The organism is Methylobacterium sp. 092160098-2, from assembly GCF_028920805.1.
GTDB classification, from domain to species: Bacteria; Pseudomonadota; Alphaproteobacteria; order Rhizobiales; family Beijerinckiaceae; genus Methylobacterium; species Methylobacterium fujisawaense.
Genome location: NZ_JAQPZJ010000001.1, coordinates 1862288 through 2055000 on the forward strand (window position 1 = coordinate 1862288; position 192713 = coordinate 2055000).

Sequence of the window (192713 nt, forward strand, 5' to 3'; positions counted from 1 at the left end):
CCGGGGGCGATCCGGTACTCCGCCGCCGCGGGGACCGTGAACAGGGCGAGCAGGCAGGCCATGATGCCGGCTCGGGAGGCGCGCCGGGTGACGGCGGACCGATATCCGGCAGGCATAGGCTCAGTCTTCGCCAGAATCCTCGACACGCGTCGTCCCCTCGAATGCGCTGCCATGTCCGGGCGTGGCCATCGAGCGGCGAACCGCGCGTCGGCCTCACGGGCTTATGGGTGGCTGAGGCGGCATGATGCGTAACGGCAAAGTCCGCCGGGACTCCTCCAAAAGGTGGGCCGGCGCCGTCCCGTCGGGGCAGGATCCCCGCCTTTCGGCGTAGGCGCGGCGACCGGAGCGTCGCCGGATCGCGACGGCCGGCAGCATCGGGCAGACGCTATTCGCCTTTCGACGGACGAACGACATCGAAAGCCTGGGTTCCCGGCCACCTGCAGCTCTGTGCAGCTTTACCGCACGGAAATTCGGCGGGTGGAGCGACCGGTATGCCGATTAATGATGTCAATATTGGTTCTGATGTGGGCATATTGTACCCAGATCTGGTCAATATTTATGGATGTCGAATCGAAGACGGCTCACGCATCGGCCCGTTCGTGGAGATCCAGCGCGGCAGCCATATCGGCCCGCGCTGCAAGATCTCCTCGCACAGCTTCATCTGCGCGGGCGTCACGATCGGGGCCGAAGTGTTCGTCGGCCACGGCGTGGTCTTCACCAACGAGCTCTACCCGGAAGCCACCAACGCGGACGGGAGCCTGAAGCGGGACGGCGAGTGGGAGCTCGTCGAGACCGTGGTCGAGGCCCGCGCCTCCATCGGCTCCAACGCCACCATCGTGGCGGGGATCACCATCGGCGAGGGCGCCCTGGTCGGCGCCGGTGCCGTCGTCACCCGGGATGTCCCGGCCTTCGCTATCGTCGCCGGATGCCCCGCGCGGGTCGTCGGGGACACGCGCACCAAGCGCGCCGAAAGCGCCGCGCGCGCCCGTTCCGTCCAGTCGCCGCGGCCCGAGCCGGCCGAGCCTCTGCAGATTGCTTGAGGGGAATGCACTCATGATCTCGATCGGTATCGTCGGATACGGCTACTGGGGGCCGAACCTCGCCCGGTGCACGTCGGAGAGCGAGCGCTGCCAGCTGGTGGCCATCGCCGACCAGTCGCCCGCCGCGCTCGCCCGGGCCGGCAAGCGCTACCCCGCCGTCCAGCTCCATCAGGACTGGCGCGACCTCGTGGCCGATCCCGCGATCGACGCCGTCATGGTGGCGACGCCGGTGAGCTCGCATTTCGAGATCGCCATCAACGCGCTCCGGGCCGGCAAGCACGTCTTCATCGAGAAGCCGATCACGCCCTCGGCCTTCGAGGCCCGGCTGCTGATCGAGGAGGCGGCCAAGCGCAACCTGAGGCTGATGGTCGATCACACCTTCGTCTACACGGGCGCGGTCGAGAAGATCCACGAGCTCGTCACGACCGACGCCATCGGCGACGTGTTCTACTACGACTCGACCCGGGTGAACCTCGGCCTGTTCCAGCGCGACGTGAACGTGATCTGGGACCTGGCGGTCCACGACCTCGCGATCCTCGACCGCATCCTGGACCTCGCCCCGGTGGCGATCTCGGCGAGCGGCACCGGCCATTTCAGCGGCCGTCCCGAGAACATGGCCCACCTGACCGTCTTCTACCCGCGCGGCGTGGTCGCGCAGATCAACGTCAACTGGCTCGCGCCCGTGAAGGTGCGGCAGACGCTGATCGGCGGCAGCAAGAAGATGATCGTCTACAATGACCTCGACCCGATCGAGAAGGTCAAGGTCTACGACCGCGGCGTCACGGTCGGCGGCGGCTCGGACGACATCACCGAGCTGATGGTCTCCTACCGGACCGGCGACATGTGGTCGCCGCACCTGTCCTTCCGCGAGGCGCTGATCGTCGAGATCGAGCACTTCGCCGATTCCATCGAGAACGGCACCGCGCCCATGACCGACGGCCACAGCGGCCTGCGCGTCGTCGAGATGCTCGAAGCCGCCATGCGCTCCCTGCGCCAGAACGGTGCGCCCATCGACCTCATGCCACTTGCGAGGGCCTCGTGATCCCCTTCCTCGACCTCAAGGCGCAGTACGCGGCGATCGGCGGCGACGTCGAGACCGCAATCCTCAACGTCCTGCGCAGCGGCGACTTCGTCCTCGGCCCGGCGGTCAGCGCCTTCGAGACGGCCTTCGCCGAGGCCTGCGGCGCCCGCCACGCGGTCGCCGTCAGCAGCGGCACCGCGGCCCTGCACCTCGCCCTCCTCGCCCTCGACATCGGCCCGGGCGACGAAGTGATCACGGTCTCGTCGACCTTCGTGGCGACGGTCGCGGCGGTCCTGTATGCCGGGGCCACCCCGGTCCTCGTCGACATCGACCCGGTCACCTGGACCATGGACCCGGCCCTGGTCGAGGCGGCGATCACGCCCCGCACCAAGGCGATCCTGCCGGTGCACCTCCACGGCCGGATGGCCGATCTCGACGCGCTCGGCGCCATCGCCCGCCGCCACGGGCTCGCCCTCGTCGAGGACGCCGCCCAGGCGCATCTCGCCGAGCGCGGCGGCCGCAAGGCCGGCACGATCGGGGATATCGGCTGCTTCAGCTTCTATCCCGGCAAGAATCTCGGGGCCTACGGCGAGGGCGGCGCCATCGTCACGGACCGCGACGACCTCGCCGCGGCGGCCCGCTGCCTGCGCGACTGGGGCCAGCAGGGCAAGTACAACCACGTCCGCCACGGCTTCAACCTGCGCATGGACGGCGTCCAGGGCGCGGTGCTGGGGGTCAAGCTCCCGCACCTGGAGGGCTGGACCCGCGCCCGCCAGGCGGTGGCGGCGGAGTACGGCGCCCGGCTCGCGGGCCTCGGCCTGGAGCTGCCGGCGCCCGCCGGGCTCGACCACGTGTTCCACGTCTACGCCGTGTCGACGGCGGACCGCGAGGGGCTGCGCCAGTACCTCAACGCGGCCGGCATCGCCACCGGGATCCACTATCCCGTCCCGGTCCACCGGCAGCCCGCCTACAGTCACCTCGACGACGGCGCCGGCCGCCTGCCGGTCACCGAGCGGCTGGCCGCCCGGACCCTGTCCCTCCCGATGTTCCCCGAGATGACGTCCGCGCAGATCGACACCGTCTGCCGGGCCGTCGCGAGCTACTGCGAGGTCGCCGATGCCCAAGCTGCGTGAGGTCACCAAGGGAAGCCGGTTCAGCGGCGACCTGCGCGGGACCCGGATCCTGGTCACCGGCGGATCGGGCTTCATCGGCTCGCACATCATCGACCTTCTGGTCGAGGCCGGCTGCGACGAGATCGTGGCCATCGACAACATGATCCGCGGCCGCCCCGAGAATCTCGGGGACGCCCTCGGCTCCGGCCGCGTCCGCCTCGTCCAGGGCGACATCCGCGACCGCGCCCTGATGGAGACGCTGGTCAAGGGCACCGACGTGGTGTTCCACCAGGCGGCCCTGCGGATCACGCAATGCGCCGCAGAGCCGCGCCACGCCTTCGAGGTGATGGCCGCCGCGACCTTCAACCTGCTTGAGAGCTGCGTCGAGGCCGGCGTCGCCAAGGTGGTGATGGCCTCCTCGGCCTCGGTCTACGGGATGGCGGAGGTCTTCCCGACGACCGAGAAGCACCACCCCTACGACAACCGGACCCTGTACGGCGCCGCCAAGTCCTTCGGCGAAGGTCTGCTGCGCTCGTTCAACGACATGTACGGGCTGGACTACGTCGCGCTCCGGTACTTCAACGCCTACGGCCCGCGGATGGACCTGACCGGCCGCTACACCGAGGTCATGGTCCGCTGGATGCAGCGCCTGGCCGAGGGCCAGTCGCCGATCGTCTTCGGCGACGGCCTGCAGACCATGGACCTCGTCCATGTCCGCGACATCGCCCGGGCCAACATCCTGTCGGCGATCTCGCCGGCCACCGACGTGGTGCTCAACGTCGGCACCGGCGTCGAGACCTCGCTGGTCGACCTCGCCGGCCACCTCACCCGGATCATGGGCCGGGACGGCACGCCGCTGATCCACGAGGCCGAGCGGGCCGTGAACCCGGTGCCCCGGCGCCTCTGCGACACGAGCCTCGCCAAGGCGCTGATCGGCTTCGAGGCGAAGATCGGCGCGGCCGAGGGCCTCGCCGACCTCGTCGCCTGGTGGCAGGACGAGTCCCGCTCGGAACACCTGCGGCGGGCGCTGGCATGATCCCGATTGCCAAGCCCGAAGTCGGCGACCCCGAGGCCGAGGCCGCCGCCGCCGTCGTCCGCTCCGGATGGCTGACCCAGGGGCCGCAGGTCGCGGCCTTCGAGACGGAGTTCGCCGCGATCGTCGGCGCGCCCCATGCCTGCGCGGTCTCGAACTGCACGACCGCGCTGCATCTCGCGCTCCTCGCCGTCGGGGTCGGCCCCGGCGACGAGGTGGTGACGGTGAGCCACAGCTTCATCGCCACCGCCAACGCCATCGCCCAGTGCGGGGCGACGCCGATCTTCGTCGACATCGACCCGGCGACCTACAACATGGCCCCGGACGCCGCCGCGGCGGCGATCACCGGGAAGACGAAGGCGATCGTCTGCGTCCACCAGATGGGCATGCCCTGCGACCTGGAGGCGATCGTGGCGATCGGGCGCCGGTCCGGCATCCCGGTGATCGAGGACGCGGCCTGCGCCATCGGCTCCGAGCGGCTCCAGGGCGACGTCTGGCGGCCGATCGGCAGCCCGGCGGGGGACATCGCCTGCTTCTCGTTCCACCCGCGCAAGGTGCTGACCACCGGCGACGGCGGCATGATCACCACCGCCAACGCCGCGTGGGACCGGACCTTCCGGCTGCTGCGCCAGCACGGGATGAGCGTCTCCGACATCGCCCGCCACGGCAGCGCCCGGGTGGTGGTCGAGGAATACGCCATCGCGGGCTTCAACTACCGGATGACGGACGTGCAGGCGGCCATCGGCCGGGAGCAGCTGAAGCGGCTGCCCGACCTGATCGCCCGGCGCCGCGACCTCGCCGACGGCTACCGCGTGCGGCTGGCCGACCTCCCCGGGGTGACGCCGCCGCCCGAGCCGATGGGGCTGCGCAGCAACTGGCAGAGCTACTGCGTCCGCCTCCCGGACGATGCGGACCAGCAGGCGGTCATGCAGGCGATGCTCGACCGGGGCATCGCCACCCGCCGGGGCATCATGTGCGCGCATCTGGAGCCGCCCTACGCCGAGGCGCCGCGGCGGTTCGCGCTGCCGGAATCCGAGCGGGCCCGCGACCACGCGATCCTGCTGCCGCTCTACGCGGCGATGACGGAGGCGGCGCAGGATCAGGTCGTCGACGGCCTGCGCGCCGCCCTGCGATGATCCCCGCACCGGTCAAGAGCCTCGCCCGGACGGTCGGCCTGACCCGCCCGCGCGTCGCCGCCGCCCGGATGGCCTGCGAGCGCACGACGCTCGCCCTCGGCCGCCGGCGTCGGGCCCTGCCGGGCGGGCGCATCCTCTGCTACCACTCGGTGGGCCAGCCGGAATGCGGCGTCAACGACGTCGCCCCCGGGCGCTTCCGGCATCAGATCGAGCGGGCGCTCCGTCTGGGCTACCGCTTCGTGCCGGCGGCCGCCATCGCCGAGGGACGCGGCGGCGCCCGCGACCTCGCCATCACCTTCGACGATGGCTGGCACAGCGTGCTGAGCGCGGCGGCCCCGATCCTGCGTGATTACGGGATCCCGTGGACCCTGTTCATCGTGGCGGGCTGGCTGGACCGGCCCGAGACCGGGCCGCGCGGCATCCTGGACTGGCGCGCCATCGAGGCGCTCGCTGCGGCCGGGGTCGAGATCGGCAGCCACTCGGTGACGCACCCGGATTTCGGGCGCCTCGACACGGATCGGACCGTCGAGGAACTCGTCGTCTCCCGGGCCATCATCGCGCGGCGCCTGGGCGTCGCTCCGGCGAGCTTCGCGATCCCGCTCGGTCAATCGATGAACTGGACGCCCTTCGCCCAACAGGCGGCCCGCGAGGCCGGCTACCGGACCCTCTATGCGCAGGCGGAGGAGACCAAACCTGAGGGCACCGTGGGGCGGACCTTCGTCACCTGCTTCGACCATGATCTGATCTTCCAGGCCCTGCTGCGCGGCGCCTTCGATGCGTGGGAAGAATGGGTCTGATCTCCGGCGTCTCGGGGTGCTCCAACAGTCCGAGGCCGTACTGCCCTGTCATGTCGCAGCAGATCCATCGGCCTGGGAGGCGCCCCGATGCAAGACGGTCCGAAGCTGGTTTCGGTCATCGTGCCGACATTCCGGCGGCCCCATCTTCTGCGCGGTGCGCTCGCAAGCATCCGGCGCCTCGAAAATCGCGATCTCGCGTTTGAAATCCTCGTCGCGGACAATGGGGGCGCGTGCGAGAACCGGGCGATCGCCGAGGCGTTCGGGGCCACCTACGTGGCGGTGGAGCGCCGCGGGCCGAGCGCGGCACGGAATGCGGGCCTGCGTTTGGCGACCGGCGACTTCATCGCTTTCCTCGACGATGACGACGCGTGGCTTCCGGGGAATGTGCGTGCGCAGATTGCAGTCCTCGATGCGGATCCCGCCTTGGACGGCGTTCTCGGGCAGGCCGTCGGCACGGACCCGGACCTGAAGAATCCCTCCGCCCCTTGGCCGGAACGGCATCCGGGCGTCGGCGACGCGCTTCTTCGGACCATGCTGAGCGGCTACTTTCCTCAACTGGGCACACTCGTGGTCCGCAGACGCGTCCGCGATTTGGTGGGTCTGTTCGACGAGACGCTCATCGGTGGAGAAGACCTGGATTGGCAGCTCCGTATCGCCCGCCGGCGGACCCTGGGCTATGTCGAGACACCCTGCATGCTCTTCCGCGGCCGCGCCCACGGCACCTACGACGCGATTCAGTACGACCGTCTTGCCTACGACCGGCTGGTCTTCTTCAGGCATAGTGTGCCGGAATGGCGTATCTGGCCCTCGCCCCTCGCGTTCCTCAGGGCGTATCAAGGCACGCTGCAGCACTTTTACTGGTATTTCGTCACGATCATGATCGCCGCAGCCTCGCGCGGCCAGAAGCGCCGGGCCTTCAGGGCCATCGTCGGAGCGCTGAGGGTCTTCCCGGTCCGCGCGACCTATCATCTGGTCGCGCGCCGGGATTGCCGAAGGGCGCTGGTTCAGATGGCCTCGATGCATCGGCCGATCTGATCGGACGCCAGCCGGGCCGTCACGGGGATCGGCGGGATCGCCCCCGCGGCCGCCCTCACGCCGTCAAGCGCATCGACCGCATCGACGCGGAACGGGCCGAAGCCGATGCCCGCCCGGTCGCGCGCAGGCCCGAACCGCCGCGGGACCGAACGAACCGATCTATGGCAGAGGCGACTCCGTCGACGGCCGCATCCAGCCGGGTGTCGCGGCTCATCTGCGGCTCCGCATGCGACAGCTGCTGCAGACGCTTCGCGGCGATCCAGGTCAGCATCTGATTGACGGGCTTGAGAGTCGGCATCGTGCTCGAACGCGCCGCGCGCCAGACTTCGGCGTTGGGCCAAACGGCGTGATACATCTCGCGGATGTTGCTCGGCAGCAAGGCATGCGGGCGCAGGTCGATCTCGAGGGACTCGGACCAGTCCCGCCACTTCATGCGATGCGAGTGATGGAGCGGCTTGGCGGCGATCCAGGGCGTGCGGAGGGCATCGGCGACGATGGCGCCGTGCATCGCCTCGGTGATGAGGAGCCTGGCGCCCCTGATCTGGGACAGGATCCGCCCGACATCGTCCCGGGGATCGATCAGCGTGACGCCCGCCATCCGGCAGGCCACCTGCCAGAAGCCACGCTCCAGGCTTTCGTAATGCGGCATGAAGGCGACCGTGATGCCCGACGCGGCCTCCGGCAGCGGCAGCAGGCGCAGCAGGACGGCTGGATCGCAGATCGCCCGCTCCGCCGGGAGGCCGAGGCGCCGCGCGGTCCCGGGGCCACGGACGAACAGGACGTCCCAGGATCCGTCATGCACGTCCGGCATCGCCGAATAGCCGCCGTAGCCGGACCCGATAACGTATTTTCTTGCCGATCTCGGGTAGATGTCTTGGATGATCGAGCCGATCCCGAGGAACAGCGCCTCCTCGCGATCATCCAGAAAGCCGTCCGGAAGCATCGCGCTCCAGACCAGCGGGTTGAGTTCATCCCCGAAGTTCGGCGGATCGCCGGCAAAGTAGGTCAGCTTCATGTCGGGCGCCGTGGCGTGTCGGGGTTCGACCGGGGCCGCGTCGGCGCGTTCGGCGCCGGCACGCTTCCGAGAAACTCAGGAGAAGGCCGGCTTCGCTATTGGAGGCCGAGGTTCCATCTGCAGAAGCATCTGAAATTCCACAGCAGCCAGCGCAGACGCCATTTGAGCCGGGTCTTGAAGCCGATGCCCGCATTGCGCAGGAGGCTCAGGCCGAACTCGGCACCGCGCAGCTCCTTCAGGTAAAGCCACGCCAGAGGATGCCATTCGTCGCGGCGCCAGGGTTTGGTCGCGTCGGTGAAGTGGATGATCTTCGGCCGCGGGGCGCTCCGGGTCAGGGCGGTCCACGTTGCGAACTTCTCGTAGAGGAAATTGCGCTGGAAGTTCCAGTCCGGTGGAATGCTGGTCCAGCGGTTCCAGAAGCTGATGTTCAACGCATCCTGATCGTCGTAATCGTAGACGTTGCTTGCAAGGAGCGCGATCGTGTGATCGAAGCTCTGGTCCGCTCTGAGTTTCTGGACATCCAGCAGGAGCACGCCCGCGTTGAAGTATCGGCCCTGGGCCGGCAGGCCGTACCGCGCGGCGAAGTCGCGCGGGTTGAGGCCGGCATCGACCACGGCTCCGAGCGCATGGGCGCCGAGGTCGAAGTCCCAGAGTTCGGCGATGTCGCTTTGAAGGATGAGATCGGAATCGAGATAGATCGCACGGCTGACGTCAGGCGGCATAAATCGCGGGATCATCAACCGGAAATACGTCGCCCGACTCATGCTCGGGCGATGGGCGTCGAACCCGAGCAGGACCGGATCGCAGATCTGAATCCACTCGATCGTGGCGCGCCGGGTCGAAACCTGGGCTCGGCTGGCCGCGTCGATGCCGTCATGGAAGACGAAAAACCGCAGCGGGTTGCGTTCGTTTCGTGTCTCGATCGAGCGCATGACCACACGAAGTTGTGGGATGTACGACTGATCGATGCCGAATGCGACGTTTATGACGGGCCTCTGCACGTCGTCCTCCGCTCGATTGCACCTGTGCTGACATGCGGCGCCGAGAAGCCACCGTCCGCGACAGGATGTTCAGGCGGGCCACCAGCCGGTGACCTCGCCATGGTTCGTCCAGTCGAGACGACAGTCCCGGATCGACCGTCCGTTCGATCGGTGCAGCTGCCTGCGGAAGGTATGGAGCGCCGGACGACCGATCACCCGCTTCAGGGCGAGCTTCCACCAGTCGCGCCGCAGGAGCAGGTGCGGATCGAACTCCGCTGCAGCTGCGAGGATCTCCTTCCAGTCGTCGTCGTGATGCAGGGTGAAGGAGTTGCTCGCCGTGATCAGGAGTTCGCGTCCGATCCGCCGCTGCATCGCGGCCACCCATCCCTGAAGCTCGGGGATCCTGTCTCCCTGCTCCTGCAGGATGACGCGGCAGGTTTCCATCTGCTCACGGCGATCGCTGATCGCCTGTGCATAGTAATGAGAACTCATGTTCTGATTATGCCAGCGGTAGTAGGCCTGCTTTGCATTCAGGATGACCACGGGCCCATGGCACGCGAAGCGCATCCACATCTCCATGTCGGAGGTGTGCCGCATCTTCGGATTGTAGCCGCCGAGACGATGCTGGACGGATGTGCGGACGATCACGACCGGGGACGCGAACTGGTTTCCGAAGTCGCAGAAGCGCTTGATGAACGTGCGCCCCGGGACGAGCCGGCATTCCGGGTCCGATGCGTCGGCGACGGCCACCGGCTCCACGTCGCCGGCCTGGGACACCGCCATCCCGCAGACGAGCCCCGCTTCGGGATGCCGGTTCAGCGCCTGCGCCGCGCGGGCGAGCGCCCCGGGCGTCAGCATGTCGTCGGCCGAAAGCAGCAGCGTGTAGTCGGCCGTGGCCCAGTCGATGATTCCTTCGTTGAAGGTCTTGATGTGTCCCTGGTTGACCGTGTGGCGCCGATAGGTGACGCGGGCATCCTCCCGGGCCAGGGCCCGTCCCACCTCTTCGGATGAGTCGTTCGACATGTCGTCGATGATGAGAATCCGGACGTCCACATCGCGCTGCGTCAGGATACTGTCGACGCATGCGCGGAGGTAGCGGCCGTAATTGTAGCAGGGGACGACGACATCGACCGTGCTCATGGTTCCTTGCCTTCCCGATAAGTCTACCTGCCGAAGGTCCAGTGACCTTCTTCGTGGAAGATGCCGAAGATGTACGGATCGAGATCCGGGTGCTGAACGTGGAACCGGGCGCCGATCTTGGCGTCGGCGATCGTGTCGAAGCCCTTGCGGCGCACGGAGATCGACACCCGGTAATCGTCCGCGGTGAGCCGGAGCGGCGGTGTCAGCAGCTCGATCGTCCCCGTACCGGCGATCACCGGCACCGGTGCCGCGTCGAGCAGCGTGCTGAACGTGCAGCAATGGGTCTCGTCGGCGCGGGTGAAGGAGCAGGAGACGTTCGCGTCGTGGATCGGCAGATCGGCCGCATACCGCATGCGGATCCGCATCCGCTCGCCGTGGGAGAAGACCGTCTTGCCCTCTCCGGCCGCGTCGAAGATCTCGACGCCGGTGATCCGGAAGTCCTGGCTCGACTGTTCGGGTCTGTACCACGAGGGATGGGACAGGTAGCTGTCCTGCTCGTAGATTTTGAGGCCCGCATCCACGGGCCCGTCATAGGCCACCGTCCCGTTCTTGATGTAGATCACGCGCTTGCACATCGTCTTCACGCTGAACATGTTGTGCGACACGATCAGGATGGTGGCGCCGCTCGCTTGCAGGCGATGGGCGAAGTCCATGCATTTTCTCTGGAAGGCGTAGTCTCCGACGGCCAGGACTTCATCCAGGAGCAGGATGTCGGGCTCGAGATGGGCCGCGACCGAGAAGGCCAGCCGGACATACATGCCGCTCGAGTAGCGTTTGACCGGCGTATCGATGAAGTCTCCGATCTCCGAGAACGCGACGATCGCGTCGAACTTGTCGGCGATCTCCTGCCGGCCCATGCCCAGGATCGAGCCGTACAGGAAGATGTTCTCCCGGCCGGTCAGCTCTCTGTGGAAGCCGGTGCCGACTTCGAGCAGGGCACCGACCCGACCCTCGAGGCGGATGCGGCCGGTGGTGGGGGCGGCGATCCGTGAGAGCAGCTTGAGGAGCGTGCTCTTGCCGGCGCCGTTCAGGCCGATGATGCCGACATTCTCACCGTGCTTGATGCCGAAGCTGACGTCCCTGAGCGCCCAGAAGGATTCCCGTGCCGGGCGCGCCTCGGAGCGGCGGGACAGGAGGCCCCGGACGCCCTCGCTGAGGGCGTCGCGCAGGGAGTTCTGGTGCGCGGCTCGCGGCGCGCGCCAGTACTGCTTGCCGATATCTTGTACGCTGATTGCCATCGACATCAGATTACATCCGCGAAGGAGCGCTCCATGCGCTGGAAGAAGATCAGTCCGCTGACGAGCAGGACGAACGCAGCCGTGACCGAGACCGTGATCGCGAAGGCGTCGGGCGGCGTCCCGCCGAGGACGGCGAACCGGAACGCCTCGATCAGGCCGACCATGGGATTGAGTGCGTAGAGCCAGCGCACCGAGGCGGGCACGATGCTCGACGCGTAGACGATCGGCGAGGCGTACATCCAGATCTGGATCAGGAACGGCAGCGTGTGCTTGACGTCCCGGAAGCGGACATTGATCGGGCCGAGCCAGAGACTCACCCCGAGGGCGAGCATCGCCGTGACGATCAGTGTCGGGACGGCCAGCACGAGGTGCCAGTCCGGCACCACGCCGTACCAGACCATCAGGGCCAGCATGACGGCCAGCGCGATGGCGAAGTCGACCATCGGCGAGATCACCGTGGCGAGCGGGATGACCAGCCGCGGGAAGTAGATCTTGCGGATGAGTTCGGCCTCCGCCACGAGGCCGTTGGCGCTGCGCCGGACCGCTTCGGCGAAGTAGGTCCACAGGACGACCGCGCTGCCCGCGAACAGCGCGTAGGGCGCGCCGTCGGTGGGGATCTTGGCGAAGTGGCCGAAGATCACGGTGAAGATCAGGACGGTGAAGAGCGGCTGTGCGATCGCCCAGCAGGCGCCGAGGGCGGTCTGACGATAGAGGACCTTCAGGTCCCGCAGGATCAGGACGCGCAAGAGACCGCGATACTGCCAGAGGCCCACGGCGTCGAAGGCGATGATCCGGTCGTCGGGCGCAATCTCGGTGACCCGCAGCGTCGACGGATCGCCTCGCTGTTCGGTCAGCCCGCATTCCGACGGGCCGAGGGCAAGCGCATCCAAAGATTTCATCATTCGAGGGGGTCCCGCATGACGCTTCGAGCCCGTGATCGAGCTCGCGGGATCCGGTTCGAATCGACTGTCGAGCCGTCCGGCTGTCCCGCCGGAACGGGCTATCATTGCGGTGGGGCGGTCAGAATTACACCTTTCGTCGTATCGGTGCGGCCAACCGAAGTGGTGGTTGTGATCAATGACCGTAATCGCGGCCAATCACGGCAGATGAGCCCTCGGATGCGGGACCGTCGGCGTCCGCTTCCCTCCGGAACGGCCGGCCCGGATCCGCCGACCACCGGGGCCCGGTGTCGGGAGAGCCCCCATGAGATCACCCACGAGAACCCCCGCGCGCGCCGCCGGTGCTCCGCTCGTGACGATCGCCATGCCGGCCCTCGACGAGGCCGGCCACATCGCCGAGGCCATCGCGTCCGTTCTGCCCGACCGGGATGCGGTCGCCTGCGAATTGCTGGTGTTGGATGGCGGCAGCCGCGATGGCACCTGCGCGATCGTCTCCGCCCTGAGCGCCGGGGATCCGCGGATCCGGCTCGTCCACAACGAGCGCCGGATCCAGGCGGCGGCCCTCAACCTCGCGGCACGGCTGGCGCATCCCGCCTCCGCCTACCTGGTCCGCGCCGATTGCCACGCCGTCTATCCGGAGGGGTTCGTGCAGAACCTCGTCGGCACGATGCAGCTGCGGGAAGCCGTCTCGGTGGTCGTGCCGCTCCGGACCGTCGGGGTCACGCCGCTGCAGCGGGCCATCGCGGCGGCGCAGAACAGCCGCCTCGGCAACGGCGGCTCGGCCCACCGGCAGGGCGGCATCTCGGGCTACGTCGCCCACGGCCACCACGCGGCCTTCGACCGGCGGGCGTTCCTGCGGGTGGGCGGCTACGACGAGACCTTCACCCACAACGAGGATGCCGAGCTCGACCGGCGGCTCTGCGCGGCGGGCGGGCGGATCTACCTCGCCGCCGACCTCGCGATCACGTATTTTCCCCGCGCGCGCTTCGGCAGCCTCGCGCGGCAATACCGTCAGTACGGTCGCGGCTGCGCGCGGACCCTCGAGAAGCACGCCAGCCTGCCGCGCGCCCGCCAGATGCTGCCGGCCCTGGTTCTGCTCTACGCCGTCGCGGCCCTGCCCCTGGCGGCCCTGATGCCCGCCCTGCTGATCCCGCTGCTGCTCTACGCCGGAGCCTGCGGCCTGTGCGGCCTCGCCCTGGCCCTCAAGGCGCGGGACCCCGTCCTGCTCCTGAGCGGACCGGCGGCGGTGGCCATGCATCTGTCCTGGGCGGCGGGGTTCCTGTCCCATCCGGGCTACTGGCGGACCGTCCTCCGGGCCGCCCTGCGCCGCAAGCGGCCCGGGCTCGGCGTCCCGCCGGGATCCGACGCGGCGCGCGTCAACTGACCGGTTGACGCCGGGCCGGCGCCGCGCCTGGCGATGGGCTGGGCGCGGCCCTGCCATGTCAGAAGCCCGACGCTCTCTCGCATCCGTCGCCCATTCGCCCATTGGGGCGGTGGCCTCACGGGGCCAAGGCGATTATCGACACGCGCAACGATCCGGCCGCGCAGGGCCCGGAGACCGGCCGCGCCCCGCGTGCGGCAGCGCAGGAGAGTTGTGACCGTGCCCGACAGTACGCCGCGTCCCGTGATGCTCGTGATCCTCGACGGCTGGGGTCTGCGGGACGCGGTGGCCGACAACGCCGTCCACCAAGCCAAGACCCCGGTCTTCGACGCGCTGATGCAGGCGCATCCCCGGGCGCAGCTGAAAACCTTCGGCGCCGATGTCGGCCTCCCCGCGGGGCAGATGGGCAATTCCGAGGTTGGGCATCTCAATATCGGGGCGGGCCGCGTGGTCCTGCAGGACCTGCCGCGGATCGACTCCGCCGTCGCCGACGGTTCGCTCGCCCAAAATCCGGCGCTGATCCGGTTCATCGAGACCCTCCGCGCATCGGGGGGCACCTGCCACCTCGTCGGCCTGCTCTCGCCCGGCGGCGTCCACGCCCATCAGGACCACGCCGTGGCGCTGGCGCGGTTGCTGGTCGCGGCGGGGATCCCGGTCCGTCTCCATGGCTTCACCGACGGGCGCGACATGCCGCCCCGCTCCGCGGCCACCTGCATCGCCGATGTGGCGGCCACCCTGCCCAAGGGCGCGCGCATCGCCACCCTGTGCGGCCGCTATCTCGGGATGGACCGCGACCGGCGCTGGGAGCGGGTCCAGACGGCCTACGACGCCCTCACGGAGGCGCGCGGGACCCGGTTCGAGCGGGCCGGGCAGGCGGTCGCCGCGTCCTACGCGCAGGACGTGTCGGACGAGTTCATGCGGCCCGCGATCATCGGCGACTATGCCGGCATGCGGGACGGCGACGGCCTGCTGTGCTTCAACTTCCGCGCCGACCGGACCCGGCAGATCCTGGAGGCGCTCCTCGACCCGGCCTTCGCGGGATTCGACCGCGCGCGGACGGTCCGGTTCGCCGCCGCCCTAGGGATCGTCCAGTACAGCGTCGAGATCGACGCCTTCGCCGAGACCCTGTTCGGCCCCCTCGACCTGCCCAACGGCCTCGGCGAGACCGTGGCCCGGGCCGGCCGCACGCAGTTGCGCATGGCCGAGACCGAGAAGTACCCGCACGTCACCTACTTCATGAACGGCGGCCGCGAGGAACCGTTCGCGGGGCAGGACGCGGTCCTCGTGCCCTCGCCCAAGGTCGCAACCTACGACCTGCAGCCGGAGATGTCGGCGCCGGAACTCACCGATCGCGCCGTGGAGGCGATCGGCTCCGGGCGCTACGACCTCATCATCCTGAACTTCGCCAATCCCGACATGGTCGGCCATACCGGCAGTCTCGCGGCCGCCGTGAAGGCGGTGGAGACCGTCGACACCTGCCTCGGCCGCGTGGTCGAGGCGGTGACGGCGCAGGGCGGGGCGCTGCTGGTGACCGCCGACCACGGCAATTGCGAGATGATGCGCGATCCCGAGACCGGGGAGCCCCACACCGCCCACACCCTCAACCCGGTGCCGGCCCTGCTCATCGGCGTCGACGGCGTGTCCCTGGCCGACGGCCGCCTGGCGGATGTGGCGCCCACCCTCCTCGACCTGATGGGGCTCGACCAGCCGGCCGAGATGACCGGCGCGTCGCTGATCCGGAAGCGGGGCGCGGGCTGAGGGCCGGGGCCGGCGGCACGCCGCCTGCACGGCCCGGGCTGTCATGCCCGCCGTCCCTGCGTTACGTCCCGCCACGAAGCCGGTCTGTCCCAGCGTGGTGCGAGGTCGTGGTGCGTGTGACCGGTTCTAGGACATGATCGCCCGACACAGCCTGATCTATGTCGGCTCCCGGGGCTTCGCGGCAGCCCTGAACATGGCCTCCGTGGCGGTGTTCACGCGGCTCGCGCCGGTGGAGAGCTACGGCACCTACCTCTACGTCCTGTCCTGGTCGCTGGTGCTCTACGGGGCGACCTGCCAGTGGCCGAAATTCGCGTTCTTCGCCCTCTACGACGAGGCGCGCGAGCCCGCGCAGGTCGGCACCGTGGTGCGGATCCTGGGCGGCACGCTGCTGCTCGCGGGGCTCGGGAGCGCGCTGGCCGCCGGCCTCGGGCTGATGTCGGCGCGGATGGCGGCCGCGATCCTGGCGCTCGCCTTCGGGAGCACCCTGTTCGAGGGCTCCACCGAGATCGCCCGGACGCGCCTCCGGGCCGGGGCGGTGGCAGCCTCGGTGATGAGCCGGGCCGTCCTGATCCTCGCCCTCGGCAGCCTCGCGCTGCATCTCTCGCAGGATCCGCTGCATCTCGCCTTCGCGGTGGCGGCCGCCAACGTCCTGGCCTCGCTCCCCGCCGCCGCCACGATCGCGCCGATGATGCCCGGCCGCGGCAGCCGGGCCGAGGCCCTGCGGCTCTTCGCCTATGGCTGGCCGCTGGTCCTGTCCTTCGGGACGGCGGCGCTCGCCCAGAGCCTCGACCGGCTGATCATCGCCAAGACGGTGGGGCCAGCGGGGCTCGGCGCCTACGGGGCGCTGGCCGACTTCCTGAAGCAGAGCTTCATCGTGTTCGGCGAGGCGATCGCCCTGTCGCTGATCTCCATCGCCAAGCGCGAGGCGCGGGCGGGCGGGATGGCGGCGGCCTCCGGGGTGCTGCGCGACGCCGCCCGGGCCATGACGCTGGTCGCCGCCTTCGGGGCGGTGTTCTTCCTGTGCTTCGACGATCTGGTCGTGGCGGTGCTGCTCGGGCCCGCCTACCGGGCGGAGGCGCGGGAGCTCGCGCCGGTCCTGATCCTGGCCTCCATCCTGATGATGTTCCGCGCCTATTATTTCGGGCAGGTGATCTACTTCACCCGCTCCAGCGGCCTGGAGGCCGCCGCCGCCTTCGCGACCCTCGCCGCGGTCGCCGCCCTGTCGCTCCTGCTGATCCCGCGGTTCGGTGCCGCCGGGGCGGCCCTCGCCTTCGCGGGCGGCCAGAGCGCGGCCTGCCTCGTGCTGGTGCTGGGCGCCCGCCGGGCCGGAACGACGATGCCGCTGCCCCTCGCCGACATGGCGGGGATCGCCGGGATCGCGCTCGCCTGCGGCGCGGTGAATGCCGGCATCGCCCTGGTCCCGGGCGGGCTGATGCCGCCGGGGCAGGCCCTGCGCCTGGTCCTGCTCGCCGTCGCCGCCGGCATGACGGCATGGCGCTACGACGTGCTCGGCTTCGCCGGCGCGATCCGCCACCGGCTCGCGGCCTGACGGTCCCGCCATGGCAGACATCGCCGCGCTACCGGGGGGGTTCGTGGCAGCGGTCCGGCCCCTCGATCCCCGAGCCCCCTGGATCCCGGCCTGGCGGGCGCTGGGCGCGGCGTCCCTCATCCGAAACCCGTTCTACGAGGCCGGCTACGCCCTGGCTGCCCGCGACGCCTTCGGGGCGGGCGTCCGGCTCCTCCTCGTCGCCGACCGGCCGCCGGAGGCGCCGGGGGCCCGGCTCGTCGCCGTCTGGCCGTTCCGGCTGTCGCGGCGGCGCTGGGGCCTGCCGCTGCCGCTGCTCATGGGCTGGACCCACGGCTACGCCCCGTTCGGCGCGCCGCTCCTCGACGGCGCCGATCCACAGGCCGGACTCGCGGGGCTGCTCGCCGCGCCGGGCATGCTCGGCCTGCCGCCGCGGCTCCTCCTGCCGAACGCCCCCGCCGACGGCCCCCTGCCGGACCTCCTCACCGCGCAGGGCGGACGCCGGGCCGCCTACTGGCCGCATGACCGCGGCCTGCTCGATCTGAGCGGGTTCGGGCCGGAGGCGCGGAGCGGCTATCTCGGGCACCTCTCCGGTCAACGCCGCCGCAAGCTGCGCCGCGCCCGCGCGCGCCTGGAGGCGGCGGGGCCCGTGACCTTCGAGATCCTCGCCGCGCCCGAAGCCCTCGGCCCGGCCCTGGACGCCCACGTCGCCCTCGAGACCGCCGGCTGGAAGGGGCAGGCCGGGACGAGCCTGGCGCAGCGGCCGGCGGAGATCGCCTTCCTGCGCGCCGCCCTGGCCGATCTCGGCGCGGCGGATGGCGTGCGCATCGCCCGCCTGCGCCGGGGGGAGCAACTTCTGGCCTCCCTGATCCTGCCGGTCACCGGCCGGGAGGCCTGGGTGCTGAAGATCGCCAACGACGAGACCCGACCGGAGACCGCGCCGGGCGTCCAGCTCGTCCACCGGCTGACCGAGGCCCTGGCCGCGGGCGACTGGCCGATCGACCGGATCGATTCCTGCGCGCCGCCGGGCTTCGCCCTCGGCACCACCTTCTGGACGGAGCGCCGGCCGATCGCCCATCTCCTGGTCGAGGCGGGGCGCGATCCCCTGTTCCCGGTCGCCCGGACCCTGGAGCGCGCCCGGGAGCGCGTCGCCCGGGCGCGTGTCACCATCCGAAGCGGGCGATCTGCACCAGCCGTGCCCGCGTCGCCGCCGCGTCGCCGCCCATGACGGCGATCCGCCCGGACAGGTCGTAGCAGGCCGCGCAGAACGGCAGTTGCAGCAGCGTGTACCCATCGTCGCGCGCCCGGGCGACGGAGGCGATCAGGCAGGGCAGGACCGGCCCGTCCGCGGGCCCGGCGAGGCAATCGGCCCGGGGGCTGCCGAAGGCCGGGCGGTTCGGCCAGGTCAGCAGGAGCGTGGTGCCGCCCCGGCGGTCGGGGGCCGGCGGCAGGGTGTAGCTGCGCAGGAACAGCGCGCAGGCGGCGAGGAGCAGGAGCGGCAGGATCAGGGCTGTGCGCATCGACGGATTCCTCGCGCCTCAATCCCCCGCGTCGAAGCGCGTGCGATAGAACACCTCGCGGCCGGCACCGTCGATCACCCGGACGGCCTCGGCCGGCTCCCCCGACCGCTGCGGCACCCGGGCGCGGGCGAACAGGCGCAGAGCCCGCTCCTGCGCGCTCTCCAGACTGCCGACCCGCACGGAGATCCGCGTCTGGATCTCGTCCGGTTCCGGTCCGAGGACTTCGATGTGGAAGGTCTCGCGCAAGGGCATCCGCCTGATCGAGGGGCATCCGGTTGCCGGATCGCGTGGTCCGGTCGCGGGCGGCCATAGCACGATCCGGCTTCCGGCGCCGGGGTCGCCGACCGCCCTCGGTCAACACGGTCTGCCGACGTTTCGGAACGCGACCCAGGGACGCGCCGGCGCCCTCGCGGTCAATCCAGCCCCGGAATGCGCGCCGGCCGCCCCCTGGGCCGCGCATCGGGCGTGTTCTGCCGGGATGCCAGCCGGAACTCCGTCGGCGTCAGGCCATGCCGCTCCTTGAAGCGTCGGGCGAAGTGGGCCTGGCTGGCGAAGCCGCTTCCGTAAGCCAGCATGCCGATCGGCAGATGGGCGCAGGCGGGATCGGTCAGGCGCTTGGCCGCGAGCTCCAGGCGGCGCTCCCAGATGTAGTCTGAGATGTGCCGGCCACGCTCGTGGAACAATTCCTGAAGGCGGCGCAGCGACACGCCGACCGCGGCGGCGAGCTGTGGCGGGTCGAGGGTCTGATCGCTCAGGTTCGCCTCGATATAGGCCATGGCGCGCTGGACCGTGACGGTGCCGTGGGTGGAGCGCGGCACATTCTGCGCGAGACGCTCCGCGAGGCTCGCCACGATCAGGTCGATCCCGATCGACGCCATGCGCGCGGCCGCGTCGGGGGCGAGCCGGTCACCCAGCCGGACAAGATCTCGGAAATAGGTGCTCGCCAGGGTCGCGGAGGCGAGATCCGCGCCGACTGTGAGGGCACTGAACAGCCGGGACGGGCCCAGAACGGTTTCCAGGCGCTCGCGCGGCAGATCGAGCACCAGCGAACTGCTCGGCTCCGTCATGCAGACGGCCGGACGCGCATTGAGGACGACGAGATCGCCGGGCCGGGTCTTCGCCTCCTGGTCGCCTTGTTGGTAGCTGGCGTTCCCGGAAAGCCTCAGAATGGCATAGACGCGACTGTGCCGACCGTTCCGCCGGACCATGTCGGCTGTCGCTTCCGTCCGCAGGCTTGTGTGGGCGAAGTGCGAGATCGGCACCCCGCCGATATCGGTGACCTCGAGCTTGCCACGGAAGTGGCCGGCGTCATCGGTCTGCAACGCGACGGGTACCAAGCGTTCACAAACCATCTCCCGCCAACGCCGGAACGCGGCCTTGGGATGAACATCATCGGTCGAGAAGAACGGTTGCATTCGTGTTTCAGGGCGAAGGCCGAACGGCCAATACAGTTCCTACACGGTCAATTTCCATAAGGGATAATTTGCGCGCGGTCAATGACGATAGATACCGCCCAAATAAAGCGAACGCATTGCGACAATAGAACAAAAGCATCGCGATAATATTATTAAAGCAAGATGTATTGCATATATTATTATGAATTGCCGTTCGATTAATTCCATCCGTATCTCAGATCGCCCCTCGTGTTGGACATAAGGAAGCGATTTTGTCCCTGTCTCGGCGTGACCCGCTGGTCGGCCTGAGAGGTCGTGAAGGGTCACACGGTCCAGATCCGCGAAGGCCGCCGGACGGAGCGCCGCGCTGGCGGATTTCCAGTACAGGTACGGGAAGATCCCCACACGCCGGTCCCACTCCGGGATGGTGCGCGTTCGGAGAGAGCCGGCGAACCCGCAGCTTCGAGGAAGGACCGGACGCCTGTCTCGGCGTCAAGTCCAATTGCGCCCGGGCCGCCTACGGCTCTATCAGTCCTCACGCGTCAGGAGGCATCACCGGAGGAGGCCCTTGGATCCGCTCAAAGCCGCCGCAGCGACCCTGCTCTGCCTCGCTCTGTTCTGGCTGGCCTTCCGGCTGACCCGGCGCCTGGTCGATCTCGCCATCGCGGGGGGCTACGCCGAGGAGCGCCGGCGGCTCGCCGAGGAAGAGGCCGCTCAGGCCGAGGCGGGCGCCGTTCCGCAGGCCTCGGCCATCCGGGCCACCCCGGCGAGCTTCGCCGCGAACAGGGACCAGTCATCCGCCGCGGCGATCGGCGCCCACAACGCCTCCACCTCGTCGATCAGGAGCGTGCAGGGCGCCTCCGCGAAGTAAGGATGGTCGAGCCGCGCGCCCGGTGCGGGCGCCAGCGGTTCCAGCGCGGCCCGCACGGCCGTGAAGGCCTCGGACCGGTACTGCGCGGCGGCCGGTCCCGCCTCCGCCCGCCCGGCGCTCGCGAGCCCCCCGTACCAGTCGAAGAAGAACCGCTCGAAGGGCGCCTGCGTCTCGGCGAGGAAGCGCCAGACCGCCGAGACCAGCCGGTCGGTCTCCGGCTGCGGCGCCGCGGCGAGGCCGAGGCGGCGGAACAGGGCTTCGGCGAAGGCCGCCTGCAGGGCCGGGCCGAAGCCGGAAAGGGCGGCTTCGAGGCGCGCCTGGGGGGCCAGCGTCAGCAGGCAGTCGGCGAGCCGGGCGAGATTCCAGAACAGCGCCTCGGGCTGACGGCCGAAGCTGTAGAGCCCGGTCTCGTCGAAATAGGCCGCGGTGAAGTCCCGGTCGAAATGCGGCAGGAAGCGCCAGGGCCCGTAATCGAAGCTTTCGCCGGTGACGTTGATGTTGTCGCTGTTGAGCACGCCATGGACGAAGCCGGCCGCCGCCCATTGCGCGCCCATCCGGGCGACTTTGACCACCACATCCTCCAGGAAGGCGACGCCGCGATCCTCCAGGCCGGCCCGCCAGAGGTCCGGCCTGTGGGTCTCGATCGTGTGGTCGAGGAGCCGGGCGACGTTGTCCGGTTCGCCGAGCGCCAGGACGCGCTGGAAGCTGCCGATCCGGATATGCCCGTGCGAGAGGCGCACCAGCACGGAGGAGCGGGCCGGCGAGGGCTCGTCGCCGCGCACGAGGTCCTCGCCGGTCTCGATCAGGCTGAAGCTCTTCGAGGTGTAGACGCCCTGTGCCTCCAGGAGCGCGGTGGCCAGCACCTCGCGCACGCCGCCCTTGAGGGTGAGCCGTCCATCGGCGCCGCGGGACCAGGGCGTGGTGCCGCTGCCCTTGGTGCCGAGGTCGAGCAGCCGCCCGTCCTCGAGGTCGTGCAGCTGCGCGAACAGGAAGCCGCGGCCGTCGCCGAGCTCCGGATTGTAGGAGCGGAACTGATGGCCGTGGTAGCGCAGGGCCAGGGGCGTCTCGAAGCTGCCGGGCAGCGGCTCGAACCGGCCGAAATGGGCGATCCACGCCGCCTCGGAAAGGCCGCCGAGGCCCACCCGCTCCGCCCAGGCCTGATTGCGGTAGCGCAGGATCGTCTGCGGGAAACGGGCCGGGGTGACCGGATCGAAGAAGGCGGGACCGAGATCGGCGTGGCGCCGGGAGGGCTTGATGGCGGTGTCGTCCATGCGGCGCGTCTCTCGGGTCGGGCCGGGCGTGCCCCTCCCCTCACCAAGCCGGCGGAACGGGATCCGTTGCAGCATTCCGGTTCTTGCGCGCGGAACGAAGCAGGCGGCGTCGCAGGCGGCTTTGGGCGTGGTGCTGTGGGCGTGCTTCGCTCTGCGCGCAGGGGCGGCCGGCACCAGGGCTGCCGTCGGCGCCCGTGCGTGTGAGCGCGATCCGCCTGGCCGTGCGACTGTCTAAAAGGAGTGGTCTCGTGGCGGTCTGCTACCGCGCGGACGGTCGAGGACGCAGACATTCGAGCTGTGGCAGCAGGGGTCGACAGTCGTGCGCTCGGCACCAGGAGCGCATCGCGCTGGATTGGACATCCCCCCTGCCCGATCGATCGTAAGCGAGACCGCTCTTCCGAGGTCTGACGAGCCGACACGATCCCCCGACAGCATGGCGGCCGGATTGGGGTGATCCAGCCTGCCTGTCTGGCACGCGTCGGAGGAGCCCTCGTTTTATGGACACGGTCCGGCGCCGATATGAGACGACGCGGTGGGTCGGTCTACAGAATGTCCGGGTCCTTCAAGCGCGAAACGGCCCGCGCAGGCGCCCCGCAGCGCCAGCGCTCCTTCAAGGCAGGTTCAAGGCAGGTCGATCCCGGAATGACCGCGATTGTTCGATGCGGCCTTGCGACGGGACGAACGATTTAAGGCTTATCGGGGATCTCAATCTATTTTATCATCCTGGCGATACAGGATGTGATCAGATATATCTATAAATATCATGCTCGGCGTGCCAATGAAGAGCAGGTCTATTGCATAGATGCGCATCTAAGACTGAAATTACGAGACACCCCATCTCGCCGTCGAATCTCTAAAAGAGCTATTGTTTATCGAATGAAGAAGATAAAAATTAATCATAACCCGAGCGTGTGATCTGTCACTTTAAGTCGGTCAAAATCAATTTATGAGTTGATGCCATAACCGCTAGTGGATGGCGGGAATGCGGTGGGATGTAAGTTTTTGGAAGCCAGACGAGCCCTTCGCCCTACGCCCGTTCGGCCAGATATTTTTATATTCCTCTATCTTCAGCAGGACAATCGAAAATCCTGCGCGCGCCAAGGAGCTTGTTCAATGCGTATGATCAAAGGCTTTATAAGAATCTGGCTCGTCGTGTCCGCTGCCGCCGCTTCAGTACTGCTGGTGTATGTCGTGAACCAGTCCGCTCCGACTTGGGTAACCGCTGTCCTGCTGTCCCCTTTGTTTTTGATACCCATCACGCAAACCGATGAATTGCTGGCGCCCGTCATAAATTGGGTCAGGCGCGGGTTTCACGGCAATCCTTCCGACAACGCGCATTGACCAAGTAAAAAATTTCCAAAACTTTTTGCGCATTGGGGTGGTTAGAATTTGATTTTGCGACCGTGCATAAATTATTGCGGCCAACAGTATATTTTATGAAGCGTGCGGGTTGCGAACGACGCCGGCAGGCGGTGGCGGGATACCGACAACCGCGTCCGGCCGCATTCGTCCTCGGGCTACCGACCACCTGCGCCTGTCACCGTCCCGGATCTGGCCTTCCGGCTTCCCATGGCCCCGGCCCTGCAGCCGCCTCTCAATCAGCCTGGTCAATAATACTGGTCAGCTCAGCGTCTATCGTACAATTAGATTGTATTTTCTGACATTTCACACCTAATGGAAATCAATTTTAGCGCTTAATAACAGTTTTTAGTTTCTACAAATACTGACTGACCGCCTCACAACCTCAGCGATCATATAGAAGGTATATCTGCCAATAACTCACTCTTAGATTTATTTTTGGCTGAGATTTGTTAGATTTTGACATTACGCCATTTCCATATCATAAGCCACATTGCATCAGAGTTCGTCGAGAATTCATGCATTACTAGTGATGGTATATTTAAATATAGACAAAAATACATGCGGACACTATTTTCAACGGAGAAATTTCATCCTCGCGACAGATTTAGAAGCTGGCGCGATGCCATGTCCGACATGCGCGTGCCGGCCGAGCAGAAGCGCCTGACCGACGATCCATTCGATGCCAAGATAGAAGTTGCTACCGTCGGCTCGATCGAAGCGATACGCACCTCCCATGGCGCTTTACGCGCTGAGGCGACGCCCGACCTGGTCAGGAATCATGGCCAGGAGAATGCTGTCGGAATATTCTTCCGGCAGGCAGGAATTGCAAAGACCGGTCAATCCGACAGGACCTCGGTGCAACGGCCCGGCGATCTCATGGTGCTCGACTGTCGTCCGGCGGCGCAGGAATACAGCTCGGGCAGCCAGATGCTCACCCTCCACATCCCCCGCGAGCGGCTCGAGTCTGTCCTCGGTCCAGCTCGGCTCTACAGCGGGCTGACCATCGGTGCAGACCTCGGCAGCACCGCCTTGGCGACAGGCTTCCTCACTGAGCTGATGCGTGTCAGTGATAGCCTCACGCCGGCCGTGGCAGACCGCATGTCGGCCATCGGCATCGACCTGATCGCGGCCAGCATCGCCGAGCGCTTGGCACAGGAGGTGTCTCGCCCCTTGCATGAAACAGTCACGGTTCAGCGCGCCAAGACCTATGTCGAGGCCAATCTGGGTGACCCCGACTTCGGACCTCCGGAACTCGCCGCGGCTGTCGGCGTCTCGCTGCGCCGGCTACAGGAGATGTTTCATGAGCGTGGCAGGCACGTGTCCGACTACATCTGGGAGCGCCGTCTTCTGAGGGCCGGGCATCAGCTGAGCAAGATCGAGCATGGCCATCTGCAGATCGGCGCAGTCGCGTATAGCTGTGGCTTCTCCAGCCAGGCCCACTTCTCCCGCCGCTTCAAAGCGCATCACGGCATGACGCCGAGCGAGTTCCGGCAGGCTGCTCTTGAGGTCGCCCGGTAGGGCTCTCATCCGTTGACGATCCGAGCCTGGGTGGCGGTGGGAGCATCCCCGGCGCGCAGGTCGGGAAGGTCCGGTAGGCGCGATTCTCTGAACATGGAAAACCCGACGCGTTACTCCGACGCACACGGATGCGTCTCCAGCGGCTCGACGAGGGCTCGCCCAAAGGTCGGGAAACGGTCGTCTTTCGAACATGCAGTCGGACAGGACAACGTCGGCTTGGGGTGACGGCTGTGGGGGAACGCGTTTTGGTGTGTCGGTACGGAGTTGTGACAGCGCGCGCGGTGCCGCGTGCTCTTAAGTCCCGTCGGCCCTCGACAGGTCGCCCATAGGCGCAGCCCGGGCCCGGCCGGCTCACCATCGGTAGGAGAGGCTGCCCTTGACGGCATGGTCCTGCGCCCGCCGCCCGATCTGGCCGTCATAGGCCAAGCCCAGCCGCGCGCCCGGCGCTGTTTCCCAGTCCAGCCCAGCCGACACCACCGCCGCGTCCTCGGCCAGCGGCCCACCCCCCGTGCGGAACGCTGTGCCCCCACCCCGGAACGCCAGCAGCGCTGCCGGCGCCACAGTCCCGAATGCCCGCCGGTAGCCGATCAGGCCCCGCGCCACGAGCGGACCTGCGCCTCCGAACAGGTCCGCCACAATCGCCTGCGCCTGCGCTCCCGCCGTGACTGTCTCCACCCCGTAGCTCCGGCCGAACACCGCCAGCGCCGCCGAACCGCCCGTTTCGGTCAAGCCGTCCTGGTGCAGCCGCAGCGTCGCGACGCCCACGAACGGCTCGACGGAGCGCGCCGCTCCGCCCATCCGGTAGCCGACCTCGCTGAAGCTCTGCAGCGTCGTGCCCCCGGCCCGGCCCGTGATCGCCTGCGAAAAACCCGGAAACAACACCGTCCGGTGGGTGTCGAGTGCGTCGCTGCCGTACACAACCCCGAGCCGCACCCGTACGGCGCCGAGCGCGCCGCTGGCGTAGGCGGCGCCGAAGCCACTTTCGATCTGCCCGGAGGACTGGCGGGCACGCACGTCGAACTGCGTGAAGGCGTAGCCGGCCGCGACGCCCGCGCGCCAGTCGCCCATCCCGTCCCCGAGCACGCCCGGGCCGGTCTCGGCGCCGAGTACGAAGCCGCCGGTCTCCCGGCTGAGCCGCGCCACGTTGCGCGTGCCCTCGGTGGCGCCGAACGCCCCGAAGGCTTGACCCCAGAGGCCGTAGCCCGGCGTCAGCGGCTGGACCGTCACCACACCGGTGGCGGGCTCGTCCGTGGCGAAGGCGGCGGAGCCGGCCGGCAGGGTCGTGCCGGGCGCGAGGCGCTGGCCGATGGTGCCGGTCAGGCCGAGGCCGCTGGCCGGGCCGGCGCCGAAGCGCAGGTGCTCAAGCAGCGCCCCCTGCACGGTGAGGGCGGCCTGCGCCCGCGCGGTCACTGCCGAGGCATGGATCTCGCCCGACAGGCTGTTGAGCGCCCGCACCGCGCCGGGCGCCGTTTGGTTGAGCACGGCGGTCACCACCTGCGCGGCCGGGCTTGCCACCACCGTGGTGGTGCTACCCGCGGTGCTCACCGTGGTCGTGACCGTGCCAAAGGCCGGCACGCTCGTCGCCGCGGTGGCGGGCGCGCTGCCGGTGGTGGCCGTTGTGGTCACGGTCGGCCCGGCGCCGTTCAGGGCCTGGGCGAGGTTGCCCTGGTTGAGCGTGGTGGCCACGCTGGTGAGCGGCGCCGTCTGAGCGAAGCCCAGCGACACGCTGTGGCCGTCGTAGGCCAGCGACGGCGTCAGGAAGGCGAGATTGCTCGTTGTCTGCAGGCTGCTGAACTGGCCGGTGACGCCGCCGGAGGCGGTGAGCAGCGTGTAGCGCAGGGCCGGCGTGTAGGTGCCGGCGCCCGCCAGCACCTGCACGGTGCCGCCCTGGATCGTGACCGGGCCGGTCACCGCGGTGCGGTCGTTGGCGGTGGACGTCACCTTGACCGTGTAGAACGAGCCCGGCGCGAAGGTCAGCGGGCCGGTGATCGACGGGGTGCCGATCGCCGTGGCGCTGCCCGGCGCCAGCCGACCGCCGGCCTCGATCAGCGGGTCGCCGATCTTGCCCGAGCCGGCCAGCGTGCCGCCGCTCTTCACCGTCACCTCCGAGGCGGCGAGCACGCCGTCGATCTGCAGGGTGCCGCCACGGATCGTCGTGGCGCCCGTATAGGTGTTGCGGCCGGTGAGCACGGTGGTGCCGCCTCCCGCCTGCGTGAGGCTGCCCGATCCGGAGATCGCGGGGGCAAAGCTCACGGCGTCGGCCCGGTCGAACACCAGGGCGCCGTCGTTGACGACCCCGGCGGTCGCCGCGATCGCGCCGGCGGTGCCGCCATCGCCGAGCCGCAGGGTGGCGCCGCGGCCGATCGTGGTGGCGCCCGTGTAGGTGTTGGCGCCGGTGAGCGTGAGGGTGTCGCCCGCCAAAGTCAGGCCAAGCGGACCGGCGCCGTCCCGGATCGTGCCGGAGAAGCTGCCGGCGCTCAGGCCGGCCACCGTCAGGACGGCCGGGCCGCCCGCGCTGCTTGTCACAACCGTCGCCGGCGAGGCGCTGACCAGTGCGCCGACGGTGTTGGCGGCGCCCGCGAGGTCGAGGGTGCCGGTGCCTGCCAGGGTATGGGGGGAGGCCGCCGAGAAGCCGCCCACGCCGCCCGCCTTCAGGACCGATCCGTCGCCGATCGTGGTGGCGCCCGTGTAGGTGTTGGCCGTCGAGACGGTGGTGCCGTCGGTCGTGGTGAGCGTGGCGGGGCCGGAGATGCGCGCGACTGTGCCGCCCGCAGCGGTGACCGGGGCGGTGAGCGCGCCGTTCTGCAGGGTCGCGCCCTGGCCGAGGCTGACGGCGGCCTGGGTCTGGCGGGTGCCGCCGAGGTCGAGCACGCTGGTGGCGCCCGTGATCGTGGTGGTGGCCAGGGCGCTGCCGAGAGTGCCGGCACCGCCGAGGGCGAGGGTACCGGCCGCAACCGTGGTGCCGCCGCCATAGGTGTTGGCGGCGGTGAGGATCGCGGTGCCGGTGCCGATCTTGGTCAGGCTGGAGCGGTTGCCGCCGTCTCCGATGCTGCCCGAGACGGTCAGGTTGCCGGTGCCGCCGAGCGCGATGTTGCCTGCCAGCGTGATCGCGCCGGAAACACCGGCCGTGCTGGTACCGGTGAGCGCGCCGACCCCGCCGGCTCCGGAGCCGGCGAGCGTCAGGGCATTGCCGAGGGTCACGCCGTTGACGTCGAGGGTGGCGCCAGCCGAAACGGTGGTCGCCGAGGAGCCGAGCGCATGGGCGTTTGCTACGCTGAGCGTTCCGCCGGAGAGGGTCGTGGTGCCCGTGTAGGTGTTGGCGTCGATCAGGATCGTAAGGCCGGCGAGGTGATCGACGCGGCCCCGGCCGGTGATCGTCGGCGCGAAGGTGACGGCCGTGCCGTCCGGGTTGCCGGTATGGTTGAACACCAGGGCGCCGGTGCCGGCACCGAAATGCACCTCACTGGCCTGCACGGTGCCGGCGGCGACCGCCGCCTGACCCGCTCTTGCGCCGATGGTGAGCGTGCCGCTCGAGCCGTTGCTCCTGGCGAGCGTCACCGTGCCGGTTCGGGTTGACGTTGATCCGGAACGCGTCGCTGTCGGATTTGATACGCGCGTTCGTCTTGTTCTCCAGCGTCAGAGTGCGGGTATTGTCACTGCCCGTCGCGTCGATCGCCCGGCCGCCGGCCTTGGTCGATTCGATCGTGCCGGCATTGAAGATTTTCAGATCGCTGGACGCATCGTTCCAGTTGATCGCCGCCTTCTTGTTGACGGAGAGCTTGCCGCCGGGTTCGATCGAGAGTCGATCCGTGCCCGCCAACGTCTCGGTGTCGGTGTACGTGTTCCCGCCCGAGATCGAGTAGTCGGCCGCGCCTGCCGGCAGGATCCAGGACTCGGCGGACAGCGCCGCCAGAGCGGCAACACCGATGCGGACCTTGCGCTGTCCCAAGATAAAATTCCCCCGCCTAAGGCGCAGCAATAATTTTATATGATGACGAAGCTGCGACGCTTCGTATTTTGTCTTTGAAAACAATCAATGATCATTATATCAATATTTACTTTTATTGAATTTTACTGTATTATTATAATGTGTTTCCGCAATCTATAGTGCAAATATCTGCAGCCGTCTGAGTCTGCGCCGGTGCCGGGAGCGACCCTCGGCCACTCCGCGGGCTCCTGACCCGCGCAGGCCTCGCGCAGGGCAGCCGCCCCGACGGTTCCGGCGCTCACGATCTGCCGGACGCGCCGGCCCCGCCCCCACGGCACGCGTCGAGCGCCCGCTGCACCTCTCGGCGTAGGGCGACACGGTGAGGGGCGCGGTCTTCGGGATCGGGCAGGTACCGGCGGGCGACGCGCTCGACCGCGGCGCAGGGACTCTCGGGCGACCCGCTCGGCCCCGGCGGGCGCGCCCCGCTGTCACCGGCTGGTGGGACCGGCACGCCCGGACCCGCCTGCGGGACGGGCCCGTTGCCCGGATCCGCAGCCGCTCGACCGATCGGGGCGCAGGCGGCGATCAGAATGCTTGCAGCAACCGCAGAGCGGCATACGGCCCGTCGATGAATCATCCTCGCCCCCCCAAAGTCTCGAAGGCGCCGTGCGCAGTGAGCGGCGGCCTGCACAAGCATTGCCGCAGACCCCACAAGCTTTTACAGCTCTCGCACGACTCTTCCTGCAGCCTAGCTGCGACGCACCGACTTGACTTGATCAAACTTGCGATCCGGCTTCGCATGGAGGGATTGTGGCCGAGGACCTGAACGACCAGATCTCCTGGGAGCGAGATCTTCTCACCCGGGATCCGCGGATCGCCCACCGCCCGAGCAGCTCACCCAAACGGCCGCCGCCGACGATGCTGGACGACCCCAGGATCGCCCGCGCAATACGGCTCATCGAGCGTAGCCCGGCTGAGAAGATCGGCCTCTCCGACATCGCGCGCCATGTCGGGCTCAGCCTGTTTCACTTCCAGCGCCTGTTCCAGGCCGTGATGGGTGAGACGCCTTCCGCCTACATGCGCCGGACGCGCCTCGACCGCGCCGCCATGAACCTGCAGATGAGCCGCCAGCCCATCACGGACGTCGCGTTGAATGCCGGCTACGCCAGTCACGAAGCCTTCGTGCGCGCCTTCCACCGCCAGTTCGGCGCCGTGCCGTCACAGTACCGGATGGTCGCCCAGCAGGCCCTGCCGGCGAAACCGGCGGCCCCGATCGCGGGCGGCGAGGTGGCCCGGGTCGAGGAGCGGCCGGCCTGTACCCTGCGCGCGGTGCGGTTCCATGGGCCATACCCGGCCTTCGAGGCGCACTGGACGGCCTTTCACGGCTATCTCGCGTCGATCGGGATCGATCCAGCGGACGTGGAGGCGGTCGGCATCACCTACGACACACCGTTGATCACCCCGGACGCTGTGTTCCGTCATGATTGCGCGATCGTCGACCGCGGCCTGACTGTCGCGGACGAGCTGCTCCAACCCGTCGCGTTCCGGCCGGGCCGCTACGTCCGCATGCGCCACCGGAAGCCGTTCCGCGCCATCCTGCAGACCTATGCGGCCCTGAGCCTCGACTGGCTCCCCCGCTCGGGGGAAACGTTCCTGCCGGACGGGAACGGGGGCTACAAGGTCTACCATCAGCCGCCTTGGACACGGGTCGGGCAGGTCCACGACCTCAGCGTGGTGCTCCCGCTCGCCTGAGCCGGGGCAGCCGTTGGACGACACGCCGGTTGATCCGCCCCACTCAAGGGGCCCGCCCTGAGATATGGCTTTCGGACCAGGACGAGGACGAACAGGTGGGAACGACGCGGCACAAGCCCGAGGACGTTGTCGCCAAGCTGCGGCAGGCCTGCAGCCGCTCGCTGTCGAACGGCCGCGCCTGGCGGTTGCCGGTGCGCGGATCGTGCCCCGTTCGGCTCGGAGCGTGGGGCGCGTGATCATCGATCCGGATCGGTTCCTCGAGACGCCCGCTGGCCGCCTCTGGACGCCGGAGCTAAACCGCCAGGCCTGGGCGGCCGCCTTCGATACCCTCGATGCCGCCCTCGCCGCGGCGACGCCGCCCGTGCAGGTGATCGTCGTGTGCGGCGTGCAGGGGGCGGGCAAGAGCACCTGGGCGCACGCAGCGGCCCGCGATCACCCGAACGCCATCGTCTTCGATGCCGCGCTGCCCGGTCACCGGCACCGCAAGCCGATCATCGACGCGGCCCGGCGCCACGGTGCCCGGGTGTCCGCCGTCTGGATCGACACGCCGCTCGCCACCGCGCTGGGCCGGAACGCGGCACGCTCCGCCGACAGGATCGTTCCCGAGGCCGCTTTGCGTGCCGTGGCCGAACGCTTCGAGCCGCCCAGTCCCGATGAAGGCTTCGACGCCGTGCGCATCGTGCGCCCCTGAGAGCGCGGGAGATCCCTTGGCCAAGCTCTGGATCCTGTCCGACCGGCACCTCGAGACGGTGCTGTATCCGGATCAGTTCCGGTCCGAGCCGCCCGCCTTCGACCTGCTGGTCGCGGCCGGCGATATGTGGGAGGCCGACCCCCGGCAGACGTTCAGGGTCCTGCGCCGCCTCGCCAACGACGAGCCCGTCGTGTTCGTGCTGGGCAACCACGAGCACTGGCACGACATCGTGCCCGAGGCTCTCGCCCGCGCTCAGATCCTGGCCGGATGCCGGTTCGTCGGCACCACCCTGCGGAGCGATTGTCGGTTGGCCGGACAGCTCGATCCCGACACGCCGACCGGCGAGCCGATCGATGTCGCCCATGACGGCGGCCATCACCTGCTCACGGTCGGGGACGCCGCGGCCCTGCACCGTCACGCCCGCGCCGAGCTGGCCGCGCTCATGGACGAGGGTGATGGGGCGCTGCCGCTCATCGGGGTCACCCACCACGCCCCGCATCCGGACTGCATCGCTCCCGCTTGGCGCGGCACCTGGAACGCAGGGAGCTTAACCTTGGACCTGTCCGCCCTGACCGATACCGGCCGCGCGGCTCTGTAGATGCACGGCCATGTCCACCACAGCCTCGACCTGGTTCGGCCCGGCGGAACCCGGATCCTGTGCAACCCGGCCGGTCCCCGCTTCGCCAATCCCGCCTTCGACGCGGCTCGGGCGATCGCGATCGGCTGATCTCACACGGGCTCAAGCCGAGGGGGCGTCGCGTGTCAGCTCTTGGACGAACAGCTCGGCCTGATCGACGAGCAGGTTCAGATGCGCCACGCTGTCGCTCATCTGGCCGACCAACGCTGCGGTGAGCTCGGTCAGCCGGGTCTCGGCACTCGGCTGCACGCTCTGCAGATTGGCAATCTGGGCCTTCAGCTCGGTCCGTCTCCGACGCAACAGCTGCAGGAGCGTCTCGATCCGCGCCACGACCAGATCGGCGGCGAGCGCGTCCGTCCGTGATCGGAGGGCGGTCTCATCCTCCTTGGAGCCCAGCGGGATGTTCGTTCCGGTCATGGCGGCTTTGTTCTGCCTCAAGGTGAAGCAGCTTAGGCCGTGACACATTCCTCAGGCTGACCGGCGTCGGCGATGACGCTCGGATGGCCGAGCCCCGTATCGCACCCGATCCAGCCGCCTGCACGCAGTCGGGCGAGCGGGAGGGGGCTCGGAGCCCGCGCCAGTCTCAGGCGGCTCGGACGGTGGCGAGGAAATGCGCCACCTCCGCCCCGAGATGCTCGGACTGGCGCGACAGCTCGTCCGCCGCGCTGAGCACCTGGGCCGCGGCCGCGCCCGTCTCCTCGGAGGCCTCGGCCACGCCGGTGATGTTGCTCGTCACCTCGGCCGTGCCGGTGGCCGCCTGGGCGACGTTGCGCACGATCTCCTGCGTGGCGGCGCCCTGCTCCTCGACCGCCGCGGCGATCGAGGCCGCCACGCCGTTGATCTCCCGGATCCGCGCCGTGATCGCCCCGATGGCACCGACCGCCTCGGCCGTCACGCCCTGAACACGCGTGATCTGGCCTGAGATCTCCTCGGTGGCCCGGGCGGTCTGCCCGGCGAGTTCCTTGACCTCGGCAGCGACCACCGCGAAGCCGCGCCCGGCATCGCCGGCGCGGGCTGCCTCGATCGTGGCGTTCAGCGCCAGCAGGTTGGTCTGCCCGGCGATCGAGGAGATCAGCCCGACCACGTCGCCGATCCGCGCGACCGTCCCGCTCAGCTCCTGCACCAAAGCCGCCGTCTGATCCGACTCGTCCACCGCCGCTTGCGCGAGCTTGGAAGAGCCGTCCACCTGCCGGCTGATCTCCTGCACGGACGTGCCCAGCTCCTCGGCGGCGACCGCCACGGTGTTGACGTTGCTCGCGGCCTGTTCGGCGGCGGACGCCACGGTCGTGGACTGGCCGGCCGTCTGGGTGGCGGTGGCGGTCATGGCCTGGGCGGTGGCCTGCAGGTCCGTGGCCGAGGATGAGACTTGGCCGACGATGCTACCGACCGCCCGCTCGAACTCGTCGGCCAGCTCCAGCATGGTGCGCTTGCGCTGCGCCTCGGCGGCGGCGCGCGCTTGAGCAGCCTCCAGCTCCAGGTGCCGGCTCCGGATCAGATTATCCTTGAAGACCTGCACGGCCGCCGCCATCAGGCCGATCTCGTTCTTCGTGGCCGTGTCGGGAACGACGAGGCTGGTGTCACCGTCGGAAATCCGGCTCATGACCTGTGCCATGCGGCGGATCGGCATCGAGATCCTCCGGACGCAAACCACGATCACGCCGCCGCACATCACGAGCACCGCGCCGCCGCCCATCAGGAAGAGGACGAAGCGCGTCCGGGCCGCGGCGATGCGCGCCTTGATCAGGTCGAAAGCCCGGACGAACAATCGATCGCGAAGTTCGACGATCGCGCTCATGGCCGGGACATAACGGGCGGCAAAGTCCTGCACCGTCAGGGTCGCGGCCTGACCGGATAAGCTTTGGGCCACGAGATCGGCGGCCAATTTCTGGCCGCCTTCGATGTATTGCGCCCGCATGGTCCTTATGAGCTCATCGACACCCGCATCGTCGCCGATTTTGCCACGGGCGAGCAGGATCTGCCGCATCTGCGCGTCGACATAGCCGCTCAATCGATTGTATTGCCCGATGTCCTCGTCCGTCATACGCCGCCTGGTCACGAGAGCAGGGGTGAACACGGATCCGATCTGACCCGCGAAGTCGCGCAGCTCCGTCGCGGTCCGGGCCATCGTCAGCCAGGAGCCCAGGCTCGGATCGGCCGACATCGTGGCATCGTCCACAGCATTCAACGCCTGGTCGAGCACTGGCGGGACGGCGATCAAGGCCTTCACGATCCCCGCCACCGCGTCCTGGGATCGCTGTGCCTGAACATGAGCCGTCACGGCATCGGCCTGCTGCCGCACGGTGGCGAGGCGCCGAACGGTCTCGGAGACGGCCTCGGCGGCCTTGGCTCCCCATCGCTCCGGCAATGTGGACACGGCGAGGCTGGCCTCTCGTAGGGCCGCATCGGTGTCGGTGCGAGCCTCGCTGAGCGCCTGCTCGACAGCGCGTGGCACCGGTCTCTCACTGCCGAGACTGCTGTTGGTGGGCCCCCGTTCCTGCGCGATGCGGGTCGAAGCGCCCAGGATCTTCAACGACGCGGAAGCACCCGTCAGCGCATTGACGCTATCGCTGTATGATTTGTACTCGTCGATTTCCATCTTCGCAGTAACAGTCACGCACAGCGCACCGACACATCCCGACACAGCGACGATCAAAGTCGATATTTTCACAACAACCTCCGCAATCGACCAAAATCTCTAGGTTAAATCATATTACGATTTTGCAAATTTTTGGTTTAAAACTGTGATACAGGCAGTTGATCGATCCGTTTTTTGGATCTATGTCCGCAAATTTAAGAAGATTGGAATTCCTAGGGAGATTGTACGGACGACATAGAATTACACATGGAGGACAAATTGGGGACAAATTCAAAAAATGACGGTATTTTCGATTACGGATACGCGGCTTGGGCGGGATTCCTGGGCGGAAATCTTTCGAGCTTCGTCAAGTGGGGATCCGAGATCCCTTTCCCGCCCCGGGAGGCCGGCCGCATCTCGCCACCCTTCGCCATCCTCAAAGCGCTTGGCCTGAACGCCGAGGACATGACCTACGTCTTCACCGGTCACGTCATCAATTACGGCGTCGCCCTGGTGCACCAGGGCTTCTCGATCGTCTTCGGCCTGCTCTATTGCCTGCTCGCAACGGCATGCCCGCTCGTGACGCTGGGGCAAGGACTGGCCTTCGGACTGATCATAACCCTCCTGTTCCACGCCATCCTGCTGCCGCTGGGCGGCTGGGCGCCCCAGGTCTGGGACATTTCCGCCCATGAGGTGTTCTCGGAGGTGTTCGGGCACCTGCTCTGGGCTTGGACGATCGAGATCGTCCGGCGTGACATGGTGAGGATGCGGTTCGCGTCAGCGTCCACCTTGGCGAAAGCCAGCTCTGACGTTCGATCGATGGCAACGAACAGGTAGAGGGTGCCATCTCCCGTCCAGACCTCTGCGAGATCGATGTGGACATAGCCGATGACATCATCGGCAAAGCGCGTCGTCTTGCGCTGATCGCCTTTTCGGCCCTTCGCCGCATCGGCCGCCGTCTGCCGAGCTCGCCACGTCTGGCGTCGTCGGGCTGACGCCGCAGCGTCCGGCGGCGGCCCTCACACCGTCTTGACGGCGCTGTCTTGTGCGACGGAGCGCCTCCGTCGTGCGGGCGCTGCCGTGGCGCCTTCGGCCCAGCGCGCATCCCAAGGGATCCAGCACCCGATCTCAGGGGTCTGCCCGCAGCATCGCCGACATGGCGGGGTCCGCGGGAATGTCGGCTTCCGCCGCCTCCGGGGAGGACGGGAGCGGGCCGCTTTCAGCCTTTGCATCGGTTGCCGGTCATCCGGCGCGTCGTCGGGGATGCGGTGCTGGCGTGTCTCGCACCTCTCCTTGCACAGGGCTTGCAGGTTGCCGACGGCAGTCGGGCAACTGAGGTGCGATCAGCCATGGAGGAGCGGGCAGGCAACGCAACGTCGAGCACTTACTGGCGCACGCAGGAGATGTTCCTCATCCAAGAGGTCATGAACCTCGTCGGTAAGGGCCTGCACCTCGACCAGGTCGCCCGCGAGATGCTGCACCTGCTCTCGGAGATCGTCGGGCTCAACCGTGGACGCATCGTCCTGAAGGACCCTGACGGCGCCGGCTATCGCATCGCCCATTCCTACGGCCTGACCCGCGAAGAGGTCGCCCGCGGCCGGTATGCGCCGGGCGAGGGCATCACCGGCCGTGTCATCCAGGATGGCCACCTCGTCATCGTCCAGGACATCGACAATGACCCGGTCTTCCTAGGGCGTGCGGTCGAGCGCGCGCGACTGCCCCGTGGCGCGGTGTCGTTCCTGGCGCTCCCGATCCGGGTCGAGCAGAGAACTGTCGGCGCCATCGCCTGCCACAGGATCCGCCACCGGGAGCGACCGCTCTCCGACGACCTCACCCTCCTTCGCATCATCGCCACGATGGTCAGCCAGTTGCTGACCCTGAACGAGCGGGTCGAGCGGAAGACACGCGCGCTCGAGGAGCACAACGATATGTTGGCTCGCGAGTTGCGCATCAAGCGGGCCCGCTACGGCATCATCGGCACCTCGCCCGCGCTGCTGCGCGCGCTCGTACAGGTCGAGAAGGTCGCGGACGCGACCGCGAGCGTCCTGCTGCTCGGCGAGTCCGGCACCGGCAAGGAACTGTTCGCCCGCGCGCTCCACCTCGCAAGCCCCCGGCGGGACCGGCCGTTCGTCAAGGTGAACTGTGCGGCCATTCCAGAGAGCCTCTTCGAATCCGAACTGTTCGGCCACGAGCGCGGCGCGTTCACCGGGGCGGTCGCGGCACGCGCCGGCTGGTTCGAGCAGGCGAGCGGCGGCACCATCTTCCTCGACGAGATCGGCGAGATGCCGGCGATCCTCCAAACCAAGCTGCTGCGGACCCTGCAGGAGGGGACGGTCGTTCGCCTCGGCGGCAAACGGGAGATCCGCGTCGACATGCGCCTGGTCGCCGCGACCAACCGGGACCTTGCGGCCGAGGTCGCCCACGGCCGCTTCAGGGAGGACCTCTTCTACAGACTCAACGTCATCCCGATCACCCTGCCGCCCCTGGCCGAACGGCGAGACGACATTCCGGACCTCGTGCTGCATTTCCTGACGCAGGCGAACCAGGCCAACCAGCGCAACGTCAACCTGACCCGGTCGGCCGTCGCACATCTCGCGCGCCAGCCCTGGCCGGGCAATATCCGCCAACTCGCCAACTTCATCGAGCGGCTCGTCTTGCTGGCCAGCGAGGGCGTTCTCGACGTCGACGACCTGCAGCCGATGCTTGGGGGCGTGACTGTCTCGGGGGCGGTTGCGCCGGGGCCGGCACGGCACATCGTGCCGTCGGGGGGAGACCCGGTCCATGCGATGGGCGGCCTTCGGCCCTATCTGCCCGCCGACTCGCACGATGGCGCGCAGTTGCGCCTGGCCCTCACGCAAGCGGGTGGCAACAAGACCCGCGCCGCGCAGAGGCTTGGCCTCACCGAGCGCCAGTTCTCCTACCGCTGGCGGAAGCTCCAGCCGAGGGCCTAACCAGCCTCGCCCAAGTCCGACAATGTCGACACAATGTCGACATTCACTGTCGCAACCGGGCGATCAAATTACCGCGGCCCTCACCTAAGAATTTGGAAAACCTGGATTTTCAAAGATAATCACCGGCTCGGCCATCCTGGCATCTGCCTTGCGCAAGTCCTTCCGAGCAGCCCCCGACAATTGCGGGGCTGAGCCGGAAGAGGAACACCAGATGAGCGCGAGCGCCGCCCCGAAGACCGTCACCACCTACCTGCGTCCGATCGACCGCGACGGCCTGATGCAGTTCGCCGAGAAGGGCCGCTGCAATCCCGGCTCGCGCGGCACCAACAAGGTGCACACGGTCGTCGACGGCCAGTACCGCACCCTCAGCTACGTCGGCGACCATGCGCCCGTCGTGGTCGACGAGCCGCTGCATCTGTTCGGCGAGAACACCGCGCCGGCGCCCGGCGAGATCGTGCTCTCCGCCCTCGGCGGCTGCCTCGCGGTCGGAATCACCGCGGTGGCGACCTGGAAGCAGGTGCGCCTCTCCCGCCTGGAGCTCCACCTCGAGGGCGACATCGGCAACCCGGCCGCCTGGGGCGCCGGCGGGGCGGAGAAGAAGCCGGAGGATATGGGCTTTCAGGAGATCCGGGTCGCCGTGACCATCGAGGGCGACGCGACCCGCGAGGCGCTCGACGAGATCGTGCGCCACGCGAACCACTTCTCGCCGGTGGCCAACACCCTGCGCAACCCGGTCCCCTTCAAGATCGGCCTGGCCGATTGAGCGCGTCGGCGGGACCCGGCGGGCCCGCCCCCTTTCCCCTACCTGAGGAGATTGCACGATGTCGAGCGCCCTCGCCCTTCCACCGGCCGGGCCCTCCGTGACGGAGGCGCCGTTCGCGAGCCCGGCCGGCCGCACGTGGACGGACGAGACCGTCCTCGCCGAGACGACGGCCATTGCCGACGGCCCCCTGGGCGCGGCGGCGAGCAAGATCGACCACGGCGCGTACCCGCTCGACATCATGGGCAGGCTCGGAGACGCAGGCGCGCTCGGCGTCCATCTCGACCGGCACGGCGCGCGCGTCGGCCTGGCCATCGCCGCCATGCAGGCGGCGAGCCGGGCCTGCGGCGCCACCGGCTTCCTGATGTGGTGCCACGATGTCTGCGGCCTCTACCTGGAGCGCTCGGGCAACCCGGCGCTCTCCGGCGCATTCCTCGACGACCACGTCGCGGGCCGCACCTTCGGCGGCACGGCGCTCTCCAACCCGATGAAGGCGTTCGCCGGGATCGAGCCGATCCTGCTGCGCGCCCGTCGCGTGCCCGGCGGCTACCGGGTCAGCGGCATGCTGCCCTGGGTCAGCCACATCGGCGCCGGCCAGTACTGCGGGGCCATCGCGGGCGTCCTCGGCGCCGGCGACGCCATCAGCCACGAGATCATGTTCCTGCTGCGCTGCGACCGCGCGGAGCTGCGGCCCTGCCCGCACTTCTCCGGCATGGAGGGCACCAGCACCTGGGGCGTGCGGCTCGACGAGTACTTCGTCGGGCAGGACGACCTGATCGCCGATCCGGCCCGGCCCTTTATCGGAGGGATCCGGGGCGCCTTCATCCTGCTCCAATGCGGCATGGGGCTCGGCGTGGCCGAGGGAAGCCTCGACGCCATGCTGGCGGTTGAGGAGACCCTTGGGCACGTCAACCAGTTCCTCGATGACCGCCCCGACACGGTCGCGGCCGAGCTCGCGGAGCTCCGCGCCCGGGTGATGCGGCTCGCCGAGACGCCCTACGATGGCTCAACCGACTACCTGATCGACGTCCTCGACGCCCGGGCCCAGACCGCCGAGCTGGCCCTGCGCGCGTCGCAGTCGGCGCTCCTGCATCAGGGCGCGCGCGGCTACCTGATGTCGGCGGCCCCGCAGCGCCGCGTCCGCGAGGCGCACTTCGTCGCCATCGTCACGCCGGCGATCAAGCACCTGCGCTGGGAGATGGCACGCCTGTCCCGAGAGGTGGTGCCGAGCGGCACCGGCGTGGGAGGTCGGGCATGACCGTCCTGGAACCCACCGACGGCCTCGGCCCCTGGAAGCAGTTCCTCTGCCGGGCCTGCGGGCTGATCTACGACGAGGGCGAGGGCGATCCCGACAGCGGCTTGGCGCCCGGAACCCGGTTCGCCGACATCCCGGACGATTGGGCCTGCCCGATCTGCGGGGTGACCAAGTCCGACTTCGAACCGTACCGGCGGCGGGCCCCGGTCGCGCCGGTGCCGGCGGCCGCGGCCGCGCAGCGCCGGCCGGGCGTGGTGATCGTCGGCGCCGGTGCCGGGGGATGGGCGGCCGCGGAGGCGATCCGGGCCGAGGACACCCAGGTTCCGATCACACTGGTGACGGCCTGCGGCGGCGACGTCTACCACAAACCGGAACTCTCGGTTGCGCTGGGACGCGGCCTGTCGCCGGACAGGCTGCGTCGGGAGACGGGCGCCGCGGCGGCTGCCCGCCTGGGCCTGCGCCTGATGGCCGACACCGTGGCCGTGGGCCTTTCCCCGGAGCGGCACAGCCTGCGCACCACGCGCGGCACCCTGGGGTACACCGCCCTCGTCCTGGCCCACGGCGCGCGTCCGGCGCTGCCGGCCTGCCTCGACCCGACCCTGTGCTGGCGCGTGAACGACCTCGCGGCCTGGGCCTCCCTGCACGCCGAACTCGCACAGGGCCCCCGTGCCGTCGCGGTGATCGGCGCCGGCATGGTCGGCTGCGAACTCGCGGAGGACCTCGCCCGGGCCGGACACGCCGTGACGCTCGTCGGGATCGGGGCGCTGCCGCTGCCCGAGCTCCTGCCGGACGTGGCGGGCCGCCGGCTCCTGGCCGGACTCGAAGGGCTGGGCGTGCGCTACCGGGCCAACGCCGTCGTGCGCGGCCTCGGCCGCCGGCCGGGCGGCGAGGTCGCGCTCACGTTCGCGGACGGGACGATTCTGGTCGCCACGACGGTGATCGCCGCGACCGGGCTCGCCACGCCCTCGCGGCTCGTGCGCGGTGCCGGGCTCGCCTTCGACCGCGGGATCGTCGTCGATCCGGCGACCCTGCGCACGAGCGGACCCGACATCTTCGCGCTCGGCGACTGCATCAGCATCGCGGGGCGACCCTGCCGCTTCATCGAGCCGATCGCCCGCCAGGCCGAGGCCATCGCCCACGCGATCCTGGGCCGGGAGCATCCGGGCTACGCGCACGCTTTACCCGTCATCCGTCTGAAGACGCGTTCGACACCGATCGCGCTGCACGGTGCGCCGCTCCCCGGGGAGCCCTGGCACATCGTCGAGCACACCGAGAGCCGGCTCGCGATGGAACAGCGGCGCGACGGCGAGGTCACCGCCTGGCTGGCCGCCTGAGGCGCTGACGATGACGAACGATTTTCACGCAACCGATCCCGCCTTGGCGCAGGCGCACGGGCAGGTCGAGGCCAGTCTCTCGGCCACGACCCCGCGCCCCGCCGTGCACGGCCTCATCGACGAACCGACCCATACCGCAACCTTCGCCATGCACGATCCCCGGAGCCGCGCCGCGGCGGTGATTGACAGCGTGATCGCCCAGGTCGGCGAACAGGGCCGGACCGTCGCGTGGATCCTGGAGACCCCCGGCCACGCCGACCCCCTCTCGGCCGCGCCGCACCTCCGGGAGGGTCTTGGCGGCCGGCTCGGGATCGGGTGCGGCATCCTCCAGGTGCAGGACGCGTGCGGCACGCTGTTCAACGCGGGGACTGAGGTCGCCCGCCCAGGCGCCGCGTTCGACCGGTTGTTCGACGAGGGTGACGGCTTCCGTGACGGTCGGGACGGGAGCGTTCGCGATCGCGGGCGTCTCCCGCGTCTACCGCGTCTCCCGCGTCTCCCGCGTCGACTGAGCCCTGGTCCCGGCCTTCGCGGAAGGCGCCGGCAGCGGCCGCTCTGCGCTTCCCCGGCCCTCCGCCCGTGCAACCCGCAAGAGCCCGCTCGACACGGTGCCGGGAAGGCTCATCGGAGGTGCCGGCCTCGCGATGTTGCTCCGGTGATCCGGCACGGCTCGACGCTGCCGAGAGACCGGCACCGGCCCACCGTCTCGACCTTCGCCAGCCAGGCGGGGGGATGCTGATCCAGGCGAAGATTTCATGATGCGGCGCGCTTGGCGCGACAGTTGCTGCGAATTTCAAGACTTCAACGCCGGAGTTCTCGATGGCCCGTTCCGACAATCCTTTTGATGCCCGGCGCAGGCTCGGCGGCTGCTCCTGCGGTGCGCATGCGGACCAAGCCGCGCACGAAGCCTCTCTCCCGTCGGGCGACGCCGCGGTCGTGCGCGTCGTCGAGGCAGCGATGCTGCGGGCGGTGTTCCCGCACGATGCCGGACGCCGCGCCTTCCTGAAGAGCGTCGGCGCCGCGACCGCCGCAGCGGCGGTCGCCCAGTTCCTGCCCACGCAGTTCGTGGCCGAGGCGTTCGCCGAGGCCGGCAGGCCGGAAAGGGCGGATCTCAAGGTCGGCTTCATCCCGATCACCTGCGCCACGCCGATCATCATGGCCAAGCCCATGGGCTTCTACGAGAAGCAGGGCCTGAACGTCGACGTCGTCAAGACCGCCGGGTGGGCGGTGGTGCGCGACAAGACCCTGAACAAGGAATACGACGCCGCCCACATGCTCGCGCCGATGCCGATCGCGATCACGCTCGGCCTCGGCTCGAATCCCGTTCCCTTCGCGGTGCCGGCGATCGAGAACGTCAACGGACAGGCGATCTGCCTCGCCAACAAGCACAAGGACAATCGCGACCCGAAGAACTGGAAGGGCTTCAAACTCGCCATCCCGTTCGACTACTCGAACCACAACTACCTGCTGCGCTATTACTTGGCCGAGCACGGCATCGATCCCGACACCGACGTGCAGCTCCGCTCGGTGCCGCCGCCCGAGATGGTCGCGAACCTGCGCGCCGACAACATCGACGGCTTCCTGGCGCCGGACAACATCGTCCAGCGCGCGGTCTACGACGGCGTCGGCTTCATCCACGTGCTGTCGAAGGAGATCTGGGACGGGCATCCCTGCTGCTCGTTCTCGGTCGCGCAGGACACGATCCGCGAGATGCCGAACGCCACGGCCGCGCTCCTGCGCGCCATCCTCCAGGCGACCGCCTACGCCTCGCGGCTGGAGAACCGCAAGGAGATCGCCGCCGCAATCGCGCCCGCGAACTACCTGAACCAGCCGCTCACCGTCGTGGAGCAAGTCCTGACCGGCACCTACGCGGACGGCCTCGGCAGCGTCAGGAAGGATCCGCGGCGGGTCGCCTTCGACCCGTTCCCGTACGAGAGCTTCGCGATCTGGACGCTGACCCAGATGAAGCGCTGGGGCCAGATCAAGGGCGATGTCGACTACGCCGCCGTAGCGAGGCAGGTCTACCGCGCCACCGATGCCGCCAAGCTGATGAAGCAGGACGGCCTCGCCCCGCCGGAAACCACCACGAAGACGTTCGTGGTGATGGGCAAGCCCTTCGATCCGGCCAAGCCCCAGGAATACCTGGATTCCTTCAAGATCAAGCGCGCGAGCTGAGTCATGCAACGCACCCTGACCCTGCGCGCCGGCATCCTCTCCCTGGCGCTCCTCGCGGTGATCCTACTCGGCTGGCAGGTCGCGGTGAGCGGCACGGCCAAGACCGAGGCGATGGATCCGGAATACGCGGCCCTGATGGGTCAGGCGGCCACCACCGGCAAGTCGGCCATGCCCGGCCCCCTGGATGTCGGGGCGACCATCTGGGGGCACCTGAGTGACCCGTTCTACGACCGCGGCCCGAACGACAAGGGCATCGGTATCCAGCTCGCCTACTCGATCGGGCGCGTGGCGCTCGGCTACGGCTTGGCGGTGCTGGTGGCGATCCCGGTCGGCTTTCTCATCGGCATGTCGCCGCTGATGAGCCGGGCGCTCGATCCGTTCATCCAGATCCTGAAGCCGGTCTCGCCGCTCGCCTGGATGCCGCTCGCCCTCTACACCATCAAGGACTCGGCCCTGTCGGCGATCTTCGTGATCTTCATCTGCTCGCTCTGGCCGATGCTGATGAACACCGTGTTCGGCGTGTCGAGCACGCGGAAGGAGTGGCTCAACGTCGCCCGGACCCTGGAGGTCGGGCCGGTGCGCCGGGCGTTCACGGTGATCCTGCCGGCCGCCGCGCCGACCATCCTCACCGGAATGCGCATCTCCATCGGCATCGCCTGGCTCGTGATCGTCGCGGCCGAGATGCTCGTGGGCGGCACCGGCATCGGCTACTTCGTCTGGAACGAGTGGAACAACCTCTCGATCACCAACGTGATCACCTCGATCTTGGTGATCGGCGTCGTCGGCATGGCCCTCGACCAGCTGCTGGCGCGCGCGCAGCGCCTCGTCACCTTCCCCGAATGAGGCACCCGATGAGCAAGCTGCTTCCCTTCGTGCGGCGCTCCAGCCGTGCCGCCCCCGCTCCCGTTCAGGCCGGGACCAGCCGCATGTCGAACGCAGAGAAGTTCATCTCCATCGAGGGGATCGCGCGCCGCTATCCGGGGCCAGGGGGCAAGACGACCACGATCTTCGAGGACCTGTGGCTGCCCATGCGCCGCGGAGAGTTCGTGTGCATGATCGGGCACTCGGGCTGCGGCAAGACCACGGTGCTCAACATCCTGGCGGGGCTCGAGGCCCCGTCCGAGGGCGTCGTCATCGTGGATGGGCAGGCGATCGAAGGAACCAGCCTTGATCGGGCGGTGATCTTCCAGGGCCACGCCCTGCTGCCCTGGCGCAGCGTGCTCGGCAACGTCGCCTACGCGGTCTCCGCGCGCTGGCGGACGGCGCCCAGGGCCGAGGTCGAGGCGCGCGCGAGGAAGGCCATCGCCACGGTGGGACTGGCGGGCTCCGAGCACAAGCGCCCGTCCGAACTGTCGGGCGGCATGAAGCAGCGCGTCGGCATCGCCCGGGCGCTCTCGATCGAGCCGAAGATCTTGCTGATGGATGAGCCCTTCTCGGCGCTGGACGCGCTGACCCGGGGAACCCTGCAGGACGAGGTCCGCCGCATCTGCGTCGAGACCGGCCAGACGGTGTTCATGATCACACACGACGTCGACGAGGCGATCTATCTCGCCGACCGGATCGTGCTGATGACCAACGGACCCCGAGCGAGGGTCGCGGAGATCGTCGAGAACCCGCTGCCGAAGGACCGTGATCGCACGCAGCTCCACCATGCGCCCGGGTATTACGCCCTGCGCAACCACCTGATCGACTTCCTGGTAACCCGCTCCACGACGCTGCGGGACGCGATGCCGGACGGGTACGACCCGCGCCATCCGCCGGTCGTGCGGCCTTCCCTGAGCGAGGCGGACGCGGCAGCCGGCGCCGCCGAGCCTCCAGCCCGCCGGGCCTGATCCGCGGCCATCGCCCACGCGGCGGGATATCTGCCGCCGGATCGCGCGGAAGGCATCGGCAGTCCCGACGGTAAACCGCTTCGCCCGTCACCCTCGCCCGGTGCGCGAACGCGAGGCGTGACTTGCCGAACTCCTCGGCCTCACGGAGGCGGAAGAGCGAATGCTTAACGAGCCGCTGATCTACCGGTTCTACGAGCGGGTGATGGTCTACGGCACGACCTTCGAGGAGCTGATCCAGGAGGGGTTCGGCGCGGCATCGTGTCGGCGATCGACTTCAACATGGACATGGCCCGCGAGGCCAGCAACAAGGGCGACCGGGTGCGGCTCACCATGTCGGGCAAGTTCCCGCCGCACAAGTCTTGCAGCAACAACGACGACAGGCCGGAATACGGGCTCAAAGAATACTGAAATCAGGTCCGACCGGCGGCTTGCAACGTGGCGTAAATGCTTCCACTACAATTACTGTCAGAACAACTCACAATTTATGATCGACCAATGAGCCTGTAATGTTTCGGTGTGAGCCCGGTCAACCGCCGAAAGGCCGTTGCCAGATGGCTTTGACTGGAGAAGCCCGTATCGAAGGCAATCGCCGTGATGGCAAGGTCGGTCGAGAGGAGCATGGTCTTGGCCCGCTCGACACGGCGTGAGAGGACATACTGGTGAACCGTCGTTCCCCATTGCTTGAGGCACACGCGGGATAGGGTGCGGGGGGATACGCCGATCTCGGCGGCAAGCGCCTCGAGGGAGAGGTCCTCGGCGAGCCGCTCTTCGATCAGGTCGCGGATGCGCCGCATCTCGCCGCGATCCAGCGCATCGTTGTCCAATACCGTCCGTGATGAGCGACCGTTCGCCGTATAGGCCCGGACAAGGCGCACGACCATCGCGTGGACCAGCTCGTCGACATAGAGCGCCGATGAGGCATCGGGCTCCTCCCGCAGGATCTCCAGGATGGCCAGGGCCAGCTGCTCGAGGAGCGGATCAGACGTTCCAAGCGGAATGTCGAGCTCGACCCGTGGCGCCGTCGCACTCCACATCTGGCGCGCGGTCTCGTCGATCAATCCCTGGCGGAGATGCATCGCAAGCATCTCGGAGCGTCCGCGTCTTTGCCACTCGCTCTTGTCGTGGGCGGGGATCAGGTGGAACTGCCGGGGACGCAACGTGCTCGCCTCGGTCGCGCCGCCGCGCCCGATGCGTCTACGGATCTGGGCCGGACGCGCGACGCAGTAGCCGAGGCAGGGATTGCCGACCGGATCGAGCGTCCCCGTCCACGGCTCGACGGCGACGTGCTGCGCGTGAATGTCCCGCCAGCCCCGCCCCGTGCTGCGGGCCAGCGCGATATTCTTCGGCCAGGAGCCGATGTCACGCGTCTGCATCGTCGCGCTCGTCATGTCCCCGACCCTGTCGGCACGTCCCGCCAGCCTCCGCGCTGCACGCTGTCCGGAATCTGTTCGAGCCCGGCCCGAATTTGGAAGAGTGCCGTCCAAAGCTAAGGGCAGTCTAGGGCTTGAACAAGTCATCACTGGCGGACAGCTCGGCATTCGACTGCTCGTTCCGCAACTGTATTGGCTCAATTTCGAGCAGATAGCTCGCTTCTCCGGCAGGATGTTCGGCTGGACGGAGCGTGCGTGGAGAGCGGGCACGATGTCCTCATTGTTCAGCGAACTCCGGGTCCGCGATGTCACGTTGCGCAACCGCATCGCGGTCTCGCCGATGACCCAGTTCTCGTCGCCGGACGGCCTCGTGAACGATTGGCACTTGGTCCATCTGGGCTCGAAGGCGGCGGGCGGCGCCGCGCTCGTGGTGGTCGAGCAGGCGGCCGTGTCGCCGGAAGGCCGCATGTCCACGCAATGCGCGGGCATCTGGAACGACGAGCAGGGTGAAGCCCTGGCCCGGATCGCCCGCTTCGTCTCGACCGTCGGGGCCGTGCCCGGCATCCAGCTCGGCCACACGGGCCGGCGGGGCTGCGTCGAGCCTCCGTGGAAAGGCGGCGGCCATCTGCCGGAAGATCACCCCGACGCGTGGGAGATGATCGGCCCCTCCGCGGATGCGTTCGGCGGGGTCATGCCGCGCATCCCGCGGGCCATGACGCACGACGATATCGCGACCGTCACGCGCCAGTACGCCGAGGCCGCACGCCGGGCGCGGGACGCCGGCTTTCAGTGGCTGGAGATCCACTGCGCGCACGGCTTCCTCCTGTCGAGCTTCTTTTCGCCCCTGGCCAACCGGCGCACCGATGAATACGGCGGCGATTTCGCCGGGCGCAGCCGGCTGCTTGTCGAGGTCTTCGAGGCCGTCCGCTCGGAATGGCCCGAGCGGCTGCCGCTCTCCATGCGGTTCGGCGTGACGGAATTCGCACCCGGCGGCCAGACCATCGACGAGTCGGTCGAACTGGCTCGCCTCCTCGCGCCCCGGGGACTCGACCTCGTGGACGTCTCCTTCGGCGGCAACTCGGGCCGCGCCCAAACGCCGTGGGACGAAGAGGGCTTCATGGTCCCGGCGGCGCAGCGAATCCGCAAGGAGGCGGGGGTCCTGACCGCCGCGAACTGGAACCTGGCTGATCCCGTCTTCGCGGAGTCGATCGTCAGGGAGGGCCAAGTCGACATCGTCATGCTCGGCAGGCCGATGCTCGCGAACCCCCACTGGCCGGTCTACGCGGCGATGGTTCTGGGCGAGGCGCGCCCCTACGACATGCTGCCCGTCCAGTTCAAAACTTGGCTCAACAAGTATCAACGCAGCCGCGTCAACAACGGATTCGGCCACGTGGTCGCCGATGCCGCATCGAAGGCTGCCGAATAAACGCCCGATCCAACATCAACGCGTCGAAGCCGGAGGTCGAACGGTGTCAGCAGAGGAAACACATCTCGAAGTCCCGAAGAACGATCTGCCGCAGGCCCGACTCGGATGGATCATGGCGTGCATTCAAACGGTGATCTACGGCAGCTTCGTCGGCACCTTCATCGTTTCGCCCGCCACCATGACGCGGCCGATCGCGCCCGGGATGGCCGTGACGGTCGCCACCGTCGGCGGCCTCCTCGCCATCCTGTCCACCATGATCCTGACGGGACTCTACGTCCTGCTCGCCAACCGTCTCACCGCGCGCTGAGGAGGCGACCCCATGCGAAGATCCCTATTGGCCACCCTGCTGCTCCTGGGCGCGACCGCCCCGGCGCTCGCGGGCGATCCCGGCGGCGGCCTGAACGCCGCGGCGATCGGAATGTTCGTCGGCATCGTCATCGTGACGCTGGGCATCACCTACTGGGCGGCCCGGCGCGCTCAATCCGCCGATCAGTTCTATGCCGCCGGGGGCCAGATCTCCGGCTTCCAGAATGGCATCGCGCTGGCCGGTGACATGATATCCGCCGGCGCGCTCCTCGGCCTCGCCGGGTTGATCTGCTCCTCCGGCTTCGACGGCCTGATCTTCGCCGTCGGCTACGCGACCGGCCTGCCCTTCGTCGTCTTCCTGGTGGCCGAGAGATTGAGGAAGCTCGGCCGCTACACGGTGGCCGACGTCCTCGCGACGCGCCTGTCGGAAACGCCGATCCGCATCTTTACTGCTATCGCCACCCTCGTCATCGTGATGTTTTACCTCATCGCCCAGATGGTCGGGGCGGGACAGTTGATCCGGCTGCTTTTCGGGCTGGACTATCTCTACGCGCAGATCCTCGTGGGCGCGCTGATGATCTGCTACGTGATGTTCGGCGGCATGGTGGCGACGACTTGGGTGCAGATCGTCAAGGCGACGCTGCTGCTCGCCGCCGGCGTCGCGATCGCGCTGCTCATCCTGGCGCGCTTCGGATTCGACTACGACAGCCTCATCGCCCAGGCCATAGCGGTGCATCCGAAGCACGCGGCCATGATGATGCCCCAGGTCTATTCAGGCAGCGTGTGGCAGTCGATCTCCCTTGGCATGACCCTGATGCTCGGGGCGGCAGGCCTGCCGCATGTCCTGATGCGCTTCTTCACCGTCCCGGATACCCGTGCCGCCCGCGTGTCGGTGTTCTGGGCGGTGATGTGCCAGAGCGGCTTCTTCGCCCTCATCTTCGTCATCGGCTTCGGAGCGCTGGCCATCATAGGCGGGGACCCGGCCTATCTCGACGCCAAGGGCGCCATCCGCGGCGGCGGCAACATGGCCACCGTCCATCTGTCGCACGCTTTGGGCGGCGACACGCTCATGGGCCTCGTCTCCGCCGTGGCGTTCGCCACGATCCTGGCGGTGGTCGCAGGACTGACGCTGACGGGAGCCTCGGCGGTTTCGCACGATCTCTACGCCCGCATCATCGGCCGGGGCCGGGCAACGGAGCGCAGCGAGATCCGCGCCTCGCGGCTCGCCACGGTCGGCCTCGGCATCATCTCGGTACTGCTCGGCATCGCCTTCCAGACCCAGAACGTCGCCTACATGATCAGCCTCGCCTACGCGGTCAGCTGCAGTTCGACCCTGCCGCTGCTGATCCTGGCGCTGTACTGGAGCGGCCTGACGACCCGGGGCGCCATCGCGGGAGGGGTGACCGGGCTCGTCGGCGCGACCGTCCTGACGGTTCTCGGCCCGCCGGTCTGGGTGAAGGTGCTCGGAAACGCCGCACCGATCTTCCCGATCGATCCGCCCACGATCGTGACGATGCCATTGGCATTCCTCACGGCGTTCGTGGTCTCGGCGATGGACCGCAAGTCCGCGCCCGCGGCGGCGATGTCGCCCGCGACCTAGCGCTACTCCTGCGGGGCCTCGCGATCTCGACCGTTGCGAGCCCCCCTTGACGGTTCCGCCATGGGCACGCGCCGGTCAGGCATGGAAGCAATCCATCGCGGAACGATGAAAGGTCCGCGTCCCAAGTATAAGGTTCACAAAGCGGGAATTCTGCTTCCGGCCATGACCGCCGGATCGTGGGCGCTTCAGAATGACTGGGTTGGGTGCTTTCCTGCCCATCGGCTTTCGGCGGCCGAATCCGTAAGTTCGCCCGTTCGCCCGGATCGTGTCGGTCGACGGATGCGCGCCCATTTGGGTCGTCCAAGTCCCCCAAGGCAGTGCCCGAAAGCGGCACGCGACATGACGGCGTGCGCCGGCTTGCGCGCATGACAACGGCAGCCAACCGAGACCAGCCAATATGCCCCACGGATCGTTGCGGGCGGGCCCCTCTGCGCAACGCGAACCTGTCCCATGGTGACGCTTGTCGCCCCAGGACAGGACGGCAGCGTCGAAGATCGAGCAGAATGGCTTTGAGCCGCGCCGTCACACGACGATGGCGTGCACGGTCCGGTCCGTCGGGGCCAAGGTCGAGACTGGTCACGCTTGCTGCCAGGGCCAAAATCCAAGTGCCGGCTCTTCGGCAGCAGCCTCAAGGTGCTTCTGAACCAGCCGAACAGAACTGCACTTGAGACGGGCGAATATTTAGGGATCTCGAAACCAGGAAACATGGACATCGTTCCAGGTCGAGGGTCGTGCGCTTCACCGGCCGGACCGGTAGCGCGCTGAACGCGCCGCGATCGAAAAATGGCGGCTCAAGCGAGGATCTGCGCCCCCGACGCAACGCCGCTCGCCGACGAAGCAAGTCACACGAACAACATTCCAACCGGCCGACCCTCGCCCCCAGTGCGTCCGGTGCGCAGATCCGAGGCGCTGCAGGCCAATCGAAGAGTCCTTCCACCCGCCCTCGACGAAGCGGAATCTTAGCCTCGTCGCCTCAAGTAAAATGGCATTCTGTTTTCTTGAACGACGATATCGTTTGCGCATAAGTTCTTTGCCTGAGGGGACACAAGCGATCTTTTCCCAAAAAATATAAACAATATGATTCTTTATTGGGGCATCACTTCGGATGTCCTTGCTATACCGAGACGACTCGCCGATGCAGTTTGCACCTTCCGCCATCTCTCGCAGAGTCTCATCCCGGCTCGGGGTTCGGCGAGGCTGTCTCGTACTCCTTGCCCCTCTCTCCGCCGAGGCCCTGTCGCCGAGCGCCGTCGAGACCGTCACGGGCGAGGCGGGCCCGCAGACGGATGCCGGCGCGATCGGCGGCGCCCCCCATGGCGGCGTCAAATGGCATGGGCCGCGGGCGCCCGACACGGCCTCGCTGGCTGCGGCGGGGTTGTCAGGCCAACCTGATCTCAGGAGGCACCGGCAGCGCCTGTTCTCGCGACAAGCTCGTCTTCGAGGTCCACGCTCAGCTTGCCGTAGGGAACGGTATCTTCTTCGAGCCGGTGGTCCAGTACGTCGTGAACGGTGACCGGGACGCACGCCGCGCCCAGCACGCTGATGCCGTGGCGAAGTGCGACGCCATCCGCCAGCGCCTCCCGGCCGAGTACCGCCGGCACGCCCTGGCGCTGCGGGGCCTGCTCCGGGACCTCGCCGAAGCGGAGGTGGCCCGCGAGCAGGCCGAGCCCCTGCAGGAGGAGTTCGGCGCCATCCTGCCAGTCGAGGACGAGCTGCGCCGCCTCGTTCACGTCCCCGAGGAGATCGTCAGCCAGGAGACGGTGACGCTCTGGGTGATCGACGGCCGCGTCGAGCCACTCCGACAGGATCAGCAGAAAGACGTTCAGGCCTCAGAGAGAAAGGCCGGCAAGGGGTATCTGTACGTCGGTAGCACCGGCAGCCTCGATCGAACCGGATCGCCGTTGGAGTGCACTCGCCGCCGCTTCACGCGCACCCGCTATCGCGTGGCGATTGCGACGCCGTGGACCGCGGCCTCGCTCCTGAACACCGTGAGCCTGCCGGCCTTCGACGTCCACAGCGAGGACTTCGTGACCGCCGAGCAGTTCCGCAGTCCCCACACCGCCCTCGCGCATCTCGAGCGCGACTTGCCCGAGCCTGCTGAGCTCGCCCGGCCGGTGCTCGAGCGCTTCGAGATGGTGGACGATACCCCGCGCGACACCGAATCCAAGGACCCGTTCGCGTCCCTCCCACTCCGGAGCGTGGCTTGACCCTCGCGGAAATGCACGACCTCGACGCCGCGGACCGCGCGGAGGCTTACCGTCTCCGCCGGGACACCCGGATCGACGCGATCATGGGAGCGCCGGAGGCCGCGGCCGAGGAGCGCCGCCTCGTCGCCTTCGCCTTGGCTCTGCGCCTCGACCTCTCCCCCGACACGGCGGTGCTGCTGCTCCGCGAGGCGCCCGAGTTGCGGACGGTCGACGCGGTGTCCTCCTGGGTCGGGGCGATCCCGGTCCATCCTCATCCGGAGACGCGACATTGACCGATTCCCCCAAACCCGCACCGCAGGCCGAGGCGAGCCCGCCACCGGCCGAGACTTGGGACCATCTGGCCGTGGTCGTGCTCGCCGGCGATCAGGCCGTGTTCTCGATCGACGCGGCCGGCAACATCCAGGTGCCCGCTACCTACGCCCTGCGCTCCGAGGTCGGCGTGGCCCTCGCCCGAGCGTCCGCCGTGCTCGCGGCCCAGCCCGAGCCGAACTCGTCGCAGCAGATCCTGAGCACGGTGTTCCGGCAGCTCGGCGAGATCGACACCGATGCGGCGCGCGAGGCCCTCACCAACCTCGAAGCCGCTGTGAACGGCCAGACCGCAGCGCTTGCAGCCGCGACCGTCGCCATGGGGGCGGCGACCGCCGAGATCGGCTCCTCGATCCCGACCGCCCCCGGAACGCACTGAGGAGCACCCACCATGGCATCCAAGACCATCGAGGCCAAACTCCTCATCACCGCCGAGTCGCGGGTCGAGGCCGAGATGGCCAAGGTTGCCAAGGCGATCCAGCAAGGTCTCGACGTCACCAAGTACACGGCCGAGGCCGCGAAGCTGAACAAGGCCTGGGAGCAGCAGGCGAAGGCGGCCAAGGCGGCAGCCGACGTGATGGATGCCCGTAAGCCGCTCGAGGCCACGGTCCGTGGCATGCAGCGGGTCGGCGCGGAGGCGACGCGGCTGGCCCGAGAGTTCGACGTGGCCAAGAAGGCCGCGGCCGAGTACGGCAAGGCGCAGACGTTCATCAAGGGCAGCGACCAGGCGGCGCAGGCCGCGCGGCTCGCCTCCGAGGTCCGACGCCTCGGCGATGCGCACCGTGCGGCCGTCGGAGAGACCAAGGCCCTGACGGCGGCCTTCAGCGCGGAGACGGCGGCACTCCGGGCAGCCGAGGGCGCAGCCTCCCGCCTGGGTGTGGATCTGTCCCGCGTCGAGCAGCAGCAGCGCACCCTGGCCCGCAGCACGGATCAGGCTGCGGCCGCGTTCAAGCGCCAGGTCGCCGTCGAGGATCTCGCCGCCAAACAGGCCGTGGTAAACCAAGAGCGCGCTGCAGCTCGCCGAGGGCTGGTCTCCGCGGGTGCTGTCGTGGTCGGCGGGAAGATCGACGCCACGGCCAAGGCGGCCGAGCACACCTACGCCGAGTTCGACATGGAGATCCGCCGGCAGGTTGCCATGGCGGGGCTGACGCCGGCCGAGCGCCAGAGTCGGATCGACCAGGCCGTGCGGCTTGGCGGCTCCTCGACCTTCAACGACATCCAGGTCCTGCACGCGCAGCGGACGCTCGCCGGCCGCGGGGTCCGGAAGGATCTGGTCGAGCCTTTCGTGGAGGAGATCAAGGACTACGCCCAGGCGATGAACGTCGATCTGCCGGGCGCGGCCAAGACCCTCGAAGGCATCGTGTTCTCGACCAACCAGCACATCGAGGATGCCGCCACGGCAAAGAGGGTCATGCGCCGCAATGTCGATCTGGCGGTGAAGACCGCGAAGGTCGGCGGCCTCGAGGACCACGACATCCAGGCCGCGTTCAAGATGGGCGGCGCGACCGGGACCGGGGCCGGGTTCTCGATCGAGACCATGGACACCATCTTCGCGCTGCTGCGGAAATCCGGCTACTCCGGTGAGGAGGCCGGCACCGCGGCCCGCGGCATCTCCTCGAAGTTCATCGCACCCTCGAAGCAGGGTCTGACCGCCCTCGACGCCATGGGGGTCCGGTATCAGGACTTCGTCCGCATGCCGGACGCGTTGAACGCCGATCGGCTCGGCAGCTCGGTGAAGCGCAGCTTCGGCAAGGACATGACGCCCCGGCAGATGCAGCGGCTGCAGGCGCTGATGAACGATCCCGACGCCCTGCTCGACCGGGACAAGTTCACGGCCGACGCCACCGGAATCATTGGGCAGAGCTTCGACAAGAACAAGAAGGGTCAGCTCAAAGCGGCCGACGCCCACGCCATCGCGAAGACGGTCGGCGACTTCTACAAGATGGCGGCAGAATCGGTGGACACCGAGGGACTGCTGCGGGCAGTCATCAACGCGCACCCGACCCAGGCGCAGCTCAATGCGCTGGTGACCCGGGAGCATGGTGGCAAGCTCGGCTCGATCGCCCAGAAGCCCGAGCTGTTCGACGAGTACCGCAAGAAGATCGCGGAGACCCCAGAGGGGTTCGCCAAGTCGATCGGCGACGCGGTCATGGGCGGGTTCTACGGTGCGCAGAAGCGCATCGAGAACACCCGGCTCAACGTCGAGACCGCCATGGGCCGGTCGCTCGACAACAACGGCGAGGGCGGCGGGTTGCTGACACGGGCGGCCACCGCCATCGCCGATTTTCAGCAGCACATCGCCGAGCTGGACCCGAAGATCGTCGCGCTCGGAACGTCGGTCACCGTGGTCGGCGGGAAGATCGCCAAGGCGGCCGGCACGCTGGGCCTGATGGGTTCGGCGCTGGCTCTCACGAAGTCGGCGGCATCTCTGGAGTTGGCCGCCGCGAAGCTGGCGGTGAACGGCGGCGGCCTGCCGGACGCGGCCAAGAAGGGCGGCAGGATCGCCGGGCTGGCGAAGGGGGCGCTCGGCATCACGGCGATCGGCGGCTTGGCCGAGCTGGCCCAGCACTACGACACCCTGAAGATGCCAGAGTTCACCAAGGACGGGATTGGACGCGGGCTCCTCGGCGCCCTGGATCCGAACCTGCCCGACATGGTGCTGGGCAAGAAGGCCGACGAGATCGGCAAGGACGCCGGCACCAAGGTCGGCAAGGGCGTGGCCGAGGGCGTGAAGGAGAAGGCCCCTGAGGTCGAGGCGGAGGGCAAGACCCTATTCCAGCGACTGAACGAGCAGTTTCGAGCCGGCATCTTCGTCCCGATCCACTTCATGCCTGGTGAGGGCATGGGCGGCGGTGCCGGTGGCGGGGGCTTGATCCAGAAGGCCAGCTTCGGCGGCGGTAACGGCGGCCTGGGTGGCTATAGCGGCGGCGGCGGTGTGGGTGATGGCCTGGGCGGCGGTGGCGTTGCCGGGATCGTCCGTGGCGCGGGCAGCGGCGGCGGCCTCGGCAGCGACTATCACGCTGTGGTCGGTGGCAAGAGCTACCGAGCCTCCTACGCACCGGGTGGGCGGGAGCGCGTCGGTTCGTGGCTGAGCTTTCTGCAGTCGGATGTTGCATTCGGCGGCCTCGGCATGCCGCTAGACAAGGCGCGCGCCATGGTCGCGATGATGCAGGGCGAGAGCGGTATCAACCTGAACCCCGGCGCGGTGGGCGATCACGGCACGGCCTTCGGGACGGGCCAGTGGCGCCTAGATCGCTTTCGGGCGCTCCAAGCGACAGCCGCCAAGATGGGCGTGGACTGGCGCAACGTGGCGGCGCAGCAGCGGCATTTCCGAAACGAGATGCTGGGCAAGTACCGTCCCGTCTATGACCGGATCATGGGTGCCCAGGGCGGCGAGGGTGCGCTTGCCTACGGCATCCGCGATTTCGAGCGGCCCAAGTACCCGGGCCTCGCTTACAAGTTCCGGCACCCCTACCTCGAAGGCCTGCGCCGCGCGCCCACCGAGACGGCCGGTGCCGGCGAACCCCGCTTGATCAAGGGCCTCGACGGCAAGGAAGGCCTCGACCTCGGCAACGGCACGATGAAGATGCCGGACGGGTCGATCCGGTCGATCACCCGCAGCGGCCTAGAGATACCGGAGGCGCCGGCGGGTGGCATCGGTGCTGCCGGCAACGGCCGAGGCGGCATCGGCGCCCACGTCGAGGAGTTCGGCCGTCACGTGGACCGGCTCGCCGACATGGGATTCCACGGCCAGATCGAAGTGACCGGCCTCCACCGGGCAGGGATGCGGGCCACAGGCATCAAGGTCCGGGGTCGGGGCGGTATGACAGCCGATATGGGCGTCACGCTGCCGGACCTTGAGCGCGACGGCTATACGCCGCCGAGCCGTGGCCTGACCGAAGTGTAAGCGCGCCAGATGGCAGTAGGAGTCGAGGGGCAAGAACGTTTGGCGACGGCCGACCCCCGGATTATTGCAGTTCCTTTAATAGACCCTCTGTCTCGTCAGGCAAGACGTCAAGTATGCTCTCGAACAAGCCAAGAGTTCGCTCTCTAAAATTGGCTTCCCTATGCAACGTAAGAACGATCGGAATAAGGCCTCGGGCGAGCATCGGTCCAGTGCCGCGATAATCTGCCAGTTTGCGATCGGCAGATCTGATTGACGCTTCCATAAAATCCAGAATTGCCTCGTGAGCCAGCGGATCTTCCAGAAGATCGCCTAAGCGATCATCCGCAAGTGAAGCCGATGCATGTTGAAGGGCAACTGGGTTGTTAGAAAAGACCCTAAGTAGGTGGCGCGTATCATCCTCAGCTGGCCACGGCGCAACCCGTCGGAAGAAATCAACACATGCTTGTGCTACTCGCGGCTCCTGACGAGTTGCTAGAAAGGGAAGAACACGACGACTCCATACCCTTGGCTTTGTTTCAGCCTCATCCCAAAACGCGACGGCTACGTTAGCCACACCAGCCACTACATCTGAAAATACCGGCCCGGCCGAGGCGAGCTCAAGCCAATCTTCGACGCTTCTACCGGGGCCAAAGAGTGCTGCCCGTAGAGCTTCGATCTCTCCAATCGCAATTGATGCAAGTGGCCAGTCAGAAGCACGCCATGCTGAAAGTACATCATCGATTGTGGACTGCGGAAGGACGCGTAGCAGCCTCGCGATTAAGCGAGCACTATCCTCGCTGTCACGAAATTCCGGCTGGCTTTTCATCAATGCAGCGACAAAGCTGGATGCTCTTGACCGATCGGCCCAAGCGAGTTGACCCAGCAGTATACTTAGATCGCCCCAGACTGCGCTACTCTCCGGCTTCTCCAAATGATCTTCTAGCATGTCCAACCAAATCGAGTAATCCCGAGGCTCTCGTCGCAAAATCGCAAGCGAACAAACACGAAGGATGGTCGAGTTTTCGCCGCCAGAAGCCAGTCGAAGGCGCCCATTTTCGAATAGCACGGTACCAGGTAGTGGCCTTTTGCGCGGCTCATATGCAGTGTCAATCAATTCTGATTGGGCTCCGGCCACATCAAATGGGCGCATCCAACAAAGGAGCGCTTTAACCCAGCGGTCCTCAAGACCAGGAAGCTTCTGGACTATCTGATGCAAAGCCCAAATCACGTCGTGCCGGAAGCTGTTGCCGTCGAAACCCCGGCTAAGCGCCTCATCAATAGCCACCAACATTTCGCCGGGGTCAATCAGATTTGTTTCGGATATCGCTCGAAGCGCTGCGCCTACCGGAACCTGATGAGTTTGTGGCGAAAATCTTTTTATAAGCTTTAGCACCCGCGCCGGTTGACGTTTTGCTAGTTCGCCAAAGGCCATTGAAGCCTCGCGGCTGCCGCCAACCAGAGATGTTCTTGCCGAATCCGCATGCCATCGCTCAACACCATCAGGCAATTTTGAAAATAGCCTAAGTAAGTGTTCGTCGCTCGCGCGCTCCATTCCGTCAGTTGACATAGGCGAATGCACCCAACCGGAAACTGAACGCGTCCGCACTCGGTCTGCCGCAGGTACTGCTCGAAGTTCTTCTTGAACATATCGGCGAGACGGTCCTGAGAGCCGCTCGATTTTTAGGCACTCTAACAAGCGCGCACGATGAAGTCGGTTCCAATAACGGGTCATTCGTCTGTGTTTGACGTCATCCGCCGAATCTATTTCGTACTCGTTCCAACTGGAAATGTACGCGACGAGGCGATCGTTTGCTTGCTGATCAGCGCAGGCAGACAGCGCAGAAATCAAATCTAACGTATCTCCTTGATCGTTCTCAAACCGATCACCCAGCCTCAACCGACACCTGTCAGCTTCTAAAAAATCAAGACTTTTGGTTATATTAACTTCGATATTCACCGCTAGCGCTGAAGCAATCAGGCGGTCTAGGAGCTGATTCCCGGGTGCGATGCGCGATATAGCTTCCCAGAAGGCGGGCGGGTCAATACGAGAAAGCTCCTCAAGCCCAACTCTAAGCCCCTCAACTAATTGAAGATCGTATTTAGCAGCTTGCCTGCCGGCGCTCTGAAGCTCGCGAAAATCTTCTTCCGCAAGCTCTGCCATGTCAGTAGAACCCATATCATAAAATCTCGGCAATAATTCATCGACATATGGCTTTGGTGATTTGCGAACTATTTCTGCAAAATCGTAGAGACCGTGGAGTTCTCTAAGTTCTTTTGCGAGCTGATATGAAACAGACCTATCATGTTCAGCTTGCAGCCTCGAAAAAGCGGCGGTCAAACCGTCATCACCATCCGAAGCATCGAACTTCGCGTCAACTTTTACGCCCGAACCTATTCTTAATTTGATTCTAGTAACAATTTGGTCAAATAATAAGCCGACAAGCTTTGCCGCGACGTCGTGCCGTCCGACTTTGGCTTGCTGTCGCACGGCTCCGACCGAAAACACGTTTACTTGAAGAGAACTGACGAGGGCGCCGCGGAAAAGTTCATAGGCCCGGTCATTCCATGTCTCCAGATGCTCTAAGACATGAGGAATAAGCCTTTCATGGCTCGGGTGCCCTTGCCAATGACGGTGAAGCAGGTCTAGAACCTCGATGCCATTGTTGGTCGCGTTAGATGAAAGCCATGGCCAGACGCTACGCGCCCTTTCATCCGCCACGCTTGCCATTCGGTCAGATACAGGTCCCCGTAGAAGCTCAAACCATTTCGGTTTGCCTGCACTCAAGCGCAAAGCCCGCTCGGCAAGCGCGCTGTCGTCTCCAGCTACTACGCCAATCACAATGTGTCGTTCGCCCTGGGTCGGATCATCTCCTGCCGCTGCCAGGTCAAGTATGAGGTGTTTTAGATGACGCCTGAGCTCTGGCTTACTCCACAAATCCTTGATGGCAGCATCGTAGATATCGGGCGCTGCCTCGCGCGCATAACGAAGAACACCTAACGCTTGAGGGCGAGCGAGCAAATTTTTGCCTGCTTCGATGACGCGAGTCGCTAGATCGCCCTGCGCCAGGGCTAGTCGCGCATCAAGCGTTTCGGCCCAGGTCTGGTGGGCGAATCCCACGAGGCCGCTTTCATCGCGACGGCGCAATATCCCCTCAGCACATAGTCGATCGACAGCTTGCGTGCTTCCGAGCGGCAGACTGCTATAGGCAGACCACAAAGTGCCGGTGCTTCGAAGCGCGCCAACCAAATGTTCGATCAGGCGGTCGAGCCCCAGCGTTGGGTGAACTGCGACGAGACGATCAAAGCGAAGCGCTTGTGTACTACGCCACGTCGCCATGGCACTCCACGCGAACCCTGCACGCCGGGCAGCTACGATATCTCGTAGCGCCTGAGGCACTCGGATGACTTCGTCGAGAGCTGCGGGGATCTCGGCAGGATTGAGCTCTAGCGCCGTCAGAACTTCGTTGACGTCCGCCCGAGCTGGGAGTGATAAATCCACCCGATCAACAACAGCTTCAGGAAACGCTGTACGAAAACCACCATCGGCCGCGAACTCGAAGGGTCGAACCGATGCTATTACTCGAATCTCCGGCCAAGCACGGAGGCGGCGCGCCAAGGAGCCAAGCGCACGCAACCGACCGCCGCTACCGTCGATGAGTGAGGCCACAGCATCAAGTTGATCGATTAAAACGTAAACAGCACCCCGAGTTGTCTGGGCACTAATCTCCGCAACAATATCTTCGCCAAGATCAAGTGCGGGCCCAAGGTCAGCAACTGTGCTTATATCCGCCGGCAAAGCGTCTGCCTTAATGCCAATAACAGTTGCGCCGCGAGCGCGGAGACGCTTACCAAGCGTGGCAAGAACGGCTGACTTTCCTGATCCTGGCGGCCCAAACAGAAGAACACTCCGGCCTACTTTTTCTGTTTGTGGCGCGGTAAGCCGTTCCTCAAGCTCATCGAGTTCCGGCCGAGGCATAACATGACCATTTATATCGCTTGGCCATGAGAGGAGTTCGCTGGACAGTTCAGCAAGTTCATCAGCTGTGTAAGTCGGGCCCTGGATGTTTAGTGGCTCGAGCCGAGAACTGCCTCCTTCGAACATCCTCGTAAGCGTAGCGTCGATACGGTCGCCTTGAGAAGCGATGGCATCGACAATAACCTTACGGTCGGCGTTGCCTTTTTGGGCCGCCGCTCGCTCACTTGCCGACTGTACCGATTGAACGGAGAGAACTAGAAAGTTGATCGCGTCTTCATAGGGACGGTAGGCCCGCTGTTGCGCATCTGAGGCGAGCACGGCGTAGCGTTTGATTGCTGTCGCCTCGTCCTCTGGATTAGAAGGTAGATTTTGCCAACGCCGCGTTGCGGCTCGGACGAAAACCTCTCTGGTGGCTAGGTCCCGGGCCCAAAGTTGAAAGTTAGGCTCCTTAAACGCAACAGGGACCTCACTTGCCCAGGCCTTGGCCCCGGTGAAGGCTTTCCCAAGAAGGCCATCGCCTCCCGATAGTACATCAAGTGCTTCGTCAAATTCAGGTGAAGTAGACGGAAGCCCCTGCTCTGCACCCCGTCGGGCGAGAAACCTTCTGCCTACTGGACCAAGAACTCGACCTAACGACGACAGCGCGGAGTTCAGCCATGCTGGCACGAGCGTTTCCATGATTTTGCTGTCGAAAACGGGACGTCGGTTACCCGATCGCTGCTAGCTAACTCGCAGTGGCCTTTAACGCTGGCCCGAGAGGCTGCTGTCGAGCCTCTGATAATGGCGGCTTAGGCCTGGGCTGCGCGTCGAGCAAAGCGTCGAGAAGACCCTCAAGCTTCGATTTTGGGCTTTCGTGACGCGAAACCGCAGAAATTTCATCCTACCCGCTCAGCATCCGTTCTCGTTCTTTCCGAGCGTACATGAGCGGCAAAGCTTCCGCTAGGTTGTGTTAGGGATTGTTCGCCATCACGGTGGTTGACGCCGGGACACCCAACTCGGTGCTACGGCGTTGGCCCAAGCCTCTTTGCAGAAGGCCAAGTGGCCTCGATAGATCGCTTTAAACGCTCCACCAATGGTTTACATGATGAATGATCAGCGCAGATCCAAATTCGGCATGTATCTATTATACATATGCATTGCTTTACTGATCTCGGTCTCGATCTTTGGCCTATTCTTCGTTGACCCTAAGCCTAGCAATCTAATTTATATTGGGTTTTCCATCGCGGTCCTTTTGTTTCTATCCAATACTTTTTCGGCCGTATTTGCGATCTATCGCAGAAAAGACCTGATTGATCGCGGTCGTGTTCTAATAGTGAGCATTGTAGGCTTCTCTATCGCAATGATTGTTATTTACGCCATCATATATAGACATATTGGCCTGAAACTTCCCGACACAAAGGAAACTATACCATCTCCATCCGATAGCCTATACTTTTCAATAGTTACTTGGACAACTCTTGGGTACGGCGATATCGTACCTCTCGCAGAAACGCGTTTAGTAGCAGCCAGTGAAGCCTTGATCGGATACCTTGTCATGGCATTCTTGATTGCAAGCGCGTTGAAATTTCTGGAGCTGCCTGCGCGCGCAGAAAAGGAGGCTGATAAACCTGCAATCAGCGCTTCGCCCGGAACTCAGGGTCATCAACGGCCCGAGCCGCACTCAGCCCCGCCTCCGGCCGATCCATAACTGGCGTGTAGACGATGCCGGTCCCATCCCGAGCGGCAAGATACGCGCAAAGCGCGAGTGCGCGCTCGATCCGCGCGTCCGTGATGGGCTTGGTACCCGGCTTACGCATGATCAGGCCATCGGCTCCATGCGCAGCCGCACGCCCGGCCCTCGCGGTTTTCCTCGACGAAGATGACTTCAGCGGGTTTAAGGGCATGGTCATCTGTAGAAATCACCGGCATGTCGTCCAAAACGAATAATCAGATACTGGCTTTTCCTTGAGATATCTCTGGCAGTACATCGATTTCTAGACCGATCAAACTCGAATTTCGCAAATCCATTCCGGCATTAATGAGTTGGGCGCGGCTCAGCTTGATCATCACGCGAGTTACAGTGGTCTTTTCTCCGCCAAGAACGCTGATATGAAGTGTATGCTTCTGAGCGGGATATTTCCCCGCCGGAAGCATGACGCTATGAGTTGCGCCAGCGTAATTAATTAGATCTATAGTATTTGCAGGCACGTTGACGACAACGTTCGAAATCGAAGTTCTGTCACCGCTAGCCATCAACAAAGTTCCAGTTCGCCGGTTTCTTCGGACATAACTATTTCACCCCCTCCGGATCCTCGCGGTGTCGCACGTAGCCCTGGCCAGTGAGCCAGTCCGTGAGAGCGTGGCGGATCGCTTCCGGGCGAGAGGGCTTCGGATCGGGCTGAGCCTCGATCCAAGCGTCTAGAGGTGCGAGCTGCTCGTCATGACACCGGACGACCACGGCTGTGCCGCGACCCGTCGTCTTCGGACGTCCTCGAGTTTTTGGGATATCCCGAATTGACGAGCTCATACATTCAGGATATCACAAAAGACGGCCCGACGGGAAGGTGGAATCTCCCGCGCCGGGCCTGACCACGCACGTCCTCTGGAGACGATTATGGCTACCCGTCATTCTACAGCACCGGCACGCGCCGGTGAACGCTCTCGCTCGCCCTCAGCCCTTTACAATCGCACCAAGCCGCCGTTGGAGGCCGACGAGGCCGCTCCCGGCACCGTCGAGGCCTGGGAGGCCGTCGCGCCGATCCGGCCCGATACAGCCTACGTTCGGGCGCCGCGCTTCCTCGACCTCGCCGGCGAGCTGCTGACCGCCGCCCTCATCATCGCCGGGGGCGTGTTCGCCTACGGCTTCATGCCTGTCGCGTGAGGGAGGCTGCCATGAGGAAGCCGAACACCGCGAAGGCTGGCCGCGAGGCCATCGACCTCCGCCAGCGCGCCGCCCGGGCCCGGGATGCGGCTGGGCGGTTCATCAAGCGTGCGCCCCCCGGAGGTGCGGAGGCCGCATTGATGGACGGCTGGCGCGCCTGGAATGCGACACTCGGAAAGCCTGAGGGCGACCCCGATGCCGACGCCGCCTATGAGCGAGCCGCTCAGCGTCGTGACACCCTGCTCGACCGTGCCGAGGCCCTGCCGGCAACGACAGACAATGTGCTCGCCAAGGCGCTGGCCATCTGCTGGCTCGAATACGTGTCGGAGGTGCTCCCGGGGCGGACGCGCTCCGACCTCTCGTTCACGGGGCGTCTCGCTCTCGACATCCACCAAGCGATCATCGGTGATGTGAGTGAGCGTGGGCCGGTCGAGCCGATTGACTGGTACGCTCCACCGCCAGGCTTCATGGCCTCTCCTGCGATTGAGCCGTTCAGCTTCGCCCGGATCCCGGAGGGCATCGCGATCGAGCTCGGCCGACTGCGTGGTATTGCGATCGCCGAGTTTGAGCGACGGTCCCGGCCAGAGATGACAGCGCAGGATAGGGAGCGGCTTCGGCGGGAGCTGCACCTCGACGTGCTGGCGAGCGGCGCGACCGGACGCGCCGGTTTCGCGGTCGATGCCGGTCCGCCTAGCCTCGTCGGCATGCTTGACCTCGCGTCCGCCACGATCGACGAGCTGCGGGCGGTCCAAGCGATAGCCGAGCACGTCGGTGCCATGGCCTACGCCTACACATGGGGACCTCGCTGCATGACGTGCCCCGGGCCCCGCAGCGACTCGGACTACAACGACGCTGGCAAGCTGATGCTCTGGCTCGGCGACGCACTGACCGAAGTCGAAACCGCCGTCGACATCGAAGTAGCGAGACGCCCCCCCGGCAACCGCCTCGACCGCGAAACCCGCCTCTCGATGCTCGCCGCCCGAACCATCGACGATGGCGATCCCGCTGCCATCAGGGCTTTCGCCCTCGAACTGCTCGATCACGCCGCCACCGAGTCTAGGGGAGCCTGACCTATGACCAATGTCATCCCGTTCCGTCGCCGGGTGCGACCGGTGACCATTGATACGCGCGCCCGCATCGAGGGCGCCCTCGCCCTGGCGCTCGATACCGTCGACCACCTCGTGGCCGCGCTCGACATCATCGACGGCGATCCGGACCTCGAGGACGGCGGAAATGCGGAGCCGAGCCTTGGGGCACCTGAGGGTCACAGCGCGCAGGTCGTGTGGCTGCGGGGCGGCGATCAAGATTTGGAGGACGACTGATCGGGCCAACCGACCTGTGTGCGGATCGATCTCTGCGGGAGGGCTCACAAAGAGGGCTCTCCCGTCGAACCCTAATAGGTTGTGCAGGGGGAAACGGCGGCAGCTCTCCGAGTTTCGGAGCGGCTGCGGGTCTGAGGGCACCGAGCGACCGGCCTTTGCGATTTTCATGACCTTTCACAATCCTCGGAAAGGGGGATCGGAGAGGACCATGTCGGACGATTTTCACGACGGGAACGACGCGCGGCGGTACCGCGCCAGACTGCGGCGCCAGCGCCGGTACCAGGCCGACTATCGGTCGAAGCTCAAGCGGGTCCGGGCACCGCAGAAGGCCGACATCGCGGCGGCCTGCTTCGAGGAGCTGCTGGTCATCCTCGGGCGGGACTCGAAGGCCGTGACAGGATTCGTCAACGCCGTCTTGCGGCGCTTGGCAGAGCGGTTCGACCAGCGGGAGGTCGCCGATCGGTTCTCCCACTTGGTCGCTCGTGCGGCGCGGGATCATGCGAACCGCGGTGGTAGCTCCTGAGCTCTGCCGCGCCATCAACAGCGGCGGAATGCAATCTGATAAAAAATCGCTGCGATGCTTTACATCGCGGGTGCCACGGCATAGCATCACTGTGAGCTTTTGGAGAGGTCGATGGAACCCGCACGTATCGAGAGCTGGGCCTTCAGCCGTAGCGACGCCGCAGCGCTCGTAGGCATGACGAGCGGTCAAATCGGCAACTACCTGACGCGGTACGACCTCTTTCCGGAGCGGCCGAAAGGCAAAGGCTATCACGTAGACTTCAAGCTCGCCGACTTGATGCGCCTGTGTGCCGTGAAGGCGCTGATCGCCTCACACTTCACGCCTGAGGAGGCAGCGGCCGCTATGCGGGGCGGACGAGGCCTGTTCAGCGCCATGCGGGACGACGGGTGGGGCAACGGCCAAGAGCCGATGTACACCTTCCCGGGGACCTTGCTCTTCGCCCGGAACAGCCAGGGCGAGCTCTGCAAATACGACTCTCCCGAGCACGTCGTCACGACGCAGGTGCGGGCGTGGCCCATCTTCGATGACCTCTGGCCCCGCGTCCGGGCCAAGATCCGGGAGCAAGGTGCGGCCGACCCCGCTCCGTTTCCCGGCGACGTCGAGGCGGGCATCGCCGCCTTCGAAGCCGAAATCTCCGCACTCCGTGCGCAGCGCTGGAACGTGGAGGGCTAAGGTCGTGCCGCGCCGCCAAGTAATCACGCAGGCAGCCATCGCCAGAGCCGTGAAGGGTGCCCAGGCCGCTGGGCTCAAGGTCGGTCGCGTGGAGATCGATCCCGGCACCGGCCGCATCGTCGTGGTTTCCGGGGACGATGCTGCTCAGCCGCTGACCAAGCTTGAAGCCTGGAGGGCGAGCCGTGGTGCGAGCTGACTATCCGGGCGTGTTCGCCACCTACAAGAAGCTCAAGGACGGAACGCGCCGGGCTTACTGGTATCACCGCGCCACAGGGATGCGGCTCGAAGGCGAGCCCGGCGAGCGGGCCTTCATCCTGAGCTACGCCGAGGCGGAGCGGACGCTCAAGACCCGGCATTCGGGCGAAACCTTCAACGGCTTGACGCGCGAGTTCACTGCCTCACCGGAGTTCGAGACCAAGCTCTCGGCCGGAACGCAGCGCGAGTACAAGCGCATGCTGACCAAGGCCGAGCCCGAGTTCGGCGACATGCCGATCGAAGCCTTGAACGAACCCGGCGTGCGGCGCGATTTCCTCGACTGGCGTGCGAAGGTCGCCCGCACCTCGGGAGAGCGCGAAGCCGATAACCGGCTGTCGGTCATCTCGGCCATGCTGACCTGGGCTCAGGAGAACGGGCGGGTCGAGGCGAACCACGTCCGTGGCTTCAAGCGGCTCTACCACGCCGACCGGTCCGAGATCGTATGGCTGCCTGAGCACATCGCGGCCTTCATGGCTGTGGCGCCGATTGAGTTGCAGCGCGCGCTCATCATCGCCCTGCATACCGGCCAGCGGCAGGCGGACATCCTGCGCCTACCCTGGTCCGCCTACGACGGGTCCGCGATTTCGCTGCGGCAGGGCAAGAGCGCCCGCGGCGGCCGTGTGGCGCCCCTCATCACCATACCCTGCACGCGGGCGCTGCGGCGCATGCTGGACGGCATGCCGCGAGGCTCACCTCTGGTGCTGACCACAAAGACCGGGAGGGCGCTGCAGAAGCGCTACTTCGCTCGGCTCTGGGAGGAGGCTGCCGCCGAAGCGGGTCTCAGCCGCATCAGCCTGCCCGGCCTGGATGAGCCGGTATCGCTGCACTTCCACGACCTGCGCGGAACAGCCGTGACCATGCTGTCAGAGGCCGGGTGCAACCCGCAGCAGATTGCCACCATCACCGGCCACTCGCTCAAGACGGTGACCGTGATCCTGGACCGCTATCTCGCCCGAACCCGGGCACTCGCGGACCAAGCCATTTTCAACTGGGAGAACTCACCGCGAACCGAATTTGCAAACCAACTGCAAACCGCACCTCCGAAGCCGAAGGTGTCGAAAGGAAAAAGCGATGCATGAGAATAGGTTAGATGGCGCGCCCGAAAGGATTCGAACCTCTGACCCCCAGATTCGTAGTCTGGTGCTCTATCCAGCTGAGCTACGGGCGCCTGACACGGCGGCGGGGTCTTGGCCCGCCGGTGTGAAGGGGCTTCTAGAGGCTCGGATCCGGCTTGGCAAGACACTTTGGACAACGACTTGCTCGGCCCATGCGTCCCATCTCGCTCCCCCGGACCTACGGAGTCCGCGCGCTCGCCCGCACGCGCTCCTCGGCGGCCCGGATCGCCTCGGGCGTTCCGACATGCAGCCACTGGCCGTCGAGCCGCATCCCGAAAAGCCGCCCCGCCGCGATCGCCCGGTCGAACAGCAGGTTGAGGGAGAAGGCGCCCGTCGGCGTGTCCGCGAACAGGCTCGGCGTGAGGATCGCCACGCCCGCGTAGATGAAGGGCGCCACCTCACGCTCGCCGCGCCGCTCCAGGCGCCCGTCCGGGTCCATCACGAAGTCACCGGCCCCTTCGTAGCCGAGGCTGGTGGCGGTGGGGGCCACCAGCAACAGGCCATCCATGCGGTCCCCATCCCAGCTCTCGATCAACCGGCGCAGGTTGGAGGCCGGCCCCTCGAGCCAGAACGAATCCGAGTTCAGCACCACGAACGGCCCCGCGCCCAGCAGCGGCAAGGCCTTGCGGATGCCACCGCCCGTCTCCAGCAACGCTCCACGCTCGTCGGACACGAGCGTGGCCGGCCCCTCGGTCCGGCCCGCAAGATGCCCCTCGATCAGGTCGGCGAGATAGTGGACGTTGACGACCGCGGTCCCGATTCCGGCCTCGGCGACCCGGTCCAGGGCGTGATCGAGCAGAGCCTTGCCGGCGACCTCCACCAGGGGCTTCGGCACCGTGGCGGTCACCGGCCGCATGCGCTTGCCCAGGCCCGCGGCCAGGACGAAGGCGCGGCTGACGGCGGGGGCGGGCTCGCTCATGCGGTCGGGAATCCGATGGTCAGGGTTCGGGAGCCGGAGCGACGAGGCCCGGCAAATGATCCGCGTGCCACGCCCGCAGTCCGGCGAGCGCCGGATGGGCGAGGTTGCGGGCGAGATAACCCTCGATCCGCGGCAGATGGGCGAGATAACCGGGCTTGCCGTCGCGCCGGTCCAGGCGCGCGAAGATGCCGAGGATCTTCGTGGCCCGCTGGGCCGCAAGCAGCGCGTAGGCGGTGGCGAAGGCCCCGACATCGAAGGCCGGGTCCCGGCCGCGGCGCTCGCGGGCGTAGAGGCCGAGCAGCCGCAGCTCGAACTCGGCGCTGGAATCGACCCGGGCATCCTGCAGCAGCGACGCGACGTCGTAGGCCGGGTGGCCCATCACGGCGTCCTGGAAGTCGATCAGCCCGACCCGCTCCAGCCCGTCGCGCTCGGGCAGCCAGATCAGGTTCGGGGAGTGGTAGTCGCGCAGGGTCCAGGTCGGCCGGTCCGGGATCGCGCCCTGAAGCGCCTCCCGCCACAGGTCGACGAACGCCGCCCGCGCCTCCGCCGTCAGGCTGACGTTCCGGATCGCCGGCGCGTACCATTCGGGCATCAGTTCCGCCTCGAACAGCAGCGCCTCCATGTCATAGGGCGGCAGCACGTGCTCGATCCCGTCCTCCACCGGCAGGGCCGAGGGGAGCGGATTGGCGTGGAGCTTGGCGAGCACGCGCACGGCCTCGGCGTAGCGCTCGGGCCGCGGGGCGCCCCCCTCGATCACCGGCTCGCTGCCGAGATCCTCGAGGATCAGCAGGCCCTCGGCGAGGTCCTCGCCGTAGATTTTGGGCGCCGAGAGGCCGAGCGCCCGCAGGCCGCGGTCCAGGGCCACGAAGGCGTGGACGCTCTCGGCGAGGTGCACGATCGCGCTGTAGGGCTTGCCGTCCCGCACCGGGGGCCCGTCCGGCCGAGGCGGCGCGATCATCAGCACGGCGCTGGTGCCGTCGGGCTTGGTCAGACGCTCGTAGGCGCGGGAGGAGGCGTCCCCCTGCATCAGCGTCCGCTCGGCGATGTCCCACCCGCTGCGGTCGAGGAGGCGGCGCACCGCCCGGGCCCGATCGAGGCGGGCGCGCATGCCGCCGGTGCCGTCGATCCGGGCGAGCCGCGCCTCGGGGCCGAACTCCGCCCGCAGGGACAGGTCGACGGTCAGCACCGGACTGTCGCGGGGCGGCATCCGGTCCGGCCACTCGACCAGGGTGATCGCGCCCTCGGCCATCTCGTCGAAGCCGAGTTCCACCAATTCGTCCGGGTCACGCAGCCGGTAGAGGTCGGCATGGATGATCGGCCGACCATCCCGGGCCGCATAGGGCTGGATCAGCGTGAAGGTCGGGCTCGGAACCTCCAGCTGCGCGTCGCCGGCGAGTTCGCGGATCACCGCGCGGGCGAGCGTGGTCTTGCCGCCGCCGAGGCCACCCGACAGGGCGACGACGTCGCCGGGGAGCAGAAACTCGGAGAGGAACAGGCCGAGATCCTCCGTGGCCGTCTCGTCCGGCAGCACGAATTCCCAGGGCACCGGCCGCGCGGATGCGCCTGCCGCCCCATCGGCCATCTGCCCGTCCCGCTCGTCTCCGCCCAAAGCCCGCCTCCGAGACCCGAAGACGCATGGTCCGAAAACACGCACCGGATGCAAGCGTTTCCGCCCGGAGCCGCGCGCTTCCCGCCGGCCCGGTGCATCGAAACCACGCTCGCGGAGGCGGCAAACGTCGCCGCCGAGGCCCGGACTCCCTCAGATCTGGGCGCCGTGGCCCCCCTGCCGCCCGGAATCGGCCAATTCGGCCGGCCCGCACCGCCAGCGCAGGGCATCCCAGGCAGCCGCCGCCGCAAAGGCATCGGCCTGCGGCATCGGACGACCGAAATGGTAGCCCTGGCCCAGGGCGCAGCCCATCGCCGCCAGGGCCTCCGCCTCGGCGCGGCCCTCGATGCCCTCCGCGACCGCCGCGACCCCGATCTCCTCGGCGAGCCGCAGGATGGTCTGGACGATCCGGCGATCGCGCGGCTCTGACAGCATCGCCCGGACGAAGGCCCGGTCGACCTTCAGCGTGGTGATCGGCAGGGCGCTGAGATGACTGAGCGAGGAATAGCCCGTGCCGAAATCGTCCACCGCGATGCCGAGGCCGGCCGCGCGGCAGCGCGCAAGGGCGGCGGCGGCGCCGGCCGGATCCTGCATCAGCGTGCTCTCGGTGATCTCGAGCTTGAGGGCCCCGGGGGTGATACCGGTCCGGCGCAGCATCGCGTCGATCTGGCCCGGAATGTCCGACCGGGCGAGGTCCTGGGCGGTGACGTTGAAGCTGACGAACAGGGAGGCTTCGACGGAGGCGGGGGCCTGCAGGCCGGCCTGCAGGATCGGGGGCACGATCCGGCCGATCTCGCCGATCACCCAGGCGGTGATGGCGACGATCAGGCCGCTCGCCTCGGCGGCCGGGATGAAGGCCGCGGGCGGCACGAGCCCGCGCTCGGGGTCGTGCCAGCGGATCAGGGCCTCGAAGCCGGCGAGCCGCCCGGTGGCGAGCCGCACGATCGGCTGCAGGAACAGCGCGAACTCGTCCTGGGCCAGGGCCCGCCGCAAGGCGCGCTCCTGCGCGAGGGCGGCGACCGTCGCGTCGAAATCGGCTCGGGCGGCCGGCGAAAGCGCCGCAGGCCGGCTCCCCGCCACCGCCGGTCCGAGGCGCGGCAGGGTCTCCCGGAACCGGGCGATGAGCCCCTCGAGGCAGAGGCGCAGGATCGGATCGGCGCCGGCGAGCCGCTGGCGGATCTGCGCCGCCCCCACGGGCACGAGCACGCAGTCCTCCTCGGCGCGGACGCCGGCGGAGCGCGGGAGGGCGTCGAGGATGGCCATCTCGCCGAAGAGCTCGCCGGCGCCCCGCCGGCCGAGCACCGTCTCGCCACCGTCGCGCCGCCGGAAGATCGCGATGCGCCCGCTCAGGATCAGGTAGGCACAGTGCCCGATCGCCCCCTCCTCGAACAGGACGGCGCCGGCCGGGAGGGTGACGGGCTCGGAGAGATCCTGCATCGGCCGGGGCGCTGCGACGTCGACGGGGAAGGCCGGAGCGACCCCTGGCACAGCGATCTTAAGATCGGATCAAGGACCTGCCGGATCAGCCGCGCGGGATCCCGTGGGCCTTGATCCGCGAGGCGAGCGTCGTCGGGCGCAGGCCGAGCAGCTCGGCCGCGCCGCCCGGCCCGGAGACCCGGCCGCCCGCCAGGGACAGGGCGGCGACGATCTCGGCGCGATCCCGGGTGCGGCGCTCGGCCTCCGTGGCCGGCCGCCCGCCGGGCGCCGCGGCCGGTGCGGCCGGGTCCGTGGGCCCGGTCGCCTCGCCGTCGGGCAGATCGAGGCGGAGCCGGCCCCCGGCGGAGAGGATCACCGCCCGCTCGATCACGTTCTCCAGCTCGCGGACGTTGCCGGGCCAGGGATAGCGGCAGAGGCGGCGGACATCGCCCTCCGAGAGGCGCGGCTCCGGGACGGTGAGGCGGCGCGCGGCGACCCGGAGCAGGTGCAGGGCGATCGGCGGGATGTCCTCGGGCCGCTCGCGCAGGGGCCGTGCCTGGATCGGGAAGACGTTGAGGCGGAAGTAGAGATCCTCCCGGAAGCGGCCCGCCCGGACCTCGGCGCGCAGGTCCCGATTGGTGGCCGCGACCACGCGCACGTCCACCGCGCGGGTGCGGGCCTCGCCGACCCGCTCGAAGGAGCGCTCCTGCAGGACGCGGAGCAGCTTGCCCTGGAGGTCGAGGGGGATCTCGCCGACCTCGTCGAGGAACAGCGTGCCGCCATCGGCGAGTTCGAACCGCCCGATCCGGTCGCGCAGCGCCCCGGTGAAGCTACCCCTGACATGGCCGAAGAACTCGCTCTCGAACAGCTCGCGGGGGATCGCCGCGCAGTTCACCCGGATCATCGGGCGGGCGCTGCGGCGGCTCGCCTCGTGGATCGCCCGGGCGATGAGTTCCTTGCCGGTGCCGGATTCGCCGGTGATCAGCACCGTGGCGTCGGTTCCGGCCACGAGGTCGACTTGGCGCAGCGTGGCCGCGATGGCGGGGGAGCGGCCGATGATGCCCTGGTGCTGGCGCTCGGCCCGGATTTCCTCCTTGAGATAGGCGTTCTCCAGCTCGAGGCGCTCCCGGAGGGAGTCGACCTCGGCGAGCGCGCTCGTCAGCCGGGCCTCGGCCTCCCGGCGCTGGCTGATGTCGCGAAACACGATGACGGCGCCGAGCAGGCGTCCCCGGTCGCGGATCGGCGTCGAGGTGTACTCGACCGGGAAGGACGTCCCGTCGGCGCGCCAGAAGACCTCGTGATCGACCTGATGCACGATCCCGTCGCGGAACGCCGCGTAGATCGGGCAGTCGCGATGGGGGTAGTGGCTGCCGTCGGCGCGGGTGTGGTGCACGGCGGCATGCATGTCCCGGCCGACGAGGTCGGCGGCCTCGCAGCCGAGCATGCGCGCGGCAGCCGGATTGACGAAGGTGGTCACGCCCTCCGCGTTGACGCCGTAGATCCCCTCCCCGGCCGCGCGCAGGATCAGCTGGTTGCCCCGCTCGATGTCGCGGAAGATCCGCTCCATCCGCTGCCACTCGGAGAGGCCCGCGCGCATATGGGCCTCGGCCTCGCCGTCGACCTGACGGCGGTGGAGGGCGTCCGGATCCGCGAGCGCCACGACGAGGCGCATCTGTTCGCCCGGAAGCGGGAAGGCCACGGTCTCGACCCGCAGGTCGCGGCCCGCCGCGTCGCGGGGCGCCAGGGTCCGCGTCCACCAATGCCCTTTCGCCAGGACGGCCTGGGTGAACGCCGTGAGGGCCGCGAGCTGGCCCGGAAACAGCGCGCTGGCCCGGGCCCGCCGCAGCGCCGGACGCCCGTGACCGAGCAGACGCGCCGCCGCCGCGTTGGCGTCGGCGATCCGGTCCTCCTCGGGCAGGAGCACCAGCATGGGATCCGGGCTCGCCTCGAAGACCGCCCCGAACGCGCCCATCTCGCGGGTGTCACGATATGTCGTCATGGTCTAACGATATCTCGTTTCCAACGAGATGTCGTGATTCTCGCACTGGCCGGCCAACCTCCTGCCGGCGCTGGCGATTCCGGAATTTCCGCGGCTGGCATACCGCTTGCGCAGCGAAGGGGGTCCGCCCGTCGTCCGGCGCCGCTCCCGATAGCGGCCAGGCCGATGATCGGCGGATGTCCGCGTCCGGTCGCGACCGTATCCCCTCACCGGTCGCGATCCGGACGCGCACCCCGCATCGGGGTGGGTGGGGCCGCGGACGACGCGGCCTCACCGAACCCATCGCAGATTGAAACCCAGGAGCCGACCATGAAGCGCGAGGACCTCACCGAGAAGCTTCTCGACATCAAGCGCGAGAAGGGCTGGACCTGGAAGCACATCCACGAGGCGATCGGCGGCCTGTCGCCGTTCCTGATCACCGCCGCGTGCCTCGGCCAGATGAAGCTGCCGAAGGCCCAGGCCAAGCGGGCGGCCGAACTCTTCGGCCTCACCGAGGCGGAGGAGCGGATGCTCAACGAGCCGCCCTACCGCGGCTCGATCCCGTCGCTGCCGCCCACCGACCCGCTGATCTACCGGTTCTACGAGCTGGTGATGGTCTACGGCACGACCTTCAAGGAGCTGATCCAAGAGGAGTTCGGCGACGGCATCATGTCGGCGATCGACTTCAACATGGACATGGCCCGCGAGGCCAACAACAAGGGCGACCGGGTGAAGCTCACCATGTCGGGCAAGTTCCTGCCGTACAAGTATTACGGCAACGACGACGACACGCCGGAATACGGCTTCAAGGAGGGCTGAGGACATTCGTGCGGTCCGCACGGGCCAGCGGTGTCCGGGCGTGGCGGTTCCGAACCGACGCCCGCCGCTCCTCTCCCCCTGCGGACCACCGGATCCACACCGCTCGGTCTGACACCCCGTTCCGACAGGGCAGCGCGCATCCCCTCCCCCTGCCGGGAGGGGTTACGGGTGGGGTGGTGCAGAAGGCACCGCACCGCCTCATCCTGCGCCCCCACCTCCAACTCCACCCCGCAAGGGGGAGGAGCGCGGCTCCGGCAAGCGATGGGGTGCGTGTCGTCGCCCCGGAGGGCTCAGGGCGCGCGGCGTCCGTCAGGGCCTGAACCCGATCGATCCCGTCAATTTGCCGGACGCCTCCGATCCGCGACGATCCCGGCTGCGCTGTCGCGCCATGGCGTGCGCCGCATTCCGTTCGGATTGTCTCCGTCGATCAAGCAGCGCACGAAAAATCCGCAAGACTGCGAGGGTCGGTCCTGACGGCAACGACCAAGCGAGGGAGAGGGCGATGTCGCATCTGAAGTTGGCGGGGTTTTCCGTCGCCGCAGCCCTCGCGCTCGGCCTGGGAAGCGGCGCAATGGCAGCGCCCTTCGGCACCTCTCGGCCTGCGGTCGAGGCGGCCGGCGTCGCAGACGGGTTGATCCTCAAGGCGCAGACCCTCGGCATGGAGCGTCGGCACGATCGCAGGATGGGCCGACACGAGCGGCGCATGGACCGGCAGGTCAACCGGCAGGACCGGAGGATGGACCGGCACGAGCGACGGATGGAGCGGCGCTACTGATCGGATAGGCACCGCACGACGCCACCACGCCGGCCTGAGGCTGTTCCTGCCGTAGACGTATCACGGCAACGCCGACGACACGCCGGAATGCGGGTTCAAGGAGAGGTGAGCCGTTTCCCCTCCTCCTTACGGGGTGGGGCTCGGAAAGGTGCAGGATCGAGCGTCCCGGCGCCGCCTGCACCCCCACCTCCAAGGCCTCCCCACGCGGGGGAGGCGAGAGCCGCCCGTCCGGCGCTCAGGCCGCCGCCGGTCGCCCCTCCGGCTCCAGGTAATCCTGCACCGGCCGGGCCGGACCGCCGCGCATCAGCACGTAGAGGAACGGCACCAGCAGCAGGGTCGCGGGCGTCGCGAAGGCGATGCCGCCCATGACGGCGCGGGCCAGCGCCGCGTTCTGCTCGCCGCCCTCGCCGGTGCCCAGCGCCATCGGGATCAGGCCCAAAAACATCGCCGAGGCGGTCATGAGCACCGGCCGGAGCCGGGTCTCGCCCGCGGTGATCGCCGCCTCCAGGGCGCTGCAGCCCGTCGCCTCCCGGTGCTCCTTGGCGAAGGTGACGAGCAGGATCGAGTTCGCCGAGGCGATGCCCACCGACATGATCGCCCCGAAGATCGACGGGATCGAGAAGGTCGTGCCGGTGACGAACAGTGCGAAGGTGATGCCGCAGAACGCCATCGGCAGGGCCGCGATCACCACGAACGGGTCGCCCCAGCTCTGATAGTTCACCGCCATCAAGAGGTAGACGGCGATCAGCGCGATGCCGAGGCCGATCTCCAGGCGGAAGAAGGCCGAGCGCATGTTCTCGATCTGGCCGCGCACCACGATCTTGTCGGGCGCCTCCAGGTTCTTCTGCTCGTCCTGGACGATGGCGTCGATCGCGCGGGCCACCGTGCCGAGATCCCGGTCCTGCACCGAGGCGAAGATGTCGAAGGTCGGCTGGATGTTGACGTGGCTGATCATGGTCTGCGTCGGCGTCCGACGGATGTCGGCGAGGCTCGAGAGCAGGGTGAGCACGCCGGGGCCCGAGCCGGAGGTGGCGGCCGCCCGCACGAATATCGGCGTGTTGCGCAGGTCGGTGAGTGAGCTGTTGCGGTATTCGGGCGTCTGCACCCAGAGCTGGTAGGGGATGCCGGTCTTCGGGTCGGGCCAGAAGTTCGGCGTGACCTGGTAGCTGCCCGACAGCGAGATGTTCATGTTCTGCGCCACCTGCTGCTCGGTGAGCCCGAGTTCGGAGGCGAGGCGCCGGTCGACGTCGACGTAGAATTGCGGCGCGTTGACGATCTGCTGCAGGTGGACGTCGACGAGGCCCTTCGTGTGCTTCAGCCGCTGGACGATGCGCTGGGCGACCTCCAGATCCTTCTCCTTGTGCCGGCCTGAGACCTGCACGTCGATCGGCGTGAGGACGCCGAAATTCAGGATCTGCGTGATCATGTCGGCGGGCTGGAAATAGACGGTCACGTCGGGGAAACGCTTCATCAGCACGTCGCGCAGGCGCTTCATGTAGCCGGCCACCGGGCCGTGCCCCTCCTTCAGGCTGATGAGCATCTGCCCGTCATTGTAGGAGACGAACGAGCCGTCCGAGAACGCGAAGTTGTAGTTGTTCGACGGCAGGCCGAGGTTCTGCAGGATCTGATCGATCTCATCCGCCGGGATCACCTCGCGGACGGTACCCTCGACCTCGGCGAAGACCTGCCGGGCGGTCTCGATGCGCATGCCGGTGCGGGTGCGCAGATGCAGGGTCATCTGGCTCGCCTCGATCTGCGGGAAGTAATCCTGGCCCACGAAGGCGAACAGCACGCCGGTCAGGCCGAGCACGCCGCCGACGACGCCGACGGTGACGATCCGGTGGCGCAGCACCGCGTGGAGCAGGCCGACATAGCCCCGGTGGAACCGCGCGAAGCCGCGCTCGAAGTGGCCATGGATCCAGCCGGCAAGCCGCATCACGGGGGCGCCGACGAGACCGGCGGCCCGGGCGATCCGGCCCCGGCGGGGGGCCTCGTGCTCCGCCCGGTCCTTGGCGTGCTTCTGCCGGTATTCCGGCGCCACGATCACGTCGATCAGCAGCGGCACCAGGGTGCGCGACAGCAGGTAGGAGGTCAGCATCGCGAACACGACCGCGAGCGCCTGCGGGGTGAACAGGTATTTCGGCGTGTCGGTCAGCGCGAACACCGCCGTGAAGGCCGCGCAGATCGCGAGCGTCGAGATCAGCGCCGGCTTGGCGATGCCGGCAGCGCCGTGGACCACGCTCTCGCGGAACTCCTCGCCCTCCTCGAACAGCCGGTAGGTGTTCTCGATCGCCACCGTGGCGTCGTCCACCAGGATGCCCACCGCCAGGGCGAGGCCGCCCAGCGTCATCACGTTGATGGTCTCGCCGAGCGCCGCCAGCACCGCGAGCGAGGTCATCACGCAGAGCGGGATCGAGATCAGCACGATGATGGTCGAGCGCCAGGAGCCGAGGAACAGCAGGATCGCCAGCCCCGTCAGGGCCGCGGCGGTCAGCGCCTCGTGCAGCACGCCCTCGATGGCGTTCGACACGAAGACCGACTGGTCGAACAGCGGCTTGATCGACAGGCCGTCGGGGGCGGCGGCGCGGATCGTCGGCATCGCCGCCTTGACGTTGTTGACGACGTTCAGCGTCGAGGCGTTGCCGTTCTTGATGATCTGCATCAGCACGGCCTGCTGGCCGTCGGCGCTGACCACGTTGACCTGCGGCGGGCCGCCGTCGCGGACATAGGCGACGTCGCGCATCAGCACGGGCTGGCCGGCCACAACCTTGATCGGCGCGAGGTTCAGGGTCTCGATCGAGGGCGGGGTGCCGTTGAGCTGGACCGGATATTGCTGCTCGCCGATCTTGGCGAGGCCGGACGGCACCGTCAGGTTCTGGGCCGTCATGGCGTTGGTGACGTCGAGCGGCGTCAGGCCGAGCGCCTGGAGGGCGTTGAGATCGAGATCGACCATGATCTGCCGGGGCGCACCGCCGAACGGCGACGGCAGGGTCGAGCCCGGGACCTGTGCGAGGGTCTGGCGGATCCGGTACTGGGCGTAGTCGTAGACCTCGTTGAGGCTCTGCTTGGCCGAGGTCAGGGCGAGCTGGATCACCGGCACCGAGGAGGCGGAGTAGCGCACGATCACCGGCGGCTGCGTGCCGGTGGGCATCACGGCGCGGATCGAGTTGGTGGAGGAGACCACCTGAGCGATGGCGAGATCCAGGCTGACGGACGGGTCGAAGTAGATCCGCTGAACCGCCGTGCCCTGGAGCGTCGTCGACTCCATCCGTCGGATGCTGTTGACGTTATTGGAGATCCCGTATTCGGCGTAGGTCGTGATGCGCTGTTCCATCTCCGGCGCCGACAGGCCGGTATAGGTCCAAACCACCACGACGACCGGGATGTCGACGACCGGCAGCACGTCCTTGGGCGTGACGAGGATCGCGCCGACGCCGCCGAGCATCATCAGCACGGCGAGCACGTAGGTCGTGATCCGGAACTTGAGGGCGTAGAGGACGAGGCCCATGCGGTCTCCGCCGGCCGGCGGCGGGCCGGCAATTCCGCGCTGTGTACCGGCTCACCGGCTAGACCCGGATTGTTTCGCGATCACGTCCGATCAAGCAAGGGCCGGACCGCATCGCCGCAGGGTTGCGGTCGCCCCCCTCATGCCCCGCATCCCGCTGCGCCCTCATCCTGCGGTGCCCGCGTCGTGGGACTCGAAGGCGGGCGCCAGGGATCGCGGCGCCGACTGGCGGTCTGCTTCGAGGCCTCCGCGGCGCTCCGGCCCCTCAGGATGAGGGGGCGGGTTGGCGAGACATCTCGGCGCAGCGTCCCCGCGTCCGCCGGGCGCTGCGCCCTCTGGATCACCGCAGCAGCGCGGACTTGTCGACCTGCAGCGCGGCGGCGATCTCGTCGAGCGCCTTGTGCTCGACCGCGCTGATCCCGTCGATATCGGCCACGTCGGCGCCGATCAGGAACACGTCCTGGCGCTGCTCGATCGGCCGCTCCGCGATGGCGCCGACGTGGCGCAGGTTCTCAATGCGCCCGGCCCGGGTCTTGGCTCGGGCGATCGCCTCATAGAGCTCCTGCTCGACGCGCAGCGTGTCGTACGACTTCTCGAGGATCGGGTTGGCGCGAATGCCGGTGATGGCCGACTCGATCTCCTCCTCGCCCACGTCCCCATCCGCCACGATGACGTTGGCGGCGGACGAAACCGCAGCCTGCAGGAAGACCGCGTCGCCCGCATACGACATGATCGTGCGGCCAAACCGAAGGATGGCGTCCTGGAAAATGCTCATGCCGACCTCCCGTCGGGCCTGAGATGGCGGATATTGTGGCCGCCGAGTCAAGATGCGGCCGAGCTTAAGCCCGGGATCGTGGAGGACGAGCGCTCAGGTGGCGGGCTCGTGGCCCGGCCAGTCCCGCCCGAGATGGGCCGCCACGCGGGCCGGATCGTCGCCGACCGCCGCCACGGCGGCCTCGACCTGCTCCACCGGAACCATGAACCGGCGCGCCCAGTAGGCCCGCTCCCAGGCATGGGCGATGTTGACGGCCCGGGGCTCGATCGGGGCCTGCACGCTCTCGTCGGTCATCGGTGCTCCGCGTCTCGCGAGGGCGGGGCGGCCCTCCGGCCTGGAGAACGCCGGCCGGGCCGCATCGGGTCCGCGCTCAGCAGCAGCGGAAGCCCGCGGTGTTGCCGACGCCGAAGCGGGCGTTCTCCCGGTTGCGGAAGAACTCCACCTCGGTCATCGGCGCCTGGTCCGGATGGGTGCGGCGGACATGCTCGGCATAGGCCGCGTAGTCCCCCTGCCCCACCATCAGACGGGCGCCGTCGCAGACGCATTTGGACAGCGTCCGGAGGCGATCCCGCAGGTTCGACGGCTGCCGCATGGCCCTCCCCCTACTCCGCCGGGACCATGTGGGGCTCGGTCTCCAGGGCGGTCCAGCGATCCGCGCGCCACGCCTTCAGGCAGGCGGCGATGCCGAAGCCCGCGATGGCGACGACGAGACCGATGAACAGGGCCGCCAGCACCGCGTCGATCCGGTCGTTGAGGATGATCTGGCTCATCTGGTCGGCGTTCTTGGCCGGGGCCAGGATCTTGCCCTCCGCGGCGGCGGCCGCGTAGCGCTGGGCGTGCGCCAGGAAGCCGATCTTCGGATCGGCGGAGAAGATCTTCTGCCAGCCGGCCGTGAGGGTGCAGATGCACAGCCACGCGGTCGGGATGATGGTCACGAACGCGTAGCGCTCGCGCTTCATCTTGAAGATCACCACCGTGCAGAGCGTCAGCGCCACCGCGGCCAGCATCTGGTTCGAGATGCCGAAGAGCGGCCACAGGGTGTTGATGCCGCCGAGCGGGTCGGTCACCCCCTGGTAGAGGAAGTAGCCCCAGGCCCCCACCGAGATGGCGGTGGCCGCGATGCTCGGCCCCCACGACGTGGTGTTCTTGAACGACGGCACCGCCAGCGCGACCAGATCCTGCACCATGAACCGGCAGGCGCGGGTGCCCGCGTCCACGGCCGTGAGGATGAACAGCGCCTCGAACAGGATCGCGAAATGGTACCAGAAGGCCATCATCGCCTTGCCGCCGATGGCCGACGAGATGATGTGGGCCATGCCCACCGCGAGCGTCGGGGCGCCGCCGGCGCGGGAGATGATCGTGTGCTCGCCGACATCGGCGGCGGTCTGGGTGATCACCTCCGGGGTGGTGGCGAAGCCGAGCTTGGTCACCGCGGCGGCGGCGGTCTCGGGCGTGGTGCCGAGCAGGGCGGCGGGCGAGTTCATGGTGAAGTAGACGCCGGGGTCGATCACGCAGGCCGAGACCAGCGCCATGATCGCCACGAAGGATTCCATCAGCATGCCGCCGTAGCCGATGAAGCGGGCATCGGCCTCGCTGGCGATCAGCTTCGGGGTGGTGCCCGACGAGATCAGGGCGTGGAAGCCCGAGACCGCGCCGCACGCGATGGTGATGAACAGGAACGGGAACAGGCTGCCCGCCCAGACCGGACCGGTGCCGTCGACGAACTTGGTGACCGCCGGCATCTGCATGTGCGGCGCCACGACGGCGATGCCGAGGGCGAGGCCCACGATGGTGCCGATCTTGAGGAAGGTCGACAGGTAGTCGCGCGGGGCGAGGAGCAGCCAGACCGGCAGGATCGAGGCGACGAAGCCGTAGCCGATCAGCATCCAGCAGAGCTGCGGGCCCGTGAAGGTGAAAGCCGGGCCCCAGACCGGGCTCGCCGCCACCGAGCCGCCGGCCACGATCGCCAGCATCAGCAGGACGAAGCCCAGGATCGAGACCTCGCCGATCTTGCCGGGCCGGATATAGCGGGAATAGACGCCCATCAGCATGGCGATCGGGATCGTCGACATCACCGTGAAGGTGCCCCAGGGGCTCTCGGCGAGCGCCTTGACCACGATGAGGGCCAGCACGGCCAGCAGGATCACCATGATCAGGAAGGTGCCGAACAGCGCGATGATGCCGGGAATCGTCCCGAGCTCGGCCCGGATCAGCTCGCCGAGCGACCGGCCGTCCCGGCGCATCGACACGAACAGGACCATGAAGTCCTGCACGGCGCCGGCGAGGACCACGCCGGCCAGGATCCAGAGCATGCCGGGCAGGTAGCCCATCTGGGCGGCGAGCACCGGGCCGACCAGCGGGCCCGCGCCCGCGATCGCCGCGAAGTGGTGGCCGAACAGGACGCCGCGGTTGGTGGGGACGTAATCGAGACCGTCATTGTGCCGCACGGCCGGCGTCATGCGCTTCGGGTCGAGGCGCATCACCTTGTCGGCGATGAACTGGGAATAGTAGCGGTAGGCGATCAGGTAGACGCAGACCGCCGCGACCACGACCCAGAGGGCGTTGATGGTCTCGCCCCGCTGGCTCGCCACGATCGCCAGCGCCGCGGCGCCGAGGGCGCCCACGAGGGCCCATGGCCCATGCCTGCCGAGCGCCGTACCCATGTCCCACTCCCTGACCGACCGCCTCGCGCACGGGGCCACGCGCGGGGGCTCCGGCTGGGACTTCGTGGTCCCGGGCTACACGGGCGGGTTATCCTATTCGTCCGCCGTTGACGCAAGCGATCCGAGCTGTGATGCAGCGTCGGCGGCGGCACGACGCCCAATGTGTCACATCGGGTCTCCGGCACGGCCCCGACCCCCTTCACGGCCAGGCTGCCGAGCTCCGTCGCCGTCCGCCGTCGGAGAAGGAAGGGCGCCGGCGCGGTCCGGGCCTGCGAGGAGCGGACAACCATGGCGAAGGTCGCATTCCTGGGTCTCGGCGTGATGGGCGGGCCGATGGCCGGCCACCTCGCCAAGAAGGGTGGCCACGACGTCACCGTCTACAACCGCACCACGCCGAAGGCGGAAGCCTGGGTGAAGACCTATGGCGGTGCCTTCGCCCCCACGCCCCGGCAGGCCGCCGAGGGCGCCGAGATCGTCTTCGCCTGCGTGGGCAACGACGACGACCTGCGCAGCGTCGTGCTGGGCGACGACGGGGCGCTCGCCGGCATGACGCCGGGCGCGGTCTTCGTGGACCACACCACCGCCTCCGCCGAGGTGGCCCGGGAACTGGCCGCGGCCGCGGAGGCCAAGGGGCTCGGCTTCATCGACGCGCCGGTCTCCGGCGGCCAGGCCGGCGCCGAGAACGGCGTGCTGACCGTGATGTGCGGCGGCGACGCGGCGACCTACGCCAAGGTCGAGGGCGCGATCGGGTCCTTCGCCCGGGCCTGCCGGCTGATGGGCCCGGCGGGCGCCGGCCAGCTCACCAAGATGGTCAACCAGATCTGCATCGCCGGCCTCGTCCAGGGCCTCTCCGAGGGCGTCCACTTCGCCAAGCGCGCCGGCCTCGACGTGGAAGCGGTGCTCGACGTGATCTCCAAGGGCGCCGCCGGCTCCTGGCAGATGGAGAACCGCGGCAAGACCATGAACGCGGGCAAGTTCGACTTCGGCTTCGCGGTCGACTGGATGCGCAAGGATCTCGGCATCCTGCTGGACGAGGCCCGCCGCAACGGCGCCAAGCTGCCGGTCTCGGCGCTGGTGGACCAGTTCTACGCCGAGGTTCAGGCCATGGGCGGCAACCGCTGGGACACGTCGAGCCTCGTGGCCCGGCTGGAGCGCTGAGGGCGGCAGCTCCCCTCGCGGTCCGGAGGGGTCGGAAACGGCCCCGTGTGCCCCCTCCCTCGCCCCGTCGCGGGAGAGGGTGTCGGGCGAGGACAGCGTCGGTGCAGAAGATTCTGCCCCGCGTGCAGGCCCTGCCTTCTCCGGAAGCCGGGCTCCCTCACCCGCACGGGGAGGGAGCCCGCGGGAAGCCTCACAGCGCCGCCGCAGCCTCCTCCGGATCCATCCAGCGCCAGTCCTCCCCCATCTGGTGGCGGAACCACGTGAACTGGCGCTTGGCGTAGGCCCGGGTATCCGCCTGTCCCCGGACGATCGCCTCCTCGAGTCCGATCGCCCCCTCGAGATACGCGATCAGGCCCGGCACGCCGTGGGCGCGCATCACCGGCAGCAGCGGGTCGAGGTTTCGCCTGTGCAGGCGGGCGACCTCGTCCAGCGCCCCTTCGGCGATCATGGTCCGGAAGCGGGCGTCGATGCGGGCGCGCAACACCGCGCGGTCGGGGGCCAGGAAGATTTTTTCGAGGGCCCACCCGGCGAGCGGCCCGGGTATCGGATCGCCGTAGAAGCTCGCGATCGGCCGGCCGGTGGCGAGAAAAATCTCCAGGGCCCGCATCACCCGCATCCGGTCGCTCGGGCGCAGGCGGGCGGCGCCCTCGGGATCATGGCGGGCGAGGTCGGCGTGCAGTGCCTCGGTGGGGCGGCCCTCGGCCTCCGCCCGCACCTGCGCGCGTACGGCCTCGGGCACCGGCGGAAGCTCCGAAAACCCCTGCTCCAGCGCCCGGAAGTACAGGCCCGTGCCGCCGACGAAGACCAGCCTTTGCCCGCCGAGCGTCGTCAGCAGTGCCGCCACATCCCGTGAAAAATGCCCCACGGAATAGTTCACGGCGCCGTCGACATGCCCGTAGAGCCGGTGGGGCACCCGTGCCTCCTCGTCCGGGTCGGGCCGGGCGGTGAGGCGCCGCAGGTCGCCGTAGACCTGCATGGAATCGGTGTTGATCACCACGCCGCCGTGACGCTCCGCCAGCCGGGCGGCCAGCGCCGACTTGCCCGACGCGGTGGGCCCTGCGATGAGGATCGCCGCCGGGCGCCCCCCGGCTTCCTCCCGGTCTGGCGGCAAGGTGAAACTCCACGATGCTGGTCGCGGTCCTGATAGCAAACCCGGATCGGCCGTCCATCACCGATGCGGTGCTGGCCGAGGCCCGCGCGGTGCTGCGGACGGAGCACCAGCCCCGGATCCTGCACGGCGCGGTGGCGGCCGAGCTGCTCGTCCCGGGCGAGCCCGCCGCCGCGGCGTCCCTCACCGACGCGCTGCGGACGGCCCTTGCCGGTGAACCCATCGACCTCGCCGTGCTCCCCGCCGACGCGCACCGGCGCAAGCGCCTGTTCCTGGCCGACATGGATTCCACCATGATCGAGCAGGAATGCATCGACGAGCTCGCCGGAACGCTCGGCCTCAAGGAGCATGTCGCGACGATCACCGAGCGGGCGATGCGCGGGGAGATCGCCTTCGAGCCGGCGCTGCGCGAGCGCGTGGCGCTCCTGAAGGACATCCCGGTCGGTGCGGTCGACGGGCTGATCGCCGAGCACCTGACCCTGACCCCGGGCGGCCGCACCCTGGTGCGGACGATGCGGGCGCACGGCGCCCACACCTGCCTGGTCTCGGGCGGCTTCACCCTGTTCACCGGCCCGATCGCGGCGATGATCGGCTTCGACGAGCACCGGTCCAACCTGTTGGGCGTGGCGGACGGACGGCTCACCGGCTTCGTGGAGGATCCGATCGTCGGGAAGGCCGAGAAGCGCGCGGCGCTGATCGAACTCCGTGAGGCGCTGTCCCTCGGCCCTGCGGAGACGCTGGCGGTGGGCGACGGGGCCAACGATCTCGACATGCTGACCGAGGCCGGCCTCGGCGTGGCGTTCCGCGCGAAGCCCGCGGTCGCCGCCGCGGCGCGGGTCCGGGTCGAGCACGGCGACCTCACCGCGCTCCTGTACCTGCAGGGCTATGCGGCGGCGGAGTTCGTGGGGTGAGCCCTCACTGAAGGGTGCGGGTCGGGGCGCGGACCGCGCCCGGAACGGCCGGGGCCTGAACGCCGATCGCACCGACCCGCCGGCGCACCGGCTCGACCTTCGCGCAGGCGACGGCGCCCATCGCGGCCGCGATGTCAGAGCGTGTCGATACGCGGAGCTTCTCGATCTCCGGTTGGTTCGCGAACCGCTGCGCCTCGCGGCACCGGCGTGCCGCGCCGCGGCACCACGGGTGTCCTGAACGCAGGAAGGCCGCCGCTCCTCGCGAAGCGACGGCCTTCGATCTCGCGTGGGACAGCGCTCAGTCCAGCCCGACGGCCACGAAACGGACGTCGCCTGTGGCGCTCGCCACCAGCAGCAGCACCGACTTGCGCCCATCCTTCTTCAGGGCGTCGATCCGCTTGGTCACCTCCGCCGGGGTGCTCACCGCCTCCTGGCCGACCTCGACGATCACCTCGCCGGGCTGGATCCGCTTGTCGGCCGCCGTCGAGTTCGGGTCGACCCGGGTGACGACCACGCCCTTCACGGTGTCCTTGATGGAGAACTTCTTGCGCAGCTCGTCGGTCATGCCGGAGAGGTTGAGGCCCAGCGCCTGCCGGGTGGCGCTCTCGGGCTCCGGCTGGCGCAGGTTGGCGAGCTGCGGCTTGTCGCTGTCCTCCAGGCGGCCGAGGGTGACGGGCTTCGTCACCTCCTCGCCCTTGCGGACCACGACCACGTCGACCTTCTGACCCACGGGGGTCGAGGCCACGATCCGCGGCAGGTCGCCGGAGGCCTTCACCGGCGCACCGTTGAACTTCAGGATCACGTCGCCGACCTCGATCCCGGCGGTCTTGGCCGGGCCCTTCTCGTCGACGCCGGCCACCAGGGCGCCCCGCGCCCCGCCCTTGAGGTTGAGCGCCTCGGCGGTGGTGTCGTCGACGTTCTGGATGCGGACGCCGAGCCAGCCGCGGCGGACCTCGCCGAAATCGCGGAGCTGATCGATCACGGGCTTGGCCGTACCCGACGGGACCGCGAAACCGATGCCCACCGAGCCGCCGGTCGGCGACAGGATCGCCGTGTTGATGCCGATCACCTCGCCGTCCATGTTGAACAGCGGACCGCCGGAATTGCCCTTGTTGATGGCCGCGTCGGTCTGAATGTAGTTGTCGTAGGGTCCGGACTCGATGTTACGGCCCCGGGCCGAGACGATGCCGGCCGAGACCGAGCCGCCGAGCCCGAACGGATTGCCGATGGCGATGACCCAGTCGCCCGGGCGCATCTTGTCCGAATCGCCGAACGGCACCGCCTTCAGCGGGTGATCGGCCGGGGGCTTCACCCGCAGGACCGCGAGATCGATCTTCGAATCCTTGCCGACGATCTCGGCCTTGAGCTTGGTGCCGTCGTGCAGGATGACCTGGATGTCGTTGGCGTCGCCAATGACGTGGTTGTTCGTTACCACGAGGCCGGCGGCGTCGATGATGAAGCCGGAGCCCAGGGAATTGGACTTGCGCTGCGCGCGCGGCGCCTCGCCGTCACCACCGCCGCCGCCGCCTCGGCCGCCGCGCCGGTTGAAGAACTCCTCGAACAGGTCCTCGAACGGGGTGCCCGGGGGGACCTGCGGCATGGCGCGGCCGCCGCGGGCCTCCACGGTGGTGGAGGCGGAGATGTTGACCACCGCGTCGGTGACCTGCTCGGCGAGATCCGCGAGCGAGGCCGGCCCCTTGGCGAGGGCGGGAACCGGCAGGGCGGCCGCGGCTACGGAGGCGCCGATCAGGATCGAGGCCATCAGCGCGCGGGCGCGGGAACGGGGCTGCGCGGTGGCGCGGCCGAAGGGCGCCACGGGGGCGCTCGCGACGGGGTGCATGGTCGACCTCTTCAAGAACGCGTTTCCGGCGCCGCGGGCCTCGACCGATGATCGGGGGCCCGCGGGTTTTCCTGCAAGGTAGTCTCCGGACGCCGGGGCGCCAACTCGCATCCCGATCAGCGTGCCGTCCCGGCCGCGGACCCGGTGGTGGACCCGGTGGCGGCGCTCGGATCGGCCGGTCCGCGCGGCCCGCGGGCCGCCGGGGCCGGGGGCCGGCCCTGCGGGTCGCTGAAGTACCGGAAGAAGTCCGAGGTCGGGCTGATCACCAGACGGGTGTCGGATCCCTTCAGCCCGCTCTCGTAGGCCTGCATCGAGCGGTAGAAGCTGAAGAAGTCCGCATCCTTGCCGAACGCCTCGGCGAGGATGCGGTTCTTGTCCGCGTCACCCTGTCCGCGCAGCTGCTCGGAGGTCTGCGTCGCGTCGGCGAGGATCACCGTGACCTCGCGGTCGGCCTTGGCGCGGATCGTGGCGGCGATCTGGTCGCCGTTGGCGCGGATGTCGGCGGCCTCGCGCTCGCGCTCGGTCTTCATCCGCCGGTAGACGGCGGCCGAGTTCTGCGCGGGCAGATCGACGCGGGTCATGCGCAGGTCGACGATCTCGATGCCCAGCGCCTTGGCCTGCCGGTTCACGTCCTCCTGGATCTGGTGCATCAGCTGGCCGCGGTCGGTCTTCACGATGGCGTCGCGGGTCGAGCGGGCGAGCACGTTGCGCAGGCCGGAATTGGTGAAGCTCGCGAGCCGCTGGTTGGCGAGCCCGATATTGCCCACCGCCTGGTAGAAGCGGAGCGGGTCGAGGATCCGGTAGCGGGCGAAGGCGTCCACCTCCAGGTTCTGCCGGTCGGCGGTGAGCACCGTCTGCACCGGCAGGTCGAGGTCGAGCACGCGCTTGTCGAACAGGACCACGTTCTCCATGAACGGGATCTTGAAGTACAGGCCGGGCTTCTCCTCGCCGGTGGCGTTGAGGACGGCGCGGACGCGGCCGAACTGCAGGACCAGGGCCTGCTGCATCTGGCCGACGGTGAAGATCGACGCGTAGAGGCCGATCGCGACGATCGCCGCGATCGCGATCAGGCCGGTGCGGAGAGCCTGCTTCATCGGGCGGCTCCCGTCTGGGTCTGGGCGCGGGCGCCGAACTCCGAGAGCGGCAGCACCGGCAGCACGCCGGCGGCGGTCGCCGCCCCGGGCTGCGTCCCGTTCTGGTCGATGATCACCTTGTTCACGGACCCCAGTACCTTTTCCATCGTCTCCAGGAAGATCCGCTCGCGGCTGATCGCCGGGGCGGCCTTGTAGGAGGCGTAGACCTCGCTGAAGCGGGCCGCCTGGCCGGTGGCGTCGGCGGTCGCCTTGGTCCGGTAGGCCTCGGCCTGCTGGACGATCTGGGACGCCTTGCCGCGGGCCTGCGGCACTTCGCGGCTCGCGTAGGTCTTGGCCTCGTTCTGCGCCGTGTCGGCGTCCTGCTGGGCCGCGTTCACGTCGATGAAGGCGGGGCGCACCTCCGGCGGCGGGTTGACCGAGACGAGCTGCACCACCTCGATGCGCACGCCGGCGCCGTACTCGTCGAGCGCCTTCTGGACCATCTCCTTCACCTCCTGGGCGATGCTCGACTGCTCGTTGGTGAGGATCGCCTGGATGTTGCGGCGGCCGATCACCTCGCGCATCGCGCTCTCGGAGATCGCCTTGATGGTGCCTTCCGGGTTCTGGAGGTTGAACACGAAGTCGGAGGCCTTCAGCGGGTTGACCCGCCACTGCACCTCGAAATCGAGATCGACGATGTTCTCGTCACCGGTGAGCATCAGGCTCTCGTCCGGCACGTCGCGGGTGCGGCCCTGGCCGTTCGGACCGGCGCGGAAACCGATCTGGATCGAGTTCTGGGAGCCGACATCCGGCTTCACCACCCCGCCGATCGGATAGGGGAAGTTGTAGCGCAGGCCCTCGCCCTTGGTGCCGACATAGCGGCCGAAGATCGTCTCGATGCCGACCTGACGGGGGTAGACGGTGTAGAAGCCGGTGGCGAGCCAGATCGCGACGGCGAGCACGGCGATCACCGCCGCGCTGCGGCCGCCGCCGACACCCTGCGCCCCGCCGCCCCCATAGCCGCCCGAGCCGCCACCGCCGCCCGGGATCAGACCGCGCAGGCGGTCCTGCCCGCGCCGGAGCAGGTCCTCAAGATTCGGCGGCGTCTTGCCGCCGCCGCCGCCACCACCCCAGGGACCGCCGCCGTTGCCGCCGGGCCGGCCCCACGGGCCCCCGCCGCCGCTCTGATTGCTCCAAGGCATCCTAGACGTCGTCTCCTGCCTGTCCGCGCCCGGCCCATACCCCGGCCGGCGCCCCCTGCCTGAACGGCCACGCTCGCCCGCCTAGTCCCGGCCATCCGGATCGATCGCGAGGCGACCGCATCCGGCCTCAAGCCTTAAGAGCCTGCACGCACGCATCTTCCCGCAGGATGCGCAGGCCCGGCGTGAGCACGCGCACCCGACAGGCACCTGCGGGCGCGCGCCCCGTGCTGTCAAGGCTGGCAGGTGGGCATGCGCGGCATGGAACGCAATTGCGGCGGCGCGCCTCAGCGGACGCGCTCCCAATCGACGAACGCGAAGGCGTGCTCGTCCCGGGGTCCCGCCGGATGCGCCTCGCGGAACGTCTCCCGGAAGCGACCGCGGTCGAAGGCCGGGAAGCGCACGTCGCCCTCGGGCTCGGCCTCGACCTCGGTGAGATGGAGCCGGTCGGCCTGCGGGAGCGCGAGCGCATAGATCTCGGCCCCGCCCACCACCATCAGCTCCGCCCCGGCGGCGGCCGCCAGCGCGGAGGGCCAGTCATGGACGGTCTCGACCCCCTCGGCGCGGAAGCCGGCATCCCGGGTGAGCACCAGGGTGCGACGCCCCGGCAAGGGCCTGCCGATCGAATCCCAGGTCCGCCGGCCCATCAGCATCGGCTTGCCCATGGTCAGGGCCTTGAAGCGCTTCAGGTCGCTGGAGAGATGCCAGGCGAGGCCGTTGTCGCGGCCGATCACGCCGTTGCGGGCGACCGCGGCGACCAGGGAGACGATCGGGCTCATACCGCCACCGGGGCCGCGATGGCCGGGTGCGGCTCGTAGCCCGCAATGGCGATGTCCTCGTACCGGAAGGCGAAGAGGTCGCGGACCTCCGGGTTGAGCCGCAGCTGCGGCAGCGGGCGCGGGGTCCGGCCCAGCAGGGTCCGGGTCTGCTCCAGGTGGTTCCGGTAGAGATGCGCGTCGCCGAAGGTGTGGACGAAGTCGCCGACCCCGAGGCCGGTCACCTGGGCGATCATGTGGGTCAGCAGGGCGTAGCTCGCGATGTTGAAGGGCACGCCGAGGAAGGCGTCCGCCGAGCGCTGGTAGAGCTGGCAGGAGAGCCGCCCCTCGCTCACGTAGAACTGGAACAGGCAGTGGCAGGGGGCGAGCGCCATCCGGTCGAGGTCGGCCGGGTTCCAGGCCGAGACGATCAGGCGGCGGGAATCGGGGTTGCGCCGGATCTCGTCGAGCACCCAGGCGATCTGGTCGACGGTGCCGCCGCCGGGCTTCTCCCAGGAGCGCCACTGCTTGCCGTAGACCGGCCCGAGATCGCCGTGCGCGTCGGCCCACTCGTCCCAGATCGTCACGCCGTTGGCTTGGAGCGCGGCCACGTTGGTATCGCCCGTCAGGAACCAGAGCAGCTCGTGGATGATCGAGCGCAGGTGCAGCCGCTTCGTGGTGACCAGCGGGAAGCCGGCCGACAGGTCGAAGCGCATCTGGTGGCCGAACACCGAGAGCGTGCCGGTGCCGGTGCGGTCGTCCTTGGCCACGCCCTCGTCGAGGATGCGCCGGAGCAGGTCCTGATAAGCGTCCATCGGTCATTCCTGCGCGCCGGCGCGACGGCGGGCAAGCGCGCCGCCGACATCTGTCCACCGCCGTCACCAGCTGGCGGTCAGGCCGGCCAGAGCAGGTAGGTCACGAGGGCGAGGTTCGACCAGCCGTGCAGGGCGATCCCGGGCCAGAGCCGGCCGGTCCGCCAGCGCAGCCAGCCGAGCGCCAGGGCGAGCGGCAGCAGGGAGACCGGCCGGGCGAGCCCCCAGGAGGAGATGTGGGCGGCGGCGAAGATGACCGCCGTGACCAGGATCGCCCCCGCCGGCCCCAGCACCGCCCGGGCACGGGCGAAGGCCTCGCCGCGCAGCAGCAGCTCCTCGGCCACGGGCGCCAGGATCGCCAGATAGGCGAGCCACGCCGCCACCGCGGCCTGGCTCATGAACGGGGACAGCCGCACGTGCTGGCCGAAGCTGGCACCGAACAGTTCCGCGGTGCCGGTGACCCAGGCGATGTGCAGAACCGGCCAGACGAGGAGGAGCCCCAGCAGGGCGACGGGCCGCATCCCGTTCGGGCGCTCGCGGTCGAGGGCGAGGCGGCGGCGCCAGCCGGTCCGGTCGCGCCACCAGGCCGCACCCACCACCAGAACGGCGAGGAACACCTGACGCAGGACGTCCGTGGCGAAGGCACGGTGGGTCAGCTCCACCGCACCGAGGAACGGGCGCCGCTCCGGCGGCAGGAACGGATCGATCCCGCTCCACAGATCGAACCCGACGCGCACGACAGCCAGCGCGAGCAGGCTCGCGGCGCCGAGATAGAAGACGACGAGCGCGACCAGCCCGCCGAGATGCCAGGCCGCCGACCAGATGCCGGGACGAGGGGCGTCGGCCACCGCGCCGGAAGGCGACTGCGCGCTTCCGGCAACAGCCTCACCCGGAGGCTCCAAATGAGACGGCGGCGCGACACGATCGGGCTTCAAAACCGGACCGATCCCCTCTATATCTTGGGAGCCGGTCGCGAGGCCGGCTATGGCGATAAACGTTCTTCGCAATAAACCTATCGGACCCGGGGGCGGTACCCGGCGCCTCCACCCGAGCCCAGGACATGCTGCCGCAAGGCGCGTGATCTTAGCCTGGGCTTTGGCGGGGGCGAAATAGGATCGACGAGGGCGTAAAGGTTGGACTTTCGCTCGGCATGGTTCCGCCGTTATCGGGCCTTTGCAATAGTTGCCAACGACAACTTTGCTCCGGTGGCGGTGGCCGCGTAAGCGGTCCCCAATACCGACCTAAAGTCCTAGCGGGTAGCACCGCATAGGCGGGGTTCGGAGGCACCTGGCAACAGAAGCCTTCACTTCCAATCCTCGGTCCAGCCATCCGCGGCGGGGCGCCGGGCAGACCGGGCGAGAGCGCAACCGCAGATGGCAGACGACCTCATCCGCTACGATCTACTGGTACAGGACGCCCTGCGCGGCGTGGTCCGCAAGGTGCTGACCGACGCGGCCCGCGAGGGCCTGATGGGCGAGCATCACTTCTACGTCTCGTTCCGGACGGAAGCGCCCGGCGTGCGGATCTCGCAGGCCCTGCGGGAGAAGTACCCGCAGGACATGACGATCGTCCTGCAGCACCAGTTCTGGGACCTCAACGTCACCGAGCACGCCTTCGAAGTCGGCCTGTCCTTCTCGGGGGTGCCGGAGCGGCTGCTGGTGCCGTTCGACGCCCTGTCGGGCTTCTTCGATCCCTCCGTGCAGTTCGGCCTGAAGTTCGATCTCAGCGAAGCCGGCGAGACTCCCGAGGAGGCGAACGCCGCCCCGGCCAAGCCCGGCCCGCGCGGGGCCGGTTCGGAACCCGGCGAGGTGCGGCCCAAGAGCGCCGGTCTCGCCACGATCGGTTCCGGTGCGCCGAAGGGGCTGCCCGCTCCCGCCGCTCAGGGCGAGAAAGCCGCCGGCAAGTCCGACGACAAGGCCCCCCGCCCCGCCGCCAAGAAGGAGGGCGAGGAGGGCAGCGCCGAGGTCGTGAGCCTGGACGCCTTCCGCAAGAAGAGCTGAGCGTCTCCCGGGCCGGATCGACGGCCGGGACGTCCTACGGGAGACGACACGGTCGCGCCTCCGATGCTGTCGGCGGCTGCGGGGAGCCCGCGCCCGATCGCCAGGCGATGCGCGACCCTCGAGACCGTCGATCAGATCCGGTCGCCTTCCCCTCCGGCCGTCCTGCTGCACCGCGGCACGGTGACCGGGCCCGGCCTAGCCCCGCGCCACCGCGTCCATGCGCAAGCCGTGCTCCGGCCGCAGCGTCACCCGGTGGAGCGGCGTCACCGGCGGATGATCCGCCGGCAGCCGGAATCGCACCGCCCGCACCACATGCGCCAGCACGATCACGGCCTCCTGAATCGAGAAGCTCTGGCCGATGCAGACCCGCGGCCCCGCCCCGAACGGCAGATAGGCGAAGCGCGGAATCGTGTCGCGGTTCTCGGGCAGGAACCGCTCCGGCACGAAGGCCTCCGGATCCTCCCACAGCAGATGATGGCGGTGGAGCACCCAGGGCGCCACCATGACCAGCGAGCCCCGCGGCACCTTGATCCGGCCGAGCCGGTCGTCCCGGATCGCCTGACGGCTGAGGAACGGCACCGGCGGGAACAGGCGCATGGCCTCCTCGATCGCCGCCCGGGTGAACGGCAGACGCTCCGCGGAAAAATCCCCCGGCCCGGCGGCGTCGACCTCGGCCTCGATCTGCGCCTGGGCGGCCGGATCCTGCGACAGGCAGTAGAGTGTCCAGGTCAGGGAATTGGCCGTGGTCTCGTGCCCGGCGGCGATGAAGGTGACGATGTTGGCCTTCACGGCGAGATCCGAGAGCCCGTTGCCGGTCTCGGGATCCTGCGCTTCGAGCAGCAGGGTCAGCAGGTCCCGGGGCGCCTCCCCCCGCGCCATCAGCGCCTTGCGGCGGGCGATGAGCTCATCGACCACCTCGGCGAAGAAGCGGCCCGCCGGACGGGCCCGCAGGCGGCCGATCCGCGGCACGAAATCGGGCACGCCGAACACGTCGAGGGGGTCGATCGGCCCGACCGCTTCCAGGAAGCGCGTGATCGCACGGCCGAGGGCATCGGGATCGCTCGGCAGGCCTTGCGTGAAGATCGTCCGCTCCAGCACGTCGAGCGTGACGCGGGTCATCTCAAGGGCCACATCGACCTGCTTGCCGTCGCGGCGGACGAGGCGGCGGCCGAGACGGGCGCCGGCGGCGTTCATCGCCTCCGAAAAGCCCTGGACCGTGCGGGCGTTGAAGATCGGCGCCAGCGTCCGGCGCTGGAGGCGCCACTCGTCGCCCTCGGCGCTGAGCAGACCGTTGCCGAGCCCCGGGGCGAGGACACGCCGCTGCAGGTCGTCCTTGCGGTAGCCGTCGGCATTCTCGATGAGCAGGTAGCGGATCAGCGCCGGGTCGCTCACCAGGGTGATCCGGCCCATCGCGCCCTCGGCCGCCACCACCGGCAGCTTGAAATGCGCGTCCATCCAGGTGGTGATCGGATTCTTCCGGGCCGCCCGCAGGAAGTCGAACAGGCCGAGCGGCGCCTTCAGCGGCGGCGGCACGACGGGGCGGAACCGGGCGGCGGGTTCGGACAGATCGATCGTCGCGCTCATCGGCTCCTTGTCCGGCGGGAACAGAGCTTCGCTCTTGTCGGGGTGCCGGGAAAACCGGCATCGCGATTCACCCGCGCCTCATTTAAGTAGGCACCGCACGGCACCAGACGTAGAGGCCACGATGTCGCCCACCGAGACCGCCACCCGCACCGAGTCCGACACCTTCGGGCCGATCGAGGTTCCGGCGCATCGCTACTGGGGCGCGCAGACGCAGCGCTCGATCCAGAACTTCAAGATCGGCACCGACCGGATGCCGGCACCCCTCGTCCACGCCCTCGGGGTGGTGAAGCAGGCCGCCGCCCTGGTGAACAAGGATCTCGGCGCCCTCGATGCTACGCTCGCCGACGCCATCGCGGCCTCGGCCGCCGAGGTAGTGGAGGGCCGCCACGACGACGAGTTCCCCCTGGTCATCTACCAGACCGGCTCGGGCACCCAGTCGAACATGAACGCCAACGAGGTGATCGCCAGCCTCGCCAACGAGCGCCTGGGCGGCCAGCGCGGCGGCAAGTCCCCGGTCCACCCGAACGACCATTGCAACCGCGGCCAGTCCTCCAACGACACCTTCCCCACCGCCATGCACATCGCGGTGGCCCGCGAGATCCAGGGGCGCCTGCTGCCGGCGCTCTCCCACCTGCACGGCGCGCTGGACGCCAAGGCCAAGGCGTTCGCGTCGATCGTCAAGATCGGCCGCACCCACCTGCAGGACGCGACGCCGGTCTCGCTGGGCCAGGAATTCTCCGGCTACGCCGCCCAGGTGGCGCTCGGCGGCTCGCGGGTCGCCGCGACCCTGCCGGGGGTCCTGGCACTCGCCCAGGGCGGCACCGCGGTCGGCACCGGCCTCAACGCCCATCCGGAATTCGCCGACCGCTTCGCCGCCAAGGTCGCGGAGCTGACCGGCCTGCCCTTCACCTCCGCCGAGAACAAGTTCGAGGCGCTGGCCACCCACGACGCGCTGGTGTTCACGCAGGGCGCGCTCGCGGCCCTCGCCGCCGGCCTGTTCAAGATCGCCCAGGACATCCGCTTCCTCGGCTCGGGCCCGCGCTCCGGCCTCGGCGAATTGTCGCTCCCTGAGAACGAGCCCGGCTCCTCGATCATGCCCGGCAAGGTCAACCCGACCCAGTGCGAGGCGCTGACCATGGTCTGCGCCCAGGTGATCGGCAACGGCACGACGGTGAGCTTCGCCGGCAGCCAGGGCAATTTCGAACTCAACGTCTTCAAGCCGGTGATCGCCAACGCGGTGCTGCAATCGGTGCGGCTGCTCGCCGACGCGGCAGTGAGCTTCACCGACAATTGCGTCGTCGGCATCAAGGCCAACGAGGACAAGATCGCCGACCTGATGAGCCGCTCGCTCATGCTGGTGACCGCGCTCGCCCCCTCGATCGGCTACGACAAGGCCGCCGAGATCGCCAAGACCGCGCACAAGAATGGCACCACCCTCAAGCAGGAGGCCCTGCGCCTCGGCTACGTCACCGAGGCGGAGTTCGAGCGCGTGGTCCGGCCGGAGACGATGCTGGCGCCGAGCGCCGACTGATTGTTGTGTGACGTCCCGGCGCGGAGCCTCCCGCGCCGGTTACGGGAGGCGATCCGTGGCCGAGATCATCAATCTGCGCCAGATCCGCAAGGCGAAGGCCCGTGCCGAGGCCGACACGAAGGCCGAGGCCAACCGGATCGCCTTCGGCCAGCCGAAGAAGGCCAAGACCCTCCAGCAGCGGCGCAAGGCCCTCGAGACCGAGCGCCACGAGGGCCATCGCCTCGCGCGGCACGAGCCGGATTCCGACCCGAACGCATGATCCGCCTCCCGTGAGCGCCGGCCTCACCAAGCACTCCGTGATGATCGCCGGTCACCGCACCAGCGTGTCCCTGGAGGATCCGTTCTGGGCGGCGCTGCGGGAGATCGCGGAGGCGCGGGGCCAGTCCGTCCAGGCCCTCATCGGGGCGATCGATGCCGGGCGCGACGGACAGAACCTGTCTTCGGCGATCCGGGTCTTCGTCCTCGAAGCCGTGCGCGCGATGCCGGAAACGTGAGCGCGTCGCGCCCTGTCCGATCTGCCGGTCCCGAATAGCTTGTGACGTGCGCGTGACAAAATCCCGCAGTCAGGAGATCCCATGGCCACCCGAGAGCCGCTGCTCAGAACAATCCCGATCGCCGAGCTGCGCCCGACGCAGATGACGGTGGGCTACCGTGAAGTGGCGGAGAAGCGGCGGCGCTGGCGGGAATACGACGGCGAGAAGAAAGAGGAGTTCCTCGGCGCCCATATGATCCCGACGCTGCTCGGGCCGAAGAAGCGCCATTACATCATCGATCATCACCACCTCTCCCGCGCCCTGCACGAGGAAGGGGTCGAGAGCGTGCTCGTCACCGTGGTGGCCGACCTGCACTACCTCGACAAGGACGCTTTCTGGACGGTGTGCGACCACAAATCCTGGGCGCATCCCTACGATGCCGAGGGCGTGCGCCAGCACTTCAAGGACATCCCGAAATCGGTCGATGCCCTGGCGGACGATCCCTACCGCAGCCTCGCCGGCGAGCTGCGCCGGGCCGGCGGCTTCGCGAAGGATACCACCCCGTTCAGCGAGTTCCTGTGGGCCGACTTCCTGCGGCGGAACATCAAGGAGAAGCGGATCGAGGGCGACTTCTCCTCCGCCCTGGAGCGGGCGATGGCGCTGGCGAAATCCAAGGACGCCGACTACCTGCCCGGCTGGTGCGGACCGGTGACCCGCCCCATCCGATAGGGCGCCGCCGGGTCGTCGCGGTGGATCCGCCCGACCGTTTCGCGTGACGCGGCGGGCTGTCTGCCCGAAAAACGCCCCGCCCCTGGGCGAGGTTCGGGGGGGCCGCCCGCGCCCGCCCCCTCCAGCCGGACGAACAGCCCCCGCATGCCGATGCCGCGTTTCGCCCCGAGCCTCGCGCTCGCCGCCCTGCTCCTGCCCGCCGCCGCGCAGGCCCAGGATCGCGGCAGCGTCAATCCGAAGCCCCTGCCGCCCCTGGAGCATCCGGACGCGCCCTCGACGCCCGCCAAGGCGCTGTTCGGGCGCGTCACCAAGGCGGCCTCCGGGCCGGCGCACATCTACGGCTTCTATGCCAAGGGCTGCTTCTCCGGGGGTGAGGCGCTGCCGCTGGACGGTCCGAACTGGCAGGTCATGCGCCCGTCCCGCAACCGGATGTGGGGCACGCCCTACCTCGTCGATTTCATCGAGCGCCTGTCGCAGAAGGCGGCCCGGGTCGGCTGGCCCGGCCTCCTCGTGGGCGACATGGCCCAGCCCCGGGGCGGCCCGATGATCACCGGCCACGCCTCGCACCAGATCGGCATCGACGCCGATGTCTGGCTGACGCCGATGCCCGACCACCGCATGAGCCGGGCGGAGCGCGAGGAGACCTCGGCCACCGACATGGTCCGCCGCGACCGTCTCGACATCGATCCGGAGGTCTGGACGCCGACGCACCTGCAACTGATCAAGGTCACCGCCGAGCAGCCGGAGGTGGAGCGCATCTTCGTCAACGCGGCGATCAAGAAGGCGCTCTGCCGCGACGCCGCGGGCAGCCGCTGGATGTCCAAGGTGCGCCCGATGTACGGGCACAATTACCACTACCATATCCGGCTCGCCTGTCCGGCCGGCCAGGAGGATTGCCAGCCGCAGGGCGCGCCGCCGCCGGGCGACGGCTGCGACGACCTCAGCTACTGGTTCTCGGATGCGGTGCTGCATCCGAAGCCCCCGAAGGTGCCGCCGAAACCCAAGCCCGCCATGACCATGGCCGCGCTCCCCAACGCCTGCCGGGCGGTTCTGAAGGCGCCGTAGGGCGGAGGCGCGGAGGCGGGGCGGCCGCCATCGCGGGCGAGGCGACCCGTCCGCGCGCCACCCGCGCTGACGGTGGCACCGCCGAGGGGATGAGCGGCGCGGAAACGATCCGCCCGGCGAGACTGGTCGCTCGGCGCGCCGGACGCGATGTGCTAACGCCTGCGGATGCCCCGCTGGCTCTTCATCCTCTTCGCGACCGCCGTCGCCCTCTCGGTGCTGGGCAGCGTGCTGATCGTGCTCCGCAGCCCGAACAGCACGCCGCCGCCGCACGGCAGCGCCGCCCCGTTGCCGGGCCCGCAGACGCGGCCCGACGGACGGAGCCCGTGAGGCTCAGGCGGCGACGCCGGTTCCCACCGGGCAGCTGACGCCGGTGCCGCCCAGGCCGCAATAGCCCGCCGGGTTCTTGGCGAGGTACTGCTGGTGGTAGGCCTCCGCGAAATAGAACCGCTCCAGCGGCTTGATCTCGGTGGTGACGTCGGGGAAGCCGCGCGTCCGGAGCGCCTCGGCGTAGGCGTCGCGCACGGCCCGGGCCGTGGCCTCCTGGTCGGGGCCGACGGTGTAGATGCCGGAGCGGTACTGCGTGCCGACATCGTTGCCCTGGCGCATGCCCTGCGTCGGGTCGTGGCTCTCGAAGAAGGTCCGCAGCACCGCCTCCCGGGACAGCACCGCCGGATCGAAGGCCACCAGCACGACCTCGTTGTGGCCGGTCTGGCCGGTGCAGACTTCCTCGTAGGTGGGGTTCGGCGTGTAGCCGCCGGCATAGCCGACCGCCGTCACGAACACGCCCTCGGGCAGTTGCCAGAACCGGCGCTCGGCGCCCCAGAAGCATCCGAGCCCCAGCACGATCGTCTCGATGCCCGGCGGATACGGCCCCTTGAGCGGGTTGCCGTTGACGAAATGCGTCTCGGCTGTCGGGACGGGCGTGGGGCGGCCCGGCAGGGCGTCGGCCGGGGCCGGCATTTCGGGACGCTTGCGGAACGAAAACATCGGCTTGCCTTCCGGTGTCGAACTCCCGCCGATATGGGGAGGCGGAGGCGGCCGGAAAAGCGTTCGGCGGCCCGGCGACGCGAAACCTTGACGCGAGACTGGACCTCGGACGCGAATTCCGGCTTGTACCCCCGAGAGACACTGATCGAATGGCCGCTCCGAGCGGCGTTGGGAAGGGCTGATCCGCATGGAGACGGGCGGGACTGCCACGAGCCACGTGCCGGACAATGTGAAGGTGGGGTCGCAGCGGGGCGATCCGTTCGCCGCAGCCGTGCGCGCGACGCGGATGCCGATGATCATCACGGATCCGGCCCAGCACGACAACCCGATCGTCTTCGTGAACGACGCCTTCCTGACGCTGACCGGCTATACCCGGATGGAGGTGATCGGCCGCAACTGCCGCTTCCTGCAGGGTCCCGAAACCGAGGCGGAGGCCGTCGATCGCCTGCGCGAGGCCATCCGGCGGGAGGAGGACATCCGGGTCGACCTCCTCAACTATCGCAAGGACGGCTCGACCTTCCAGAACGCCCTCTATGTCGGGCCGGTGCGGGATGAGGCGGACCGGGTCGTCTACTTCTTCGCCTCGCAGTTCGACGTCAGCGAGCGCTACGCGCTGACCGCCGAGGTCGAACGGCTGAAGGGGGCGCTGGCGGAGGCCGAGGCCCGGCTCGCGGGCCGTTAGGCCGCGCCCGAGCGCCAGGGCTTCGTCATTACTTCGTCAGGGCTTCGTCAGGAAGCCGATCGGCTCGCGGCCCGGCTGGCCGAGCCAGAGCAGCACCGCGCCGAGCCCCAGGCCGATCAGGGAGGCCGGCGCCAGGGTGAGCGGCAGGCCCAGGATGTGCCAGAGCCAGGGCGCCGCCCCCTCCACGCTGCCCTGCAGGGCGCTGGCCTTGTCCTTGAACAGGGTGGCGATCACGTCGGAGAGGGGCGTCACCCGCAGGCCGTTGTTGGCGATGGAACGGGCGCCGTCATAGATCAGCGCGACGAAGCCGCCGGCCATCAGCAGGAAGCCCAGGACGCGGGCCAGGAAGCGGAACATCGCGGGGCCTTCTGAGCCTTGCCTTACGGACCGTTTGGGCTTTCGCCGGCGCGCCCGAGGGCGCCCGCCCCGGGAGTATGGGTCCGGACCGCAAGGTGCAAGCGCCAGCGGCGCGTCTGCGGCGCGGCCGGGGCGAGCGTCGATCCGCGCGGTTGCCGGGTCGCCGGGCCCGTGCCACAGGCTCGCCCCGCGGCGGCGGGCCGCGGGAGAGCGGTCGACCTTGAACGCGCGCGCGACGAATCTCGGCCTCGTGATCTTCGATTGCGATGGCGTTCTGGTGGACAGCGAGCCCCTGAGCCTCGCCTGCTTGACGGCCGGACTGAACCGGATCGGCGTCGATATCGACTTCGCCACCGTGCGGGCCCGCTTCACCGGCACCGCGATGCCCTCGATCATGGCCCATATCGCCAGCGACTACGGGGTCGCCGCCCCCGCCGGCTTCGTCGAGGCGGTGAAGGCCGAGACCCTGGCGCTGTTCGACGCGGAGCTGCGGGCGATGCGCGGCGTCGCCGAGGCGGTCGCCGCCGTGGGCCTGCCGGTCTGCGTCGCGTCGAGCAGCGACCCGGTGCGGCTGCGCCATTCCCTGACCCTGACCGGGCTGCTGCCGCTGTTCGGCGACCACGTCTTCTCCTCGGCCCAGGTGGCACGGGGGAAGCCGTTCCCCGACCTGTTCCTGTTTGCCGCCGCGCGCATGGGCGCCGCTCCGGCCGCCTGCCTGGTGATCGAGGACAGCGTGCCCGGCGTCACGGCGGCCCGGAGCGCCGGCATGCGGGTGGCGGGCTTCACCGGGGGCGGCCATTGGGGGCACGACCCGGCGGGCACCGGCCTCGCGGAGGCCGGCGCGACCCGGATCTTCTCGGACTTCTCCGACCTCGCCGCGGTGATCGCCGCCGCCTGAACGATCCCGCCTCCCCCGAGCGCGGCCGGCACCGGATTCCTGCCAGGCGGGCACCGAAAATCGGAAGTCCGTTCCGTTGACGGTGTGCGGCGCCACGCCCATTTTCAGGGTGCCGGCCGGGCTGAACGCCCGGGCGCTCCGCCGGTCCGGCCGCGGTGATTTGAGAAGCGTAGCTTGCGCCGCGTGATCAAACGCTAAAGCACTGCGACGGCCCCGTGCCGCGCGGTCCTTCAGTCTGGAGGACATCCGATGGTCCTGCGAACATCGTCCCTTCGACACCCGCTCCTGAACGCGCCCTGCTGCCCCGCCGCCCGTCGGCGCTGTCGACGCTAGCCCCGCCGACCGTCCGCAGCAGCCCACGCGATCCGGCACGGCGATATGCCGGCCCAGGGAGTTCCCAGTCCGATGCACAGTCTCGCAGAGTTCCAGCCCGAAAACCGTCCCGATTTCGCAGACCCGGCCATCGGGCCTGCCGAACCAGCCCGGGTGATCGAGATCGGTGAGGTCACCGCCGGGATCGCCGTGCCCGAGGGGCGCGGCGTCCGGTTCTTCTCATCGGCGCGCGCGTTCGACGGTCTCGACGGCGCCGTGTTCCGCACGGCCGAGCAGGCGGCCCGGGCAGCCCGCGCGCGCATGCGTGCCCCGAGCCGGCCGGCCGCGCGGGCGCATCGCCCCGCGCTGCGCCGGGCCTGACCCGCGCGCTACCGGCCGCACTCGTCGCGGGTGCGCTTCAGGGCTTCCGCGAACCCGCCGAGGGCGTATTCGTCGCTCGTCGGGTTCCCGCGCAGCGAGGTGGTCTTGATCACGAGCTTGGGGTTGCGGGCGCTCATCTCCGAGACGACCCGCGCCTCCTCGGCGGGGTTCTGCAGCCAGGCATTGCCGTCCTTCACCACGAGGCCGTAGCGGCTGGCGCCGAGGTTGAGGCTCGGATCGGTGGGCGCGGCCGCGGAGCCGGGCTTGATCTGGGAGGCCGCGGGCTTCGACGGGAAGCCCAGCATCACCGCCACCTCGTTCTGGACGTTCTCGCCCTTGCGCACACTCACGAACAGATAGGCGGTGTCGCGCTTCAGGGTCTTGGGCGAGCGCGTCTGCGGCTGCGCGATGGCGTAGCAGAGCTTGTTGCGGCCGTCGCCGTTCACGAACACGTTCCAGTCGCCGAAGATCGCCACCGGCGTGGCCTGCTGCATGCCGGGCGGCGTCGCCGCCTTCTCCGTGCGCTTGGTCCGCTCGCGCCCATGCCGCCGCCCCCGGCGGCTCGGGGCCGCGTCGCCGCCCCCGGCATCCGGGGCCTGCGCCACCTCCTGGGCATGGGCCGTCGTCGCCGACAGGCCGACCCCGCCGAGCAAACCGGTGGCCAGCCCGGATGCGAGCAGGGCGAGAGCTCCGACCGGGAGCGAGCGGGAAACGCGGACCATCTTCACTTCCTGACGACGGGCGGCTCCGTCAGGAGCCGGACCGGGGATCGGGATTAGTGAAGCTTGCGTAAAACGTCGGCAAGATGGCGACGCCGGATCTCTCGAACATCAGACCGCGCGGGCTTCCGTCGCCCGGGCCGCGATCAGTCCGGCCGGAACCGGCAGCGGCTCGACCGCCTGGCCGGCCGGGACCGCGATCGCGTCCGGCTGGGCCGGCGCGGCGCGCTTGCGGGGCGGATCGTTGTAGGGCGTGTTGTAGCCCTTGCGGACCGCGGCCCAGTAGGATTCGCGCGTCAGGCCCGATCCGGTCAACGCGGCGTCGATCATCGCCGTGGCATGCGCCGCGAAATCCGGCACGTCCTCCGGGTTAAGCCAACTCTCGACAGGCATCCTGCGAACTCCGATCCGAACGGCGAAGCTTGTAACTGAGCGGACTTATCCAGACGCTGAACGCACGGGCGGGCCGAGGGTTGCAATGCACAATTTTAATGGGCGCTGTGGATGACCGGGCGCCCGTCATCGGGCCCGAGGCGATCGGGGCGCCGCCCTGTCGGCGGAGCGAAACGCCCCCCGGCCCGCGCTACGCCCGGTGAACGACGAGGGTAAAGCCTTCCTCCGGGTCCGGCGGCACGAAGTAGCGGCTGAACAGGTCGAACTCGGCATCCGTCACCGTGAAGGGATGGGCACCCTCGGCGTTGCGGAGGCGGAGGCGGGCCTTGCAGACCGCGTCGGGCACGTCGAGGACGTGGAGTTGGTGGGCGACGCCGGCCGCCTCGAACAGGGTCCGCATCCAGGCCCGGCTGGCGACGGTGTTAGCCGGGAAGTCCAGCACGACCGAGAGGCCGAGTCGCAGCAGCGCCACGAGGTGCGGCGCCATCGCGTCGCGCAGGCGCGCCGCGTTGCGCGCGTAGTCGGCCAGGGAGGTTTGCTCACCGGGATAGAGCCGGGCGAGCCAGTGATCCTCCGCGACCACGACCGTGCCGGGCTGCTGCCCCAGGCGGTCGGTCAGCGTCGATTTGCCGGCGGCGATCTTGCCGCACACGAGGTGCAGAGTCGGGACGTGGGTGGGCATGGCGGGGACCTTGGATGCGGCGCGACGGCCGCGGGGCGCTCACGGGCGGGTCGGCCCGGCCTGACGGATCAGGCCGGGTTCCGAATTCGCCCGCGCAACGCGGCCCCTCCGCCGTGAATCGACAAGGTCATGAACCCACTCTGACATCCGCCGGGCGCCACTGCCAAGGAGCACGGAGGAGCGGCGGAGGCCCGCGGGGCGCGCCGGCTCAGCCCAGCCGCTCGATCCAGGCCTGCGCCTGTTGCCGGACGTTGTCGGGCGCGGTGCCGCCGTAGCTGGTGCGGCTCGCCACCGAGTTCGCGACGCCGAGCACCGCGTAGACCGCATCGGTGATCCGCGGCTCCGCCTCCTGCATCTCGGGCAGCGACAGCGCCTCCAGCCCGACGCCCTTGGCGGAGGCGACGCCGACGAGACGGCCGGTGACGTGGTGGGCTTGCCGGAACGGCAGGCCGAGCTCGCGCACCAGCCAGTCGGCGAGGTCGGTGGCGGTGGCGTAGCCGGAGCCGGCGGCTTGGCTGAGCACCTCGGCGTTGGGCTCCAGATCCTTCACCATGCCGGTCATGGCGGCGAGGCACAGCGACAGGGCCTGGAGGGCGTCGAACGTCCCCTCCTTGTCCTCCTGCATGTCCTTCGAATAGGCGAGCGGCAGGCCCTTCATGACGATGAGCAGGCCGGTCAGCGCGCCGATGATCCGGCCGCTCTTGGCCCGCACCAGCTCGGCGGCGTCGGGGTTGCGCTTCTGCGGCATGATCGACGAGCCGGTGGTGTAGCCGTCCGACAGGCGGACGAAGTTGAACTGGGCCGAGGTCCAGACCACCAGTTCCTCGGCGAAGCGCGACAGGTGCACCGCGCAGATCGAGGCCGCCGCGAGCGCCTCCAGGGCGAAGTCGCGGTCGGCGACGGAATCCAGGGAATTCGCGGTCGGCCGGTCGAAGCCAAGCGCCGCCGCGGTGGCGTGCCGGTCGATCGGGAAGGAGGTGCCGGCGAGCGCCGCGGCGCCCAGCGGGCACTCGTTGAGGCGCGCCCGGGCGTCGCGGAACCGGCCCCGGTCCCGGGCCAGCATCTCGACATAGGCGAGGCAATGGTGGCCGAAGGTCACCGGCTGCGCCGACTGGAGATGGGTGAAGCCCGGCATCACCGTGCCGGCGTGCTGCAGCGCCGTCTGGCTGAGGGCGCGCTGCAGGTCGGCGGCCTGCTGGTCGAGCGAATCCAGGGTGTCGCGCACCCAGAGCTTCATGTCGGTGGCGACCTGGTCGTTGCGCGAGCGCGCCGTGTGCAGGCGGCCGGCGGCCGGCCCGACGATCTCGGTCAGGCGGCTCTCCACGGACATGTGGATGTCCTCGAGCTCGCGCTTGAACGTGAAGGTGCCGGCCTCGATCTCGTCGCGCACGGACTTGAGCCCGGCCTCGATCGCGGCCACATCCTCCGCCGGCAGGATGCCGGCTTGGCCCAGCATCGCCACATGCGCCAGCGAGCCGCGGATATCCTGGGGCGCGAGGCGCTTGTCGAACCCGATGGAGGCGTTGATCTCCTCCATGATCTCCGCCGGGCCGCTCGCGAAGCGGCCGCCCCACATCCGGTTGCTCATGTCGATCCTTCCGCGCCCTGACCGTCCCGAGGCCCGAGCCTGATGCCCGGCCGCACGCCCATCCTGGCCGGCGCGGGCGTCGCCGCGCTCGCCGTCCTCGGCCTCGCCCTATACGGGAGCGGTCTCCTGCCCGGCAACATGGGCGGCGCCCTTCAGCCCTGCGCCGCCGCCAAGCCCGCCCTCGCCCGGGTCGACGCCGCCGCGAAGGGCGAGGTCGCCGCCATGCAGGCCCTGCCACAGGCCCGGCCCGCGCCGGACATCCGCTTCAAGGGGCCGGACGGCGCCGAGACCGGCCTCGCCGACCTCAAGGGCCGGCTGCTCCTCGTGAATCTCTGGGCGACGTGGTGTGCCCCCTGCAAGGCCGAGATGCCGGCCCTCGACCGGCTCCAGGCGCAGATCGGCGGCCCCGACTTCCAGGTCGTCGCCATCAACGTCGACACCCGCAACCTCGAGACGCCGCCGGCCTGGCTGAAGCAGGCCGGCATCCGCGACCTCGCCTTCTATGCCGATCCCGGGGGCCGCGTGCTTCCGATCATCCAGCGCGACACGCAATCGCCCGGCCTGCCGACCACGATGCTGATCGACGCGCAGGGCTGCACCCTCGGGGTGATGAAGGGACCGGCCGCGTGGTCGAGCCCGGACGGGCTGGCCCTGATCCGCGCGGCGCTGGGACGGACGTCATAGAGGTTGGCGCCATAGAGGTTACGGTCGCGCCCTTGCGCCCACCTGGGATGCGCGGCAAGGCCTGCCGCGATGACATCTCCCCACACCGCGCCGCGGAGGCGGGGCCCGCGCCCCCTCTCGATCATCCGCACGCTGCTCGCCGGCGAGGCGGTGGGCGGGCTGATCCTGATGGCGGCCGCCGCCCTGGCGCTCGTCGTCGCCAACGGGCCGTTCGCCGAAACCTACGCGCACGGGCTCCACGCGGCCCTCGGGCCGATGAGCGTCCAGCACTGGATCAACGACGGCCTGATGGCCGGGTTCTTCCTGCTGGTCGGGCTGGAGATCAAGCGCGAGGCCCTCGACGGGCGGCTGCGCACCTGGCCCGACCGGATCCTGCCCGGCTGCGCGGCTCTGGGCGGCATGGCGGTGCCGGCCGCCTTCTACGCCCTGGCCAATCTCGGCGCCGGCACCCTGCGGGGCTGGGCGATCCCGGCGGCCACCGACATCGCCTTCGCGCTGGGGGTCCTGGCGCTCCTCGGATCGCGGGTACCGGTCTCCCTCAAGATCTTCCTCAGCGCGGTCGCCATCGTCGACGATCTCGGCGCCGTCGTGGTGATCGCGCTGTTCTACAGCTCCGGCCTCGACCTCACCATGCTGGGGCTCGCCGCCCTGGTGGTGGCCGCCCTCTACGGCCTCAACCGGGCGGGGATCGGATGGCTTCCGGCCTACGGGCTCCTCGGCCTCGTGCTCTGGGTCCTCGTGCTGCGCTCCGGGATCCACGCGACGATCGCGGGCGTGCTGCTCGCGCTCACCATCCCGATCCGGGTCAGCCCGGGCCGGCCGGAGGATGCGCTCTCGCCCCTGCACCGGCTGGAGCACGCCCTCGCCCCCTGGATCACCTACTTGGTGGTGCCGGTCTTCGGCTTCGCCAATGCGGGCGTGGACCTCTCCGGCCTCACCCCCGAGGCCCTGCTGCAGCCGGTGACGCTCGGCATCGCGGCCGGGCTGTTCCTCGGCAAGCAGGCCGGCGTGTTCGCGAGCCTCCGGCTGGCGGTGGCGCTGGGATGGGCCAAGCGCCCGGCCGGGGCCGGCTGGGGGCAGGTCTACGGGGTCGCGGTGCTGTGCGGGATCGGCTTCACCATGAGCCTGTTCATCGGCGGCCTCGCCTTCCCGGATCCGGAGCATGAGACCGCCGTGAAGCTCGGCGTGCTCGCGGGCTCGGTCCTGTCGGGGCTCGCCGGCGCGGCGATTCTGCTGCTGGCCAAGCCGCGGACCGCCACGCGATAGCGGCGTCCCGCGCACGAGGCGGGATCCGCTGCGCGGAAAAATGCGCTACCCCGCGTCGGCATGCGCTTCTATCTCGGCCTCGCCACCACCTTCCACGACCCGGCCCTCGCCCTGGTCGGGCCCGACGGCACCCTGCTCTTCGCCGAGGCGGCGGAGCGGATCCTGCAGTACAAGCGCGCGCCGAACTGCGAGCCGGACGCCCCGGCCGTGATGGCGTCGCTGCTGAAGGACCACGTCCCGCCGGGCTCCGAACTCGTCGTCGCCTCCAGCTGGGGCCCGCAATTCACCGACTTCCTGCGTGGTCAGGCGGGCACCGGCGCCTTCGACCTCATGGCGCTGTCCGCCCACACCACGGCGCTCAACCGCTCCTTCGTGCCCGAGCAGGCCGAGCGGGTGTTCATCGCCGACCTCCACGGCGCGCAGGAGCGGGCCGGCCACGGCACCCTGCTGGCCCTGAACCAGGAAGCCCGGATCACCGGCGCGGCGCCCCGGGCGACCATCGCCGGGCAGCGGCGCTACCCGCACCACCTCTGCCACGCCGCCTACGGCCTCTGGGGCAGCCCCTTCGACACGGCCACGGCCCTGGTGGTCGACGGCATGGGCGAGACCGGCGCGGCGGCGATCCACCGCCTGGAGGGCGGCCGGATCACGGAGCTGCGCCGCCATCGCGGGCGCGGCTCGCTGGGGTTCCTGTACGGGCTGATCACGGATCTCGCCGGCTTCGACCAGGTGAAGGGCGAGGAGTGGAAGATCATGGGGCTCGCCCCCTACGGGCGGTCCGATCCGGATCTCGCCGCGCTGCTCGGCCGGCTCTGCACGGTCGAGGGCCACCGCCTGCGCTATGCCGACGCGGAGACGATCCGCTCCGTGGCCGCGGAGATCCGCGCCCGCCGCCCCGCGGACGCCCTGGAGACCGGCTGGGCCGATCTCGCCCGCTGCGGCCAGGATCTTTTCGGCACCCTCATGGACGCGCTGGTGGCCGAAGCCTACGCCCTGGCGCCCGCCGAGAACCTCGTGATCGCCGGCGGCTGCGGGCTGAACTCCTCCTACAACGGCCGGGTGCTCGGCCGCTCCGGCTTCACCCGGCTGCACGTGCCCTCAGCCCCGGCGGATGACGGCAACGCCGTGGGCGCCGCGTGGCTCGCCTACGCGGAGGACCATCCGGACTGGGCGGGGCCGCCGCACGCGCAGCGCCCGCTGACCCCCTATCTCGGCTCGCGGGTCTCCACCGGCCCGATGGAGCGGCTCGCCGAGCAGGAGCCCCGCGCCAAGCGCGTCGGCCACGCGGAGGCGACACGCGCGGCGGCGCGGATCCTCGCCGAGGGCGGCCTCGTCGGCTGGGTGCAGGGCCGGGCGGAGTTCGGGCCCCGGGCGCTCGGCAACCGGTCGATCCTGGCCGATCCGCGGCCGGAGGGCGCCAAGGACGCCCTCAACGCCAAGGTGAAGTACCGGGAGGCGTTCCGGCCGTTCGCGCCGTCGATCCTGGCCGAGGCCGGGCCGGACTGGTTCGAGGATTACGCCGACAGCCCCTACATGGAGCGCACCCTGGTCTGGCGCGAGGCGGTCCGGGCCCGGGTTCCGGCCGTGGTCCACGCGGACGGGACCGGCCGGCTCCAGAGCGTCACGGCGGCGCGGAACCCGGCCTACGCGGCCCTGATCGGCGCCTTCGCGGCGATCACCGGCGTGCCGATCCTGCTCAACACGAGCTTCAACGTGATGGGCAAGCCGATCCTCCACGGCGCGGAGGACGCGATCCTGATGTTCTACACCACCGGCCTCGACGCCCTCGTGGTCGAGGATTGGCTGGTGGTGAAATGAAAAGCGCCGCGCCCCCGGGGGACGCGGCGCCGGTCGCGCGACCGCGCGGATGCCTTACTCGCAGACCTCGACGCGGCGGTAGGTGAACTCGCCGTCGCCGAGCCATTCCTTGCGGCGCTCGTAGTGGCAGATCGGGCCGCGGCGCTCGCGCACCACGATGGTCTCGGGCTCCTCGACCACGACGCGGCGCGGGCGGTACTCCGGCGGGGGCGGCGGGGGCGGCGGGTTCGCGCCGTTGACGAGGGCGCTGCCGACCATGCCGCCGACGACGCCGGCCGCGAGGCCGCCGACGATGGCACCGGTCTGGTCGCGGGCGGTGGCCGGGGCGACCGCCCCGAGCACCAGGGTCGCCGCGAGGGCTGCGGCCCCAGCGCGAATCATCGTGAAGGAACCGTTCAAGGACACGCGAAAGATCTCCCGTTCGTGTTGAGGACGATCCAACACCGGGAGGATTAAGAATCCCCGAAGTGGGCCAATTGAATTGTGTGCCGGATATGGCATCGGCCCGTCCGAAGTTCCTGGACGGAGGCGCGCAGGGCCCGCCTCCGCCGGCCGGCTACTTCGCCTTGTCGGCGATGCCCTTCAGGCCGGCCTCATAGACGCCCGCGATGGCCTCTTCCGCTTTCGCGTCGGGAGCGCCCTTGGCCTTGAACGTCCCTTTCCAGGTCACCTTGGAACCGCTGCCGGCCTTCGCGACCATGATCGTGGAATGATAGTCCGTGACGGGCAGCGGGCCTTCCAGGATGGTGTAGGTGTAGTCCATCTTGGTGTCGTTGCGGGATTCCTCCTCCTCGACGATCGTCCCGCCACCCTTCAGGCTGAGCGTCCGGACCGCCTTGCCGCCCTTCTTCGACAGGGCGCATTTCTCGATCACCGGATGCCAGTCGCCGATCCCGCAGAACCCGCCGATCGTCTTCCACACGGCTTCGGGCGACGCGGCCACATCCACCGACTTGGTGACGTCTAGGGCCCAGGCCGGCCCCGCCGCCCCGAGGCAGATCGCGGCGGCCGCCAACAACATACGCTTCATCAGTCGCTTCCTCCCGCTCGACGCTCGATTTCCCGGCGTCCGAGTCAGGCCCAAACCAAGAGCGACACGCCCACGTTGCAAGGTCGACTTTAGTCCAAGACGCGGCCGAAAAATTCCGCCCCGGCCGCGCTGCGGGCCATCCGGTGCACCGCGTCCCCCGCGGGCTCGGATGTCAAAGCAGACCGTCGAGGGCCCCGATCACGACCGTCGGCGCCGAATCCATGTACTCGTCGGGCAGGCCCTTGCGGTTGACCCAGGCGGTCCGGAACCCGAAGACCCCGGCCCCCGCCACGTCCCAGCGGTTCGACGAGCAGAACAGCACGTCGCCCTGCCCCACCGCCAGCCGGGTCAGGGCGATCCGGTAGGCGTCGGGATGGGTCTTGAACACCTGCGCGTCGTCCACCGAGAGAACCGCGTCGAGGTGGTCGGCCAGCCCCGCCGAGGCCACCGCCCGGTCGACCATGGCGGCGTTGCCGTTGGTGAGCACCGCCGTGCGGATCCCGCGCTTGCGCAGGGCCGCCAGCACGCCCGGCACCTCCGGATAGGCATCGAGGTCGCGGTAGGCGTCGAGGAGCCGCTCGCGCAGGCCGGGATCGACCTGCGGGTGGACCGCCAGGGCGTAGTCGAGGGCCCGCACGGTGAGGTCCCAGAAGGCCGCGTACTGGCCCATCAGCGACAGGGTCCAGCTGTATTCGAGCTGCTTGTTGCGCCAGACCTCGGAGAGGTGGGCGGCGTCCGGCCCCACCGCCTCGGCGTAGCGCTGGACCGCGGCGTTCACGTCGAACAGGGTGCCGTAGGCGTCGAACACCGCGGCCTTCACGCCCGCGAGGGGTCCTGATGCGTCGGTCATGGTGTTCCTCACTCGGTGCTCTCGCCCGATCTGGGGCCGGACCCGCGCTGCGGCGAGCCCGGCCGGGTCACTCAGGCCCGGCGCAGGCGCAGGCCGAACAGGTGCAGAAGGCCCGCCAGCAGGCCGCCATAGACCAGCGCTCCCACGAGCCCCAGCACCGCCAGGACGACGAGGTCGCGCCCGTGCGGGAGGGCCGGCACCAGCGCCTGGACGAGTCCCTGGCCGAAGACGGCGACCGCCGCCAGCCCGAGGCAGGCCAGGGCCACCCCGGCGACGGTGAGGCCGAGCGTGCGCCCCGGCGCCGTCCAGTTCCGGCGCTTGGCCAGGACGAGCAGCAGCAGCAGGTTCACCCATTGGCTGACCGCGGTGGCGAGCGCCAGCCCGGTGACGCCGTAGGGGCCCGTCAGCCAGAGCTTCAGGACCACGTTGACGCCGATCGCCGTGAGGGAGGCCCAGAGCGGCGTCTTGGTGTCCTGGCGGGCGTAGAAGCTCGCCACGGCGCTGCGCACCAGCACCACCGCCGGCAGCGCCAGCCCGTAGGCCGCCAGCACCGAGGCCGCCCGGGCCGCATCCTCGGCGCTGAAGGCGCCGCGCTGGAACAGGGCCGCCATGATCAGGCCCGGGATGGTCAGGAAGGCCACGGTGAACGGCGCCGACAGGGCCAGGGAGAAGCCCGCGGCCCGGTTCTGCGCCGCGTGGGCCCCGGCCACGTCGCCGGCCGCGATCCGGCGGCTCATCTCCGGCAGCAGGACGGTGCCGGCCGCGATGGCGATGACGCCGAAGGGCAGCTGGTAGAGCCGGTCGGCGTAGTAGAGCGCCGAGACCGCCCCGGTGGGCAGCCAGCTCGCGATGATCGTGTCGGCGAAGGCCGCGATCTGGAAGCCGGCCGAGCCGACCACCGCCGGGCCGAGCACCGTGAAGAAGCGCTTCAGCGCCGGATCGAGGCGCGGCACCGCGAGGTCCGGCATCACCCGGACGCGGCGGCAGCCCCACCAGAGCAGGCCGAACTGGAGCACGCCGGAGACGGCGACGCCCCAGGCGGCGGCGTAGGCGGCGTTCGGGAACAGGAAGCTCACACTCAAGGCCGCCAGCATGGCGAGGTTGAGCAGGACCGGGGCGCCCGCCGCCACCGCGAAGTGCCGGTGGGCGTTCAGGATGCCCGACAGCAGCGTCACCAGCGTCATGAACAGCAGGTACGGGAAGGTGATGCGGGTCAGCGCCACGGCGAGCTGGAAGCGCTCGCCGTCCTCGGCAAAGCCCGGCGCCAGGGCGTGGACCACCCAGGGCATGGCCGGCAGGGCGAGATTGAGCAGCACGAGCTGCACGATCAGCATCAGGGTGAAGACGCGGTCGGCGAAGCGGTGCGCCGCCCCGGGCTCGCCGGCCTCCGCGAGCCCGGCATAGGCCGGCACGAAGGCGGTGTTGAACGCGCCCTCGCCGAAGATCGCGCGGAAGTGGTTCGGGAGCCGGAAGGCGACCACGAAGGCGTCGGCCATGGGCCCGGCGCCCATCACGGCGGCCATCACCACGTCGCGGGCGAAGCCGGTGACGCGGGAGACCAGCGTCCAGCCGCCGACGGACAGGATGGAGCGGATCATCGGGCAGGGCGCTCGCTCACCCCCTCCCCCCGCAGCGGGGGCGGGCGGGAGCACGGTCGAAGCGTCGCGCGTGTCGATCGAAAGGAAATGGCCGGCCCCTTCTGCACCGGGTCATCCGGCCTCGGGCGCATCAAGAGCCGGTTTCGTGCGCCACCTCAAGGGTGCCGCGGACACAGGGTCCGCGGCACCGGCGATGCGCCTCAGCGGGTCGCCTCGGCGTACATCTTCTCGACGTGCTCCCAGTTCACGAGGTTCTCGATGAACGCCTTGAGGTAGTCGGGCCGGCGGTTGCGGTAATCGATGTAGTAGGAGTGCTCCCACACGTCGACGCCGAGGATCGGCTTGGCGCCGTGGACCAGCGGGTTCTCGCCGTTCGGGGTCTTCATGATCGCGAGCTTGCCGTCCTTGACGGCGAGCCACGCCCAGCCCGAGCCGAACTGGCCGACGCCCGCCTGGATGAAGTCCGCCTTGAACTTCTCGGCACCGCCGAGATCCTCGTCGATCTTCTTGGCGATCGCGCCGGGGATCGCGCCGCCGCCATTCGGCTTCATCCACTGCCAGAAATGGATGTGGTTGTAGTGCTGGCCGGCGTTGTTGAAGAGCGGCTGATTCGTGTTGTAGGCGGCCTTGACGATCTCCTCGACGCTCTTGCCCTGGAGATCCGTGCCCTCAAGCAGCTTGTTGCCCGTGTCGACATAGGCCTTGTGGTGCTTGTCGTGGTGGAACTCGAGGGTTTCCTTCGACATGTACGGCCCCAGCGCGTCGTAGGCGTAGGGCAGTTCCGGCAGGGTGAAGGTCATCGCGTCTTTCTCCGCTTAGCAGGGGGCGGCCTCGTCCCCGGCGGGGGTCCCGAGTCGAGAGCCCGCTAGGTAAGTCGGCGACCGCGGGACGGCAACGCCGTTCGGCCGCAGCGCGGGACGTTCCGTCGATCCCGAAGCCGCGGCGGCGGATCGGTCCGCGCGGCGGATTGCCGGGTGAGATCCGGACTATTCCGCTTTCCCGGACAATCTCAGCCCCGAGTTTTGCAATATGACCGGTAGGCCTTACTGTGCGACCGCCTTGAGTGCCGGCCGTCAGCCGGCCCGTGTCTAGAGAGTATCATGATCGCTGCGCTGTTCGCGCTCGCCGCCGCCATGATCATCGGGGGCTGCGCCGCCGTGATCCAGGGCTTCCCGTACGTGCGTCTGGAGAGCGGGCTCGCGATGGTGATCGCGGGGTCTGTGGCGGCTTCGTCGGGTGCGGTCCTCCTCGGCCTCGGCGTGGTGGCCCTCGGTTTCCGACGGGTCGAACGGGCGATCGGGCGGAATCCGATGGCCGGCCCGCGGGAGGCCACCGCGGGCGCCGCACCGACGATGTCCCCCGACGAGGGCCGGATCCGGCTGCCGCCGGTCCTGCCGGCGGCGCCCGCCTTCATCGTGCCCTCGGTGGTGGAGCCGGCCTTCGACCCCGAGCGCCCCCGGATCGAGCCGAACCTGGAACTTCGGGCCGACGAGGCCCGCACGCCCGTCGCGGGCCCCTCCTTGGCCGAGCTGGAGAGACCCGTTCCGGCCGAGCCGCCGCTGCATGTGGCGCCTCCCGTCCACGTGGCCGAGCCGATCCGCGCAGCCGCGCCGGAAGCCCCGAAGGCCGAAGCCGCGCTCGCACCCGACGACGACCTGTTCGCCGCCCCCGAGCCGCCTCCGGAATCCCGGTCGGAGGAGCCCCATAAGGGCCGGCAGGAGGGGCCGCAGGAGGGACCGCAGGAGGAGACACCCGCCCTGCGCCCGAGCCTCGACACTCCCCCCGAGCCCGAGCCGGCTCCGAAGCCCGCCACGCGCACCGTGGTGGGGCGCTACGCCTCGGGCGGCAACACCTACGTGATGTTCGAGGACGGCTCGATCGAGGCGGAGACGCCGCAGGGCCGCTTCACCTTCGGGTCGCTCGACGAGCTGAAGGCCTTCGTGGACGGCGGCGGCGAGGCCGGGACCCGCGGCGCGGCCTGACCCCCGCGTCCGCGCGCGCGCAGCGCAGCGACCCAGGGCCGCGCGCCGTCTGCGGGCGCGGTGCGCTGCTCGATGGCCCCGTCCCCCGCAAGGACGGTGACCTGTCCGAGCCGGCGGCGGGGACGCGGCCTCACACCAGCGGGTTGAGGCTGTCGTTGCGCGGCGGGATCGGCGCCCGCATCGTCAGGGCGAAACCGCCGGGGGCGTAGTCGGTCGTTACCTCGGCCTGGACCTGGGTGATCAGGACGCGTTGCAGCAGGCGCGACCCGAAACCCTGACGGCTCGGCGGCGAGACGGGGGGACCGCCCGTCTCACGCCAGGAGAACCGCAGGATCCCGGCCGGTCCGCCGGGCTCCAGCGACCATTCCACCGCCACCCGCCCGGTGCGGTTCGAGAGCGCCCCGTACTTCGCGGCGTTGGTGGTCAGTTCGTGGATCGCCATGCCGATCGGGACCGCGATCTCGGAGGGCAGGTCGATCGCCGGCCCGTCGAGGCTGATGCGGCCCTCGGCGCCGCCGTCCGGCGCCACCTCCGCGTAGGGCTTCAGCTCGTTGCGCAGGAGGTTGGCGAGGGACGCCATCTGCCACGTGTCCTCGGTGAGGACCGAGTGCGTGTGCGCCAGGGATTTGATGCGCCCGACGAACGCCTCGTAGAAGCTCTCGATGCTCGACGCCGTCCGCGCCGTGGAGCCGACGATGGCCTGGACGGTGGCCAGCGTGTTCTTCACCCGGTGATGCAGTTCCCGGATCAGCAGGCTCTGGCGCTCCTCCGCGACCCGGCGGTCGGTCACGTCCGCCACGACGCCGATCAGGCGGCGCGGCAGGCGGCCGGGGGCGTCGCGCTCGAACCGCCCGGCCATGTCGATCGTGCGCCACACGCCGTCGGACTTGCGCCGGATCCGGCCGCTGATGTGGAGATCGCCGTCCTCCCGCAGCGCCTTGGAGATCGCCCGGCGGACCGCGGGACGGTCTTCGGGATGGAGGATGTCGTTGAGGAACTCGGTCTTGCCGATCGTCCCGTCCTCGGGCGTGTGCCCGAAGATCTCGTACATGTGCTCGTTCTCCCAGATCGCCTGGTCCTCGAGCATGTGCCACTCGAAGATCCCGAGCTTGGCGACCGTGGTCGCGACCCGCAGGCGCTGGTCGCGGGACAGGATCTCGTCCCGGGCCTCGACCCGTGTGGTGATGTCCTGGATGACGCCGACCATACTGGCCGGTCTGCCGTCCGGGCCCGGCACGGCCTGCCCCCGCACCCGCAGGATCACGGAGCGCCCCGCCACCGTCGTGGCCGTGTCGAACTGATAGGGCTCTTCGGTTCCGGCCGCGTCGTCGATGAGCGCGCTCAGGCGGGTGAGTTCCGCCTGCGACAGGCCGGTCTTGAGCGCCTCCCACGAGACGGAGCGACCCGGCGGCCGGCCGAGGATCCGGGCGGCGCGGCGCGACAGGGTGAGAAGGCCCGTCGCCCGGTCCCAGCGCCATTCCCCGAGCCCGGCGGCCGCCAGCGCCTCCCGGTTCGCCTCGGAATGGGCGGCCGCATCCACGTCGACCGCCTCGACGACCAGGGTCAGGCCTGCGCGCCGGACCCGCACGTCGAGGGAGGTGCCGTCCGAGCGGCGCCAGAACTGGAGGCCGTCCCGGAGCCCCTCCGGTCCCTCGGTCAGGAGATCGGTGGCCGGCCGCCCGGGCAGGGTGCCCTGCGGCCAGCCGAGGAGATCGTGCAGCGCCCGATTGGCGGCAGCGATCGTCGCCTCGTCCGCCGACAGCACGACGAGGCCGATCGCGGCGTCGTCGAAGCCGGTGCGGGACGGGTCCGCCGCCGCCGGGTCCTGCCCCACCCTCTCATTCACTCGGAAGAATCCTCGAACGTGCCGTGGCACGCTCCCGCCGGAGATGAACCCCGCCCCGCGATCCGCAACCGCGGCGGGACTTCAGGATGGCGATCGAGCGTGACTGTGGCAAGGCGTTCCGCTCCGCCTGCGGCGACCGGGCGCCCGGGCGGCGCGATCGAGGCCGGTCTCAGCGCGGATGCCGGGCGAATTCCAGGTAGGTGGGCCGCCGCCCAGCGTCCAGCGCCTTGGCCTCGTAGCGCGTGCCGGGCCAACCCGGGAAGGGCTGCGTCCAGTCCTGCGCACCCCGTGCCGTCCAGGTGAGGTCCGGGCAGCGCGCGGCCCGGACCAGCGTCCAGCCGGCGTAGTCGTCGATGTCGCTGGCGAAGCGGAACAGGCCGCCATCCTTCAGCACCCGGCCGATCTCGGCGAGCGAGGCATCGGAGACGAAGCGGCGCTTGCGCTGCCGGCGCTTGGGCCAGGGATCGGGATAGAGCAGGTAGACCCGATCGAGGCAGGCATCCGGCAGGCGCGCCAGGAGGGCGGTCACGTCCGCGTCGCGGATGCGGACGTTGCGCAGACCCTGCGCCTCGATCGCCGCCAGCAGCTTGACCACACCGTTCACGAAGGGCTCGGCGCCGATGATGCCGACGGTCGGCTGCGCGGCCGCCTGGGCGGCGAGGTGCTCGCCGCCGCCGAAGCCGATCTCCAGCCAGAGCGCCTCGGGCGGCGCCGCCATCGCGGGAAACAGCGTCCGCGGATCGAGGGGCCGGTCGTCCGGCGGCAGGTCGATGCGCAGGGCCGGCAGAAGCTCGGCGAGCCGGCGCTCCTGCTGGCCGCGCAGGCGCTTGCCCTTGCGCCGGCCGAAGAAGGCGCGCTCCAGCTCCTCGGCCGGCGGTGCGGCGCGTCCAGACGTGTCAGACATGGTCACGGTGCGCCGTCGAAGGGCTTGCGCATCTCAGCGGGGTTGCTCGGCGGCGTGGGACCTTCGTCCCGTGCCGGTGTCTCGCGCCGTCGGTCCGGGGGCCGCGGGCAAGCCCGGATCCGGGATCGCCGTCCCGACGCGGATCCGGATCCGCCGGCGCGTCTGGATGCGGGCTCCGCGGGGCGGCCCCGGATGACGGAGCGGTTGCCGGCCCGAGCCGGCCACCGGTCGGACCCAGGCATGGGGGCGCCGATCGCGGTGGGTGTGCGTCCGGCGCAGGCCCCGGACGACACCGGAACCGGCGCTGCCCCGAACCCGCTCCGCGGGTCCGGGGCGATTCCGTCCTCAGGCGAGGGCGGACTTCAGCTTGCCGGCGAGGTCGGTGCGCTCCCAGGAGAAGCCGCCATCGGCCTCCGGGGCGCGGCCGAAATGGCCGTAGGCCGAGGTGCGCGCGTAGATCGGCTTGTTGAGGCCGAGCGCCGTGCGGATGCCGCGGGGCGACAGGTCCATGGCGTCCATCAGCACGGCTTCGAGCTTGGCCTCGTCCACGTTCCCGGTGCCGTGCAGGTCCACGTAGATCGAGAGCGGCTTCGAGACGCCGATCGCGTAGGCGAGCTGGATCGTGGCGCGGCTGGCGAGGCCCGCGGCCACCACGTTCTTGGCGAGGTAGCGCGCCGCGTAGGCCGCCGAGCGGTCGACCTTCGTCGGATCCTTGCCGGAGAACGCGCCGCCGCCATGCGGGGCCGCGCCGCCGTAGGTGTCGACGATGATCTTGCGGCCGGTGAGGCCGGCATCGCCGTCCGGACCGCCGATCACGAACTTGCCGGTCGGGTTCACGTGCCAGGCCGTGCCCTCGTTGACCCAGCCCTGCGGCAGGGCCTTGAGGATGTAGGGCTCGACGATGGCGCGCACGTCCGCGGAATCGAGGGACTCGTCGAGGTGCTGCGTCGACAGCACGATCTGCGTGACCTCGACCGGGCGGCCGTTCTCATAGCGGACCGTGACCTGGCTCTTGGCGTCGGGCCCGAGCTTGGCGGCGTCGCCCTGCTTCGCCTTGCGGGCGTCGGCGAGGTCCTTGAGGATCTTGTGGGCGTAGAAGATCGGCGCCGGCATCAGCTCGGGGGTCTCGTCGGCGGCGTAGCCGAACATGATGCCCTGGTCGCCCGCGCCCTCGTCCTTGTTGCCGGCGGCGTCCACGCCCTGGGCGATGTCGGCCGACTGGGCGTGGAGGTAGATGGCGACGTCGTTGTTCTTCCAGTGGAAGCCCGACTGCTCGTAGCCGATATCCTTCACGGCCTCGCGGGTCAGGGCCTCGAGGTCCTTGAAGGTGACCGAATCGGGCCCGCGCACCTCGCCGGCGATGACGATGCGGTTGGTGGTGGCGAGGGTCTCGACGCCGAGCCGTGCCTCCGGCATCGCCGCGAGATAGGCGTCGACGACGGTGTCGGAGATTCTGTCGCAGACCTTGTCGGGGTGCCCCTCGGACACGGACTCGCTGGTGAACAGATAGTTTGAGCGCGGCATCAGACGGCCTCGGTTTCAGAGGTACGCCGTCGCGATCGCGGCGTTAGACCCTTCATGGGGCGGGCGTTCTCGCACCCGAGCAGTGGACGGTCAAGATGGAGGAACGAACGGATCCGCTATAACGAACGAAACGACCGAAAGAACGGCCGCCCCGGGGATCCCGCCGCGGCCTCAACCGCCGATCTTGCTCTCCAGGGCGCGGATGGCGTCGGCCACGTCGCGGCGCGCTTCCTCGGAGAAGTTTTCGGTGATGTGACGGCCCACGATTTCGGCCAGCCCCTTCAGGCCGCCATCCGACAGGGCCGATTGCTCGCGCTCGCCGAAGCCCGGCGCGACGAAGTCATCGTTCCGGGGCATGCCTTTGAAGAAGTAATCCATCGGCACGCCGGTCATCCGCGAGAAGATATCGAGATGGACGGCGCTGATCCGGTTGGTGCCCTTCTCATACTTCTGGAGCTGGGCAGCAGACATACCGAAGCTCTGCGCGACGCGGCGCTGTGTGAGCGACGCCTTCCGGCGCTGCTCGGCGATGCGTTGCCCGACATAAACGTCGCGCTGATCGGTCTTCTGGCCCGCCATGAAGTGCTCGTCCACCCCCGCCATGAATCCTGGCAGCAAAGCTTAGCGCGGCCCTCGGTACTTGTCACCGGCAGGCGGTCACCGTGGCGGACGATTTGCGCGCGGCTCCGCGGCCGGAGAGAATTGCAAGACGCGAAAACTTGGCGTCCCCGGCAGGGCTCGAACCTGCGACCCCAGGTTTCATACCACTTCGGCTTTCGCCGCCGCGTCCCGAAGGCTCGCGTTCGTGGCCTGGACTATCCCTTCACCGTGGGCCGGATCGCCTCCAGCCGTTAGGTGCCGCCCGTCTAGTCTCTACACCTTCCCGCCGGGGCACCGTCGGGCTTGGCTCGGGATCGGCAGAGCATCGGACGCCTGAGCGCCGATGCCGGAAGCTTTCCCCGACTTTGAGCGGATCCGCCGCGCGGTTTCCCGACGCGACGCCCAATTGAACCTGCTTAGGAAACCTGTGCTCTGTCCAGCTGAGCTACGGAGACAACCGCGTGCTCCATAGCATTCTCCCGGTCCGAGGCCAACCGCGCCCGGTGGAAAGGCGGACGGCCGGGGCTCGCGGCCTCGGGGGTGTTCCATGGGCGGGATCACGGGCTGGGAGAGACAGCGGAGCGCGGCAGCGGCGCGGGTGGTGCGCGCGGGGATGCGCGCGGCGGTGCGCGCGGTCGTGCTCACGGCCTCCCTCGCCGCGACGCCGGGCGTCCTGCCGGTCCGGGCCGCCCCGCGGACCAGCCTGTCCGAATGCATGGCGGGGCCGGCGCGCGTCGAGGTCATCGCGGGGATCGGCCCCCGGGGGGAGATCCGCCTCGCGTCGGGCGTCCGGGCGGTGCCGGACTCGCTGCGGTGGCCGGACGCGCCGGAGGCCGCATCCGCGGCCCAGGCCTGGCTGGAGGCCCGGCTGGGCGCCAGGGTCACGGTGATTCCGCGCGGGCAGCCCGACCGCTGGGATCGGGTGCGGGCCGATCTCCTGATCGCGGAGGGTGAGGAGGATCTGGCGGGCGGCCTCATCGGGGCGGGCCTCGCCGTCGCGGACGCGAACGAGGCCGATTCGCTCTGCCGCCCCGCCCTGCGCCTCGTGGAGGCGGCGGCCCGCGCGCGCAGGCTCGGCCTCTGGCGCGCGCCGCTTCCAGGGGCGCAGGACGGCCCGGCGCTCCGGGCGAAGGCGGGGCATTTCGTCGTCGTGGAGGGGCGCATCCGCCATATCGGCGAGCGGGGCGCGCGCACCTATCTCGATTTCGCGGCCCGGGGCACGGACGGGCTCACGGTGACGGTATCGAAACGCACTTGGCGAATGATGCGCGCCCGTGGTTTGAGTGCGGCCTCGCTCGAAGACCGGCGCGTGCGGGTGCGCGGCCTCCTCGAGGTCCGGCGCGGCCCGACCTTGGAGGCCGCCATCGACGGGATCGAGGTTCTGGACGAGGCGGACCGGCCGGAGGCCGGTCCGGACAGGGAACGGGAATTGCGGCGCTGATCGCGATGGGCGGGATCACGGGTCACATCATCGGGGCGTGCGTCCACGGGGCGGGACGCCGCCCGCGCGGTGCGGCGGCGCTCGGCGGGCTCGCCCTGTTGCTCGGCGCCTGCGTCGCCGACCAGACCGAGGCGACCGTGCGGCCGGCCGTGGTCCGGGTGCCCGCGGAGGCGCCGCGCACGACGGGCCGCGAGCGCGCCGCGGACGCCGACCACCTCAAGCTCGTGGCCTCCTTCGGGGGCGAGGCGCGGGCGCCCAACGTGATGCGGCTGCTCACGGAGGTGACGGACCGCCTCGTGCGGGCCAGCGACCGGCCCGATCAGAGCTACACGGTGACGCTCCTCGATTCGCCGGTGGTCAACGCCTTCGCGCTGCCGAACGGGCGGCTCTACGTGACCCGCGGCCTCGTGGCCCTGGCGAGCGATACCTCCGAGGTGGCCGCCGTCCTGGCGCACGAGATGGCCCACGTGACCCTCAACCACGCCACGGCCCGCAGCGAGCTGGAGCTGCGCTCGGCGCTCGTCAGCCGGGTCGTGGCCGACGTGCTGAACGATCCCGATACCGGCGCGCAGCTCCAGCACCAGTCCCGCTTCGCCCTGGCCCGGTTCTCCCGCGAGCAGGAACTGGAGGCGGACGCCACCGGCGTGCGCACCCTCGCCAAGGCCGGCTACGATCCGTTCGCGGCCGGGCGCTTCCTCACCGCCCTCAGCCGCTCGACGGGGCTGAAGGCCGGCAGCGCCAACGCGCCCGACATGCTGGCGACCCATCCGGGCACGGCCGAGCGCATCACCCAGGTCACCCGGGCGGCCCGCCGCATCGGCGCGCCGGGCATCGGCACCGACGACCGCGCCACCTACCTCGCGGCGGTGGACGGCCTCGCCTACGGCGACAATCCGCGCGACGGCGCGGTGCGCGGGCACCGCTTCATCCATCCCGGCCTCGGTATCGCCTTCGAGGTGCCGGAGGGCTTCACCCTGGAGAACACCCGCTCGGCGGTGCTCGGGACGACCCAGGACGGCAGCCGGCGCCTGCTGTTCGACCAGATCGAGGCCAAGGAGGGCCAGCCCCTCGACGCGGTGCTCAAGGCGAGCTGGAACGACGCCTTCGACCCGGCCGGCTTCGAGACCCGGGAGGTCGGCGGCCACCCGGCGGCCTTCGCGCTGTCGCGGGGGAAGGAGTGGACCTTCCGCCTCGCGGCGATCCGGATCGGCGATTCGACCTACCGGATGATCATGGCCGCCAAGGGCACCGCCGATCCCGACCCGGCCTTCCGCCGCTGGACCGCGACCCTCGTCGCCGTGTCGCCGGACGAGGCGGTCCTGCGTCCCCTGCGGCTGCAGGTGGTCCAGGCGATGTCGGCCAATGCCGAGGATCTCGCCCGCCGCATGGCGGTGCCCGACCGGGCGCTCGACCGGTTCCTCGTCCTCAACGGCCTGGAGCGCGGCGCCGCGCTGGTGCCGGGTCGCGGCTACAAGATCATCGTGGAATAGCCGCCCTGCGCGGCGGCGGCTTGTGCGTTCGCCCGGCCCGGACATCCTGCCGGGGTCGTTCAGGGAGAGCGCCGTGATTCGATTCTTCTACAATCTCAGCCCCAACCCCATGAAGGTCGCCCTCTGCCTCGAGGAGATGGGGCTGCCCTACGAGCCGGTGCCGGTCGATACCCGCAAGGGCGAGCAGTTCGATCCCGCCTACACGGCGGTCAACCCGAACGGGAAGGTGCCGGCGATCGTCGACGGCGACGTGACCGTGTTCGATTCGAACGCGATCCTGATGTATCTGGCGGGCAAGACCGGCCGGTTCCTGCCGGAGGGCGAGCCGGTCCGCGGCGAGATGCTGTCGTGGCTGATGTTCGTGGCGACCGGCATCGGGCCGTTCTCCGGCCAGTGCGTGCATTTCCGCCACTTCGCGCAGGACGGGGGCGCCTACGCCACCGAACGCTACACCTTCGAGGCGCGCCGGCACTGGGGCATCCTCGACCAGCGCCTCGCCGACCGCACCTACGTGCTGGGCGACACCTACACGATCGTCGACATGGCGGTCTGGGGCTGGGCCCGGATGGTGCCGTTCATCCTCGGCGAAGGCGCCTTCGGGGACCTGCCCAACGTCAAGCGCCACCTCGACGCGCTCAACGCGCGGCCGGCCGCGCAGGCCGCCGAGGCGCTGAAGGGCCGCCACGCCTTCAAGGCCGAGATGGACGACGAGGCCCGGAGCTTCATGTTCCGCGCCGTGAACAGCGCCGCCTGACGCTCCGCCGGATCCGACCGCTCCCTTCGCCTCAGGGCGCGGGAGCGGTCACCGTGAGCATCGGCAGGGTGACGGAGAGCGTGCCGGGCGGTGTCCGCTCGGTACCGAGCGTCAAACAGGCGGCGAGGCCGAGACACAGGGCGAGACCGATCAGCGAGGTCTCGAAGCCACGATAGACCCAATCCATGACGGTCCCCGTTCGCGAGGGACCGTCAGGATGCGCTCCACCGGTTAACGGATCTGTGCGCCGGCACGCATCCGCTGACCAGCGCTTACCAGCCGGATGCGACGAGGGCGGCCCCGGCGGCGATCAGGCCGACGCCCATCCAGGCGGCGAGGCTGAGGGTTTCGCCGAGCAGGGTGGCGCCGAGGATCGCCACCAGCACGACGCTGAGCTTGTCGATCGGCGCGACCCGCGCGGCGTCGCCCAGCGACAGGGCCCGGAAGTAGCAGAGCCACGACGCCCCGGTGGCGAGCCCCGACAGGGTGAGGAAGACGAGGCTGCGGCCGGAAATCTGCGCGAGGCCGCCGGCCTGACCGGAGCCGACGACGATCGCCCCGGCAAAGACCAGGATCACGGCGGTCCGCACGAAGGTCGCGACATCCGACTGGACGCCCGAGACCCCGACCTTGGCGAGGATCGCGGTGAGTGCCGCGAAGCCGGCGGCGGCGAGCGCCCAGAAGCGCCAGGAGTGCAGCAGGTGGCTCACGGAGCTCTCACGCCGTTTCGGTTCCGGGCGCTCGGCGCCTTCGCGCGCGGAGCGACAGGCGGAGTGCCACGCCGACCGAGCGCGCACCCCCAGATCGCATCACGGCGCTCGCGATGCGGATGCGCCCGTGGACGTTGATGTGACCGCCGCGCCCCGGGCGCGGCGGCGCTCGGATCTCGGCTTCAGAGCAGCTTGTCGATCGTGATCGGCAGGTCGCGCACCCGCTTGCCGGTGGCGTGGAACACCGCGTTGGTGATCGCCGCCGCGGTGCCGACGATCCCGATCTCGCCGAGCCCCTTCACGCCGAGCGGGTTCGCCTTGTCCTCCTCCACCACGAAGATCACGTCGATGTCGTAGATGTCGGCGTTCACCGGGACATGATACTCGCCGAGATTGTGGTTCATGAACCGGCCGATCCGGTGGTCGAGCATCGACTCCTCCTCCAGGGCCGAGCCGATCCCCATGACGACGCCGCCGAGAATCTGGCTGCGCGCGGTCTTCGGGTTCAGCACCTTGCCGGCCGCGATCGCCGAGACGACGCGGGTCACCCGGACCTGACCCAGTTCCTCGTCGACCTTCACCTCCACGAAGATCGCCGAATGGGTGTAGGCCTCGTATTTCTGATTGAAGTCCTTGTCGGGCCCGGCCTGTTCGACCGCCTCGACCTTGTCGACGCCGGCCGCCTGCATCACCTCGACCAGGGAGACGCTGCGGCCCGGATCGCCGGCAACCGAGATCCGGCCGTCCGCGAAGACGGCCCGGTCGAAGTCGACATTGGCGAGCGGCGAGTTCTCGAGCCCGCGGGCGAGCTTGAACACCTGTTCGCCGACGTTGCGGCAGGCCTTCATCACGGCGGTGCCCGAGGAGGCCGCCGTCCAGGAGCCGCCGGCGACCGGCGCCTCCGGCAGGCGGGTGTCGCCGAGCTTGGTCGTCACCGCGTCCATCGGCAGGCCGAGGGTGTCGGCGGCGATCTGCGTCAGAATCGTGTAGGTGCCGGTGCCGATATCGCCGGTGGAATTGCCCACCGTCAGGCGGCCGTCCGGCGTCAGGGTCGCGATGGCGCTCGACTGCATCATCATCGATTCCCAGATGCCGGTGGCCACGCCCCAGCCGACGAGCTCCCGCCCCTCGCGCATGGAGCGGGGCTCGGGATTGCGCTTCGCCCAGCCGAAGCGCTCGGCGCCCTGCCGGAAGCAGCTCTTCAGCTCCTTCGAGCCGAAGGGCTTGCCCTGGGCGGTGGCGTCGGATTCGGCGTAGTTCTTCAGCCGCAGGGCGATTGGGTCCTGGCCGGTCGCATAGGCGAGCTCGTCCATGGCGGTCTCGATGGCGAAGACCCCGGTCACGGCACCGGGGGCGCGCATGTCGCCCGGGGTGGCGGTGTCGAGCTTGGCGATGCGGTAGGTCAGGGCCACGTTCTCGCAGCGGTAGAGAACCCCCGACCAGTTGACGATCACCTCCTGGTAATCCTCGAAGGTGGAGGTGCCCTGGACGGCGTCGTGCCGCAGCGTCGTCAGCGTGCCGTCCGGCTCGGCGCCGAGCGCGACGGTCTGGAGCGCCTCGCCCCGGTAGGTGAAGGACCACATCTGGTCGCGGGTCAGGGTGACCCGGACCGAGCGCTTCAGCTCCTGGGCGGCCAGCATCGCCAGGAACGCCTGGTATTGGGGGCGCAGCCCGGAGCCGAAGCCGCCGCCGAGATAGGGGTTGAGCACCCGGACCTGATCGGGCTTCAGGCCGAACACGTTGACGAGGTACTGGTGGCTGTTCGAGACGCCCTGGATCTTGTCGTAGACCGTGTAGGTCCCGTCCTGCTCCACCACCACCGTGGTGGCGTGCGGCTCCATCGGGTTGTGGTGCTCGTTGGCCATGCTGTAGCCGCCCTGCACGCGGATCGGCGCGCTGCCGAACGCCTGGTCGGCGTCGCCCCACGGAGCCGGCGGCGGCTTGATGCCCTCGCGCTTGGTGGGCGGATCGTAGGCGTCGCCGCGCACGGCCTTGAGGTCGGTGACGGGCTCCTGCATCGCGTAGCTGACGCGGACGAGGGACGCGGCGTAGCGCGCGGTCTCGAAATCTTCCGCCACCACCAGGGCGACCGGCTGGCCGCTGAACACGATCAGGTCGTCGTAGAGGGCGCGGAAGGGCGAGCCGGGGGGCGCCACCGCGTCCTGGAAGTTCTTGTCCCGCCACGCGGTGCGCGGCCGGTTCGCGTGGGTAATGACCTTGAGGACGCCCGGGACCGCCTCGGCCTCGGCGGACTCGATGGCGGTGATCCGGCCCTTGGCGATGGAGCTGGACACCACATAGCCGTAGGCGAGGTCGGGCGCGGCGAACTCGCCCGCGTACTTGGCGAGGCCGGTGACCTTGGCGGGCCCGTCGATGCGGCTGCGCGGCGTGCCGACGAAGGTGTCGCGGCCGGTGGAGCTGAAGGTCTGGGGGTTCGAGGTCTGGGTCATGGCGGGGCCTACTGGATGCGCTTGTCGCTGAGCGACTGGGGCGTGCCGGCGGCGGCCTGTTCGAGGCCGCGCACGATGGCCCGCCGGGCGAGATCGATCTTGAAGCCGTTCTCCGATTGCGGCTTGGCTTCCGCGACGATCAGGTCGGCCGCGTCCTGGAAGCTGGCGCGGGTGGCGGGCTTGCCCTCGAGCAGGGCCTCGGCCTCGCGGTTGCGCCAGGGCTTGTGGGCGACGCCGCCGAGCGCGAGGCGCGCGGTCTTGATCCGGTCGCCGTCGAGTTCGAGCCCCGCCGCCACCGAGACCAGCGCGAAGGCGTAGGACAACCGGTCGCGCAGCTTCAGGTAGGTGAAGTGCTGCGGGAAGCGGCTCTCCGGCAGGTCCACCGACACGACGATCTCGCCGGGGGCGAGGTTCGTGTCCGTCTCGGGGGACTCCCCCGGCAGGCGGTGGAATTCGGAGAACGGGATCGACCGCTCGCCCTGCGGCCCGTTCACCTGCACGGTGGCCTCCAGGGCGGCCAGCGCGATGCACATGTCGGAGGGGTGCGTGGCGATGCACTTGTCGCTCGTGCCGAAGATCGCGTGGATGCGGTTCATCCCGCCGATCGCCGGGCAGCCGGAGCCGGGCGCGCGCTTGTTGCAGGGCGTGGCCACGTCGTAGAAATAGTAGCAGCGGGTCCGCTGCAGCAGGTTGCCGCCCGTGGAGGCGGCGTTGCGCAGCTGCGCCGAGGCGCCGGCCAGGATGGCGTTGCGCAGGAGCGGATAGCGCGCCGTCACTCTGTCGTCGTACGCCACCTTGGCGTTGGTCACGAGCGCCCCGATCCGGAGCCCGTCCCCGTGCGCCTCGATCCGGTCGAGGGGCAGGTGGGTGATGTCGATCAGCCGGCCCGGCTTCTCGACCTCGTACTTCATCAGGTCGATCAGGTTGGTGCCGCCGGCGATGAAGCGGGCCCCGGCCCCGAAGGCCTGCACCGCCTCCGCCACCGTGCCGGCGCGGACGTAATCGAAGCGGTTCATCGGGCGTCTCCCTGCATGACGTCCTCGATGGCGTCGACGATGTTGGTGTAGGCGCCGCAGCGGCAGAGGTTGCCGCTCATCGCCTCGCGGATCTCGTCCCGGGTGTGGGCGTGGCCCTCGTTCATCAGGCCCACCGACGAGCAGAGCTGGCCGGGCGTGCAGTAGCCGCACTGGAAGGCGTCGTGCTCGATGAACGCCTCCTGGATCGGGTGGAGGGCGTTGCTGCCCGCCCGGTCGCCGAGGGCGGCGAGCCCTTCGACCGTGGTGATCTCGGCCCCGTCCTTCATCACCGCGAGGGTCAGGCAGGAATTCACCCGGGTGCCGTTCACCAGCACCGTGCAGGCGCCGCACTGGCCGTGGTCGCAGCCCTTCTTGGTGCCGGTGAGGTCGAGCCGCTCGCGCAGCAGGTCGAGGAGCGTGGTCCAGGGCGCGACGCGGAGTTCGCGCCGCTGCCCGTTGATCGTCAGCGTGATGCCGATGGGCGTATCCGCCGACACCGGCGGCTGGGTCTCGAGTCGCATGATGTCGTCCACGGTCTGGGCCGGCCGGGGCCGGGCGGGAACGGATCGGCCGAAGCGGCAACCGGCAGAGACGCGCGGGCACCGGCCTGAGGGCTCGATCGATAACCATTCCAATCTGCGCCTGTTCCGGTGCGCGCTGTCTCACCCCATGATCGCTGGCGGGTCCGCGAAGCGGCTCCGGGGCCAATCAACCCGTCCTCCGACGTTGCCGCCCCCGCCCCGCCTCGGCTAACCCTCGTCCCGCAGAGTCCCCGCCGCACCCCGGAGCCCCCGATGGCCGCGCTCGACGCGATCCTCAACGACATCGACACGGATCTCGAGAACGCCCTGGAGCGGCTGTTCGCCTTCCTGCGGATCCCGTCGATCTCCACCGATCCCGCCTATGCCGGCCAGTGCCGCGAGGCCGCCGCCTGGCTCGCCAAGGACCTGACCGCGCTGGGCTTCGAGACCTCCGTCGAGGAGACCTCGCTCCATCCGGTCGTGCTGGCCCACAAGCCGAAGCCCGGAGCGCCGCACATCCTGTTCTACGGCCATTACGACGTGCAGCCCGTCGACCCCCTCGACCTGTGGACGACGCCGCCCTTCGAGCCGCACCTCGCCGATGACGGGCAGGGCGGCAAGAAAATCGTCGGGCGCGGCGCCTCCGACGACAAGGGGCAGGTGATGACCTTCGTGGAGGCGTGCCGGGCCTATATCGCCATGCACGGCGAGTTGCCCTGCGGCGTCACGATCCTGATCGAGGGCGCCGAGGAGAGCGGCTCGCAGGGGCTCCCCGAATGGGTCGCCGCCAACCGCGACCGGCTCGGCTGCGACGTGGTCCTCGTCTGCGACACCGGCATGTGGGACCGGAAGACCCCGGCCATCACCTCGTCCCTGCGCGGCCTCGCCTATTTCGAGGTGAAGGTGACCTGCGCCGACCGGGACCTGCATTCGGGCTTCTTCGGCGGCGCCGCCCGCAACCCGATCCACGTCCTGTCGAAGATCATCGCCGACCTGCACGATGCCGACGGTCGCGTGACGATCCCGGGCTTCTACGAGGGCGTGCACGAGCGCCCGCCCGAGGTGCTGGAGCAGTGGCGCGGCCTCGGCCTGACGCCGGAGACCCTGCTCGGGCCGATCGGCCTCAAGGAGCCCGCGGGCGAGCGCGGGCGCATGCCGATCGAGCTGGTGCAGTCGCGCCCCTCCTGCGACGCCAACGGCATCATCGGCGGCTATACCGGCGAGGGCACCAAGACGGTGATCGCCTCGACCGCCTCCGCCAAGGTCTCGTTCCGCCTCGTGGACGACCAGGATCCGAAGCGGCTCGCCGAGAGCTTCGAGGCGTTCGTGCGGGAACGCGTGCCGGCAGATTGCCGGGTCGAGGTCATCACCTACAAGGGCTCGCGGGCGATCAGCCTGCCCTTCGACATGCCGCAGCTCGGGGCCGCCAAGGCCGCGCTGCAGGACGAGTGGGGCGTGCCGGCGGTGACCGTCGGGGCCGGCGGCTCGATCCCGATCGTCGGCGACTTCAAGCGGATCCTCGGGCGCGACACCCTGCTGATCGGCTTCGGCCTCGACGACGACCGGATCCACTCGCCGAACGAGAAGTACGACCTGACGAGCTTCCACAAGGGCACGCGCTCCTGGGCGCGGATCCTCGCGGCCCTCGGCCAGGGCTGAGCCGTCAGCGGGCGGAGGCCGACCGCATCTTCCCGTCGATCCAGGTCCAGAGGGCCCGGACCTCGTCGGCGGCCGGGCTGACGGGGGCGTATTCCGTGACGCCGAGCCCGGTCGCCAGGGCGTCCTGGTGGTCGACCCGGTGGATGATGCCGGGCTCGGCCAGGACGCCCAGGGCGCGCAGCTGCGCCGCGTAGGCGCTGGTGCGCGGCGAGGGCGGCGGCGGGCACTGGTTCAGCACCAGGGCCAGCCGCTCCCGCAGCCCGAGCCCGACGAGCGCCTGGAGGGTCGGCCGGGCGGCCACGATGTCGAGCCGCGAGGGGCGGACCGGCATCAGGACGAAGTCGGCATCCTTCAGGGCCGGCGCGAGGCCGGACGCGCTGCCGGCGGTGTCGAGGACGGCGAGCGTCGTGCCCTGCTCGGCGAGGATGCCGAGAATCTCCGACAGCTGGCCCATCTCCCAGGGCTGGATCCGGTCGACCGCGACGGCGTCGCTCTCGCGGTTGCTCCCGCGGTCGCTCTTGCGCAGGCCCCCCCAGCCGGCCAGGGATCCCTGCGGGTCGAGATCGAGGGCGGTCACCTGCTCGCCGGCCTCCGCGGCGGCGACGGCCAGGGAGGCCGCGAGGGTTGTCTTGCCCGTCCCGCCCTTCTGCACCGCCAGGGCGAGGACCCGCAGCGAGCCGGCGCCGGGCCGGGGCGCGGTGTCCGGCGCCGGTTCGGATCCTTCGGGATCCATGCGTGTCCCACCTCTCCAATCTCAGGCCCGGGCCTCGGCCCGTGCGGCGCCGAATCGAGGTCCGGCACGATCGTGCTTACCGTGACGCCGCTGGCTGGGGCCAGCGTCGCGCGGCGGCGCCTGTGGACCGCCCGTCGCCGGCTCCCGATCGGCGGGGCGCGGATTCCGGCGCGCGGGATCGCCCGGACGGCCCATGCGTTGAGCCGGCATCCCGTCGGTCGCGCGCCGCGCCCCCGCCGGGACTCCGATGACCGCCACGCCGGGATCCGCATGCGCCTCGACCGCCGCCGCCTGATCGGAACGGGGCTCCTGGCCCTCGCCGCCCCCGCGGCCCGCGCCGGGACGCCGCCGCCCCCGACGAGCCGGCCTGCGGGGATTCTGGACCTCGCCATCGCGGCGGATGCGCCCTCGACCCCCACGGGACTCGCCATCGCCCGGGGCGGACGGATCTTCGTGATGATGCCGCGCTTCACCGGTGCGGAGCCGATCACCCTCGGCGAGGTGCTGCCCGACGGATCGGTGAAGCCCTACCCCGACGCGGCGGCCAACCGCCCGGACCCGCAGGCGCCGCAGGCCACCCTGTTCCATGTGCCGAACGGCGTCTTCGACCGTGACGACACCCTCTGGGTGCTCGATGCCGGCCTGCCGACCGGCAAGGGACGGCCGGTGCCGGGCGGCGCGAAGATCCTGGCGATCGATATCGGCCGGAACAGCATCCGCCGGACGATTCCACTCGACGCAGGCGTGGTGCCGGATTCCTCGCTGAACGACCTCCGGGTCGACGTGCGCGACGGGCGGGCGCTGGCCTACGTCACCGATCAGGGGCAGGCCGGCGCGGGGGCGATCCTCGCGGTCGATCTCGACAGCGGGCGGGTGGTGCGGCGCCTCGCGGACCATCCCAGCACGCGCTCCGAGGAGGGCTTGGTCAAGTTCGTGGAGCGGCGGCCCGTGATGGAGCGGAAGGGCGACACGCCGGAGAAGAGCCCGAAGGGCGGCGCCAACGGCATCGCGATCAGCCCGGACGGACGCCGCCTGTACTACGCGCCGCTGATGAGCCGGCGGCTCTACGCGGTCGAGACCGCGGCCCTGCGCGACCCGAACGTCTCGGACGCGGCCGTGGCCGCCACGGTCAAGGACCTCGGCGAGAAGGGCATGACCGGCGGGCTGACCACCGATTCCGAGGACCGGGTCTATCTCAGCCTGCAGGAGCACAACGCGGTCGGCCGGCGCCTGCCGGACGGCACCGTGGAGGTGCTGGCCGCCGACGACCGGCTGATCTGGGCCGACACCTTCTGGATCACCCCGGACCGATGGCTCTATATCTCGGCGGCCCAGGTCAACCGGCGGCCGGAATTCAACCGCGGCCGGGACCTTCAGCAGCCGCCCTACGCGATCCTGCGCATGCGCATCGACGCGGACCCTGTCCTGTAGCGGATCATGACGGACCTCTCGCACGACCCGGACTTCTTCGCCCTGCTCACCGGCAGCTATGCGCGGCGGCTCGGCGAGTCCCTGGTGCCGGCCGGTGCCGATGCGGCCTGGCTGTACGCGGCGGCCCCCTTCGCGGTCCTCGCCCACGATGGCGGCGCGGATCCCCGCTTCGTCTACGGCAACCGGGCCGCCCAGGCCTGCTTCGGCTACGCCTGGGACGAACTGATCGGCCTGCCCTCGCGGCTCTCGGCCGAGGCGCCCGAACGGGCCGCGCGGCAGAGCCTCCTCGACGCGGTCACCCGGGACGGCTTCAGCCGCGGCTATCGCGGCCTGCGGATCGCCAAGGACGGGCGGCGGTTCTGGATCGACCAGGCGGTGGTCTGGCAGCTCGACCGCGACGGCATGAATGTGGGACAGGCCGCGACCTTCTCGGCATGGCGCGACGCCTGAGGAAGCGGCCGATCCTGCCGGCTCCGTCGCCGGGCCAGCCCCGTCGCAGGCCGGGCCTTACACCTTCCGATAGAAGTCTCTTGAAAATATCAGTTACAGATAGAAATCAGTCACGCGCTTTGCAGTCTCGATCACGTTCGTTTGAAATCTTGTCTTGGCTCGAAACTCGACTGCATTTATCGACTAAACTTTAATCATCGTGCCTCACCAAGGTGCAAACTCCGAAATCACCGCGCGCGTGTCTGCGCCGCCGCCGGTCTCGGATGCCACCGTCTGGAAGGCCACCCGCCCACGATGACCATCAAACTCAGACTGCTCGCACTCCTGGCCGTCATGGGCCTGCTCCTGCTCGCATGTGCCGCCATGGGCAATCTCGCCCTTCACTGGAATCACCAGAGCTTCAAGACCGTCTTCGACGACCGCGTCGTCTGCCTCCGGCAATTCAGCATCATCCGCGATGCCTATGACGACCTGATCGACGTCTCGCGCAGGCTGCGCGGCCGGCAGATCGACCCGGCCCAGGCGAAGGACCAGATCGAGCGCGATCTCTCCAACCTGCACACGCAGTGGTCGGCCTATCTGGCGACCTACCTGACCCCGGAGGAGAAAGCCCTGGCCACCGAGCTGCAGGGGTCGCTCGACCGGAACGATGCCATCGCGGCCGAGATCCTCAAGCGCATCACCGCCGGTCGCGCTTCGGATTTCGAGTCCACGCATGCGGACCTGCTGACGAGCCTGCGGACCGCCAACGCGACCCTCGGCAAGCTCACGGCCTTGCAGGTCCGTGAAGCGGAGGCGGAGTTCGAGCGCTCCGAGACCACCGCGGGCTGGTCGCGCCTCGCCCTGCTGGCCGCCCTCGTCCTCGCGGCGCTCAGCATCGCCTACGGCATCTACACGATCGTCGTGCAGGTGATCCGTCCGCTCGGCGGCATGACGGCGACGATGACCCGCCTGGCCGCCGGCGAGCTCGAGGCGCCGGTCACGGGCGCGGAACGGGCGGACGAGATCGGTGGGATGGCCCAGGCCGTCCAGGTGTTCAAGGAGGCGATGATCGCCAAGCGGGACGCCGACGCGGCCGCGGCGATCGAGAACGCCGCCAAGATGCGGCGGGCCCAGGTGCTGGACGATGCGACGCGGGCGTTCCAGAGCCAGGTCACGCAGCTCACGCACGGCCTGGCCTCGGCCGCCACCGAGATGGAGGCGACCGCCCAGTCGATGAGCCGCACGGCCGATCAGACGGCGGGTCAATCCATGAGCGTCGCCTCGGCCGCCGAGCAGACCTCCTCCAACGTCCAGACCGTGGCGGCGGCGAGCGAGGAGATGGCGGCCTCCATCGGCGAGATCGCCCAGCAGGTCGCCCGCTCCACGATCATGGCCGAGCGGGCCGCCGCGGATGCCGCGCAGTCCACCACGATCGTGCGCGGGCTGGCCGAGGGCGCCGAGAAGATCGGGGCGGTGGTCGGCCTGATCTCCGGGATCGCCGCTCAGACGAACCTGCTGGCGCTCAACGCCACGATCGAGGCCGCCCGTGCGGGCGAGGCGGGGCGCGGCTTCGCCGTCGTCGCAGGCGAGGTCAAGGAGCTGGCCTCGCAGACGGCGCGGGCGACGGACACCATCGCCGCGCAGATCAACGCCATCCAGGGCGAGACCCGCGAGGCCGTCGCGGCCATCCAGTCGATCGGCGCGACGATCACTGAACTCCGCGAGATCGCCGTCGGCGTGGCCGCCGCCATGGAGGAGCAGGGCGCGGCGACCCAGGAGATCGTCCGCAACGTCACGCAGGCGGCTCAGGGCACCCAGTCGGTCACCGTCAGCATCGGCAGCGTCACGCAGGCCGCGAGCGAGACCGGCGCCGCCTCCGCGCAGGTGCTCACCGCAGCGTCGGAGCTGTCACGGCAATCCGAGCAGCTCGGGGCCGAAGTGTCGGGCTTCCTCGCCACGGTCCGGGCGGCCTGACGGCCCCTCGGGCCGACCGGGCGGGCCTCCTCAGGCCCGCCCCTCCTGGACGGCGTGGCAGGCGACGCCGTCCAGCAGCGCCGGCACCTCGGTCCGGCAGCGGTCGTTCGCCAGCGGACAGCGCGGGTTGAAGGTGCAGCCGGGCGGCGGGTCGATCGGGTTCGGGATCTCGCCGGAGACCGGCACCCGGGCGCGGCCGACATGGGCGAGGTCGGGCACCGCGTCGAGGAGCATCCGCGTGTAGGGATGGCGGGGCCTGGCGAACAGGTCCTTGGCGGCGGCGACCTCCACGAGGCGGCCGAGATACATCACCCCCACCCGGGTGGCCATGTGGCGGACCACGGCGAGGTTGTGGGAGATGAACAGGTAGGTCAGCCCGAGACGGTCCTGCAGGTCGCGCATCAGGTTGAGGATCTGCGCCTGCACCGAGACGTCGAGCGCCGAGGTCGGCTCGTCGCCCACGAGGAACTCCGCCTGGCTCGCCAGCGCCCGGGCGATCGCCACCCGCTGGCGCTGGCCGCCGGAGAATTCGTGCGGGTATTTTTTCGCATCGTCCGGGTGGAGCCCGACCAGGCCGAGCAGCTCGCTGACCCGGGCGCGGATCGCCCCCTCCCCCTGGATCAGGCCGAAGGCCCGGATCGGCTCCGCGATGATCCGGCCCACCCGCCAGCGCGGGTTCATGGACGCGTAGGGGTCCTGGAAGATCATCTGGATGCGCGCCCGCAGGCGCCGCCGGGCTGCGGCCTGGCGCGGGTCGGTCATCGAGACGCCGGTGATCGTCACCTCCCCGGCCGAGGGCGGCAGCAGGCCGACCACCATCCGCGCCACCGTCGACTTGCCGGAGCCGGATTCGCCCACGATCGCGAAGGTCTCGCCCTTCTCGATCGTGAACCCGACCCGGTCCACCGCCGTGAGGAATTTCCGGGGCTCGCCCTCGAGCACCCGGTTGAGCCAGGGCTTCGAGACGTCGAACCGGCGGCGCAGATCGGTGACTTCGACGTAGGCGCTCACGCTGCGCGCTCCGCTGCATCGTACAGGTGACAGGCCACCCGGCTCGCCTCCACGGCCTGCGGCTCCGGCCGCTCGACCCGGCAGCGCGAAAAGACCTTCGGGCAGCGCGGGTTGAAGGCGCAGCCCTTGGGGATGGCGGTGAGGCGCGGCATCGAGCCGGGGATCTGGCTCAGCCGCGTGGCCTCCTGCGACAGGGTCGGGATCGCCCCCATCAGCCCGACCGCGTAGGGATGGTGGGGCTTCGCGATCACCGAGGCGACCGGGCCGATCTCGGCGACGCGCCCGGCATACATCACCGCCACCCGGTCGGCGGCCTCGGCGATCACGCCCATGTCGTGGGTCACCAGCATCACCGCGGTGCCGTGCTCCCGGCAGAGGCGCTTGAGCAGGGTGATGATCTGGGCCTGGACCGAGACGTCGAGCGCCGTGGTCGGCTCGTCGGCGATGATCAGCTCCGGCTCGGCGGCCAGCGCGAGGGCGATCACCACCCGCTGGCGCATGCCCCCGGAGAACTCGTGCGGGTAGCCGTCGATCCGCCGCTCGGGGGCCGGGATGCCGACCTCGGCGAGCAGGTCGATGGCGCGGGTGCGGGCGGCTTTCCCCGACAGGTCGGTGTGAGTGCGCAGGGTCTCGACGATCTGGTCGCCCACCCGGAACAGCGGGTCCAGCGAGGTCAGCGGATCCTGGAAGATCATGCCGATGCGCTTGCCCCGCACCCGCCGCATGGCCTCGGGCGAGAGATTGTCGATGCGCTCGCCGCGCAGCCGGATCTCGCCGCCGGCGATGCGTCCGGGGCGGTCGATCAGCCCGATCACCGCCGAGCCGGTCACCGACTTGCCGGCCCCGGATTCGCCGACGACGCCCAGGATCTCGCCGCGGCCGATCTCGAAGGAGACCCGGTCGATGGCGGTGAGCGGCCCGCGGCGGGTGTCGAAGGCGACCGTGAGATCGCGCACGGAGAGGATCGTGTCGGTCATGGCGTGGCGGCTCCGGTGGCAACCGGGCGTCGGATGGGCGCCCCCGTCCTTGCGAGCGGAGCGAAGCAATCCAGCGGCGCCACGTTCACCAAGGTCGCGCTGCCCTGGTTCGCTTCGCTGCGCTCGCGCTGACGATGTCCCATCATTGCAGCTTCGGATTGAGCGCGTCGCGCAGCCAATCCCCCAGGAGGTTGATGGCGATGACCAGCCCGGCCAGCGCCAGCCCCGGGAAGGCGACGATCCACCACTCGCCGGAGAACAGGAAGCGGTTGCCGGTGCGGATCAGCGTGCCGAGCGACGGCATGGTCTCGGGCAGGCCGGTGCCGAGGAACGACAGGGTCGCCTCGGTGATGATCGCGAGCGCCAAGTTGATCGTCGCGATGACGAAGACCGGGCCGGTGACGTTCGGCAGCACGTGGCGGACCAGGATCACCGGGGAGGACAGGCCGATCAGCCGCGCCGCCTGGACGTAGTCCTTGCCCTTCTCGACCATCACGGAGGACCGCACGGTCCGGGCGTACTGTACCCAGAAGGACAGGCCGATCGACACCACGATCAGCCCGATCAGTGGCCCGACGTCGAGGGCGCTGCCGAAGGTTGCCTTGGCGACGCCGTCCACCACCAGGGCGATCAGGATCGCCGGGAAGGTGAGCTGCACGTCGGCGATCCGCATGATCAGCGTGTCGAGGACGCCGCCCGCGTAGCCGGCGATCAGACCCAGCGCGATGCCGATGACGCCGGAGGTCAGCACCCCGAGCCCGCCGACGATCAGCGACAGGCGCAGGCCGTAGAGCACCGCCGAGAGCACGTCCCGGCCCTGGTCGTCGGTGCCGAGATAGTAGGGCGCCTGACCCTCCGCCTGCCAGATCGGCGGCAGGTTGGAGTTGATCAGGTCGAGCTGGGCCGGGTCGTAGGGGTTCTGCGGGGCGATCAGGGGCGCCGCGAAGGCGAGCCCGACCATCAGCACCGTGGCGACCAGCGCCGCCATGGCGGTCTTCGAGCGCAGGAAGCTCGCCAGCAGGTCGGAATCCCGCCAGCGCGCGAGGCGGGAGGGCGCCGCCTCCGGCAGGGGGACCGGCGGGGCATCGCCCGCGTCGAGGTCGTATCCGCTCATCGGTCGCCCTTCACGCCGTGTCCGGTGGAAAGCTTCGGGGCGGCTGCCGTCGTCTTTGCGAGCGGAGCGAAGCGATAGCGGCAACCCAGAACGCGACCGTCTTGCGCCGACGGGCCTGGCAGGCGCGACCTGCCCCCTCTCCCATGCGGGAGAGGGTCGGGGTGAGGGTCGAGACCGCTCAGAGTGAAGCGCACCCTCGAAGCGCCGACAGGCCGCGCCCCATTCGGACAGTTCTCATCCCTCACCCTGTCCCTCTTCCACATGGGAGCGGGGACCCGCGCCTCTTGCGAAGCGGGCGTGACCGTCGTGTCCCGTTCAATGACGCGCGGCAGGCAAGCGGAACGGTGCGTCATGTCCGGTCTCACGCCGCCCGCCCGGTCGAGAGCCGCAGGCGCGGATCCACCACCGTGTAGAGGATGTCGACCACGAGGTTGATGGTCACGAAGATCAGCGCCACGAGCAGCAGGTACGCGGACATGATCGGGATATCGACGTTCTGCACGGCCTGCACGAACAGCAGGCCCATGCCGGGCCACTGGAACACCGTCTCGGTGATGATCGAGAAGGCGATGACCGAGCCGAGCTGCAGCCCCGCGATGGTGATCACCGGCACGAGGGTGTTCTTCAGGGCGTGCCGCAGGTGGACGGCGCGGGTGGTGAGCCCCCGCGCCCGGGCGAAGCGGATGTAGTCGGTGCGCAGCACCTCCAGCATCTCGGCGCGCACCAGCCGCATGATCAGCGTCATCTGGAACAGGCCGAGCGTCACCGAGGGCAGGATCAGGGCCTTGAGCCCCGATGCGGTGAGGAAGCCCGTCGTCCACCAGCCGAGCCGGACCGTGTCGCCCCGCCCGTAGGAGGGCAGCCAGCCGAGCGTCACCGAGAAGAGGTAGATCAGCAGGATGCCGATCAGGAAGGTCGGCAGGCTGATCCCGATGAGCGAGACGGCCTGGAACAGCCCGGCGAGCCAGGAGTCGCGGCGCAGGGCGCAGTAGACGCCCATGAGGACGCCGACCACGAGGGCGAAGACCGTCGCGCAGAAGGCGAGCTCCAGCGTCGCCGGCATGCGCTCGGCGAGGAGCTGCGCCACCGGCTGCCGGAACTGGTAGGAGATGCCGAACTGACCCCGCGCCACGCTGCCGGCGTAGCGGGCGAACTGGACCAGGACGGGATCGTCCAGGCCGAGATTTTTGCGGATCTCCGCCCGCTCGGCCACGGTGGTGTCGGGGCCGACGATCTGGTTCACGGGATCGCCCGCGAACCGGAACATCGCGAAGGCGATGAGCCCGACGACCGCGAGGACCGCGGCCGCCTGGATCACCCGGCGCAGCAGGAAGGCGAGCACGCCCGGATCCTACTGCGGATCCTTCGACACCCAGTAGAGCAGGAGCAGGTTGTCGGCGCGCTGGGTCAGGTGGACCTTCTTGGAGACGCCCCAGGCCAGCGCCTGCTGGTGCAGCGGGATGTAGCCCCAGTCGGTGTTGAGGACGTCGAAGCCCTCCTTGATCAGGGCGTCGCGCTTGGCCTTGTCGGTCTCGCCCTCGACCTTGTCGGCGATGGCGTCGATCTTCGGATCGCAATAGCCCGCGAGGTTCCAGCTGCCCCGGCCCGACTTATCGCCGGGCTTCCGGCAGCCGACGATCTCGTAGAGGATGTTGTGGCTGTCGAGCGACGACGGGGTCCAGCCGAGCAGGTAGAACGACGTGTCGTAGTTCGGGGCCAGCACCTTGGCGAAGTACTTGGCCTTCGGCTGCGCGTTGAGGTTCACCTTGACGTTGATGCGGGCGAGCATCGAGACCACCGCCTGGCAGATCGCCTCGTCGTTGACGTAGCGGTCGTTGGGGCAATCCATGGTGAGCGAGAACCCGTCCGGGTAGCCGGCCTGGGCCATCAGCTCCTTGGCCTTCTTCAGGTCGGTGGCGGGGCGCTTGAACTCGGCGCCGCGGTCGTAGAGGCTCGGGGCGATCATCAGCGCCGAGGGCACCGCCTGCCCGCGCATGACCCGCTTGGCGATCGTGTCCTCGTCGATGGCGAGGTAGAAGGCCTCGCGGACCTTGATGTCCTTGAACGGGTTCTTGCCCTTGACGCTCGAATCCTTCAGCTCGTCCCGGTCCTGGTCCATGCCGAGGAAGATCGTGCGCAGTTCGGGCCCGGCCATCACGGTGGCGGTGCCGCTGGCGTTCACCCGCTGCTGGTCCTGCAGCGGCACGGGGTCGATCCAGTCGACCTCGCCGGAGAGGAGCGCGGCGACGCGGGTCGCCGGGTTGGCGATGGTGGTCAGCACCGCCTCGTCGAGGTTCGACTCGACCTTGCCCCAGTAGCCGTCGAACTTCTTGAACACCGTCTTCACGCCCGGCTGGTGCTCGGCGATCACGAAGGGGCCGGTGCCGTTCTCGTGGAGGGTGGCGTAGCTCGGGCTGGAGGCGTTGGGCGGCGTCGGCTGCACGACGCCGTTCTTCTCGGACCATGCCTTCGACATGATCAGCCAGGTCGGGAACTGGGCGATGGCGATGGGGTTCGGCTTCTTCAGCACCATGTCGACGGTGAAGTCGTCGACCTTCACGAACTCGGCGTCGGACGGGACGTTGGTGGTGAAGTTCGAGCCCGGGGCGCGGACCCGCTGGGCGGAGAAGATCACGTCGTCGGCGGTAAAGGGCGTGCCGTCGTGGAACTTCACGTTCTTGCGCAGGTGGAAGCGCCAGCGGGTCGGCTCGGGCGTCTCCCAGGATTCGGCGAGGCCGGGGGCGAATTTCAGGTTCTTGTCGAGGGTGACGAGGGATTCGTAGGCCGCCTGCTGCATGCCCTCGGTGAAGCTCTCCTTGAGGGAGTACGGGTCGAGGGATTTCAGGTCACCCTGGAAGGCGAAACGGAAGACGTTCGCGGCCTGCGCGGGCAACGCCGCGAAAGCGAACGTCGCGACGGCACCCGTGGCCACGCCGCGGACGAGGGTCTTCAGGGTCGAACGGGACAAGCGGATCTCCGGAACCGTGAATGCGCCACCGGCCGGCAGCCCCGGCGGTGTCCACCGCGGCGTCAGCAAGCTTCGGACCATCTGTATACAAGGCGGCGGCCGAGGCTGTCGCGGGTGAGTGACATTATTCGGCCGCCCGAACGCGTTTTTCCCGCCTCCTATCGTCCTCGATCGACGGCCGAGGCGCCGCCATCGCGCGGCAGGCGGGACCGGAACGGCCCTCGCGCATGGAAGCGCGCCTCCTCCCCCGTGCGGGAGAGGGGGCGCGTCGCGCCTTGCATGGGCCGGGGCGCGAGCGCGCCGGCCTACTCGGCCGCCACCCGCGCCGGCTCGTGCCGCGTCTCCGCGTCCGCCCGCTCGCCCTCCGCCACCGCCTTGCGCCGGAACAGGCGCATGACGACGACGAAGAAGACCGGCACGAAGAACACCGCCAGCACGGTGGCGGTGATCATGCCGCCCATCACGCCGGTGCCGATCGCCTGCTGGCTCTTCGAGGCGGCGCCGGTGGCGATGGCCAGCGGCACCACGCCGAAGATGAAGGCCAGCGAGGTCATCACGATCGGCCGGAACCGGAGCGTGGCGGCGTCCACCGCCGCCCGGATCACCGAGGTTCCGGGCTTCCAGAGGTCCTTGGCGAATTCCACGATCAGGATGGCGTTCTTGGCCGAGAGGCCGATGATCGTGATCAACCCGATCTTGAAGTACACGTCGTTGGGCATGCCGCGCAGGTAGACGGCCGCCACGGATCCGATCACGCCGAGCGGGATCACCAGCATGACCGAGACCGGGATCGCCCAGCTCTCGTAGAGCGCGGCGAGGCACAGGAACACGATCAGCACCGAGAGGGCGAGCAGCAGGCTCGCCTGGCTGCCCGCCTGCTTCTCCTGGTAGGACTGGCCGGTCCAGGCGTAGCCGAAGCCCTTCGGCAGCTGGAGCATCAGCCGCTCCATCTCGGCGATGGCGTCGCCCGACGTGTAGCCGGGGTTCGGCTCGCCGGTGAAGCGCACCGACTGGTAGCCGTTGAAGCCGACGATCTGGCTCGGCCCCATGCCCCATTTCAGCTCCGCGAAGGACGACATCGGCACCATCGTGCCGCCGGCGTTCTTGACCGCGTAGTTGAGGATGTCCGACGCGTTCATGCGCTGGAGCTGCTCGGCCTGCACGTAGACGCGCTGCATCTTGCCCCGGTTGGGGAAGTCGTTCGGATAGACCGAGCCGAGGTTGAGCTGGATCGTGGCGTTGATGTCCTCGAACTTCACGCCCAGGGCCGCGGCCTTCTCGCGGTCGATCACCAGCTCCGCCTGCGGGGTCGGCGGCAGGCCCTCGATCTTCACCTTCTGGAGGATCGGGCTCTGCTGCGCGAGCTTGAGCAGCTGCTCCTGGGCCGAGAGCAGGGCCGCGTAGCCGCGGTTGGCCCGGTCCTGCAGGCGGAACGAGAAGCCCGCCGCGTTGCCGAGATTGTCCACGGGCGGCGGTTCCTGGGCGTCCACCGTGGCGTCGCGGTAATTGGCGAGCGCCGCGTTGGTGCCGGCGACGAGGGCGGCGGCCGAGTTCTTGGCGTCGCGCTCGGACCATGGCTTGAGGGTGACGAAGGCCTGGCTGGTGCTCGGGGCCTGGCCCGAGAAGGAGAAGCCGTTGAGCATGGTCACGGTGGCGACGCCGGGCTGGGCCAGCAGGTGCTCCTCGACCTTGCGGACCGCCTCCTGGGTGCGGTTGTAGGAGGCGCCCGGCGGCGTCTGGATGTCGACCGTGAAGAAGCCCTGATCCTCCACCGGCAGGAAGCCCTCCGGCAGGTTCACGAAGGCGTAGGCGGTGCCGGCGACCAGCGCGAGGTAGACCAGCATCACCCGGCCGGATTTCCGGATGAACCACTGGGTGCCGCGGCCGTAGCGGGCGGTCTCCCGGTCGACGAACCGGTTGAACATCCCGAACACGCCGCCCTTGGCGTGGCCGTGGCCCTTCTCGATCGGCTTCAGGAAGGTCGCGCAGAGGGCCGGCGTCAGCGACAGGGCGAGCAGCGCCGAGAAGGCGATGGAGGTCACCATCGCGATCGAGAACTGCCGGTAGATGATGCCCACCGAGCCGGGGAAGAACGCCATCGGGATGAACACGGCCATCAGCACCAGGGTGATGCCGATGATCGCCCCGGTGATCTGCCCCATGGCCTTCTTGGTGGCCTCCTTGGGGGGCAGCCCCTCCTCGTTCATGATCCGCTCGACGTTCTCCACCACCACGATGGCGTCATCGACCAGGATGCCGATGGCCAGCACCATGCCGAACATGGTGAGCACGTTCACCGAGAAGCCCGAGATCCACATCACCGTGACGGTGCCCATGAGGGCGATCGGCACCACGATGGTGGGGATCAGGGTGTAGCGGATGTTCTGCAGGAACAGGAACATCACCAGGAAGACCAGCACCACCGCCTCGACCAGCGTGTGCAGCACCTTCTCGATGGAGGCTTCCACCGCCGGGGTGATGTCGTAGGGGATGTCCCACTTCAGGTCCGGCGGGAAGAACTGGGACAGCTCCACCATCTTGGCGCGGATCGCCCGGGCCGTCTCGAGGGCGTTGCCGTCGGGGGCGAGCGTCACCGAGATGCCGGCGGCGGGGCCGCCGTTCAGGCGGGTGGAGAACTGGTAGGCGTCGCCGCCGAGTTCGATCCGGGCGACGTCGCGCAGGCGCACGTTCGAGCCGTCGGGATTGGCCCGCAGCACGACCGCGCCGAACTCCTCGATGGTGCCGAGCTGGCCCTTCACGATGATCGGCATGGTCAGCGATTGCCGGGTCGGGCTCGGCTGGGCGCCGACCGCCCCGGACGCGACCTGGACGTTCTGGTTGCGGATCGCCTCGGTGACGTCCGAGGCGCTGAGCGAGAGGCCGCGCAGCTTGTCGGGATCGACCCAGACGCGCAGCGACCGCTCCGTGGAGTAGAGCGTCGCGCGGCCGACGCCGGGGATGCGCCGGATCTCGTTGATGACGTTGCGGATCAGGAAGTCGCCCAAGCCCACCTCGTCCATCGACCCGTCCTTGGAGACGAGGGTGATGATGTTGAGGGTCGCGGCCGAGGCCTCCTCCACCAGGATGCCCTGCTGGCGCACCTCCGCCGGAAGGCGCGCCTCGACGCGCTTCAGCCGGTTCTGGACCTCCACGGAGGCGAGCGACGGGTCGGTGCCGGGCTGGAACGTGGCGGTGATGTTCACCGAGCCGAACGAGTCGGTGGTCGACTCGAAGCTCATGATGTTGGCCGCGCCGTTCAGCTCATCCTCGATGAGCCGGGTGGTGCCGATGTAGAGGCTCTCCACCGAGGCCCCCGGATAGGCCGTGGACAGGGCGATGGAGGGCGGGGCGATCACCGGGTACTGCGCCACCGGCAGGTTCGGGATGGCGAGGGCCCCGCCCAGGCAGATGAACAGGGCCACGACCCAGGCGAAGACCGGCCGGTCGATGAAGAAGCGTGCCATGATCGGGCTCTCCCGGCTCAGTGGCGCGGCTGGACGGCGGCGGCCCGCGGCGCGACCTCCGCCTTGTCACCCGAGGCGTCGGGGGCCTCGTCGGTATCGTGCTTCGGACCGGTCTCGCCGTGGACCGGCGTCTGGTCGCGGGGCTTCACCTTGGCGCCGACGGTGATCTTCTGGAAGCCGTCGATCACGACCCGCTCGCCGGCCTTCAGCCCCGAGCGGATCAGCCAGTTCTGCCCGACCACCGGCCCGACCTCGACGGGCTGGCGCATGACCGTCTCGTCGGCGCGCACCACCCAGACCTCGGCGCGGCCGTCGTCGGTGCGCTGGATCGCCTGCTGCGGCACCGCGATGGCGTCGGAATCGATGCCCTGCTTGATCCGCGCCCGCACGTACATGCCGGGGAACAGCTCGTCGTGCGGGTTGGGGAACTGCACCCGCAGGGTCACTTGGCCGGTGCTCGGATCGGCGGTGACGTCCGAGAACAGGAGCCGGCCGGCCAGCGGGTAGAGGGAGCCGTCATCCATGATCAGGTGGACGTTGGCGGTGTTCTCCTCCAGCCGCGCCAGCTCCCCGCTGGCGAGGTCCCGGCGCAGGCGGTTCAATTCGCCCACCGACTGGGTGATGTCGACGTAGATCGGGTCGAGCTGCTGGATCGTGGCGAGCGCCCCCGTGGAGCCCGGCTCGATCAGGGTGCCCTCGGTGAGCAGCGCCCGGCCGATCCGGCCGGTGATCGGGGCGCGCACGTCGGTCCAGCCGAGGTTGAGCTGCGCCCGGTCGCGGGCCGCCTTGGCGCCGGCGACCTCCGCCTCGGCCTGCTTCTTGGCCGCGAAGGCGGCATCGTACTGGGCCTGGCTGGCGGTGGCCCGCGTCAGCAGCTGCTCGAGCCGGTCGGCCTGCTGCCGGGCCAGCACGAGGGCGGCCTCCTGACGGGCGAGCGCCGCCTCGGCGCTGGCGAGCTCGACCTGATAGGGCGCCGGGTCGATCTTGTAGAGGATGTCGCCCTCCTTGACCTGGCTGCCCTGCTCGAAGAGCCGCTTCACCACGAGCCCGGAGACCCGGGAGCGGACCTCGGCGATGCGCATGGGCGCGACGCGGCCCGGCAGGTCGCGGAGATAGGGGATCGCCTGGGGCTCGACCTTGACGAAGCCGACCTCGGGCACCGGCGGCGCCGGCGCGGCCACCTGCTTCGGGTTGCAGGCCGCGAGGCCGAGCAGAAGCAGGGCCGCGGGCAGGACGGTCCTGGCCCGGCCCGGACGGCGGCGAGAGGATGAGGTTCTGACGGACAGAGTGCGGGTCACGATTTCCGACGCTCCTGAAAACATGCGTCTGCTGAGGCTGGCGCGGAGCATGGACCCGCGCATCGTCGTGGCAGATCTCGGGACCGGTCACGAGGCCGGTCGGACGGAGATCAGGACAGGCGCGCATCCTCGCCGGCCGCCAGGGCCGGGGCGCGCGTCAGGCCAAGCGGGGAGGCCGGTGCGGCGAACCGTCCGGCGCGGAAGCCGGCAGGATGTCGGACCTGTATTCGAACGATGCGGAAAGAGTGTGACGGGGCCGCGGCGCCTCGACCGGCGGGCGCGGCAGCCCCAGTTCGGTGAGGATCTCGCTGTCGGCGGCGCAGAGATCGGTGCGGCCGAAGACGGACCGCTTGGCCTCGGGTTGCGCGTCCGGCGTGCCCGACAGAACCGAGAGGCGCGGGCTCGTGATCGCGCAGGCCGGGCCCTCCGGCCGCGCGGATTGGGCCCGTGCCGGCACGGCGGCCATCGCGGCCGCCGCGAGGACGAGCAGCGCCAGCACGGCGAGGCCCCGGGCGAGGCGGTCCGGCAAGGCCGCGACACGGCGGGCCAGAAGGGCGGCGGATCGGATCACGGATCTGAGATAAGCACGGCTGTCGCCGGGCGCAATCACCCACGGCGTCGCGGCGTCCGCGGAGTGTTGCATGCAGCACACAGCTACGCCCGGAAGTGCACATCCCGACGGCCCGGCCTCAACCTTGCCGTGAAGTCCGGGCCGGCTCGCCCGATGCGCGCAGGGCACCGCGAAGGTCTGCGCCACGACGGACGGAGGATGGAGACCATGCCGAGACGGATCGCGCTGCTCGGGCTCGCGGGGTTGCTGCTTGGAAGCGCCCCCGCGCTGGCCAACCCGCTGGACAGGGGCCCCATCGCGGACTTCCTCAACGTCTTCCGCAGCCAGGCGATCCCCCGCGAGACCGTGGCGTGGACCGGCAAGGAGAAGCCCGGGACGATCGTGGTCTCGACGCGCCAGCGCCGGCTCTACTACGTGCTGGGCGGCGGCGCGGCGGTCCGCTACGGCGTCGGCGTCGGCCGGCAGGGCTTCTCGTGGTCGGGCACCAAGACCGTCACCATGAAGAAGGAATGGCCGGATTGGCGCCCGCCGCAGCAGATGCTGGCCCGCCGCCCGGACCTGCCGCGCTACATGGCCGGCGGCCAGGACAACCCGCTGGGCGCCCGCGCCCTCTATCTCGGCTCCTCGCTCTACCGCATCCACGGCTCGAACGAGCCGGAGACGATGGGGGCGGCGGTCTCGTCGGGCTGCATCCGCATGACCAACAAGGACGTGGTCGACCTCTACGACCGGGTCCGGGTCGGCACCAAGGTCGTCGTGCGCGACTGATCGCGGCGGGTGGCGGCGCCCGGCCGCCGCCCTCCCCCCTGCGTCGCCTTCTCCCCTGCGCCTCGGAGCGGCCCCCAAGCGGCGCGCGGACCGACCGCGACGCGCAAGGCCGTGCGCGGGCGGCCGGATCGGCGCGGCTGCGGCTGCGGCTGCGGACGGGTCCGCGTCGACAGGCGCGGCGGGCCGGTGATAGGAGCCGCGCCGTCGGGCAGAGCCGGATCGCCCGATCTCCACGAGGGACAGCATGAACGAACGCATCATCCTGCGGGCCGGCGAGGCCCTGGTGGCGGGCGGGCCGCCCAACACCGCCTCGGAGCCCGAGGTCATCATCGGTGAACTCGACGGGCCGGTCGGCACCGCCCTCGCCACGCTGACCGGCGATCAGGTCGTCGGCCACAGCCGCGTCTTCGCCCTGCTGAACACCGACATCATGGTGCGCCCGGTCACGCTCTGCGTGTCCAAGGTCAGCGTCACCGAGAGCAAGTACACCTCGATCCTGATGGGCACCGTGCAGTTCGCCATCGCCAACGGCGTCCTCGACGCCGTGCGGGCGGGCTACATCCCCAAGCACAAGGCCAACGATCTCGGCATCATCTGCTCGGTCTGGCTCAGCCCCGGCGTCATCGAGGCGCAGCATGTCGACCACAAGGCGCTGTTCGACATCCAGCGCCGCGGCATGACCGAGGCCATCCGCAAGGCCATGACCAACGAGCCCTCGATCGACTGGCTCCTCGAGAACCAGGACAAGATCGTGCACAAGTACTACCAGATGGGCCTCGACGGGAAGATCTGAGCGCCCGTCCGCGCCGCGATCACGCCTCCCGCCGTCGGCTCCCGGCCGGCGGCCGCGGCGCGGACCCGGCGGGCGTTCCTGCGGGACCCGCATGGCCGGCTTCCTGCAGGGCCGCGTCCGGGGCCCGGGCCGATAGGGAGAGACGCCACGCCATGATCAGCGCCTTCGATCTGTTCAAGATCGGGATCGGCCCGTCGAGTTCGCACACGATCGGCCCGATGGTCGCCGCGCGCCGCTTCCGCGACCGCGTCGCCGGCCGGTCCGGCGTCGCGCGGGTGAGCGCGGAGATCTTCGGCTCCCTCGCCTGGACCGGGCGCGGCCACGGCACCGACGTGGCGATCTACCTCGGCCTCCTGGGGCACGAGCCCGCCACCGTCGATCCCGACGCCGTGGCCGGTTACACGCAGGCCCTCGCCGAGACCGGCGCCCTCGGCCTGCCCGGCATTGCCTTTGATGGCACGCGGGACCTTCTCTTCAACTTCACCGAGGTGCTGCCGCGCCACACCAACGGCATGCGCTTTCGCGCCTACGATCCTGCCGGCGGGCTTCTGGACGAGGTGGTCTGCTACTCCGTGGGCGGCGGCTTCGTGGAAGAAGAGGACGAGCCCGGCACCGCCGGCCTGGACGCGGTGGCGCTGCCGTATCCGTTCGAGAGCGGCGCCGACCTCCTGCGGACCTGCGCCGAGACCGGCCTGACGATTCCGCAGGTCCAGATGGCCAACGAGCGCGCCCTGCGCTCCGACGCGGAGATCGAGGCCGGGCTCGATGCCATCCGCGACGCCATGCTCGCCTGCATCGCCCGGGGTCTGCGCATGGACGGCGAGCTGCCGGGCGGCCTCAAGGTGCGGCGGCGCGCCAAGCGGCTCCACGCGACGCTCGAAGCGAACCGGCTGTCCAACAGCCGTCCGGCCCACGAGATCATGGACTGGATCAGCCTGTTCGCCCTGGCGGTGAACGAGGAGAACGCCTCCGGCGGCCGCATCGTCACGGCGCCGACCAACGGTGCGGCCGGGATCGTCCCCGCGGTGCTGCGCTACATCGTGGATTTCTGCCCCGGCTGGAGCGAGTCGCGCGGCCGCGACTACCTCCTCGCCGCCGCGGCCATCGGCGGGCTGATCAAGCGCCGGGCCTCGATCTCGGGCGCCGAGGTCGGATGCCAGGGCGAGGTCGGCTCGGCCTCGGCCATGGCGGCGGCGGGCCTCGCCGCGATCCTCGGGGGCGAGCCGCCCCAGGTGGCCAACGCCGCCGAGATCGCCATGGAGCACCATCTCGGCATGACCTGCGACCCGATCGGCGGCCTGGTGCAGATCCCCTGCATCGAGCGCAACGCCTTCGGCGCCAACAAGGCGGTGGCCGCCGCCTCCCTGGCGCTGCACGGTGACGGGGTGCATTTCGTGAGCCTCGACCAGGTCATCGAGACCATGCGCCAGACCGGGCACGACATGCAGGCCAAGTACAAGGAAACCTCCCTGGGCGGCCTCGCGGTCAACGTCGCCGCCTGCTGAGCACGCCGGCCCCGGCGCGCCGCGCACGATCCCGCGGGTGCGCGGGTTCCGCCTGTCGCGGGCGGGGAGCTTCGGCTAGGATGGCGGGATGATCAGACGCGCCGATTCCCGTCCGTTCAGCCGCCTCGCGGCCGGTCTCGCGCTCGGGGCCGGTCTCGGGCTCGGGGCCGCGTGTCTCCCGGCGGGTCCCGCCGCCGCCCAGGCGCTGTTCTGGCCGTCCGTCGGCTTCGCGCCGCTGCCCTCCTTCGCCTGGCCGCAGATGCCCGAGGACGCGTATGGCCGCTGGACCGGCTCCTACGCGCGCCTCTCGACCGGCTACGCGGTCAGCACGTCCCGGCATTTCGGCAGTTATTCGGGCCCGACGATCGGGTTCGAGGGCGGCCGGATGTGGCAGGAGGGCCCGATCCTCTACGGCATCAGCGGCGGGTTCGATTATCTGGCTGGGCTCGACGGCACCCTCACGCCGGGCTTCGGGCGGCTCGCCTATTCCAACGACTTCGCCGGGTCCCTGGAGGTGAAGGTCGGCACCCTCGTCGCGCCGGACGTGCTGGTCTACGCCAAGACCGGCGCCCTGGCCCTGCACCAGACGCTGCGCGTCGGGCCGACCCCGGGGTCGCTGCCGTTCACGCGCCAGGACATCGCGGTGCGGCCGGTCGCGGGCGTCGGCGTCGAGTGGGCGGTCACGGACCGCCTCTCGCTGGCGGTCGAGGCGGGCGTGGTCGGCGGCGGGATCCGCTGAGGCGGTCTCTGCCGGCACCGCCGCGCGGCGGTGCCGGGAGGCGGCCCCCTGATCGGCCCCCTACTTCGGGACGAAGGCCCAGTAGTCGAGGTCGAGAATCACCGCCGGGTCGTAGCCGTCGCCCGCGCGGTCCGGGAAGGCGCCGCAAGACTGATTCTTGGTGGCGACCGTCCGCAGGCGCAGGAGCCCGACATCGTCGCGGCCGACATCGGCTGTGGCCAGCACCTCGCTCCAGGCATAGACCGTGTCGCCGGCAAACAGCGGTGCCACGTGGCGGCCGGCATTGATGCCCGCGAGGGCGAAGGCGTTGCCGAGCCCGTTGAAGCTCAGCGCCCGGGCGAGCGAGATGACGTGGCCGCCGTAGATCAGGCGCCGGCCGAACCGGGTGTCCTTGGCGGCCAGCCCGTCGAAATGCACCTTGGCGGTGTTCTGGAACAGGCGCGTGGCGATCTGGTGCTCGGCCTCCTCGACGGTCATGCCGTCGACGTGGTCGATCTTCTCACCGACCGCGTAATCCGCGAAGCGGTGCGGGCTGCCGGCGAGGTCGGTGTCGTAGGCGGCGGCCGAGAGCTTCGGCAGGGCGCCCGCGAGATCCTGCGGGTCGACCACCTTGGCGAGGCTCGGCACGTGCTCCTCGGCGATGGCCGCCTCGGGGTCGCGCTTGCGCACGAGGACCCAGCGGCAATAGCTCAGCACGGTCTCGCCGCGCTCGTCGGAGCCCACCGAGCGGACATAGACCACGCCGGTCTGGCGGTTCGAGCTCTCCTTGAGGCCGATCACCTCCGACACGGTGGAGAGCGTCTCGCCCGGATAGACCGGCCGCCGGAACCCGCCCTCGGCATAGCCGAGATTGGCCAGCGCGTTCAGCGAGACGTCCGGGACGGTCTTGCCGAACACCATGTGGAAGGTGAGCAGGTCGTCGAGCGGGCTCTTCGGGTAGCCGATGGCCCGGGCGAAGGCGTCCGACGACTGCACGGCGAAGCGCGGCCCGTAGAGGCCGGTGTAGAGCGCCACGTCGCCCACCGTCACGGTGCGCGGGGTGGCGTGGCGGATGGTCTCGCCGAGGCGGAAATCCTCGAAGAAGCGGCCGGGATTCGTCTTCACGGGCGTTCGGTCCTACTGCGCGTAAACGTAGGTTGCGGGCACGGCGTACTCGTGCAGCAGGCGGCTGATGAACAGCAGCAGCAGGATCAGGATGATCGGCGAGATGTCGACGCCGCCGAGATTGGGCAGCAGGTTGCGGATCGGCCGCAGCACCGGCTCGGTCAGCCGGTAGAGCACCTCGCCGATCTGCGCGACGATCGGGTTGCGCACGTTCACCACGTTGAACGCCACCAGCCAGCTGAGAACCGCGCTTGCGATGAGGACATAGATGAAAAGCTGGACGACCGTGTCGAAGAGCCAGATCAGGGCGTTCATGCAGGTCCGCGCGCTATCCTCGGGGCGCCCGCACCCCAGCGCCGGAGCGGCGCGCGGCGGGCGACGTTGAAACAGGGAATTGACAGGCTGAGCCGCCCGCGCCTACAAGGCCGGCGCCTCGACGGGGCTGTAGCTCAGATGGGAGAGCGCCGCAATCGCACTGCGGAGGTCAGGGGTTCGAATCCCCTCAGCTCCACCAGGCCTTCCTGGTGACAATTCAGCATCCTGGCGACGCGGCGATATCGCCGTCGCAGCCAGGACTTAGCGGTAACCAGCCGCGATTTTCGCGCCCTGCGCCCCTGTCCGATCACCGATCTCAAGCCTGCTGGCGCCCGGACCGCGCCTGATCCGCGGGCGCGGAGGGATGGGCGACCGCGGGCCGTCTCACGCCGCGCGGCCGCGTCCGGACCGGCGGCCCTGCAACCATTGCGGCGGACCGGGGTTCGCTCCCGATTGACGACAGGCGGAGGCCGGGTGGCGCCCTGGATCGAACAGACAGTCTGGTGGCAGGTCTTCCCCCTCGGCTTCGTCGGCGCCCCCGACCAGGCCGACTTGGCCGCACCGGTCGTGCATCGCCTCTCCCACCTGCAGGCTTGGCTTGACTACGCGGTGGAGCTCGGCGTGTCCGGGCTGGCGCTCGGGCCGATCTTCGCGGCCGCCACGCACGGCTACGACACGATCGACCCTTTCCGGATCGATCCGCGCCTGGGCGATGAGGCCGATTTCGACGCGCTGATCGCCGCGGCCCGTGCCCGCGGCCTCCGCGTCCTGCTCGACGGGGTGTTCAACCATGTCGGGCGGGCCCATCCCGCCTTCCAGGACGTCCTGCGCAACGGGCCCGAAGCCCGGCAGGCCAACTGGTTCAGGCTGTCCTGGCCGCGGGGCTCCGGCCCGGGCATCGAGCCGGACTACGCCTGCTTCGAGGGCCATCGGCAACTCGTGACGCTCAATCACGACGCGCCGCAGGTCGCCGACCATGTCGCCGCCGTCATGGACCATTGGATCGCCCGCGGCGCCGATGGCTGGCGGCTTGACGCGGCCTACGCGGTTCCCCCGCACTTCTGGGCGCGCGTGCTGCGGCAGGTCCGCATCGCCCACCCGGAGACCTACATCGTCGGCGAGGTGATCCACGGCGATTACGCCCGCTTCGTGCGGGACACCGGCATGGATGCGGTGACCCAGTACGAGCTGTGGAAGGCGATCTGGAGCGCCCTCAACGATCGCAACCTGTTCGAGTTGGCCCACGCCCTGGACCGGCACAACGGCTGCCTCGACACGTTCGCGCCCCTGACCTTCGTGGGCAACCACGACGTGACGCGGATCGCCAGCCGGCTCACGGACGACCGGCACCTGCCGCACGCCCTGGCGATCCTGCTGACCTGCGGCGGAACGCCCTCGATCTATGCCGGCGACGAGCAGGCCTTCCGCGGCGTGAAGGAGGAGCGGGTCGGCGGCGACGACGCGATCCGGCCGGCCTTCCCGCCGACGCCCGCGGACCTCGCCCCGTACGGCTGGCCGATCTACCGGCTGCACCGGGACCTCATTGCGCTGCGGCGGCGTCATGCCGGGCTGCACCGCGCGCGGACACGGACCCTGCACCTCGCCAACGAGCAGCTCGTGGTCGTGCTGGGCGACGGCGCCGCGCGCGTCCTGCTGGCCCTGAACCTCGCCGACGCGGCCGTGCCGCTGCCGGTCCCGGATGCCCGGACGATCGAGGCCGGCCAAGGCGATCTCGCGGAAGCCGGCGGCCCGAGCGCCCGGGTGACCCTTCCGCCCCACGGCTGGGCCATCCTGGTTGTCTGACCGTCGCGGGTCGGCCCGCGACGGATCGGCCGGGGCCCGCAGGGCTGCCGGTCGCGGCCCTGCCCTACCCCGTGCGGCGCGCGGTCCAACGGCCCGCACAGGCGCCGAGCCCCGACAGGGTCCAGCGGCCGGTTCCGGCGGATCCGCGCAGACGGCCCGAGACCAGGACGCTGGCGAGCCCCTTGCGGATCGTGCCGGTGATCCGGCCGTCCGCGCCCGCCCGGCCGGACGCGTCGACGCCGTTGCCGCCGGCATCGTCCACGGTCCCGTCCCGGATGACGATCGGGTAGCTGTAAGGCCCCGTGCAGCTCCCGCTCTCCGCGGTGGCTATGACCGACCAGGCTCCATCGAACCGGTTGGCCGCGTAGGCTCCCGTCGGAACGCCGACGGCGAGGAACAGGGCGGGCGCGAGCAGTGCAGCACGAAGTCGGATCATCGTCTCCTCTGTGGTGATTTCGAAGCGCGGGCGCGGTTCATCCGCAGCCGGATCATCGACAGGGCCGATCGGTTGCGGGCCTGAAAGGGCAACGGGCCGGACGCGCGCCCGGAGTGGCGCGGGCGTCCGGCCTCGCGGCCGTGCCGGACAAGAGGGCCATCCGCCCGGCACAACCTCGACAAAGGGGTGGGATGCCGTGGAAGCCTGGGGCCCCACGGCACGTCCCGCAGCCCCGATATGGCCCCTAACACGTTCTTTCAAATGAGAGATTTGTACCAGTACGGCGCGCTTTTTTCACGCCGCCGATCCGGACGCCCGACCGCTCCCGTCAGGAGAAGTTCCGCGAAGGCCCGCCGCCCAGGCGGCGCGGCCCACGGTGCCCGACACGGCCGGCAGGCGGGCCGGCCGGTGCCCCGGACGCGATGCGGCATCGACTTCTGCAACTTCTAAACAGTGGTCGCGAAGATCCGCCCCGGGGTCGCACCGGCCCCGGCGCTTCTGGCCCGGTGTTCGGTCGATATCCGCACGTTCGGCACGCCCAGGTCTGCTGGGCGGTTCGCCGGCGATCTGCGCGAGACAACGCCTCGACGGGCCGAGCATCAATCCTTGGCTCAAAACGCCCGCGTCGATGATGCGTGTATACCAAGAAAATAACTTAGGTGAGGGAACCTGCTTGTGCGCAACCCGTTTGTGCCCGGCTGCCGGAGGGGCAGCGCGCGCGGCATAGGGTGCGAGAGCGGTGACGGCGGGCGTCGACAGGCATGAACTCCGGCAGATCATCGCCGGCCTGAGCGAGGGCGTGATCCTGGTCGAGCCCGACCAGACCATCGCGTACGCCAACGCCGCCGCCCTGGCGATGCACGGCGCCGAGAGCCTCGACGAGCTCGGGCCGACCGTGGACGCGTACCGGGACCGGTTCTGCCTGCGCTACCGCAACAACGTCGCGCCCAACCAGTATCCGATCGAGCGCGTCGTCGCCGGCGAGCGCTTCCACGATGTCGTGGTCGAGGTGCGCCGGGCCGACAAGCCCGAGATGGATTTCGTCCACTCGCTGCGCAGCCTCGTGGCCACGGACCGCGACGGCAAGCCGAGCTGCCTCGCGCTGATCCTCAAGGACGTCTCCGACCAGTTCGAGGCCGAGGAGCGGTTCGAGCGGACCTTCAACGCCAACCCGGCCCCGGCGGTGATCACCCGGCTGTCCGACCTGCGCCACGTCAAGGTCAACACCGGCTTCCTGGAGATGACCGGCTTCACCCGCGACGCCGTGATCGGCCGCAGCGTCTACGAGGTCGACGTCCTGGCCGGCGCCCGCAACCGCGATCTCGCGGTCGCGCGCCTCGAGTCCGGCGGCACGATCCCCCAGATGGAGGCCTGCCTCGATCTGCCCGACGGCGGCAGCCGGTTCGTGATCGTCGCCGGTCAGCCGATCGCGATGGGCGACGAGCCGTGCATGCTGTTCACCTTCGCCGACCTCGAACTGCGCCGGAAGGCCGAGACGGCCCTGCGCCAGAGCGAGGAGCGCTTCGCCAAGGCGTTCCGGATGACGCCGGTGCCGACCGTGCTGGTGCGGGCGGACACGTTCCAGGTCACCGGCATCAACGAGGCGTTCAGCCGGGTCTTCGGCCACGGCGAGGACCGGATCGTCGGGCGCAGCCTCGACGAGGCCGGGCTGTGGGTCGCCGACAAGCAGCGCCTGCAGGTCGAGGCCGCCCTCGACCGGCACGGCTACGTCCTCGGGGTCGAGGTGTGCCTGCGCCACGAGAGCGGGACGAATCTCGACTGCCTGGTCTCGGCCGAGCGCGTGACCATCAACGATGCCGAGTTCGCCCTGCTGGTCCTGCAGGACATCACCGAGCGCAAGCACACCGAGCGGGAGCTGTTCGACGCGATCGAGACCGTGATGGCCGACACGTCGTGGTTCAGCCGCGGGCTGATCGAGAAGCTCGCGACCCTGCGCCGCCCCGGCCGGGAGGCCGCCGAGGGGGCGGCGCCGAACCTGACGGTGCGCGAGCGCCAGATCCTCAACCTGATCTGCTCGGGGCTCGGCGACGACGCGATCGCGCGCAAGCTCGGCCTGTCGCGCAACACGGTGCGCAATCACGGCGCCGCCTTGTACCGCAAGATCGGCATCCACAAGCGCAGCGAGGCGGTGGTGTGGGGGCGCGAGAACGGCTTTCCGCTGAGCAGGCCTGACGGATGAATACCGCCGTACCGGTATAGACGGACCATTGATCGGGCGATGTCCGCCCTCATCTTCCGCGCGGCCAGGGCTCTTCCGCGCGGGATGAGGCGCCCGCGACTGAGCCCCCTCGCCGGCGCCGCCCCACCGCGAGGTCCCCTGGCGACGCCCCCACCGGCGCCCCCCCCCTTGCGACGACCTACGACGACCACCACCACCGGAGTGACACAGCGTGACCACCATCCAGACCGTAGCAACGCCCCTCGCGCCGGACGCGCACGCCGACACGCGCGCCGTCCTGCTCAACCAAGTGTCCTGGGGGGCGATCTTCGCCGGCGCCGTCACCGCCCTGGTCACCCAGGTGATCGTGAACCTCGTCGGCGTCGGGGTGGGCCTGGCCTCGGTGGGCACGACGGCGGCCGACAATCCCTCCGCCTCCACCGCCTCGATGGGCGCCGGCATCTGGTTCGTGGCCTCGGGCATCGTCGCCTCGCTGGCCGGCGGCCTGATCGCCGGCCGGCTCTCGGGCAAGCCCCTGCCGGGCGCCGCCGCCCTGCACGGTCTCGTCTCCTGGGCGGTGACGACGCTGGTCGTGCTCTACCTGCTGACCTCGGCCGCCAGCGGCCTGGTCGGCGGCACGCTGAGCACCGTCTCGGGGGCGCTCGGCGGCGCGGGCAACCTCGTGGGCGGCACCGTGCAGACGGCGGCCCAGGCGGCGGCGCCGTCGCTGGCGAAGATCTCGAACCCGCTGGACGGCATCGAGCAGAAGGTCCGCCAGCAGACCGCCGGCCAGGACCCGCAGGCGGCCCGCGACGCGGCGGTGGCGGCGATCAAGGCGCTGTTCACGGGTGACGCGTCGCAGAAGCAGCAGGCCGAGGCCCGCGCGGCCGACGCCCTGGCCAAGGCGCAGAACATCCCGGTCGATCAGGCCCGCCAGCAGATCCAGGACTACGAGACGCAGTACGACCAGGCGGTGGCCACCGCCAAGCAGAAGGCCGAGGCCGCGGCCGTGACGGCCAAGTCGGCGGCCACGCAGGGCGCCTTCTACGCGGCGCTGGCGCTGATCCTGGGGGCCCTGGCGGCCTTCCTCGGCGGCCGCCTGGGCGCGCCGAAGCCCGCGACCCTGCTCGGCGCCTACGAGACCCGGCGCGTCTGACCGCCCTCGGCGCCCGCGCCTCCATGCGGGCGCCGCCCATCCCCGGCGGGCGGAACGCGCCCGGCCGGGATCCCCGACCCCCCTCCAACCGCACGGAGCACACGCGATGAGCAGCACCACCGACAAGATCAAGGGCCTGGCCAACGAGGCGGTCGGCAACGTCAAGCAGGCGGCCGGCAAGGCCACGGGCAACGACAAGCTGGTGGCCGAGGGCAAGGCGCAGGAGCTGAAGGGCGAGGCCCAGAAGACCGTCGGCGACGTCAAGGACGGCGCCAAGACCCTCGCCGACAAGATCACCGGCAAGCACTGATCCTCATCCCGCGGCGCCGGGCCACCGGCGCCGCAGCCCCCCGGCGAGGTCCCATCACCCCGAGACAGGAGAGCAGCATGAACCGCGACCAGATCCGTGGCGCGTCCGTCACCTCAAGGGTCGCGCCCAGACCGCCCTGGGCGGCCTGACCGGTGACCCGGCCCGCCAAGTGCGCGGCGCCGTGAACCAAGTGGCCGGCGGCGCTCAGTATGCCTACGGTCGCGCCCGCGACCGGGCCGAGGATTTGGCCGACGATGGCCGCCATCTGGCCGAGGCCGCCCGGACGCGGGCCGACCATCTCATCGGCGAGGGCCGCGAACGCGCCCGGGATGTGCGCCGCCGTGGCGCGGTCTACGGCCGGCAGGCGATCCGCACGGTCGAGGCCAACCGCACGAACACCCTGCTGGGTCTGGCCGCGCTCGCCTTCGCGGCCGGCTGGCTCGTCCGCCGCACCCGCTGAAGGAGGCCCCATGCTGCGCAAGATCCTGACGGCCTTCATCGTGCCGAAGCTCATCGCCTATGTCGGCCGCCGCTTCGACCGGCGCCAGCGCACCGGCCGGACCTACTGAGGGAACGCACCGTCGTGGCGGCCGTCGTTCCCGCGCCCGCCCCGGACGCGGACGCCGGGAGACCGGCCGGGGCCACGCGGCCCGCCTCCGCGGCGGCACCCGCACGCCCTGCGCGACCCGCGGGCCGCTATCCCGGCGCCTTCCAGATGCTGGCGGCGATCCGCGTCGTCTCGACCAGTGCCGCGTGGAGCGCCGCGTCGCCGTCGCAGCGGCCGGCGCGGATGGCTGCGACCAGAGCCGCCGGCGCGGCGGCGTCCCCTTTGGTGGCGTCCCCTTCGGTGGCGTCCCCTTCGGCGGAGAGCACGCCAAGCACCCGCGCCCAGGCCTCGGCGGCGGCACCCTCCTGCTCGATCTCCCGCAGGACGATGCCCATCGCGTTGGCGGCCATCAGCAGGACGTAACGCTGGCGCCCCGACAGGGCGGGGGCGACCTCGTCGAGGAGGCCCTGCCGGGCCACCGCCAGGAGGGCGGCGCCCGCGGGCGCGTCCGGGTAGGCGGCGCTCATCGGGCTCCCCATCGTTCGGGCGCGGTCTCGCGCAGGATCGTGGCTTCGAGTTCGGGCGCCATCCGGCCGGTGAGCGCGAGCTCCAGCGACGTCTCCTGGCCCGAGACGTGGCGGTGGCCCTGCTCCAGGGCGATCACCGCCCAGCGCAGATGCGCCATGATCTCCCAGTAGCGCACGGCCTCCGGGTCGATCCTGCGTCCGCTCTCGGCTTCATAGCCGCGGTAGAAGGCGGCCCGCGGGGCGATGCCGCCGGCCTCCAGGTCGGGCCGGCCGAACCGCCAGCAGGCGGCGCAGAACCAGCCGATATCCTGGACCGGGTCACCCCAGCCGGCGAATTCCCAATCGAGGATCGCGGTCAGGCCCTCGGCATCGACCATGTAGTTGCCGGTGCGGAAGTCGCGATGCACCAGGACCGGCTCGGGACAGGGCGGCGCGTGGCATTCGGCCCAGCGCAGGCCCCATTCGAGGGCCGGGCGCACGGCGCCGATCCCGTCGAGATTCGCCCGCAGGGTGCGGATCTCGGTGAGCGCCGGATGCGCGTCGGGCGCACCGAGGAAGGCGAGGTCGTCCGCCAGGGCGGCGCGGCCGGGGCCATCGGCCCGCAGGATTCCGTGGATCCGGGCCAGCTCCCGCCCGAGCTGCTCGGCCAGGGCCGCCCGGTCGCCGCCGAGGCGCGTGTCCTTCACCACCCGCGGCCCCAGCCCGACCCCGGAGACGAGCCCCATCAGGGCGAAGGGCGCCCCGACCACGACCGGATCGGCGCAGAATCCGACCGGCTCCGGCACCCGCACGCCGGCCGCGAAGGCGGCGCGCAGGATCCGGAACTCCTCGGCCCGCGGGCGGCTCGACGCGATGGTGGCCGGCGCGTCCTTGCGCAGGACGAAGCCCCGCTCGCCGCCGTCGACCCGGCAGGCCAGCATCCAGTTCTCCTGGATCGAGCCGCCGGTCAGCGGCCGGATGTCGTCGAGGGTGACCGTCCCGGCCCCCAGGGTCCGGCCGATCCAGGCGCAGAGCGCCGTCCTTTGACCTGCGTCCAGCATGGGGGTTCAGGGCCGCGTCAATGGACGCGCTCGAGGGCCAGGGCGATCCCCTGGCCGCCGCCGATGCACATGGTCACGAGACCGTAGCGGCCGCCGGTCCGGGCCAGCTCATAGAGGGCCTTCACGGTGATGATCGCCCCCGTGGCGCCGATCGGGTGGCCGAGGGCGATGGCGCCGCCGTTGGGGTTGACCGTGTCGGGATCGAGGTCGAGGGCGCGGGAGACCGCGCAGGCCTGGGCCGCGAAGGCCTCGTTCGACTCGATGACGTCGAAATCCCCCGCCCGCAGCCCGGTCCGCTCCAGCAGGCGCCGCACCGCCGGCACCGGGCCCATGCCCATCACGGACGGGTCCACGCCCGCATGGGTGTAGCCGACGATCCGGGCGAGCGGCGTCGCGCCGTCGCGCTCGGCCTGCGCGGCGCTGGACAGGACCAGGGCGGCGGCGCCGTCGTTCAGCCCCGAGGCGTTGCCGGCCGTGACGCTGCCGGTCTTGGAGAAGGCCGGGCGGAGCTTGGCGAGGTCGTCGGCGCTCGTGGCCTTCGGGTGCTCGTCGGTGTCGAAGGCCACCGTCTCGCGCTTCCGCTGCACGTCGATCGGCAGGATCTGATCGCGGAACCGGCCCTCGCGGATCGCCCGGGCGGCGCGCCTCTGGCTCTCGGCCGCGAAGGCATCCTGCATGGCGCGGGGGATGGCGTAGCGCTCGGCCACGTTCTCGGCGGTGACGCCCATATGGCCGTTGCCGAACGGGTCGCTCAGCGCGCCGAGCATGTAGTCGACGAGGACGGCGTCGCCCATGCGCGACCCGGTCCGCCCGGTGGTCAGGAGGTGGGGCGCGCGGCTCATGCTCTCGGCCCCGCCGGCCACCGCAATCTCCGCATCGCCGAGCAGGATGGACTGCGCGGCCGAGACGATCGCCTGCAGGCCGCTGCCGCAGAGGCGGTTGACCGTCATGGCCGGCACCTCCTTGGGGAGGCCGCCCTCCAGGGCGGCGACGCGGGCGATGTAGGCGTCCCGGGGCTCGGTGGGGATGACGTTGCCGAGGACCACGTGGCCGACCGCCTCGGGCGCGGTCCCGGCCCGGCGCAGCGCCTCGGCGACGCAGCGGGCGGCGAGGACGGAGGGGGGCGTTCCGGCGAGCGCGCCGCCGAAGGTGCCGATCGCGGTGCGCACCGCGCCTGTGATCACGACATCGGTCATCGTCTTGGGCTCCATGGCTTACTCGGCCGATCGGCGGATGGGACAGCGGACAGCCTGGACGAGGCCGTGCTCACGCCCCGACACCCCACGACCAGAAGGCGTCGCCCTCGGCCTCCAGATTGCGGTTGAGCACCATCTTGTGGACCTCGTCGGCGCCGTCCACGAGGCGGGCCTGCCGGGCGTAGCGGTAGATCCATTCCAGCGGCGTGTCGGTGGAATAGCCCCGGGCGCCGTTGATCTGGATCGCCGTGTCGGCGGCCGCGTGGAGGAGGTTGGCCACGTGCACCTTGGCCATCGACACCTCCTTGCGGGCGAAGCTGCCCTGGTCCAGCGCCCAGGCGGCCTTCATCACCAGGAGCCGCCCGATCTCGATCCGCATGGCGAGGTCGCCGAGCATCAGCTGGATGCTCTCCCGGTCGGCGAGGCGCACGCCGAATCCGTGCCGCTCGGCCGCATAGGCCCGGGCGATCGCGACGCAGCGCTTCGACAGGCCGAGCCAGCGCATGCAATGGGTCAGCCGCGCCGGCCCGAGGCGGATCTGGGTGAGCTTGAGGCCGTCGCCCTCGCTCATCAGCACGTTCTCGGCCGGGATTTCCAGGCCCTCGAACAGCAATTCGCAATGGCCGCCATGCTCCTCCGGCCCCATGATCGGGATGCGGCGCAGGATCCGCCAGCCGGGCTGGTCCCTGTGGAACAGGAAGGCGGTCAGCCCCTTGCGCGCGTCGTCGGAGGTGCGCGCCATCAGGATGAAGTGCGCGGCCTCCTCGGCGCCGGTGATGTACCACTTGCGGCCGGTGACCACGTAGCGGTCGCCCCGCCGCTCGGCCCGGGTCTGGATCATCCCCGGATCGGAGCCGCCGCCGGGATGCGGCTCGGTCATGGCGAAGGCCGAGCGGACCCGTCCGTCGACGATCGGCGCGAGCCAGCGCGCCTTCTGGGCCGGCGTCGCCACCTTCTCCAGCACCATCATGTTGCCGTCGTCCGGCGCGGCCGCGTTGAACACGACCGGCCCGAAGATCGACCGGTTCATGGCCTCGTAGCAGACCGCCATGCCGACCCTGTCGAGACCGGCGCCGCCGGTCTCGGGCCGCAGCTGCAGGCACCACAGGCCCTGGTCGCGGGCGAGACCCCGCAGCCGGGCCAGCTCGGTGAGGCTGATGTTGCCGTGGCCGTCATAGGCCGTCGGATCGGCCTCCAGCGGCAGGATGTGCGTGTCCACGAAGGCCGCGATCCGGGCGCGGTAATCCTCGACGCGCGGGGAGATGGTGAAATCCATGAGCCCACCTGCTGTGCCGGCCCAGGCGATAAAAATCGAGCGAGCGCTCGCTTTTTATCGCCTGGATTCGGATCTGGCAACGCGCTAAGGGCGACTGGCAACGGGCCAAGGGACGGGGACCGTCTTCGGCCGTCGCCCCGACCGGCCCGCGCGACGATGGATCGATGAGACCCGCTGACGCTCCCCCGTCCGCCCGTCCGGCCGAATTGCCGGCGAAGGACGCCTACGCGACCGAGGCGATCTGCGCGCGGATCCTGGCGCGGCACCGGGACCGGATCAGCGTCCGGAAGGATCACGTCGCCACCGCCAACCTCGCCCGGATCATCGAGGCGGTGCTGAAGCTGTCGAGCCGGCAGGGCTTCCACGAGACCAGCCTGCGCGACCTCGCGCAGGCCTCGGGCCTCAGCATGGGCGGGCTCTACTCGTACTTCGACAACAAGAACACGCTTCTGGTGATGATCCTCACCGAGGTGGCCGAGACGGCCGAGGCCGTCCTGCGGCAGGCTCCCGCGGGGATCGAGGGGGATCCGGCCGCGCATCTGCGCTGGCTGATCGAGACCCATATCCGCCTGACCGAGGCGATGCAGCCCTGGTTCGTCTTCGCCTTCATGGAGGCGAAGGGGTTTCCGGCCCCCGCCCGGACGATGGCGACGGAGAGCGAGGCCGCCACGGAGCGCATCTTCGCCGAGGTCCTCGCCCGCGGCGTTGCGGCGGGCGTCTTCGCGGTCGCCGACGTCGATCTCACCGCCGCGCTGATCAAGCCGCTCCTGCAGGACTGGTACGTGAAGCGGGCCAAGCACCGGAAGCGCGGCATCCCGATCCAGCGCTACATCGCCGGCGTCATCGCCTTCGTCGAGAAGGCCATCGCGGCGCCCTGACCGCGTCGGCGCGGCCCGCTTCGCGCCGCTGCCGGCCGCCCTCCGCGAACGGACCGCCCGGGCGCCGGGCGTCCCGGCCGCCGCGCCCTCGCGGCGAGGCGCTAGGAGGCCGGGGCGCGGCCCGACGCCAGCGGCCCGGGCAGCGCCCCGATCAGGACCCGCAGGCCGCCGATGTCGTCGAGGACGGCGTCGGCGGCGTCTGCGTCTTCGGGGCGCCCGTAGCCGTAGCGGGCCAGGATTGCGGCGACGCCCGCCGCGCGGGCCGCCGCGATGTCGTGGTGCATGTCGCCGACCATGACGGCCCGGCCGGGCTCGACCCCCAGCCGGCGCAGGGCCTCCCGGAGCGGCGCGGGATCGGGCTTGCGTTGGGGCAGCGTGTCGCCGCCCACCACCGTGTCGATCAGCGGCGTCAGCCCCACCGCATCCAGGATCAGGCCGGTGGCGCGGGCCGGCTTGTTGGTGACGATCGCCAGCGCGAGGCCCGCCTCCCGGAGCGCGCGGACGGCTTCCGCCGCGCCGGGGAACAGGGCCGTGCCGGCCGCCGCGATCGGCTCGTACACGGCCAGGAAGGCCGGCAGCAGCTCCGCCGCCCGGTCGGCGTCGCCACCGGAGGCCCGCAGGGCGCGCTGCAGCAGCGCCAGGGCGCCGTCGCCCACCATCGCCCGCACCGCGGCGGCCGAGACCGGCGGCAGGCCTTCCTGCGCCAGGGTCGCGTTGAGGGCCGTCCGGAGATCGGCTAGGCTGTCGACGAGGGTGCCGTCGAGATCGAGGAGAACGGCGTCGAAGCGCGACGGGGCCGCAGGCAAGGGTGTTCTCCGCGTCGAGGGGGGCCGCCGCCGGACGCCGACGCTTCGGTCTCCGGGACGGGCGGTTCCTAGCGGGTCGCGCGCGGCCGGGCCAGGGAGCGCCGCTCGCAACGGGCGCGACCCGCGATGACGCGGCCATGTCCGGGCCGTGACCGGCCCGTGACCGGCCCGTGACGGGCCCCGCGGGTTCGGACGATTGCGAGCGGCCCGGCGGATCGCGCGGCGCATCCGCACGCGGCTGGCGAATCCGGCCTCCTGGGCGATCGCCCCGATGGCAGGCGGGTCACCGCCCGGATCCGCTCGGCCGCCGCGACGCGGATCGTCCCGATGGCCCGGCGCGCCGGGACACGAAGCGTGACCGGACGGGAGGCATCCGCGTCCGGACCCGGCGGCCCGGATGCGGCACCGCCTATCGCGGCCCGGAGCCGGCCGGCGTCTGATCGGTGCAGGTGATGGGCTTGCCGGACCCGTCGGTCCACGTGACCGACCGCCCCTTGCCCCGCAGCTCGTGGGTGGCGTCGGCATAGCGGAACCCCGACCCGCTCAGCTGCACCGGCAGGGTGACGGCGCCGCCGTCGCCCGGCCGGACGATTGCCTGCTCCGGCCCCGCGCCGTTCACGAACGTGACGGCCAGCGTCCGCCCCGTCGGACAGGCGAAGGTCACGTGGATCGTCTCGGGCCGCCCCGGTCCGGCCGCAGCCCCGTGCGGCCCGGCGGCCACGAGCAGGCCGCCCACGAGGATCGCGGGCCGGACGGCACGGGCAGGGACTCTCATCGACCACTCTCCAGACACGTTCCGGCGGCCGCGTGGCGGCCGTCCCGACGATCATCGCCGGGATGCGCCCTGCGGGCAATCGGAGGGCTTCCCGGATCACCTGAAATGCGCGGAACCGAACAATTGTAGCGATCTAGAATATTTCATTGCCGCACAGTAAATAAAGACCAATACAGTAAATATTTCACGATTCGTCCAACGCGACAAGACGGATCACGGTCCAGTCCCGTCGATCACGGTGTGCCGGCCGCGATCGAAGATCGGTCCGGTCGGCGAGCCAAGCGTCCGGGGCTGCTGCGACGGGGCTGTCCAGGACGCGAATCCGGGTCGTGGCTGACCACCGTCCGCGCGCGCCGCTTAAATGGCTCCTTAATGAAAGGAAAATAGTAATGCGAAAATCGCGCAGCTGCAGATCCAATGAACCGCCCGAAACACGCTCTGTCGACACTGATCGCGGCGCTGACCAAATCCCCGCGCGGCCTGACCGCCATCCGTCAGCTCGCGGAACTGCAGAAACAGGTCCCGTCCCTCTACGGACTGCTCTCGGTCAATGCCTGCGCGCTCGCCGCGACGCATTATGCCCTGGCGCCCGCCATCCTGACGCTCGGCATTCCGGCGGTCGTGATCTCGCTGTGCCTGATCCGCGGGGTCCACTGGCTGCGCCTGCGGCCCGAGACGTTGAGCGAGGCGCAGGCGGTCCATCATCTGCGGCGGACCACGGTGCTCACGATCTTCTTCTCGATCGTCTTCGTGGTCTGGGCGATGGTCCTGACCGGGTTCGGCGGCCCCTACGAGCAGGGCCACGCGGCGATCTTCGTGGCCGTCACGGTGATCGCCTGCATCTTCTGCCTGACCCATCTGCCGGTCGCGGCCTTCCTGGTGACCGGCATCGTCATGAGCGTGTTCCTGTTCTGCTGCGTGACGAGCGGGAACAAGGTCTTCCTCGCCATCGCGGCGAACACGGCCTTCGTGACGGTGGTGATGGTCCGGACCCTCAACACCAACTACCGGGCCTTCGTCGACCTCGTGGCGTCCCAGGCCGTGGCGAGCCGGCTCTCCGAGGAGAATGCGCGCCTTGCCCAGACCGACAGCCTGACCGGCCTGCCGAACCGCCGCTACTTCTTCCAGAAGCTCGACGAGGCGATCCGCTCGCCCTCGGAAGCGGGCGCGCCCTTCGCCCTGGCCATCTTCGACCTCGACCGTTTCAAGCCGATCAACGACACCTACGGGCATAATGTCGGCGACCGCGTCCTGGCGGAAGCCGGCCGGCGCCTCGCGGAATTCGCCAGCGCCGACGTGGTGGTGACGCGGCTGGGCGGCGACGAATTCGGCGTGATTCTCCGAGCGTCCGAAGGGGCCGCGGCGGCGCTCGCCTTCTGCGACGGCATCTGCACGGCGCTGCAGCAGCCGACGCGGATCGGCGACATCCGGGTCGTCACGGGCTGCTCGGGCGGCCTCGCCGTCTCCTGCAAGGCCACGCGCGACGCGGACGCCCTGTTCGACCGCGCCGACTACGCGCTCTACCACTCGAAGGAGCAGCGGCGCGGCGCGACGACCCTGTTCTCGCAGGAGCACAAGGACGCCATCCATGCCGAGCAGGCGGTGGAGACGGCCCTGCGGACGGCCGACCTCGCCGCCGAGATGGTCCTGCACTACCAGCCGATCCTCGACACGGAGACGGGGCGGATCGCCTTCGTGGAGGGTCTGGCGCGGTGGACGAGCCCGTCGCTGGGCCAGGTCGGACCGGACCGGTTCATCGCGGCAGCCGAGCGCTGCGGCATGATCCACACGGTCACGCTCCTGCTTCTGCGCAAGGCGCTCGCCGACGGCGCGCGGCTGCCGCCCGAGACCGGCCTGTCCTTCAACCTCTCCGCCCACGATCTCGCCTCGCCGGAGACCGTCCTGGCGATCCTGGCCGCGGTGCAGGGCAGCGGCTTCGACCCGCGCCGGCTGACGCTCGAACTCACCGAGACCGCCCTGATGCGCGACTTCGATCACGCCAAGGCGGCCATCACCGCCCTGCGCAGCCTCGGCATCAAGATCGCGCTCGACGATTTCGGGACGGGCTATTCCAGCCTGGGCTACGTCCACCGCCTGCCGCTGGACAAGATCAAGATCGACCGCAGCTTCATGGTCGACATCAACACGGACCGGGGCTGCAGCCTGATCTCCACGATCCTGGACCTGTGCCGCAACCTCGGCCTCGACGGGATCGTCGAGGGGATCGAGACGCAGGCCCAGCTGGACGTGGCGCGGCGGCACGGCAGCCGCTACGTCCAGGGCTATCACATCGGCCGGCCGATGCCCCTCGCCGCCCTGCTCCAGCGGATGGACCACGACGCCGGCGCGGTGCGTCGCAGGGCCTGAGGGACGGGCGGGCGGCGCGTCGCCATCCGCCGGCACGGCGCCGTCCGTCGGGCCGCAGCCTCAGGCGGCCACCGGGGCCGCCCCGGGTTCCGGCAGCTGCATGTGGCGGTAGGCGTGCCGGGTGAGGACGCGGCCGCGGGGGGTGCGCTGCACGAAGCCGCGCTGGATGAGATACGGCTCGATGATGTCCTCGATCGCGTCGCGCGGCTCCGACAGGGCCGCCCCGATCGTCTCGATCCCCACGGGGCCGCCCCCGAAGGAGCGCGCGATCAGGCTCAGGTACTTGCGGTCCATCACGTCGAGCCCGGCCGCGTCCACGTCGAGCAGCTGCAGCGCCCGGTCGGCGATCGCCCGCGTCACCGTCTCGGCCTCCGCCACTACGGCGAAGTCCCGCACCCGCCGCAGGAGACGCCCGGCGATCCGCGGCGTGCCCCGCGCCCGCCGGGCGATCTCGTTGGCGCCCTCCGCCGACATGCCCAGGCCCAGGACCCGCGCCCCGCGCGCCACGATCTGCTCCAGCTCGTCGATCTCGTAGAATTCCAGCCGGATCGGGATCCCGAACCGGTCGCGCAGCGGCGTGGTCAGCAGCCCCGCCCGGGTCGTGGCGCCCACCAGCGTGAACTTCGGCAGCTCGATCTTGACCGAGCGCGCCGCCGGGCCCTCGCCGATGATCAGGTCGAGCTGGTAATCCTCCATGGCCGGGTAGAGGATCTCCTCCACCGCCGGGTTGAGCCGGTGGATCTCGTCGATGAACAGGACGTCGCGCTCCTCCAGGTTGGTGAGCTGCGCGGCCAGGTCCCCGGCCTTGGCGATCACCGGGCCGGAGGTCGAGCGGAAGTTCACGCCGAGTTCGCGCGCCACGATCTGGGCGAGCGTCGTCTTGCCCAGGCCCGGGGGGCCGACGAACAGCACGTGGTCCAGCGCCTGGCCGGTCTTCCGCGCCGCCTCGATGAACACCTGCATGTTCGCCCGCGCCGCACGCTGCCCGATGAATTCGGACAGGCTCAGAGGGCGGAACGTCTGATCCGGCTCGCCGGCGACCGGATCCGTGCCCGTCCGGAGCGGCGCCATCGTTCAGGCCGCCCTGGCGCGGCCCGACGCCCCCTCGAAGGGCTGGACCAGGACGCGCCGGCCCGAGAGGTCGTGCACGCTCACCCGCCACTCGGCCCAGTCGGTCCGGTTCGCCAGCGACTGCCGCACGTCGGAGGCGACCTTCCGGGCCCGATCGACCAGGCGTGCCGCGGCGCGGACCTCGGTGCCGCGGGCATCGAACACGCATTCGAGGCCGTTGGTGCAGTGGAACCGGTACTTGGCCATCCCTCGCTCCTCCTCGGCCGCCCCGTGCGGCCCGCGTCGTTTGTTCATTATATGTTCTCATTTTCGCAGGATCCAGCCCCGGCGGAGCGTCGCAGGCGCCCCCGGCGGGGCCGGGGCGTCGGAGGTTCGGTTGCGGCCGACGGGATCGGCAGGGAACACCGCGCGCCCTGCGGGCTTACCGGCCCGGACGCTTCACCATCGGACCGGGATACCGCCATGCGCGCCACGCTCCTCGCCCTCCTGCTGGCCGCCGCCCTGGGCACGCCCGGCCGCGCCGCCGAGGCGCCGGCCGAGTCCGACGCCCTCAAGCCGATGGTGAAATCGGACAGCCTCGTGTTCAACGGCATCACCCGATCCCCGGACGGCCGGCTGTTCTCCCCGTTCCAGCGGCAGAGCAAGGACACGGGCCTCGAACTCGGCGAGTGGCGGGACGGCAAGGCGGTTCCGTTCCCCGACGCGGCCTGGAACGCCTGGAAGCCGGGCGACGATCCGGCCAAGGCCTTCGTGGCGGTCAACGCCATCCGGATCGGGCCGGACGGGGACCTCTGGGTGGTCGACAAGGGCGCGCCGGGCATGGGCGCGGCGCCGCTGCCGGGCGGCCCGAAGCTCGTGCAGATCGACCTCGCCACGAACGCCGTGCGCAAGGTCTATCCGCTGCAGGCGGCGACCGGCGAGAAGAGCTTCATCGACGATTTCCGCTTCAACGGCAGCCACATCTACCTGACGGATGCCGGCCAGCCCGGGCTGATCGTCCTCGACCGCGAGACCGGCGGCCTGCGGCGGGTGCTCGACGGCCATTGGTCCACCATCGCGCAGCGCCCGCTCACCGGCCAGGGCCGGGTGCTCCGGGACGACCAGGGCAAGCTGCTCTTCATCCACGCCGACCAGCTGGAGGTCTCGCCGGACGGCAAGACCTTCTACTATCAGGCCTGCACCGGGCCGCTCTACAGCATCGAGACCCGGTATCTCGACGACGCGACCGTGAGCGACGACGAGCGCGCCAAGCACGTCAAGCTCCACGCCGCCACCGTGGCGACGGGCGGCACCGCCATCGACGCGGCGGGCACGATCTACGCGAGCGACACGGACGGCCTGCGGATCCTCAAGATCGCGCCGGACGGGACGATGAGCACCCTGGTGCAGGACCCGCGGCTCGTCTGGGTCGACGCGATGTGGATCGACGAGCAGGGCGGCCTGTGGATCCCGGCGGCGCAGATGAACCGCACGCCGGCGATGAACGGCGGCGAGGCCTCGGCGGTCAAGTTCCCGACGACGATCTACCGGATGCAGATCGACGCCAAGCCGCTGCGCAACTGAGCCGGGTATGAAGCGCCTGACGCACCGCGCGGAGAACCGGGATGCCGGTTCCCAAGTTTGACCGAAGCGGGGGCCGGGCCCCGGCGCGAGGATGGGAGGGACGGATCATGCGCAGGATTCGGACGTCGCGGCCGGCCGCCGCCTTCTTGGCGGCCGGCCTGATCGTCACGTGCGCGACGCCGACGCGGGCCGACGCCGCCCTCGTCCTTCGCGAGACCCGGCTCCACACGCCACCGGATTCCCACGAGCCGCAGCGGGCGATGGTCAACCTGCGCAACACCGGTCCGGACCTGGCGACGAACGTGACCGTCCTGTGTACCTTCACGGGGGCCGGTGGGGCGGTGCTCGACACGCAGCAGGCCTCGGTGCCGGAGGTCGTGGGCCTCGCCGACGTGCAGGCCGAGACGATCTACTACGGCTGGCCCCGCGCGAGCGGCGCCACCTGCCGCCTCGCCGAGCCGCACTGACCCGGTCCTCGCGGGCCGGCCGACGCAGCCTTGGCGGTTTCCGCGCGTTATGGTGCGTTCCCGTGGCGTCCCAGGTCCGTTTCCGGCAGAAGGCCCCCACGACCCGCCACCTCTGTCACAGCGCCAGTCCCGTGCCCGATTCACCGGCCCTCCCCGCCCCGGCGACCAGCCCCGACCGCCCCGCGCAGATCGGCCCCGTCGCGTCCGCGCGGCCGGCGGCGGAGCCCGTCGCGACGCCCGGACCCTGAGCGTGGACGCGACAGGGACCGACATGCTCCTGCGGCGCGCCCGCGCGCTGGAGGAGGAGGCCGCCGGATTGCGGGCGCGGGCGGCGACCACCGGCACCGGCGGCGCGCCGCCGATCCCCGACGGCGCCGCCCGGTTCGCCGCCATCGCCCTCGACCGCGACGGGTGCATCACCGCCTGGAACGCCGGCGCCGAGGACATCCTCGGTTGGACGGCGGAGGCGATGGGCGGCCAGCCCTTCGCGGCGCTGTTCACGCCCGAGGACCGGGCGGCGGGCCATCCCGGGGCCGCTCTGCGCAGGGCCCTGGACGAGGGCAGCGTCGCGGACGCGGACTGGCACCTGCGCGCCGTCGGCGGCCGCCGGCGGATGTCCGGCTCGGTGACGCCGCTGCGCGACGGGGCCGGTGCCCATGTCGGCTACGTGGCGGTGCTCCAGGACAGCCTGGACCTCGACACCGCCGACCGGGCGCTCCGGGAGGCCGAGGCCCGTCTGCTGCGGGCGCAGGAGGCGGGCGGGATCGGCCTGTTCACCGTGGGGGTCGACGACGGGCTCCTGCACCCGACCCCGCAATTCTGCCGGCTCTACGGCCTGCCGGAGCGCAGCACCTACCCGGCCGAGATCGTCGAGGCCCTGATCCTGCCGGAGGACCAGACCCTCGTCTCGACGGCAGCGAGCCGGCGCCGGGGCGACGCCCCGCGCGACGTCACCTACCGGATCCGGCGGCCGGATACCGGAGAGATCCGCTGGATCGCGCGGCAGGGCGAGATCGAGCGCGACGTCCACGGGCGCCCGGTGCGGTTCTCCGGGGTGGCGCGCGACATCACCGAGCAGCGGCAGGCCCGGGACGCCCTGCGCGCCGGCGAGGAGCGCTACCGGACGCTGTTCGACGCCATCGACGACGGCTTCTGCATCATCGAGTTCTTCGACGGCCCGCACGGCCCCCTGAGCGACTACGTCCACATCGAGGCCAATCCGGGCTACGAGCGCCACACCGGCATTCCCAACATCGTCGGACGGACCCTGCGCGGCCTCGTCGCGGCCGAGGACGCGGATGCGTGGCTCGACCTGTATGGCGGGGTGCTCCGCACCGGCCGCCCGATCCGGTTCGAACGCTTCTTCGCGCAGGCCGACCGCTTCATCGACGTCTCGGCGGCCCGGGTCGAGCCGCCGGGACGGCGTCAGGTCTCGGTGCTGTTCCGGGACGTCACGGCGCGCCGGCAGGCGGAGGACGCGCTGCGCGCCAGCGAGGCGCTCGCCCGCACCAACATCCAGCGCGTGCAGCTCGCCCTCGCGGCCGGCGCAATCATCGGCACGTGGTTCTGGGACCTGCCGAGCGACCGCTTCACCGTCGACGAGGCCTTCGCCCGCAGCTTCGGCCTCGATCCGGCCCTCGGCCGCGAGGGCCTGAGCCTCGCCCAGGTGGTGGAGACCGTACATCCCGACGACCGCGACGGCCTGGCCGAGGCCATCACGGCCGCGATCGCCCGGGGGGGCGCCTACGCGCACCAGTACCGGGTCCGCCGTGCCGACGGGAACTACTACTGGCTGGAGGCGAACGGCCGCGTCGACCATGCGCCGGACGGCACGCCCCTGAGCTTCCCCGGGGTCCTGATCGACGTGGACGAGCGTAAGGCCGTCGAGGCGGAGCGGGACCGGGTCACCGCGGCGCTGCGCAGCCTCAACGAGACCCTGGAGCAGCGGGTCGCCGCGCGCTCCGCCGAATTGATGCGCGCCGAGGAGGCCCTGCGCCAGTCGCAGAAGATGGAGGCGGTCGGCCAGCTCACCGGCGGGCTCGCCCACGACTTCAACAACATGCTGGCCGGGATCGTCGGCTCGCTGGAGCTGATGCAGACCCGGATGCTGCAGGGCCGGGTCGGCGACCTCGACCGCTACATCGGCGCGGCGCAGGGGGCGGCCAAGCGCGCCGCCGCCCTGACCCACCGCCTGCTGGCCTTCTCGCGCCGCCAGACCCTCGACCCGAAGCCGACGGACGTGAACCGTCTGGTCGAGGGCATGATGGACCTCGTCCGCCGCACGGTCGGCCCCGCCGTGGCGATCGAGTCGGTGGGGGCCGGCGGCCTGTGGCCGACGCTGGTCGACCCGAGCCAGCTCGAGAACGCGCTGCTCAACCTGTGCATCAACGCCCGGGACGCGATGCCGGAGGGCGGCCGCATCGTCATCGAGACGGCCAACCGCTGGCTCGACCACCGGGCCGCCCAGGAGCGCGAGCTGGAGCCGGGCCAGTACGTCACGCTCTGCGTCTCGGACAACGGCACCGGCATGACCCCCGACGTGGTCGCCAAGGCCTTCGACCCGTTCTTCACCACCAAGCCGATCGGCGAGGGCACCGGCCTCGGCCTGTCGATGATCTACGGCTTCGCCAAGCAGTCCGGCGGGCAGGTCCGGATCTACTCCGAGATCGACCAGGGCACGATGGTCTGCCTGTACCTGCCCCGCCATCTCGGCGAGGCGGAGGCCGAGGTGAGCCTGCCCGACCTCGCCCACGCCCCCCGCGCCGAGCAGGGCGAGACGGTCCTGGTGGTGGACGACGAGCCCACCGTGCGGATGCTGGTGACCGAGGTGCTCGAAGACCTCGGCTACGCGGCGATCGAGGCGGCGGACGGGGCCTCGGGCCTGAAGGTGCTCCAGTCGGACGTGCGCATCGACATGCTCATCACCGATGTCGGCCTGCCCGGCGGCATGAACGGCCGCCAGATGGCCGATGCCGGCCGCCAGCACCGTGCCGACCTGAAGGTCCTGTTCATCACCGGCTACGCGGAGAACGCCGCCCTCAACCACGGCCATCTCGGCCCCGGCATGCAGGTGATGACGAAGCCCTTCGCCCTGGAGGCGCTGGCCACCCGCATCCGCGGCATCATCGGGGGCGAGGGCTGAGATCCGGAGGCCGCGGTCGGGCGCCAGGCGGCCGCATCCGGGGCGGTGCGGTCGGGCCGGACCGGGCGGCGCCCGGCGGAACGTCGGTGCCCCCGCCGGACACGGGGTGCGGCAGGCCCGCGCGGAACGGGCGGGCGGGGTCGGGCGTCATTGCCATACCGATCCGACGCGCCCATGAGGACGGCCTCAGCGCGGTGCCCGAATTGGAGAGCGGCAGCCGCGGTTGCGCGTCAGGAATGTCGACCCGCGCCGAGGCCGGCAGCGCGAACGCGGGGCGACCGGCCGGGCCGCGCCGAACGGAGGCGACAGGGAAGCTACCGTGGACACGCAGACCATCCCGGCCGAACTCAGCACCTTCTTCGAGAAATCCCACATCGCCCTGGCGCTGGCCGCGGCGACCGACGACAACGTCCTGCTCCTGGTGAACGCGCCGTTCCACCAGCTCACCGGCTATACGGGCGCGGAGGTCGTCGGGCGCAATTGCCGCCTCCTCCAGCGCGACGCCGACAACCGGGAGGCGCGGGCCAAGATCCACGCCTTCCTGGAGAACGACCGGCAGGACTCCGTGCGCACGCCGATCCTGAATTTCCGCAAGGACGGGAAGCCTTTCGTCAATCTGCTGTACATGTCCAAACTGAAGGCGCTCTCGGGCGAGGTGCGCTTTCTTTTCGCATCCCAATTCGATGTCAGCCGCTCGCAACCCGCGTTGCTTTCCGCCTACGATACCGAACTCGGCCGGACCTTGAGCCGGCTGACCCCGACGCTTGCGGAGAGTGGGCTCGTCATCGAGGGCTCGCTGATGACGATCGCCAACACGGTCGCCACGGTCGCGCAGGCCAAGCTCACGCTCGCGGATCTCGATGCACCAGGATTTCCATAACGCCCCCGGAGGCGAGGCCTCGGAGATCCTGGACGGCGCCGGGACGGTGACGGCCCCGCCCTTCGCCGGACCCGTCGTGGGAATCGGCGCCTCGGCGGGCGGACTCGAGGCCCTGCGGGAGATGCTGGCGCGCGCCCGGCCGCCGACCGGCATGGCCTTCGTCATCGTCCAGCACCTCGACCCCAACCACGAGAGCATGCTGGCGCAGCTCCTCGACCGGCAGACCGAGCTGGAGGTGCTCCAGTGCGAGGGCGGGGAGCGGATCGCGGGCGACAAGGTCTACATCATCCCGCCCGGGCGGGGCCTCGTCATCCAGAACGGCGTCCTCGAACTCACCCACTTCGTCCAGCCGCGGGGCCTGCGCCGGCCGATCGACGACTTCTTCCTGTCGCTCGCGGTCGACCAGCAGGCCAACGCCGCCTGCGTGATCCTGTCGGGCACGGGGGCCGACGGCACGACCGGCCTGCGGGCCATCAAGGAGCATGGCGGCGTCTGCGTGGTGCAGCAGCCCGACACCGCCCGCTACGACGGCATGCCGCTCTCGGCGGTCGGCACCAGCCTCGTCGACTTCGTGCGGCCGCCGGGGGAGATCGTGGACTGCCTCACGAGCTTCTTCCGCCGCCGGGGCACCGACGCCGTCGACGACGAGGCCCGCCTCGTCGCCGACCACATCGACGACCTCTGCCGGGTCATCCGCGCGACGGTGGGCCACGACTTCTCCGGCTACAAGCGGACCACCCTGGTCCGGCGGGTCGAGCGGCGCATGCACGTCCTCGGGCTCGAGTCCGGCCGGGCCTATCTCGGCCGCGTCCGGGCGGACAAGACCGAGTGCGAGGCGCTGTTCCGCGACCTCCTCATCAACGTCACCCGCTTCTTCCGCGACGCCGAGCTGTTCGAGCTCCTCCGGGAGCGCGCGGTGGAGCCCCTGCTGCGCACCCGCGACCCCGAGGAGGACATCCGGGTCTGGATCCCGGGCTGCTCCAGCGGCGAGGAGGCCTACAGCATCGCCATGCTGTTCGCCGACGCCGCCCGCCGCCTCGGCCTGCCGCCGGCGGTCCAGATCTTCGCCACCGACATCGACGAGCGCATGCTCCAGATCGCCCGGGAGGCGACCTACCCGGCCGCCGCGCTCGCCGACATCCCGGCGCATCTGCGGGAGCGCTACGTCGTCCCCCATGCCGAGCGCTTCACCATCGCGGCCGAGATCCGCGACCTGATCCGCTTCTCCAGCCACAGCCTGGTCAAGGACCCGCCCTTCTCGCGGGTCGACCTCCTGTCCTGCCGCAACCTGCTGATCTATTTCGACGAGCGCCTCCAGCAATCGGTGGTGCCGCTGTTCCACTACGCGGTCCGGCCCGGGGGCTACCTGTTCCTCGGGCCCTCGGAGAGCGTCAGCCGGTTCGAGCACCTCTTCCCGGTCATCGACCAGCACGCCCGCCTGTTCGAGCGGCCGCCGGGCGCGCCACAATACCCGATCGACCTGCCCGGGAGCGCCCGGCGCGGCGAGACCCGGCGCGGAGCGCGCGAGGAGCGCCGCGGCGAGCCCTCGATCGCCGACGAGACCGTCGCGGTGCGCCGCGTCATGGAGCGCTACGCCCCGCCCAGCATGGTGCTCAACGAGGATGGCGGCATCATCGCCGCCTACGGGCGCCTGAGCCGCTACTTCGACTTCCCGGTCACGCGGACCGGCGGCAGCAGCGCGATCACCCTGGCCCGTCCGGGCCTGCGCGACGTGATCGGGCCGCTGCTCCGCCAGACCCGGGATGCGCGCAAGCGCGTGGTCGTCCGCGACGTGGAGATCCGCTCGGAATACGGCGTGCAGCCGGTCGAACTCATCTGCGATCCCCTGCCCGACGGCTCGATGCTGCTCGTCCTGCGCGACACCGGCGCCTTCCAGGCTGCGGACGATCTCGACCTGATCGAGATGGATGCCGGCGGCGACCACGTCGAGGCGCTGGAGGAGGAGCTGCTGCGCACGCGCTACAAGCTCCGCTCCACCGTCGAGGAGCTGGAGACGACGAACGAGGAGCTGAAGAGCTCCAACGAAGAAATGATGTCGATGAACGAGGAGCTCCAGTCGACGAACGAGGAGCTGTCCACGGTCAACGACGAGCTGAAGACCAAGGTCGAGCAGCTCACCATCGCCAATGCCGACCTGCGCAACTTCTTCGAATCCACCGATCTCGCCGTGGTCGTGCTGGACCGCGCCCTGAAGGTGCGCAGCTTCACCACGGCCGCCACGGCGATCTTCCCGCTGCAGCCGGCCGACCGGGGACGTCCCCTCGCCGACGTGTCGAGCCGGCTCGCCGGCCTAGAATACCTGCATGACGCCCAGGAGGTCTGCGCCGGCGGCTCGGTGATCCAGCGGCGCGTCGCCACCCGGGATGGGGACCGGACGCTCTCCCTGCGGGTGCTGCCCTACCGCCTGCAGAACGGCAGCGTCGACGGCGCCACCCTGGTGCTCACCGACATCACCGAGGCCTTGTCCCTGGAGCGCCAGCTCGCCGCGGAGCGGGAGCGGCTGGAATTGGCCGTGAAGGCCGGAGGCATCGGCGTCTGGGAATACAGCCCCGATGCCGGGACCGTCGTGGTCGACGGCACCGCCGGCACGATCTTCGGCCTGACTCCCGACACGCCGCACCCCACCGCCGCCCTGGCGGCCAGCGTGCTGCCCGAGGACCGTCCCGGCTTCGAGGCGGCTCTCGCCGAAGCGGCGCACGGCCTGGACGAGTTCGAGGCGCGCATCCGCGTGCGCGCCGCCGATCACGCGCTGCGGCACATCCGCAGCTACGGGCGCCTGACCCGGAGCGGCGACCGGAAGCGGATCGTCGGCGTCTGCATCGACGTCTCGCCCGAATACGCGCTCGCCGAGACCCGCGACCTGATGCTGCGGGAGATGAACCACCGGGTGAAGAACCTGTTCGCGATCATCGGCGGCATGATCTCGGCGGGGGCCCGCACGCACCGGGAGATCGGCGTCTTCGCCACCGACATGCGCGACCGCATCTCGGCCCTCGGGCGGGCACATTCCCTGGCCGATCCCTCCGACGGCCAGGGCATGAGCGACCTCGCGGGCCTGATCGGCGCGACCCTGCGCCCGTACCGCGACCACGTCCCCACGGTGATCGAGGGGCCCCTCGTGGCGATCAACTGGCGGCACGTCTCGTCGCTGGCGATGATCCTGCACGAATGGGCGACGAACTCGGTGAAATACGGCGCGCTCGGGTCCGACGACGGCGCGCTGTCCGTCACCTGGGACCGCCAGGAAGAGGGGCTCGTCCTCGAATGGTGCGAGCGCATGGCCCGCGTGGCCGAACCGCGGCCGGGCCGGGGCTTCGGGACCCTGCTGGTGGAGATGTCCCTGCGCCAGCTCGAAGCGACCGTGACGCGCAGCCACGACGCGTCCGCCTACCGGATCACCCTGCACCTGCCGGAACTGGCGCTGACGCGGGGGTGAGGCGCGAGCCGATCCCTCCGCTACCGGCCGCACGCTCGCGGCGGCCCGTCGGATCCATCCATCCGTGTCGGCAACGCGGCTTCAGGACCGGGCGCGGGTCCCCTCGCCCGTGCGGGAGAGGGACAGGGTGAGGGGTGCGGCCTTACCGAGAAAGTCTCGACCTCGGCTGACCGGCGACCGGGCGCTCGATCCTGATCCTTCTCGTCCCTCACCCCAGCCCTCTCCCGCTCGGGAGAGGGGGTCCGTCGCGCCTCGTCTCCAGCGCCCGTGCCCATGCCCGCGCGATCTCTCGTCCTCTCGTCTCAGGCCGCGCCCTGCAGACGCGAAACGGCCCGCCGCGGCGATGCCGGACGGGCCGTCCTGCCTGGCGGGGCACCGGGATCCCGGCGCCCCTCCGATCAGTCGATGACCTCGACGATGCGGTGGCCGCGATCGACCAGGACGGGCTGGTCGTTCACGATGGTGTAGCGGTAGCCCGGACGCACCCGGTACTCGTCGGGCACGTCGTAGTAGGTCACGCTGTCCTCCGGCAGCACGGTGCCGACCCGGACCGGGCCGCCCCAGCTGTAGGAGCGCACGCCGCGGTCGCGGACGTAGCTGCGGAACCGGGGACGGTCGTCGACCCCGAGGATGCCGCCCACCGTGCCGGTGGCCGCGCCCACGGCGCCGCCGACGATGCCGCCGACCGGGCCGGCCGCATCGGCGCCGACCGCCGCACCCTCGGCCGCGCCCCGCAGGGTGCCCTGCGCCTGGGCGGCCACCGGGAGGGCGAGGAGGCCGGCCGTCGCCAGCGACAGAAGAAGCTTGTTGGTCATGCTGAGATCTCCAGGCTCGTCAGGGCGTTACGGGCCGCGGAGGCTCAGTTGCAGCCTTCCTTGTGGACGGTCTTGGAGTTGCCCATGCCGTCCTCCTTGTGGACGGTCTTGGAACCGCAATCGACGGTGCCGGTGGTGACCTCACGCTTCTCGACGACGGTGTCGCGGTGGTCGACGACGGCGGGCCCGTCGCGGCGGATGACCGTGGTCTCCTCGGCGCTCGCCGCGCCGCACAGGGCCGCGAACAGGGCACCCGAGAGAATGATGTTGCGCATTGGTAGCCTCCTGGTTTCAATCGAACCCAGCAACGGCAACTCCGGAAAAAGGGTTCCACACGCATCGCTCTGTACAGCGCGCGGCTATTTGCGATGAGAGGCGGTATTGGTTGCGTGCAATCGATCGCAACGGGCCGGTTCAGCTGCGCAGGACCGGCGCGCCGCGTCAGCCGGCCAGGGGCGGCACCCGGCGCCACCAATCGTGCGCCCGCTCGTACTGGTGCGCCACGCGCAGGATCTCGGCTTCGGCGAAGGGCCGGCCGGCGATCTGGAGGCTGATCGGCAGGCCGCGCCGATCGAAGCCGCAGGGCAGCGCGATCGCGGGCAGGCCCGTGAGGTTGAACGGGTAGGTCAGCCGCCAGGAGGCCGCCAGCACGCTCTCCGCGCGCCCGCCGAGCGACACCGCGGACTCGTCCGTCCGCCACGCGGTCAAGGGCGAGGCCGGGCCGACGATCACGTCGGCCTCCGCCAGGATGGCGGCCATCTCGTCCATGATCAGGGCCCGCACCTGCTCGGCGCGCAGGTAGTCCGGCCCGGTCACGAGCCGGCCCATCTCCACGAGGTCGCGGACGTCGGCGGCGAAGCCCGCCACGTGGCCCTGGGCGAGGCTGCGGTCGTGATAGGCGGTCGAGGAGGCGAGCTCGATGGCGTAGATGGCCCCGAGGCCGTGGCGCAGGGACGGCACCGCGACGTCGCGGACCGTGCAGCCCTGGCCGGCGAGGAAGCGGAGCGCCCCCTCGATTGCGACAGCGACGTCCTCGTCGACCGCGTCGAAGAAGTGGTTGCGGATCACCGCGACGCGCAGGCCCCGGATCGGCCGGTCCAGCCCGGCCGTGTAGTCGGGGACCGGCGCCGCGCTGGCGGCGGGATCGCCGGCATCCGGGCCGGCGAGGGCCTGCAGCATCAGGGCGGAATCGGCCACCGTCAGGGTCAGCGGCCCGGCATGGTCGAGGGACCAGGAATGCGGGACGATCCCCGACCGGCCGACCCGGCCGTAGGTCGGCTTGAGGCCGACGACCCCGCACAGGGCGGCCGGGATCCGGATCGAGCCGCCCGTGTCCGAGCCGAGGGCGGCCGGGCAGAGGCGGGCCGCGACCGCGGCGCCGGAGCCGCCGCTGGAGCCGCCGGGCACCCGGTCGAGGTCCCAGGGATTGCGGGTCGGCGGCGTGACCATGCCCCAGGCGAATTCGTGCATGCGCAGCTTGCCGAGGATCACCGCGCCGGCCGCCCGAAGCCGCGCCACCGCGTGGCTGTCGGCCGCCGGGAAGGTCAGGGCCTCCACGGCGGTACCCGCCCGGGTCGGCATGTCGGCCGTGGTGTAGTTGTCCTTGATGGCGATCGGGATGCCGTGCAGCGGGCCCCGCGGGCCGGACCGGGCGATCTCGGCATCGGCCGCGCGCGCGGCGTCGAGGGCCGCGGACGAGAGATGGACGAAGCTGTTCAGGGCGCCGTCGAGGCGCGCGATCCGGTCGAGGCTGGCGCCGACGAGGTCGGCGCTCGACAGCTCCCGCGCCGCGATCCGCCGCGCGAGCTCGGTGATCGGCAACGGCCAGAGGGCGTCAGTCACGGCGGTCGTCATGGGGCCCCCGGCGGTACGGCAAGGTCGGATCGAAGACGACCGGCGGATGGATGTCCGCGAGGTCGAGGTCGCGGAGCCGGGCGATCTCGGCGAGCACCGGCGCGAACTGCGTCAGCAGGTGCGCGACCCGCCCGGGCTCCTGGCGCAGGCCGATGACGTCGCGCAGGAGATCGGGCGCATCGGCGGCCCCGCCATCGGCCGCAGCGCCCGGCCGCTCAGCGGGCGCTTTCAGGAGCATCGCCACGACGTCGTCCGGCAGGGCGCCGGCCGGGCCGTGCTTCCGGGGCATGCCGGCCACGAACGGCACGAGCTGCCGCCGGGCGATCGCGAGGACGCGGCGCAGCTCGGCGACGGGCTCGGCGTGCTCGTCGACCCGCAGGTCGACGAGCGGGTAATCCTCGCCGGCGACGATCCTGAGGGCCGCCGATTGCTTGCCGCGCTTGTCGCCGCCGGCCGCATCGCCGGCCTCCAGCGCCCGCATGAGCCGCTCGTCGAGGTCGCAGGCGGCGCTCCCCGCGAAGGCCTCCGCCATGGCGTCGATCACGCCGGTCCCGGCGAGCATGTTGCCCTGCACGGCGTAGCCGGCCCCGGTGCGGTGTCCGGCGGCGTCCGTGCAGCCGGCGCCGGTCCAGGCCGCGCCGGTCCCGCGCGCGTCGACGAGGCCGAGCTGGCGCAGGTCCGGCCGGTCGTCGGTGGCGAGCGCCGCCGCCAGGGCGGCGTCGGGGCCCAGCCCGCCGGCCAGCCCGTCGAGGATGCGGGCAGCGAGGTAGGGGTTCACCCAGGACTGGGTGGTGACGGCCCCGATCCCGGCGCGGATGTAGGGGCAGAGCCCGCCCACCGCCGGGACGGCGCTCGCCACCGCGACGCCGAGCTGCCCGGTCCGCGGGCAGCGGGCGGCGATCGAGAAGGTGTTGAGTTCGCTCATGGCTCACACCGCCAGATGGCCGATGACGCGCGCCTGCGCGTCCGGCGCCTTGGCGGGGCCGCTGTCGACGATCTCGCCGAGCTTGAGGACGGCGTAGCGGTCGGCCAGCGCCAGCGCGAAGGCGACGTGCTGCTCCACCACCAGCATGGACACGCCCGCCGCCCGCTCGGCGTCGAGCACGCCGCGCAGGCGCTCGACCATGGAGGGCTGCACGCCCTCGGAGATCTCGTCGATGAGGAGCAGGCGCGGGCGCAGCATCAGGGCGCGCCCGAGGATCAGCATCTTCTGCTCGCCGCCCGAGAGGGTGCCGGCCCGCTGGGCCAGCCGGTCCTTCAGGAACGGGAAATGACCGAACAGCCGCTCCAGCGCCTCCGGCAGCATCCGGTCGGAGGGGAGCGCGAGGCGCAGGTTGTCGCGGATCGACAGGTCCTGGAACAGGGGCTGCTCCTGCGGCGCGTAGCCGACGCCGAGCGCCACGAGCCGGGCGGGCGACAGGCCGCCGAGCGCCTGTCCCCCGACGGTGATCGCGCCGCCCCGCAGGGCGACCATGCCCAGGATGGTCTTGAGCAGCGTGGTCTTGCCCATGCCGTTCTTGCCCAGCAGCGCCACGATCTCCCCCGGCGCCACCGACAGGGACACGCCCTTCACGATCGAGACCGCGCCGTAGCCGCTCGACACCCCCTCCAGGGCGAGGGCGGCGCCCGCCGGCTCGCTCCGCCGCACTGCCTCAGCCGCTGCCTCAGCCATGGGCACCTCCCGAATAGATGGTCCGGACCAGCTCGGAGCCGACGACGTCCTCCACCGTGCCGTCGAGAACGAGGCGGCCCTGGTGCAGCACCACGATCCGCGAGGAGATCTCGCGCACGAAGTCGAGGTCGTGCTCGACCAGCACGGCGGCGATCCTTCCCCCGGCGGTGAGCGCCTTGAGCACGGTCCCGATGGTGGTGCGCTCGGCCTTGGTCAGGCCGGCGGTGGGCTCGTCCAGCAGGATCAGCCGCGGCTCCAGCGCCACCACCATGGCGAGTTCGAGCGCCTGCTTCTGGCCGTGGGACAGGAGGCGGGTCGGCCGGGTCAGCAGGCGGTCGAGGCCGGTCATGCGCAGGACGTCGAGGGCCGCCTGCGGCAGGCCCAGCGTCTCCGCCTGCCCGACCGGGCTCAGGCCGTCATGGGATGCCCGGGCGAGCCGGAGGCAATCGGCCACCGACAGGCTCTCGAACACGCTCGCCACCTGGAACTTGCGCCCGACCCCGAGGCCGACGATGCGGTTCGGCGTCAGCCCGGTGATCGGGGTGCCGCCGATGGCGATCGCCCCCGTGAAGGGCTCGGTGCCGTCGCTGAGGCAGCGCATCAGCGTGGTCTTGCCGGCGCCGTTGGGCCCGACGAGGCTGACGAGTTCGCCCGCCCGGATCTCCAGGTCGATGCCCTCCAGCACCGTCAGGGCGCCGTAGGCCTTGGCGAGGTTCTCGACCGTGAGGATGGGGGTCGCGGAGGCGGCCGCGTCCGTCCCGGCCGCCCGCGCGACGAGGCGCGGCGGCGCGGGTTCCCGCCGGCCCACCGGCAGCGCCCGCCAGAGGCGGCCGACGAGGTCGGCGAGGCCGCCCGGCAGCAGGATGATGATGGCCACGAAGGCCGTGCCCAGGAGGAGCTGCCAGAGGAACGGCAGGTCGCCGGACAGGTTCGCCGCGAGGTAGTCGATGGCGATGGTGCCGAGCACCGGGCCGAGCAGCGTGCCGCGGCCGCCGAGCGCCACCCAGATCACCAGCTCGGTGCCGAACAGGAAGCCGGCATTCTCGGGCGCGACCACGCCCGACGCGTTGGCGAACAGGAAGCCCGCGATCCCCGCGACGGCGGCCAGAGCCGCGGTGAGCCGGATCTGCAGGCGCCGCGGGTTGAGGCCGAGATAGGCGCAGCGCGCCTCGTTGTCCCGCAGCGCCACGAGGGCGCGGCCCGCATCGGCCCGGACCAGGATCCAGGCCGCCAGGGTGACGACGATCAGGAACAGGGCCGCGAGGCGGAAATAGCCCTCGCTCTCGAAGGGCAGCACGTCGAATCCGACGAGGCCGCTGCTGGAGCCGGTCCATTCGCCGCCCGCGTAGATCAGCTGTACCACGACGATCGGGACGACCAGCGAGATCACCGAGGCGTAGAGCGGGGTCGAGCGGTGGTAGAAGGACAGCCAGCCCACCGCGAGGCCGAGCAGGGCCGGCGCGACGAGCGCCGCCGCGACCGCCGCGGCGATCCCCAGGGGCGTCGCCCCGTAGGCGGTGAGGATCATCGCGGTGGCGTAGGCGCCGACGCCGAAGAAGGCCGCCTGCCCGAAGGTCAGGATCCCCGCGAAGCCCCAGAGCAGGTCCACCGTGACGGCCAGCACCGCGTAGATCATCGACCGGGTCAGGACGTTGACCGCGAAGGTGTCGAGGACGAGCGGCGCGATCCAGAGGGCGAGCGCCGCCAGGATTGCGACCACGACGGGCGCCGCGCGGGACAGGCGCCGCCGGCGGGGGGCCGCGGCGGCGCGCTCGGTGACGGGCAGGGTCTCAAGCACGGGAGAAACCTTTCGGGCTGATCCGCAGCACGAGGGCGGCGAGCACCGCGATGGCGATGCTGCCGAGGATCGGGCTCACGAAGGTGCTGATCAGGACCTGCGCGGCCCCGAAGACGAGGCAGGCCGCCGCGAGCGCCAGGTACGAGGCGTCGGCGACCATCACCAGCATGAAGGCGCCGATCAGCCAGGCGACGCCCATGTTCGGGTCGACGCTGGTGAGCGGCGTCAGCAGGACGCCGGCGAGCGCCGCGAACCCCGCGCCGATCATGAACACGACGAGGCGCACGCGCCCCGTGTCGATGCCGAGGCTGCGCGCCAGGGTCTCGTTCATGATCACCGCCCGGGCCGAGAGTCCGAGCCGGGTCCGCTCGATCGTCAGCGCGAACAGGGTGCCGATCGCCAGCGCGATGCCCAGAGCCACGAGGCGGTAGGCGGAATAGTCGACGCCGAGGATCTCGACGGTGCCCGCCAGCAGGTTCGGGGTGAGCTGGACGTCCCGGCCGAAGGCCAGGGTGATGAGCTGCCCGACCACGATGCCGAGCCCCCAGGTGGCCAGGATCGCGTCGAGCGGCCGCCGGTAGAGCGGGCGGATGATGAAGTGCTCGGCGAGACCGCCGAGCGCCGCGCCGACCGCGAAGGCCAGCGGCAGCGCCAGCCAGGGATTGAGCCCGAGCTTGGCGGTCACCACCGCGCAATAGGCGCCGACCGTCAGCCACGCCCCGTGGGCGAAGTTGATGATCTTGAGCACGCCGAAGATCGCCAGGAGGCCGATCGAGACGATGAACAGGATCGCCGCGGTGGTCAGGATGTCGAGGGTGAGCAGCATCGGGGAGTTCCGGTTGAAGGACCGTCATCACGAGGCGAAAGCGGCAGAGGCCCGGCGCAATGAGCGCCCCTGTGCGGGCCTGCCGATCCACGCATCTGCTTTGGCAACGCGGATTCAGGATCGGGCGCGGGTCCCCTCTCCCGTGCGGGAGAGGGACAGGGTGAGGGATGCGGCCTCTCCGAGAGAGTCTCGACCTTGACCGCGCGGCGATGGGGCGCGCGATCCCGAAACCTCCGATCCCTCATCCCACCCCTCTCCCGCACGGGAGAGGGGGCGCGTCGCGCTCGTTCAGCGGCGTCGGTGTCCGCCTCAGACGGGCGGCCATCGTCGCCGGGCGGGAGAGGGAGGCGTCGCGCCCCGCCCCTCATTGCAGCTTCGGGCACTGCTCGCCGGGATCGACGTCCTTGAAGGTGCCGGCGACCTTCACGGTGCCGTCCTTCTGGATCTGGCCGAGATACATGGTCAGCGGCGCGTGGTGCTGCTTGCTCATGGTGATCGTGCCCCGCGGCCCGGTGAAGCTTACCGTCGGCAGCGCCTCCAGCACCTTGGGGGTCTCGGTCCCGCCCGCCTTCTCGACCGCGGCCTTGTAGAGGTAGATCGCCTCGTATTCCGGCACCGAGAGGTCGTTCGGGGTGCGCAGCTCGGCGCCGAACTTCTTCTGCATCGCCGCCAGGAACGCCTTGTTCTCCGCGCTGTCGATCCCGGTGACGTAGGAGGCCGAGAGGTAGACGCCCTCGGCGTCCGCGCCCATGCTCTTGGCGGTGCCCTCGTCCAGCGCGAGGTTGGCGAAGGGCAGCGTCACGCCGGCGCCGCGCAGCTGCTTCGTCAGCGTCACGTTCGGCGCGCCGCCCGCCGTCGAGGTGATCAGCGCGTCGGGCTTGGCCTCCTTCAGCTTGGAGATGATCGCGGTCCAGTCGCTGCCGTCCATCGGCAGGTATTCCTCGCCGAGAACCTTGCCGCCGGTCTTCTCGACGTAGCTCTTGGCGAAGCCCAGCATGCCGCGGCCGAAGGCGTAGTCGCTGCCGATCAGGAAGTAGGTCTTGGCACCCTGCGCCTTGAAGGCGTCCACCACCGGCGGAACCTGCTGCTCCGGCACCCAGGCGTCCACGAACATGTTCTTGTTGCAGGAATGGCCCTCGTAGAACGAGGTGTAGATGTACGGCACCTTCCCCTTGGTGACGGCGGGCAGGCCGGCATTGCGCGCCGCGCTCGTCTCCATGGAGATCAGGACGTCGACCTTCTTCTGGTAGATCAGGCTGTCGAAGGCCTTCTGGGCGCCCGCCGCCCCGGAGGCGTCGTCGGCGACCTCGAGGACGAGCTTGCGGCCGAGCACGCCGCCCTTGGCGTTGATCTCCTCCACGGCGAGTTCGGCCGACTGCACCACCGAGGGGGCGACGACGCTGTTGGCGCCCGACAGGCCGATCGGGATGCCGATGACGATCGGCTTGCCGTCGGCGGCCTGCGCGGCCGTGGCGGCGAGGGCGAGCGCCGCGGCGCCGGCGAGGGACCATTTCACCATGAACGAACTCCTTGGGACGGACGGGAAGGGTTACGGATCTCGGCTCAGCCGTAGATGTCGGTGCGGCGGTCGCGCAGGAGCGAATTGAACCGGTTCAGGTCCTTGCGGCCGGCCGCGTCGAGATCGACCAGCGCCGAGAGGGTCTCGGTCCGGTCGCGGCTCGCCGGGCCGGCGAGCGGCCAGCCCTTGGGGCCGACGATCAGGCTCTGCCCCTCGAAGGGCTGGCCGCGCTCGGTGCCGACCCGGTCGGCACAGGCGATGAAGAGGCCGTTCACATGGGCGGCAGCCCGGTGCAGGGTGTTGGCCATGGCGGCCTCGCCCGCGGGCTGGTCGGGCATCGGCACCCAGTTGGTCGGGATGCAGACGATCTCGGCGCCGCCGAGCGCCAGCTGCCGGAAGGTCTCGGGGAACCAGCCGTCGTAGCAGATGGCGACGCCGACCTTGCCCAGCGCCGTGTCGAAGACCGGGAAGCCGAGGTCGCCCCTGGCGAAGAACACGTTCTCCCGGTCCCAGAGATGCGCCTTGCGGTAGGTGCCGATATAGCCCTCCGGCCCGACGATCACGGCGGCGTTGTAGAGGACGTCGCCGGCGGATTCGGCGATCCCCGCCACGATGTGCACGCCGAGCTCCGCGGCCAGCGCCGCCCAGGCCCGGGTGGTCGGGCCCTCCGGCACCGGCTCGGCCAGGGCGGCGGCCTCCGCGGCGGATTCGAACACGTAGCCGGTGCTGGCGAGTTCCGGCAGCACGATCAGCCGGCTGCCCGCGGCGGCGGCCGCGCGGACGAGATCGGAGGCCCGCGCCAGATTCGCGTCGACCGCGCCGAAGTCCGGCGCGAACTGGATGCACGACACCCGTATCGGCGGGCGCGCAGGACCGTTCGCTTGGATCATGAAAGCTCCAAAACGCAAAAAGCCCCTGGGCGCGGACAAGATCATCCGCGAACCAGAGGCTTCAAAGCCGAGATGTCATGCAGCAATCTTGCTGCGGGGCAACCTTGCCCGGTTAGACTACGATACGCGCCCCGAACCGGACCGCAAGACCATAAATGCGGCAGGCTGCTGCGATCAGGTCTTTTCCGCCAACGCGATGCGCAGGCCGAGACCGCTCATCGCCTCGTGGGCCGAGACCACGCTCTCGGCCACGCTGGCCATCGGCACGCGGGCGGCGGTGGCCCGGTCCCGGAGCATCTTGTAGGCGGCGTCCTCGTCGATCCGGTTCAGGTCCACGAGCAGCCGGACCGCCTTCTCGACGGTGCGGCGGCCCTTCATGGTCTCCTCCAGCCGGTTGATCTTGCTGGTGAGCCGGCCCTCGTAGCCGCGCCGGTAGCGGGCCAGGGCGAACTGGGTGAGCACGCCCCGCGGGTGGAGCGGCTTGTTGAGCACGCCGTGGGCGTTGACGTCGGCGATCGCCTTCAGGGAGGTCGGGCTCTCGTAGGCCACGATGGCGATGACCGCCGGCTCCAGCGCCTCGATCGACGGCAGCAGGTGCATCACCTGAGCGTCGTCGAGCTGGATGAACAGCGTGTCGATGTCGGCGGGCAGGGCGGCGGGCGGCGGCCACGCCAGGGAGACCGCGCAGCCGAGGCGACGGAGCTGCTCCAGCAGCGCGGCGCCCTCCTCGTCCTTGGGGTGGATGACGAGGGCGCGGGCGCGCCGCAGGTCGTCCAGGATCTTGCGGGCGGGGGCGGTCACGCGGCGAGACCCTCCTCCAGCCAGTTCGTCTCGAACCGGGACCACGCGAGGTAGGGATCGGGCCGCACGGGCCGGCGCGCCCGCCAGACCACGTCGAACTGCCCGTCGGCCCGGGCGACGCCGATGCCCGGCGTGAGCCAGATGTGCCGCGTCTCGCCGTCGAAGGCGAGGTCGCCCTCCGGCGCCGCGAGGCGCTGGCGCAGGGCTGCCGCGCCGAGGCGCTCCGCGTCGAGGGTGCCGGCCTCCGTGAGCGCCCGGGCGAAGAGATGGACCTGCGCGTAGGCGGTCTCCGACCACATGCTGGTGGGGCGCTCGGGCCCGAACCGGGCCTGGAAGGCGGCGACGAAGCGCCGGTTCTCCTCGCTCGCAAGGGACCCGAAATACGGGGCCGCCAGGACGTGGCCGGTGCAGTGCTCGGGACCGATCGCGTGGATCTGGCCCTCCGCCAGGGTCAGGCTGGCGATCGGGCAGCGGGCGCGGTCGATGCCGGATTCCGCGTAGGCGCGGTAGAGCCGCTCGGCCCCGCGCCCCACCACGGTGGAGAAGACCGCGTCCGGGGCGGCGTCGCGGATCGCCGCGATCATGGCGGCGTGGGCCGCGTCGTCCGCGTCGAGGGCCGCGTACAGCTCGCCCACGATGGTCCCGCCCTTCGCCTCGATCAGGTCGCGCATGACCCGGTTCGATTCCCGCGGGTAGATGTAGTCGGACCCGATCAGGAAGATCCGCCGCCCCTGCTCCTGCAGGAGGTAGTCGGCCAGGGCGAAGACGTTCTGGTTGAGGGTCGCACCGGTGTAGATGATGTTCTCCGAGTACTCGAAGCCCTCGTAGATCGACGGGTACCAGAGCAGGCCGTTGTGCCGCTCCATGGTGGACAGCACCGACTTCCGGCTCGCCGAGAGCGAGCAGCCGAACACCACCTCGACCCCGTCCTCGGCAAGCATTCGCCGGGCCAGGGTGCGGTAGGCGTCGGTCTCGCCGGCGGGGTCGTAGCAGACCGGCTCGATCGGGCGGCCCAGCACGCCGCCGGCCTGGTTGATCTCCTCGATCGCGAGTGCGGTGCCGAGGAAGTGCTCGGTCTCGGTGATGCCGCTCACCCCGCTGCGGGAGAACAGGACGCCGACCCGCCACGTCGCTTCATCCTTGGCCGCCATGGCCCCTCCCCGCGCGCGCCCAGGCCCGGCGGATCGCCCGCGCCTCGGCCCCGTCCTACCCGACGGACGCCCCCCTGCGGAAGCGTCGGCCCGGTCGCGCGGGCTCGTCCCGGATCCGCGACCGGACATCCCGCTCCGGCCGCTGCGATCCTCAGGCGGTCCCGGCCCCCGGTTCGGCCCGCCGCACCGGCCGGCTGACGAAGCGGGAGCCGGCGAGCAGGAACCGCCAGGGCGTCTCGGCGCCGCGGGTGATCCCGATGCGCCGGTCGCTGACCACCTCGACGGCCCCGGGATCGCCCGCGGCGCGGGGCTCGAACCGGAACGGCGCCCCCGCGAGGGGCGCGCCGTCCAGCGCGTCGGTGACGCCGAGGGCCTGGCAGAGGCGGCCCGGCCCGGCGCAGAGCAGGCGCGGCTCCTCCACGCCGCGGCGCGCCCGCATGGCGGGAAGCCCATCGGTGGGCGCGAGGGCCCGGAGCAGCACGGCGCTGCCGGGCTCGCAGACGAGGTTCAGGCACCAGTGCATCCCGTAGGAGCGATACACGTAGGCATGGGCCGGCGGCCCGAACATGCTGGCGTTGCGCCGGGTGGGGCCGCGGAAGCTGTGGGAGGCCGGATCGGTGCTGTCGTAGGCCTCGGTCTCGACGATGATCCCGCCGGCCGCGCCGACGAACAGGCGGGCGCCGATCAGGTCGGAGGCCACCGCGGCGGCGCTGCGGGCGAAGAAGGTGTCCAGCATCGGGTCTCCGGCGCGGGCGGTCCGCGCGATCCTCACGTCCGGGACTCCACGGATCGCCGGCGATTGGAAATAAATCGGACGCGGCGGAAGTCTTGCTGGTACGAGGGACCGTGAATGGCGGGCCCAGAACCGATCTCCTCGGACCTCCCAGCATGGTGCGCACAGCCTCGATCGCGACGCTTCGATCCGCCGATGCGGGCGCGCAACCCCGATCCGCCACGCAAGCCGCGCGGATCCGCCTGAACCTGCGGCGCCTCCGGCTGGCCAGCGGCCTGGTCCTGTTCGGCTACGTGCTAACCCACCTGCTCAACCACGCCCTGGGCAACATCTCCCTCGACGCCATGGAGGACGGCCTCGACCTCGTCACGGCCGTCTGGCTCAATCCCGTCGGCCTGACGCTGCTCTACGGCGCCCTGGTGCTCCATCTGCTGCTCGGGCTCCAGGCGCTCTACGCGGCCCGCTTCTTCCATTGGCGGCCCTCCGAGGCCCTGCAGTTGGTCTCGGGCCTGCTGATCCCGACGCTCCTCATCAGCCACATCACGGCGACCCGGATCTCCTTCGTCACCGAGGGGCTCGACAAGGGCTACGCGCAGGAACTCTACGCCTTCTGGATCGGCTCGCCGACGCTCGGCCTGCTGCAGGTCACGGTCCTGGTCCTGGCGTGGATCCACGGCTGCATGGGCCTGTATTTCTGGCTGCGGCTGAAGCCCGCCTTCGGGCGCATGGCGCCCTGGCTGCTGGCGCTCGCGGTTCTGGTCCCGGTCCTGTCGCTGCTGGGCTTCGCGCAGGGCGGCCGCATGATCCTCACCCTGGCGCAGGATCCGGCGTGGCGGGCGGTGGCCCTCCAGCCGGTCCATGTCGGGCTGCCCGATCAGGTCGCGCGGCTCGCGGCCATCCGGGACGGGCTGCTCGGGACCTATGCGGGCCTGGTGGCGGCGGTGGTCGCAGCGCGCGGCGTGCGGACCCTCGCCGAGGTCAAGCGCGGCACGATCCGGCTCAGCTATCCGGACGGGCGGGTGGTGCGGGTCCCCCGGGGCACCAGCGTGCTGGAAGCGAGCCGGCGCAACCGGATCCCCCATGCCAGCGTCTGCGGCGGCCGCGGCCGATGCTCCACCTGCCGCATCCGGGTGACGGACGGCAGCGACGGCGCGCCCAGTCCCGGCCGCACCGAGCGGTCGGTCCTGGAGCGCATCGCCGCCGGTCCGGGGGTGCGGCTCGCCTGTCAGTTCCGGCCCGAGACCGACATGGCCGTGGTGCCGCTGCTGCCGCCGCAGCCGCGGATGCGCCAGGCCGACCTGCTCGACCGGGCGCAATCCGGCGAGGAGCGCTTCATCGTGGCGATGTTCGTCGACCTGCGCGGCTCGACCCGGCTCGCCGAGGAGCGCCTGCCCTACGACACGGTGTTCATCATCAACCGCTTCCTCGGCGCGGTCGGCGACGCCGTGCGGGAGGCCGGCGGCTCGACCAACCAGTTCCTCGGCGACGGTCTGCTCGCCCTGTTCGGCCTGGAGACGGAGCCCGGGCAGGCCGCCCAGGACGCCCTGCGGGCGATCGACCTCATCGCCGACGCCGTCGACACCCTGAACCGGCTGCTGGCGGCCGATCTGGAGCACACGCTCCGGTACGGGATCGGCGTGCATGCGGGCCTCGCCATCGTCGGCGAGATGGGCGACGCCACCGATGCCCGCTTCACGGCGCTGGGCGACACCGTCAACGTCGCCGCCCGCCTCCAGGGCCTGACCAAGACCCTCGGCTGCGTGGCCGTGGTGTCGGAGGCGGTCTATCAGGCGGCCCGCGTGGCGCCGGCGCAGATCCGGGACGTCGCGGTGGACGGCCGGTCCGAGGCCGTCCGGGTCAACACCCTGGGCCGCCTCTGAGGCGGCGTCCGGGCGGGACGCGCGGGCCGTCCCCGCGGGCAGATCCTGCCCCGTGCTCCTGTCGCCATGCTCCCGGCCCCGGCGCCGCGCCTCAGGCCCGTTGCCGGTTCGCCGCCCCGAGGCGCGGCGCCAGGGCCAGCATCAGCGGCACCACGGCGAGCGCCGTCCCGGCCGCCGCCACCGCCGCCCAGTGCGGGCCGGCCGCGTCGCCGAGCCGTCCGTAGAGCAGCGGCGCCGCCAGCGCGCTGCCGCCGAGCGTCCAGGTGTAGAACACCGCGAAGGCCCGCTCGACCCGGCCGCCCGGGGCCAGTTCCGGCACCGTCCCGTAGAGGACCGACGAGGTGCCGTTCAGCATCACGCCGAGGAGCGGCAGCAGGATCAGCCCGGGGGCCAGGGGCAGGACGATCACCGCCAGGATCGCGAGCGCCGTCCCGGTCTCGGTGAGGATCACGGTCCGGGTCACGCCGAGGCGTTCCCCGAGGCGCCCGCACACCGCCTTGCCGAGGGCGCCGCCGATGAAGACCAGCGAGAGCGCGAGGCCCACCGTGGTCAGCGCCGCACCCTTCTCCTGCAGCAGGAACGGCAGGTAGAGCAGGAAGGCCGGCCGCGCGGCGTTGTCGAGCATGCCGATGGCGACGAGGAGCCCGAACCCCGCGCCGGGCGGCGATGCGCCCGCGACCCGGCGGGTCGCCCGCTTGGCGGCCGCCTGGGCGCTGCGTGACTGCGGCTCACGCGGAAGCAGGCGCCCGACCAGCACCGCCACGAGGACGCCTCCGCCGGCGATCACCCAGAGGGCGTGGCGCCAGCCCGACAGGGTCAGCAGCAGCCCGACCAGGGGCGGGACCGCCGCCTTCCCGAGGTCGCCGGTGAAATTGTAGGTGCCGAGGGGCCCCCGCGCCGCCGCGCCGTAGGCCCGGGCGATCACCGCCGAGGCCAGGGGATGCTGGGTGCTGCTGCCGGCGCCGCCGAGCAGGAGGCCGACCCCGAGCCCGACGAGCCCGCCCGAGGCGCCGGCGATCGCATAGCCCGCCGCGCTGAGCCCGGTGCCGAGCACCAGCACGATCCGGGCGCCCCAGGCCTGGGCAAGGCGGCTCGCCGGCATCTGCAGCGCCGCCAGCGCGCCGTTGTAGAGCGACCGCAGGAAGGCCAGGGCGACATAATCGAGGCCGAACTCCGCCTGCCAGACCGGCAGCAGCACGTAGATCAGGTCCGTGTAGCCGTCGTGCAGGGCGTGGTTGACCCCGGTCGCCAGGAGTGTGCGCCGGGCCTCCGGCGGGGACGCGGTTTCGGAAGACGCGGTCGGAACGGACGCGACGGACATCCAGCCATCCTTCGTGGTTCCGATCCAGGATGGCGGTCTGGCGGGGGGCTGACAAACGCCTTATGCTGACGCTCGCGTGAGGAAACCTGACCCGTGCATCGTCGCCTGCCGCCCCTGAACGCCCTGAAGGCCTTCGAGGCGGCCGCGCGGCACGGGAGCTTCACCCGGGCCGCGGACGAGCTGCGGGTCACCCACGGCGCGGTGAGCCGGCACGTGCAGATGCTGGAGGGCTGGCTCGGCCTGCCGCTGTTCACGCGCCACAACCGGCGCGTGGTCCTCACCGAGGCGGGGGTCGCCTACGCCACCGAGATCGGCGCCGCCCTCGACCGGATCGCCCTGGCCACGGCCCGCCAGGTCGAGCGCGGGCGGCCCCGCCTGCTGCACGTGAATGCGCTCGCCACCTTCACCCTGCGCTGGCTGATCCCGCGCCTGTCCGGCTTCCAGGTGGCCAACCCGGCGATCGAGGTCCGGCTGACGACCTCCAACGTGCCCCTGGCGCAGCTCGCGGAGCCGTTCGATGTCGCGATCCGCGGCGGTCCGGAGACGCGCCCGGGCCATCGCGCGGAGCCGTTCCTGTCCGAACGCCGCATCCCCGTCTGCAGCCCGGCCCTGCTGCAGCGCCTCCCCCTCGCAGAGCCCGAGCAGCTCCGGCAGCACACCCTGCTGCACGCGGCGACGCTCCCGCGGGTCTGGCCGGACTGGCTGCGGGCGGCCGGTGTGCCCGATCTGGAGCCGCAGGCCTCGGTGACGCTGGAGCATTTCTACCTGACCCTCCAGGCCGCCCTCGACGGGCTCGGGATCGCCATGGGGCCCGAGCGGCTGATCGCCGACGACGTCGCGGCCGGCCGCCTGACCCTGCCCTTCGCGGGCCCGTCTCTGCCGGCACGGAGCTACTACACCTACGTCCCGGAGCCCCGGGCGGAGGATCCGGCGGTGCGGGCCTTCTGCGGCTGGCTCGCCGAGGCGGCCCGGCAACCGTGAGATCCCGTCTTTGCGAGCGCAGCGAAGCAACCCAGTGTCGCGCAACGTTGGGGCTCGTGGCGCCGCTGGAATGCTTCGCTGCGCTCGCAAGGACGGTTTCGGAGTGGCGTCCGGGCGCGGTTCCGCGCATGGATCGGATCCGGAACGCACCCGACCGCGTCAGGGTTGGCGTGAGACGCTTCTGCCGAAGGTGACCGCATGGCGCGCAAGCGTCTCCGCCCGACCATCGAGAGCCTGATCGAATCCCTCGGGCGGCTCGGCCTGTCCCCGGAGGCCGTCGACCTCGACCGGCTGCTCGCCGATCTCGAACTGCCCGAATACGGCGCCGAGGTGGAGGACGACCGCGTCGCCCGCGCCGTGCGCGCGATGCAGGCCGCCCGGGCCTTCGCGGAGACCGGCATCCCGGCGGTCCGCAAGGCCGTGCCGAACCTCCGGGCCGTGGTGACGAAGGACCACCGGATCACGTGGCTGATCCGCACCGAGATCCCCCTCCTCGACAACGGCCGCCTGGACCTGCGGCTCGACATCGCGCCGGAGCCGGAGGCGGCCGAGATCCTGGCCCGCATGGCCGCCCGGAACGACCCGGCCCACCGCCTGGACGCCCTGCGCGAGGCCGTGACGCGCACGGCGCTCCAGGCCAGCCGGGCCCTGCACAAGCCGGTCGACCGGCTGCGGGCGCAGCTCCTCGTCGACCTGCGCGAGGTCGGGGCGGACGCCGCCGCCTACATCGCCCACATGGACCGGTCGCTGCGGTCCCGGGTGTTCACCTACGGCCCGAAGCTCGCCCGGGGCCTCAACGACACGCT

At 70.0% G+C, this 192713-nt stretch carries 170 protein-coding genes, 2 tRNA genes, 1 other RNA gene and 4 pseudogenes (2 of these 177 running past the window's edge); 88 read left to right on the forward strand and 89 right to left on the reverse strand.

The window, feature by feature from the left end; all coding sequences use genetic code 11:
- On the reverse strand, positions 1-116 hold the start of the coding sequence (locus PQI07_RS08845; protein ID WP_043379172.1) for a polysaccharide biosynthesis/export family protein. 1174 nt of this gene lie to the left of the window's left edge; only the first 116 of its 1290 coding nucleotides appear in the window; the start codon lies at positions 114-116; its stop codon lies off the left edge, out of view.
- 375 nt (positions 117-491) lie between these two features.
- Here PQI07_RS08845 and PQI07_RS08850 point away from each other — a divergent pair, with 375 nt between their 5' ends.
- The 7 genes from PQI07_RS08850 (at position 492) to PQI07_RS08880 (ending at position 7174) form a co-directional block, all read left to right on the forward strand.
- The gene (locus PQI07_RS08850) at positions 492-1040 is read left to right on the forward strand and encodes an acyltransferase (RefSeq protein WP_053609327.1); all 549 of its coding nucleotides are present in this window, start codon (positions 492-494) and stop codon (positions 1038-1040) included.
- A 13-nt stretch (positions 1041-1053) separates the two neighbouring features.
- The gene (locus tag PQI07_RS08855; protein ID WP_274926466.1) at positions 1054-2082 is read left to right on the forward strand and encodes a Gfo/Idh/MocA family protein; all 1029 of its coding nucleotides are present in this window, start codon (positions 1054-1056) and stop codon (positions 2080-2082) included.
- A complete protein-coding gene (locus tag PQI07_RS08860) occupies positions 2079-3194 on the forward strand; it encodes a DegT/DnrJ/EryC1/StrS family aminotransferase (protein ID WP_043379175.1) in 1116 nt (371 codons plus the stop codon). The genes PQI07_RS08855 and PQI07_RS08860 overlap by 4 nt, the downstream gene beginning before the upstream one ends.
- Positions 3178-4209: an NAD-dependent epimerase/dehydratase family protein gene (locus tag PQI07_RS08865; protein ID WP_043355148.1), complete on the forward strand. Its 1032-nt coding sequence runs from the start codon at positions 3178-3180 to the stop codon at positions 4207-4209. The genes PQI07_RS08860 and PQI07_RS08865 overlap by 17 nt, the downstream gene beginning before the upstream one ends.
- The gene (locus tag PQI07_RS08870) at positions 4206-5342 is read left to right on the forward strand and encodes a DegT/DnrJ/EryC1/StrS family aminotransferase (RefSeq protein ID WP_182591421.1); all 1137 of its coding nucleotides are present in this window, start codon (positions 4206-4208) and stop codon (positions 5340-5342) included. The genes PQI07_RS08865 and PQI07_RS08870 overlap by 4 nt, the downstream gene beginning before the upstream one ends.
- On the forward strand, positions 5339-6139 hold the full coding sequence (locus PQI07_RS08875; protein WP_274926467.1) for a polysaccharide deacetylase family protein: 801 nt from the start codon (positions 5339-5341) through the stop codon (positions 6137-6139). Before PQI07_RS08870 ends, PQI07_RS08875 begins: the two co-directional genes overlap by 4 nt.
- A gap of 87 nt (positions 6140-6226) precedes the next feature.
- The gene (locus PQI07_RS08880; protein WP_274926468.1) at positions 6227-7174 is read left to right on the forward strand and encodes a glycosyltransferase family 2 protein; all 948 of its coding nucleotides are present in this window, start codon (positions 6227-6229) and stop codon (positions 7172-7174) included.
- 55 nt (positions 7175-7229) lie between these two features.
- Here PQI07_RS08880 and PQI07_RS08885 read toward each other — a convergent pair whose 3' ends face one another.
- The 5 genes from PQI07_RS08885 to PQI07_RS08905 form a co-directional block, all read right to left on the reverse strand.
- A complete protein-coding gene (locus tag PQI07_RS08885) occupies positions 7230-8189 on the reverse strand; it encodes a polysaccharide pyruvyl transferase family protein (protein ID WP_210165931.1) in 960 nt (319 codons plus the stop codon).
- A gap of 95 nt (positions 8190-8284) precedes the next feature.
- Positions 8285-9190 (reverse strand): glycosyltransferase family 8 protein, encoded by a 906-nt coding sequence (locus PQI07_RS08890; protein WP_100794033.1) that lies wholly within the window; start codon positions 9188-9190, stop codon positions 8285-8287.
- A 69-nt stretch (positions 9191-9259) separates the two neighbouring features.
- Complete coding sequence (locus tag PQI07_RS08895; RefSeq protein ID WP_274926469.1) at positions 9260-10309, reverse strand: glycosyltransferase family 2 protein; 1050 nt, start codon at positions 10307-10309, stop codon at positions 9260-9262.
- 23 nt (positions 10310-10332) lie between these two features.
- Positions 10333-11553, reverse strand: coding sequence for an ABC transporter ATP-binding protein (locus tag PQI07_RS08900; protein ID WP_043355139.1), 1221 nt, complete (start codon positions 11551-11553; stop codon positions 10333-10335).
- Entirely contained in the window at positions 11553-12449 is an 897-nt protein-coding gene (locus PQI07_RS08905) for an ABC transporter permease (RefSeq protein ID WP_043355138.1), read from the reverse strand. Before PQI07_RS08905 ends, PQI07_RS08900 begins: the two co-directional genes overlap by 1 nt.
- Before the next feature lie 301 nt (positions 12450-12750).
- On the opposite strand from PQI07_RS08905, the gene PQI07_RS08910 reads away from it, so the two are divergent.
- The 4 genes from PQI07_RS08910 to PQI07_RS08925 all read left to right on the forward strand — a co-directional run bounded on the left by PQI07_RS08910 (position 12751) and on the right by PQI07_RS08925 (position 18338).
- On the forward strand, positions 12751-13830 hold the full coding sequence (locus PQI07_RS08910; protein ID WP_274926470.1) for a glycosyltransferase family 2 protein: 1080 nt from the start codon (positions 12751-12753) through the stop codon (positions 13828-13830).
- Between the two features lie 243 nt (positions 13831-14073).
- A complete protein-coding gene (gpmI, locus tag PQI07_RS08915) occupies positions 14074-15585 on the forward strand; it encodes a 2,3-bisphosphoglycerate-independent phosphoglycerate mutase (RefSeq protein WP_274927699.1) in 1512 nt (503 codons plus the stop codon).
- Between the two features lie 133 nt (positions 15586-15718).
- Positions 15719-17134, forward strand: a complete 1416-nt coding sequence (locus tag PQI07_RS08920; protein WP_053609334.1) for a lipopolysaccharide biosynthesis protein — start codon at positions 15719-15721, stop codon at positions 17132-17134.
- Between the two features lie 10 nt (positions 17135-17144).
- A complete protein-coding gene (locus PQI07_RS08925) occupies positions 17145-18338 on the forward strand; it encodes a GNAT family N-acetyltransferase (protein WP_274926471.1) in 1194 nt (397 codons plus the stop codon).
- Here the strand turns inward: PQI07_RS08925 and PQI07_RS08930 are convergent.
- The 4 genes from PQI07_RS08930 to PQI07_RS08945 all read right to left on the reverse strand — a co-directional run bounded on the left by PQI07_RS08930 (position 18274) and on the right by PQI07_RS08945 (position 22166).
- On the reverse strand, positions 18274-18630 hold the full coding sequence (locus tag PQI07_RS08930) for a hypothetical protein (RefSeq protein ID WP_043379198.1): 357 nt from the start codon (positions 18628-18630) through the stop codon (positions 18274-18276). The two genes, PQI07_RS08925 and PQI07_RS08930, sit on opposite strands and share 65 nt — an antisense overlap.
- An 18-nt stretch (positions 18631-18648) precedes the next feature.
- Positions 18649-18876 carry a hypothetical protein gene (locus tag PQI07_RS08935; RefSeq protein ID WP_020091174.1) on the reverse strand — a complete coding sequence of 76 codons (228 nt, stop codon included), beginning with the start codon at positions 18874-18876 and terminating at the stop codon, positions 18649-18651.
- A gap of 167 nt (positions 18877-19043) precedes the next feature.
- Entirely contained in the window at positions 19044-20045 is a 1002-nt protein-coding gene (locus PQI07_RS08940; protein WP_091994767.1) for a helix-turn-helix domain-containing protein, read from the reverse strand.
- Positions 20046-20738: 693 nt separating this feature from the next.
- A complete protein-coding gene (locus tag PQI07_RS08945) occupies positions 20739-22166 on the reverse strand; it encodes a protein adenylyltransferase SelO (RefSeq protein ID WP_274926472.1) in 1428 nt (475 codons plus the stop codon).
- Positions 22167-23279: 1113 nt separating this feature from the next.
- Between PQI07_RS08945 and PQI07_RS08950 the strand changes: the two genes are divergently transcribed.
- On the forward strand, positions 23280-23507 hold the full coding sequence (locus PQI07_RS08950; RefSeq protein ID WP_274926473.1) for a hypothetical protein: 228 nt from the start codon (positions 23280-23282) through the stop codon (positions 23505-23507).
- Between the two features lie 579 nt (positions 23508-24086).
- The gene (locus PQI07_RS08955; RefSeq protein WP_043345703.1) at positions 24087-25046 is read left to right on the forward strand and encodes a helix-turn-helix domain-containing protein; all 960 of its coding nucleotides are present in this window, start codon (positions 24087-24089) and stop codon (positions 25044-25046) included.
- A gap of 351 nt (positions 25047-25397) precedes the next feature.
- On the opposite strand, the gene PQI07_RS08960 is transcribed toward PQI07_RS08955, so the two are convergent.
- Positions 25398-28604, reverse strand: a complete 3207-nt coding sequence (locus PQI07_RS08960; protein WP_274926474.1) for an autotransporter outer membrane beta-barrel domain-containing protein — start codon at positions 28602-28604, stop codon at positions 25398-25400.
- On the reverse strand, positions 28507-28995 hold the full coding sequence (locus PQI07_RS08965; protein WP_274926475.1) for a hypothetical protein: 489 nt from the start codon (positions 28993-28995) through the stop codon (positions 28507-28509). The genes PQI07_RS08960 and PQI07_RS08965 overlap by 98 nt, the downstream gene beginning before the upstream one ends.
- A gap of 789 nt (positions 28996-29784) precedes the next feature.
- Between PQI07_RS08965 and PQI07_RS08970 the strand changes: the two genes are divergently transcribed.
- The 4 genes from PQI07_RS08970 (at position 29785) to PQI07_RS08985 (ending at position 32144) form a co-directional block, all read left to right on the forward strand.
- Positions 29785-30726 (forward strand): AraC family transcriptional regulator, encoded by a 942-nt coding sequence (locus PQI07_RS08970; protein ID WP_274926476.1) that lies wholly within the window; start codon positions 29785-29787, stop codon positions 30724-30726.
- A gap of 232 nt (positions 30727-30958) precedes the next feature.
- Positions 30959-31417, forward strand: coding sequence for an AAA family ATPase (locus tag PQI07_RS08975; protein ID WP_274926477.1), 459 nt, complete (start codon positions 30959-30961; stop codon positions 31415-31417).
- 16 nt (positions 31418-31433) lie between these two features.
- Positions 31434-32015 carry a metallophosphoesterase gene (locus PQI07_RS08980; protein ID WP_274926478.1) on the forward strand — a complete coding sequence of 194 codons (582 nt, stop codon included), beginning with the start codon at positions 31434-31436 and terminating at the stop codon, positions 32013-32015.
- Positions 32016-32144: a hypothetical protein gene (locus tag PQI07_RS08985; protein WP_257787388.1), complete on the forward strand. Its 129-nt coding sequence runs from the start codon at positions 32016-32018 to the stop codon at positions 32142-32144. It begins immediately after the preceding gene.
- A gap of 12 nt (positions 32145-32156) precedes the next feature.
- Here PQI07_RS08985 and PQI07_RS08990 read toward each other — a convergent pair whose 3' ends face one another.
- Together PQI07_RS08990 and PQI07_RS08995 are read right to left on the reverse strand one after the other, a co-directional pair.
- Entirely contained in the window at positions 32157-32471 is a 315-nt protein-coding gene (locus PQI07_RS08990; RefSeq protein WP_274926479.1) for a hypothetical protein, read from the reverse strand.
- Positions 32472-32637: 166 nt separating this feature from the next.
- Positions 32638-34722 carry a methyl-accepting chemotaxis protein gene (locus tag PQI07_RS08995; protein WP_274926480.1) on the reverse strand — a complete coding sequence of 695 codons (2085 nt, stop codon included), beginning with the start codon at positions 34720-34722 and terminating at the stop codon, positions 32638-32640.
- A 174-nt stretch (positions 34723-34896) separates the two neighbouring features.
- Between PQI07_RS08995 and PQI07_RS09000 the strand changes: the two are divergent.
- Positions 34897-35361, forward strand: a pseudogene (locus tag PQI07_RS09000) (DUF1440 domain-containing protein); the annotation flags it as partial.
- Between the two features lie 53 nt (positions 35362-35414).
- Here the strand turns inward: PQI07_RS09000 and PQI07_RS37855 are convergent.
- Positions 35415-35519 (reverse strand): annotated as a pseudogene (locus PQI07_RS37855) (IS481 family transposase); the annotation flags it as partial.
- Between the two features lie 459 nt (positions 35520-35978).
- Here PQI07_RS37855 and PQI07_RS09010 point away from each other — a divergent pair.
- The 9 genes and pseudogenes from PQI07_RS09010 to PQI07_RS09050 all read left to right on the forward strand — a co-directional run.
- Positions 35979-37580, forward strand: a complete 1602-nt coding sequence (locus PQI07_RS09010) for a sigma-54-dependent Fis family transcriptional regulator (protein ID WP_274926481.1) — start codon at positions 35979-35981, stop codon at positions 37578-37580.
- Between the two features lie 211 nt (positions 37581-37791).
- Entirely contained in the window at positions 37792-38343 is a 552-nt protein-coding gene (locus tag PQI07_RS09015) for an OsmC family protein (RefSeq protein WP_043379212.1), read from the forward strand.
- Between the two features lie 58 nt (positions 38344-38401).
- Positions 38402-39598 (forward strand): acyl-CoA dehydrogenase family protein, encoded by a 1197-nt coding sequence (locus tag PQI07_RS09020; protein WP_179697507.1) that lies wholly within the window; start codon positions 38402-38404, stop codon positions 39596-39598.
- The gene (locus PQI07_RS09025) at positions 39595-40929 is read left to right on the forward strand and encodes an FAD-dependent oxidoreductase (RefSeq protein WP_179697506.1); all 1335 of its coding nucleotides are present in this window, start codon (positions 39595-39597) and stop codon (positions 40927-40929) included. Before PQI07_RS09020 ends, PQI07_RS09025 begins: the two co-directional genes overlap by 4 nt.
- A gap of 10 nt (positions 40930-40939) precedes the next feature.
- Positions 40940-41665: an MBL fold metallo-hydrolase gene (locus tag PQI07_RS09030; protein WP_274926482.1), complete on the forward strand. Its 726-nt coding sequence runs from the start codon at positions 40940-40942 to the stop codon at positions 41663-41665.
- Positions 41666-41745: 80 nt separating this feature from the next.
- Positions 41746-43101 carry a CmpA/NrtA family ABC transporter substrate-binding protein gene (locus PQI07_RS09035; protein ID WP_274926483.1) on the forward strand — a complete coding sequence of 452 codons (1356 nt, stop codon included), beginning with the start codon at positions 41746-41748 and terminating at the stop codon, positions 43099-43101.
- Positions 43102-43104: 3 nt separating this feature from the next.
- Positions 43105-43944 carry a nitrate ABC transporter permease gene (gene ntrB / locus PQI07_RS09040; protein ID WP_043759789.1) on the forward strand — a complete coding sequence of 280 codons (840 nt, stop codon included), beginning with the start codon at positions 43105-43107 and terminating at the stop codon, positions 43942-43944.
- Positions 43945-43952: 8 nt separating this feature from the next.
- Positions 43953-44933: an ABC transporter ATP-binding protein gene (locus tag PQI07_RS09045; RefSeq protein ID WP_274926484.1), complete on the forward strand. Its 981-nt coding sequence runs from the start codon at positions 43953-43955 to the stop codon at positions 44931-44933.
- 124 nt (positions 44934-45057) lie between these two features.
- A pseudogene (locus PQI07_RS09050) lies at positions 45058-45341 on the forward strand (cyanase); the annotation flags it as partial.
- A gap of 74 nt (positions 45342-45415) precedes the next feature.
- On the opposite strand, the gene PQI07_RS09055 reads toward PQI07_RS09050, so the two are convergent.
- Positions 45416-46306: a helix-turn-helix domain-containing protein gene (locus PQI07_RS09055; protein WP_274926485.1), complete on the reverse strand. Its 891-nt coding sequence runs from the start codon at positions 46304-46306 to the stop codon at positions 45416-45418.
- On the opposite strand from PQI07_RS09055, the gene PQI07_RS09060 reads away from it, so the two are divergent.
- From PQI07_RS09060 to PQI07_RS09090, 7 genes are all read left to right on the forward strand, one after another.
- Positions 46251-47729: an NADH:flavin oxidoreductase/NADH oxidase gene (locus PQI07_RS09060; RefSeq protein ID WP_274926486.1), complete on the forward strand. Its 1479-nt coding sequence runs from the start codon at positions 46251-46253 to the stop codon at positions 47727-47729. The two genes, PQI07_RS09055 and PQI07_RS09060, sit on opposite strands and share 56 nt — an antisense overlap.
- Entirely contained in the window at positions 47704-48036 is a 333-nt protein-coding gene (locus tag PQI07_RS09065) for a DUF485 domain-containing protein (protein ID WP_274926487.1), read from the forward strand. Before PQI07_RS09060 ends, PQI07_RS09065 begins: the two co-directional genes overlap by 26 nt.
- A gap of 12 nt (positions 48037-48048) precedes the next feature.
- Positions 48049-49635 (forward strand): sodium:solute symporter family transporter, encoded by a 1587-nt coding sequence (locus tag PQI07_RS09070; protein WP_111473522.1) that lies wholly within the window; start codon positions 48049-48051, stop codon positions 49633-49635.
- A 1313-nt stretch (positions 49636-50948) separates the two neighbouring features.
- Positions 50949-51842 (forward strand): hypothetical protein, encoded by an 894-nt coding sequence (locus tag PQI07_RS09075; RefSeq protein ID WP_274927770.1) that lies wholly within the window; start codon positions 50949-50951, stop codon positions 51840-51842.
- Positions 51839-52114 (forward strand): hypothetical protein, encoded by a 276-nt coding sequence (locus tag PQI07_RS09080; protein WP_274926488.1) that lies wholly within the window; start codon positions 51839-51841, stop codon positions 52112-52114. Before PQI07_RS09075 ends, PQI07_RS09080 begins: the two co-directional genes overlap by 4 nt.
- On the forward strand, positions 52111-52527 hold the full coding sequence (locus tag PQI07_RS09085; RefSeq protein WP_274926489.1) for a hypothetical protein: 417 nt from the start codon (positions 52111-52113) through the stop codon (positions 52525-52527). Before PQI07_RS09080 ends, PQI07_RS09085 begins: the two co-directional genes overlap by 4 nt.
- Positions 52528-52539: 12 nt before the next feature.
- A complete protein-coding gene (locus tag PQI07_RS09090; RefSeq protein ID WP_274926490.1) occupies positions 52540-56055 on the forward strand; it encodes a phage tail tape measure protein in 3516 nt (1171 codons plus the stop codon).
- Positions 56056-56116: 61 nt separating this feature from the next.
- Here the strand turns inward: PQI07_RS09090 and PQI07_RS09095 are convergent, their stop codons facing one another.
- The gene (locus PQI07_RS09095) at positions 56117-60688 is read right to left on the reverse strand and encodes an AAA family ATPase (protein WP_274926491.1); all 4572 of its coding nucleotides are present in this window, start codon (positions 60686-60688) and stop codon (positions 56117-56119) included.
- A gap of 403 nt (positions 60689-61091) precedes the next feature.
- Here PQI07_RS09095 and PQI07_RS09100 point away from each other — a divergent pair, with 403 nt between their 5' ends.
- Positions 61092-61697, forward strand: coding sequence for an ion channel (locus tag PQI07_RS09100; protein WP_274926492.1), 606 nt, complete (start codon positions 61092-61094; stop codon positions 61695-61697).
- A gap of 239 nt (positions 61698-61936) precedes the next feature.
- Here the strand turns inward: PQI07_RS09100 and PQI07_RS09105 are convergent, their stop codons facing one another.
- Positions 61937-62242 carry a hypothetical protein gene (locus PQI07_RS09105; protein ID WP_274926493.1) on the reverse strand — a complete coding sequence of 102 codons (306 nt, stop codon included), beginning with the start codon at positions 62240-62242 and terminating at the stop codon, positions 61937-61939.
- 361 nt (positions 62243-62603) lie between these two features.
- On the opposite strand from PQI07_RS09105, the gene PQI07_RS09110 reads away from it, so the two are divergent.
- The 7 genes from PQI07_RS09110 to PQI07_RS09140 all read left to right on the forward strand — a co-directional run bounded on the left by PQI07_RS09110 (position 62604) and on the right by PQI07_RS09140 (position 66721).
- The gene (locus PQI07_RS09110; protein WP_274926494.1) at positions 62604-62870 is read left to right on the forward strand and encodes a hypothetical protein; all 267 of its coding nucleotides are present in this window, start codon (positions 62604-62606) and stop codon (positions 62868-62870) included.
- A 140-nt stretch (positions 62871-63010) separates the two neighbouring features.
- Complete coding sequence (locus PQI07_RS09115) at positions 63011-63940, forward strand: hypothetical protein (RefSeq protein WP_274926495.1); 930 nt, start codon at positions 63011-63013, stop codon at positions 63938-63940.
- 3 nt (positions 63941-63943) lie between these two features.
- Positions 63944-64192: a hypothetical protein gene (locus PQI07_RS09120; RefSeq protein ID WP_274926496.1), complete on the forward strand. Its 249-nt coding sequence runs from the start codon at positions 63944-63946 to the stop codon at positions 64190-64192.
- 208 nt (positions 64193-64400) lie between these two features.
- Positions 64401-64715, forward strand: a complete 315-nt coding sequence (locus PQI07_RS09125) for a hypothetical protein (protein ID WP_274926497.1) — start codon at positions 64401-64403, stop codon at positions 64713-64715.
- 111 nt (positions 64716-64826) lie between these two features.
- The gene (locus PQI07_RS09130) at positions 64827-65387 is read left to right on the forward strand and encodes a MerR family transcriptional regulator (RefSeq protein ID WP_274926498.1); all 561 of its coding nucleotides are present in this window, start codon (positions 64827-64829) and stop codon (positions 65385-65387) included.
- A gap of 4 nt (positions 65388-65391) precedes the next feature.
- Positions 65392-65583, forward strand: coding sequence for a hypothetical protein (locus PQI07_RS09135; RefSeq protein WP_274926499.1), 192 nt, complete (start codon positions 65392-65394; stop codon positions 65581-65583).
- Positions 65570-66721, forward strand: coding sequence for a tyrosine-type recombinase/integrase (locus PQI07_RS09140; protein ID WP_274926500.1), 1152 nt, complete (start codon positions 65570-65572; stop codon positions 66719-66721). Before PQI07_RS09135 ends, PQI07_RS09140 begins: the two co-directional genes overlap by 14 nt.
- A gap of 12 nt (positions 66722-66733) precedes the next feature.
- On the opposite strand, the gene PQI07_RS09145 is transcribed toward PQI07_RS09140, so the two are convergent.
- The 5 genes from PQI07_RS09145 to PQI07_RS09165 form a co-directional block, all read right to left on the reverse strand.
- Positions 66734-66810, reverse strand: a tRNA-Arg gene (locus PQI07_RS09145).
- 125 nt (positions 66811-66935) lie between these two features.
- The gene (locus PQI07_RS09150; RefSeq protein WP_043379300.1) at positions 66936-67676 is read right to left on the reverse strand and encodes a nucleotidyltransferase family protein; all 741 of its coding nucleotides are present in this window, start codon (positions 67674-67676) and stop codon (positions 66936-66938) included.
- A 19-nt stretch (positions 67677-67695) separates the two neighbouring features.
- A complete protein-coding gene (gene tsaE, locus PQI07_RS09155) occupies positions 67696-69258 on the reverse strand; it encodes a tRNA (adenosine(37)-N6)-threonylcarbamoyltransferase complex ATPase subunit type 1 TsaE (protein ID WP_053609361.1) in 1563 nt (520 codons plus the stop codon).
- Between the two features lie 177 nt (positions 69259-69435).
- Positions 69436-70719: an EAL domain-containing protein gene (locus tag PQI07_RS09160; RefSeq protein WP_274926501.1), complete on the reverse strand. Its 1284-nt coding sequence runs from the start codon at positions 70717-70719 to the stop codon at positions 69436-69438.
- 85 nt (positions 70720-70804) lie between these two features.
- The gene (locus PQI07_RS09165; protein WP_446720975.1) at positions 70805-72670 is read right to left on the reverse strand and encodes a sigma-54 interaction domain-containing protein; all 1866 of its coding nucleotides are present in this window, start codon (positions 72668-72670) and stop codon (positions 70805-70807) included.
- A 336-nt stretch (positions 72671-73006) separates the two neighbouring features.
- Between PQI07_RS09165 and cynS the strand changes: the two genes are divergently transcribed.
- Positions 73007-73495, forward strand: coding sequence for a cyanase (gene cynS, locus PQI07_RS09170; RefSeq protein ID WP_051044981.1), 489 nt, complete (start codon positions 73007-73009; stop codon positions 73493-73495).
- Positions 73496-73997: 502 nt separating this feature from the next.
- Entirely contained in the window at positions 73998-74270 is a 273-nt protein-coding gene (locus PQI07_RS09175; protein ID WP_274926502.1) for a hypothetical protein, read from the forward strand.
- Between the two features lie 235 nt (positions 74271-74505).
- On the opposite strand, the gene PQI07_RS09180 is transcribed toward PQI07_RS09175, so the two are convergent.
- The 5 genes from PQI07_RS09180 to PQI07_RS09200 all read right to left on the reverse strand — a co-directional run bounded on the left by PQI07_RS09180 (position 74506) and on the right by PQI07_RS09200 (position 81213).
- Positions 74506-77778, reverse strand: a complete 3273-nt coding sequence (locus PQI07_RS09180) for an efflux RND transporter permease subunit (protein WP_043379305.1) — start codon at positions 77776-77778, stop codon at positions 74506-74508.
- Positions 77779-78115: 337 nt separating this feature from the next.
- Positions 78116-78550, reverse strand: coding sequence for a tellurite resistance TerB family protein (locus PQI07_RS09185; protein ID WP_043354888.1), 435 nt, complete (start codon positions 78548-78550; stop codon positions 78116-78118).
- 93 nt (positions 78551-78643) lie between these two features.
- Positions 78644-78844, reverse strand: coding sequence for a DUF3606 domain-containing protein (locus PQI07_RS09190; protein ID WP_043354886.1), 201 nt, complete (start codon positions 78842-78844; stop codon positions 78644-78646).
- Positions 78845-78920: 76 nt separating this feature from the next.
- The gene (locus PQI07_RS09195) at positions 78921-79142 is read right to left on the reverse strand and encodes a YbdD/YjiX family protein (protein ID WP_043354884.1); all 222 of its coding nucleotides are present in this window, start codon (positions 79140-79142) and stop codon (positions 78921-78923) included.
- Between the two features lie 10 nt (positions 79143-79152).
- Positions 79153-81213, reverse strand: a complete 2061-nt coding sequence (locus PQI07_RS09200) for a carbon starvation CstA family protein (RefSeq protein ID WP_043379307.1) — start codon at positions 81211-81213, stop codon at positions 79153-79155.
- A 288-nt stretch (positions 81214-81501) separates the two neighbouring features.
- Between PQI07_RS09200 and PQI07_RS09205 the strand changes: the two genes are divergently transcribed.
- Positions 81502-82371, forward strand: a complete 870-nt coding sequence (locus PQI07_RS09205; protein WP_043354879.1) for an NAD(P)-dependent oxidoreductase — start codon at positions 81502-81504, stop codon at positions 82369-82371.
- A gap of 190 nt (positions 82372-82561) precedes the next feature.
- On the opposite strand, the gene miaA is transcribed toward PQI07_RS09205, so the two are convergent.
- Positions 82562-83482 carry a tRNA (adenosine(37)-N6)-dimethylallyltransferase MiaA gene (gene miaA / locus PQI07_RS09210; RefSeq protein ID WP_274926503.1) on the reverse strand — a complete coding sequence of 307 codons (921 nt, stop codon included), beginning with the start codon at positions 83480-83482 and terminating at the stop codon, positions 82562-82564.
- 14 nt (positions 83483-83496) lie between these two features.
- Here miaA and serB point away from each other — a divergent pair, with 14 nt between their 5' ends.
- Positions 83497-84390 (forward strand): phosphoserine phosphatase SerB, encoded by an 894-nt coding sequence (gene serB, locus PQI07_RS09215; protein ID WP_274926504.1) that lies wholly within the window; start codon positions 83497-83499, stop codon positions 84388-84390.
- A gap of 298 nt (positions 84391-84688) precedes the next feature.
- Here the strand turns inward: serB and PQI07_RS09220 are convergent, their stop codons facing one another.
- From PQI07_RS09220 to PQI07_RS09245, 6 genes are all read right to left on the reverse strand, one after another.
- Entirely contained in the window at positions 84689-86230 is a 1542-nt protein-coding gene (locus tag PQI07_RS09220) for a DegQ family serine endoprotease (RefSeq protein ID WP_043354872.1), read from the reverse strand.
- 116 nt (positions 86231-86346) lie between these two features.
- Positions 86347-87324: a protease modulator HflC gene (gene hflC, locus PQI07_RS09225; RefSeq protein ID WP_043379318.1), complete on the reverse strand. Its 978-nt coding sequence runs from the start codon at positions 87322-87324 to the stop codon at positions 86347-86349.
- Positions 87321-88505, reverse strand: coding sequence for an FtsH protease activity modulator HflK (hflK, locus tag PQI07_RS09230; RefSeq protein ID WP_043348254.1), 1185 nt, complete (start codon positions 88503-88505; stop codon positions 87321-87323). Before hflK ends, hflC begins: the two co-directional genes overlap by 4 nt.
- Positions 88506-88789: 284 nt before the next feature.
- Entirely contained in the window at positions 88790-89281 is a 492-nt protein-coding gene (locus PQI07_RS09235; protein WP_043348252.1) for a dihydrofolate reductase, read from the reverse strand.
- Positions 89278-90072, reverse strand: a complete 795-nt coding sequence (locus PQI07_RS09240; protein WP_043348249.1) for a thymidylate synthase — start codon at positions 90070-90072, stop codon at positions 89278-89280. The genes PQI07_RS09235 and PQI07_RS09240 overlap by 4 nt, the downstream gene beginning before the upstream one ends.
- Before the next feature lie 77 nt (positions 90073-90149).
- The gene (locus tag PQI07_RS09245) at positions 90150-91004 is read right to left on the reverse strand and encodes a CPBP family intramembrane glutamic endopeptidase (protein ID WP_053609366.1); all 855 of its coding nucleotides are present in this window, start codon (positions 91002-91004) and stop codon (positions 90150-90152) included.
- Here PQI07_RS09245 and ssrA point away from each other — a divergent pair.
- Both ssrA and PQI07_RS09255 read left to right on the forward strand, forming a co-directional pair.
- Positions 90996-91377, forward strand: a transfer-messenger RNA (tmRNA) gene (gene ssrA, locus PQI07_RS09250). The two genes, PQI07_RS09245 and ssrA, sit on opposite strands and share 9 nt — an antisense overlap.
- 65 nt (positions 91378-91442) lie before the next feature.
- A complete protein-coding gene (locus PQI07_RS09255) occupies positions 91443-92069 on the forward strand; it encodes an SspB family protein (protein ID WP_043379326.1) in 627 nt (208 codons plus the stop codon).
- A gap of 195 nt (positions 92070-92264) precedes the next feature.
- Here the strand turns inward: PQI07_RS09255 and PQI07_RS09260 are convergent, their stop codons facing one another.
- Positions 92265-93653, reverse strand: coding sequence for a cytochrome P450 (locus PQI07_RS09260; RefSeq protein ID WP_075381090.1), 1389 nt, complete (start codon positions 93651-93653; stop codon positions 92265-92267).
- 121 nt (positions 93654-93774) lie between these two features.
- On the opposite strand from PQI07_RS09260, the gene fumC reads away from it, so the two are divergent.
- The 6 genes from fumC (at position 93775) to PQI07_RS09290 (ending at position 97778) form a co-directional block, all read left to right on the forward strand.
- On the forward strand, positions 93775-95184 hold the full coding sequence (fumC, locus tag PQI07_RS09265) for a class II fumarate hydratase (RefSeq protein WP_043351115.1): 1410 nt from the start codon (positions 93775-93777) through the stop codon (positions 95182-95184).
- Between the two features lie 55 nt (positions 95185-95239).
- Complete coding sequence (locus PQI07_RS09270; protein WP_043351113.1) at positions 95240-95443, forward strand: DUF4169 family protein; 204 nt, start codon at positions 95240-95242, stop codon at positions 95441-95443.
- Between the two features lie 10 nt (positions 95444-95453).
- The gene (locus PQI07_RS09275) at positions 95454-95678 is read left to right on the forward strand and encodes a ribbon-helix-helix domain-containing protein (RefSeq protein WP_043351112.1); all 225 of its coding nucleotides are present in this window, start codon (positions 95454-95456) and stop codon (positions 95676-95678) included.
- Positions 95679-95759: 81 nt separating this feature from the next.
- Positions 95760-96386, forward strand: a complete 627-nt coding sequence (locus PQI07_RS09280; RefSeq protein WP_043351110.1) for a ParB-like protein — start codon at positions 95760-95762, stop codon at positions 96384-96386.
- Positions 96387-96530: 144 nt separating this feature from the next.
- Positions 96531-97451: a penicillin-insensitive murein endopeptidase gene (mepA, locus tag PQI07_RS09285; RefSeq protein WP_043351108.1), complete on the forward strand. Its 921-nt coding sequence runs from the start codon at positions 96531-96533 to the stop codon at positions 97449-97451.
- Positions 97452-97616: 165 nt separating this feature from the next.
- Entirely contained in the window at positions 97617-97778 is a 162-nt protein-coding gene (locus tag PQI07_RS09290; protein ID WP_164706358.1) for a hypothetical protein, read from the forward strand.
- A 3-nt stretch (positions 97779-97781) separates the two neighbouring features.
- Here PQI07_RS09290 and msrA read toward each other — a convergent pair whose 3' ends face one another.
- A complete protein-coding gene (msrA, locus tag PQI07_RS09295; RefSeq protein ID WP_043379331.1) occupies positions 97782-98438 on the reverse strand; it encodes a peptide-methionine (S)-S-oxide reductase MsrA in 657 nt (218 codons plus the stop codon).
- Between the two features lie 217 nt (positions 98439-98655).
- On the opposite strand from msrA, the gene PQI07_RS09300 reads away from it, so the two are divergent.
- Positions 98656-99120, forward strand: coding sequence for a PAS domain-containing protein (locus PQI07_RS09300; protein ID WP_269467570.1), 465 nt, complete (start codon positions 98656-98658; stop codon positions 99118-99120).
- A gap of 36 nt (positions 99121-99156) precedes the next feature.
- Here PQI07_RS09300 and PQI07_RS09305 read toward each other — a convergent pair whose 3' ends face one another.
- Positions 99157-99477 (reverse strand): hypothetical protein, encoded by a 321-nt coding sequence (locus PQI07_RS09305; protein WP_043351099.1) that lies wholly within the window; start codon positions 99475-99477, stop codon positions 99157-99159.
- A 220-nt stretch (positions 99478-99697) separates the two neighbouring features.
- On the opposite strand from PQI07_RS09305, the gene PQI07_RS09310 reads away from it, so the two are divergent.
- Positions 99698-100375: an HAD family hydrolase gene (locus tag PQI07_RS09310; protein ID WP_111473528.1), complete on the forward strand. Its 678-nt coding sequence runs from the start codon at positions 99698-99700 to the stop codon at positions 100373-100375.
- A gap of 405 nt (positions 100376-100780) precedes the next feature.
- Entirely contained in the window at positions 100781-101068 is a 288-nt protein-coding gene (locus PQI07_RS09315) for a hypothetical protein (RefSeq protein WP_274926505.1), read from the forward strand.
- Positions 101069-101076: 8 nt separating this feature from the next.
- On the opposite strand, the gene PQI07_RS09320 is transcribed toward PQI07_RS09315, so the two are convergent.
- The 4 genes from PQI07_RS09320 to argH all read right to left on the reverse strand — a co-directional run bounded on the left by PQI07_RS09320 (position 101077) and on the right by argH (position 104450).
- Complete coding sequence (locus PQI07_RS09320; RefSeq protein ID WP_274926506.1) at positions 101077-101790, reverse strand: invasion associated locus b family protein; 714 nt, start codon at positions 101788-101790, stop codon at positions 101077-101079.
- A 108-nt stretch (positions 101791-101898) separates the two neighbouring features.
- Positions 101899-102180, reverse strand: a complete 282-nt coding sequence (locus PQI07_RS09325; protein ID WP_043379336.1) for a hypothetical protein — start codon at positions 102178-102180, stop codon at positions 101899-101901.
- A 190-nt stretch (positions 102181-102370) separates the two neighbouring features.
- Positions 102371-102862 (reverse strand): P-loop nucleotide/nucleoside kinase family protein, encoded by a 492-nt coding sequence (locus PQI07_RS09330; RefSeq protein ID WP_043351093.1) that lies wholly within the window; start codon positions 102860-102862, stop codon positions 102371-102373.
- A gap of 208 nt (positions 102863-103070) precedes the next feature.
- Complete coding sequence (gene argH, locus PQI07_RS09335; RefSeq protein ID WP_274926507.1) at positions 103071-104450, reverse strand: argininosuccinate lyase; 1380 nt, start codon at positions 104448-104450, stop codon at positions 103071-103073.
- 42 nt (positions 104451-104492) lie between these two features.
- Here argH and tlpA point away from each other — a divergent pair, with 42 nt between their 5' ends.
- From tlpA to PQI07_RS09350, 3 genes are all read left to right on the forward strand, one after another.
- Positions 104493-105134, forward strand: coding sequence for a thiol:disulfide interchange protein TlpA (gene tlpA / locus PQI07_RS09340; protein ID WP_043351090.1), 642 nt, complete (start codon positions 104493-104495; stop codon positions 105132-105134).
- 69 nt (positions 105135-105203) lie between these two features.
- Positions 105204-106400, forward strand: a complete 1197-nt coding sequence (gene nhaA / locus PQI07_RS09345) for a Na+/H+ antiporter NhaA (protein WP_043379344.1) — start codon at positions 105204-105206, stop codon at positions 106398-106400.
- Positions 106401-106460: 60 nt separating this feature from the next.
- Positions 106461-108218 carry a carbamoyltransferase family protein gene (locus PQI07_RS09350; protein ID WP_274926508.1) on the forward strand — a complete coding sequence of 586 codons (1758 nt, stop codon included), beginning with the start codon at positions 106461-106463 and terminating at the stop codon, positions 108216-108218.
- 54 nt (positions 108219-108272) lie between these two features.
- Here PQI07_RS09350 and PQI07_RS09355 read toward each other — a convergent pair whose 3' ends face one another.
- The 5 genes from PQI07_RS09355 to PQI07_RS09375 all read right to left on the reverse strand — a co-directional run bounded on the left by PQI07_RS09355 (position 108273) and on the right by PQI07_RS09375 (position 112496).
- Positions 108273-108623, reverse strand: a complete 351-nt coding sequence (locus PQI07_RS09355) for a hypothetical protein (RefSeq protein WP_170867474.1) — start codon at positions 108621-108623, stop codon at positions 108273-108275.
- 151 nt (positions 108624-108774) lie between these two features.
- Entirely contained in the window at positions 108775-109248 is a 474-nt protein-coding gene (locus PQI07_RS09360) for an SRPBCC family protein (protein WP_043379349.1), read from the reverse strand.
- Between the two features lie 172 nt (positions 109249-109420).
- Positions 109421-110098: a haloacid dehalogenase type II gene (locus tag PQI07_RS09365; protein ID WP_075381084.1), complete on the reverse strand. Its 678-nt coding sequence runs from the start codon at positions 110096-110098 to the stop codon at positions 109421-109423.
- A gap of 71 nt (positions 110099-110169) precedes the next feature.
- Positions 110170-111696: a murein biosynthesis integral membrane protein MurJ gene (gene murJ, locus PQI07_RS09370; RefSeq protein WP_179697490.1), complete on the reverse strand. Its 1527-nt coding sequence runs from the start codon at positions 111694-111696 to the stop codon at positions 110170-110172.
- Between the two features lie 200 nt (positions 111697-111896).
- On the reverse strand, positions 111897-112496 hold the full coding sequence (locus tag PQI07_RS09375; RefSeq protein ID WP_043351079.1) for a superoxide dismutase: 600 nt from the start codon (positions 112494-112496) through the stop codon (positions 111897-111899).
- A 300-nt stretch (positions 112497-112796) separates the two neighbouring features.
- Between PQI07_RS09375 and PQI07_RS09380 the strand changes: the two genes are divergently transcribed.
- Positions 112797-113678, forward strand: a complete 882-nt coding sequence (locus tag PQI07_RS09380) for a hypothetical protein (protein WP_274926509.1) — start codon at positions 112797-112799, stop codon at positions 113676-113678.
- A 130-nt stretch (positions 113679-113808) separates the two neighbouring features.
- Here PQI07_RS09380 and PQI07_RS09385 read toward each other — a convergent pair whose 3' ends face one another.
- From PQI07_RS09385 to PQI07_RS09400, 4 genes are all read right to left on the reverse strand, one after another.
- Positions 113809-115524 carry a sensor histidine kinase gene (locus PQI07_RS09385; protein WP_043351074.1) on the reverse strand — a complete coding sequence of 572 codons (1716 nt, stop codon included), beginning with the start codon at positions 115522-115524 and terminating at the stop codon, positions 113809-113811.
- Positions 115525-115693: 169 nt separating this feature from the next.
- The gene (gene trmB / locus PQI07_RS09390) at positions 115694-116428 is read right to left on the reverse strand and encodes a tRNA (guanine(46)-N(7))-methyltransferase TrmB (RefSeq protein ID WP_043759730.1); all 735 of its coding nucleotides are present in this window, start codon (positions 116426-116428) and stop codon (positions 115694-115696) included.
- Positions 116429-116773: 345 nt separating this feature from the next.
- The gene (gene metK / locus PQI07_RS09395) at positions 116774-117952 is read right to left on the reverse strand and encodes a methionine adenosyltransferase (protein WP_043379362.1); all 1179 of its coding nucleotides are present in this window, start codon (positions 117950-117952) and stop codon (positions 116774-116776) included.
- 171 nt (positions 117953-118123) lie between these two features.
- On the reverse strand, positions 118124-118531 hold the full coding sequence (locus PQI07_RS09400) for a helix-turn-helix domain-containing protein (protein ID WP_043346443.1): 408 nt from the start codon (positions 118529-118531) through the stop codon (positions 118124-118126).
- A gap of 634 nt (positions 118532-119165) precedes the next feature.
- Here PQI07_RS09400 and PQI07_RS09405 point away from each other — a divergent pair.
- The 3 genes from PQI07_RS09405 (at position 119166) to PQI07_RS09415 (ending at position 122237) form a co-directional block, all read left to right on the forward strand.
- Positions 119166-119993, forward strand: coding sequence for a thermonuclease family protein (locus tag PQI07_RS09405; RefSeq protein ID WP_274927701.1), 828 nt, complete (start codon positions 119166-119168; stop codon positions 119991-119993).
- A gap of 5 nt (positions 119994-119998) precedes the next feature.
- Positions 119999-121483, forward strand: coding sequence for a M48 family metalloprotease (locus PQI07_RS09410; RefSeq protein WP_043379364.1), 1485 nt, complete (start codon positions 119999-120001; stop codon positions 121481-121483).
- A gap of 73 nt (positions 121484-121556) precedes the next feature.
- Entirely contained in the window at positions 121557-122237 is a 681-nt protein-coding gene (locus PQI07_RS09415; RefSeq protein ID WP_043346447.1) for a glutathione S-transferase family protein, read from the forward strand.
- Positions 122238-122268: 31 nt separating this feature from the next.
- Here the strand turns inward: PQI07_RS09415 and PQI07_RS09420 are convergent, their stop codons facing one another.
- From PQI07_RS09420 to PQI07_RS09440, 5 genes are all read right to left on the reverse strand, one after another.
- Positions 122269-122424 (reverse strand): hypothetical protein, encoded by a 156-nt coding sequence (locus PQI07_RS09420; RefSeq protein WP_164706359.1) that lies wholly within the window; start codon positions 122422-122424, stop codon positions 122269-122271.
- 85 nt (positions 122425-122509) lie between these two features.
- A complete protein-coding gene (locus PQI07_RS09425) occupies positions 122510-122947 on the reverse strand; it encodes an EamA family transporter (protein WP_043346438.1) in 438 nt (145 codons plus the stop codon).
- Positions 122948-123129: 182 nt separating this feature from the next.
- The gene (locus tag PQI07_RS09430) at positions 123130-125397 is read right to left on the reverse strand and encodes a xanthine dehydrogenase family protein molybdopterin-binding subunit (RefSeq protein WP_274926510.1); all 2268 of its coding nucleotides are present in this window, start codon (positions 125395-125397) and stop codon (positions 123130-123132) included.
- An 8-nt stretch (positions 125398-125405) separates the two neighbouring features.
- The gene (locus PQI07_RS09435) at positions 125406-126413 is read right to left on the reverse strand and encodes an FAD binding domain-containing protein (protein WP_043354027.1); all 1008 of its coding nucleotides are present in this window, start codon (positions 126411-126413) and stop codon (positions 125406-125408) included.
- The gene (locus PQI07_RS09440) at positions 126410-126934 is read right to left on the reverse strand and encodes a (2Fe-2S)-binding protein (RefSeq protein WP_043379471.1); all 525 of its coding nucleotides are present in this window, start codon (positions 126932-126934) and stop codon (positions 126410-126412) included. Before PQI07_RS09440 ends, PQI07_RS09435 begins: the two co-directional genes overlap by 4 nt.
- A gap of 273 nt (positions 126935-127207) precedes the next feature.
- Here PQI07_RS09440 and PQI07_RS09445 point away from each other — a divergent pair, with 273 nt between their 5' ends.
- The gene (locus tag PQI07_RS09445) at positions 127208-128593 is read left to right on the forward strand and encodes a M20/M25/M40 family metallo-hydrolase (protein ID WP_274926511.1); all 1386 of its coding nucleotides are present in this window, start codon (positions 127208-127210) and stop codon (positions 128591-128593) included.
- A 4-nt stretch (positions 128594-128597) separates the two neighbouring features.
- Here the strand turns inward: PQI07_RS09445 and PQI07_RS09450 are convergent, their stop codons facing one another.
- Positions 128598-129326, reverse strand: coding sequence for a ParA family protein (locus PQI07_RS09450; RefSeq protein WP_274926512.1), 729 nt, complete (start codon positions 129324-129326; stop codon positions 128598-128600).
- A 270-nt stretch (positions 129327-129596) separates the two neighbouring features.
- Between PQI07_RS09450 and PQI07_RS09455 the strand changes: the two genes are divergently transcribed.
- The 3 genes from PQI07_RS09455 (at position 129597) to PQI07_RS09465 (ending at position 133163) form a co-directional block, all read left to right on the forward strand.
- A complete protein-coding gene (locus PQI07_RS09455; protein WP_078947117.1) occupies positions 129597-130757 on the forward strand; it encodes an SMP-30/gluconolactonase/LRE family protein in 1161 nt (386 codons plus the stop codon).
- Between the two features lie 6 nt (positions 130758-130763).
- Complete coding sequence (locus PQI07_RS09460) at positions 130764-131207, forward strand: MEKHLA domain-containing protein (RefSeq protein WP_182591457.1); 444 nt, start codon at positions 130764-130766, stop codon at positions 131205-131207.
- A gap of 294 nt (positions 131208-131501) precedes the next feature.
- Positions 131502-133163, forward strand: coding sequence for a methyl-accepting chemotaxis protein (locus PQI07_RS09465; protein WP_182591458.1), 1662 nt, complete (start codon positions 131502-131504; stop codon positions 133161-133163).
- A 30-nt stretch (positions 133164-133193) separates the two neighbouring features.
- On the opposite strand, the gene PQI07_RS09470 is transcribed toward PQI07_RS09465, so the two are convergent.
- From PQI07_RS09470 to PQI07_RS09505, 8 genes are all read right to left on the reverse strand, one after another.
- Positions 133194-134174, reverse strand: a complete 981-nt coding sequence (locus PQI07_RS09470; protein WP_043759716.1) for an ABC transporter ATP-binding protein — start codon at positions 134172-134174, stop codon at positions 133194-133196.
- Positions 134171-135151 carry an ABC transporter ATP-binding protein gene (locus PQI07_RS09475; RefSeq protein WP_043354012.1) on the reverse strand — a complete coding sequence of 327 codons (981 nt, stop codon included), beginning with the start codon at positions 135149-135151 and terminating at the stop codon, positions 134171-134173. The genes PQI07_RS09470 and PQI07_RS09475 overlap by 4 nt, the downstream gene beginning before the upstream one ends.
- A gap of 142 nt (positions 135152-135293) precedes the next feature.
- Entirely contained in the window at positions 135294-136265 is a 972-nt protein-coding gene (locus PQI07_RS09480) for an ABC transporter permease (RefSeq protein WP_053609380.1), read from the reverse strand.
- A gap of 361 nt (positions 136266-136626) precedes the next feature.
- A complete protein-coding gene (locus tag PQI07_RS09485) occupies positions 136627-137607 on the reverse strand; it encodes an ABC transporter permease (RefSeq protein ID WP_043379385.1) in 981 nt (326 codons plus the stop codon).
- Positions 137608-137616: 9 nt separating this feature from the next.
- Positions 137617-139233, reverse strand: a complete 1617-nt coding sequence (locus PQI07_RS09490) for an ABC transporter substrate-binding protein (protein ID WP_043759712.1) — start codon at positions 139231-139233, stop codon at positions 137617-137619.
- Positions 139234-139538: 305 nt separating this feature from the next.
- Entirely contained in the window at positions 139539-142697 is a 3159-nt protein-coding gene (locus tag PQI07_RS09495) for a multidrug efflux RND transporter permease subunit (protein WP_043379387.1), read from the reverse strand.
- A gap of 17 nt (positions 142698-142714) precedes the next feature.
- Positions 142715-143983: an efflux RND transporter periplasmic adaptor subunit gene (locus PQI07_RS09500; protein ID WP_051975938.1), complete on the reverse strand. Its 1269-nt coding sequence runs from the start codon at positions 143981-143983 to the stop codon at positions 142715-142717.
- 169 nt (positions 143984-144152) lie between these two features.
- Positions 144153-144566, reverse strand: coding sequence for a hypothetical protein (locus tag PQI07_RS09505; protein ID WP_043379479.1), 414 nt, complete (start codon positions 144564-144566; stop codon positions 144153-144155).
- A 207-nt stretch (positions 144567-144773) separates the two neighbouring features.
- Here PQI07_RS09505 and PQI07_RS09510 point away from each other — a divergent pair, with 207 nt between their 5' ends.
- From PQI07_RS09510 to PQI07_RS09525, 4 genes are all read left to right on the forward strand, one after another.
- Positions 144774-145334, forward strand: coding sequence for a L,D-transpeptidase (locus PQI07_RS09510; protein WP_043379390.1), 561 nt, complete (start codon positions 144774-144776; stop codon positions 145332-145334).
- Positions 145335-145578: 244 nt separating this feature from the next.
- Entirely contained in the window at positions 145579-146127 is a 549-nt protein-coding gene (locus tag PQI07_RS09515; protein ID WP_043353007.1) for a formaldehyde-activating enzyme, read from the forward strand.
- A gap of 152 nt (positions 146128-146279) precedes the next feature.
- Complete coding sequence (locus tag PQI07_RS09520) at positions 146280-147632, forward strand: L-serine ammonia-lyase (RefSeq protein ID WP_043379391.1); 1353 nt, start codon at positions 146280-146282, stop codon at positions 147630-147632.
- Between the two features lie 88 nt (positions 147633-147720).
- Positions 147721-148371 (forward strand): outer membrane protein, encoded by a 651-nt coding sequence (locus tag PQI07_RS09525; protein WP_043759709.1) that lies wholly within the window; start codon positions 147721-147723, stop codon positions 148369-148371.
- A gap of 60 nt (positions 148372-148431) precedes the next feature.
- Here the strand turns inward: PQI07_RS09525 and PQI07_RS09530 are convergent, their stop codons facing one another.
- Positions 148432-149475 (reverse strand): MaoC family dehydratase, encoded by a 1044-nt coding sequence (locus PQI07_RS09530; RefSeq protein WP_043379397.1) that lies wholly within the window; start codon positions 149473-149475, stop codon positions 148432-148434.
- A gap of 12 nt (positions 149476-149487) precedes the next feature.
- A complete protein-coding gene (locus PQI07_RS09535; RefSeq protein ID WP_010684838.1) occupies positions 149488-149790 on the reverse strand; it encodes a YggT family protein in 303 nt (100 codons plus the stop codon).
- A gap of 123 nt (positions 149791-149913) precedes the next feature.
- Between PQI07_RS09535 and PQI07_RS09540 the strand changes: the two genes are divergently transcribed.
- A tRNA-Ala gene (locus PQI07_RS09540) sits at positions 149914-149989 on the forward strand.
- Positions 149990-150264: 275 nt separating this feature from the next.
- Positions 150265-151593, forward strand: coding sequence for an alpha-amylase family protein (locus tag PQI07_RS09545; protein ID WP_274926513.1), 1329 nt, complete (start codon positions 150265-150267; stop codon positions 151591-151593).
- A gap of 64 nt (positions 151594-151657) precedes the next feature.
- Here PQI07_RS09545 and PQI07_RS09550 read toward each other — a convergent pair whose 3' ends face one another.
- Positions 151658-152029, reverse strand: coding sequence for a hypothetical protein (locus PQI07_RS09550; RefSeq protein ID WP_179697479.1), 372 nt, complete (start codon positions 152027-152029; stop codon positions 151658-151660).
- A 739-nt stretch (positions 152030-152768) separates the two neighbouring features.
- On the opposite strand from PQI07_RS09550, the gene PQI07_RS09555 reads away from it, so the two are divergent.
- The 4 genes and pseudogenes from PQI07_RS09555 (at position 152769) to PQI07_RS09570 (ending at position 156134) form a co-directional block, all read left to right on the forward strand.
- Entirely contained in the window at positions 152769-154229 is a 1461-nt protein-coding gene (locus PQI07_RS09555; protein ID WP_043759706.1) for a helix-turn-helix transcriptional regulator, read from the forward strand.
- Positions 154230-154440: 211 nt separating this feature from the next.
- Entirely contained in the window at positions 154441-155364 is a 924-nt protein-coding gene (locus PQI07_RS09560) for a hypothetical protein (protein WP_043350219.1), read from the forward strand.
- A 106-nt stretch (positions 155365-155470) separates the two neighbouring features.
- Positions 155471-155674 (forward strand): CsbD family protein, encoded by a 204-nt coding sequence (locus tag PQI07_RS09565; RefSeq protein WP_043350217.1) that lies wholly within the window; start codon positions 155471-155473, stop codon positions 155672-155674.
- A 77-nt stretch (positions 155675-155751) separates the two neighbouring features.
- Positions 155752-156134: pseudogene (locus PQI07_RS09570) on the forward strand (CsbD family protein).
- A gap of 236 nt (positions 156135-156370) precedes the next feature.
- Here PQI07_RS09570 and PQI07_RS09575 read toward each other — a convergent pair.
- From PQI07_RS09575 to PQI07_RS09590, 4 genes are all read right to left on the reverse strand, one after another.
- Positions 156371-156748: a DUF6285 domain-containing protein gene (locus PQI07_RS09575; RefSeq protein WP_274926514.1), complete on the reverse strand. Its 378-nt coding sequence runs from the start codon at positions 156746-156748 to the stop codon at positions 156371-156373.
- Positions 156745-157788 carry a phosphotransferase family protein gene (locus PQI07_RS09580; RefSeq protein ID WP_111473532.1) on the reverse strand — a complete coding sequence of 348 codons (1044 nt, stop codon included), beginning with the start codon at positions 157786-157788 and terminating at the stop codon, positions 156745-156747. The genes PQI07_RS09575 and PQI07_RS09580 overlap by 4 nt, the downstream gene beginning before the upstream one ends.
- Before the next feature lie 17 nt (positions 157789-157805).
- Complete coding sequence (gene bktB, locus PQI07_RS09585; RefSeq protein ID WP_274926515.1) at positions 157806-158984, reverse strand: beta-ketothiolase BktB; 1179 nt, start codon at positions 158982-158984, stop codon at positions 157806-157808.
- A 70-nt stretch (positions 158985-159054) separates the two neighbouring features.
- On the reverse strand, positions 159055-160260 hold the full coding sequence (locus PQI07_RS09590; RefSeq protein ID WP_043379413.1) for an acyl-CoA dehydrogenase family protein: 1206 nt from the start codon (positions 160258-160260) through the stop codon (positions 159055-159057).
- Between the two features lie 164 nt (positions 160261-160424).
- Between PQI07_RS09590 and PQI07_RS09595 the strand changes: the two genes are divergently transcribed.
- Positions 160425-161138, forward strand: a complete 714-nt coding sequence (locus PQI07_RS09595; protein ID WP_081948562.1) for a TetR/AcrR family transcriptional regulator — start codon at positions 160425-160427, stop codon at positions 161136-161138.
- 101 nt (positions 161139-161239) lie between these two features.
- Here the strand turns inward: PQI07_RS09595 and gph are convergent, their stop codons facing one another.
- Positions 161240-161944, reverse strand: a complete 705-nt coding sequence (gene gph, locus PQI07_RS09600; protein WP_043379417.1) for a phosphoglycolate phosphatase — start codon at positions 161942-161944, stop codon at positions 161240-161242.
- A gap of 409 nt (positions 161945-162353) precedes the next feature.
- The gene (locus PQI07_RS09605; protein WP_274926516.1) at positions 162354-162719 is read right to left on the reverse strand and encodes an MliC family protein; all 366 of its coding nucleotides are present in this window, start codon (positions 162717-162719) and stop codon (positions 162354-162356) included.
- Between the two features lie 417 nt (positions 162720-163136).
- Here PQI07_RS09605 and PQI07_RS09610 point away from each other — a divergent pair, with 417 nt between their 5' ends.
- On the forward strand, positions 163137-165086 hold the full coding sequence (locus PQI07_RS09610; RefSeq protein WP_053611569.1) for a putative bifunctional diguanylate cyclase/phosphodiesterase: 1950 nt from the start codon (positions 163137-163139) through the stop codon (positions 165084-165086).
- 60 nt (positions 165087-165146) lie between these two features.
- Here the strand turns inward: PQI07_RS09610 and ruvB are convergent, their stop codons facing one another.
- Complete coding sequence (ruvB, locus tag PQI07_RS09615; RefSeq protein WP_274926517.1) at positions 165147-166157, reverse strand: Holliday junction branch migration DNA helicase RuvB; 1011 nt, start codon at positions 166155-166157, stop codon at positions 165147-165149.
- Between the two features lie 3 nt (positions 166158-166160).
- On the reverse strand, positions 166161-166403 hold the full coding sequence (locus PQI07_RS09620) for a DUF6894 family protein (RefSeq protein WP_043387267.1): 243 nt from the start codon (positions 166401-166403) through the stop codon (positions 166161-166163).
- 216 nt (positions 166404-166619) lie between these two features.
- Here PQI07_RS09620 and PQI07_RS09625 point away from each other — a divergent pair, with 216 nt between their 5' ends.
- The 5 genes from PQI07_RS09625 to PQI07_RS09645 all read left to right on the forward strand — a co-directional run bounded on the left by PQI07_RS09625 (position 166620) and on the right by PQI07_RS09645 (position 175666).
- Complete coding sequence (locus PQI07_RS09625; RefSeq protein ID WP_043759690.1) at positions 166620-167720, forward strand: SMP-30/gluconolactonase/LRE family protein; 1101 nt, start codon at positions 166620-166622, stop codon at positions 167718-167720.
- Between the two features lie 107 nt (positions 167721-167827).
- The gene (locus PQI07_RS09630) at positions 167828-168187 is read left to right on the forward strand and encodes a hypothetical protein (RefSeq protein ID WP_043351061.1); all 360 of its coding nucleotides are present in this window, start codon (positions 167828-167830) and stop codon (positions 168185-168187) included.
- 250 nt (positions 168188-168437) lie between these two features.
- Positions 168438-171329 (forward strand): PAS domain S-box protein, encoded by a 2892-nt coding sequence (locus tag PQI07_RS09635; RefSeq protein ID WP_274926518.1) that lies wholly within the window; start codon positions 168438-168440, stop codon positions 171327-171329.
- A gap of 319 nt (positions 171330-171648) precedes the next feature.
- A complete protein-coding gene (locus PQI07_RS09640; protein WP_053610625.1) occupies positions 171649-172209 on the forward strand; it encodes a PAS domain-containing protein in 561 nt (186 codons plus the stop codon).
- Positions 172190-175666 carry a CheR family methyltransferase gene (locus PQI07_RS09645; protein ID WP_274926519.1) on the forward strand — a complete coding sequence of 1159 codons (3477 nt, stop codon included), beginning with the start codon at positions 172190-172192 and terminating at the stop codon, positions 175664-175666. Before PQI07_RS09640 ends, PQI07_RS09645 begins: the two co-directional genes overlap by 20 nt.
- A gap of 398 nt (positions 175667-176064) precedes the next feature.
- On the opposite strand, the gene PQI07_RS09650 is transcribed toward PQI07_RS09645, so the two are convergent.
- The 12 genes from PQI07_RS09650 to PQI07_RS09705 form a co-directional block, all read right to left on the reverse strand.
- Complete coding sequence (locus PQI07_RS09650) at positions 176065-176481, reverse strand: DUF1236 domain-containing protein (RefSeq protein WP_043387275.1); 417 nt, start codon at positions 176479-176481, stop codon at positions 176065-176067.
- A gap of 44 nt (positions 176482-176525) precedes the next feature.
- A complete protein-coding gene (locus tag PQI07_RS09655) occupies positions 176526-176756 on the reverse strand; it encodes a hypothetical protein (protein ID WP_043358016.1) in 231 nt (76 codons plus the stop codon).
- Positions 176757-176922: 166 nt separating this feature from the next.
- The gene (locus PQI07_RS09660) at positions 176923-178323 is read right to left on the reverse strand and encodes an amidase (protein WP_274926520.1); all 1401 of its coding nucleotides are present in this window, start codon (positions 178321-178323) and stop codon (positions 176923-176925) included.
- Positions 178316-179260, reverse strand: a complete 945-nt coding sequence (locus PQI07_RS09665; RefSeq protein ID WP_274926521.1) for a DUF1028 domain-containing protein — start codon at positions 179258-179260, stop codon at positions 178316-178318. The genes PQI07_RS09660 and PQI07_RS09665 overlap by 8 nt, the downstream gene beginning before the upstream one ends.
- Before the next feature lie 3 nt (positions 179261-179263).
- The gene (locus PQI07_RS09670; RefSeq protein WP_274926522.1) at positions 179264-180007 is read right to left on the reverse strand and encodes an ABC transporter ATP-binding protein; all 744 of its coding nucleotides are present in this window, start codon (positions 180005-180007) and stop codon (positions 179264-179266) included.
- Complete coding sequence (locus tag PQI07_RS09675) at positions 180000-181805, reverse strand: branched-chain amino acid ABC transporter ATP-binding protein/permease (RefSeq protein ID WP_274926523.1); 1806 nt, start codon at positions 181803-181805, stop codon at positions 180000-180002. The genes PQI07_RS09670 and PQI07_RS09675 overlap by 8 nt, the downstream gene beginning before the upstream one ends.
- A complete protein-coding gene (locus PQI07_RS09680) occupies positions 181798-182631 on the reverse strand; it encodes a branched-chain amino acid ABC transporter permease (RefSeq protein ID WP_043387286.1) in 834 nt (277 codons plus the stop codon). The genes PQI07_RS09675 and PQI07_RS09680 overlap by 8 nt, the downstream gene beginning before the upstream one ends.
- Positions 182632-182995: 364 nt before the next feature.
- Positions 182996-184150 carry a substrate-binding protein gene (locus PQI07_RS09685; protein ID WP_043357997.1) on the reverse strand — a complete coding sequence of 385 codons (1155 nt, stop codon included), beginning with the start codon at positions 184148-184150 and terminating at the stop codon, positions 182996-182998.
- Between the two features lie 44 nt (positions 184151-184194).
- Positions 184195-185040 (reverse strand): nitrilase family protein, encoded by an 846-nt coding sequence (locus PQI07_RS09690; RefSeq protein WP_179697467.1) that lies wholly within the window; start codon positions 185038-185040, stop codon positions 184195-184197.
- Positions 185041-185214: 174 nt separating this feature from the next.
- A complete protein-coding gene (locus PQI07_RS09695; RefSeq protein WP_043357993.1) occupies positions 185215-185841 on the reverse strand; it encodes an ANTAR domain-containing response regulator in 627 nt (208 codons plus the stop codon).
- On the reverse strand, positions 185838-186992 hold the full coding sequence (locus tag PQI07_RS09700; protein ID WP_043387289.1) for a transporter substrate-binding domain-containing protein: 1155 nt from the start codon (positions 186990-186992) through the stop codon (positions 185838-185840). The genes PQI07_RS09695 and PQI07_RS09700 overlap by 4 nt, the downstream gene beginning before the upstream one ends.
- A gap of 151 nt (positions 186993-187143) precedes the next feature.
- Positions 187144-187728, reverse strand: coding sequence for a DNA-3-methyladenine glycosylase (locus PQI07_RS09705; protein WP_274926524.1), 585 nt, complete (start codon positions 187726-187728; stop codon positions 187144-187146).
- Between the two features lie 152 nt (positions 187729-187880).
- On the opposite strand from PQI07_RS09705, the gene PQI07_RS09710 reads away from it, so the two are divergent.
- Entirely contained in the window at positions 187881-189605 is a 1725-nt protein-coding gene (locus PQI07_RS09710; protein ID WP_274926525.1) for an adenylate/guanylate cyclase domain-containing protein, read from the forward strand.
- Positions 189606-189696: 91 nt separating this feature from the next.
- Here the strand turns inward: PQI07_RS09710 and PQI07_RS09715 are convergent, their stop codons facing one another.
- Positions 189697-190926 carry an MFS transporter gene (locus PQI07_RS09715; protein ID WP_274926526.1) on the reverse strand — a complete coding sequence of 410 codons (1230 nt, stop codon included), beginning with the start codon at positions 190924-190926 and terminating at the stop codon, positions 189697-189699.
- Between the two features lie 93 nt (positions 190927-191019).
- Here PQI07_RS09715 and gcvA point away from each other — a divergent pair, with 93 nt between their 5' ends.
- Together gcvA and PQI07_RS09725 are read left to right on the forward strand one after the other, a co-directional pair.
- The gene (gene gcvA, locus PQI07_RS09720) at positions 191020-191907 is read left to right on the forward strand and encodes a transcriptional regulator GcvA (RefSeq protein WP_043357984.1); all 888 of its coding nucleotides are present in this window, start codon (positions 191020-191022) and stop codon (positions 191905-191907) included.
- Between the two features lie 198 nt (positions 191908-192105).
- Positions 192106-192713, forward strand: the beginning of a protein-coding gene (locus PQI07_RS09725) for a helicase-related protein (RefSeq protein WP_043759671.1). Its footprint extends 1537 nt past the window's final position; 608 of the gene's 2145 nt are visible here — the first part of the coding sequence; it begins with the start codon at positions 192106-192108; its stop codon lies off the right edge, out of view.

Bases quoted from the DNA above. Each gene is read 5' to 3' on its own strand.
- PQI07_RS09205 (WP_043354879.1), top strand. From the start codon at position 81,502: ATGGCGAAGGTCGCATTCCTGGGTCTCGGCGTGATGGGCGGGCCGATG.
- PQI07_RS09665 (WP_274926521.1), bottom strand. From the start codon at position 179,260: ATGAGCGAACTCAACACCTTCTCGATCGCCGCCCGCTGCCCGCGGACC.
- PQI07_RS08955 (WP_043345703.1), top strand. From the start codon at position 24,087: ATGCGGACACTATTTTCAACGGAGAAATTTCATCCTCGCGACAGATTT.
- argH (WP_274926507.1), bottom strand. From the start codon at position 104,450: ATGAGCAACCGGATGTGGGGCGGCCGCTTCGCGAGCGGCCCGGCGGAG.
- PQI07_RS09330 (WP_043351093.1), bottom strand. From the start codon at position 102,862: ATGCCCACCCACGTCCCGACTCTGCACCTCGTGTGCGGCAAGATCGCC.
- PQI07_RS09185 (WP_043354888.1), bottom strand. From the start codon at position 78,550: ATGAGCATTTTCCAGGACGCCATCCTTCGGTTTGGCCGCACGATCATG.
- PQI07_RS09045 (WP_274926484.1), top strand. From the start codon at position 43,953: ATGAGCAAGCTGCTTCCCTTCGTGCGGCGCTCCAGCCGTGCCGCCCCC.
- tlpA (WP_043351090.1), top strand. From the start codon at position 104,493: ATGCCCGGCCGCACGCCCATCCTGGCCGGCGCGGGCGTCGCCGCGCTC.
- PQI07_RS09125 (WP_274926497.1), top strand. From the start codon at position 64,401: ATGTCGGACGATTTTCACGACGGGAACGACGCGCGGCGGTACCGCGCC.
- fumC (WP_043351115.1), top strand. From the start codon at position 93,775: ATGTCGCCCACCGAGACCGCCACCCGCACCGAGTCCGACACCTTCGGG.
- PQI07_RS08880 (WP_274926468.1), top strand. From the start codon at position 6,227: ATGCAAGACGGTCCGAAGCTGGTTTCGGTCATCGTGCCGACATTCCGG.
- PQI07_RS09525 (WP_043759709.1), top strand. From the start codon at position 147,721: ATGATCAGACGCGCCGATTCCCGTCCGTTCAGCCGCCTCGCGGCCGGT.
- PQI07_RS09455 (WP_078947117.1), top strand. From the start codon at position 129,597: ATGCGCCTCGACCGCCGCCGCCTGATCGGAACGGGGCTCCTGGCCCTC.
- PQI07_RS08895 (WP_274926469.1), bottom strand. From the start codon at position 10,309: ATGAGCACGGTCGATGTCGTCGTCCCCTGCTACAATTACGGCCGCTAC.
- PQI07_RS09365 (WP_075381084.1), bottom strand. From the start codon at position 110,098: ATGACCGACGCATCAGGACCCCTCGCGGGCGTGAAGGCCGCGGTGTTC.
- PQI07_RS09015 (WP_043379212.1), top strand. From the start codon at position 37,792: ATGAGCGCGAGCGCCGCCCCGAAGACCGTCACCACCTACCTGCGTCCG.
- murJ (WP_179697490.1), bottom strand. From the start codon at position 111,696: ATGATCCGCTCCATCCTGTCCGTCGGCGGCTGGACGCTGGTCTCCCGC.
- PQI07_RS09460 (WP_182591457.1), top strand. From the start codon at position 130,764: ATGACGGACCTCTCGCACGACCCGGACTTCTTCGCCCTGCTCACCGGC.
- PQI07_RS09620 (WP_043387267.1), bottom strand. From the start codon at position 166,403: ATGGCCAAGTACCGGTTCCACTGCACCAACGGCCTCGAATGCGTGTTC.
- PQI07_RS08945 (WP_274926472.1), bottom strand. From the start codon at position 22,166: ATGGACGACACCGCCATCAAGCCCTCCCGGCGCCACGCCGATCTCGGT.
- PQI07_RS08900 (WP_043355139.1), bottom strand. From the start codon at position 11,553: ATGTCGATGGCAATCAGCGTACAAGATATCGGCAAGCAGTACTGGCGC.
- PQI07_RS09195 (WP_043354884.1), bottom strand. From the start codon at position 79,142: ATGCGGCAGCCGTCGAACCTGCGGGATCGCCTCCGGACGCTGTCCAAA.
- PQI07_RS09630 (WP_043351061.1), top strand. From the start codon at position 167,828: ATGCGCAGGATTCGGACGTCGCGGCCGGCCGCCGCCTTCTTGGCGGCC.
- PQI07_RS09030 (WP_274926482.1), top strand. From the start codon at position 40,940: ATGACGAACGATTTTCACGCAACCGATCCCGCCTTGGCGCAGGCGCAC.
- PQI07_RS08930 (WP_043379198.1), bottom strand. From the start codon at position 18,630: ATGCGCACAGCCCTGATCCTGCCGCTCCTGCTCCTCGCCGCCTGCGCG.
- PQI07_RS09700 (WP_043387289.1), bottom strand. From the start codon at position 186,992: ATGGCGGCCAAGGATGAAGCGACGTGGCGGGTCGGCGTCCTGTTCTCC.
- PQI07_RS09280 (WP_043351110.1), top strand. From the start codon at position 95,760: ATGGCCACCCGAGAGCCGCTGCTCAGAACAATCCCGATCGCCGAGCTG.
- PQI07_RS09605 (WP_274926516.1), bottom strand. From the start codon at position 162,719: ATGAGAGTCCCTGCCCGTGCCGTCCGGCCCGCGATCCTCGTGGGCGGC.
- mepA (WP_043351108.1), top strand. From the start codon at position 96,531: ATGCCGATGCCGCGTTTCGCCCCGAGCCTCGCGCTCGCCGCCCTGCTC.
- gpmI (WP_274927699.1), top strand. From the start codon at position 14,074: ATGCTCGTGATCCTCGACGGCTGGGGTCTGCGGGACGCGGTGGCCGAC.
- PQI07_RS09650 (WP_043387275.1), bottom strand. From the start codon at position 176,481: ATGACCAACAAGCTTCTTCTGTCGCTGGCGACGGCCGGCCTCCTCGCC.
- PQI07_RS09200 (WP_043379307.1), bottom strand. From the start codon at position 81,213: ATGGGTACGGCGCTCGGCAGGCATGGGCCATGGGCCCTCGTGGGCGCC.
- PQI07_RS09320 (WP_274926506.1), bottom strand. From the start codon at position 101,790: ATGGTCCGCGTTTCCCGCTCGCTCCCGGTCGGAGCTCTCGCCCTGCTC.
- PQI07_RS09110 (WP_274926494.1), top strand. From the start codon at position 62,604: ATGGCTACCCGTCATTCTACAGCACCGGCACGCGCCGGTGAACGCTCT.
- PQI07_RS09670 (WP_274926522.1), bottom strand. From the start codon at position 180,007: ATGGCTGAGGCAGCGGCTGAGGCAGTGCGGCGGAGCGAGCCGGCGGGC.
- PQI07_RS09440 (WP_043379471.1), bottom strand. From the start codon at position 126,934: ATGCGACTCGAGACCCAGCCGCCGGTGTCGGCGGATACGCCCATCGGC.
- PQI07_RS08870 (WP_182591421.1), top strand. From the start codon at position 4,206: ATGATCCCGATTGCCAAGCCCGAAGTCGGCGACCCCGAGGCCGAGGCC.
- PQI07_RS09130 (WP_274926498.1), top strand. From the start codon at position 64,827: ATGGAACCCGCACGTATCGAGAGCTGGGCCTTCAGCCGTAGCGACGCC.
- PQI07_RS09025 (WP_179697506.1), top strand. From the start codon at position 39,595: ATGACCGTCCTGGAACCCACCGACGGCCTCGGCCCCTGGAAGCAGTTC.
- PQI07_RS09160 (WP_274926501.1), bottom strand. From the start codon at position 70,719: ATGCAGGATCTCTCCGAGCCCGTCACCCTCCCGGCCGGCGCCGTCCTG.
- PQI07_RS09445 (WP_274926511.1), top strand. From the start codon at position 127,208: ATGGCCGCGCTCGACGCGATCCTCAACGACATCGACACGGATCTCGAG.
- PQI07_RS09075 (WP_274927770.1), top strand. From the start codon at position 50,949: ATGGCGGCGTCAAATGGCATGGGCCGCGGGCGCCCGACACGGCCTCGC.
- PQI07_RS09715 (WP_274926526.1), bottom strand. From the start codon at position 190,926: ATGTCCGTCGCGTCCGTTCCGACCGCGTCTTCCGAAACCGCGTCCCCG.
- PQI07_RS09190 (WP_043354886.1), bottom strand. From the start codon at position 78,844: ATGACCGACGAGAGCGTGCAGGCCCCGATCGAGCCCCGGGCCGTCAAC.
- PQI07_RS09645 (WP_274926519.1), top strand. From the start codon at position 172,190: ATGCACCAGGATTTCCATAACGCCCCCGGAGGCGAGGCCTCGGAGATC.
- serB (WP_274926504.1), top strand. From the start codon at position 83,497: ATGCTGGTCGCGGTCCTGATAGCAAACCCGGATCGGCCGTCCATCACC.
- PQI07_RS09095 (WP_274926491.1), bottom strand. From the start codon at position 60,688: ATGGAAACGCTCGTGCCAGCATGGCTGAACTCCGCGCTGTCGTCGTTA.
- PQI07_RS09150 (WP_043379300.1), bottom strand. From the start codon at position 67,676: ATGAGCGAGCCCGCCCCCGCCGTCAGCCGCGCCTTCGTCCTGGCCGCG.
- PQI07_RS09575 (WP_274926514.1), bottom strand. From the start codon at position 156,748: ATGAGCGCCGCCTACCCGGACGCGCCCGCGGGCGCCGCCCTCCTGGCG.
- trmB (WP_043759730.1), bottom strand. From the start codon at position 116,428: ATGTCTGACACGTCTGGACGCGCCGCACCGCCGGCCGAGGAGCTGGAG.
- PQI07_RS09380 (WP_274926509.1), top strand. From the start codon at position 112,797: ATGATCGCTGCGCTGTTCGCGCTCGCCGCCGCCATGATCATCGGGGGC.
- msrA (WP_043379331.1), bottom strand. From the start codon at position 98,438: ATGTTTTCGTTCCGCAAGCGTCCCGAAATGCCGGCCCCGGCCGACGCC.
- PQI07_RS09690 (WP_179697467.1), bottom strand. From the start codon at position 185,040: ATGATCCAAGCGAACGGTCCTGCGCGCCCGCCGATACGGGTGTCGTGC.
- PQI07_RS09420 (WP_164706359.1), bottom strand. From the start codon at position 122,424: ATGGATTGGGTCTATCGTGGCTTCGAGACCTCGCTGATCGGTCTCGCC.
- PQI07_RS09480 (WP_053609380.1), bottom strand. From the start codon at position 136,265: ATGAGCGGATACGACCTCGACGCGGGCGATGCCCCGCCGGTCCCCCTG.
- PQI07_RS09115 (WP_274926495.1), top strand. From the start codon at position 63,011: ATGGACGGCTGGCGCGCCTGGAATGCGACACTCGGAAAGCCTGAGGGC.
- PQI07_RS09220 (WP_043354872.1), bottom strand. From the start codon at position 86,230: ATGCACCCCGTCGCGAGCGCCCCCGTGGCGCCCTTCGGCCGCGCCACC.
- nhaA (WP_043379344.1), top strand. From the start codon at position 105,204: ATGACATCTCCCCACACCGCGCCGCGGAGGCGGGGCCCGCGCCCCCTC.
- PQI07_RS09105 (WP_274926493.1), bottom strand. From the start codon at position 62,242: ATGGCTAGCGGTGACAGAACTTCGATTTCGAACGTTGTCGTCAACGTG.
- PQI07_RS09305 (WP_043351099.1), bottom strand. From the start codon at position 99,477: ATGTTCCGCTTCCTGGCCCGCGTCCTGGGCTTCCTGCTGATGGCCGGC.
- PQI07_RS08855 (WP_274926466.1), top strand. From the start codon at position 1,054: ATGATCTCGATCGGTATCGTCGGATACGGCTACTGGGGGCCGAACCTC.
- PQI07_RS08885 (WP_210165931.1), bottom strand. From the start codon at position 8,189: ATGAAGCTGACCTACTTTGCCGGCGATCCGCCGAACTTCGGGGATGAA.
- PQI07_RS09450 (WP_274926512.1), bottom strand. From the start codon at position 129,326: ATGGATCCCGAAGGATCCGAACCGGCGCCGGACACCGCGCCCCGGCCC.
- PQI07_RS09375 (WP_043351079.1), bottom strand. From the start codon at position 112,496: ATGACCTTCACCCTGCCGGAACTGCCCTACGCCTACGACGCGCTGGGG.
- PQI07_RS09055 (WP_274926485.1), bottom strand. From the start codon at position 46,306: ATGCAGACGCGTGACATCGGCTCCTGGCCGAAGAATATCGCGCTGGCC.
- PQI07_RS09035 (WP_274926483.1), top strand. From the start codon at position 41,746: ATGGCCCGTTCCGACAATCCTTTTGATGCCCGGCGCAGGCTCGGCGGC.
- PQI07_RS09180 (WP_043379305.1), bottom strand. From the start codon at position 77,778: ATGGGCCTCGTCCTCTACGCCCTCAAGTTCCGGATCACGACCTACGTG.
- metK (WP_043379362.1), bottom strand. From the start codon at position 117,952: ATGCCGCGCTCAAACTATCTGTTCACCAGCGAGTCCGTGTCCGAGGGG.
- PQI07_RS09580 (WP_111473532.1), bottom strand. From the start codon at position 157,788: ATGCTGGACGCAGGTCAAAGGACGGCGCTCTGCGCCTGGATCGGCCGG.
- PQI07_RS08950 (WP_274926473.1), top strand. From the start codon at position 23,280: ATGCGTATGATCAAAGGCTTTATAAGAATCTGGCTCGTCGTGTCCGCT.
- PQI07_RS09625 (WP_043759690.1), top strand. From the start codon at position 166,620: ATGCGCGCCACGCTCCTCGCCCTCCTGCTGGCCGCCGCCCTGGGCACG.
- PQI07_RS09290 (WP_164706358.1), top strand. From the start codon at position 97,617: ATGCCCCGCTGGCTCTTCATCCTCTTCGCGACCGCCGTCGCCCTCTCG.
- PQI07_RS09535 (WP_010684838.1), bottom strand. From the start codon at position 149,790: ATGAACGCCCTGATCTGGCTCTTCGACACGGTCGTCCAGCTTTTCATC.
- PQI07_RS09705 (WP_274926524.1), bottom strand. From the start codon at position 187,728: ATGCTGGACACCTTCTTCGCCCGCAGCGCCGCCGCGGTGGCCTCCGAC.
- PQI07_RS09360 (WP_043379349.1), bottom strand. From the start codon at position 109,248: ATGAAGCGTATGTTGTTGGCGGCCGCCGCGATCTGCCTCGGGGCGGCG.
- PQI07_RS09680 (WP_043387286.1), bottom strand. From the start codon at position 182,631: ATGCTGCTCACCCTCGACATCCTGACCACCGCGGCGATCCTGTTCATC.
- PQI07_RS09315 (WP_274926505.1), top strand. From the start codon at position 100,781: ATGCACAGTCTCGCAGAGTTCCAGCCCGAAAACCGTCCCGATTTCGCA.
- PQI07_RS09065 (WP_274926487.1), top strand. From the start codon at position 47,704: ATGCCGCATCGAAGGCTGCCGAATAAACGCCCGATCCAACATCAACGC.
- bktB (WP_274926515.1), bottom strand. From the start codon at position 158,984: ATGACCGATGTCGTGATCACAGGCGCGGTGCGCACCGCGATCGGCACC.
- PQI07_RS09475 (WP_043354012.1), bottom strand. From the start codon at position 135,151: ATGACCGACACGATCCTCTCCGTGCGCGATCTCACGGTCGCCTTCGAC.
- PQI07_RS09255 (WP_043379326.1), top strand. From the start codon at position 91,443: ATGGCAGACGACCTCATCCGCTACGATCTACTGGTACAGGACGCCCTG.
- PQI07_RS08990 (WP_274926479.1), bottom strand. From the start codon at position 32,471: ATGACCGGAACGAACATCCCGCTGGGCTCCAAGGAGGATGAGACCGCC.
- PQI07_RS09010 (WP_274926481.1), top strand. From the start codon at position 35,979: ATGGAGGAGCGGGCAGGCAACGCAACGTCGAGCACTTACTGGCGCACG.
- PQI07_RS09465 (WP_182591458.1), top strand. From the start codon at position 131,502: ATGACCATCAAACTCAGACTGCTCGCACTCCTGGCCGTCATGGGCCTG.
- PQI07_RS08865 (WP_043355148.1), top strand. From the start codon at position 3,178: ATGCCCAAGCTGCGTGAGGTCACCAAGGGAAGCCGGTTCAGCGGCGAC.
- PQI07_RS09510 (WP_043379390.1), top strand. From the start codon at position 144,774: ATGCCGAGACGGATCGCGCTGCTCGGGCTCGCGGGGTTGCTGCTTGGA.
- ruvB (WP_274926517.1), bottom strand. From the start codon at position 166,157: ATGGCGCCGCTCCGGACGGGCACGGATCCGGTCGCCGGCGAGCCGGAT.
- PQI07_RS09565 (WP_043350217.1), top strand. From the start codon at position 155,471: ATGAGCAGCACCACCGACAAGATCAAGGGCCTGGCCAACGAGGCGGTC.
- PQI07_RS09515 (WP_043353007.1), top strand. From the start codon at position 145,579: ATGAACGAACGCATCATCCTGCGGGCCGGCGAGGCCCTGGTGGCGGGC.
- PQI07_RS08920 (WP_053609334.1), top strand. From the start codon at position 15,719: ATGATCGCCCGACACAGCCTGATCTATGTCGGCTCCCGGGGCTTCGCG.
- PQI07_RS09685 (WP_043357997.1), bottom strand. From the start codon at position 184,150: ATGGTGAAATGGTCCCTCGCCGGCGCCGCGGCGCTCGCCCTCGCCGCC.
- PQI07_RS09590 (WP_043379413.1), bottom strand. From the start codon at position 160,260: ATGGATTTCACCATCTCCCCGCGCGTCGAGGATTACCGCGCCCGGATC.
- PQI07_RS09235 (WP_043348252.1), bottom strand. From the start codon at position 89,281: ATGAGCCCGATCGTCTCCCTGGTCGCCGCGGTCGCCCGCAACGGCGTG.
- PQI07_RS09550 (WP_179697479.1), bottom strand. From the start codon at position 152,029: ATGATCCGACTTCGTGCTGCACTGCTCGCGCCCGCCCTGTTCCTCGCC.
- PQI07_RS09405 (WP_274927701.1), top strand. From the start codon at position 119,166: ATGCGCGCGGCGGTGCGCGCGGTCGTGCTCACGGCCTCCCTCGCCGCG.
- PQI07_RS09410 (WP_043379364.1), top strand. From the start codon at position 119,999: ATGGGCGGGATCACGGGTCACATCATCGGGGCGTGCGTCCACGGGGCG.
- PQI07_RS09325 (WP_043379336.1), bottom strand. From the start codon at position 102,180: ATGCCTGTCGAGAGTTGGCTTAACCCGGAGGACGTGCCGGATTTCGCG.
- PQI07_RS09120 (WP_274926496.1), top strand. From the start codon at position 63,944: ATGACCAATGTCATCCCGTTCCGTCGCCGGGTGCGACCGGTGACCATT.
- cynS (WP_051044981.1), top strand. From the start codon at position 73,007: ATGAAGCGCGAGGACCTCACCGAGAAGCTTCTCGACATCAAGCGCGAG.
- PQI07_RS08940 (WP_091994767.1), bottom strand. From the start codon at position 20,045: ATGCAACCGTTCTTCTCGACCGATGATGTTCATCCCAAGGCCGCGTTC.
- PQI07_RS09070 (WP_111473522.1), top strand. From the start codon at position 48,049: ATGCGAAGATCCCTATTGGCCACCCTGCTGCTCCTGGGCGCGACCGCC.
- PQI07_RS09350 (WP_274926508.1), top strand. From the start codon at position 106,461: ATGCGCTTCTATCTCGGCCTCGCCACCACCTTCCACGACCCGGCCCTC.
- PQI07_RS09655 (WP_043358016.1), bottom strand. From the start codon at position 176,756: ATGCGCAACATCATTCTCTCGGGTGCCCTGTTCGCGGCCCTGTGCGGC.
- PQI07_RS09090 (WP_274926490.1), top strand. From the start codon at position 52,540: ATGGCATCCAAGACCATCGAGGCCAAACTCCTCATCACCGCCGAGTCG.
- hflC (WP_043379318.1), bottom strand. From the start codon at position 87,324: ATGAAGCAGGCTCTCCGCACCGGCCTGATCGCGATCGCGGCGATCGTC.
- PQI07_RS09240 (WP_043348249.1), bottom strand. From the start codon at position 90,072: ATGGACGCTTATCAGGACCTGCTCCGGCGCATCCTCGACGAGGGCGTG.
- PQI07_RS09400 (WP_043346443.1), bottom strand. From the start codon at position 118,531: ATGGCGGGCCAGAAGACCGATCAGCGCGACGTTTATGTCGGGCAACGC.
- PQI07_RS09165 (WP_446720975.1), bottom strand. From the start codon at position 72,670: ATGGGCGCGTTCGGGGCGGTCTTCGAGGCGAGCCCGGATCCCATGCTG.
- PQI07_RS08850 (WP_053609327.1), top strand. From the start codon at position 492: ATGCCGATTAATGATGTCAATATTGGTTCTGATGTGGGCATATTGTAC.
- PQI07_RS09175 (WP_274926502.1), top strand. From the start codon at position 73,998: ATGTCGCATCTGAAGTTGGCGGGGTTTTCCGTCGCCGCAGCCCTCGCG.
- PQI07_RS09710 (WP_274926525.1), top strand. From the start codon at position 187,881: ATGGTGCGCACAGCCTCGATCGCGACGCTTCGATCCGCCGATGCGGGC.
- PQI07_RS09595 (WP_081948562.1), top strand. From the start codon at position 160,425: ATGAGACCCGCTGACGCTCCCCCGTCCGCCCGTCCGGCCGAATTGCCG.
- PQI07_RS09430 (WP_274926510.1), bottom strand. From the start codon at position 125,397: ATGACCCAGACCTCGAACCCCCAGACCTTCAGCTCCACCGGCCGCGAC.
- PQI07_RS09020 (WP_179697507.1), top strand. From the start codon at position 38,402: ATGTCGAGCGCCCTCGCCCTTCCACCGGCCGGGCCCTCCGTGACGGAG.
- PQI07_RS09100 (WP_274926492.1), top strand. From the start codon at position 61,092: ATGATGAATGATCAGCGCAGATCCAAATTCGGCATGTATCTATTATAC.
- PQI07_RS09610 (WP_053611569.1), top strand. From the start codon at position 163,137: ATGAACCGCCCGAAACACGCTCTGTCGACACTGATCGCGGCGCTGACC.
- PQI07_RS09260 (WP_075381090.1), bottom strand. From the start codon at position 93,653: ATGAGCGCGACGATCGATCTGTCCGAACCCGCCGCCCGGTTCCGCCCC.
- PQI07_RS08925 (WP_274926471.1), top strand. From the start codon at position 17,145: ATGGCAGACATCGCCGCGCTACCGGGGGGGTTCGTGGCAGCGGTCCGG.
- PQI07_RS08985 (WP_257787388.1), top strand. From the start codon at position 32,016: ATGCACGGCCATGTCCACCACAGCCTCGACCTGGTTCGGCCCGGCGGA.
- tsaE (WP_053609361.1), bottom strand. From the start codon at position 69,258: ATGGCCGATGGGGCGGCAGGCGCATCCGCGCGGCCGGTGCCCTGGGAA.
- hflK (WP_043348254.1), bottom strand. From the start codon at position 88,505: ATGCCTTGGAGCAATCAGAGCGGCGGCGGGGGCCCGTGGGGCCGGCCC.
- PQI07_RS08905 (WP_043355138.1), bottom strand. From the start codon at position 12,449: ATGATGAAATCTTTGGATGCGCTTGCCCTCGGCCCGTCGGAATGCGGG.
- ntrB (WP_043759789.1), top strand. From the start codon at position 43,105: ATGCAACGCACCCTGACCCTGCGCGCCGGCATCCTCTCCCTGGCGCTC.
- PQI07_RS08910 (WP_274926470.1), top strand. From the start codon at position 12,751: ATGAGATCACCCACGAGAACCCCCGCGCGCGCCGCCGGTGCTCCGCTC.
- PQI07_RS09435 (WP_043354027.1), bottom strand. From the start codon at position 126,413: ATGAACCGCTTCGATTACGTCCGCGCCGGCACGGTGGCGGAGGCGGTG.
- PQI07_RS09495 (WP_043379387.1), bottom strand. From the start codon at position 142,697: ATGGCACGCTTCTTCATCGACCGGCCGGTCTTCGCCTGGGTCGTGGCC.
- PQI07_RS09520 (WP_043379391.1), top strand. From the start codon at position 146,280: ATGATCAGCGCCTTCGATCTGTTCAAGATCGGGATCGGCCCGTCGAGT.
- PQI07_RS08875 (WP_274926467.1), top strand. From the start codon at position 5,339: ATGATCCCCGCACCGGTCAAGAGCCTCGCCCGGACGGTCGGCCTGACC.